The 230686-nt window shown below is 67.6% G+C and carries 211 protein-coding genes and 1 tRNA gene (1 of these 212 cut by a window edge); 113 read left to right on the forward strand and 99 right to left on the reverse strand.

Translation table 11 applies throughout. The features are described from left to right. Together VGK20_02000 and VGK20_02005 are read left to right on the forward strand one after the other, a co-directional pair. A partial coding sequence (locus VGK20_02000) for a tRNA (N6-isopentenyl adenosine(37)-C2)-methylthiotransferase MiaB (GenBank protein ID HEY2772804.1) occupies positions 1-339 on the forward strand: 339 nt, incomplete at its 5' end. A gap of 396 nt (positions 340-735) precedes the next feature. After that, positions 736-2937 carry a M12 family metallo-peptidase gene (locus VGK20_02005; GenBank protein HEY2772805.1) on the forward strand — a complete coding sequence of 734 codons (2202 nt, stop codon included), beginning with the start codon at positions 736-738 and terminating at the stop codon, positions 2935-2937. 136 nt (positions 2938-3073) lie between these two features. On the opposite strand, the gene VGK20_02010 is transcribed toward VGK20_02005, so the two are convergent. From VGK20_02010 to VGK20_02030, 5 genes are all read right to left on the reverse strand, one after another. Further along, complete coding sequence (locus VGK20_02010; protein HEY2772806.1) at positions 3074-3577, reverse strand: gamma-glutamylcyclotransferase; 504 nt, start codon at positions 3575-3577, stop codon at positions 3074-3076. 123 nt (positions 3578-3700) lie between these two features. Continuing rightward, positions 3701-5677, reverse strand: coding sequence for a hypothetical protein (locus VGK20_02015; GenBank protein HEY2772807.1), 1977 nt, complete (start codon positions 5675-5677; stop codon positions 3701-3703). A gap of 2 nt (positions 5678-5679) precedes the next feature. Beyond that, positions 5680-6429, reverse strand: coding sequence for an alpha/beta hydrolase (locus VGK20_02020; protein ID HEY2772808.1), 750 nt, complete (start codon positions 6427-6429; stop codon positions 5680-5682). Positions 6430-6433: 4 nt separating this feature from the next. Next, the gene (locus tag VGK20_02025; protein ID HEY2772809.1) at positions 6434-6898 is read right to left on the reverse strand and encodes a Mov34/MPN/PAD-1 family protein; all 465 of its coding nucleotides are present in this window, start codon (positions 6896-6898) and stop codon (positions 6434-6436) included. After that, complete coding sequence (locus VGK20_02030; protein HEY2772810.1) at positions 6895-7908, reverse strand: ketopantoate reductase family protein; 1014 nt, start codon at positions 7906-7908, stop codon at positions 6895-6897. The genes VGK20_02025 and VGK20_02030 overlap by 4 nt, the downstream gene beginning before the upstream one ends. Before the next feature lie 161 nt (positions 7909-8069). On the opposite strand from VGK20_02030, the gene VGK20_02035 reads away from it, so the two are divergent. Beyond that, positions 8070-10112, forward strand: coding sequence for a hypothetical protein (locus VGK20_02035; protein HEY2772811.1), 2043 nt, complete (start codon positions 8070-8072; stop codon positions 10110-10112). Here VGK20_02035 and VGK20_02040 read toward each other — a convergent pair. Further along, positions 10067-11047, reverse strand: coding sequence for a lysylphosphatidylglycerol synthase transmembrane domain-containing protein (locus VGK20_02040; GenBank protein ID HEY2772812.1), 981 nt, complete (start codon positions 11045-11047; stop codon positions 10067-10069). The genes VGK20_02035 and VGK20_02040 overlap by 46 nt on opposite strands. Before the next feature lie 451 nt (positions 11048-11498). On the opposite strand from VGK20_02040, the gene VGK20_02045 reads away from it, so the two are divergent. The 5 genes from VGK20_02045 (at position 11499) to VGK20_02065 (ending at position 19210) form a co-directional block, all read left to right on the forward strand. Then, a complete protein-coding gene (locus VGK20_02045) occupies positions 11499-12260 on the forward strand; it encodes a thioredoxin domain-containing protein (protein HEY2772813.1) in 762 nt (253 codons plus the stop codon). Positions 12261-12397: 137 nt separating this feature from the next. Beyond that, a complete protein-coding gene (locus VGK20_02050; GenBank protein HEY2772814.1) occupies positions 12398-13792 on the forward strand; it encodes a lysylphosphatidylglycerol synthase transmembrane domain-containing protein in 1395 nt (464 codons plus the stop codon). A gap of 143 nt (positions 13793-13935) precedes the next feature. Further along, positions 13936-15210: a tetratricopeptide repeat protein gene (locus tag VGK20_02055; protein ID HEY2772815.1), complete on the forward strand. Its 1275-nt coding sequence runs from the start codon at positions 13936-13938 to the stop codon at positions 15208-15210. Then, positions 15207-16028, forward strand: coding sequence for a CbbQ/NirQ/NorQ/GpvN family protein (locus tag VGK20_02060; protein HEY2772816.1), 822 nt, complete (start codon positions 15207-15209; stop codon positions 16026-16028). The genes VGK20_02055 and VGK20_02060 overlap by 4 nt, the downstream gene beginning before the upstream one ends. Positions 16029-16051: 23 nt before the next feature. Then, the gene (locus VGK20_02065; protein ID HEY2772817.1) at positions 16052-19210 is read left to right on the forward strand and encodes a VWA domain-containing protein; all 3159 of its coding nucleotides are present in this window, start codon (positions 16052-16054) and stop codon (positions 19208-19210) included. Here VGK20_02065 and VGK20_02070 read toward each other — a convergent pair. The 5 genes from VGK20_02070 to VGK20_02090 form a co-directional block, all read right to left on the reverse strand. After that, a complete protein-coding gene (locus VGK20_02070; GenBank protein HEY2772818.1) occupies positions 19197-19757 on the reverse strand; it encodes a DNA-deoxyinosine glycosylase in 561 nt (186 codons plus the stop codon). The genes VGK20_02065 and VGK20_02070 overlap by 14 nt on opposite strands. Then, positions 19754-20362, reverse strand: coding sequence for a nitroreductase family protein (locus tag VGK20_02075; protein HEY2772819.1), 609 nt, complete (start codon positions 20360-20362; stop codon positions 19754-19756). The genes VGK20_02070 and VGK20_02075 overlap by 4 nt, the downstream gene beginning before the upstream one ends. Positions 20363-20420: 58 nt before the next feature. Beyond that, on the reverse strand, positions 20421-21119 hold the full coding sequence (locus VGK20_02080) for a pirin family protein (protein ID HEY2772820.1): 699 nt from the start codon (positions 21117-21119) through the stop codon (positions 20421-20423). Positions 21120-21128: 9 nt separating this feature from the next. Then, on the reverse strand, positions 21129-21554 hold the full coding sequence (locus tag VGK20_02085) for a low affinity iron permease family protein (GenBank protein ID HEY2772821.1): 426 nt from the start codon (positions 21552-21554) through the stop codon (positions 21129-21131). A 116-nt stretch (positions 21555-21670) separates the two neighbouring features. After that, positions 21671-22687, reverse strand: coding sequence for a hypothetical protein (locus VGK20_02090; GenBank protein ID HEY2772822.1), 1017 nt, complete (start codon positions 22685-22687; stop codon positions 21671-21673). Between the two features lie 200 nt (positions 22688-22887). On the opposite strand from VGK20_02090, the gene VGK20_02095 reads away from it, so the two are divergent. Further along, positions 22888-23547, forward strand: a complete 660-nt coding sequence (locus tag VGK20_02095) for a peroxiredoxin (GenBank protein ID HEY2772823.1) — start codon at positions 22888-22890, stop codon at positions 23545-23547. Between the two features lie 94 nt (positions 23548-23641). Here VGK20_02095 and VGK20_02100 read toward each other — a convergent pair whose 3' ends face one another. Continuing rightward, on the reverse strand, positions 23642-24214 hold the full coding sequence (locus VGK20_02100; GenBank protein ID HEY2772824.1) for a GNAT family N-acetyltransferase: 573 nt from the start codon (positions 24212-24214) through the stop codon (positions 23642-23644). An 86-nt stretch (positions 24215-24300) separates the two neighbouring features. On the opposite strand from VGK20_02100, the gene VGK20_02105 reads away from it, so the two are divergent. Together VGK20_02105 and VGK20_02110 are read left to right on the forward strand one after the other, a co-directional pair. After that, on the forward strand, positions 24301-25119 hold the full coding sequence (locus VGK20_02105; protein HEY2772825.1) for an isocitrate lyase/phosphoenolpyruvate mutase family protein: 819 nt from the start codon (positions 24301-24303) through the stop codon (positions 25117-25119). An 18-nt stretch (positions 25120-25137) separates the two neighbouring features. Then, the gene (locus tag VGK20_02110) at positions 25138-25446 is read left to right on the forward strand and encodes an antibiotic biosynthesis monooxygenase (GenBank protein HEY2772826.1); all 309 of its coding nucleotides are present in this window, start codon (positions 25138-25140) and stop codon (positions 25444-25446) included. A 3-nt stretch (positions 25447-25449) separates the two neighbouring features. On the opposite strand, the gene VGK20_02115 is transcribed toward VGK20_02110, so the two are convergent. Further along, entirely contained in the window at positions 25450-26079 is a 630-nt protein-coding gene (locus VGK20_02115) for a riboflavin synthase (GenBank protein HEY2772827.1), read from the reverse strand. A gap of 3 nt (positions 26080-26082) precedes the next feature. Further along, positions 26083-26394: a zf-TFIIB domain-containing protein gene (locus VGK20_02120; protein HEY2772828.1), complete on the reverse strand. Its 312-nt coding sequence runs from the start codon at positions 26392-26394 to the stop codon at positions 26083-26085. Positions 26395-26758: 364 nt separating this feature from the next. On the opposite strand from VGK20_02120, the gene clpB reads away from it, so the two are divergent. Further along, positions 26759-29362, forward strand: a complete 2604-nt coding sequence (gene clpB / locus VGK20_02125) for an ATP-dependent chaperone ClpB (GenBank protein ID HEY2772829.1) — start codon at positions 26759-26761, stop codon at positions 29360-29362. Positions 29363-29418: 56 nt separating this feature from the next. Here the strand turns inward: clpB and VGK20_02130 are convergent, their stop codons facing one another. Beyond that, positions 29419-31551: a DUF4215 domain-containing protein gene (locus VGK20_02130; GenBank protein ID HEY2772830.1), complete on the reverse strand. Its 2133-nt coding sequence runs from the start codon at positions 31549-31551 to the stop codon at positions 29419-29421. 26 nt (positions 31552-31577) lie between these two features. Here VGK20_02130 and VGK20_02135 point away from each other — a divergent pair, with 26 nt between their 5' ends. Next, positions 31578-31730, forward strand: a complete 153-nt coding sequence (locus VGK20_02135; protein ID HEY2772831.1) for a hypothetical protein — start codon at positions 31578-31580, stop codon at positions 31728-31730. Between the two features lie 9 nt (positions 31731-31739). Further along, a complete protein-coding gene (locus tag VGK20_02140; GenBank protein ID HEY2772832.1) occupies positions 31740-33380 on the forward strand; it encodes an AAA family ATPase in 1641 nt (546 codons plus the stop codon). A 35-nt stretch (positions 33381-33415) separates the two neighbouring features. On the opposite strand, the gene VGK20_02145 is transcribed toward VGK20_02140, so the two are convergent. Together VGK20_02145 and VGK20_02150 are read right to left on the reverse strand one after the other, a co-directional pair. Continuing rightward, entirely contained in the window at positions 33416-35158 is a 1743-nt protein-coding gene (locus VGK20_02145) for an FAD-dependent monooxygenase (protein ID HEY2772833.1), read from the reverse strand. 50 nt (positions 35159-35208) lie between these two features. Beyond that, positions 35209-35988, reverse strand: a complete 780-nt coding sequence (locus VGK20_02150) for an SDR family oxidoreductase (GenBank protein HEY2772834.1) — start codon at positions 35986-35988, stop codon at positions 35209-35211. Between the two features lie 162 nt (positions 35989-36150). Here VGK20_02150 and VGK20_02155 point away from each other — a divergent pair, with 162 nt between their 5' ends. The 6 genes from VGK20_02155 to VGK20_02180 all read left to right on the forward strand — a co-directional run bounded on the left by VGK20_02155 (position 36151) and on the right by VGK20_02180 (position 42073). Continuing rightward, positions 36151-37191 carry an AraC family transcriptional regulator gene (locus VGK20_02155; GenBank protein HEY2772835.1) on the forward strand — a complete coding sequence of 347 codons (1041 nt, stop codon included), beginning with the start codon at positions 36151-36153 and terminating at the stop codon, positions 37189-37191. Positions 37192-37290: 99 nt separating this feature from the next. Continuing rightward, positions 37291-38133: a hypothetical protein gene (locus VGK20_02160; protein ID HEY2772836.1), complete on the forward strand. Its 843-nt coding sequence runs from the start codon at positions 37291-37293 to the stop codon at positions 38131-38133. 79 nt (positions 38134-38212) lie between these two features. Further along, complete coding sequence (locus VGK20_02165) at positions 38213-39013, forward strand: succinate dehydrogenase (GenBank protein HEY2772837.1); 801 nt, start codon at positions 38213-38215, stop codon at positions 39011-39013. Continuing rightward, complete coding sequence (locus tag VGK20_02170; GenBank protein ID HEY2772838.1) at positions 39013-40830, forward strand: fumarate reductase/succinate dehydrogenase flavoprotein subunit; 1818 nt, start codon at positions 39013-39015, stop codon at positions 40828-40830. Before VGK20_02165 ends, VGK20_02170 begins: the two co-directional genes overlap by 1 nt. Beyond that, a complete protein-coding gene (locus VGK20_02175; GenBank protein ID HEY2772839.1) occupies positions 40827-41570 on the forward strand; it encodes a succinate dehydrogenase/fumarate reductase iron-sulfur subunit in 744 nt (247 codons plus the stop codon). The genes VGK20_02170 and VGK20_02175 overlap by 4 nt, the downstream gene beginning before the upstream one ends. Before the next feature lie 2 nt (positions 41571-41572). Next, positions 41573-42073 (forward strand): hypothetical protein, encoded by a 501-nt coding sequence (locus VGK20_02180; protein ID HEY2772840.1) that lies wholly within the window; start codon positions 41573-41575, stop codon positions 42071-42073. A 119-nt stretch (positions 42074-42192) separates the two neighbouring features. On the opposite strand, the gene VGK20_02185 is transcribed toward VGK20_02180, so the two are convergent. Continuing rightward, a complete protein-coding gene (locus VGK20_02185) occupies positions 42193-44826 on the reverse strand; it encodes a hypothetical protein (protein HEY2772841.1) in 2634 nt (877 codons plus the stop codon). A 148-nt stretch (positions 44827-44974) separates the two neighbouring features. Between VGK20_02185 and VGK20_02190 the strand changes: the two genes are divergently transcribed. After that, positions 44975-45838, forward strand: coding sequence for a phytanoyl-CoA dioxygenase family protein (locus VGK20_02190; GenBank protein ID HEY2772842.1), 864 nt, complete (start codon positions 44975-44977; stop codon positions 45836-45838). 19 nt (positions 45839-45857) lie between these two features. Continuing rightward, on the forward strand, positions 45858-46952 hold the full coding sequence (locus VGK20_02195; protein HEY2772843.1) for a TIGR03617 family F420-dependent LLM class oxidoreductase: 1095 nt from the start codon (positions 45858-45860) through the stop codon (positions 46950-46952). On the opposite strand, the gene rlmN is transcribed toward VGK20_02195, so the two are convergent. From rlmN to VGK20_02210, 3 genes are all read right to left on the reverse strand, one after another. Next, entirely contained in the window at positions 46923-47984 is a 1062-nt protein-coding gene (gene rlmN / locus VGK20_02200; protein HEY2772844.1) for a 23S rRNA (adenine(2503)-C(2))-methyltransferase RlmN, read from the reverse strand. The genes VGK20_02195 and rlmN overlap by 30 nt on opposite strands. Positions 47985-48096: 112 nt before the next feature. After that, positions 48097-49527, reverse strand: a complete 1431-nt coding sequence (locus VGK20_02205) for a DUF1329 domain-containing protein (GenBank protein ID HEY2772845.1) — start codon at positions 49525-49527, stop codon at positions 48097-48099. Between the two features lie 212 nt (positions 49528-49739). Continuing rightward, a complete protein-coding gene (locus tag VGK20_02210; GenBank protein ID HEY2772846.1) occupies positions 49740-50108 on the reverse strand; it encodes a nuclear transport factor 2 family protein in 369 nt (122 codons plus the stop codon). Positions 50109-50301: 193 nt separating this feature from the next. On the opposite strand from VGK20_02210, the gene VGK20_02215 reads away from it, so the two are divergent. From VGK20_02215 to VGK20_02230, 4 genes are all read left to right on the forward strand, one after another. Further along, the gene (locus tag VGK20_02215; protein ID HEY2772847.1) at positions 50302-51507 is read left to right on the forward strand and encodes an iron-containing alcohol dehydrogenase; all 1206 of its coding nucleotides are present in this window, start codon (positions 50302-50304) and stop codon (positions 51505-51507) included. A gap of 24 nt (positions 51508-51531) precedes the next feature. Then, a complete protein-coding gene (locus VGK20_02220; protein ID HEY2772848.1) occupies positions 51532-52299 on the forward strand; it encodes a methyltransferase domain-containing protein in 768 nt (255 codons plus the stop codon). 154 nt (positions 52300-52453) lie between these two features. Then, positions 52454-53431 carry a nitronate monooxygenase family protein gene (locus VGK20_02225; GenBank protein HEY2772849.1) on the forward strand — a complete coding sequence of 326 codons (978 nt, stop codon included), beginning with the start codon at positions 52454-52456 and terminating at the stop codon, positions 53429-53431. Positions 53432-53657: 226 nt separating this feature from the next. Beyond that, a complete protein-coding gene (locus VGK20_02230) occupies positions 53658-54260 on the forward strand; it encodes an SgcJ/EcaC family oxidoreductase (GenBank protein HEY2772850.1) in 603 nt (200 codons plus the stop codon). 252 nt (positions 54261-54512) lie between these two features. Here the strand turns inward: VGK20_02230 and VGK20_02235 are convergent, their stop codons facing one another. From VGK20_02235 to VGK20_02260, 6 genes are all read right to left on the reverse strand, one after another. Then, positions 54513-55697 carry a cache and HAMP domain-containing protein gene (locus VGK20_02235; protein ID HEY2772851.1) on the reverse strand — a complete coding sequence of 395 codons (1185 nt, stop codon included), beginning with the start codon at positions 55695-55697 and terminating at the stop codon, positions 54513-54515. Positions 55698-55831: 134 nt separating this feature from the next. Next, positions 55832-56788: a hypothetical protein gene (locus tag VGK20_02240; GenBank protein HEY2772852.1), complete on the reverse strand. Its 957-nt coding sequence runs from the start codon at positions 56786-56788 to the stop codon at positions 55832-55834. A gap of 2 nt (positions 56789-56790) precedes the next feature. Further along, a complete protein-coding gene (locus VGK20_02245) occupies positions 56791-57114 on the reverse strand; it encodes a hypothetical protein (GenBank protein HEY2772853.1) in 324 nt (107 codons plus the stop codon). A 55-nt stretch (positions 57115-57169) separates the two neighbouring features. Then, positions 57170-60334, reverse strand: a complete 3165-nt coding sequence (locus VGK20_02250; protein ID HEY2772854.1) for a hypothetical protein — start codon at positions 60332-60334, stop codon at positions 57170-57172. Between the two features lie 35 nt (positions 60335-60369). After that, on the reverse strand, positions 60370-60582 hold the full coding sequence (locus VGK20_02255) for a hypothetical protein (GenBank protein ID HEY2772855.1): 213 nt from the start codon (positions 60580-60582) through the stop codon (positions 60370-60372). A 21-nt stretch (positions 60583-60603) separates the two neighbouring features. Continuing rightward, entirely contained in the window at positions 60604-62286 is a 1683-nt protein-coding gene (locus tag VGK20_02260; GenBank protein ID HEY2772856.1) for a DUF1329 domain-containing protein, read from the reverse strand. 548 nt (positions 62287-62834) lie between these two features. Between VGK20_02260 and VGK20_02265 the strand changes: the two genes are divergently transcribed. Beyond that, complete coding sequence (locus VGK20_02265; protein HEY2772857.1) at positions 62835-63815, forward strand: nitronate monooxygenase family protein; 981 nt, start codon at positions 62835-62837, stop codon at positions 63813-63815. Positions 63816-63890: 75 nt separating this feature from the next. Here VGK20_02265 and VGK20_02270 read toward each other — a convergent pair whose 3' ends face one another. From VGK20_02270 to VGK20_02280, 3 genes are read right to left on the reverse strand one after another with little or no spacing between them, the layout of a single operon-like run. After that, positions 63891-65090 (reverse strand): hypothetical protein, encoded by a 1200-nt coding sequence (locus tag VGK20_02270; protein ID HEY2772858.1) that lies wholly within the window; start codon positions 65088-65090, stop codon positions 63891-63893. Next, a complete protein-coding gene (locus VGK20_02275) occupies positions 65087-66034 on the reverse strand; it encodes a histone deacetylase (GenBank protein HEY2772859.1) in 948 nt (315 codons plus the stop codon). Before VGK20_02275 ends, VGK20_02270 begins: the two co-directional genes overlap by 4 nt. Then, a complete protein-coding gene (locus tag VGK20_02280; GenBank protein HEY2772860.1) occupies positions 66031-66951 on the reverse strand; it encodes a hypothetical protein in 921 nt (306 codons plus the stop codon). The genes VGK20_02275 and VGK20_02280 overlap by 4 nt, the downstream gene beginning before the upstream one ends. Positions 66952-67035: 84 nt before the next feature. On the opposite strand from VGK20_02280, the gene VGK20_02285 reads away from it, so the two are divergent. From VGK20_02285 to VGK20_02300, 4 genes are read left to right on the forward strand one after another with little or no spacing between them, the layout of a single operon-like run. Next, entirely contained in the window at positions 67036-68388 is a 1353-nt protein-coding gene (locus tag VGK20_02285) for an aminotransferase (GenBank protein ID HEY2772861.1), read from the forward strand. Continuing rightward, positions 68385-69212, forward strand: a complete 828-nt coding sequence (locus tag VGK20_02290; protein ID HEY2772862.1) for an acyl-CoA thioesterase domain-containing protein — start codon at positions 68385-68387, stop codon at positions 69210-69212. Before VGK20_02285 ends, VGK20_02290 begins: the two co-directional genes overlap by 4 nt. 25 nt (positions 69213-69237) lie before the next feature. After that, complete coding sequence (locus VGK20_02295) at positions 69238-69990, forward strand: dockerin type I domain-containing protein (protein ID HEY2772863.1); 753 nt, start codon at positions 69238-69240, stop codon at positions 69988-69990. After that, complete coding sequence (locus VGK20_02300) at positions 69975-70895, forward strand: VOC family protein (protein ID HEY2772864.1); 921 nt, start codon at positions 69975-69977, stop codon at positions 70893-70895. The genes VGK20_02295 and VGK20_02300 overlap by 16 nt, the downstream gene beginning before the upstream one ends. Positions 70896-70919: 24 nt before the next feature. On the opposite strand, the gene VGK20_02305 is transcribed toward VGK20_02300, so the two are convergent. Further along, positions 70920-71693 carry an SDR family oxidoreductase gene (locus VGK20_02305; GenBank protein HEY2772865.1) on the reverse strand — a complete coding sequence of 258 codons (774 nt, stop codon included), beginning with the start codon at positions 71691-71693 and terminating at the stop codon, positions 70920-70922. A gap of 210 nt (positions 71694-71903) precedes the next feature. Between VGK20_02305 and VGK20_02310 the strand changes: the two genes are divergently transcribed. Then, positions 71904-73415, forward strand: a complete 1512-nt coding sequence (locus tag VGK20_02310; protein HEY2772866.1) for a cyclic nucleotide-binding domain-containing protein — start codon at positions 71904-71906, stop codon at positions 73413-73415. A gap of 8 nt (positions 73416-73423) precedes the next feature. Here VGK20_02310 and VGK20_02315 read toward each other — a convergent pair whose 3' ends face one another. Then, entirely contained in the window at positions 73424-74146 is a 723-nt protein-coding gene (locus tag VGK20_02315) for a CDP-alcohol phosphatidyltransferase family protein (GenBank protein HEY2772867.1), read from the reverse strand. A 4-nt stretch (positions 74147-74150) separates the two neighbouring features. Continuing rightward, positions 74151-75050: an alpha/beta hydrolase gene (locus VGK20_02320; protein HEY2772868.1), complete on the reverse strand. Its 900-nt coding sequence runs from the start codon at positions 75048-75050 to the stop codon at positions 74151-74153. A 170-nt stretch (positions 75051-75220) separates the two neighbouring features. Here VGK20_02320 and VGK20_02325 point away from each other — a divergent pair, with 170 nt between their 5' ends. Together VGK20_02325 and VGK20_02330 are read left to right on the forward strand one after the other, a co-directional pair. Next, positions 75221-76015 (forward strand): SDR family oxidoreductase, encoded by a 795-nt coding sequence (locus VGK20_02325; GenBank protein ID HEY2772869.1) that lies wholly within the window; start codon positions 75221-75223, stop codon positions 76013-76015. 43 nt (positions 76016-76058) lie between these two features. Next, positions 76059-77141 carry an MBL fold metallo-hydrolase gene (locus VGK20_02330; protein ID HEY2772870.1) on the forward strand — a complete coding sequence of 361 codons (1083 nt, stop codon included), beginning with the start codon at positions 76059-76061 and terminating at the stop codon, positions 77139-77141. 51 nt (positions 77142-77192) lie between these two features. Here the strand turns inward: VGK20_02330 and VGK20_02335 are convergent, their stop codons facing one another. From VGK20_02335 to VGK20_02355, 5 genes are all read right to left on the reverse strand, one after another. Next, positions 77193-77555 (reverse strand): hypothetical protein, encoded by a 363-nt coding sequence (locus VGK20_02335; protein HEY2772871.1) that lies wholly within the window; start codon positions 77553-77555, stop codon positions 77193-77195. A gap of 238 nt (positions 77556-77793) precedes the next feature. Continuing rightward, positions 77794-78336, reverse strand: a complete 543-nt coding sequence (locus VGK20_02340) for a methylamine dehydrogenase light chain (protein HEY2772872.1) — start codon at positions 78334-78336, stop codon at positions 77794-77796. A 2-nt stretch (positions 78337-78338) separates the two neighbouring features. After that, the gene (locus VGK20_02345) at positions 78339-78980 is read right to left on the reverse strand and encodes a redoxin domain-containing protein (protein HEY2772873.1); all 642 of its coding nucleotides are present in this window, start codon (positions 78978-78980) and stop codon (positions 78339-78341) included. After that, positions 78977-79525, reverse strand: coding sequence for a MauE/DoxX family redox-associated membrane protein (locus tag VGK20_02350; protein HEY2772874.1), 549 nt, complete (start codon positions 79523-79525; stop codon positions 78977-78979). The genes VGK20_02345 and VGK20_02350 overlap by 4 nt, the downstream gene beginning before the upstream one ends. Further along, positions 79522-80829, reverse strand: coding sequence for an amine dehydrogenase large subunit (locus VGK20_02355; GenBank protein ID HEY2772875.1), 1308 nt, complete (start codon positions 80827-80829; stop codon positions 79522-79524). The genes VGK20_02350 and VGK20_02355 overlap by 4 nt, the downstream gene beginning before the upstream one ends. A gap of 253 nt (positions 80830-81082) precedes the next feature. Here VGK20_02355 and VGK20_02360 point away from each other — a divergent pair, with 253 nt between their 5' ends. The 7 genes from VGK20_02360 (at position 81083) to VGK20_02390 (ending at position 86988) form a co-directional block, all read left to right on the forward strand. Beyond that, positions 81083-82684, forward strand: a complete 1602-nt coding sequence (locus tag VGK20_02360) for a peptide chain release factor 3 (GenBank protein ID HEY2772876.1) — start codon at positions 81083-81085, stop codon at positions 82682-82684. A gap of 284 nt (positions 82685-82968) precedes the next feature. Then, positions 82969-83274: a hypothetical protein gene (locus VGK20_02365; GenBank protein ID HEY2772877.1), complete on the forward strand. Its 306-nt coding sequence runs from the start codon at positions 82969-82971 to the stop codon at positions 83272-83274. An 84-nt stretch (positions 83275-83358) separates the two neighbouring features. Further along, a complete protein-coding gene (locus VGK20_02370; protein ID HEY2772878.1) occupies positions 83359-84384 on the forward strand; it encodes an ABC transporter substrate-binding protein in 1026 nt (341 codons plus the stop codon). 13 nt (positions 84385-84397) lie between these two features. Continuing rightward, positions 84398-84985 (forward strand): SCO family protein, encoded by a 588-nt coding sequence (locus VGK20_02375; protein ID HEY2772879.1) that lies wholly within the window; start codon positions 84398-84400, stop codon positions 84983-84985. Then, positions 84973-85488: a hypothetical protein gene (locus tag VGK20_02380; GenBank protein HEY2772880.1), complete on the forward strand. Its 516-nt coding sequence runs from the start codon at positions 84973-84975 to the stop codon at positions 85486-85488. Before VGK20_02375 ends, VGK20_02380 begins: the two co-directional genes overlap by 13 nt. Further along, a complete protein-coding gene (locus VGK20_02385) occupies positions 85485-86249 on the forward strand; it encodes an ABC transporter permease (GenBank protein HEY2772881.1) in 765 nt (254 codons plus the stop codon). The genes VGK20_02380 and VGK20_02385 overlap by 4 nt, the downstream gene beginning before the upstream one ends. After that, a complete protein-coding gene (locus tag VGK20_02390) occupies positions 86233-86988 on the forward strand; it encodes an ABC transporter ATP-binding protein (protein HEY2772882.1) in 756 nt (251 codons plus the stop codon). The genes VGK20_02385 and VGK20_02390 overlap by 17 nt, the downstream gene beginning before the upstream one ends. 84 nt (positions 86989-87072) lie before the next feature. Here VGK20_02390 and VGK20_02395 read toward each other — a convergent pair whose 3' ends face one another. Together VGK20_02395 and VGK20_02400 are read right to left on the reverse strand one after the other, a co-directional pair. After that, positions 87073-88191, reverse strand: a complete 1119-nt coding sequence (locus VGK20_02395; protein ID HEY2772883.1) for an MltA domain-containing protein — start codon at positions 88189-88191, stop codon at positions 87073-87075. 4 nt (positions 88192-88195) lie between these two features. Further along, positions 88196-89371: an alanine--glyoxylate aminotransferase family protein gene (locus VGK20_02400; GenBank protein ID HEY2772884.1), complete on the reverse strand. Its 1176-nt coding sequence runs from the start codon at positions 89369-89371 to the stop codon at positions 88196-88198. 252 nt (positions 89372-89623) lie between these two features. On the opposite strand from VGK20_02400, the gene VGK20_02405 reads away from it, so the two are divergent. The 4 genes from VGK20_02405 to VGK20_02420 all read left to right on the forward strand — a co-directional run bounded on the left by VGK20_02405 (position 89624) and on the right by VGK20_02420 (position 94163). Then, on the forward strand, positions 89624-91156 hold the full coding sequence (locus tag VGK20_02405; protein ID HEY2772885.1) for an FAD-linked oxidase C-terminal domain-containing protein: 1533 nt from the start codon (positions 89624-89626) through the stop codon (positions 91154-91156). After that, entirely contained in the window at positions 91153-92457 is a 1305-nt protein-coding gene (locus tag VGK20_02410) for an FAD-binding oxidoreductase (GenBank protein ID HEY2772886.1), read from the forward strand. The genes VGK20_02405 and VGK20_02410 overlap by 4 nt, the downstream gene beginning before the upstream one ends. Beyond that, positions 92457-93707, forward strand: coding sequence for a (Fe-S)-binding protein (locus tag VGK20_02415; protein ID HEY2772887.1), 1251 nt, complete (start codon positions 92457-92459; stop codon positions 93705-93707). Before VGK20_02410 ends, VGK20_02415 begins: the two co-directional genes overlap by 1 nt. A gap of 72 nt (positions 93708-93779) precedes the next feature. Further along, complete coding sequence (locus VGK20_02420; protein ID HEY2772888.1) at positions 93780-94163, forward strand: MAPEG family protein; 384 nt, start codon at positions 93780-93782, stop codon at positions 94161-94163. A gap of 88 nt (positions 94164-94251) precedes the next feature. Here VGK20_02420 and VGK20_02425 read toward each other — a convergent pair whose 3' ends face one another. From VGK20_02425 to VGK20_02435, 3 genes are read right to left on the reverse strand one after another with little or no spacing between them, the layout of a single operon-like run. Next, positions 94252-94752, reverse strand: a complete 501-nt coding sequence (locus tag VGK20_02425) for a hypothetical protein (GenBank protein ID HEY2772889.1) — start codon at positions 94750-94752, stop codon at positions 94252-94254. Positions 94753-94765: 13 nt separating this feature from the next. Further along, positions 94766-95557, reverse strand: coding sequence for an energy transducer TonB (locus VGK20_02430; protein ID HEY2772890.1), 792 nt, complete (start codon positions 95555-95557; stop codon positions 94766-94768). Between the two features lie 23 nt (positions 95558-95580). Further along, positions 95581-96201 carry a hypothetical protein gene (locus tag VGK20_02435; GenBank protein HEY2772891.1) on the reverse strand — a complete coding sequence of 207 codons (621 nt, stop codon included), beginning with the start codon at positions 96199-96201 and terminating at the stop codon, positions 95581-95583. A 110-nt stretch (positions 96202-96311) separates the two neighbouring features. Between VGK20_02435 and VGK20_02440 the strand changes: the two genes are divergently transcribed. Further along, positions 96312-97364: a TIGR00730 family Rossman fold protein gene (locus VGK20_02440; GenBank protein ID HEY2772892.1), complete on the forward strand. Its 1053-nt coding sequence runs from the start codon at positions 96312-96314 to the stop codon at positions 97362-97364. A 75-nt stretch (positions 97365-97439) separates the two neighbouring features. Here VGK20_02440 and VGK20_02445 read toward each other — a convergent pair whose 3' ends face one another. The 4 genes from VGK20_02445 to VGK20_02460 all read right to left on the reverse strand — a co-directional run bounded on the left by VGK20_02445 (position 97440) and on the right by VGK20_02460 (position 102745). Then, positions 97440-98066 (reverse strand): HAD-IA family hydrolase, encoded by a 627-nt coding sequence (locus tag VGK20_02445; protein HEY2772893.1) that lies wholly within the window; start codon positions 98064-98066, stop codon positions 97440-97442. Between the two features lie 76 nt (positions 98067-98142). After that, positions 98143-99609, reverse strand: coding sequence for an FGGY family carbohydrate kinase (locus tag VGK20_02450; GenBank protein HEY2772894.1), 1467 nt, complete (start codon positions 99607-99609; stop codon positions 98143-98145). Between the two features lie 10 nt (positions 99610-99619). Further along, positions 99620-101029, reverse strand: a complete 1410-nt coding sequence (locus VGK20_02455) for an FAD-binding oxidoreductase (protein HEY2772895.1) — start codon at positions 101027-101029, stop codon at positions 99620-99622. A 69-nt stretch (positions 101030-101098) separates the two neighbouring features. Beyond that, positions 101099-102745 (reverse strand): glycerol-3-phosphate dehydrogenase/oxidase, encoded by a 1647-nt coding sequence (locus VGK20_02460; GenBank protein ID HEY2772896.1) that lies wholly within the window; start codon positions 102743-102745, stop codon positions 101099-101101. Positions 102746-102956: 211 nt separating this feature from the next. On the opposite strand from VGK20_02460, the gene VGK20_02465 reads away from it, so the two are divergent. From VGK20_02465 to VGK20_02475, 3 genes are all read left to right on the forward strand, one after another. Continuing rightward, entirely contained in the window at positions 102957-103736 is a 780-nt protein-coding gene (locus VGK20_02465; GenBank protein HEY2772897.1) for a MerR family transcriptional regulator, read from the forward strand. A gap of 136 nt (positions 103737-103872) precedes the next feature. Next, a complete protein-coding gene (locus tag VGK20_02470; protein ID HEY2772898.1) occupies positions 103873-104379 on the forward strand; it encodes a hypothetical protein in 507 nt (168 codons plus the stop codon). Positions 104380-104705: 326 nt separating this feature from the next. After that, positions 104706-105488 carry a Crp/Fnr family transcriptional regulator gene (locus VGK20_02475; protein HEY2772899.1) on the forward strand — a complete coding sequence of 261 codons (783 nt, stop codon included), beginning with the start codon at positions 104706-104708 and terminating at the stop codon, positions 105486-105488. 246 nt (positions 105489-105734) lie between these two features. On the opposite strand, the gene VGK20_02480 is transcribed toward VGK20_02475, so the two are convergent. The 3 genes from VGK20_02480 to VGK20_02490 all read right to left on the reverse strand — a co-directional run bounded on the left by VGK20_02480 (position 105735) and on the right by VGK20_02490 (position 108982). Next, entirely contained in the window at positions 105735-106553 is an 819-nt protein-coding gene (locus tag VGK20_02480) for a Crp/Fnr family transcriptional regulator (GenBank protein HEY2772900.1), read from the reverse strand. Between the two features lie 261 nt (positions 106554-106814). Beyond that, complete coding sequence (locus VGK20_02485; protein ID HEY2772901.1) at positions 106815-108005, reverse strand: acyl-CoA dehydrogenase family protein; 1191 nt, start codon at positions 108003-108005, stop codon at positions 106815-106817. Continuing rightward, positions 108005-108982: an alcohol dehydrogenase catalytic domain-containing protein gene (locus tag VGK20_02490; GenBank protein HEY2772902.1), complete on the reverse strand. Its 978-nt coding sequence runs from the start codon at positions 108980-108982 to the stop codon at positions 108005-108007. The genes VGK20_02485 and VGK20_02490 overlap by 1 nt, the downstream gene beginning before the upstream one ends. Before the next feature lie 124 nt (positions 108983-109106). Here VGK20_02490 and VGK20_02495 point away from each other — a divergent pair, with 124 nt between their 5' ends. The 3 genes from VGK20_02495 (at position 109107) to VGK20_02505 (ending at position 112716) form a co-directional block, all read left to right on the forward strand. Then, positions 109107-110000: an alpha/beta hydrolase gene (locus tag VGK20_02495; GenBank protein HEY2772903.1), complete on the forward strand. Its 894-nt coding sequence runs from the start codon at positions 109107-109109 to the stop codon at positions 109998-110000. A gap of 19 nt (positions 110001-110019) precedes the next feature. Next, positions 110020-110568: an orotate phosphoribosyltransferase gene (gene pyrE / locus VGK20_02500; GenBank protein HEY2772904.1), complete on the forward strand. Its 549-nt coding sequence runs from the start codon at positions 110020-110022 to the stop codon at positions 110566-110568. A 192-nt stretch (positions 110569-110760) separates the two neighbouring features. After that, positions 110761-112716 carry an ATP-binding protein gene (locus VGK20_02505; GenBank protein HEY2772905.1) on the forward strand — a complete coding sequence of 652 codons (1956 nt, stop codon included), beginning with the start codon at positions 110761-110763 and terminating at the stop codon, positions 112714-112716. Positions 112717-112723: 7 nt separating this feature from the next. On the opposite strand, the gene VGK20_02510 is transcribed toward VGK20_02505, so the two are convergent. From VGK20_02510 to hemL, 6 genes are all read right to left on the reverse strand, one after another. Then, complete coding sequence (locus VGK20_02510; protein HEY2772906.1) at positions 112724-113161, reverse strand: hypothetical protein; 438 nt, start codon at positions 113159-113161, stop codon at positions 112724-112726. 170 nt (positions 113162-113331) lie between these two features. Then, the gene (atpE, locus tag VGK20_02515; protein ID HEY2772907.1) at positions 113332-113661 is read right to left on the reverse strand and encodes an ATP synthase F0 subunit C; all 330 of its coding nucleotides are present in this window, start codon (positions 113659-113661) and stop codon (positions 113332-113334) included. Between the two features lie 102 nt (positions 113662-113763). Beyond that, on the reverse strand, positions 113764-114540 hold the full coding sequence (gene atpB, locus VGK20_02520) for a F0F1 ATP synthase subunit A (protein HEY2772908.1): 777 nt from the start codon (positions 114538-114540) through the stop codon (positions 113764-113766). 56 nt (positions 114541-114596) lie between these two features. Continuing rightward, positions 114597-114995, reverse strand: a complete 399-nt coding sequence (locus tag VGK20_02525) for a hypothetical protein (protein HEY2772909.1) — start codon at positions 114993-114995, stop codon at positions 114597-114599. Then, positions 114995-115237 carry an AtpZ/AtpI family protein gene (locus tag VGK20_02530; protein ID HEY2772910.1) on the reverse strand — a complete coding sequence of 81 codons (243 nt, stop codon included), beginning with the start codon at positions 115235-115237 and terminating at the stop codon, positions 114995-114997. The genes VGK20_02525 and VGK20_02530 overlap by 1 nt, the downstream gene beginning before the upstream one ends. 7 nt (positions 115238-115244) lie before the next feature. After that, positions 115245-116522, reverse strand: coding sequence for a glutamate-1-semialdehyde 2,1-aminomutase (gene hemL, locus VGK20_02535; protein ID HEY2772911.1), 1278 nt, complete (start codon positions 116520-116522; stop codon positions 115245-115247). A gap of 292 nt (positions 116523-116814) precedes the next feature. Here hemL and dnaA point away from each other — a divergent pair, with 292 nt between their 5' ends. The 23 genes from dnaA to VGK20_02650 all read left to right on the forward strand — a co-directional run bounded on the left by dnaA (position 116815) and on the right by VGK20_02650 (position 144813). After that, positions 116815-118182 (forward strand): chromosomal replication initiator protein DnaA, encoded by a 1368-nt coding sequence (dnaA, locus tag VGK20_02540; protein HEY2772912.1) that lies wholly within the window; start codon positions 116815-116817, stop codon positions 118180-118182. 249 nt (positions 118183-118431) lie between these two features. Further along, positions 118432-119547 (forward strand): DNA polymerase III subunit beta, encoded by a 1116-nt coding sequence (gene dnaN / locus VGK20_02545; protein HEY2772913.1) that lies wholly within the window; start codon positions 118432-118434, stop codon positions 119545-119547. Positions 119548-119747: 200 nt separating this feature from the next. Continuing rightward, the gene (gyrB, locus tag VGK20_02550) at positions 119748-122210 is read left to right on the forward strand and encodes a DNA topoisomerase (ATP-hydrolyzing) subunit B (protein ID HEY2772914.1); all 2463 of its coding nucleotides are present in this window, start codon (positions 119748-119750) and stop codon (positions 122208-122210) included. An 18-nt stretch (positions 122211-122228) separates the two neighbouring features. Beyond that, positions 122229-124688, forward strand: coding sequence for a DNA gyrase subunit A (gene gyrA / locus VGK20_02555; GenBank protein HEY2772915.1), 2460 nt, complete (start codon positions 122229-122231; stop codon positions 124686-124688). A gap of 5 nt (positions 124689-124693) precedes the next feature. Beyond that, positions 124694-125695, forward strand: coding sequence for an NAD(P)H-dependent glycerol-3-phosphate dehydrogenase (locus tag VGK20_02560; GenBank protein HEY2772916.1), 1002 nt, complete (start codon positions 124694-124696; stop codon positions 125693-125695). 146 nt (positions 125696-125841) lie between these two features. Continuing rightward, positions 125842-126003 (forward strand): 50S ribosomal protein L34, encoded by a 162-nt coding sequence (gene rpmH, locus VGK20_02565; GenBank protein HEY2772917.1) that lies wholly within the window; start codon positions 125842-125844, stop codon positions 126001-126003. Positions 126004-126374: 371 nt separating this feature from the next. Further along, on the forward strand, positions 126375-126608 hold the full coding sequence (gene yidD / locus VGK20_02570) for a membrane protein insertion efficiency factor YidD (protein HEY2772918.1): 234 nt from the start codon (positions 126375-126377) through the stop codon (positions 126606-126608). Positions 126609-126668: 60 nt separating this feature from the next. Next, positions 126669-128285 (forward strand): membrane protein insertase YidC, encoded by a 1617-nt coding sequence (gene yidC / locus VGK20_02575; GenBank protein HEY2772919.1) that lies wholly within the window; start codon positions 126669-126671, stop codon positions 128283-128285. Between the two features lie 16 nt (positions 128286-128301). Beyond that, positions 128302-129729, forward strand: coding sequence for an RNA-binding cell elongation regulator Jag/EloR (gene jag, locus VGK20_02580; protein ID HEY2772920.1), 1428 nt, complete (start codon positions 128302-128304; stop codon positions 129727-129729). 20 nt (positions 129730-129749) lie between these two features. Beyond that, a complete protein-coding gene (gene mnmE, locus VGK20_02585) occupies positions 129750-131123 on the forward strand; it encodes a tRNA uridine-5-carboxymethylaminomethyl(34) synthesis GTPase MnmE (GenBank protein ID HEY2772921.1) in 1374 nt (457 codons plus the stop codon). A 30-nt stretch (positions 131124-131153) separates the two neighbouring features. Further along, positions 131154-133019, forward strand: coding sequence for a tRNA uridine-5-carboxymethylaminomethyl(34) synthesis enzyme MnmG (gene mnmG / locus VGK20_02590; GenBank protein HEY2772922.1), 1866 nt, complete (start codon positions 131154-131156; stop codon positions 133017-133019). Further along, complete coding sequence (gene rsmG / locus VGK20_02595; GenBank protein HEY2772923.1) at positions 133016-133648, forward strand: 16S rRNA (guanine(527)-N(7))-methyltransferase RsmG; 633 nt, start codon at positions 133016-133018, stop codon at positions 133646-133648. Before mnmG ends, rsmG begins: the two co-directional genes overlap by 4 nt. 213 nt (positions 133649-133861) lie before the next feature. Further along, positions 133862-134698, forward strand: coding sequence for a ParA family protein (locus VGK20_02600; protein HEY2772924.1), 837 nt, complete (start codon positions 133862-133864; stop codon positions 134696-134698). Continuing rightward, positions 134691-135584, forward strand: coding sequence for a ParB/RepB/Spo0J family partition protein (locus VGK20_02605; GenBank protein HEY2772925.1), 894 nt, complete (start codon positions 134691-134693; stop codon positions 135582-135584). The genes VGK20_02600 and VGK20_02605 overlap by 8 nt, the downstream gene beginning before the upstream one ends. Positions 135585-135758: 174 nt before the next feature. Next, on the forward strand, positions 135759-136193 hold the full coding sequence (locus VGK20_02610) for an ATP synthase F0 subunit B (protein ID HEY2772926.1): 435 nt from the start codon (positions 135759-135761) through the stop codon (positions 136191-136193). Beyond that, complete coding sequence (locus VGK20_02615; GenBank protein ID HEY2772927.1) at positions 136190-136786, forward strand: ATP synthase F0 subunit B; 597 nt, start codon at positions 136190-136192, stop codon at positions 136784-136786. Before VGK20_02610 ends, VGK20_02615 begins: the two co-directional genes overlap by 4 nt. Beyond that, positions 136783-137307: an ATP synthase F1 subunit delta gene (gene atpH, locus VGK20_02620; GenBank protein ID HEY2772928.1), complete on the forward strand. Its 525-nt coding sequence runs from the start codon at positions 136783-136785 to the stop codon at positions 137305-137307. Before VGK20_02615 ends, atpH begins: the two co-directional genes overlap by 4 nt. Positions 137308-137355: 48 nt before the next feature. After that, on the forward strand, positions 137356-138867 hold the full coding sequence (gene atpA / locus VGK20_02625; protein ID HEY2772929.1) for a F0F1 ATP synthase subunit alpha: 1512 nt from the start codon (positions 137356-137358) through the stop codon (positions 138865-138867). A 2-nt stretch (positions 138868-138869) separates the two neighbouring features. Then, complete coding sequence (gene atpG / locus VGK20_02630) at positions 138870-139721, forward strand: ATP synthase F1 subunit gamma (GenBank protein HEY2772930.1); 852 nt, start codon at positions 138870-138872, stop codon at positions 139719-139721. 15 nt (positions 139722-139736) lie between these two features. Next, positions 139737-141143, forward strand: a complete 1407-nt coding sequence (gene atpD, locus VGK20_02635) for a F0F1 ATP synthase subunit beta (protein HEY2772931.1) — start codon at positions 139737-139739, stop codon at positions 141141-141143. A gap of 2 nt (positions 141144-141145) precedes the next feature. Then, a complete protein-coding gene (gene atpC, locus VGK20_02640) occupies positions 141146-141538 on the forward strand; it encodes an ATP synthase F1 subunit epsilon (GenBank protein ID HEY2772932.1) in 393 nt (130 codons plus the stop codon). A 114-nt stretch (positions 141539-141652) separates the two neighbouring features. Continuing rightward, positions 141653-143701, forward strand: coding sequence for a thioredoxin domain-containing protein (locus VGK20_02645; GenBank protein HEY2772933.1), 2049 nt, complete (start codon positions 141653-141655; stop codon positions 143699-143701). Beyond that, positions 143698-144813 carry a L,D-transpeptidase family protein gene (locus tag VGK20_02650; protein HEY2772934.1) on the forward strand — a complete coding sequence of 372 codons (1116 nt, stop codon included), beginning with the start codon at positions 143698-143700 and terminating at the stop codon, positions 144811-144813. The genes VGK20_02645 and VGK20_02650 overlap by 4 nt, the downstream gene beginning before the upstream one ends. 128 nt (positions 144814-144941) lie before the next feature. Here the strand turns inward: VGK20_02650 and VGK20_02655 are convergent, their stop codons facing one another. The 10 genes from VGK20_02655 to VGK20_02700 all read right to left on the reverse strand — a co-directional run bounded on the left by VGK20_02655 (position 144942) and on the right by VGK20_02700 (position 152779). Further along, on the reverse strand, positions 144942-145361 hold the full coding sequence (locus VGK20_02655; GenBank protein ID HEY2772935.1) for a hypothetical protein: 420 nt from the start codon (positions 145359-145361) through the stop codon (positions 144942-144944). 238 nt (positions 145362-145599) lie between these two features. Next, positions 145600-146493 (reverse strand): S24 family peptidase, encoded by an 894-nt coding sequence (locus VGK20_02660; protein HEY2772936.1) that lies wholly within the window; start codon positions 146491-146493, stop codon positions 145600-145602. 96 nt (positions 146494-146589) lie between these two features. Continuing rightward, positions 146590-147951 (reverse strand): glutamate--cysteine ligase, encoded by a 1362-nt coding sequence (locus VGK20_02665; GenBank protein HEY2772937.1) that lies wholly within the window; start codon positions 147949-147951, stop codon positions 146590-146592. A 104-nt stretch (positions 147952-148055) separates the two neighbouring features. After that, positions 148056-148448 carry a hypothetical protein gene (locus VGK20_02670; protein HEY2772938.1) on the reverse strand — a complete coding sequence of 131 codons (393 nt, stop codon included), beginning with the start codon at positions 148446-148448 and terminating at the stop codon, positions 148056-148058. Continuing rightward, positions 148445-148927: a cytochrome c-type biogenesis protein CcmH gene (locus VGK20_02675; protein ID HEY2772939.1), complete on the reverse strand. Its 483-nt coding sequence runs from the start codon at positions 148925-148927 to the stop codon at positions 148445-148447. Before VGK20_02675 ends, VGK20_02670 begins: the two co-directional genes overlap by 4 nt. Continuing rightward, positions 148927-150918 carry a heme lyase CcmF/NrfE family subunit gene (locus tag VGK20_02680; GenBank protein HEY2772940.1) on the reverse strand — a complete coding sequence of 664 codons (1992 nt, stop codon included), beginning with the start codon at positions 150916-150918 and terminating at the stop codon, positions 148927-148929. Before VGK20_02680 ends, VGK20_02675 begins: the two co-directional genes overlap by 1 nt. Next, on the reverse strand, positions 150915-151370 hold the full coding sequence (locus VGK20_02685) for a cytochrome c maturation protein CcmE (protein ID HEY2772941.1): 456 nt from the start codon (positions 151368-151370) through the stop codon (positions 150915-150917). The genes VGK20_02680 and VGK20_02685 overlap by 4 nt, the downstream gene beginning before the upstream one ends. A gap of 103 nt (positions 151371-151473) precedes the next feature. After that, the gene (yacG, locus tag VGK20_02690) at positions 151474-151665 is read right to left on the reverse strand and encodes a DNA gyrase inhibitor YacG (protein ID HEY2772942.1); all 192 of its coding nucleotides are present in this window, start codon (positions 151663-151665) and stop codon (positions 151474-151476) included. Between the two features lie 87 nt (positions 151666-151752). Continuing rightward, complete coding sequence (locus VGK20_02695) at positions 151753-152634, reverse strand: crotonase/enoyl-CoA hydratase family protein (GenBank protein HEY2772943.1); 882 nt, start codon at positions 152632-152634, stop codon at positions 151753-151755. Positions 152635-152707: 73 nt separating this feature from the next. Next, positions 152708-152779: transfer RNA gene (locus VGK20_02700), tRNA-Gly, on the reverse strand. Between the two features lie 281 nt (positions 152780-153060). Between VGK20_02700 and VGK20_02705 the strand changes: the two genes are divergently transcribed. Next, complete coding sequence (locus VGK20_02705; GenBank protein HEY2772944.1) at positions 153061-153492, forward strand: dCMP deaminase family protein; 432 nt, start codon at positions 153061-153063, stop codon at positions 153490-153492. Positions 153493-153505: 13 nt separating this feature from the next. Here VGK20_02705 and uvrA read toward each other — a convergent pair whose 3' ends face one another. Beyond that, on the reverse strand, positions 153506-156268 hold the full coding sequence (gene uvrA / locus VGK20_02710) for an excinuclease ABC subunit UvrA (protein HEY2772945.1): 2763 nt from the start codon (positions 156266-156268) through the stop codon (positions 153506-153508). A 323-nt stretch (positions 156269-156591) separates the two neighbouring features. Between uvrA and VGK20_02715 the strand changes: the two genes are divergently transcribed. Next, the gene (locus VGK20_02715) at positions 156592-157260 is read left to right on the forward strand and encodes a polyphenol oxidase family protein (GenBank protein HEY2772946.1); all 669 of its coding nucleotides are present in this window, start codon (positions 156592-156594) and stop codon (positions 157258-157260) included. On the opposite strand, the gene VGK20_02720 is transcribed toward VGK20_02715, so the two are convergent. Further along, on the reverse strand, positions 157238-158092 hold the full coding sequence (locus VGK20_02720; protein HEY2772947.1) for a 2-oxo acid dehydrogenase subunit E2: 855 nt from the start codon (positions 158090-158092) through the stop codon (positions 157238-157240). The two genes, VGK20_02715 and VGK20_02720, sit on opposite strands and share 23 nt — an antisense overlap. A gap of 105 nt (positions 158093-158197) precedes the next feature. Here VGK20_02720 and VGK20_02725 point away from each other — a divergent pair, with 105 nt between their 5' ends. Next, on the forward strand, positions 158198-158521 hold the full coding sequence (locus VGK20_02725; protein ID HEY2772948.1) for a hypothetical protein: 324 nt from the start codon (positions 158198-158200) through the stop codon (positions 158519-158521). An 84-nt stretch (positions 158522-158605) separates the two neighbouring features. Here the strand turns inward: VGK20_02725 and VGK20_02730 are convergent, their stop codons facing one another. Next, entirely contained in the window at positions 158606-160876 is a 2271-nt protein-coding gene (locus VGK20_02730) for a UvrD-helicase domain-containing protein (GenBank protein HEY2772949.1), read from the reverse strand. Positions 160877-160945: 69 nt separating this feature from the next. Here VGK20_02730 and VGK20_02735 point away from each other — a divergent pair, with 69 nt between their 5' ends. From VGK20_02735 to gloB, 5 genes are all read left to right on the forward strand, one after another. Further along, positions 160946-161578 carry an RlmE family RNA methyltransferase gene (locus VGK20_02735; protein HEY2772950.1) on the forward strand — a complete coding sequence of 211 codons (633 nt, stop codon included), beginning with the start codon at positions 160946-160948 and terminating at the stop codon, positions 161576-161578. Further along, positions 161575-162297 carry an SIMPL domain-containing protein gene (locus VGK20_02740; protein HEY2772951.1) on the forward strand — a complete coding sequence of 241 codons (723 nt, stop codon included), beginning with the start codon at positions 161575-161577 and terminating at the stop codon, positions 162295-162297. The genes VGK20_02735 and VGK20_02740 overlap by 4 nt, the downstream gene beginning before the upstream one ends. Positions 162298-162435: 138 nt before the next feature. Further along, complete coding sequence (locus VGK20_02745; protein ID HEY2772952.1) at positions 162436-163098, forward strand: hypothetical protein; 663 nt, start codon at positions 162436-162438, stop codon at positions 163096-163098. A gap of 34 nt (positions 163099-163132) precedes the next feature. Further along, complete coding sequence (locus VGK20_02750; protein HEY2772953.1) at positions 163133-163780, forward strand: hypothetical protein; 648 nt, start codon at positions 163133-163135, stop codon at positions 163778-163780. Between the two features lies 1 nt (position 163781). Further along, complete coding sequence (gene gloB / locus VGK20_02755) at positions 163782-164564, forward strand: hydroxyacylglutathione hydrolase (protein HEY2772954.1); 783 nt, start codon at positions 163782-163784, stop codon at positions 164562-164564. A 1-nt stretch (position 164565) separates the two neighbouring features. Here the strand turns inward: gloB and VGK20_02760 are convergent, their stop codons facing one another. Continuing rightward, on the reverse strand, positions 164566-166017 hold the full coding sequence (locus VGK20_02760) for a hypothetical protein (GenBank protein HEY2772955.1): 1452 nt from the start codon (positions 166015-166017) through the stop codon (positions 164566-164568). Between the two features lie 221 nt (positions 166018-166238). On the opposite strand from VGK20_02760, the gene coaE reads away from it, so the two are divergent. Continuing rightward, positions 166239-166856, forward strand: coding sequence for a dephospho-CoA kinase (coaE, locus tag VGK20_02765; GenBank protein ID HEY2772956.1), 618 nt, complete (start codon positions 166239-166241; stop codon positions 166854-166856). Between the two features lie 21 nt (positions 166857-166877). Further along, a complete protein-coding gene (locus VGK20_02770; protein ID HEY2772957.1) occupies positions 166878-168440 on the forward strand; it encodes an AMP-binding protein in 1563 nt (520 codons plus the stop codon). Between the two features lie 42 nt (positions 168441-168482). On the opposite strand, the gene VGK20_02775 is transcribed toward VGK20_02770, so the two are convergent. From VGK20_02775 to VGK20_02785, 3 genes are all read right to left on the reverse strand, one after another. Continuing rightward, positions 168483-170120, reverse strand: a complete 1638-nt coding sequence (locus VGK20_02775; GenBank protein HEY2772958.1) for a hypothetical protein — start codon at positions 170118-170120, stop codon at positions 168483-168485. Positions 170121-170224: 104 nt separating this feature from the next. Next, entirely contained in the window at positions 170225-170842 is a 618-nt protein-coding gene (locus tag VGK20_02780; protein ID HEY2772959.1) for a tetratricopeptide repeat protein, read from the reverse strand. After that, the gene (locus tag VGK20_02785) at positions 170839-171924 is read right to left on the reverse strand and encodes a D-alanine--D-alanine ligase family protein (protein HEY2772960.1); all 1086 of its coding nucleotides are present in this window, start codon (positions 171922-171924) and stop codon (positions 170839-170841) included. The genes VGK20_02780 and VGK20_02785 overlap by 4 nt, the downstream gene beginning before the upstream one ends. A gap of 279 nt (positions 171925-172203) precedes the next feature. On the opposite strand from VGK20_02785, the gene VGK20_02790 reads away from it, so the two are divergent. After that, complete coding sequence (locus VGK20_02790; protein HEY2772961.1) at positions 172204-173112, forward strand: LysR family transcriptional regulator; 909 nt, start codon at positions 172204-172206, stop codon at positions 173110-173112. Between the two features lie 70 nt (positions 173113-173182). Here the strand turns inward: VGK20_02790 and VGK20_02795 are convergent, their stop codons facing one another. Then, positions 173183-174121, reverse strand: coding sequence for a TIGR03560 family F420-dependent LLM class oxidoreductase (locus VGK20_02795; protein ID HEY2772962.1), 939 nt, complete (start codon positions 174119-174121; stop codon positions 173183-173185). Between the two features lie 88 nt (positions 174122-174209). Between VGK20_02795 and VGK20_02800 the strand changes: the two genes are divergently transcribed. From VGK20_02800 to VGK20_02850, 11 genes are all read left to right on the forward strand, one after another. Continuing rightward, the gene (locus tag VGK20_02800; GenBank protein HEY2772963.1) at positions 174210-175028 is read left to right on the forward strand and encodes a Smr/MutS family protein; all 819 of its coding nucleotides are present in this window, start codon (positions 174210-174212) and stop codon (positions 175026-175028) included. Positions 175029-175212: 184 nt separating this feature from the next. Then, on the forward strand, positions 175213-176418 hold the full coding sequence (locus VGK20_02805; protein ID HEY2772964.1) for a hypothetical protein: 1206 nt from the start codon (positions 175213-175215) through the stop codon (positions 176416-176418). Beyond that, positions 176382-176999, forward strand: a complete 618-nt coding sequence (locus tag VGK20_02810; GenBank protein HEY2772965.1) for a CDP-alcohol phosphatidyltransferase family protein — start codon at positions 176382-176384, stop codon at positions 176997-176999. The genes VGK20_02805 and VGK20_02810 overlap by 37 nt, the downstream gene beginning before the upstream one ends. Positions 177000-177123: 124 nt before the next feature. Then, positions 177124-178005, forward strand: a complete 882-nt coding sequence (locus VGK20_02815) for a hypothetical protein (GenBank protein HEY2772966.1) — start codon at positions 177124-177126, stop codon at positions 178003-178005. A gap of 30 nt (positions 178006-178035) precedes the next feature. Next, entirely contained in the window at positions 178036-179916 is a 1881-nt protein-coding gene (locus VGK20_02820) for an exonuclease domain-containing protein (protein ID HEY2772967.1), read from the forward strand. Between the two features lie 133 nt (positions 179917-180049). Next, positions 180050-180889 carry a ChbG/HpnK family deacetylase gene (locus VGK20_02825; protein ID HEY2772968.1) on the forward strand — a complete coding sequence of 280 codons (840 nt, stop codon included), beginning with the start codon at positions 180050-180052 and terminating at the stop codon, positions 180887-180889. Positions 180890-181141: 252 nt separating this feature from the next. After that, positions 181142-181708: a ferritin-like domain-containing protein gene (locus VGK20_02830; protein ID HEY2772969.1), complete on the forward strand. Its 567-nt coding sequence runs from the start codon at positions 181142-181144 to the stop codon at positions 181706-181708. 8 nt (positions 181709-181716) lie between these two features. Then, entirely contained in the window at positions 181717-183567 is a 1851-nt protein-coding gene (locus VGK20_02835) for an AI-2E family transporter (protein ID HEY2772970.1), read from the forward strand. Between the two features lie 486 nt (positions 183568-184053). Next, positions 184054-184443, forward strand: a complete 390-nt coding sequence (locus tag VGK20_02840; protein ID HEY2772971.1) for a BON domain-containing protein — start codon at positions 184054-184056, stop codon at positions 184441-184443. A 49-nt stretch (positions 184444-184492) separates the two neighbouring features. Next, positions 184493-185029, forward strand: coding sequence for a DUF3341 domain-containing protein (locus tag VGK20_02845; protein HEY2772972.1), 537 nt, complete (start codon positions 184493-184495; stop codon positions 185027-185029). Positions 185030-185145: 116 nt separating this feature from the next. Next, positions 185146-185733, forward strand: a complete 588-nt coding sequence (locus VGK20_02850; protein ID HEY2772973.1) for a histidine phosphatase family protein — start codon at positions 185146-185148, stop codon at positions 185731-185733. A 212-nt stretch (positions 185734-185945) separates the two neighbouring features. Here the strand turns inward: VGK20_02850 and VGK20_02855 are convergent, their stop codons facing one another. The 4 genes from VGK20_02855 to VGK20_02870 form a co-directional block, all read right to left on the reverse strand. Further along, complete coding sequence (locus VGK20_02855) at positions 185946-186845, reverse strand: trypsin-like serine protease (GenBank protein HEY2772974.1); 900 nt, start codon at positions 186843-186845, stop codon at positions 185946-185948. A gap of 116 nt (positions 186846-186961) precedes the next feature. Beyond that, positions 186962-188347, reverse strand: coding sequence for an FAD-dependent oxidoreductase (locus VGK20_02860; protein HEY2772975.1), 1386 nt, complete (start codon positions 188345-188347; stop codon positions 186962-186964). Positions 188348-188453: 106 nt separating this feature from the next. Continuing rightward, the gene (gene mgtE / locus VGK20_02865) at positions 188454-189857 is read right to left on the reverse strand and encodes a magnesium transporter (protein HEY2772976.1); all 1404 of its coding nucleotides are present in this window, start codon (positions 189855-189857) and stop codon (positions 188454-188456) included. Continuing rightward, positions 189826-191691: a glycosyltransferase family 39 protein gene (locus VGK20_02870; GenBank protein HEY2772977.1), complete on the reverse strand. Its 1866-nt coding sequence runs from the start codon at positions 191689-191691 to the stop codon at positions 189826-189828. Before VGK20_02870 ends, mgtE begins: the two co-directional genes overlap by 32 nt. Positions 191692-191830: 139 nt before the next feature. Here VGK20_02870 and VGK20_02875 point away from each other — a divergent pair, with 139 nt between their 5' ends. Continuing rightward, the gene (locus tag VGK20_02875; protein ID HEY2772978.1) at positions 191831-192193 is read left to right on the forward strand and encodes a DUF3024 domain-containing protein; all 363 of its coding nucleotides are present in this window, start codon (positions 191831-191833) and stop codon (positions 192191-192193) included. Then, on the forward strand, positions 192190-193191 hold the full coding sequence (locus tag VGK20_02880) for an MBL fold metallo-hydrolase (GenBank protein HEY2772979.1): 1002 nt from the start codon (positions 192190-192192) through the stop codon (positions 193189-193191). The genes VGK20_02875 and VGK20_02880 overlap by 4 nt, the downstream gene beginning before the upstream one ends. Before the next feature lie 16 nt (positions 193192-193207). On the opposite strand, the gene VGK20_02885 is transcribed toward VGK20_02880, so the two are convergent. Both VGK20_02885 and VGK20_02890 read right to left on the reverse strand, forming a co-directional pair. Continuing rightward, on the reverse strand, positions 193208-194293 hold the full coding sequence (locus tag VGK20_02885) for a pilus assembly protein TadG-related protein (protein ID HEY2772980.1): 1086 nt from the start codon (positions 194291-194293) through the stop codon (positions 193208-193210). A 537-nt stretch (positions 194294-194830) separates the two neighbouring features. After that, entirely contained in the window at positions 194831-197278 is a 2448-nt protein-coding gene (locus tag VGK20_02890; protein HEY2772981.1) for a Smr/MutS family protein, read from the reverse strand. A gap of 157 nt (positions 197279-197435) precedes the next feature. Here VGK20_02890 and VGK20_02895 point away from each other — a divergent pair, with 157 nt between their 5' ends. From VGK20_02895 to VGK20_02915, 5 genes are all read left to right on the forward strand, one after another. After that, positions 197436-198236 carry a dienelactone hydrolase family protein gene (locus VGK20_02895; protein ID HEY2772982.1) on the forward strand — a complete coding sequence of 267 codons (801 nt, stop codon included), beginning with the start codon at positions 197436-197438 and terminating at the stop codon, positions 198234-198236. A gap of 9 nt (positions 198237-198245) precedes the next feature. Further along, positions 198246-201050, forward strand: coding sequence for a dockerin type I domain-containing protein (locus VGK20_02900; GenBank protein ID HEY2772983.1), 2805 nt, complete (start codon positions 198246-198248; stop codon positions 201048-201050). A 118-nt stretch (positions 201051-201168) separates the two neighbouring features. Further along, positions 201169-202182: a MipA/OmpV family protein gene (locus VGK20_02905; GenBank protein HEY2772984.1), complete on the forward strand. Its 1014-nt coding sequence runs from the start codon at positions 201169-201171 to the stop codon at positions 202180-202182. Continuing rightward, the gene (locus VGK20_02910; protein ID HEY2772985.1) at positions 202179-203387 is read left to right on the forward strand and encodes a beta-ketoacyl-ACP synthase; all 1209 of its coding nucleotides are present in this window, start codon (positions 202179-202181) and stop codon (positions 203385-203387) included. The genes VGK20_02905 and VGK20_02910 overlap by 4 nt, the downstream gene beginning before the upstream one ends. Next, complete coding sequence (locus tag VGK20_02915; GenBank protein HEY2772986.1) at positions 203384-204154, forward strand: beta-ketoacyl synthase chain length factor; 771 nt, start codon at positions 203384-203386, stop codon at positions 204152-204154. The genes VGK20_02910 and VGK20_02915 overlap by 4 nt, the downstream gene beginning before the upstream one ends. A gap of 7 nt (positions 204155-204161) precedes the next feature. Here the strand turns inward: VGK20_02915 and VGK20_02920 are convergent, their stop codons facing one another. The 10 genes from VGK20_02920 to VGK20_02965 form a co-directional block, all read right to left on the reverse strand. Beyond that, on the reverse strand, positions 204162-205019 hold the full coding sequence (locus tag VGK20_02920) for a hypothetical protein (GenBank protein HEY2772987.1): 858 nt from the start codon (positions 205017-205019) through the stop codon (positions 204162-204164). A gap of 21 nt (positions 205020-205040) precedes the next feature. Continuing rightward, positions 205041-206609, reverse strand: a complete 1569-nt coding sequence (locus tag VGK20_02925) for an FAD-dependent monooxygenase (GenBank protein ID HEY2772988.1) — start codon at positions 206607-206609, stop codon at positions 205041-205043. After that, a complete protein-coding gene (gene fabG, locus VGK20_02930) occupies positions 206606-207349 on the reverse strand; it encodes a 3-oxoacyl-ACP reductase FabG (protein HEY2772989.1) in 744 nt (247 codons plus the stop codon). The genes VGK20_02925 and fabG overlap by 4 nt, the downstream gene beginning before the upstream one ends. A gap of 22 nt (positions 207350-207371) precedes the next feature. Further along, positions 207372-207788, reverse strand: a complete 417-nt coding sequence (locus tag VGK20_02935) for a 3-hydroxylacyl-ACP dehydratase (GenBank protein HEY2772990.1) — start codon at positions 207786-207788, stop codon at positions 207372-207374. Positions 207789-207849: 61 nt separating this feature from the next. After that, a complete protein-coding gene (locus VGK20_02940) occupies positions 207850-208953 on the reverse strand; it encodes a hypothetical protein (GenBank protein ID HEY2772991.1) in 1104 nt (367 codons plus the stop codon). Then, on the reverse strand, positions 208950-209768 hold the full coding sequence (locus tag VGK20_02945) for a glycosyltransferase family 2 protein (protein ID HEY2772992.1): 819 nt from the start codon (positions 209766-209768) through the stop codon (positions 208950-208952). The genes VGK20_02940 and VGK20_02945 overlap by 4 nt, the downstream gene beginning before the upstream one ends. Next, positions 209765-211567 carry an AMP-binding protein gene (locus VGK20_02950; GenBank protein ID HEY2772993.1) on the reverse strand — a complete coding sequence of 601 codons (1803 nt, stop codon included), beginning with the start codon at positions 211565-211567 and terminating at the stop codon, positions 209765-209767. The genes VGK20_02945 and VGK20_02950 overlap by 4 nt, the downstream gene beginning before the upstream one ends. Before the next feature lie 25 nt (positions 211568-211592). After that, entirely contained in the window at positions 211593-211844 is a 252-nt protein-coding gene (locus tag VGK20_02955; GenBank protein ID HEY2772994.1) for an acyl carrier protein, read from the reverse strand. 2 nt (positions 211845-211846) lie between these two features. Continuing rightward, complete coding sequence (locus VGK20_02960; GenBank protein ID HEY2772995.1) at positions 211847-212116, reverse strand: phosphopantetheine-binding protein; 270 nt, start codon at positions 212114-212116, stop codon at positions 211847-211849. After that, the gene (locus VGK20_02965; protein HEY2772996.1) at positions 212103-212852 is read right to left on the reverse strand and encodes a lysophospholipid acyltransferase family protein; all 750 of its coding nucleotides are present in this window, start codon (positions 212850-212852) and stop codon (positions 212103-212105) included. The genes VGK20_02960 and VGK20_02965 overlap by 14 nt, the downstream gene beginning before the upstream one ends. Before the next feature lie 274 nt (positions 212853-213126). Between VGK20_02965 and VGK20_02970 the strand changes: the two genes are divergently transcribed. The 5 genes from VGK20_02970 to VGK20_02990 all read left to right on the forward strand — a co-directional run bounded on the left by VGK20_02970 (position 213127) and on the right by VGK20_02990 (position 218971). After that, a complete protein-coding gene (locus VGK20_02970) occupies positions 213127-214746 on the forward strand; it encodes an aromatic amino acid ammonia-lyase (protein ID HEY2772997.1) in 1620 nt (539 codons plus the stop codon). Next, positions 214743-215153 (forward strand): thioesterase family protein, encoded by a 411-nt coding sequence (locus VGK20_02975; GenBank protein ID HEY2772998.1) that lies wholly within the window; start codon positions 214743-214745, stop codon positions 215151-215153. The genes VGK20_02970 and VGK20_02975 overlap by 4 nt, the downstream gene beginning before the upstream one ends. Positions 215154-215217: 64 nt before the next feature. Next, a complete protein-coding gene (locus tag VGK20_02980) occupies positions 215218-215916 on the forward strand; it encodes an outer membrane lipoprotein carrier protein LolA (GenBank protein HEY2772999.1) in 699 nt (232 codons plus the stop codon). Then, entirely contained in the window at positions 215913-218315 is a 2403-nt protein-coding gene (locus VGK20_02985; GenBank protein ID HEY2773000.1) for an MMPL family transporter, read from the forward strand. The genes VGK20_02980 and VGK20_02985 overlap by 4 nt, the downstream gene beginning before the upstream one ends. Beyond that, entirely contained in the window at positions 218312-218971 is a 660-nt protein-coding gene (locus VGK20_02990) for a DUF3261 domain-containing protein (protein HEY2773001.1), read from the forward strand. Before VGK20_02985 ends, VGK20_02990 begins: the two co-directional genes overlap by 4 nt. A 40-nt stretch (positions 218972-219011) precedes the next feature. Here the strand turns inward: VGK20_02990 and VGK20_02995 are convergent, their stop codons facing one another. Together VGK20_02995 and VGK20_03000 are read right to left on the reverse strand one after the other, a co-directional pair. Next, entirely contained in the window at positions 219012-219461 is a 450-nt protein-coding gene (locus VGK20_02995; GenBank protein HEY2773002.1) for a hypothetical protein, read from the reverse strand. 229 nt (positions 219462-219690) lie between these two features. Continuing rightward, positions 219691-220386 (reverse strand): glycosyltransferase family 2 protein, encoded by a 696-nt coding sequence (locus tag VGK20_03000; protein HEY2773003.1) that lies wholly within the window; start codon positions 220384-220386, stop codon positions 219691-219693. Positions 220387-220426: 40 nt separating this feature from the next. Here VGK20_03000 and VGK20_03005 point away from each other — a divergent pair, with 40 nt between their 5' ends. Then, complete coding sequence (locus VGK20_03005) at positions 220427-221413, forward strand: lysophospholipid acyltransferase family protein (GenBank protein ID HEY2773004.1); 987 nt, start codon at positions 220427-220429, stop codon at positions 221411-221413. Here VGK20_03005 and VGK20_03010 read toward each other — a convergent pair. Next, positions 221346-222089 (reverse strand): lysophospholipid acyltransferase family protein, encoded by a 744-nt coding sequence (locus VGK20_03010; GenBank protein ID HEY2773005.1) that lies wholly within the window; start codon positions 222087-222089, stop codon positions 221346-221348. The genes VGK20_03005 and VGK20_03010 overlap by 68 nt on opposite strands. A gap of 85 nt (positions 222090-222174) precedes the next feature. Between VGK20_03010 and VGK20_03015 the strand changes: the two genes are divergently transcribed. After that, positions 222175-223536: a radical SAM protein gene (locus tag VGK20_03015; protein HEY2773006.1), complete on the forward strand. Its 1362-nt coding sequence runs from the start codon at positions 222175-222177 to the stop codon at positions 223534-223536. Between the two features lie 16 nt (positions 223537-223552). On the opposite strand, the gene VGK20_03020 is transcribed toward VGK20_03015, so the two are convergent. From VGK20_03020 to VGK20_03045, 6 genes are all read right to left on the reverse strand, one after another. Beyond that, complete coding sequence (locus VGK20_03020; protein ID HEY2773007.1) at positions 223553-223999, reverse strand: hypothetical protein; 447 nt, start codon at positions 223997-223999, stop codon at positions 223553-223555. 5 nt (positions 224000-224004) lie between these two features. Next, complete coding sequence (locus VGK20_03025) at positions 224005-224721, reverse strand: hypothetical protein (protein HEY2773008.1); 717 nt, start codon at positions 224719-224721, stop codon at positions 224005-224007. Continuing rightward, positions 224718-226160, reverse strand: coding sequence for a class I adenylate-forming enzyme family protein (locus tag VGK20_03030; protein HEY2773009.1), 1443 nt, complete (start codon positions 226158-226160; stop codon positions 224718-224720). The genes VGK20_03025 and VGK20_03030 overlap by 4 nt, the downstream gene beginning before the upstream one ends. 64 nt (positions 226161-226224) lie before the next feature. Continuing rightward, complete coding sequence (locus VGK20_03035; protein ID HEY2773010.1) at positions 226225-227523, reverse strand: FAD-dependent oxidoreductase; 1299 nt, start codon at positions 227521-227523, stop codon at positions 226225-226227. Between the two features lie 5 nt (positions 227524-227528). Further along, a complete protein-coding gene (locus VGK20_03040; protein ID HEY2773011.1) occupies positions 227529-228926 on the reverse strand; it encodes a hypothetical protein in 1398 nt (465 codons plus the stop codon). Then, complete coding sequence (locus VGK20_03045) at positions 228904-229164, reverse strand: phosphopantetheine-binding protein (GenBank protein ID HEY2773012.1); 261 nt, start codon at positions 229162-229164, stop codon at positions 228904-228906. The genes VGK20_03040 and VGK20_03045 overlap by 23 nt, the downstream gene beginning before the upstream one ends. A 251-nt stretch (positions 229165-229415) precedes the next feature. Between VGK20_03045 and VGK20_03050 the strand changes: the two genes are divergently transcribed. Both VGK20_03050 and VGK20_03055 read left to right on the forward strand, forming a co-directional pair. Beyond that, a complete protein-coding gene (locus VGK20_03050; protein HEY2773013.1) occupies positions 229416-230666 on the forward strand; it encodes a tryptophan 7-halogenase in 1251 nt (416 codons plus the stop codon). 8 nt (positions 230667-230674) lie between these two features. Further along, positions 230675-230686, forward strand: the 5' end (the start) of a protein-coding gene (locus VGK20_03055; GenBank protein HEY2773014.1) for an NAD(P)/FAD-dependent oxidoreductase. It continues 1551 nt past the right edge of the window; only the first 12 of its 1563 coding nucleotides appear in the window; its start codon is at positions 230675-230677; the stop codon falls past the right edge of the window.

Genomic DNA, 230686 nt, shown 5'->3' on the forward strand with positions numbered 1-230686 from the left:
GACCACGCGTTCCTGTTCCACTACTCGCCGCGCGAAGGGACCCGCGCGTTCCGCCTGGAAGACGACGTCAGCAACGCGCTCAAGCACGAGCGCCTCGGGAGACTCATCGCCGAGCAGCAGCAAAGGGCGCTGGCAATCAACTCGAAGATGATCGGTCGAACGACCGAAGTTCTCGTCGAGTCGACGCCGAAGAAGCAGCCGCACTGGCTGGCCGGCAAGAACGGCCAGTTCAAGACGGTGGCCTTCGAGCCGGCCGGAGCCCAGCTCGGGCAGCTCGCGACGGTGCTCGTCGAAGGGGCCACGTCCCAGACCCTGACCGGACGCGAGATCCCGGCCTGACGCCGGCGGCGACTTCCGGCCGCTGCTGATTTCCTGCGCAGTCGCCCCCGCGCTCGCGGGGCGCATTCGACCTGTCTTCTCCCTCCCCCCGTGCGGGTAGAGGCCATCCGCTACCCGAATGCACATTTTTTATCCCCGGGAAGAATTCGTGCAGTGCCCCTGACTGGTTGCACTTTTTGCCTCAGGTCGGGGATTTCCTATTTGCTTTGACGAGAATCAGCTTGTCCTCCGGAAGGGGGCGTGCCACCTTTCCCGCACCCACGAGGGCGACGTGGCCCCGCACTCTGGCGTCTGCGGGTTCAACAAAAAACCTGTCCTCAGAGAAGGGGGGATTCCGTGTTCCATCGATCGAAGTGTGTCTGCCGTGGTGCGTCAGCACTCGGTATTTTCGTCAGTTTGTCCATCCCGGCAGCCGCGATGGCCGCTCCGGTCCAGGTCCGCGCAGGTGGGCGTGACCTGGCCCAGACGGCGCGTGGTGTCGGCAAGGGTGCGGGGCTGGTTGTCAAGGGGTTGGTGCTGGAAGGACAGACCGCGGCGGACACCCTCGACCTCCAGCGCTACGACGTCTGGAGGCAGGACGCGGTGGTCGAGGTGGACGGCCGCCGCGTCACCCCTCCGGGGACGGCGTACTTCAAGGGGAAGGTGGCCGGCGACGATGCGTCGGTTGCCGTGATCTCGGTGGACGAGAGCGGCGAGGTCCAGGGCCTCGTCCAGAAGAAGGGCCAGTCGTGGCTGGTAGGCAAGGGACGTAACCAGAGAGCGCTGCACTCGAAAAAAGCCGAAGCCGACGACCTGCCGCCGTTCGCGTGCGGCAACGACGGCCTGGCGGGTGACTTGCGCCTCGGCGTCGACGAAGCCGCGGTCGCCTCGGGCGACGCGACGGCGAACAGCGGCACCGTGCTCGACCAGCCTTACGTCGCGAGCATCGCGATCGAGACCGACTACGAGTACTACGCGAAGTTCGGCAACACGACGGCCGCGCTCAATTACATGGCGAGCCTGATCGGTTATGCCGACGTGACGTACTCGCGCGAGATCAGCACCGACATGCAGATCGGGTACGCGCGGCTGTGGACCGGCGGCCCCGACTCCGACCCGTGGACGATTCCCGTGTGCATCGACACCAACGGCGACGGTGTGGCCGACAATGCTCCGTGCGGCATGAGCGATGCGCTGACCCAGTTCCAGAACTACTGGAACGCCAACATGTCGAGCGTCAACCGCACGACGGTCCACATGCTGTCGGGCAAGGGCCTCGGCGGCGGCATCGCCTACGTCGGCGTGCTCTGCCAGAACTACCAGGCCAGAGGCGGCTCGTCCGACTACGGCCTTTCGGCAAGCCTCGGCGCGACGTTCAACTGGGACGGCAACCAGGCCGACAGCCCGGCCTCCGTGGTGTGGGACATCATCGTCGTGCAGCACGAGATCGGCCACAACTTCAACTCCCCGCACACCCACGACTACTGCAACATCGGCGGCAGCGCGATGCCGATCGACAACTGCTGGGCCGGCTGCCAGACCGGCGCGACCGTTCAGCTCCCGAGTTGCGCCGCACCCACTCCGTATTTCACCAGCGGCGGCGGCGCCGGCACGATCATGAGCTACTGCCACCAGCGCACCGGCGGCTACGGCAACATCGCGATGACGTTCGGGCAGTTCCAGACCTGCGGCACGATGCCGTCGCGCGAAGCCGACCGCATGAAACAGCACGTCGTCGCGCGCGCGCAGTCGTACCCGACCTGCTTTGCCGCCCCGAACTGCGGCAACGGCAAGCTCGATGCGGGCGAGCAGTGCGACGGGATCAATCTCGGCGGCGCGACCTGCTCTTCGCTCGGCTTTTCGGGTGGCACCCTGACGTGCTCGCCGACCTGCACGCTGGTGACCAGCACCTGCTCGAACTGCGGCAACAGTGTGCTGAACAGTGGGGAGGTCTGCGACGGCTCGGCCCTCGGCGGCCAGACCTGCTCGACGCAGGGCTGCACCGGCGGCACGCTGTCTTGCAATTCGACGTGCAGCGCCTTCAACAAGGCGAGCTGCACCGGCTGCCCGATCTGCAACAACAACGGCGTCTGCGAGCCGGGCGAGAACTGCACGAGCTGCCCGCACGACTGCGCAAGCGGGACCAGCGGCGGCGCCCGCTGCGGCAATGGTATCTGCGAAGCGGGCAACGGTGAGGACTGCGTGTCCTGCCCCGCCGACTGCAACGGCGTCCAGGGCGGCAAGCCGGGCAGCCGTTATTGCTGCGGCGACGGCGGCGGCTCCAGCCCGGTTTCCTGCAACGACGCCCGCTGCACTGCGAGCGGACGCCAGTGCACGACCGTGACGAAGGCGGCGACGAGCTACTGCTGCGGCGACGGCATCTGCCAGAGCGCGGAGACCTGCTCTACCTGCAAGCTCGACTGCAGCGGTGCTGCCGAGATCTGCGGCAACGGCATCGATGACAACTGCAACGGCAAAGTCGATTGCGCCGACGCGGGATGCAGCACGACGGCCGCGTGCCAGTGCAAGGCCAAAGGGGCGGGCTGCACGATGAACAGCCAGTGCTGCTCAGGCTCCTGCAACACGAGTGGAGGCCACGCCACGTTCACCTGCCTTTGATGGACAGAGCGACGCGGGTGGCACCGCACCGGTGCCACCCGCGTCGAAATGCATTTTCCCGCGACGTTCGCGCTTCAAAAACAACTCCAGGCAAATTTGTCCCGGACCCTGGCTTCCTGCCGGGACTGGAGTTGCTTCAGCGACGAGCGAGGCCCGGTGGGTTGACGGCGCCCTCGCGCTCGTCCCACGCAAGCTCGAGCGCCTCGAGCGACGCGACGTAGTCCGGCGGAAGGGCGTGCTCGCGCGCGCCTTCGACGACGATGCTGTGGTAGCGGTGGGACGGCCGGCGCAGCGGGTCGCGCCTCTCGCTGAGCAGCGTCTCGGCCGCGACGATCGTGCCCTCCGCATCCACGTCCACCTGGATGCGGCGGTAGACGCCGGACGGAACCCCTTCGGTCATGTCGAGATGATCGTGCTGCTGCTGCGTCAGCAGGTACAGCACTCCCCAGACAGCGCGACCCGTCGCGAAGGCCAGGTTCGCGACACCGCGCTCGCCGCCGCCGATCGGGATGTCGAAACACAGCGCATAGCCGTCGAGGCGCCCGACGCGAACCTCCAGGGGCTCGATCATCCGGCGACCGCGCATCGTCGCGCGCTGCATGTTGCTGCCGTACGCGAAATACCAGCGAGAGTCGTCCACGGCGGCCGACGACGCAGCCGGCGACAGGCGGGGGCAAGCCTTCCGGCAAGCGGGAAGCTCGCGCCATGGAAAACGTCGGGCTCGGAGCAACGATCTTCCGATTCCAGCTCCCGCCGGCGCCACTCAGCTTGGCGGCCTGAGCCGCCGCGCACCCCTCTCGGGCACGCGGGGCGGGCTCGAAGCCGGCGCCGCGGAGTCGCGCGCCCGCCTTTGAACCGGCGGCCCTGCATCGCGCGCCTCCCCTTGAACCGGCGGCCCTGCATCGCGCGCCTCCCCTTGCACCGGCGGCCCTGCATCGCGCGCCGTCCCCTGAACCGGCGCCGCTTTGCGCGCCTGATTGCCTTGCCGCTCTTTGCCGTTCGGGACGAGCAGCCAGTGGCGCCAGTGGCTGCGCGCATACGGCGCGCCCAGATCGACCAGCGAATAGCTTTCGGACAACTCATCCAGCGCCGCATCGCGCCGGTCGTCGTCGTCCGTCCGGTCACTGTACCACCACACGTACACGCTACGGTCCCGCAGCGGCAGCAGGCGCCCGGCCTGGCGGGCGGGGTCGGCGTAGCAGCAACGCCTGCCGCACGGAGTGGAGGCGGTGTTCGGAAAAGGACAGCCGTAGCGTACCGAGCAGAAGCGGCACGGGAACAGCACGTCGGCGCGGCCGCGCCAGGTGCCGAACTCGCGCAGGAAGCGCGCGAAGAACATCGACGGGTCCGTGGCGTTCTCCGACCTGCTGCGCGGATAGTAGATGATGAGGCCGGCGTGCTCGTCGTCGGCTTCGTGGCGCATCACGCGGATCATTTCCTGCATCTGGTGGCGCACGATGCCGTCGGCCGGGTCGTAGTCGAACAGCGGCCGGTGGTCGATGTGGTGATCGACCGTGAAGACGCAGCCGAGCACCCACGCATCGCTGGCCGCGCCGAGCAGAAGGCAGGTTGCAACGAGCACGCGCGCCGGGATGCACAGCTGGCGCAGCATCCACAGCGCAAGGCCGGCCAGCGCGAGTACGAGGAAGAAATCGCCGAAGAACAGGCGCTGGCTCTTGACCGGTCGGGCGATGAAGCCGGGCGAATACGCGAACAGCAGCAGTCCGCACCATCCGAGCACGAGAACGGTGCCGAGCAGTGTCGGAGACGGGCGCGGCAGTTTTGCCCGCCAGCGGCCGAGACAAGCGAGAACGCCGAACACGACGAGCGAGGCCACCAGTGCGTACGGCGCGAAACCTCCGAGCACGGCCCCCCGATCGAAACGCGGGAAGAACCCGATGCCGGCAAGTGCGGCAACGCGAGCGACAAGCGGCGGTGGCGGGCGCCGCGAATCCGGGTTCCACGGCCCGGCCGACATGTGCAGCACCTTGTGAACGTAGGCGCCGTCGGATCCGAGGTTGACGACGGCGACGCCTGCGAGCACCGCCGAGACCGCGAGTAGGCTGCGCAGCACCGTCGTGCGCCGCGGCTCGCCCTTCGTTGCCAGCGCAACGGTCCGGACGCCGATCCAGCCCAGCGCGTAGAACGGCAGGAAGAACGTGAGCGGGTACGCCTGCGAGATCCACGCGAACGCGAGCGCGAGCGCGAGCAGGCCGCGGATGGCGCCGCCCTGCAACATCAGCTCGCAACCGAGCACCGCGAACGTGATCGTCGCGAAGGCCTGCATGTTGAACGCCGAGATCGAAAGGTTCGTCAGCACCACCGGCGACATCGCCAGCAGCAGCCATGCCAGGCCCTCCGGGAACGGATCGCGCAGCACCAGCCGGAAAAGCGCCGCCGCCGCGGCGACGAACATCACGTCGTAGACCACCAGCACCGCCGTATTCGACCAGAACAGGCTCACCTGGCTGAAAAGACGGTGCAGCAGCACCGAAAGCACCGACTCGGCGCCGGTGTTGTACAGCGGAAACGAAAACGGATTGTGGAAATGCAGTTCCGGCCGCGCGAGCAGGTTACCCAGCGTGACGAAGGAATTCGCGTTGAGGAAGCTGATCAGGTCCCAGTTCGTGAAGTCGTCGGAATCCCACAGCAGGCGAATCGCGACCAGCAGGGCGAAATGCGCCAGCGCGAGCCTGCGAAACCAGATCCAGCGACGCGAACCGGCTTCGCCGGGCTCCATGCTCAGCCGAGGTGACGGGCAAGGAAGTCGCCGAGCCTTGAGGCAAACCAGTCGGGATCTTCGAGATAGATGCCGTGGCCGCGGCCGGCGACGATTTCGATTTCACTGCCGGCAATGTTGCGGCTGAGGATCACCGAGCCGCCGACGCCGAGGAAATCCTTCTCTCCGACGATGACGATAGTGGCCGCCGCGACGCCGCGCAGCGCCTCGGTCAGCGGATCGACATTGAGCGAGCGCATGGCCTCGATGACGAACGCGGCGCCGGGACCGTCGGGGACCGGACTGCGCTCGGGCTTCATGCCCATCAGCTTCATCATCGCCGCACCGCCTTCTTCGCGCGCGACCTCGATGCAGTGCGAATACCACGCGGCCGTCTTGTCGTTGCACTCGCTGGCGGTGCCGATGAGGCCGAGCGCGCTCGTGCGCGACGGAAAATCCACCGCGGTCTGCTGCACGACGACGCCGCCGGCGCTGTGCCCGACCAGTGCACTGCGCTCGATGCCGAGCACATCGAGAAGCCCGACGAGGTCGGCGGCAAGGTCGTGGCGCGTACAGGGCCCCGGGGCAGCCGTCGTGCCGCCGTGGGCGCGCAGGTCGTAGCGAAGCACGCGGAAACGATCGGACAGCCGCTCGGCGATGCCGCTCCAGATCTCGAGCGAGGCGGCCAGCCCGTGCACGAACGTGACGACGGGCCGCGCGGGATCGCCGGCGATCTCGTAGCGCACGTCGAGGTTTCCGACACAGACCTGCATGCCGCTACTGCTCGGCCCACGCGCGTTCGACGTAGGCACCGTCGCGCGCAGACCATCCGAACGCCTTGATCGCGCGCACTTGCCGGTCGTAGACCGAAACGACGAGCTGCAGTGCATCCGGGTACGACGGCTCTCCGAACGGAGTGGCCTGCGCCGTGTCTTCCGCGGAAAAGTACGACTCGTGGTCCGGGTGCGAATGGTAGAACGCAAGCAGCGTGGCACCGCCGGTGTCGGCAACCTCGAGCGCACGCCGCAGGTCGTCGGGATGGCCGGAGTACGCGATCCTGGCCGTGCGCGGATAATTGGCGGGATCCTTCGCGTGCATCTCGTCCTGGATGTTGCGAATGCGCAGTGCGCGCGTCGCTCCGTCGGCGAACGCGACGACGATGCCGCAGGCCTCGTCCGGATACTCGAGGCAGCAGTGTTCGCGCACTTCGTTCATCGTCGCTGCCTGGATCAACGTCGTCATCGTCCGAGCCGGTCCCGCCGCGTCGCCCCCGCCGCCGCACTTCGTTCCTGCACCAGTGCCAGAAGCACCCGATTGGCGGAAACGTCAATGCCGCGGGCATCGCCGCGGCGGCACACCTCACCGCAGATTGCGTCGATCTCGGTCCTCCGGCCGCGCTCGAGGTCCTGGAGCATCGACGATCGGTGCGCGGCCGTGACCGGCACCAGGCGCTCGTGGAAGACCCGGCGGTATTCGGCGGCATCCTTCCATGCCAGGCGGACGCCTTCGGCCTCGGCCACCGCGAACGCTTCGTCGATCACGCGATCCATCACGCGCCGCCTCGCCGGGTCGGCGGCCAGCTCGCCGTAAGACAGCGAGAGCAGCGCGCCGAGCGGATTGAGCGCGGCGTTGTAGAAGACCTTGCCCCACAGCGCGCCGAGGATGGCCTCGCTCGGCGCAGCGGGAATGCCGGCTCGCGCAAAGCGCGCCGCCCACCGATCGGCTCCGTCGTCGTGCGCGGACGCGGGATGGCCGATCAGCGTCGGCTCGGCTTCGACGGTGACGCGCACAGTGCCGGGGGCGGCGATCTCTGCGCCGAAAATCACGCGGCCGGCAAGCGAGCGTTCCCTTCCAAAGCGCTCCGCGAGCTTTTCGACGTTGCCGAGACCGTTCTGCAGCGAGATCGCGCGTCCCTGCCCGGCAAGGCAGCCGTCAGGAAGGGAGCGCAGCAGCGGCGGGGTCTGGGAGGCCTTGCAGGTGACGAGGATCGCATCGTAGGGGCCGCACGCCGCGGCGCCTTCCGTGAACGCGGCCGCCAGCGGCGCCTCGTGGATGCCCCAGATCCCTTCGACACGAAGGCCGCGCGTGCGAGCCTCGTCAAAATGCGGTCCGCGGCCGATCGCGTCGATCCGGCAGCCGTCCTCGGCCAGCAGGCAGGCGAGCACCGAGCCGATCGCCCCGCAGCCGGCGACGAGCACGCGCTCACGGCCCGGCTCAGAAACTTCGAAGGTCGCGCCTTCTGGTGCGTCCACGTTTCGATCCTTTTCCGGCCCGATTGCCTCGCGTCCGGCGCCTGCCGAGGCCGCTCGTTTGACGCACTGCGACGCATCCGGTATGGGCCGCCTTTTCCTTCGAGGCTGGGAGCCTCCCCGTACGACCCGGCAACGTGCCCGGTATGCCGAGAGAGATTCGAATGGAACAGACCCCGAACGATTCGACGTCGATGGAGCGCTTCCTCAAGCCGAAGGCCGTGTCCTCGCGCAAGCTTGCGCGCGACCCGGGCGGCCGCCTGCTGATGGCCGAGGAGAGCGCACTGGACATCGACCGCATTCGCGACGCCGGCATCACGGTAACCGACCTCGGCCGCCGGGTACGCGTCTACACGTCCGACATGACCAAGCAGCTCGCTTCCTACATCGTTCCGGTCGAGGTCTGCCACCTCACCCCGGACCAGGCTCGCCTCTCGGACGGCGCCAAGGTCCAGATCGGCCGCCTGATCGCCAACGAAGGCCTGTACATCCGTCACAATCCGGGGCTTCGCGAAATCGGCATCAACGACCGCGGCGACGTCATCCTGCGCCAGGACGCCGAGACGGCCGAGGACTCGACGATCGGCCCGCTGCTCAACTCCCACAACACGACGCAGTCGACGCTGACCGATCGCCTGGTGGCGCGCATCGACAAGAAGACCCACGACCGCGACGTCAAGGAAGCCCGGGCCTGGCTCGAGGCGATGGCCGTGCTGTCGGACGAGAAGACGCTGAGGGCCCGTTTCCTGTCGGCCGGCGTGCAGTGCGAGCACCGCGGCAACATCGACCAGCTCTACCGCACCACGCAGGCGAATTTCTTCCAGCTGAACGACCCGGTCGCCCTCGAGCTGCAGACGGCGCTCGAAGAGCGCTTCCGCCTGCTCGAAAAACCGGTGCCGATGGTGCGCGTGATCTCGGTGGTCGGCATTCCGCCGAACGAGCGCGCCTACAAGGAATACGTCGCCCAGCTCAAGGCCAAGAAGCAGAACCCGATGACGCTCGGGTTGCCGAGCCGGCTGCGCGATTCCCAGTTCTTCGACGGCGCGTCCAAGTCGATCCCTCCGTCGTGCTTCCTGTACGCGTGCCCGCTCGAGGAGATCGGCGAGGCCATCTACGTGATCACGATCAACACGGACTACCACGGCGAGATCAAGAACCGCGGCATTCACGCCGGCGTCACCACCGTGATGTCGCGCGCCGAAGTGCTGTCGGCGCATGCCTCGTGCGCGATCCTCGCGAGCAGCGGCGCGGGCACCGTATTCCTCGGCGCAAGCAGCGCCGGCAAGACCGAGGCCGCGACGTTCTGGGGCGAACGCAACGTGCACGCGAGGCGCCGCGAGCTCGAGCGCCGCTACGCGATCGAACACAAGGGCGACCGCAAGAAGGCGACCGAGATCATGGGAACGGTCGGCTACCTCTGCCAGGACGACTGGATCCACATCGTGCCGTCGGGCAAGGCCCAGTGGGACGTGTGGCCGTCGGAGCGCTTCTTCTACATGCGCTCGCGCAACCTGCTGTCACGCGACCTCGTGCTCGCCGAATCCGAGCCGATCCTCGAGAACGCCACCGCCGACTACGGCGCCGGCGGATCACGCGAAAGCCTCGGCCGCGTCACGCACCAGTATCCCGACGAGCGGCTGCTGTACGATCCCGATTCCGACACGTACTTCTGCGACCGCGACGTCCACCAGATCGGCGCCGTCGTGATGCTCGAGCGCGACTCCGAGTACGATTTCGCGATCCGCCGTCTCAGCCCGTCGCAGGCCGTCGAGTTCCTGCTGCGCGGCGGAACGCCTTCGGGCGGCTCGCATCCGTTCTACAACGACTACACCGACCTCTCGAGCCTGCTGATCAGCCAGGGGGTCGTCGGCGACCGGCTGCTGGCGGCTTTCGAGCAGGCCAAGCGCGGCGACGTCGCCGCGCTGATGAACGGCGACGAGGCCCTCGGCCGCATCGTGCTCGACCGGCTGACCGCGCAGATGGAGATCTGGAAGTTCTTCTTCAGCGACCTGCCGGTGTTCGTCGTCAACGCCAGCTCCGGCGGCGATTTCACGCAGGACGTGCTGTGGTACGCCTCCGAGCACACCGGCTTTCTCAAGCCGGGCAAGGAGAAGACCGCCGCCGAGATGCGCGAGCTGATGAAGAAGACGTACCAGGTCGACTACGACGCCGAAGGCAACTGGGTTTCCTCATCACTGGGCGCGTGACGCACGCGCGGCTGGGCGCGCAGCGTCGGTACCTGCGCGCCGCTGGCGAGGAACACGACGCCGCCGACCAGCGACGAGGCGAGCAGCACGATGAACCACAGGATGCTGAACACCAGCGCCGTGTCGCCGTTGACGCCGACGTGCTGCAGGAACCACACGTAGCCGGCCTCGCGGATGCCGAGCCCCGCGACGCTCACCGGCACGGCGCTCAGCACCGACACCAGCGGATGGAAGATGAAGTAGTAGCGCCAGTCGACGTGCATCGAGACGGCGTTGCCGAGCAGGATCAGCGACGAAGCCTGCATGATGTGGAAGCACGCGGAGATTCCCGCGGTGCGCACCAGAAGGCGACGATCTTTCCAGAACGGCTCGAGGTCCCTTTCGATCATCCGGTTGAGGCGGCCGCTTTCGGGCAGGATGCGTCGCGCAAGCATCGGGACCAGGAACCAGCCGACGGCCATCGCGGTGCCGCTGGCGACGACCAGCCAGATCATCGGCCACGGGAGGTCGAAGCGCCCGAACAGCACGATCGCCGCGACCGCGACGAACACCAGCATCACGAGCCCCGACAAGCGGTCGAAGATCACCGTGTGCAGCGCGACGGCGCGGCGCCCGGCCGAGGCGCCGAGGTAGAGCGCGCGCACGACGTCGCCGCCGAGAGTGGCCGGGCCGAACAGATTGAAGAACATGCCGATGAAGTAGTAGCGCTGGAATTCGGCCATCGGCTCGGTGAAGCCGACCCGCGACGCGATCAGCTTCCAGCGCCACGCCGTCAGGGCCTGGCCGACCAGGTACAGCAAAATGACCACGACGACGTCGGTGCGGTCGGCGGCCGACAAGGCGCGGACCATCGCCGCGGTGTCGATGCGGCTGACGACGAGGTAGAGGGCCCCGGCCGACACCCCCACCTTGGCCAAGGGAGAGGCGACGCGCATCAAAAGAGCTCTCCCGGACCGGCGGGGCTTTGTGCTCACGGCAGACTACGCGAATACCACCGTTCCAGCGGCCGCTCCAAGCCGGCGGCCCCGGCCTGCCCAGGTCCCGCCCGCCGTCCTCGTCGCGGCGCAAGGCGGCCGGAGACCGGAAACGGCGCCTTGACACCCCGGCCTTCCGCCGAAAAAATGCCGCCCCATTGCCGGCGCGGCAATCGGGAGGCAGGACGCGACGAACGACTAGCAGGGCCAGACCCCGGCGCTGCGCAATTGGCCCGGGGACAGCCCGAGACGAACGTTCGAACACACGCCGTACGTCACCGAGCAGCACCTGGCGAAGACAGGGCAGGACCGGCGGTCCGAATAACCGCCGCGCTGGCCCGTCTTGTCCACGAGTTCCCCGTCGCCGAGCGGCGATGGGCCGATGTTCACTCGATTCAACCTGGAGGATGAAATGAAAGCACCGTTCCGTTCCATTGCCCTTTTGGCCGCAGCCGCGGCCCTGACGCTGTCGGCTTGCGCCGATCCGCAGGCTGTCGGGGACATCAAAGCGTCGGTCGAGAGGATCGAGGCCCAGCAGAAGGACATCGTCACCAAGCTCGACGCGCTCGACAAGTCGAACAAGGACCTGGCGACCAAGGTCGCTGCCGGCGCCCGTCCCGCGGCCCCCAACGCCCCGGACCCGAACAAGAAGTACGACATCAACATCGGCACCGCGCCCGCCAAGGGGCCGAACGACGCGCCGGTGACGATCGTCGAGTGGTCGGACTTCCAGTGCCCGTTCTGCGGACAGGCCAAGGACCTGGTGCACCAGATCATCGACGCCTACCCGAAGGACGTGCGCTTCGTCTTCAAGAACTACCCGCTTCCGTTCCACCCGAACGCGATGCCGGCCGCCAAGGCCGCCGTCGCCGCGCAGAAACAGGGCAAGTTCTTCGAGATGCACGACCTGCTGTTCTCGAACCAGCGTGACCTCTCCCCGGAGAAGTACGAGGAGTTCGCCAAGCAGATCGGCCTGAACATGGACCAGTTCAAGAAGGACATGGACTCGCCCGAGATCGCGGCACAGATCACGAGCGACATGAAGGAAGCGGGCGATGTCGGCGTGCGCGGCACCCCGACGTTCTTCATCAACGGCAAGCAGCCGGCAGGCCGTTCGTTCGAGCTCTACAAGTCGATCATCGACGACGAGATCAAGAACGCGAAGAAGGGCTGACCGGCTTCTCCCGGTGATTGCGGGGCCGCCCTCCGGGGCGGCCCCGCTTTTTTTTGCGATTTCGGTCTCGTCCGCGCCTGTGGCATCACGGCCCTGCGCCGCGACAGCCGCCGGCGTACCGACCAGCATCCCCGTCGATGAAAAACGCACTGTCCCTGATCCTCAAGTTCGTGGTCGCGCTGGCGATCTTCGCCGGCATTTTCGTCGAGTTCGGCGGTGGCTACGCTGCCGTGAAGACGAGCGAGCTCGCCAGTCCCGGCGCGATCGAAGTCTCCAATCCTGCCTACCCGGGAATCGTCGGTCGCGTGAAGGCCAGGCTTTCCGGTCGGGAGCTGCCGCCGCCGCGCCTGCCGTCGACGATGGCGGACGCGTGCCGCAACGCCGGCGAAGGGGCGGTCTTCGTGCGCACCGCCGACGGCCAGAGCCGCCGCATCAAGACGCTGAGGCACTGTGGCGAGGCGGCGTTGCAGTCGCTGTACGTGCAGCAAAGCGACGGCAGCTACCAGCTCGTGCCGCTTGCGCAGGCGCCCGAGAACGCGTTCGTGCGCCTCCAGGGCTTCCAGCTCGTGCCGGCCGAGCTGTCGGACCTGTGGGCCGAGATCAAGAGCGTCAAGCCTTCGGTGTTCGTGCCGTGGTTCCTCGCGGCGATGGCGATCAAGCTCGTCGGGATCTTCGCGAATATCTGGCGCTGGCAGATCCTGCTGGCCGGCCAGGGCATCGAGATGAAGTTCGGATTCCTTACGAGCACCTACTTCATCGGACGTTACTTCGGCATCGTCACGCCGAGCACGATGGGCCTGGATGCGTGGCGGCTCTACGAGACCGCGCGACTGACGAAAAAACCGATCGAGTGCACGACGGCGCTCGCGGTCGAGCGCATCATCGGGCTGGTCGGCCTGCTCGCGACGATCCTGCTGTTCATGCCGTTCGCCGGCCGCGTCACCCAGGGCCAGTCCTTCGGCGAGATGATCGGCGCGCTGAAGGTGCCGCTCGCGGGCGCGATGCTGCTCGGCGTTCTCGTGCTGCTGCAGCCCGCGTGGTTCACGGGACTGATCCGGCTCGTTCCGAACGAAAAGGCCCGGCGCATCGCGACCAACGTCGTCCAGTCGGCCACCGCCTACTCTCACCAGCGCGGAACCCTGCTGTTTGCGCTCGTGCTCGCCGTCGTCGGGCAGGTGACGACGACGCTGATGTATTTCTGCAACGCGATGTCGATCGCAGCCGAGGGCGTGCACACGCCCGAAGTGCTGTTCGCGTCGGCCGTAATGACACTCGGAACCTTCATCGCGCCCTCGGCCTCCGGCGAAGGCGTGCGCGAGCTGGTGTTCGTCTGGCTGCTCGGCAGCAAAGCGGGCGCCGTCAAGGCGTTCCTGATCGGCAATCTCGGATTCTGGATCGAGAAGGTCCCGCTGTCGGTACCGGGCGGCATCATCCTGTTGATGCGCAACGATCCGACCATCCAGGCGGTCACCCGCGAGGATCTCGAGCGCGTGACCGGGCGACATGCATCGGCGCCGACGGAGGCTTCGTGAGCGCGGACACGTTCTGTACCCGTTGCGGAACGCCCCGTGCTTCCGGCAGTCGCTTCTGCACTTCCTGCGGCGCGCCGCAGGATGGAACGGCTGCGGCCGGCCACGCGGGCGGGGCGGCGGCCAGGGCGACGGTCAGGAATGGAGTGCCGCTGCCGGCGGTGATCGTCGGCACGCTGCTGCTCATCGCCGGCGGCGTTGCGGCGTTTTTCGCGCTGCGCACGCCGACGGAAGTTCCGCGCGCCGTGCCCGGAAGCCCCGGCGGCCCTCCCGGCGCGAGCGCCGCCGCGCAGGCACCGGGCGGCCAAGGGGGACAGGACGGCCTTCCGAGCGGACATCCGAGCATCGATCTTCCCAAGGAAGTGCTCGACTTCCTCGACGGGCTCACTGCCGACGCCGACAAGAATCCGCAGAGCGTCGATGCCTGGCAGAAGCTCGCGCGCGCCCGCTACCGCGCGAGCGTGATCAACGGTTCGTACCGGGCTTCGGCCGAGCAGGCTCTCGACAAGCTGATGGCGCTCGACCCTGCCAACGCCGAAGGCCTGCGCATCTCGGCCAACCTCTCGTACGACAGCGGCGATTTCCCGGAAGCCGAAAAACGCTTCCAGGCATTCCTCGCGAAATATCCTGACGATCCGAGCGCAATCACCGACCTCGGCTCGACGCAGCTCTTCCAGGACCACGTGGACGACGCGATCGCGACGTACCAGAAAGCAATCGCGAAAGACGCCAAGTTCATGCAGGCGCATTTCAACCTCGCCATTGCGCTGCAGAAGCAGGGCAAGAAGGACGACGCGATCGCGTCGTTGCACCGCGCGATGGATCTCGCCGACGATCCCGATGAGCGCCAGCACGTCGAGAACGCACTGGCCGAGATGGAAGGGCGCGAGCCTCAGAAAATCGCCGGAGCGCATGCCGAGGCAATGGAAGAGGCCGGCGGAGCACCTCCAGGGCAGGGCGCGGGGATGCCGGGTGGAGCGCCGGGCGGAATGCCGGGTAGTGCGCCAGGCGGCATGCAAGGTGGAATGCCAGGCGGCATGCCTGGTGGAGCACCGGGCGGAATGCCCGGCGGCGGAATGCCGATGCCTCCCCCGGCTCCGGACCGGGACGTCCCGACCAATGCCACGAGCGACTTCCAGCGCGCCGCCGAAAAGCCGCTGATCATGCATCCGATCGTCGGCCCGCGCGTCGTGCGCTTCGAATGGAAGTCCGCCACCGCCGGGAGCGTGCGCATTGCGGACTTCCCGATGGACCGCATGCCGCCGTTCGCGCGCGACAAGTTCAAGTCGGGCATGGCCGCGAAGATCGGACAGATCGCGGCGACAGGCGGGATTCACGAGCCGGTAACGATCGACCTCGTCGACGACGCGACCGGCAAGGTGATGGACACGCTGCAGGGCTCCGCGGGGGCGACGCCGTGACCAGCGCCGCAAGCGACGGCCTCGCGGCTCCGTACTACCTCGCGCTCGGAGACGAGGTCGAGGTCTTCGAGGCGGCGTTTCGCCAGAAGCTGCCGGTGCTGCTCAAGGGGCCGACGGGGTGCGGCAAGACGCGTTTCGTCGAATTCATGGCGTGGAAGCTGCTGCCGCAGACCGAGGCGCGCCCCCAGTCGCTGATCACCGTGGCGTGCAACGAGGATCTTACCGGCAGCGATCTCGTCGGCCGATATCTGGTGCGCGGCGACGAGACGATGTGGATGGACGGACCGCTCACCCAGGCGGTGCGCGTCGGCGCGATGTGCTACCTCGACGAAATCGTCGAGGCGCGCAAGGACACGATGGTGCTGATCCATCCGCTGACCGACCATCGCCGCATTCTTCCGGTCGACAAGCTCGGCATCACGCTCGCGGCCCACGCCGATTTCACGCTCGTCGTCTCCTACAACCCCGGCTACCAGTCGGTGCTGAAGGACCTGAAGCCGTCCACGCGCCAGAGGTTCGTGACGCTCGAGTTCGACTATCCGCCTCGCGACAAGGAAGCCGAGATCATCGCGCATGAAAGCGGCATTCCGGCCGAGACGGCGATGGACCTGGCGCATCTCGGCGAGCGCGTGCGCGAGCTCAAATCCGGCGGGCTCGAAGAGGGAGTCTCGGCCCGCCTGCTGGTTTACGCAGGACAGCTCGTGCGCCAGGGCATGACACCGCGCCGGGCGTGCGAGGCGACGGTCGTGCGGGCGCTCAGCGACGACCGCCAGACCCAGGCGGCGATCGGCGAGCTCGTCAGCGCGATCTTCGCATAAAGACTGCCGCGGCGAATCGGGCCATGGCCAGGGCGCGCGCATGGATCGAAAGCCGTCACCTGCGCGAGAGCGCCGATGGTGCCGCAGCGCTCGCCGCCCTCGAACGTCTCGCGCCTTCCCTCGCTGACGGCATTCTCACGCGTGCCGATGCGATCGCGCAGACGTCGACGAGTCTCGCGCACGCGTTCCTGCCTCGTGCGGTTGCCGCGGCCTCCCGCGGTGAGGCAACGTACGACGCATGGCAATCCACGCTGACCGGAGTGACCGGCGACGAGGCGATGCCGCGCGAGCTGGCCGTCGCTTTTTTCCGCATCGATTCTGCAGCGCTCGGGAGCTGGCCTTCCGATCTTCGCAGTGCGTGGGTCACTGGGCTGCAGAGGCTGGCCGCCGCGTCGCGGCGTCTCGCGACCGCCGCGATCGATGCGACTGCCGCCATCATCGAAAGCGGGCGTGAACCGGACGTCGCGACTCTCAACGAATGGTCAGGCGCCGCGCTGGCGCTGCTCGACCGCGGCGGCTGGCGCAGCGAGTTTCTTGCCGAGTCCTACCTCGGAGGCGCCGCGAGCCTCGTCGGGCGCACCGATTCGCGTGTATTTCGCCTGTGGGCCGGCATCGTCGCCGTGCTCGGCAGCACCGGTCGCAATCCCAAGCCGCCGGTTCCGCCTGCACTTCTTTGCGAGCTCGGCTGCGAAGCGATCGATGCGCTGCTCGCGCTGGTCGCGACCGCCAGCGCGGTGAATGCGAAAGCCGCAGAACGGATCCTCGGGGCGACACCTGCCGCCGTGCAGCATCTGCAGAGCGAGGATGCCGCTGCGCTGCTTCGCGCCTGCGCGTCCTGCCCCACGTTCGATGCCCTGGCCGATTCCCTCGCTCTCGTCGGCGGAGTGCTGCACGGCGTCTCGCACGATGCACTGCCGTTGCTGCTCGAGCATGCCCGGCGCATCGCCGCGGACGCTCCCGCCGCGCTTCCCGCCTTCCTGCGCACGATGGACCGCGCGATCGAAGACGGCGGCCGCGAAGGCGTGGAGCTGTGGGTCTCGCGCGGTATCGAGCTTGCACGCAGCGCCGGCCCGGAGGCGGCCATTGCGCACTTCCGGCTCGAGACTCGCACCTCGCACAAGCTTCTCGTGCAGCGCAGCACGGCCGTCGCCTTCGAAGAGGTCGACGGGATGCTGCGCCGCTACCTCACGATGATGTCGCGGCGCTCGTTCCAGCTCGTGCCGGGCCCCGGCATCTGGATGCGTCCGCCTCTTGCCGCTCCCGAGGACGTCGCGATCCGGCTTCCCGAGCGCGTCGACCTGTTCGAATCGACCGACGACAACCAGGCACTGTACAAGGTCGTCGCGACGCACATCGCGGGGCGCTTCGAGTACGGCACGTATTCGCTCGATCTCGGCGAGCTCGGGGCGCGCGGATGGATCCCGCCTCTTGCGCCGCCCGCCGATGCAGGCGAAGCGAGCGATGTCATCGCATTCCTCGGCTGCTTCCCCAATCCGCTGCTGGCCTCGTCGCTGTTCGTGCTGCTCGACGGAGTGCGCGTCGATGCCTGCCTCGAGCGCGATTTTCCGGGCCTTCGCACCGAGCTCGCGCGGCTCGGCCGCCTCTACGCGGCCACCACGGTTCCTGCCGCGCAGGACCGTCACGACGAAAGGCTGCTGGAGACCCTGTTCCAGATGGGGCTTGCCAGGCGCCGCGTCGAGGAGCTCGAGCCGCGGCTTCGTGCCCAGGGCGAGTTTCTCGCGGCAAGCATCGAGCTGCTGCGCTCGCCGCAGGCCACCGTTTACGACAGTGCCGCGCTTGCGATCGCGTTCTACGGAGGCCTTGCGTTCGCCGACGCGCGCGCCGGCGACGACGACGGCGAGCTGGCGTTCGCGGAGATGGGCGGAGCGACGGTGATCGATCCTTTCGAGCACCTCGACGGCGGCGAGCGAAGCCAGAATACCGCACCGTGGCGCCCCGATCCGGCTCGCGCCGAGCGCGACGAGACTGCGGCCGAGGTTCGCCTGCAGCTGAGCGACGACGAGCAGGCGCCGGGCGGTGGCAGGCCGGTTTCCCTCGAAGAGCTGAAATCGCTGCTCGAGCGCGGCGGCGACCTGCGCATCAGCGAGGCGCACGGCAGCATCGAGGAAGGCCTCGGCCTCTACATTACCGACCTTCTCGGGAAAGTTGCCGCCGACCAACTGCGCGAGCTTCGCGAAAAGATCGCCAGCGGCGATTCGGCGGCGATCCGCGCGTGGCTGACGCGCCAGGCCACCGGCACCAGCGTCTACTACGACGAGTGGGACTATCGCATCAACGACTACCGCCGGCGCTGGTGCCGCGTCACCGAAGTCGAAGGAAGCCAGGACGCGGGCGAGTTCTTCGTCGACGTGCTGGCGCGCTCCGGCGAGCTGGTCGGGCGCATCAAGCGCGATTTCCAGATGCTGCGGCCGGACCAACTCCGACGAGTGCCGCGCACCGAACAGGGTGAGGAGCTGGACCTGAATGCGCTGGTCGAGGCGCATTCCGACCGGCGCGGCCGCCGCACGCCGAGCGACCGCCTCTACGTCGCGCGTCGCCCGGAAGAGCGCGACGTCGCAACCTTGTTCCTGATCGACATGAGCGCATCGACCGATGAGCCGCTGCCCGAGCGAGACGGCACCGCGTCCGGCAACCGCGTGATCGACCTCGCGAAGGACACGCTGGCGGTGCTCGCGCAGGTGCTCGGCGAGATCGGCGACAGCTATGCCATCTACGGGTTCTCCGGCCACGGCCGCGACAATGTCGAAGTCTACCGCATCAAGTCGTTCCAGGAGAGGCTGAGCGACGTCGTCAAAGGGCGCCTCGGCGGCATCGCGCCGAAGCGATCGACGCGCATGGGCGCGGCGCTTCGCCACGCCGGCGAGAAGCTCGCGCGTACGACAGCGCGCTCGCGCCACGTGATCCTGCTGAGCGACGGGTTTCCGCAGGACTTCGATTACGGAGACGACCGGCGCTCGAACGTGTACGGACTGCGCGACACGATGCAGGCGCTGCGCGAGCTCGAAAGGCGCGGCATCCAGACTTTCTGCATCACCGTCGATCCGGCGGGCCACGACTATCTCGGCGAAATGTGCCCGAGCGCGCGCTATGCGGTGATCGACGACATCCACGAGCTGCCGAGCGAGCTCGTGCGCATCTATCGCAAGCTTACGCGGACCTGAGAAGAAGCGCGGCTCGCCAGGCTTCGAGCTTGCGTGCGAACGTCCACGACGCGTTGGCCGGGCTGGTCGACGGAAGGACAAGGTGCAGCAGGTCCTTGCCGTGCCCTGCGGCAAGAACGTGGCGACGGTAGCACACGGTGGCGCCGCCGCCGTTGGTCAGCACGCGAATGAGGCGCGGGTGTTCGCGAAAAAAACGCGGGAAATCGTTCGCGATCTCGCTCGCGGCGTCAATGTTTGAATCGAGGCTGCCGGGGCGGCGGCATGATCGCAGCACGTCCCAGACCGCGATGCGCGCAGCAAGCAGCGCGCGCAATCTCTCTTCGTAAGCTGCATCCGCAGCAAACCCGACGATATCGCCGAGGATCGGCCAGAACGCGTTGCGCGGGTGCGCGTAGTACTGGATGGCCGCGAGCGACGCGGTGCCCGGCATGCTGCCGAGGATCAGGATTTCGCAGTCCGCTGCGGCAATCGGCGCGAAACTGGAAACGGGCGCCGGCCGCCGGCGGGTCCGCCGCGGCGCCCCGCGCACGCGTTGGCGAGGGCTCACCGCGGAAACGCCGGCGCTCCCCAGCTCGCGGCGAACACGATCTCGGCCGCCGGCATTCTCGTGCGCGCGCCGCGGTCGCGCGCGACGATCTGCTCGTCGAGCCCGGTGCCGTCGCCGGGATAGCCGATCGCGAGGCCGGTCAGCGGCTCGGCTCCTTCGGGCACCTTGTAGATCTCGCGCACACGCTCCGGAACGATCCCGATCATCTGGTGCACGAAGAGGCCGCGCGCCGTCGCCTCAACGCAGATGTTGCCGCTGGCCAGCCCGAGGTCGTGCTGGGCCGCCTTGTTCGGCTTCGCGTTTCGACGAAACGCCGTCATCACGACTCCGATCGCGAGCACCGGCGCATGCTTTGCCCACACCTGGTTGCCTTCGACGAGGCAGCCGACCATCGCGGAATGCGCGGACCCGTCGCTGCGGCGCGCAACGATGTAGCGCCACGGCTGCTCGTTGTACGACGACGGAGCCCAGCGCGCGGCCTCGAAGATCGCCCTCAGGTCTTCCTCGGACACGTCGCGGTCGGAGTAGGCGTACGGGCTCCAGCGCTCGGCGAGCAGGGGCTGGATCGTTACGTCGGGATTCGCAAGTTTGTCGCTGCTGGTCATCGCTTGCCCTTGATCATTCGGGATTGGTTCATGCGAAATCGCTCCATTCGGGATCGGTTCATGCGAGATCGAAAAGGAGGAGCTCCGCGCCGTCGCCCGTTTGTAGCTCCAGGACGGACTCGTCGCTGACGGCAGCGCCGTCGCCGACGGAAAGCGTCGTCTTGCCTGCGTTCACCGAGCCGGCCGTGACCTGGAGCCACGCGTGGCGTCCCGGCTCGAGCCGGTGCGTGATTGCTGCTGCGGGCGCAAGGCTGCCGACGAAGATGCGTGCATCCTGGTGAATGCGGATCGACCCGTCCTGCGCGTCCGGCGACACGACGAGGTGCAGGCGTCCGCGCCGCTCGTCGGCAGGGAAATTCGTCTGCGCGTAGGCAGGCGTGAGCCCGGCGCGGTCGGGAACGATCCAGATCTGCATCAGGTGCACCCGCTCGGCTTTCGAATGGTTGTATTCGCTGTGGGTGACGCCGGTGCCTGCGCGCATCAGCTGGATGTCGCCGGGGCTGATCACCGAGCCGTTGCCCATGCTGTCGCGGTGCTCGAGGGCGCCCTCGAGCACCCACGTGACAATTTCCATGTCGCGGTGAGAGTGGGTCGCGAAACCGCGGCCGGGCTCGACGAAATCCTCGTTGATCACGCGAAGGGCGCGAAACCCCATCTGCGCCGGATCGTAGTAGTCCGCGAACGAGAACGTGTGATGGCTGCGCAGCCAGCCGTGGTCGGCATGGCCGCGGTCGGCCGACTTGCGGATGCGGATCATGGGCGTCGTTTACGGCTCCGTTGTTTCCGTGTCCACCTCGGCATCCACCGCGGCAGTTTCCACTTCGTTGCGCGCCGCGCGCGCCAGCTTTTCGTAGCGCGAGCGCAGCTTGGTGAGCTTGGTCTCCTCACCTTGCTCGAGGTCGAGGAGCTCGTTTCCGGCGCCGCGGGTCGCACGGATCAGCTCGTCCAGCTTGATCTGGATCGCGGCCGTGTCGCGGTTCTGGCTGCTCTGGATCAGGAAGACCATGAGGAAAGTCACGATCGTCGTCGATGTGTTGATCACGAGCTGCCAGGTGTCGCTGAACCCGAACAGCGGGCCGCTGGCCGCCCACGCGGCAACGACCGTCACCGCGAGCACGAAGACGCCGGGGCGGCCGCTGAAATACGACGCCTCCTTGGTTAGGCGCGAATACCAGGACGCCTTGTCTTGCATCGAAGAGTCTCCTCGCACTGTCGTCCGCGGCCGCACCTCAAACGCCGACAGCGACCACGGGCCTCCCTCTGCGAGGGGGCACGAGGAACCTCGCGAGACGACCAGTGTGGCGCCATTCAGACGAGGATCGCGACGCCGTGATCGGTGCGATCGGTAAGAATCTCGAACGCGGCCCGGTTTGCAGTGACCCAGGTGCGGCGCGGCTGGCCCGGCTGCTCCACCGAAAGCGTACAGGCGGCCAGCTTGGTGTTGAGGCAGGTCTTGGTGCCACCGGGAGGATTCGCATACGCCAGCCCGGCAAAAGCCTCCCGCGGGGCACGGATGGCGACGTCGATGCTGCCGGATGGTCCGCTCGAACGAAGCTTCCATTCGAAGAACGACCACTCGCCTCGCGCGCGCAATGCCGTCACAAAACGGCGGCGCGCAATCTCCAGACCGCCGGCGCGCACCACGACGAACGACAGCCTCGGCGTCCACACCGGCCCGACGCGGACCTGCGCGGTAGCGCATTCGAGAAACACGTCGGGCGCGTCGTCGAAGCCCGCCACCTGTCCCCACGCGTACGAATCGGTGTGGCGGCTTCCCCAGTTGTGGTTCTGGCTTCCTCTCCAACCATCGACGTCGATGACTTCGCCGTCGACGACGAGGCTGCCGTCCAGTCGCGCGTTCGGCGAGCCGACCAGCGCCTTCGCGCGCGGCAGGCCTCGCTCGTATGCTTCGCGCGGCAGCAGAAGCAGCGGCGCCATCGCGTCGCCGTGGTCGAGACTCCAGCGTACCTGGTGACCATGCGAGGCCGCGGAGCCGTCGGCCCGGCGCGTGTCGAGCGTCGCGCCCGCGATGCGCACGTCGAGTCCCTCCGTGGAAAAAGAACAGGCGGCCAGCGGCACCACTTCCTTGACTGCCGTCGTGCGAGCGCGCTCTTTGTCGAAGAAGATCGCCCACAATTCGCCGACGGCGTCGTCCGGACGGCCGCGGGGACAGAAGATCGTGTAGCGAATCCAGAATGCGAGCGGCCTGTCCGGATGGTTTGCCCTGAGGAACCAGCTTTCGTAGTGGCCGCCCGTCTCGCCGCTGCGAAACCGGCAGCGGTTCCACCAGCTTCGCTGCTCTTCGGCGTCGCGTACGGAAATCATGGTGCCTGCTTCGGCGGGCGCAAAGCGCCGCGCGTCCCGTGTCGGCTCCCGCTATCGGGGGATGCGCGATTCATGCCGCGCTACCACGGCGGCCCGGACAATTGAAGACGCGGCGGCAAATCGCGGCCGACCGCAATGTTGCGTTCGCCACACCGCAAGACCAAGATTCCCGCCGTTCCAGAATCCACAGGAGGTAGACCATGACTCTTCGCATCGGCGACACTGCGCCGGATTTCGAGGCCGACACGACCGAGGGACGCATCCGTTTCCATGATTGGATCGGCGACTCGTGGGCCGTGCTGTTCTCGCATCCCAAGGATTTCACGCCGGTCTGCACGACCGAGCTCGGCTACATGGCCAAGCTCGAGCCCGAGTTCGCCAGGCGCAAGACCAAGATCATCGGTCTCAGCATCGACCCTGTGGACTCGCACGCGAAATGGTCCGAGGACATCCGCGAAACCCAGGGCTACGCGCCGAATTACCCGATGATCGGCGATCCCGATCTCAAGGTCGCCAAGGCGTGGGGCATGCTTCCCGCCGAAACGGCGGGCGGATCCCAGGGTCGCACCGCTGCCGACAACATGACGGTACGCAACGTATTCGTCATCGGACCCGACAAGAAGATCAAATTGATCCTGGTCTACCCGATGACGACGGGACGCAACTTCGACGAAGTGCTGCGCGTGCTCGACTCGCTGCAGCTCACGTCCAAACACAAGGTCGCCACGCCGGTGAACTGGAAGCACGGCGAAGACGTGATCATCGCGGGTTCCGTCTCCGACGACGACGCGAAGAAGCAGTACCCGCAAGGCTGGAAAGCACCGAAACCGTACCTGCGCATCGTGCCGCAGCCGCGCTGATCCAGCGCCTTTACGATATCGGTGGGCGCCAGGCCGGCCGCTCGAAACGCCGGCTCCGCCGCGCGTTCGAAGAGGGCCGGCAGGGCGCCCGGCATCAGCAGTTTCCTTTCCGTTCGGCGTGGCCGTCCGGCGGACAATTGCAGATATATCGCATCACGACACGTTTGTCGGGGTCGAGACCGTGCTCGATCTCTTCGCGGAAAACCGCCGTGACGCCGGGCGACCATTCCTCTTCCGCAAGAACCGTGAACCCCGTGCTTTCGTAAAAAGGCCGGTTCCACGCTACGTCGCGGTTCGTCGTCAGCGTGACTTCGCGAAGGCCCGAGCGCGTCGCCCACTCGCAAACGGTGGTGACGAGACGGCGCCCGAGGCCGCGGCGGCCGTGGTCCGGATGCACGTCGAGCTCGTCCAGGTGAGCACGGCCGGGCTCGATGACGAACACCAGCGCGAATCCCACCGGCTCGTCAGCGTCCCGCGCGACCCACAACGTGCCGGCGGCCTGGGCTTCGGCAAAATCGTCGAGGCTGGACGTGGTCATCAGCACCGCGTCGGGCTCGTACCCGCGCAGCAACGTGGCCGCAGCGAGCTCGATGGCCGGCAGCCTTGCGACATCTCGAGGCCGTGCCACCGCGATGCGGTAGCCGGGATCTTTCGCGACGGATGTCACGCGCGCCAAACTAGCCGGTTCAAGCCCCGCTGTCCCCACGCGCCGCGCTGGACCGTTTGCGGCGGCCGTGGAAGCCTGCGCGCGCGATGGCAACACCGGCACAGAAGGCGGATTCATTCCGCGCTCTCCACCACCGCGCCTGCGCGTTCGTGATGCCGAACCCGTGGGACGCCGGCTCCGCCCACCTTCTTGCGAAGCTCGGCTTTGAGGCCCTCGCGACGACCAGCGCCGGCTTTGCGTTCTCGGCCGGGCGCCGCGACGGGACGACGACCCGCGACGACATGCTGGCGCATGCCCGCTGCATCGCAGCCGCCACTGCGCTGCCGGTCAGCGCGGATATGGAAAACGGTTTCGGGGACGATCCCGATGCGGTCGCCGAAGCGATCCGGCTCGTCGCGGGCACGGGCGTGGCCGGCGCATCGATCGAGGACGCGACCGGTCGGGAAGGCGATCCGATCCATGCCAAAGCTCTCGCGGTCGAGCGCGTTCGCGCGGCAGCCGAGGCCGCCCGTTCCGCAGGCTTCGCGCTCGTATTGACCGCCCGTGCCGAGAATTTCCTTCACGGCCGGCACGATCTCGCCGACACGATCGCCAGGCTCCAGTCGTATCAGGAAGCCGGCGCGGACGTGCTGTACGCGCCGGGGCTGCGGACGCGAGCCGAGATCGAAACCGTCGTGCGATCCGTCGATCGTCCCGTCAACGTGCTCGCCGGAAGCCTCGAGCCCGGCCTCGATGTCGCCGCACTTTCGGCCATCGGTGTGCGTCGCATCAGCATCGGCAGCGCGCTGGCGCGGGCGGCGCTGACGACACTGCTCTCTGCCGCCGGCGAGATGCGTGAGCGCGGGACCTTCGATTTCGCGCAGGGCGCGACGAGCTATCGCGATCTCAGCCTGCTGTTCGACTGAACGCTGCAAGGAGCATCGATGATTCTCGAAGTTGCACCGCTTTGCGTGAAACCGGGCCTGCAGGACCAGTTCGAAGTCGCGTTTCGCCAGGCGCAGGCGATCATCGCGTCGATGCCGGGCTATGTTTCCCACGAGCTGAGGCGCTGCGTCGAGCGTCCGGACGACTACATCCTGCTGGTGCGCTGGACGAGCCTCGAGGCACATGAGGTCGGTTTTCGGGGTTCACCCGGCTACCGGCAGTGGAGAACTCTGCTCCACCACTTCTACGATCCTTTCCCGACGGTCCTGCACTACGATGCAGTCGCCGGAGCCTGCGCAGAGGGCTGATCGCTATTTGCCGGTGCGCGCGGGCGCGCTTTCGGCCACGCGCGAGGCGAGCGAGGTCTCGACCAGGCGCGCGACGTACTTTCCGAGAAGGTCTACTTCGATATTGACGCGTGCCCCGGGCTTTCGCTCGCCGAGCGTCGTCACGTTTTGCGTGTGCGGGATCACCGCGACGTCGAAGCGCTCATCGCCAAGGTGAAAGCACGTCAGGCTGATGCCGTCGATCGCGACCGAGCCTTTCTCGATCAGCATCGGCATCAGCGATGCATCGATGCGAAACGTGAAAATCGAAGACTCGCCCTCGCCGCGAATCGCATCGACGGTCGCGGTGCCGTCGACGTGGCCGGAGACGAAATGGCCGCCGAGGCGGTCGCCGAGCTGCATCGCACGCTCGAGGTTGACGCGATCGCCGGCCGCCAGGCTGCCTAGCGTCGTGCGGCGCAGCGATTCGGCCGAGACGTCGACTGCGAAGGCGCCGCCCGCGCTGGAAACGACGGTCATGCATGCTCCGGAGATCGAGATGCTCTCGCCGAGCTTCCACGGCCCGAGCGCGGTCTCGACCCAAAGGCGTTGGCCCTCGGCCAGGCTTTCGAGCCTGGCGATGCAGCCGACATCCTCGACGATCCCGGTGAACAACGCTCAGCGACCGAGCAGGGAGCGGATCCAGCGGGTCACACCCGCCTCACCCTCCGCCTTGTGGAAGGCCTCGAGATCGCGGCGGTCGAACCAGACCCCGTGGCAGGTCGGGCAGATTTCCATGCGGACACCCTGGTCCGTCGTGGCGACCAGGCGGCTGCCGTCGCGCGGGCAGGCGCCGGTGCCGGCAGCAGCCTGGGCGGCAGCCTGCTGCTTGATCCTTCGGATCTGCTCCTCGCGCTGGGCGATAAAGAGGTCTTCGGCGGCTTTTTCCTTGTCGTGCAGCTTGTCGCCGAGCCGGTCTTTTTCTTCCATCGGTCCTTTTCCTTTTTGTCGTGGGAGGCCGTCGCCCCGCAAGGGCGCAGTATTCTAGCGTTTCGAGAAGAGAGGGCCAGCCCGCTCGCCCGAGGCGGGCGCGACGGCCTTGCCGGAGCCGCCGTCGTGCTTAATTTCGTTCCGGCGCGAGGCCGGCGCGCCGGGTGCGCGGTCGCGAAGCGGCCCCCGCGACTGTTGCGTGATCGCGAAGCGATCGCGGCAGGTTGCAAAGTCGCGAAGCCGCCTCGGCAGGTTGCGAGGTCGCGAAGCGACCTCGGCAAATTGCAAGGTCGCGAAGCCACCTCGGCAGGTTGCGAGGTCGCGAAGCGACCTCGGCAGACGGAAAAAAGGAGACCCCCAACCCATGGAGAAGAATTTCACGGACAAGACCCAGGCCGCGATTTCCGAGGCCCAGGGCCTGGCACTCGACCGCAACAACACGACGATCGAGCCCGAGCACCTGCTCGCGGCCCTGCTTGCGCAGGCCGACGGGCTTGTCCCCACGATCGTGCGCCGCCTCGGCCGCGAGCCGTCGGCGCTGAAGGCTCGCACCGAGGCGGCACTGTCGCGCCTGGCGACTGCTCCCGGCGGCACCGAGCTGCATGCCGGCACCCGCTTCGCAAAAGTCCTCCGCGAAGCCGGTCGCGCGATGGAGAGCTTCGGCGACACCTACGTCAGCGTCGAGCACCTCCTGCTGGCGCTCGTGGCCGACAAGGGAGAAGCCGGCAAGATCCTGGCCGAGGCCGGCATCAAGGCCCCCGACGTCGAGAAGATCATCCGCGAGCTGAGGCAGGGAGCCACCGTGCAGTCGGGCAACCCCGAGGCCACGATGGATTCGCTCACCAAGTACGGCCGCGACCTCACCGAAGCCGCGTCGTCGGGCAAGCTCGACCCCGTGATCGGGCGCGACGACGAGATCCGTCGCGTCATCGAGGTGCTCTCCCGGCGCACGAAGAACAACCCGGTGCTGATCGGCGAGCCCGGCGTCGGCAAGACGGCGATCGTCGAGGGCTTGGCCCGCCGCATCGTCGCCGGTGACGTTCCCGAAAGCCTGAAGGATCGCAAGGTGATCGCGCTCGACATGGGCGCGCTGATCGCCGGCGCCAAGTTCCGCGGCGAGTTCGAGGAACGACTGAAAGCCGTGCTCAAGGCGGTGCAGGAATCCGAAGGCCGCATCATCCTCTTCATCGACGAATTGCACACCGTCGTCGGCGCAGGCGCGGCCGAAGGCGCGATGGACGCCGGCAACCTGCTCAAACCCATGCTCGCGCGCGGCGAGCTGCACTGCATCGGCGCGACCACACTGACGGAGTATCGCAAGTACGTCGAGAAGGACGCGGCGCTGGAGCGACGCTTCCAGCCGGTGCGCGTTGCGCCGCCGTCGGTGGCCGACACGATTTCGATCCTTCGCGGGCTCAAGGAGCGCTACGAGATCCATCACGGCGTGCGCATCAAGGACGCCGCGCTGGTGACGGCCGCGATTCTTTCGGACCGGTACATCGCCGACCGGTTCCTGCCCGACAAGGCCATCGACCTGGTCGACGAGGCCGCTGCGCGGCTTCGCACCGAGATGGATTCGATGCCGGTGGCCCTGGACGAAGTTTCGCGCCGAGTGATGCAGCTAGAGATCGAGCGCGAAGCTCTCAAGCGCGAAACCGATGCAGCGTCGCGGCAGCGCCTCGAAAAGCTCGAGAAGGAGCTGGCCGAGCTGCGCTCCGAGCACGACGAGCTCAAGGCGCGCTGGGAAGTCGAGCGCGGCGCCAGCCAGAAGCTGCGCGACCTGAAGAGCCAGATCGAAGAAGTGCGAAACCAGATGCAGCAGGCCGAGAGGGCCTACGACCTCAACAAGGCCGCCGAGCTCAAGTACGGCACGCTCGTCGAGCTGGAAAAGAAGCTCGCGGCCGCCGAAGCGGGGCTCTCCGACGATTCGCGCCATCTCGTGCGCGAGGAAGTCAGCGAGGACGACATCGCCGAAGTGGTTTCGCGGTGGACGCGCATCCCGGTTTCCAAGCTGATGGAAGGCGAGGCCGAAAGGTTGGTCCACCTGGCCGACCGCCTCCACGAGCGCGTGATCGGCCAGCACGAAGCCGTGCAGGCGGTTGCGGACGCCGTCGTGCGCGCACGTTCGGGGCTTTCGGATCCGGATCGTCCTCTCGGGTCCTTTCTGTTCCTCGGGCCGACCGGTGTCGGCAAGACGGAGCTGGCCAAGGCCCTAGCGGCCGAGCTGTTCGACGACGAGCACGCGATGGTGCGCATCGACATGTCCGAGTACATGGAGAAGCACTCGGTGTCGCGGCTGATCGGCGCCCCGCCTGGATATGTCGGCTACGAAGAGGGCGGGCAGCTCACCGAGGCGGTGCGACGCAGGCCCTATACCGTCGTGCTGCTCGACGAGATCGAAAAAGCCCATCGCGAAGTGTTCAACACGCTGCTGCAGGTGCTCGACGACGGGCGCCTGACCGACGGGCAGGGTCGCACCGTGGTGTTCACGAACACCGTGATCCTGATGACGTCGAATATCGGCAGCGCCGAGATCCTCGCCTACCGCGGCGGCGACGATCCCGACGTCTACGAGCGGATGAAGACCGAGGTGCTCTCGCTGCTGTCGCGCGAGTTCCGCCCCGAGTTCCTCAACCGCCTCGACGAGATCGTCGTGTTCCACGGGCTGACTCGCGAGGAGCTGCGAAAGATCGTCGACCTGCAGCTCGCGCGGCTGGTCGCCCGCCTGGAGGCGCGCAACATCCGGCTCCAGCTCACCGATTCGGCGCGCAATCATCTGGCGCTGGCCGGGTACGATCCGGCTTACGGGGCCAGGCCGCTCAAGCGCACGATCCAGCGCGAGCTGGAAAACGAGCTGGCCCGGCGCATCGTCGCCGGCGAGGTGCGCGATGGCATGGAGCTCCTCGTCGACCACCCCGACGGTGCGAAGGCACTCCGCTTCGCCCCGGGTGTCGCCAAGGCGGCGTGAAGTGACAGCGGGCCTGTGACGGTTGCTACGCAATCTGCAGCGCCAGCGTAGCGCCGTCACGGCGGCGTCGTGGCAGGAGTTCCGGCGTCTCGCAGCGGCGCGCGGTCGAGCACCGGATCGATCAATGCCGTACCGAAGATCGACTGCCGGGACGGGCTCGTCGTGCACCACCAGTTGCCGCCTGCGGGGATCGCGCTTTCTGAATCGGTTTCGAGCTCGCGATCAAGGCCGGCCGGGCCGCGATTGCCGCAAAGCACGTTTCCACCGCTGCTCGTGACCGTGCGGTCGTCGATCTCGAGCTGTCCTCCGCCGAGATCCGCCTCGGATCCGACGAGCACGGCAACACCACCGTAGCCTTCTTCGCTCGACTTCTGGCCGCCGTTGTCTTCGATCGTCGTATCGCGGATCGACGCCCGCGCTGCGCCCGTCAGGTACACACCGCGAAGGTCGCAGCCGCGAAAGCGATCGCCCGCCAGCAGTGCCTCGACTCCGTGCCCCAGCCGCAGGCCGCGACGGCAGTTGTCGACTTCCGTGCCGCGCATCTCGACGATGACTCGGCCGTCGGGCCCGGACGCGGAAAAACGCGGCCCGTCGCACGGAAAGTCCGCTTCCTCGGTGTGCATGCGGGCGTTCTCGATGCGAAAGCGGCCCTCCGTCGTCACCCGCACCGGCGTGCGGCAAGCCGAGAAGTCGATGTCGGAGAAAATCGCCTGGAAATGGTCGACGACGCGCGGGTCGGGATCGGTAGCCGCCAGCACCCCTCCGTTTTCGGAACACTTGTCGCAGCCGTGGGCGACGTCGAGATGGCGGAACACGTTGCCGACGCCGCTTATGACGCTGCCGAACGCATCGTCGCACATGCGGTCGAAATGGACGTTCTCGACGACGTTGTCCCGTCCGCGCACCGGAATGCCTTCGAAGAAGCCGCGAACCGTCAGGTCGCGCACGACGTTGAAGTCGCCGCGAAGCTGCAGGAACTCCGCGCCCGAATCGACGTCGGGACAGCGGCAGGTAGCGTCCGGCTCGAGACCTTCGGGGCATTGCTCCGCAGAAAGCGGGGTCTGCCAGCAGAGCGGATCCAGCTCGAACGTGATGTTCCTTCCGGCGCCGTCGATCCTCAGGTTGTTGCAGCGCACTTCGCGAAGCGCCGGCGCGGAAGCAGCCGGAATCTGGATCACGGTGTCACTGCAGTCGAACACGATGGCGCCGGTGGGCGCGCCGCAGCTCGCGAGCGCTTCGTGGAATGCGTCGGCCGTGCACGGGATCGCGCAGGCCCAGCTTCCTTCGAGATTGACGCAGGGACGGCCGTCGGGGCAGCTCGCGTCGCCGCTGGCGCACTCATCGATGTCCTGGCAGGAGCCGGGGTCTCCCGAGAATCCATCGGGACAGCGGCAGCCGTCCATGGTGTCGTTGAGGATCGAGTCGGCGGGACACGCTACGCAGCGGACATCGTCGCCGCTTCGCGCGCAGGTTTCCCTCCGGCAGTCGGAGCTGCAGCCGTCGCCGTCGGCGGTATTGCCGTCGTCGCACTGCTCGAAGCCGGCGACGTGACCGTCGCCGCAACGAGCCTGGAGGCGATGGGCCGACTCGTCGATCTCGTGTTCGATGCGCGACGCTGCCGTTTCCGCGTCGGCGAGGGCGCAGTCCACCGACGCCGTCGCGGCCTGCCATGCAGCAACGAAATCTGCACGGGACTTCTGCTCGCAGTCGTGCACGGCTGCGGCAACGGCGTCCGCGTCGCCGAGGCCGGTGTTCTCGACGCAGGCTCCGTACACAGACGCGAACCGACGTGCCGCGCTGACCTGGAGATCGACGCAACGACCGGTCTGGTTCGGGGTCATGTCGCCGACGAAGCGAATCGGCCACGGAACCGGACCGGCAAGGGCAAGGGCATCGGCACTGGCCGGACAGACGAAGCCGGAGGCGGAAGCGCGTGCTTCGGCAGCTGCCATCAGGCGAGCGGCCTTGCGACCGGCATGCGCGACGCAGCGGTCGGCGAGGGCCTGGCCGGCAAAGGTGCGCAGACGGCACGAGAACACTGCCGAGACGACCGCACGGCTGGCGTGCATCTTGTCGCGGAAACAGCGGCCGGCATCGTCCAGCGCAGCGGCTTTGCTGCACGAGACCATCGAGAGCGCGGCGAACACAAGGACAGTGCGGCGCACGAGAAGCAGGGCGGACCGGAACACGAGCGGCCGAGATTAGGCTCGAATGGATGCACGCGAAAGACGAAATCCCGCAAAAAGCACGCCAGGCCGGCGACGTGCGGCGTGCAGCGGCATCCGTCGCCCAATACACGATCATCGAGCCGGCCGTCCGTGCACTGCGCCGCAGTGCCGCGTTCGAACCGGCCCAGCGTCGTCGCTAGACCGAAGGCGTGAGCGACCTTCGGGAGCCGTGGCTTTCGATGCTGGTCCTTCCGGCGGCCTACCCGTCCGAGGGGTCCGGCGCCTCTGTCAGCGGAAATACAGCCGCCGTCGAGAGGGTCGACACGCACATTTCGAACGTTTTCCTCACCCCCGGCCGCGTCTACAAGCTGCGAAGGCCGGTGACTCTTTCGTTCGTCGATTTTTCGTCTCCGCGCGAACGCCTGGCCGACTGCCTGCGCGAGGTCGCTCTCAATCGACGCCTCGCGCCGGACGTGTACCTCGGCATCGCGCCGATTCACTTCCAGGCGGGCGAACTGAAAGTCCGAATTGGCGACGCGCTCGAAACGCCGTGCGAGCAGGCCGATGTCGTCGAGCACTGCGTGGTGATGCGTCGCCTTGCGACCGGTCGTGACCTCAAGAGCCTGGTCGAGGCAGGCGTGGTGCACGCGGCGCACATCGATCGCATCGCCGACACGCTGGCCGCATTCCACCGCGCCTGGCGCATCCGCCCTCCCGCTCCCGAAGGCGACGAGCGCTGGGTCGCGCGCAGCACGGCGCCGGCTCGCGCCAACATCGCGGCGCTGGCCGAAGTTCCGTCGTGGCTGGCTCCCCGCGATGCGGTCGAGGAGGCGCGCGTTCTCGGCGCACGTTTCCTCGAGAGGCACCGCGCCGATTTCGAGCGCCGCTTCGACGAGGGGCGCATCGTCGACGGGCACGGCGACCTGCACAGCGAGCACGTGTGGTTCGAGACCGACGACGGACCCGCGCTGATGATCGACTGCCTGGAGTTTCGCGAGGATTTCCGCTGCATCGACAGTGCTTCCGACATCGCGTTTCTCGCGATGGATCTCCGGTATCGAGGTCGCGGCGATCTTGCGGCGCGCCTGCTGCGACGCTACGCGCGAGACGGCGACGACTGGCATCTTTTCACCGTCGTCGACTACTTCCAGAGCTATCGTTCCCTGGTGCGCGCCAAGGTCGCAGCGCTGGTCGCCGTCGACGAATCGCTTCCCTCGGCGCAGAGGGACCACGCGAAATCGAGCGTCGGAGCGCATCTGCAACTCGGGCTCGAGTTCCTTCGCGACAAGCCTGCGGGCAACGTCATCGTCACGTGCGGGACCATCGGCACCGGCAAGACGACGGTGGCCGAAGCGCTGGCCGATCGCACCGGCGCAGTCGTGATCTCGTCGGACTGGCTGCGCCGGCATGCGGCCGCAGCGTCGGCGAGTCACGTCGCGGCTCGTTACGATGACGCAAGCCGCAACGCGATCTACGAGCGCATGCTCGAAGCGGCGGGATGGGTGATCGACTCCGGACGCACGGTGATTCTCGATGCCACGTTCTCGAGAAGGCAATGGCGCCAGGCTGTCGCGACGTGGGCGCGCGAGCGTGGCGTGGCTCCCGCGCTCGTCGAAGTCGTCGCTCCCGGCGACGAGGTGCGCGAGCGGCTCGCGTCCCGGGAGCGCGCCGGCAACGACGCGTCGGAGGCCGGGCCGGGTCTCATCGACACGATCCGCGCCGAATTCGAAGCGCCGGACGAGTGGCCAGGCGATCGCATTGCCCGCATCGACAGCGGCGGGGATCGATGGGAGCGGCAGGTCGACGAAGCACTGGCCCGACTCGGGCTCGGCCGCCGCGCCGGCGGCTGACCGCGGCTCGCGGGCGCCGCCGAGTCCGGACTCGCTCAGCGCCGCGCGTGTCCGGCGATAAGCGCAACCGCGCGCGCCAGCTCGGCGGCCGCACCGTCGAAGATCGACGGCCAGCGAGCCAACACGTGCTGGTCCGGCCTGACCAGCAGCGCTCCATCGTCACCGGCTGCGAATTTGCGCCACCATTTCTCGTCATCGAATGGAACGACTTCCACGTCGAGCCCCCTTGCGAGGTCGACCCACCGCGAGCCAGTTCGCACCAGCAGCGTCGCGTGTTCGTACGAAGCGAGATCCAGCGTCGAGACACGCCGTCCGTCGCGGACGATCCATCCGTGGGGAAGCCGCGAGCCCGGCTGCGACGATGGGGCAAGTTCGCGCACCGGATTGGCGACACGCAGTGGCTCGCTGCCGTCCGCAACGATTGCACCGTTTTCGTAGCGGTAGCCGAGCTGGAGGCCGAGCATGTCGAAGTGCTCGGCCTGGTTCGCGATTGCAGTGGCAACTTCGGCGCGACGTGACGGCGTCGCGAGCATGTCGCAAAAATTCGCTGCTGCTTCGTCGGGAGCCGCCGCCGTACCCATCGCCAGCGGCACCTCGAAGAGGCGCATCGCATTGGCCAGGCTCTGCTCGGCATTGTACTGCGCGACGCTCTTGCGCTCGCTCTCGTACGTGTCGAGCAGTGCAGGTGGTGCGCCGCGCCGGCAGGCTGCGAGCTTCCAGACCAGATTGTGGACGTCCTGCACGCCGGTGTTCAGGCCGAGGCCGCCGGTCGGCGGAAACCGGTGCGCGGAATCACCGGCAAGGAAGATGCGGCGGTCGCGATAACGTTCGGCGACCTGCGACGTCATCATCCACGGTGCGTGCGCCAGCACTCGAATCGGAAGCTCGATGCCCGGCTCCATCGCGCTGCGTACCAGCGCTTCGCAGCGCGCGTCGTCGTAGTCATCGATGCTCTCGCTGTCGGGATCCCACGCGTGCATGAATACCCACTCGTGGTCGATGTCGTGCGCGACAAAGGTGCCCCGACAGGCGGGATCGCTGATCCAGTAAAGGACGCCCGGATGTTCGCCGACGATGGGGCGCAGGTTGGCCGCGAAATGGATCATGACGAAAGCCTGGATCCGATCGGGGCCGACGCACGCGATGTCGAGCGACTTTCGCACGGGGCTGCCGGCTCCGTCGGCCGCAATCAGGTAGCGGCTGCGCACGCGCAGCCCGCCGTCTTCGTCGACGCTTCGGATGGTGGACACCACGCCGTCGTTTTGCTGCTGCGACGAAACCCACCGCATCGAAAAGCGCGGAGCCGCCCCGCCGGCGCGCACCAGCTCACGCGCGAGCAGCGGCTCGAGCTTGTGCTGCGAGAGGTTGCGCAGCGGCGTCGGAGTGAAGTCGAGCACTTCGTCGCGCTGGCGTTCGAAAGGCAGTGACCCGAGGATTTCGCCGCCGAGCCGGGTCACCCAGTGCACCATTCCGGCGTCGCGGGGATCTTTGGCAAGCGCGAACACTGCATCCATGTCGACGCCGGCCTGGCGCCAGATCTCGAAAGTCCTCGCGTTGATCACGTGGGCGGCCGGTGCGCGTTGCGGCCCGGGGCGTCGCTCGACGATGACCGCGCGAAATCCCGCGCGCGCGAGCAAAATTCCGGCAGTCAGTCCCGTCGGGCCGGCACCGACGACGAGGACGTCCGTATCGACGGTTTCCATCGGGCCGGTCTTTTCCATCTCGCCCACGCTCGTCGCGTCGAACTCGGTCGTACTGGTCTTCTCGGATTCGCTCACGCTGTCTCTTTTCGGCTTCGCTTGCGCTCCCATTTGCGCTTCGCTTGCGCTCATAGGATCCCGGGATAGCTGCCGCCGTCCAGTTGCAGGTTCTGGCCCGAAACGAAACCGGCCTGCGCCGAACAAAGGTAGGCGCACGCGTCGCCGAACTCCGACGGGGTACCCAGGCGGCCGGCGGCGATCGTCGCGCGAATGTCTTCGTAGGCCTCCTCGACGCTCTGCCCTTTCATTGCCGCGGCGAGGCCCGCCATGAATTGCTGGCGCTCGGTGTCGATGCGCTCGGGAAGCAGGTTGTTGATCGTGACGTTGAAGCGCGCGACCTCTCGCGACAGCCCCTTGCACATCGACATCAGTCCCGTTCGCGGGCCGGCCGACAGTCCCATCGGCGCCAGCGGGGATTTGACCATCGCCGACAGGATGTTGACGATGCGCCCGAATTGCCGCTCGACCATGCCGTCGATGACTGCGCGAATCAGCAGCGCCGGCGCGAGCATGCTCGAGTCCAGCGCAGCAATCCACGCGTCGCGATCCCAGTCCTGGAAACGTCCGGGCATCGGGCCGGCATTGTTCGTGACGACGATGTCGGGAGTGGGGCAGGCCTCCAGCAGCGCGATGCGGGTGCTTTCGAGTGCGATGTCGCCGACGACCGCCTGCACGCGCTTTCCCGTCCCATCGAAAATTTCCTGTGCAGCCGATTCGAGATTCGCCGCGCTGCGCGAGTTGATCGTGACGCGGGCGCCTTCACGCGCCAGTGCCAGCGCGCAAGCTTTGCCCAGCCCCTTGCTCGACGCGCAGACGATCGCGCTTCGCCCTTCGATTCCAAGATCCATTCGCTCCCCTCCTCAGGAATCCGGGCCCGGCGGCGACGGTGGTCCCCACGGGTTGGTGGTATCCATGGGTCGTAGTATGCGCAGCGGCGCGGCGGCCGGCTTGGCCGCGCGAGCCTGGCTGTTGGCCGCGCGAGCCAAAGAGGCGCCCGCACGGGAAAAGAAATGGTGACGCGAGGGCAGGGAGCTACGACGATCGCGAGCTGGAGCGCGACGATCGTCCGCGCCCTCGACGCCGAGGGCGTGGACGGCCGCGCCGTTGCCGCCGAGGCTGGCATCCCGTGCGCAATGCTCGACGATCCCGACGCGCGCGTCCCGCGAGATGCCCTGTCGCGGCTGTGGCTGCTGGCCGTCGAAAAGACCGGCGATCCGGCCTTCGCTCTGGCAGCCGCGCGCCACACCATGCAAACGACGTTTCACGCTCTCGGCTACGCGGTGCTCGCGAGCACGACGCTTCGCGAAGCCGTCGAAAGGATCATCCGCTACCGTCGCGTGCTCGGCGACATCATGCAGCTGCGCCTCGAGGACCACGGTGAGCGCTCGCGTTTCATCATCGACGTGTCGGCGCCTCGCGTAGTGCCGTTCGAAGCCGTCGACGCCTTCGTCTGCGTGCTCGTGCGCCAGGCCAGGCAGCCCCACGGCGCCTACGACCTGAGACCCCTTTCGATTTCGCTCGAGAGACCCGAGCCGCAGGATTCATCGGCCTGGGAGCGTGCCCTGCGCGCTCCGGTCATGTTCGCGCAGGCTTCTTCGTTCGTCGAGTACGCGACGGCGGATCTCGATCGCCGCGTGCCTTCGGCCAATGCCGAGCTGGCGCGCCAGAACGACGAGGTGGTCGTGCGCTATCTTGCAAGGCTCGACCACGGCGCTCTTCTCGCCCGCACTCGCGCGGCGGTGCTCGAAAGCCTGCCGAGCGGAGCGCCGACGCGGCAGCAGGTTGCCAAGCGCCTGGCGATGAGCCCGCGCACGCTGCAGCGCCTTCTGGCCGGCGAAAGCACGTCGTTCAGCGATGTCGTCGCGGAGATACGCCTTGCGCTGGCAAAAAGTTATCTCGAGGAAGGACGATTGCCAGTCACCGAGATCGCGTTCGTGCTCGGCTTTGCCGACACCAGTGCGTTCTCGCGCGCGTTCCGGCGCTGGACCGGAAAGCCGCCGAGCGAATTTGCCGGAACGCGGCGACCGGCTCGTTCGGAGGGCCGGGACTGAAAGCCAGCCGTGCCCGAGAGGAACTGCGTTGCCGGGCGTCGTACCGCGATGCTAGCTTGGCGTGACGACCGACGCTGGACGGCCACCTCGGGGGATCGAATGAAAAAGCTTCTGTTCATCGCGGTATTGTTCGCATTCCCGTCCGTACCCGGCCGCGCCCTTGCCGTCGATGCAGCCGCCGTCGACAAGTGTCGCCACGAGCTGTTTGCCGGCCTCGAGGCCTCTTCTTCCGGTCATGTCGGCGAGCTCGCCCAGTGCCTGCTCGCCGGAAAATACGACGGATCCTGCCCCTTCGACGATCTCCACACCGGCTTCGACGACAATGAGCTGATCCACCAGATCGCCGGCCCGGCGTCGGCATGCCAGGCGGCGCTGGCAAGCGGCGCGACCATCGCCGACTTCGGTCCCGCATCGTGCGCAAACGAATGGGGAGACTGCGACACGGCAGTTCCGTCGATCGCGACGCTGGACGACCTCGCGCAGTGCTTCGTCTGCCAGGTGCGCGGCCACGATGCCGCGCTTCGAAGCGTGCTCGGCATTCCAAGGCCGGCGCCGACCGACAAGGACGAGCGCCACTGCACTCACCGCATCGCGCTGCTCGTCGCCGGCACCGCGCGCCGCGCATTCTACGACGCCGACACCTGTTCGGCAGGGCTCACCAAGCCGTACTCGTGTCCGTTCTCGACGGCGGCGACATCGCACTTCGGTCGCGCGCTGGCATCGTTCACGCCACGCATCGCGGCCTGCGGCATCGACGATGGAAAGTCGCCCGGCGTGCTCGCCAACATCTGCGGCGGCACCGCGACCAATGCGGCCGAGCTCACGACGTGCCTGGAAAGCCTGACCAGGTGTCTGGCGTGTCGCTCGCTCGATTCGGCCCTCGGCCAGAGCGACGACTGTGCGGTGACGTCCGGCTACGCCGACTGCGACGGCATGTTCTGAACGTCGCGCAACCGGCCGCCTTGCACAAGGCTCGGCGTCCCGACTAAAAGGGGGTTCACTTCCGAGGAGGCATTTGGACATGGCGCACCCGTCGATTCCCCTGGCTCCGCGTCGTTTCGGCGAGACGATGCGGACGGACACCTGGTGGGTGCAGCCGGGGGCGGTTTTCCTTTTTCTGGGCGCTTTCGCCGCCTACTCGACGTGGGCCGCGATGCAGGGAAACCATTATTTTTATGGCCCGTACCTGTCGCCGTTCTATTCGCCCGAATTGTTCGGCGACTCTCCCCACGCATGGTTCGGGCCCAAGCCTTCGTGGTGGCCGGGCGCGGTCCCGTTCTCGCCTGCGATCCTCATCCTGTGGATGCCCGGCGGTTTCCGTTTCACGTGCTACTACTACCGCGGCGCCTACTACAAGGCGTTCTGGGCCGATCCGATCAGCTGCGCCGTCGGCGAGCCGCGCTCGAGCTATCGCGGAGAAAACTCGTTCCCGCTGATCCTGCAGAACCTGCACCGCTTCTTCCTCTACCTCGCGGTGCCGTTCCTGTTCGTACTTGCCTCCGACGCGTGGTCGGCGCTGTGGTTCCCGGACGCGTCCGGCCATACCCACTTCGGCATCGGCGTCGGAACGCTGCTGCTGACCGCGAACACGATCCTGCTGAGCGGCTACACGCTCGGCTGCCATGCGATGCGCCACGCCGCCGGCGGCTTGTTCGACCAGCTTTCGCGCCGCCCCGTCCGCAAGCTCGCGTACGATTGCTCGAGCTGCCTCAATCGCGCGCATAACCGCTGGGCGTGGGCATCGCTGGTGATGGTCGCGTTCTGCGACCTTTATGTCCGCCTCTGCTCGATGGGCATCTGGTCGGATTGGCGGATCCTCTGATGGCCGACATCGAAGAGTTCGAACACGACGTGCTCGTGATCGGCGCCGGCGGCGCCGGACTGCGTGCGGCCATCGGCGCGAGCGAGGCCGGGGCCCGCGTCGGCCTGGTCTGCAAGAGCCTGCTCGGCAAGGCCCACACGGTGATGGCCGAAGGGGGCGTTGCCGCAGCGCTGGCGCACGTCGACGACCGCGACAGCTGGCGGGTGCATTTCGCGGACACGATGCGCGGAGGCCAGTACCTCAACAACTGGCGCATGGCGGAGCTTCACGCCAGGGAAGCGCCCGACCGCGTGCGCGAGCTCGAAGCCTACGGCGCGGTCTTCGACCGAACTTCCGACGGTCGCATCCTTCAGCGCAACTTCGGCGGGCACCGCTATCCGCGCCTCGCGCACGTCGGCGACCGCACCGGGCTCGAGATGATCCGCACGCTGCAGGACAAGGCGATCCATCTCGCGATCGATGTGCACATGGAGGTGACGATCGTGGCGCTGCTGAAGGACGGGGAGCGGCTCTCCGGTGCCTTCGCCTACGATCGCGAGCGCGGGCGCTTCCGCCTGTTCCGCACCAAAGCGCTGGTGCTGGCTACCGGCGGCGTCGGTCGCGCCTACAGCATCACCAGCAACAGCTGGGAATACACGGCCGACGGCCAGGCGCTGGCCTACGATGCCGGCGCCGACCTGCAGGACATGGAGTTCGTGCAGTTCCATCCGACCGGCATGATCTGGCCTCCGAGCGTGCGCGGCATCCTCGTCACCGAGGGCGTGCGCGGCGAAGGCGGCGTGCTTCGCAACAGCGAGGGCCGCCGCTTCATGTTCGACGACATTCCCGAGAATTACCGCAACCAGACGGCCGACACTCCCGAGGAAGGCTGGAGCTACACCCAGGGCGACAAGAACGCGCGGCGCCCTCCCGAGCTGCTGACGCGCGACCACGTCGCCCGCTGCATCATGCGCGAAGTGCGTGCAGGCCGCGGCTCCCCGCATGGCGGAGTCTTCCTCGACATCGCGTGGATCAAGGAGAAGCTTCCGAACGCGAGCGAAGTGATCAAGAAGAAACTGCCGAGCATGTACCACCAGTTCAAGGAGCTGGCCGACATCGACATCACCAAGGAAGCGATGGAGGTGGGCCCGACGACGCACTACATGATGGGCGGCATCCGCGTCGACGGCGATACGCAGATGACGAACGTTCCCGGCCTCTTCGCTGCCGGCGAATGTGCGGCAGGCCTGCACGGCGCGAACCGCCTCGGCGGTAATTCGCTGTCCGACCTTCTCGTGTTCGGAAAACGGGCCGGAGAGCACGCCGCGGCGTTCGCGGCGTCCAAAGGCGAAGCGCGCGTCGATCGAGGCGAGCTGGACGCCATTGCGCGAAAGGCGCTGGCACCGTTCGAGCTCGGGCCGGGCGGCGAAGGCCCGTACCACGTGCAGCACGACCTGCAGTCGATGATGCAGGACCTCGTCGGGATCGTCCGCCGTGAAGACGAGATGCGAAAGGCTCTCGACGGGTTCGAAGGACTGCGCGAGCGCGCCGCAAAAGCGGGCGTCGGCGGCAACCGCGAGTACAATCCCGGCTGGCACACCGCGATGGACCTCGGCAACCTGCTGGCGATCTCCGAGGCGATCACGCTCTCGGCCCTGGAACGCAAGGAAAGCCGCGGTGGACATTTCCGCGACGACTATCCGGACAAGGACGCGGAAGCGGCCAAGTACAACCTCGTCGTGCGAAAAGGCGCGGGCGGCGAAATGAAACTGTCCCGCGTCACGATCCCGCCGCTGCCGGCCGAGCTTGCCGCCATCATCGAGGAGCAGAAGTCATGAGCACGGCGACGTTCCGCATCTGGCGCGGCCAAGGCGGCCAGGGACAGCTCGAGGACTACACGACCGAGATCTCCGAAGGCATGGTCGTGCTCGATGCGGTCCACGCGGTGCAGGCCGACCAGGCCAACGATCTGGCGTGCCGGTGGAACTGCAAGGCCGGGAAATGCGGCTCCTGTTCGGCCGAGATCAACGGGCGGCCGCGGTTGATGTGCATGACGAGGCTGAGCGACCTCGACACGAACAAGCCCGTGACGGTCGAGCCGCTGCGCACTTTCCCGCACGTGCGCGATCTCGTCACCGACGTGTCGTGGAACTACCGCGTCAAGAAGAGAATCCGCCCGTTCACGCCGCGGCTTCCCGACGCCGCCGATGGCACCTGGCGCATGCAGCAGGCCGACATCGACCGCGTGCAGGAATTCCGCAAGTGCATCGAGTGCTTCCTGTGCCAGGACGTCTGCCACGTGCTGCGCGACCACGCCAAGCACGAGGAGTTCATCGGGCCGCGCTTCCTCGTGCACGTCGCGGCCCTGGAAATGCACCCCCTCGACACGCTCGACCGCGTTCCCGAGCTGCGGGAGGCCTACGGCGTCGGCTACTGCAACATCACCAAGTGTTGCACGACGGTGTGCCCGGAGAACATCAAGATCACCGACAATGCGATCATCCCGCTCAAGGAAAGGGTCGTCGATCGCTACTACGATCCGATCCGGATGCTGGTGCGCCGCTTGAAAGGAGGCTGAGCATGATCGAGCTCAAGAGGCTGACCGAGGCCGGCATTCCCGCCGCGCTGGAGAAGGCCGAGCAGTACCGCCTTCTCAACCAACCCTGGGCCGCCGAGAGCATCTGCCTCGACATCGTCGCCATCCAGCCCGATCACCAGCACGCGCTGCGCACGCTTCTCCTGGCTCGCACCGACCGCTTCGGCACAGACGGCGGTTCTCTCAAGCGCGCACGCGAAACCCTCCAGCACCTGAAGTCGCCGTACGAGCGCGCGTACTACGCGGGCCTGATCTTCGAGCGCCTGGCCAAGTCCCAGCTCGACGCACGAGTCCCCGCCGCGCCGCAAATGGCATGGCAGGAGTTGAAACAGGCGATGGCATGCTACGAGGAAGCCGAGGCGCTGCGCCCGAACGGCGACGACGACGCGATCCTGCGCTGGAACACCTGTGCGCGCCTGCTCAACGAATCGCCGCACATCCGGCCCCGCCACGACGACCCGGAAGGGCCGGTTCTCGGCGAATAGTCGGGTACGCCGGGTGTAATGGGGTCAGGCACCAGAGGAATAGTGCCTGACCCCATTCTTCTGGTGCCTGACCCCATTACACCCCAGTCATATGGCCGGCCCGCCGCCGGGGGCGGTGTTCAAAGAGGCGCTGCGCTGCAGACGGGGCAGTCGAAGGTCTGGCCGCCCTGGCCGACGCTCGCCCTCAGGATCTGCAGCGCATCGCCGGAGGTAATGCCTCCGATCGCGTTGACGTCGCAGACGCAGCGCGGGCATGCCTCGGTGCCGACGGCAGTGCGAAGAGCCAGCAGCGCGTCGCCGGCAGCCAGCTTGCCGTCGCCGCTCGCATCACCGCAAAGGGGCACGGCCAGCGCCAGGCACGCGGAGAATTCGGAAGTCTGCGCCGTAGCAACATCGGTTGCCGTCGCGGTGATCTCGCTGCCGACGAGCGCGGTGGCAGGGAGCGTCACGGAGAACGACGGGTGCTCGGGCGTCAAACGGACGCTGGCGCTGCCGAGCCAGGCGGCTCCTTCGCCGAATCCCGAAGGGTCGCACGCATCACTCTGGTAGAGATCGACCGTAAAATCGCGTGAGTCGTGGGCAGGCTCGAGCGTGAAATCGAGGCTGCCATCCACGCGAGTACCGCCGGCAGCAAGCTCGACGGACGCGAGCACGGGAAAATTCTGCAGGCCGTTGGCGCCGGAGTCGGCGTCGCCTGCGTCGTTCGGCGTGACACCGTCATCGCCGAGGTCGATGCCGAGCCCCGCGTTGTCACCAATGCTGTTGCCCGCAATCGTCGCACCGGCGCCGCTCACGGCAATGCCGGCGCCACCGTTGAAGCGGATCGTGTTGCGGGCTTCGGCCGTCCTTAGGCCGATCGTCGCGCCGTTTCCATTCTCGTCGATGCCGGCACCATCGTTCGCGATCGCCGCTGTGCCGGAAGCATCCGTTCCAATGAGATTGCCGCTGATGAACGTGCCGGTCCCGGCATCGATGACGCCCGCCGCTGCATTGCCGGAAAGAATGTTGCGCTGACTACGCAGCGGACCTCCGACCTGCGTATCGGTCGCGAGGGCGCCGATGCTCACGCCGTTGCCGGCGTTGCCGAGATCGATCAATCCGGTGACGTCGGTGCCGAGGAAGCAGCTTTCGACATGGTCGCGCGCACCGGCCGTCACGGCGATCGCGTCGCCATCGAAATTCTGGATTCCGAGACCGCGGATCAGGACGTCATCGGACGCCACTGTAATCGCGTCGTCGGTGCCGGCGTTGTAGCCATCGAGCGCAACGTGGATCACGGCATTGGTTCCCGACTCCAGACTGTTGGCTGCCGAGTCGGACTGGCTGTAGCCGTCGATGACCACCGGGGCGGTGATCGTCATGCCGCTCAGCAGCGGGATGGTGTGCCCGCCGGAGCCGGGGATCGCGAACAGGATCGTATTCGGGCCAGGATCGAGGTTGGCCGTCAGGATCGCCGCGCGAAGAGATCCCGCTCCGATGTCGCTCGTGTTCGTGACGGTGATCGAAGTGCCGCCATCGACGGCCTCGACCGTATTGCAGAACTCGCTCGTCGCTCCGGTAGTCGAGTTCGTTGCGGTGGCGGTGACCTCCAGCGCGCCCGAGGGAGGCGACGGAAGATCGATGGTTTGCTGCAGCGTCGCGATGGTTTTTCCGTCGGGAATGTCCAGCTCGGCCGTCGCCAGCAGAGTGTGCCCTTCGGCCGTGTCGTTCTGGTTGATCGAATCGCCGCCGAAGATCTCGACGTGGTAGCTGCCCGGCGCAGAATCGAGAAGACCTTCGATCCTCAGTTTGCTGCCGAACACCACGGCGAAAGTGACTTCGAACGAGTTCTGCAGCGCGTTGGGGCCTTTGTCGGCGTCGCCGGGGTCGTTCGCGGTTGGACCGTCGTCGCCGAGGTCGATGCCGTAGCCCGCATTGTCGTGAATCGAGTTGTGCAGGATCGACGTCGCGCTGCCGGCATTCGGCGCGAGCACGATCGCGGTGCCGTCGTTGCCTGCGATCTCGTTTCCAGCGCCGTCAGCGAGCCCGCCGATACGGCAGTCGGCACCCACTCCGCTGACGACGATGCCGCGGCCATTGGGAACGGCCACATTGTCCGCGGCGCTTGTTCCGATCAGGTTTCCTTCGATCGATGCGTCCGCGCCCGTCTGGAGAACTGCTGCAACAGCGTTGCCGGAGAGGAGATCGCGATCGGCGGGATCGGCTCCTCCGATTTCACCAACGCCGTGGTTGACGATTCCGTAGCCGGACGATCCCAGTCCGCTGCCCGAGGCACCGATGCCGATGAAGCAGCCGTGGATGCTCACGTCGTGGACGCCGAGCTCGATCTCCACCTCGCTACCGTTGCTGCCGGTGCCGTGAATGGCAACGCCCCGGATCACCGTCAGGCTGGAGGCGATCTTCGCCATCGGCGCACCGTCGGCAAGGGAGCCGTGACCGTCGAGATCGATGCGGATCGTCGCATCGATGGCTCCGCTGGCATTGGTGCCGGCGATGGCTCCGGCCTGCGTGAAGCCGTCGATCGTCAGCGGATGCGTGATCGTCGGAAGAGCGCCGGGAATCGATTTCAGGCCGCCGCCCGGGATCGCGAACGTGATCGTGTCGGCCTCCGGCGTCGCGTTCGCGTCCAGGACGGCCTGGTGCAGGGAGCCGGCGCCAGAGCCGTTGGTGTTCGTGACCTGGAAAACGGCAGCGCCCGCGCCGTTGGCACCGGCGAGGAGTGCTGCTGCCGCAAGCGCGAGAAATCTGGCCATGAGAACCAAAGTGCAGCACCGTCGGCTCTTTGTCCATGCACTGTGCGCGGCGCGGCTCGCTTCCACCCGCAGCACGCACCGGTTGTTCCGCCGCCGCCGGCTGCTAGTGTCCCCGGCCGGCCGAGGACGCCAGCTTACTGTTGCCGCCATGAGCTTCGATGCCGCCTCCCACATCGCCGCGATCGAGCGCGACGGGTTCACGACGATCCCGGATTTCCTTTCGCCGGCGGTACTCGCCGAAGTGCGGCGCGTTCTTTCGCTCTACCTCGACCAAAACCTCGGCCGCAACGATTTCGAGGGCACCAGGACCGAACGGGTCTACACGCTGGTGGCCCGCGCGCGTGTGTTCTGGGACATCGTCCTCGACGAGCGCGTGCTGCGCCTGTGCGAGCGCTTTCTGCTGCCGAACTTCCTTCTCACGGCATCGCAGGCGATCCGCATCCTGCCCGGCGAAACGCCGCAGCCGATCCACAGCGACGATGCCTTCCACCTGCTGCCGCGTCCCCGCCCGATGATCTCGTTGTCGACGATCGTCGCAGTGGACGCGTTCACCGCGGACAACGGCGCGACGACGATCGTCCCCGGCAGTCACCTCTGGGACGACGACAGGGTTCGCGGGCAGTTTTCGCAGGCGCTGCCGGATTCGGACGAAGAACAGCGAGAGTTGGCGACGCACGCGGTGCCGGTCTTGATGCCCGCCGGCGCCGCCGTCGTTTTCGCAGGCACCCTGCTTCACGGCGGTGGTCGCAACACCAGCGGCCGCCCGCGCTGCGCATTCTCGAACCAGTATTGCCAGCCGTGGGCCCGGCCCCAGGAAAATTTCTTTCTCGGTGTTCCCGCGGGCGTCGCGCGCCAGATGCCGTCGCGGCTGCAATCGCTGCTCGGCTATTCGATCCATCCTCCGTTCATCGGTCAGATGACGGCGAGCCATCCGATCAAGTCGCTGGAACCGGACCATGAAAATCGTGTCGTTGCCCAGGCGAGGGCGGCGGGCGCAAAGCTGCCGGAATAGTTCCGGCCGAGGCAATTTCGTGCGAGTCGAAACCAGTCTTCCCCTCGGCAACTGGAGAGCAGTTGCTGCATCGGCCAGGGCCGCCGAAGCCGCCGGCTTCGACGGAGTGCTCAGCTACGAGATCGGCCACGACCCGTTCGCGCCGCTGGTGCTCGCGGCGACTGCAACCGAAAGAGTCCGGCTCGGCAGCGCGATCGCCGTCTGTTTCCCGCGCAGCCCCATGGTGATGGCCAACATCGCGCGCGATCTTCACGCGGAAACAGCAGGCCGCCTCACGCTCGGCCTCGGAACGCAGGTCAAGGGCCACAACGAGCGCCGCTTCAGCGTGCCGTGGACGGCGCCGCTGCCGCGCCTGCGCGAGTACATCGAAGCGCTGCGCGCAATCTGGCACGCGTGGGAGACTGGCGAAAAGCTCGACTACCAGGGAAGCCACTACACGTTCACGTTGATGACGCCGGAGTTCTCCCCTCCGCCGACGGGACTCGGCCCGGTGCCGGTGACGATCGCTGCCGTCAAGCCCGCGATGATCGGTCTTGCCGGCCGCCTCGGCGACGGCATTCGCCTGCACGGCTTCGCGACGCGCCACTACCTGGAAACCGTCGCGATGCCGGCGCTCGAAGCCGGTCTCGCAGCCGCAGGCCGCGATCGCTCGACGTTCGAGGTATGGGGCGGCGGCTTTCTCGCGACCGGACCCGACGATGAGGCCGTCGCCGAATCCCTCGAGCGAATTCGCTACCGCGTCGCGTTCTACGGCTCGACGCGCAGCTACCACGGCGTGCTCGAAGCGCACGGCGCCGAGGACCTCGGTCACAGGCTTCACGACATGTCGAAGGCCGGCAAATGGAAGGAGATGGCGCGCGAGGTGCCCGACGACCTCCTGCACGAGTTCACCGCCGCCGCGACGTGGAAGAACCTGCCGGCCGCGGTCGCCAAGCGCTTCGGCGGAATCAGCGACTCGATCACGCTCGATCTGCCGGGCGACATGCCCGTCGATCTGCGCAGCGAGCTGCTCGCCGAGCTGAAAGCGATCCCGTCTGCCTTTCGTGGTTTTCCGGCCGCCCCGGCGACGACGCGGCCGAGGACGTCAGCCGCCGCCAGCCTGCCGCTCTCGTAGCTGCCCGCACGCGGCGTCGATGTCGTCGCCGCGCGAGCGCCGAAAATGCGTGACGACGCCGCGCGTGCGCAGTGTCTTCGCGAAGGCGAGCTCGTCCAGCGGTGACGACGCCTGGTAGTCCACGCCGCGAAGGCTCGTGCCGGTCGCGTTGTAGTGCAACAGGTTCACGTGCATTCGCCGCGAGCCGAGCAGGCCGGCCAGCGCGTGCGCGTGCGCGACGGAATCGTTGACACCCCGGAGCAGGCAGTACTGGATCGTCACCGGACGTCCGCGCACGGACTGGAAACGGTCGGCGGCCGCGAGGATGTCGGAGATCGCAAAACGCCTGCCGGTCGGAAGCAGAGTCGCGCGCGTCTCGTCATCCGGCGCGTGCAGCGAAACCGCGAGGTGGAACGCGAGACCGGTCGCCGCCAGCCGGTCGATGCCGGGAACGATTCCTACTGTCGAGATCGTGACCTGGCGCCAGCCGAGCGCGCCGTAGCGGTTGTCGGCAATGCGCTCGACCGCCTCCAGCACCTCGTCGACGTTCAGAAGCGGCTCGCCCATGCCCATGAACACGATTGTCTGAAGGCGACGCCCGATTGCGGCGGCCTCGCGCCGCAGCGCGAGGAACTGCGCAACCATCTCTGCCGCCGCAAGATTGCGTTCGAAGCCGCTTTTCGTCGTTGCGCAGAAGTCGCAGGCCATCGCGCAGCCGACCTGGGACGAGATGCAGCCGGCGACGCGCTGCCCGCGAAGATCCGGCATCATCACCGATTCGACGGTGCGCGAATCTTCCAGTTTCAGGAGAAGTTTCGTCGTGCCGTCGGCCGACGTCTGCCTTGCTTCGAGGCGCGCGACCAGCGGCGTATCCAGCTCGGCGCGGATGCGTTCGAGAAGACCCGCAGGGAGCGCGCGATCGTCTGCGGAAAGCTCTCCGCCGCTGGCGTAGAACTCACGGACGAGGCGCCCGGCGTGGCTGGTCTTGCAGCCCCAGGCCGCGAGGATTCCTTCGAGCTCCGCAATCGAGAATCTCGCGAGAGCGCCGATCACGGCGCTTAGTTCGCAGAGCCGATGCGGGAATCCAAGCCGTACGCGACTTCGCTCCGCGCACCGGAGTCATGGAAGCCGGACGGTGCGTCGAACGATGGCCTCGAGCCTCGCCCTAGCCGCGACCGGCAGCGATGATGGCACTGAGATCGAAGAAATTCTCGGTCGTGCCTTCCTGGTCGCCGAGATCGATGTACCAGCCCTGCTCGCCCGGGAACCGCGCGCTCGGAAGCGAGCAGTACGTCCCGTGTTCGAGCTGGATGTCCACCATCGAGATCGACGGTCGGTAACCGAACACCCACGGCATCGAGTATTTCGCGCCGGGCATCGGCTCCTTGTCGAATTTGTAGTTGTTGACCCACACCTTCCACAGCTCGCCGCCGGCGTCGTACATGTCGGTGAACGGAACCCGGAAAACCTCCTTGTCCAGGTAGATCACGCGCTTCGAGTACGCGTACTGGGGCAGCTTGGAGACGCCCTCGATGATCCACGCGTCGCGCGGCTCCCAGACGTCTTCGTGGAGGAAGTCGCCCGACGGCTTGCCCCAGCGCACCGGAAGCTGGCGACTGTGGAGGGAGCCGAGGATTTTCTGCTCGCCGACGAGCTTCCAGGTCATCCACGCGATGTTTCCCTGGTAGCCCTCGAAGCTGTCGGCATCGGTGTCCTGGCCGAACAGCGCATCCGAACGCTGCGCCGAAGAAAGGCGACGCACGCGTCGGAGCTGCGGCAGATAGAGCCAGGAGTCGTCCTGGTGCGTCGGATCCCTGTAACGCGTGAACGTGAAGCCGGTGCCCTTGAGATCGAACGGCTCGATCAGCGGATAGAGCGCTTCCTTGAAGCGCGCGTTGTCGCGGTTGGGCATTTCCGGCTTGGGGTCGACGACGAGGCGTTCGCGGAAAAACAGCCGCCGGATGTGGTCGATGAGGAAGTGTTTCTCGACGCGGGTGGGAGAGCCGTGGTTGCCGACGACGCCGGTGTCGCAGTCGAAGTTGCGCGTGTCGGAGTCGTCGACCTGGATGGCCGAAGCGAAGTTGAACATCAGCTTGGTCGCGATCCACGGATCGCCGGGATCGACGGTGGGGAAAGGCTTGCCGGCGACGTGGTTGAGAAGCTGGGTGCCGTCGGGAGAAAGGGTGACCTGGCCCGAGAATTTCTCGGTGGCTTCGATGTAAGGCGGCGGGTCCGAAATCTTCTCATAGCTGCGGATCGGCAGAACGCCTCCGCGTTCGACGAGCCACTGCATCCCCGGGCTGAGCAGATGCTGGTACTTCGCGAGATTGGCGGCGGTGACGACGCTGCCCGCCGGCGGAATCACGATGCTGCTGGGGCCGTTCGGCACAGGCGCCGCGTGCCCGGCAAGCGGTACGTCGCCGGCACCTCCGGCGCTGCCTCCCGCACTTCCACCGGCCGACCCGCCGCCGGCCTTGTTCGCAGCCAACGCACCACAGGGAAGCGCCAGCAGCGCAGCGACGACCACTCGAAGCGCCGCGGAGGGGCGACGAAAAGTGACTTTTCTCACATCGGAGGTGCTCTCGAGACGACTCATCCGCTTCCTCCTGCCGCACCTGGCGGCTTGCGTGCCGATCGGTCGCCCCCCGGCGAACTCTTCGCGACCGGGATCGAGGCGGCGCGAAGCCGCCGCGGCCCGGCGAAGAAGCTTCAGACTACCCTTGCGGCCGGAGTCGGCGCAAGCGAGGCGACCGGCACGGCGCTTCCTGCCGCGGAGCGTCGAAACGTCGGTGGGACCGACAGAAAGGATCAGTGTTTCGCGGAAGAAAACTGCTCGAGCATCTGTGCCATCATCCGGTGCAGGAGGTTCACCGCCTTCAGCGGCCGGATCATGACCTTGAAGTCGTCGATGCGCCCCTCGGCGTTCCAGTGCAGCATGTCGACGCCGTTGACGTGGATGCCGTCGATCGTGGCGACGAACTCGAGCACGGCGTCATTCTCGCCGATCACCTCACGAACGTAGTGAAATCCCGTGTCGCGGAACACGTTCACCGCCGACTCGAGATACATCGTGACCAGGGCTCGCCCGCGCTGGGGCGTGTGCACGACCGGGGAATGAAAAACAGCGTCCTCGGCGAGCAGGTCTTCGAGACCTGCCGGATCGCCGGACTTGGCCACTTCGTGCCACCTTGGAACGACTGCGGTCTGCATGGGGCCCGTTTTGGCGCAGGACCAGCGCGCGGGCAACGCTTCGCGTCGGCGGCGACCAGGTCGACGCCGGCACCCGCCGGGCCGGGAGCACGGCGCAGGCGCCGGCCTCGACCCCGGAGTTGCCGGATGACCTGTCGCCGGCACCCGGCTACAAACGCCCATGGCCAACCCAAGGAAAGTCCTGCACGACGTCGCGATCGCGATCACCGGCGCCGTCTCGAAACTCATCCCGGACCGCGTGCCGATGACCCTTCTCGGTCCCGGCTCTTCGAAGGACCTCTGCTCGGCGATTGCCCAGGCCGGCACCAAAAAGCTGCTGATCGTCACCGACCGCATGCTCGTCCGGCTCGGCCTCGTCGCCGGCATCACGGCGAGCCTCGAGGAATCCGGCGTCGCGTGGTGCATCTACGACGGCGTCGAGCCCGACCCGACTTCCGAGCACGTCGCGGCGGGCCTCGAGGTGCTGCGTCGCGAACGTTGCGACGCCGTCCTCGCCGTCGGCGGCGGCTCGCCGATGGACGCCGCCAAGGTCATCGCCGCCGCCGCGACGAACGACAAGCCGCTGCACAAGCTCGAAGGACTGCTCAAGGTGCGTCGTCCTCCGCTGCCGCTGTACGCGATCCCGACCACCGCGGGTACCGGTTCGGAGGTCACGATCGCCGCCGTCGTCTCCGATCCCGTGACGCACAAGAAAAAGTTCTTCGTCGATCCGAAGCTGCTGCCGCTGATGACGGCACTGGATCCCGCGCTGATGACGGGCCTGCCGCCGGCGATCACCGCCGCCACCGGCATGGACGCGTTGACACACGCAGTGGAGTCCTACCTTTCGAAGACGTCCAACGTCCAGACCGAGCGGTGGGCCTCGGCGGCGATCCGCCTGATCTTCGCGAATCTTCCGCGTGCGTATCGCAACGGCAACGACATCCAGGCAAGGAGCGCGATGGCGCTGGCATCCTACTACGCGGGCCTGGCGTTCACGCGCACCAGCGTCGGCTACGTTCACGCGATCGCGCACCAGCTCGGCGCGCACTACCGCACGCCCCACGGGCTGGCCAACGCGACCGTGCTTCCCCACGTGCTCGACTATTCGATCGAGCCGGCACGTCGCCGCATGGCCGACATGGCGAGGATGATCGGGATCGAAGGCACGAATGACGCGACGCTGGCCAGCGCCTTCGTGGACTCGGTCCGCGAGCTTGCACGCACCGTCGAAATTCCGCCGGTTCTCGAAGACCTCCAGGTGCAGGACATTCCCGACATCGCGCGTGCCGCGATCGCCGAGGCGTTCATGAACTACCCGGTGCCGCGCTACATGGAAACGATCGATTGCGAGCAGGTGATCCGCGGTTTCCTCGCGCGCACCTGACCACGTGTCCTTCGGGTCGAGACGATGGAGCACCGAAGCAGCGTGCTGAGCTACCATCCGCTCGAAAGGCTCCGCATCCCGAGGCCGGTCGAGAGGATCTCGTACGTTGCCGGTCGCTGCGCCGGCATGCGCGTGCTCGATCTCGGCGCCCTCGATGAAACCGTCGTCACCAGATCCCAGCACTCGTCGTGGAAATGGCTCCATCGCGAAGTGGCGCGTACTGCGCGCGAAGTGCTCGGCGTCGACTCGAGCGAGGAGCTGCGGGCAGCCGGCGGCATGACGACGGACGCCGGAACGCGGATCGTCCACGGGCGCGTCGACGAAATCGACGGTCTGGTCCGCGAATTCCGGCCCGATCTCGTGCTGGCCGGAGAGTTGATCGAGCACACGCCGGACACCCTGGGCTGGCTTTCGCGGGTAGCTGCCGCGGCGCCCGGAGCCCGGCTTGTCGTCACGACGCCCAACGCCACGTCGATCCTGAACATCGCGCTGGCGTTCGTACGACGCGAGAACCAGCACGAGGACCATCTTCACACCTATTCGTACAAAACCCTGACGACGCTGGCGCGCCGCCTCGGCCTGCAGGGCGCGACCCTTACGCCGTACTATTACCACTCGGAGCAGTTTCGCGGCCGCGTCGGGAGCGCCGTCATTCCGCTGATCGTCGCGATCGACTATCTCGTGCTGATGCCAATCCAGTGGCTGTTCCCGCTGACGGCCTTCGGGTTCGTGCTCGAAGGTCGTTTTGCCGGCGACGCGACCGGCACGGGCGACGCGCCGCGACGTTCGTGAGCCCTCGGCGCCGTTCGTAACATCGCGACCTTCGCGCTAGCTTCCGCCGCCCGCGGGGACCGCCCTGCGGTCTCCACTTCCTTCAAGAACTCGCAAGAGCGCGCAAGAATACGCAGGAACACGCGAACGGATTTCGCGAAGAGGACGACGAGCGATGAAGACCCGCATCACCGAGATGTTCGGCATCGAGCACCCCATCATCCAGGGCGGCATGCACTACGTGGGCTATGCGGAGATGGCCGCGGCCGTATCGAACGCCGGCGGCCTCGGCATCATCACGGGCCTGACCCAGCCGACACCCGAAGAGCTCGCCCGGGAAATCCAGCGCTGCCACGACATGACGAGCAAGCCGTTCGGCGTGAACCTCACGATCCTGCCGATGTTCGTGACACCGCCGTACGACGAGTACATGCGCGTGATCATCGAAGGCGGAGTCAAGATCGTCGAGACCGCGGGCCGCAGCCCCGAGCCGTTCATGCCGACGCTGAAGAAGGCCGGCGTCAAGGTGATCCACAAGTGCACGTCGGTGCGCCATTCGCTCAAGGCCGAGCGCATCGGCTGCGACGCAGTCAGCGTCGACGGCTTCGAGTGCGCCGGACATCCGGGCGAAGACGACGTGCCGGGCCTCGTGCTGCTCGCCCGCGCCGCAGAGGAGCTGTCGATCCCGTACGTTGCCTCCGGCGGCATGGCCAACGGGCGCAGCCTGGTGGCCGCCCTGGCCCTCGGTGCCGATGGAATGAACATGGGTACGCGCTTCATCGCGACGGTCGAGGCGCCGGTGCATCCGAACGTCAAGCGCGCGCTCGTCGAGGCCGACGAGTTGTCGACGCGCCTGATCATGCGCCCGCTGCGCAACACCGAGCGCGTGCTGACCAACGCCGCCGTCGAGAAGATCCGCGAGATCGAAAAGGAGAAGGGCGGAGCGGTGACGATCGAAGACATCCGCCCGCTGGTCGCCGGCACCCAGAACCGCAAGGTGCTGCAGGACGGCGAGATGGACGCTGCCGCCTGGAGCTGCGGCATGGTCGCAGGCCTGATCCACGACATCCCGACCTGCAAGGAGCTGATCGAGCGCATCGTGCGCGAGGCCGAGGAGATCCTGCGCGGCAAGCTGATGCCCGCGTTCGCGTGACCGCGTAGATCCGGCCGGAAAAACCGTCCGTGCCGCGTTGCGTCACGCACGCGGGCGCTGCGCTCGCTGCAGGCGCGAGGCGGGACGCTGCCGAAGACCGCCGCTGCCGCCGAAGGATCCGTCGGCCATTTCCTCGCGCGGCAGCGAAGCATCCCCGCGGGGGTTCTTCACAAACCCAGCCGCGGCAATTGACGTGGTTCATGACTGGGGCGTAGAAGTCGCTCCCATGAGCCACTTCACGACCCGCAAATCCATTCTGCTGGCTTCCGGTTTCGTCGTTGCCCTCGGCCTTTCGCCGCTGGCCGCGACTCCCGCCCATGCTTTCGGTCTCGGCGGCGGCACCACGGCCGACGTCAAGAACACGAAACACATCCGCGAGCTCTACGACAACTTCGTCAAGGAGTGGAACAAGCACGACGTCAAGGCGATGGCCTCGCACTGGGCCATCGACGGCGACCACGTCGAGCCCGACGGAACCATCGCCAAGGGCCGCGACGAAGTGACCGCACTGCTGCAGAAGCAGCACTCCAGCGTCTTCAAGAATTCGACGCTCAAGCTCACCGTGCGCTCGGTATGGATCATGGCCGACACCGTCGCGCTCGTCGACGGCACGTACGAGCTGTCCGGCGCCGTGCTTCCCGACGGCACCGCAATCCCGCCGCGCGAAGGCATGCTGACCTCGGTGCTGATCCTCGAACGCGGAAACTGGTCGATCGCCGCCAGCCGCCTGATGATCCCGACCGTGCTGCCCTACAAGCCCAAAACCGCCGCCGCCGCGGCCGCGCCCGCAGCTGCAGCCCCGGCCGAACCCGCCCCGGCGAAGAAGTAACCCCTTCGCCTCGCGAGCAAATAGAAAACGCCGCGGAGAAATCTCCGCGGCGTTTCTTTTTGCGCAATTGCCGAGCGGTCCTCGACGCGAGTGGGCGGCTCTCGAAGCGCGCATCTGCGAGCCGGGCGCGGAGAAGGGGCCAGATGCAAGGCAGCGCCCGCGTGAGCGAGCGAAAGCGTACTTCCCGTACGCTGTAGCGAGCGAAGCGGCGCAACGCCGCAGATGGCCCCTTATCCGCGTCCGGCCCCGCGCTCAGGAGTATTTGTCGAGCATGAGCTTCATCGACTTGCGCAGCCGCTCGACGGCGTTCGCGAGCTTCTGGGTCTCGTCATCGGACACGGAGGCGATCGGCGAGTCGAGATCGCCCTTGCTCATGCGATCCACCGCCTCAGTCAGCGTCACGATCGGGCCCGTCACCCACTGCGCGACGATCAGACCGAATGCCAGCGCCAGCGCGAGCGCCATCACCGTCAGCCAGTTGAAGACCGTCCTCAGCTCCGAAGCCTTCGCGTAGAGGATCGACGTCGGCATCTGGTCGACGAGGAAGCCGAGCCCGCCGTGCGGCACTCCGGGAATCGGAATCGGCTTGGCCAGCGTCAGCAGCTCGGCACCTTCGTCCTTGAACACGTCGGTGGCGGCCAGGATCTTCGGTCCGAGCTCCGGGGAGTCCTTGGTGAGGTTCTCGCCGGTTGCGAGGTCGCGCTCGCTGCCGAACAGTTTCTTCTGCTCGGGATGGCTCAGGTAAGCGCCGCCGGGATCGGTGACGAGTAGAGTCTCACCGGCTTCGGGCGCGGCCGCGACCATCTGGAGCACCGGGTCCATCGCAACGCCGATCACGAGGACGCCGCGGCGCCGCGACGTATTGTCGAACACCGACGTGCTGTAACGCAGGACCGGCCGCGGCTTGTCTTCGAGCGTTCCCTTCTCGCGATTGAGCTCGACCGGCGAGATCATCACCTCGCCCTTGGGCAGCTTGAGCGCCGCGGCGAAATCGGGAGTGGCCCGGCGCGTCTCGAGCTTGTCGGGCGCGACCACCACGGTGACGTCCTTGTCGCGATCGACGCGCAGCCGTTCGGCGCCCGAACTGTCGAAGTAGCGGATCTGGTAATAGTTGCCGCGGATTTCCGAGAGGCGGACGAACGCGAGCGAGAGGTTCTTGCGCGTGGCATCGATCAGCGTCGTATCGCCGCTGTCGGACGCGAGCAGGTACTGCGCGAGGGCCGGCGTGTCGGCCAGCAGCAGCAGGTCTCCGTCTACGCCGGCCAGGTAGCGTTCGATCTGAGCGGAGATGCCCGCGATGCGGACTTCGAGCGAATGCAGGCCGTCCTGCCGAAGGACACGCTCGATTCGGCTGCCACCGTACCACCCCAGGGCGATGAGGGGAGGCAGCGTGACGGCGGCCGATGCCAACACGAGCTTGTTGCGCATACTGCTCATGAACTAAACATCGCTCCTTGGCTTCGCTGAGGTCGGCCTGACCTCCCCGATAGGGGGAGGGCCCTCTTCTCAGGCCCTTATCTCATACACTTGACGCGATGCGGTTTCACGGGCTCCCTCGCCCGGCGGGAGCGTCAGCTCCCCCTCAGCCGCTCCACTGCATCGAGGAACGCCTTTTTCTCGCTGTCGCTCGAAAGATCTGCTGCCAGGATCTTGGCGAGCTCGCCGAGAGTGCCGACAGTCGGCGTACTGGTCTCGCGCCAGCGCGTCACGCCGCGCTTGAAGCTGACGCGCGCGACCGGACCGATGTACTCGGTCAGCAGCGCGAGAACCTGGGGAAGAATGGGCTCGGCATCCTTGTCGGAAACCTTGGCGGCCGCGGGTGCAGGCTCGGGCTTCGCGCCCGGTTTCGGCGGCGGCGGCGCGGCCGATGCCGCAGGAGCGGGAGCACCGGGGCGGCCCGGCGGCTGCTGTCCCTTGAGCGGCGGCGGAGGAGGCGGCGCCGGCTTGGCAGCCTGGGGCGGGGCACCCGGAGGCGGAGCCTGCGGCGGTCTTCCGGTCGGCTGAGGCTTGGCCGCGGCCTGGGGAGGCGGCGGCGGAGCGGCGGGCTGAGGCTTCCCGGGCGGCGGAGGAGGTACGGGGACGCCCGGCCTGGCTGCCGCCGGAGCGGCTGCGGCTTGGCCGGCCGGAGCAGGGCCGGCGGCGGGCTTGGCCGCGGCAGGCTGCTGGGCCGGTGCCGGCTCGGGCTTCTCGGCAATGTCGTGCATGCGCCGCAACTGGCGCACCGAGGAGCCCATGACGACGCGCAGCAACTGCGTGTTCGCATCCGGAGCTGCGAGCATCGCGAGCACGAAGTCCTTGTCCACCGGCGCGACCATCAACGAGCGGCCGGCAAAATCGACGACCATTTCTTCGAAGCGGCGGTCGACCAGCTCCAGGCCGTCGCTGATGCCGCGAACGAAGCCGAGGCTGGCAGCCTGCGCCACCTTGTCGCCGTCGGCGAACGAAGACGCGAGCACTTCGCCGCCGCGAACGATGCAGGCACACTGCACCCCGCTGACGGTCCCGAGATCTCTCAGTAGCGTACGCACGACTAACCCTTCTTGAGCAGCTCGCCGACTTCGGCGAACAGCTCACTCTGAGGCCGCGAGCGCTCGGAAACGATCGCAAGGGCCTGCTTGTCCTTCATTACCAGCGAGAGGTCCTCGTCCTTGTTCGTGCGCACGAGCATGCGCCGGACCTCGCCGAGGGCGGTCGCGTTTTTTCCCTCCACCGCCACCTTGAACATCAACCCGAAGAACTCGTTGAGCTCCTTGGCGCCGATCGTGGAGCCCGCCACCTCGCCCTTTTCCCCGACCAGCGCCGCGCCTCGCACGCCGCGGATCTTCATCACCTCTTCGACGATGGACTTGTTCATTTCCTCGCGTTCCCCCACGCCCTTGCGACGAGATCTGCCGCGACGGGCGCCTGCTTCACAGGTCTTCTCCGAAATCGGTGGCGCTCGCCACGGCCTGCTTGCGCAGCTTCATGCGATCCTGGCGGATGTCTTCGCGCTCCTCGGCGACCTCGCGCAGCGCGGCCTCCAGGCGGATGCGTGAATCTGCGAGCCAGGTCTCCAGGCCCGAAAGCTCCTTGCGCCTGGCGGCAATGCGCGACTCGAGCTGCTGCTGGTCGTCGAGCAGGCTCTCGCGCTCGCGCGTGACGGCGGTACGGGCCTCGCGCAGCAGCCTTTCCTGCTCGGCGAAGCGCTGCGACTGCTCGTCGGCCTTCTTCTCCAGCGCGCCGACTTCGTCTTCGAGCGCCTTGCGGTCGCGCTCCAGGCGCGTGCGGTTTTCGACGAGCTCTTTCTCACCGACGACGAGTTTTTCCCTGGCGGCCACGGACTGGTTTTCGATCGCCTTGCGCTCTTCCTCGAGCTTGGCGCGCGTGGCAGCCCACTCTTCCTCGGCCTTCTTCATGCGCGCGGCGAGCTCCTCGTCGCGCTTGCCAAGATCGGCCAGACCGGCCGAAAGACGAGTGTTCTCGGTCTCGGCGCGACGCCGCGAGTCGGCGAGCCAGGCTTCGAGAGTCGCGATCTCCGCGAGGCGGTCGGCGACGGCTTCCTCGACTTTCTGGCGCTCGGCGCGGATGCCGTCACGCTCGCGCGAAAGCTCCATGCGGCGCTCGTCGAGGGTGCGTTCCTGCGCCGCCAGCTCCCGGGTGGTCGACTCGGACTTCTCTTCGAGCGCCTTGATCTCGCTTTCGAGCGCCCCGCGATCGGCCTTGAGCGTGGCCAGTGCCTGGCCGAGCTCGGCTTCGCGCTGCTCGAGCGCGGTGGTCCGCTCGTCGAGGTCCATCGCCATCTCGTCGCGACGCGCTTCGAGATCGCGAATACGCCGATCGATCTCGCTTTCGGCCTCGGCGACGGCTTTCTCGCGCTCGGCGGCCTCTTCATCGTGCGCCCTGGAAGTCTGCTCGTACGTGACACGCGCAGCGTCCAGCGCCGTGCGGTCCGCGGACAGGCGCGTGCGGGCGTCGCCAAGCCAGCCCTCGAGGCCCTTGAGATCCTGCATCCTGGCCGCAGCCTCGGCGCCGAGGCGCCCACGCTCGGCCTCGATGCCCTGGCGGTCGCGCGCGAGCTCTGCCTGGCGATCCGCGAGATCCTTTTCGCGCGCGGCCAGCGCACGAGCGTCGGCCTCGGTCTTCTGCTCGAGGGCCTGCAACTCGGATTCGAGCGCCGCGCGGTCGTCGGCAAGCTTCCTGCCGGCCTCGGCGACGGCTTTCTCGCGGGCGGCCACCTCGGCGGCCTTCTTCTCGATGTCGACCGACAGCTCGCTGCGGCGCTTCTCGAGGTCCTTGCTGCCCTGCTCGAGTTCCGCCTGTTTCGCGGAATGCTCGCGGTCTTTCTGCACGTGCGCCGAACGCGTTTTGTCGACGTCGCTCGCAAGCTCGCCTCGTGCCACGTCGAGAGCGTTGAGCTCTTTTTCCTGGCGGGCGCGGGACCCGGCAAGCCATTTCTCGAGCCCGGCGATCTCGGTGCGACGGTCTGCGAACTCGGCCTCGATGTCCTGGCGCTGGTGCGCGAGGTCCTCGCGGCTGCGCGCGAGCTCTTCCTTGCGCTCGGCCAGCGCCCTTTCGCCCGCTGCGATGACGGCGGCCGCGGCGTTGGAGCGCTCTTCGAGGGCCTTGATCTCGCTCTCGAGCGCCTCGCGATCGGCGCGATGCTTCTGGTCGTTCTTCGTGAGCTCGGCTTCACGGCGATCGAGCTTCTCGGACCTGTCGTCGAGGCTCATGGCCAGCTCGTCGCGCCTGGCTTCGAGCTCCTTCGACTTCTTGGCGAGGTCGGCCTGCTCGGCCGCGATCGCCTGCATGCGCGCAGCGGCTTCCTCGTCGGCCTTGGCGACCGCGGCAGCGTGCTTGCTGCGATCGCCCTGCAACGTGACGAGCTCCGAGTTGAGGCGATTGCGCGACTCGGCGAGCCATTTTTCGAGCTCGGCGGCAGCGCGCACCTTGCTCTCGGCATCGGCGCGCAGCTCGCGGGCGTCCTTCTCCATGCCCTGGCGGTCGCGCGCCAGCAGCTCACGGTCGCGCTCGATGCCCTGCTCGCGGCTCTTCAGCTCCATGGCCTGGGCGTCGAGCTCGGCGCGGATGCGCGCGCGCTCGGCCTCGACGGCCTCGCTGTCCTTCGCGAAGTCGTCCTGGGCCTTGAGAACGGCCTTCTCCAGCTCGCGGACGCGTTCCTCGTCGGTGGCGAGCGTGTCGCGCAGCGACTGGTGCTCCTTCTCGAGCACGATCCGACGGCCGTCGAGCTCCTGCAGGCGCGACTGCACCGTGGCCATCGCCTCGTCATGTTGCTTGCGCAGGTTGGCGCGCTCGAGCGCGATGGAGTTCTTCTCCATGTCGAGCGCGGCGCCGCGCTCGTCGAGCTCGCGGCTGCGCAGGGCGAACGCGCGGGCGCTGGCCGCTTCGCGGCTCTCGGCTTCCTTCAGGCGCGCCTCGAGCTCGGTACGCTGCTCGCCGAGGATCAGCTTGCCGGCTTCGAGCTCGCGCTCGCGCAGCTCCATGCGCGCGGCGCGCTCGGTGTCCTGCGATTCGAGCTTCGCGCGCTCGACACGGAAGGTTTCGACCTCGCGCGTGATCTGTGCGCGCTCGGCGGCGAGCATCGCTTCGCGCGCCGCGATCTCACGCGTCGTTGCCTGGGCCTGGGCCTGCGCGGCGGCCTTCTCGCGCGCCAGCCCCTGCAGCTCTTCGTCGAGATTGTCGTGCGCTTCCTGGTAGGCCTTCTCGCGCGCGGCGAGCTCGTCGGAGCGCTTGGTGGCACGCTCGCGAAGCGTCTTCTTCTCCGCTTCGAACAGGGCGCGCTCTTCGTCGAGATGATCGCGCTCCTCGATCAGGCGCTTCTCGAACGTTCCCGCATCGAGAGGCTGGCTGGCGCGACGCTCGAGCTCTTCGCGCTGCAGGTCGAACAGGCGCCGCTCTTCCTCGAACTTCTCGAGCGCACGCGTGAGATCGTTGCGGGCCTGGTTGACGAGGTCGACGCGGGACTGGAGCGCGTCGCGCAGCGCGACGACCGACGCAACCGCGTCGCGCTTGACCGACTCGATGCGGTTGAGGACCGCATCGGTGGCCAGCGCCGGCTCCGGTGTCTCCAGTTTCATCTCTCTCTTCGTCCGGCCAGCGCCGACGCTCCCGCCTAGTACTCTCCGCCCGTCGCGCGCTGCAGCGCCAGGCGGGCCGCCTCCTGGCGAAGTTCCTCGAGCCGCACGGAATGCGCCGACTCAATGGTATCGACCAGTAGCAGGATCTTTTCTTCCAGCCGTGCAAACGCGGTGTCAATCTCCGCGGCCCCGGCCTTTTCGCTCTCGGCCAGCCGGCGTTTCAGGACCTCGATGTTCGGATCGCTCATGACCGGTCCCTCGGCGGCGCGTCAGCGCCCCTCCCCGATGAAACTTGCGACATCAAAAGCCTGTTCGGTGGTGCCCTCCTGGTCGCCGACGTTCATGTACCAGCCGTCTTCGTTCTTGAACGATGCATCGGGGAATTGGCAACGCGTCGCGTGATTGAGCTGCATATCGAACAACTCGACTCCGGAGAGCAAGATGCGCTTGTACGGGACGCTGTATTTTGATTCCGGACGCACCTTGTCCCGGTAGACCCAGTCCTGGACCAAGCCCTTCCACAGCCTGCCCTGAAGGTCGAAGATCTCGGTGTACGGGATGATGAACGACTCGCGGTCGACGTAGATGACGCGGCTCCCGAACGCGTACCCCGGCAGTCGCGAGCGCCCTTCGAGGACCCACACGTCGCGAGGCTCCCACGTGTCGTCGTGCAGGAAGTCGTTCGGCGGCGGCAGCCATTCGGCCGGCATTTTGCGGCCATGCATGGTCGCGATGATGGTCTTGGTGCCGAGCAGGCGCCACTGCGTCCACGCCGGGTTTCCGCCGTAGCCGCCGTAGCTGTCGAGGTCGATGTCCTGGCCGAACACGCCTTCGGAGCGCTGTGCCGTGCTCAGGCGACGCACGCGCTTCTGCTGAGGGAAATACAGCCACGAGTCGTCCTGGCGACGGGGGTCGAGGAAGCGGTTGTACGTGAAGCCCGAGCCCTTCAGGTCGAACGGTTCGAGCAGCGGATGCAGCATCTCGCGGTAGCGGATGCCTTCGGGATTGGTCCACGTCGGCTTCGGGTCGCTGTAGAATCGCGAGACGTAGTACAGGCGACGGAAATGGCCGGTGATGTAGGCGCGCTCGACGTCCATGCCGGTGTTGCCGCCGGTCGAGCCCGTGCTGCTGCCGGTCGGTCCCGTGCTGCTGCCGATCGACCCCGTCTGGCAACCGAAGTTGCGGATGTCGAAGTCGTCGTTCACGACGCGCGCATCCCAGTTGAGGATCATCTTGATGCCGGCGTCGGGGTCGTCGGTCTGCACGAACGGGAACGGAACGCCGGCGACGTAGTCGAGCATGTACGACTTGTCGTCGGACAGTCGCACTTGGGGGCTGTAGCGCTGCGTCGCCTCGGCGCGCGCGGGCTCCATCGGGATCGGCTCGTTCGCGACCACCGGGAGCTTGGCGCCGCGCCGCACGGCCCATGCGATCGACGGGCTGATGAAATCCTTCCAGCGATCGAGGTTACTGCTCTGGACGACCGTTCCAGGCGGCGGCACGTCGGGCGAGATGAACGCGGGAGCGGGCGCCGTTGCTGCAACAGCGGGCGCCGGCGCGGCACTCGGCCTGCCAGCCTCTTCGGGAGCCCTTCGCGACGGCGTAGGCGCCACCGGAAGCGGCCGCGGCTTGGGCCTTGCCTTCGGGTACGGAGTTTTTCTCGACGGCCCCGGCTCCTGCTCGACGCCCGGCTCAGGAACGACGACCGAAGGCTGCGGCTCCACTTGCGGCGCTGGTGCGGCCGCCGGCGGCGGTGCGGCTTCACGTGTCGGCGGCGCCTGCACGCCGAGGAGCTTCCTCAGCATGTCGTAGTCCTGCTCGGTCGGCGCGGTGCCGGCCTTCGGCGCGCCGCCGGTCTCCTGGGCGAGGACCACGGGAGCGGCGGCGAGAAGCACGGCGCAAAGGCCGGATCTCACGAGCGAAGGACCGTCGCTGCAAGGCAGGAGTTTCAAGGCTGTCGTCTTCCTCGCTCGCGTTTCGCTCGGCGGAAGCGTCGTCTCCGCCGTCCTGCGGAGCGATCCCGTTTTGCGGGAACGCTGTCCACACCCCCGACAAGGGCGAAATCGAGGCGCGATGGTGCGACCGATGACGATCGATCAGCAACCACAAAGAGAGGACCAGCCATGTCGGCCAGCGATTCCCGCCCCAGGCTCGTCCCCCGAGCCCCCTGAACCGCCCGCTACCTACGACTCCGACACCCGCGATGCAATGAAAAAAGGCGGCTTTTCCCGCATTTCATCGAAAAGTTCCGCTGCTTTTTGGATCCCTTCAGTACGAGCCTTTTGCGGGCGGGTCCGCGCGGCGGTCTGCCCCCCGGAACGCCCTTCGCGCCCTTGGCGACGCCCCTGCCGGGAAGGGCTCGCCCGAGGCCTGTCGACCCGACCGGCCTTTGCTGCTAGCGAGCGCCCGCCGCCGCAGCGGCCGACTCGCGACAACTCCGCAGCGACCGCCGCGCGAGCATCGCGGCGGGACCGCCGCGCAAGAAGGAAGGGACCGACCCATGCTGAAGACCCGTTTCACCGAGATGTTCGGCGTGGAGCATCCGATCGCACAGGGAGGAATGCAGTGGGTAGGCCGCGCCGAGCTGGTCGCGGCAGTCGCCAATGCCGGAGCCCTCGGCTTCCTCACGGCCTTGACCCAGCCGAGCCCGGAAGCGCTCGTCGCCGAGATCCGGCGCACGCGCGAACTGACCGACAAGCCTTTCGGCGTGAACCTGACGATCCTTCCGGCGATCAAGCCGCCGCCGTATGCCGAGTATCGCCACGCGATCATCGACAGCGGCATCAAGATCGTCGAGACCGCAGGCTACAAGCCGCAGGAGCACGTCGACGAGCTGAAGAAGCACGGCATCAAGATCATTCACAAGTGCACGGCGGTGCGCCATGCGCTGTCGGCCGAGAGAATGGGAGTCGACGCAATCTCGATCGACGGATTCGAGTGCGCGGGTCATCCGGGCGAGGATGACATTCCCGGGCTCATCCTGATTCCTGCGGCCGCCGACAAGGTGAAGGTGCCGATGCTCGCTTCGGGAGGCTTCGGCGACGGACGCGGGCTCGTCGCCGCGCTCGCGCTCGGCGCCGACGGAATCAACATGGGCACGAGGTTCTGCGCGACGCGCGAGGCGCCGATCCACGACACCGTCAAGCAGCAGATGGTCGCCAACGACGAGAGGGCGACCGACCTGATCTTCCGCACGATGCACAACACCGCACGCGTGGCCAGGAACAGCGTGAGCCAGCAGGTCGTCGCGCTGGAGCGACAGGGAGCGAAGTTCGACGACGTCCGCGAGCTGGTGGCCGGTTCGCGCGGGCGCAAGGTCTACGAAGTCGGCGATCCGGAGATGGGCATCTGGTCGGCCGGGCTGATCCAGGGCCTGATCCACGACGTGCCTACGGTCGAGGAGCTCGTCCACCGCATCGTGCGCGAGGCCGAGGAGATCATCCGCGCGCGGCTCGGGTCGATGATGGCGGCGCTCGCGTAGGCGGCGCCTTCTCCGGACATCGGCGGCCGCGCTGCACGTTTTGCGGCAAAGGTTCCGCGGCCTCGCGCGTACGTTTCAGGACGGAGAGCGCGGCTCGCTCGCGGCTTCTTCTTCGACTTCTGCCAGCAGCGCAGGGATGGCGTCGATCTCGTAGCGCTTGTCGCGCGAGCCGTAGACGAAATGCGCCGACTGCTCGAGAGTAGCGGCGATCTCCGCCAGGTTGTCGTCGAGCCAGCGCGGATTGGCGGCCACGAGCGCGTGCACCCTGGCAACGTAGTCACGCGTCGAGGAAAGGTCGGAGTAATAGCGCCGCAGGATGTCGTAGCGGAACAGGCGGCGGATACGCGAGAGATTTTTCGCCCCCGTCGGCAGCGGCAGCAGTGCGACGTCGGTGCGTCCCTTTCTCCGGCGCTCGTCGAGCCTGAGCTGCACGAGATCGAGGCTGCTGCGCAGCTGCGCGGGCGAGCAGAAGCACGCGAACTCGTCGTAGAGCAGCCGCATCGTCAACATGGCTTCGTCGAGCGGAAGCCTCGCCTGCCGTTCGCGACCCATTCTTCTCAGCAGCAGCATGAACGGCAGCGGCCGGGGCCCGGTCGCCTCGATGACGTCATGGGGACGGAAATCCGGCTGGCGATACGGGAAATGCCGCGGATCGATCGCGTCGAAACCGCCGCGTCCGTAGAACAGGATTCGCTGCAGCGACAGCTGGTCGTCCGGGGAGAAGTATTCCATTTCGGCCGCCAGGTTCAGCTTGACGCCGAAGTACTTTCCCGGCTGGTCCGGCCGCGGAAGCGCCGCGAGTCCCCGTTGCTGGAGCTGGAACAGGTATTCGATGGCCAGCTCGACCGGCGCAATGCGGAGCCAGTACGTGAGCACCGTCCCGCGTGCCTCCGGAAGCACGTAGATGTGCGAGAGATAGATGGTGCAGAGGTCGGGCGCCCACTTCGGGTTGTAGATCACCGAGCCGTCGCGCACTCCGCGCAGGTTTCCCGCCGTGTCCTTCGCGACGACCAGGAAATAGCGGATGAAGGTGCCCGAGGGCAGCGGCTCGTACGCGTCGTCGAGCAGGAAACGGCGGATCGCACTCTCGGGCTCCATCTCGCCGGGAGGGCCGAAGACATCGTCGAGGATCACGAACGCGCGCCGGAAATCAGGGTGGTCGGGATGCTGGATGTCGATGAGCTCGTAGCGCCGCGTTTCGCGCTCGATCATCTCGACGATGTCCTGGGGATACAGGTCCTTCAGGCAAAGCCGCACCCGCTTGCCGAGGATCACGGGAACACCTCGCCGGCGGCGACAAAGGTGTTCGTGTGCACGCGCACGACCTTGGAAACGTCGGCCGTGTAACCGCCGGCCAGCACCCACGCGACGGGAATCGCGTTGCTTTTCGCATACTCGAACGCACGGCGATCACGCGCGAGAAGGTCGTCGTGATCGAGATCCAGTGGAGAATACGGGTCTTCGCGGTAAGGATCGGCGCCGGCCTGATACAGGAGCAGGTCCGGCCGGCCCCACTTCGCGAGCAGCGCAAAACCTGCCTCCATCGCTTCGAGCAGCTCGCGGCGCCCCGCGCCGGCGGCAAGCGCGATCGAGCGATGGTTGGCTCCGTCTTCGTGGCGCTTCGTGGAAACGTCGCGCCACGCAGTGTTCGCATCGTAGTCGTTGCCGTAGATCGACAGGTTGAAGAGCCATGGACGCGATCGCGCCAGGGACGCGGTGCCGTTGCCGTAGTGCAGGTCGAGATCGAGCACCGCGATCCTGTCGATGCGCCGCATCCGGCGGCCTCCGACTTCGTCGCCGGCCCTCAGGGCCTCGGCCGCGACGACCAGCGAATTGAACGTGCAGAAGCCTTCGCCGTGATCGGCGTGGGCGTGGTGAAAGCCGCTGGCCAGGGCGCCGGCAACGCCGCGATCGAGCGCGAGCGCCGCCGCGGCCAGGAGTCCGCCGCCGGTCAGCAGCACGGAGTCGTACAGCGCGGACGACCACGGGAACTTCTGCGACTCGGCCAGTGGCCTCGGCTCTCCGCTGCGGATCGCATCGACGTACTCGTGGCTGTGGACGCGCAGGAGCTGGTGCGGCGACAGCGGCGCCGGCTCGAGGATCTCGCAGCGCGCCTGTCCGCGCAGCGCTTCGGCGACGCGCGCGAACTTGTCGATCGGCATCACGTGCTGTCCGATCGGCGCCGCGAAGCCGGGATGGTGAAAAACGCCGATCTTCATCGCACCTGCTTCGACGCGGCGGCGGCAGCGTCGACGGCCACGGCGCTGCGGGGAATTTCGGCCGCTGCGTCCAGGCCGAGAAGCGCGACTTTTTCGCCGCGACCGGGCATTCGCGCCGCCGCTTCCCGCACCGGCCGCATCGCCTGTTCGCAGACATCGACCGCGAACATCGCGTGCACCGCATCGACCAGGCCGTGCAGCTCGGCGCCGTCGATCGACTCTTCCTGTTCGCGTCCGATTCGCCGGATGACGAGCGCAAGCGGCACCGGGCGCGGTCCTGCCTGGCGGATGGCGTCCTCGGCGCGAAAATCCGGCTGAAGGTACCCGACGCGCGGATCGACCATGCGAAAGCCCGCCCGAAGGTACGACAGGCGGCGACGCGCGGCTTCGCGGTCGTCGCCCGTTTCCATTTCGGCGACGAGCGTGACTGGAACGGCATCCGTATCCGGCACTCCCGCCGCCGCGAGCGCCTTTCTGGCTGCATCGACCGGCAGCGCGCGCAGCGGCGCGGCAAGCCCACGCCCTCGCCATTCTTCCTCGATGACGATGTGAGACAGGTGCACGACGGCGAGTGGCCCAGCGGCAGCGCTCCGACGCGGCACGACGATCGCGGTATGGTCGCGCACTGCCACCAGGCGTCCCTCGGCGCGCACCGCGAAGAGCTCGTACAGCAGCCCGAGCCCCGCGGCGGTCGGACGACGAGGATCGCGCGCGAGGCGTCGCGCGAGGACTTGGCGGCTTTCCATTTCGCCGCGCTCGCCGAACTCGCGCCACAGGCGCCCCCACGCCTCTTCGAACGACTCGCCCGAGCCTTCGCGTATGGTTTCCAGCGAAAGCGACGACCACGCCCCGACGGTCATGGCACGCTCGCCCGGTGCGAGATCGCGCGCGAACGGCTCGAAAGGTCCGGGCACCATGCCTCTACGGTGTCGCGTTTTGACGCGCTCGTAAAGACGCCCGGGTAGCTGGCCGCTCCGCTTTTCTTGTGCTCTAACGCGACGGTGGACGCTGCGACCCTTTCGGAGCTGCGACGCAAGGACGCGGCCTTCCTGATCCATCCGTTCACGGATCATGAAGAGCTTCACCGCGACGGCACCCATGTGATCCAGTCCGCGCAGGGCTGCCACGTCATCGACGAGAGCGGGCGGCGCCTTCTCGACGGACTGGCCGGCCTTTGGTGCGTGAACGTCGGCTACGGGCGCCGCGAGATCGCGGATGCCGTTCACCGCCAGATCCTCGAGCTTTCGTACTACCCGTCGTTCTTCAACTCGACGACGGAGCCGGCGATCCTTCTCGCCGAGAAACTGGCGTCGCTGGCACCGCGCGGGATCGGGCGCGTGTTCTTTTCGAACTCCGGATCGGAAGCCAACGAGACGGCGCTCAAGCTCATCCGGGCCTGGCATCACGCGTGCGGCACGCCGGAGAAGTCGAAGATCCTGTCGCGCAGCTTTTCCTATCACGGGGTCTGCCTCGCGACGACGAGCATGACCGGCCTGGCGAGCTGCCGCGATCCTTTCGATCTGCCGCTGACGGGATTCCTCGAAGTGCCGGCACCGTACGCGTACGGCGCCGGATCGTCGCTTTCGCACGAAGAGTACGCGGCGTGGTGCCTCGAGGAGACAGCACGCATCATCGAGCGCGAAGGCGCCGGGAGCATCGCGGCGCTGTTCGCCGAGCCGGTGCAGGGAGCCGGAGGCGTCATCGTCTCGCCGCCCGGTCACTTGCGCGCGCTTCGCGAGCTGTGCCGCCGGCACGACATTCTTTTCGTCGCCGACGAAGTGATTACCGCGTTCGGTCGCCTCGGTGCATGGTTCGCGTCCACGCTGTGGGACCTCGAGCCGGACCTCGTGACGATGGCCAAGGGGATTACCAGCGGCTACGTGCCGCTGGCCGCGACTGCCGTCTGCGACCGCATCGCCGATACGCTTTCGCAGGCGGGCTATCTCGCGCACGGATTCACCTACAGCGGCCACCCCGTCGCCGCAGCCGCCGCGCTCGCGAACATCGAGATCCTCGAGCGCGAAAAACTGGTCGAGCGAGTTCGCGACGACGTCGGGCCTTACTTCCAGGACAAGCTCGCATCGCTCGCGGCACATCCGGCAGTCGCGGAGGTGCGCGGGTTCGGCCTGATCGGCGCGATCGAGCTCGTGCGGCCGCCCGCGCAGAATACACCGGCGGCGCTCGGTATCCGGGCGGCGGCGATCGCGCGCTCGCAAGGCATCATCGTCCGCGGCATCCGCGATCTCGTCGCGCTGGCACCACCGCTGGTGATCGCGCGCGACGAAATCGATTTCCTGTTCGCCGCTCTGCAATGCACCCTCGATCGCCTCGCGACCGGCGAGAGCGCGGGATGAATGAGCCCGGCGACAATCTCGCGACCTTGTTCGAGCTGGCACCCGGCAGCGCCAACGATTACGTCGGGCAGGGTCTCCAGTACCCGTGGGGCGGCCTTTATGGAGGCCACATCGTCGCGCAGGCCCTGCGCGCCGCTGCCCACAGCACGGCCGACGGGCTGCTTCCGCATTCGCTCCGCGCCTATTTCATCCGTCGCGGCAACAATGCCGAGCCGGTGCGCTACGAGGTCGACCGCATCCGCGACGGACGCAGCTTTGCGACTCGCCGCGTCGTCGCGAGCCAGCACGGCGAAGCGATCCTCAACCTCGAAGCATCGTTTCATCGCACCGAAGACAGCCCCGACATCCAGACGCTGTCGTTTCCGGCCGCCCACGCGATGCCCGCTTCGATTGCGAGCGATACGTGGAGCTCGCTCTTCGACAGGCGCTATGTTCCCGAAACGCTGCTTCCGGCGACCGCGACGGGAGGAATCGGCCGCGTTGCCGCATGGATGCGCGCCACCGGCGATTTTGGTGGCGACGAGCTGCTGCACCGCTGCGCGCTGGCCTACCTCTCCGACGACCTTCCGTGCGAGGCCGTGATCCGCGCGTGGCCCGATGCCAGGCGCTACCTCGAGAGCACCGGCACCCACCCGTTCAACGCGAGCCTGGACCACGCAGTCTGGTTCCACCGCACGGTTCGCGCCGACCGCTGGCACCTCCATGACGTGTCCTGCCACAATTTCGCGGGAGGCCGCGGGCTGGCCATCGGGCACGTGTTCGACGAGGACGGACTCCACGTCGCAACCGTCGCCCAGGAAGCGCTGGTCCGTTTGCCTCCCTGACTGCGGCAGGCGAAGCTTCCTGGCGATGCCGCCAAGCCGCTCGATACGCCTCGCGCTCCCGTTCGCCCTGGCCTTGGCCACCGCCTGTCCTGCGGCGGCCGCGACGCAGGTGATCGACTTCGACGATGCGGATGCGCCGTTCGCGTTTTCGGATACGAATGCGCTGCGCGACAAGTACGCCGCCCTCGGAGTCACGTTCACGGCGCCCGGAGACAACGGCGTCGCGATTCTCGACGACGCTTCGGCGCCGGGCGTGTCGGGTTTCAGCGCGCCGAATTTCCTCGCGTTCAACAAGCAGGGAACCCTCGCCGACGGCGGAGCGCCCGTGCTTCCGGAAACTCTTCTTTTCGACCCGCCGGTTGCTCACGTCGCCATCGAGGTCGGCGACTACCAGCTCTCGACGATTTCGATCGAGGCGTTCGACGCGGGAGACCAGTCCCTCGGCACGGATTCCGTCCAGGCGAGCGACCAGATGCAGCCGCTCGCGATCGACGCGTCCGGCATCGTGCGCGTCGTCGTCACGAGCGACGGAGTGCAGGGCATACTCGACGACCTCGAATTCGGTTCTGCGGCTGCACTCTGCGGCGATGCCAACGGCGACGGCCACGTCACTGCGAGCGATGCACTGGCCGCTCTCAAAACTGCCGTCGGATCGGCCGACTGTCCCGTCGATCGCTGCGATTTCAACGGGGACGGCCACGTGCTCGCGGCCGATGCGCTGGCGATCCTGAAGACGGCCGTGGGGCAGGATACGACGCCGTCGTGTCCTGCCGCCTGACGCGCATGCTCGATTGCCTCGACCACGTCATCTTCACGGCCAAAGACCTCGATGCGGCGTCGCGAGACCTCGCCCGCCTGCTCGGCCGCGATCCGTCGTGGCGCGGTTTCCATCCCGATCTCGGCACCGCAAATGCGCTTTTTCGCCTCGAAAACTGCTACGTCGAGATTCTCGCGGCCTCCGGCGACGGCATTCGCTCCCGGCTTCTTCGTGCGTGGATCGCGGAAAAGGGCGAAGGCCTGCTCGGTCTTGCATTCGGCGCTGCAGACATCGACGCGTGCCGGCAGCGGCTCGCGGACAGCGGGCTGGAGCCCGGGCCGGTCGATGGCGGCCATGGACGCGACTCGCGCTCCGGCGCGCAGCGGCAATGGCGCCGCATCGCGATCCCGCCTCACCGCACTCGCGGAGTGCTGCTGTTCCCGATCGCGCACGATCCCTCGTCGGACGAGCTGCCGACGATGCCGCCGCGCGGCGACGAGCGCGCGTGCATTCACGGCGTCGATCACATCGTGGTCCAGACGGTGCAGCCCGAAGAGGCCAGGCGGCTGTACGGCGATGCCCTCGGCATTCGCCTCGCCGTCGATCGCGAGTTTCCGCAGTGGGGCGTGCGGCTGATGTTCTTCCGCATCGGCGGCGTGACGGTCGAGGTGGCCGCTGCGCTCGGCGGCGGCGCGGCGGCTTCGGTGTTTCCCGGCGCAAGCGCAGGGCCGGGCGAAGACCGGCTCTACGGATTGACGTGGAGAGTGCGGGACATCGAGGCAACCCACGCGCGTCTCGAACGCGAGGGGTTTGAGGTCTCCGAGGTGCGGACGGGCCGCCGCCCCGACACGCGCGTGTTCACCGTGCGCAGCGGGACTCTCGGCGTTCCGACCCTGATGATCGAGCTGCCCGAATCCAAGCAGTGACAGCGTCCCTGGGCCGCCGCGACGTCAGGCGCCGAGGGAGACTCCCGGGCCCGCGGTCATTCCGCCGTCGATCGGGATGGCGGCGCCGGTAATGAACGACGCATCGTCACTGGCCAGGAACGTCACGAGCTTGGCCACTTCGTGGGGCTCGCCGAGGCGCCCGAGGGGATGTACGCGCTGGGCGAACTGTTCGATGGTGTAGGGGCCCATGCTTCCGTCGCCGAACCCTTCGGCCATCGGCGTGCGGATGACGCCAGGGCACACGGCGTTGACGCGAATGCCGAGAGGCGCGGCTTCGAGCGCACCGACTTTCGTCAGCAGCACGACACCGCCCTTGGCCGCGTTGTAGCTGGACAGTCCCGGTGCACCGATCAATCCCGCCACCGATGCCGTGTTGATGATCGAGCCGCGCGCCGGGCCGTCGTTGTTCGCCATCGCGCGGATCGCCGCCTGGAGGCAGTAATAGACGCCGTTCAGGTCGACGTCGATGACGCGACGATGCTCGGCCAGGTCCATCGCCGCCAGCGGCCCGTGCTTCTCGATCCCGGCATTGTTGAACAGGACGTCGATGCGGCCGTAGTGGTCGACGGTACGCGCGACCATCGCTTCAACCTCGTCGGGACGCGTGACGTCGACGCGGATCGCGATGGCGCCGAGCTCCCGGGCGACGCTGTCGGCGTCGCGGACATCGGCGATTGCCAGGCGGGCGCCGGCCGCGTGGAACTCCCGGGCCGTGGCCAGGCCGATGCCGGAGGCTCCGCCCGTGATCAACGCGATTTTCCCTTCGAGACGACACATGGTGCTGCTCCTTTTGCGCGCGCGGCCGGCTTCGGCACTTCGCCACGGGCGCCCGCTGCGCGAATGACCGCCGGCCGGCCGCAGGCATGGAGCGGGCGGTCCGGGGCGGCTGCGAACGGCCAGCGGTAGACCGATGGCGGCGCGCAAGCAAGAATGCGCGCCGGCCTGCAGCGCGGGTCGCAGGAACGACCGCCTGCCCGAGAACGACCCGTGGAGCTTCAATTCTTCGAACGTCTGTTGCTGGCGCCGCTGTTCGCCGTCATCGCCGCGGCGCTGGTGGCGGTGCTGCGCGGTTTCGGCTCGCTGCGCCGCCTTCGCATCTGGGCCGTGCTGACCGGCCTTTCGCTCGGCGCCTGGATCGCCGTGCAGGGCTCGGGGATGCAGTTCGAGGCGGGCGCGCGGCAGGCTCTTGCCGCGATCGCGCTGATGTCGGGCGCAGCCACGGTGCTGCGCCTCGTCGACCTCATTTTCTGGGACTGGTTCCTCAGTCGCCGTCGCCACGTGCTCGTGCCGCGGCTGGCCGTCGACCTGTTCAAGCTCATCGCGCTCATCGGCGTCGCGATCTCGGTGCTCAAGTACATCTTCGGGATGGAACTGAGCGGCCTGCTGGTCACGTCCACGGTCGTGTCGGCGGTCATCGGCCTGGCGATCCAGGACATGCTGGCCAACATCGCCGCCGGCCTCGGCGTCCAGCTCGAGAGGCCGTTCAACGTCGGCGACTGGCTGACGATCGGAAACCACGAGGGCGTCGTTACCCAGCTCAACTGGAGGACGCTGACGCTGCTGACGCGCGACCGCCACGAGGTGCTGGTGCCGAACTCCACGGTCGCCAAGACGGAGGTCATCAACTTCTCGCGGCCGAGCACGCTGCAGCGGGCGCACTCCTACGTCGGCGTCGCGTACCGGCATCCGCCGGGCGTCGTCAAGGCGACGCTCGCGCGCGCGGCGTCTTCGTGTCCGGAGGTCACCAGCAACCCGCCGGTGGAGGTCCTCGTGAAATCGTTCGACGAGTCGCAGATCCTCTACGACGTGCGCTTCTGGATCACCGACTACAGCCGCCTGCTGCAGATCACCGACGACGTCTATTCTCGCTGCTGGTACGAGCTGAGGCGCAACAACCTGTCGATCCCGTTCCCCACCCGCGACGTCACGATCCGCACGGCCTCCGACGAGCAGGAGAAGAAAGCTGCCGAGGACCGGCGCCGCGAGATCTTCTCGGTGCTGAGGCCGCTGCCGGTGTTCACGCCGCTCAACAACGAGCAGATCGAGATGCTGGTCGCGGGCGCCGAGCTGCAGGTGTTCATGAAGGGAGAAACGCTCGTGCGCCAGGGGGACCGCGGTGAGTCGCTGTTCGTGATCCGCGCCGGCAAGGTCCGCATCGACAAGATCCACGAAGGCGCGGCGCCCACGACCATCGCCACGATGGAAGGCGGGGAGTTTTTCGGCGAGATGAGCCTGCTGACCGGAGAGCCGCGCACCGCGTCCATCGTCGCCGACGACGAAACCGAGGTGGTCGTCGTCAGCAAGGAATCCTTTGCGCCGGTATTGACGGCCGATGCCGGAATCCTTCCGGGCCTGTCGGCGGCGCTCGAAACGAGGGCGCGCAACACCCAGCAGTTCCTTCGCGATCTTCCGGCCACGCGCGACGAGGTGCGCACCACGCACCAGAGCTCGGCGCTGCTGCGCCGCATCGGACATTTCTTCGGGCTGGACGAGAGCTGAGGGCCGGCTCAGCCGCGGCTGCGCATGTCGTAGACGAACGACGCGGCCGTGTAGTAGGCCGGGTAGAACAGCGACGCCCATGCCAGCAGAGGCGAAGGTTTCGGGAGCTGGAAAATCAGCCAGATTCCCATCACGCCCCACAGCACCCCGAGCCATACCGCCGCAGCGCGGCCCTTTTCCATGCGGCTCGGGTACAGCCAGCGCATCGGCACGAACACCATCGCGAGGAAGAACACGAGGAACGCGAGGTTGACCCACGCGTTGGTGCCGAGCACCACGTAATAGAACACGAGCACGTTCCAGTACGAGGGAAATCCCTGGAAATAGTGCTCGACGAAACCCTTCGCGTCGGTGCGCGAGAAGCCGTAGGCGCTGGCGACGAGCACCGGCAGCGCCATCCACTGCGTGCCCGGCGGAAGAATGCCGGGCTGGATCAGGACGGCGACGGGGACGATGACGTAGTTCTGGTAATCGATGATGTTGTCGAGAAGGGTGCCGTCGATCCACGGTACGACGTGCTTGACGTGCGCCCGCCGCGCGAGCGTACCGTCGGTCGCATCGACGACGAATGCGATCGCGAGCATCCAGAACGTCGTCGCGTAATCGCCGCGGAACGCCGCAGCCAGTGCGACGAACCCGAGCACGGCGCCGAACGCCGTGTACGCGTGCACCGCGAACGCGAAAAGCAGCTGGGAAAACCCGATGGTCGCCTCGCCCTTGTCCACGGCCATCGTCCTACGCTCCCTCGCCGATCTCGGCAACGATGAGGCGCGCAACCTCGTCGGGCTTTTCCATCGGAATGAAATGCGTCGTGCCGGGTACCGTCACCAGCCGCGCGCGAGGGGCGACCTCGGCGGCGCGCCGCGCCCGCGGCTCGTCGAGCGTAGTGCTCGACTCGCCGCGCACGAGCAGCATCGGCGCCTGGACGCGGCCGAGGATCGAATAGGCATCGAAATCCGAGGCCGCCGAATACACCTGGGCCTCGACGCGCGCCGGGCACAGCAACTCGACCTCGCCGTCGGGCCTGTCGAACGTTCCCTCGTCGACGTACGCATGCAACGCTTCGTCGGTCCACGTCGAGTACGGCTCGCGGCGGCGGAACGAATGAAAGAGCTGCTCGCGCGAGCGCCAGACCACGCGGCGGGTGCGCGTACGCGCCGCCATCGGATTCTGCACTCCCGCCTCTTTCATCATCCGCGCCATCTCCGGGTGGAACAGTACGGGGTCGATGAGAACCAGGCGCGACAGAAACTTCGGCTCGGCTGCGGCGACGCCGGCCAGCGTCGTCGCTCCGGCCGAATGCCCGACGCCGAGTGCACGCTCGATCCCGAGAATCCTCAAAAGCTCGGTCGCATCGACGACGAACTGCTCCCACGCATAGTCGTCGTCCGGCTTGGACGACAGGCCGTGGCCGCGCTGGTCCCACGAAAGGAAGCGCGACGTGACACCGAGGGCGCGCAGCCGCACGAGCAGCGGCTTCCAGACGGCGCCGAGAAAACCGGTGGGATGCGCGAAGACGATGCAGTCGTCGCTCGTATGACCGCCCCAGTCGGTGACGTGGAGATGGATTTTCCCGACGCGGATGCGCTTGTCGCGGCGGTCGGAAAACCAGGGGCGCTCCATCGCAGCAGTCATTGCAGGCCGGCGGGTTGTCGCACCTCCCTCGGGCGGTGCAAGCGGCCGCGGCGGCGGCTGAGCTTGCGATCGCGACGGGTGATCGGCCGCGCCCGCGCGGGACGGCGACGCGGGCCGGTGGAGCATCAGGCGACCGTGACAGCATGGTGGTCGTCCGCTAAGGTCGGACCATGGCCCTTTCCGCGACGTCCATCGAACAGCTCTTCGGCCTTCACGGTCGTGTCGCGATCGTCACCGGCGCCTCCTCGGGACTCGGCATCGAGTTCGCCGATGCGCTGGCCTGCGCCGGCGCCGATGTCGCCCTGCTCGCAAGGCGCGGCGACCGGCTCGATGAAGTCGCGGCGGGACTCAAAGCCCGTTACGGCGTGAAGACGATCGCAGTCGAAGTGGACATCACCGATCGCGAAGCGCTGACGGCAGCGTTCACGCGCACGCGTGCTGCGCTGGGCCCGGCCTGGGTGCTGGTGAACAACGCCGGCCTGGCTCCGACCGGCCGTGCCGAGAAACAATGGCCGGAGGACTGGGACCGCACGGTCGCCCTCAACATGACCGCGGTATTCCAGTGCTGCCTTCTCGCCGCGATGCAGATGCGCGCGGCGGCCGGCGGCGGGCGCATCATCAACGTCACGTCGATCTTCGGCCGCCTCGGCAGCTCGCTGTTTCGCGTCGCCAGTTATGCCGCGAGCAAGGGCGGCAGCGAAAACCTGACGCGGCAGCTCGCCGTCGAGTGGGCGCGCGAGTCGATCACCGTCAATGCGATCGCCCCGGCGTGGTTCCCGAGCGAGATGACGCAGGAAAGCCTCGTTCGCGAGAGCATCGAGGAGCGCATGGCTTCGGGCAATCCGATGGGTCGCATCGGCGACGAGGGAGAATTGCGCACGGCCTGCCTGTTCCTGGCCTCTCCCGCGAGCAGCTACGTCACCGGATCGGTGATTCCGGTGGACGGCGGCTACACCGCTTGGTAACAAGCGCTGCCCCACATCTGCGGGGGCGGAGGGACCCCCAGTGATGCGACGCCTCGTCCAGCTCCTCGTAGCCATCGTTTTCCTTGGCTTCGGTTTCGCGATCGCGATCACGCGCGTCATCCCGCTGCAGGACGCGATCGTGCACCGCATGGCGCGAAAGGTGCTGACCACGTCGCGGGATTACCTGTTCCAGGACGACGCATTGCGGGTGCTCGCGTGCGGCACGCGTTCACCGATGCCCGACCACGACCGCGCCGGCGCCTGCGTCGCAGTGTTTGCCGGCGGCCGTTTCTACGTCGTCGATACCGGCCCGAACGCCTGGGACAACTTCGCGCTGTGGCGCATCCCGGGAGACAAGGTCGGCGCAGTCTTCTTCACGCACTACCACTCCGACCACATCGGCGACCTCGGCGAGTTCAACTTGCAGACGTGGGGGGCAGGCCGGCCGGGGCCGCTGCGCGTTTTCGGTCCGCCAGGCGTCGACAAGGTGGTCGACGGCTTCACCCTCGCCTACGAGCTCGACCGCGGCTATCGCACGGCGCACCACGGCCCCGAGGTCATGAATCCGGCCAAGGGGCTGATGGAAGCGCATCCTTTCGATATCGATGACAAGAATCCCGCGGGCACCGTCGTGCTCGAGGAGAACGGCCTGGTCGTACACGCGTTCCATGTCGACCATGCACCGGTCAAGCCGGCCGTCGGCTATCGTTTCGATTACAAGGGACGCTCCGTCGGGATCAGCGGCGACACCAAGCCGACTCCGTCACTGGTGGCGGCGAGCAAGAACGTCGACGTGCTGTTCCACGAGGCGCAAGCCAACTTCATCGTGAATATTCTGCAGGAAGAGGCGACGGCAGCGGGAAAAACCCAGTACGCGCACATCCTGCACGACATCCCGAACTACCACACCTCTCCGGTCGAGGCCGCCCAGGAAGCGAACGAAGCAGGCGCAGGCCTTCTCGTCCTGTACCACCTGACTCCGCCTCCGACCAATCCCATTCTCGAGCGCATCTTCCTGCGCGGCGTCTCCGACGTGCGGCCAAGCGGAGTCGTCGTTTCGCGCGACGGGCTGCTCGTCACGTTGCCGGCGGGCGGCAAACAGATCGAGACCGGTCACGTGGAGTAGCAAGCGGCTTCGCGCTGCGCTGCTGCGATGTCGCGGTTGCCCGCACCGGCATCAGTGTGCTTGCGAGATGCTCGCCAGAAGCCCTGCGCGTACCTTGGACGCTTCGACGAGCGGATTTCTTCGCCACGGTCCCACTTCGGCGGCCGTGAACGGCTGGAAATCGGCGGGAAGGTGCTCCTTGTCGAACCACGCCAGCAGCCAATTGAGAAGGGCGGCAACGGCAGCATCGTCCAGGCGGGACTGCGCTACGCCGGGCACTCGGCAGAGATATTCGCGTCCGCCGGCAACGGTCACGAGGCGTGCGACGTTGTCCTTCAGCTGGGGCACCGCGCCGGCAAGGCCGGTACCTTGCGCCTGGTGGCAGCCCTGGCAATTGAGCAGGTAGTCGAGAGCAGGATCTCCGCTGCTTTTCATTCCGATCGCGCTGTCCTGGGCGCGGGGAACGCGGCCAGGTGCGGAAAAGCTGACGCCCTGAGCCAGCGCAGGCGATACGGATGATGCAACCCAGGCGGTCGCTGCTGCGAGTGATACCGCGGCAAGCGACGTGGTGCGCAGAGACAAGGTGTGTCGCGAAACAAAAGCGGCAGCGCGGGCGACCCGCGCTGTAGCGATTCGCGTGCGCCGCGCATCGTGTGTTCGCACCCCGCCGGGATCAGGTCTTCGTCGCAAGGCCGACCACCACCGAGACGCTGCAGTGCACGGCGCGGCTCTGGGTGCCGAAGCACCAGAGCAGGTCGTTGTTGCGGAAAGTATCGTAGATCGGCTGCTCGCCTTCGGTACGGCTGCACAGGCAGCGCCCGCACAGCGAAGCGCCGCAGCAGTCGTTGTACGCGATCACGTATTCCTTCGAGTCGACCGGATTGCGGCAGGTGCCGAGCCACGTGATCGGCGACATCTCGGTACCGGGCGGACACGCGTTGGCCGAGCCGCCGCAGCAGGAGCACAGGTAGCCGTGGATCGCGCAATAGCGCCAGTACTGGCAATCGCGCGGATCGCCGGACTCGCCCGGAGCCGGGGCACGGGACTCCGCCGCGTCGGCGATTCGTGCGACCGGCAGCAGCGGCAACGCCGCACCACCGACGAGAAGCCCCCCGACTCGCGCGAGAAACCCGCGCCTGGACGACGCGCGCGCCAGATGCCGGCTTGCCTGCTCCATCCACGCATCCAGTCGTTTTGCTGCTGCTTTGTCGTTCATGATCAGGCTACCTTGGCGCGCCCGGGCGCCGCCGCCGCGTCGCGGGCCGTGCCTTGCCGGCGCACGAGCTCCTGGATGGAGGCAACCCCGCGGTCACGGGCCTCGAGCAGGCTTTCCAGGTGCTCGCGGGAATTGACGAGGCCGTGCGCACGAACGATTCCGCTGTCGTCGACGAGCACCGCGTACGGAAGTTTCGCGATCTGCCACGTGACGCCGAGCTGGGTCGACAGCAGGTACGACGATGCGTCGAGCTTCTGCTCGCGGGCGAACGCCTCGTGTTCGGACGGAGAACCGTCGCCGGCGACGAGCACGCGAAGGTTCGCGGCTTCGGCGGCCGCCATCGACCTCAGTGCCGGCAGCAGGCTCTTGCAGACCGGACAGGTGGGCGACAGAAAGAACACCAGCGTCGAGCGCCCGTCCTCCGAAGCCGCGCCGACCATCTCGTCGTTGCCGGCCAGTGTCGGCGCGCGCACGACCGGGGCTTCGTCACCCGCGACCACGCCGCGTCCGATCATCAACGCGCCCGCCGGCGCGACGCGCTCGTAGAGCACGCCGATCTGTCGCGTCAGCGCGAACACGACGCCGCAGAGCACGACGACGACGACCCACAGCAGCACGACGGAAACCGACAGCGCCGCAATCATCGTCGCAGCCTCGCGAGCGCCGCTGCGCGCGGCGCGGTCGCCAGCAACCGCTGGCTCGCGAGCCAGCAGGCGCAGAGCCCCGGCGTCGCTGCCATGACGGCAACGCAGTCGAACCAGGCCAGGGGTCGCGGCGAAAGTGGCAGCGCCAGTGCAGCCGCCGCGACGGCCACGACGCCGTTGCGCACCACGAGGCTCGCGCCAAGCGGCACGTGGAAAGCAGGACCGGTGCAGCCGCAATCGATCCCGGTACGGCCTCTGGCCACGTTGACGGCGATCGCCGCGGCGTAACCCGCCATCAGCAGCGAGGTGGCGACGCCGGCAGCACCGAGCCCCATCGCCAGTGCGACCGCGAGCGAGGCCTCGACGGCGGGAACCGCGACGGTGGCGGGCGCAAGCAGCATCTTCGGCAGCACGCGATATCCGGCAACAGCGGCGCGAAAGCGCGAAAAATCCGCGATCTTGTGAAACGCCGCCGCCGCGAGCAGCAGCGTCAGGCAGGCGCGAAGCACGAGCGCCGCCGCGGGATCGATTGCGACGCCACTCATGGCGTGAACAGCAGGCTGAAACCGAGGCCCGGCTCGCTGACCTCGTGACGCACTTCGCCCGTCTGCGCGTCGTGGATCGTGATCGTCGGCGGGAATCCGGAGGACGTCACGAGAAGAGGCTTGTCACCCTGGGTCACGATCATGCGCTCGACCCCGGGGTTCGGCAGCACCATGCCGAGCAGCGCTCGCGTCGCGCGGGCGCCGAAGCCTTCGCTCTCGACCGAACCCATCTTGGCCTGGTCGGCAAGGAAGCTGACGTTGGGGTTGGGCACGGCGATGCGCTGGACCCGCTTCTTTTGCGCGAGATCGTAGACCCAGATCTCGGTGCCGGGATCTTTGTGGGTTCCCGGCGGACCCTGGTGCATCAGTGCGTAGAGGCGTCCGCTCGCCGAGTGCACGGCCAGGCTCTGCAGGCCGCCGACACGCCATCGGTCCTTGCGATCGGAGTCGTCGAGAAGAGGCCAGGCCTGGCCGAATGCAAGTTGCGGCTCGCCGACGTCGATCGTGTGGATGACGCCCTCGTACGAGACGAAAATCCACTGGTTGCCGCGCCGCACGGCTTTTTCCGTAACGGGGTCCTTGGCGGCATCGAAGAAAACGTCCGACCTTGCGGCCTTCGCGACGTGGCCTGCATCATCGAGGTCGATGACCAGCGCGCTGCCGTTCGCACACAGCATGAAGAAGCGGCGCGGGCCGGCCGCGTACGCGAGGCTGCATCCCGGCGATTCCACTTCCTCGACGAAACGCCGCTCCTTGACGTCGACGATGCTGAGCGAGGTCGCCGGCGTGATGTTGAAGACGGCCATGAAGCGACCGTCGTCGCTGAGCGCGTTGGCGGCGTTGCCGGGAAAGTATTCGCCGCGCTTGGCCGGGATCGGAATCTCGGCCTTCGGCCTGAGCGTCTTCGCATCGTAGACCGTGACGACATCGGTGCGGTCGCCGCGAATTCCCCGCGACCAGTACGTCTCGGCGATGTAGATCTCGTCGTGGGCCGGCGAGAACAGAGGGAAAATCACGAAACCGGTACCGGCCGATCCCGAATTGATCGTGCCGAGCAGGCGGCCGTCGTCGCCGTCGTACAGCGACGTGCGGTGCAGCAGCACGTCGCTGATCCAGAACCAGTGCGGACCGGGTCTGGCGGGAAGCTCGACCACGGTGCCGGTTTTTTCGGGAGCCAGATCGGCCGCTGCGGGTGGCGCGAACGCGACGATTACCGCCAGCGATGCAGCTGCTGCGGCCGCCGGCAGAGTAACCGTGGCGCGCAGGCGCATCACGATCCGGCGAAGTCTCGAAAAGTTCCGCATTTGCGAGTGGCGCGCGCTTCGACGTCCGCTGCGGCACGGGGCCGGCTGCGGCGCGCGGCGCGAGCGGCGCGTTTATAACACGGCCGGCGGGGTCTATGCGAAGAGGTCGGTCGCGGCATCCGGCGCCGCGACGCTGCGGTGGATGCCGGGCTTTGACTCCGGCCCCCGCAGCAGGCTTGCTTCGTCGTTGCGCGCCGCACGGGAGCCTTCCGTGCCCGCAATTTCGGGAGCCGCAGTGAGCACCACCCAAGCCATGGTCCAGGGCGTCGCCGGCGCCCAGGTGCGCAGTCGCCGCACGTTCGCGATCATCGCGCACCCGGACGCGGGCAAGACGACACTGACCGAGAACTTGCTGCTGATGGGCGGAGCGATTCGCCTGGCCGGGCAGGTGCGATCGCGCGGCGAGAACCGTCGCGCGCGCTCGGACTGGATGAAGATCGAGCAGGAGCGCGGCATCTCGGTGTCGTCGGCCGTCATGACGTTCGAGTCCGACGGCATCACGTGCAACCTGCTCGACACCCCCGGCCACGAGGATTTCAGCGAAGACACCTACCGCACGCTGACGGCCGCCGACAGCGCGATCATGGTGCTCGACGCCGCCAAGGGCATCGAGCCGCAGACGCTCAAACTCTTCGAGGTCTGCCGGCTGAGGAACATCCCGATCCTCACGTTCGTCAACAAGATCGATCGCGAGGGACTCAGCCCCTTCGAGCTTCTCGACCAGATTGCCGCGCAGCTTGCGCTCGACGTCTCCCCGATGATGTGGCCGGCCGGCATGGGCGGCCTGCTGAAGGGAGTCGTCGATGCGGAGAAGGAAACGTTCCTGCCGTTCGACCGCAGCGGCCAGGTGCAGACTGCCGTCCCGTTCGGCAACGAGGAGGAGCTCCAGCGTTACCTCGAGCACGACGACGCGGTGATCCTGCGCGACGAGCTCGATCTTGCGCGCGCCGGTTACCCCGCCTTCGACCGCGAACAGTACCTCGAAGGGCACCTCACGCCGGTCTATTTCGGCAGCGCGCTTCGCGCGCTCGGCGTGCGCGAGCTTCTCGACGCAGTCATCCGCTACGCACCGTCACCTCGTCCCCAGGCGGCGGCCACGCGCGTCGTCGAGCCCGGCGAGCCCAAGGTTGCCGGCTTCGTCTTCAAGGTGCAGGCGAACATGGACGCCAATCACCGCGACCGCGTCTCGTTCATGCGCATCTGCTCGGGACGTTTCACGCGCGGCATGCGCCTGCGGATCGCGGCCAGCGGGAAGACCGTCGGCGTGCACAACCCGATCCTGTTCTTCGCGCAGAGCCGCGAGACGGTCGACGAGGCGTGGGCCGGCGACATCATCGGCATCCCGAATCACGGCACGATCCGCGTCGGCGACACGCTGACCGAAGGCGAGGAGCTGCGCTTTACCGGCATTCCGAACTTCGCGCCGGAAATCCTGCAGCGCGTGCGCCTGGACGATCCGATGAAGTCGAAGCAGCTGCGCCGCGCGCTCGAGAACTTCGCCGAGGAAGGCGTCACGCAGGTGTTCCGGCCGCGCCTCGGCGCGAGCTGGATCGTCGGCGTCGTCGGTCGCCTGCAGCTCGACGTGCTGGCGTCGAGGATCGGCGGAGAATACGGCATCAAGGTCGGTTTCGAGGCGGCGCCGTTCGAAGCAGCCCGCTGGGTGAGCGCCGCCGATCCCGCCGAGCTCAAGCGATTCGAGGACGCCAACCACGCCTCGATGGCCGACGATCGCGACGGCGCCCCGATTTTCCTCGCGCGCACCTCGTGGGAGCTGCGCTACGCGCAGAAGAACTTTCCGCTGGTGCGATTCGCAGCTACGCGCGAGCGGGTGGCGGCGACGCAGGCGGACGAGTAGAAGAACGACTCAGGACCCTGGCCGATGCAGGACCTCGCGCTGATGGCGTGGCTGTTCACGCCGCTGTTCGTCGGACTTGCCGTGAACGGCCTGTGCATGAAGTACGACATCCTGCGCGGCCTTGCGCGGCCCGTCGACGGCGGGCGGACGTGGAGGGGTGCGCCGCTTTTCGGAGCATCCAAGACGTGGCGCGGCATCGCGGCTGTCTGTGGCGGCACCGCGCTCGCATACGCGATACGAGCTCCACTTTGGCGGCCACCGCTAGCGGCCGCATCGCTTTCGCAGTGGCCTTCAGCCTGCGTGTTCGGCGCGGCGCTCGGCGGCGCGGCGATGCTCGCCGAGCTGCCGAACAGCTTCGTCAAGAGAAGGCTCCGCGTCGCGCCCGGGAAGACCGCTGCGCGGGCTTCATCCGGATTCCGCTGTACGCGTTCGACCAGGTCGATTTCCTCGTCGGGGGCTGGCTCGTCGTCGCGGTAGTCGTCGCGCCGACGGCGACGCGGCTGCTGTGGTCCGCAGCGTTCGTTCTGGTCGTCCACCCGGCCATCTCCATTGCCGGCGCCGCGCTCGGCATGAGAGCGTCGGCGCGCTGACGATTTCGCGACGGCGGTCGGCCTGTGCTCGCCGTAAAGTCGTCTTTGCGCCGCGATCGAGGTAAGCGCCGCCGCATCGACACGATGGTCGCTTACGCGCTCACTCGCCGCCAGTTCCTGCTCGGAAGCATTGCCGCCGCCGCGCCGGTCGTGTTCCCGGGCTGCTCCGGCGGCACGAGCAAGGAGCCGTTGCTCGTCGGGGGCCTTCCGGTCACGTGCAACCTTACGCTTCCCGTCGCGTGCAGCGCGCGCGCCGCCGCCAACAAGTCTGCGACCGGCACTCTGCTCGAATACCAGTACAGCAAGTACAGCGGCTGGCCGGAGATCAAGGAGTCGCTGATGGCGGGGCGCATCCAGGCGGCGTTCATGCTGGCGCCGCTCGTGATGGATCTTGCCAACCGGGGCATTCCGGTGCGAATCGTTTCGCTAGGCCATCGCTCGGGCGCCGTGATCATGGTTCGCACCGATTCGCCGGTGCAGAGCTTCCGCGAGCTTGCCGGCAAGCGCGTCGCGATCCCGAGCCGGTTCGCCGTGGACTACCTGTTCCTGCGCAAGATGCTGGCGCGCGAGAACATGACACCCGACCAGCTCGAGATCGTCGAGATGCCGCCGCCGGACATGCCGGCAGCGCTGTACGCCAAAGCGGTGGACGCCTACTGCACGGGCGAGCCTTTCGGAGCCGCCGCACAGAGCGCCGGCTATGCGCGGCCTCTTCGCATGACCCGCGACGAGTGGCGCAATTACATCTGCTGCGTGCTGACCGTGCGCCAGGAGCTGATCGCCTCCAACCGCCCTCTCGTCCAGGACCTCGTCGATCACGTGCTCGGCGCGGGGGTCTGGCTCGATGCTGCCCCGGAACATCGCGAGAAGGCGATCACGATCGCCGCCGGACGCGACTACTTCAACCAGGATCCGAACATCCTGCGTTTCGTGATGCAGAACCCGACCGACCGCGTCACCTACGGCGACCTGCGGATGATCCGCGACGAGTTCGACGAGCTGATGCATCTCTCGATCGAAGCCGGAACGATCCAGCATCCGATCGCGTATGAAACCTACGTCGATGACAGCTTCGCCACGAACGCCAGGCCTGCGGCCATTGCGTTGTGAGCGTCGGCCGCCGGTGCGGGGTCGGGCACTCGCGGCAATCGGCGGCGCGATCTTCGCGCTGACGCTCCTGGTTGCGGTCGTCTCGCGTGCGGCCGACGTCGCCGCGACGCTGAAGGCCGGCACCTTCGATCCACCTCGCGACGCGCCGGAGCTTTCGCTCGTGGGTTCCGACGGCCAACCCCTCAGCCTCGCGCGCTTTCGCGGACGAGTCGTCGTCGTCGAGTTCGGCTTCACGTCCTGCCCCAACGTCTGTCCGACCACGTTGGCGACGATCGCCAGGGCGCACACGCTGTCGACCGCAGCCGGCAAGGATTTCCAGCTCGTCTACGTCACCGTCGACCCGGAGCACGACGATGCGGCACGCCTGCACGACTACCTCGCGCATTTCGATCCCGCGTTCGTCGGAGGCACCGGCAGCGCAGAGCAACTCGCCGCACTTCGCAAGGCCTACGGCATCGAAGCGACCAGGACAGACACGGGCTACAGCCACTCCTCGTTCACCTATCTGGTGGATCCGGCCGGAAAGCTGCGCGCGCTGATGCCGTTCGGCAGCTCGGCCGAGGACTACGTGCACGACGTCGCGCTGCTGTGGAAACCGTGACGGCGCCGGTTCTCAAGGTTTCGACGCGGCGCGAGGGCGAGCGCCGGCCGTCGCGCCGGCTGGCGTGGATCGCGGTCGCCGCGCCGGCCCTCGGCTTGACCGCGTGGGCTGCAATGGCACCTATCCACGTCGCATCGCGCGAGGCGCTGTTCGAGATTCCCAGGGGTACCTGGGCGCGACGGATGTCGGGCGACAGGGTGGAAATCCTGCCGGACCATATCCGTCTCACGATCGGCGTCCGCGACGTATTGCTCCTGAGGAACCTCGACGACGTGCCCCAGACCTTCGGTCCCACGCTGCTGATGCCGGGCCAGAGCCTGCGCCTCCCTTTCGCGCAGGCTTCCAGTTACCAGTTCGCGTGCACGGCCCACGCGAGCGGGCAGATGACGATCGACGTCGAGCCGTTTCCGCAGTGGCCGTGGACGAGGCTTGCATGGCGGGCTCGTGAGCTGTTTGCGCCCGCGCCGCCGCCAGCGCACCCGGACGAGGCAGCATCCAGATGAAGCGGATCGGCGACATTCTGCCGCCGCTGGCGCTGCTGGCATCGCTGATCGCGATCTGGTGGCTCGCCGTCGATCTGTCCGGCAGCGCGATCTTTCCGACGCCGTGGCAGGTCGTTGCCGGCATTGTCGAGCTCATCCGCGACGGCACGCTGTGGCAGCACATCGGCGCCTCGCTGATGCGGGTGGGCGCCGGCTTCTCGCTCGCAGCCGTCGTCGCGATTCCGCTCGGGCTGTGGATGGGCTGGGTGCCGCCGGTGTTCCGCACGCTGAACCCGGTGTTCCAGATCCTGCGCCCGATCTCGCCGATCGCATGGATCCCGATTGCGATCCTGTGGTTCGGCGTCGGCAACGCCTCGCCGATCTACCTGATCTTCATTTCGTCGGTGTTCCCGATGATCGTGCAGACGACGGCCGGAGTGCATACGATCGAAAGGCGCTACCTGTGGGCAGCCGAAAACTTCGGCGTCTCGCGTTACACGCTGTTCACGCGCGTCGTGATCCCGGCGGTGCTGCCGCAAATTATCGTGGGAATGCGCATCGGGCTCGGCGTGGCGTGGCTCGTCGTCGTCGCCGCGGAGATGATCGCGCTGAGATCGGGGCTCGGTTACCTGATCATCGACTCGCGCAATGCGGGCAACCGCTACGACCTGGTCGTCGCGGGAATGATCGTCATCGGGCTGATCGGGCTTTCGCTCGATGCGCTGATGCGCCTGCTCGAAGGACTGAAGATCGTGCGGTGGCGTTATGTCCATCAAGATTGACGTTCGCGAGATCACCAAGAAGTTCGGCGCCGACGGCTCCGCGCTGCCGGTGGTAGAAGAAACGTCGTTCTGCGTAGCGGACGGGGAGTTCGTCGCGATCGTCGGGCCTTCGGGCTGTGGAAAATCGACGCTGATGAACATCATCGCCGGTTTTCTTCGTCCCGACAGTGGACAGGTGGTGGTGGGCGGCGAGCTGCGGGAAAAACCGGACTCCCGCGGAATCCTGATTTCGCAGCACGGCTCGGTGTTCCCGTGGCTGACGGTGCGCGAGAACCTGATGTTCGGGCTGAACGGCCACCACGCCCATTCGGAGAAGGCCGCCCTTGCCGACCATTACGCCGCGATCGTCGGACTGACCGGCTTCGAGACGCGCTATCCGCACGAACTGTCCGGCGGCATGCTGAAGCGCGTCGAGCTGGCGCGCGCGCTGGTCGTCAAGCCCGAGATCCTCTACATGGACGAACCGTTCTCGGCTCTGGACGCGCTGATGAGCCTGCGCATGCGCAGCGAGCTGCTGCGCATCCTGGCCGAAGAGCGCCACACGGTGCTGCTGATCACGCACGACGTCGAGGAGGCGGTGCACATGGCCGACCGCATCCTCGTGCTGTCGCCGCGACCGGCACGCATCCAGGCCACGTTCGACGTCACGATTCCGCACCCGCGCCGGCTCACCAGTCCCGAGGTGCAGGACCTGCGCGTCGCGATCCTGCGCGAGCTTGGCGTCGATCGCTCCGGCTGATCCCGGCGCTGCCCTCGCGCCGCACGGTGTGCGCTGTGTGGACTTGTCGTGGGTCCCTTGCCGGATCTTGCGGCGCCGCGAGCTTCACTTGCCGCTCGGGCACAGCACGTAGAACAGCTCTCCCTTTTCGTCGGCAAGCCCCGCGACGGCGCCGGCTTCCTCGCCGGATCCGGCAAACACGTCGAGCCTTGCCTCTCCGCGGATTGCGGCGCCGGTATCCGCAACGAACACGAAGCGCGCGAGGGAAGTGGATCCCGTGCGAGTGCCGGTCGCACCCGCGACGGGCCACGTCGAGCTCAGCCACGCGAGCGTTCCTGGCGGCACCGCCGGATCGGCTGCGACCGAACGCCCGGCAACCAGCCCCGCACCCGACGAGCCTACCGGGCCTTCGCCGTCGCGGACTGCAAAAAATACGTAGCGGGGGTCGGCTTCGAGCACGCGGTCGCGCCCGGATGGATGCTCGCGAAGCCAACGCCGGATCGATCCCGCATCGAGGTTGCCGGGCGCAAGCAGCCCGCGCTCGCGCATCACTGCGCCGATGCTGCGCCACGCAAGACCGTTGGTGCCTGCGAATCCGACGCGTCGGCGCCGCGAGCCGTCATCGAGCACTCCCGATCCCTGCACCTGCAGGAAAAAGCGCGCCACCGGATCGTCGGTCCATGCCAGCTCGAGGTGAAGGCCGGCAAGAGCGCCGCGGCGATCGATGTCGGCGCGATCGGGCAGGTGCCCGAGCTTTTTCGTGATTCGCGCGAGCTGCTCCGGCGTCGGTGCGCGGTAGATCGGATAGCGGAAGCGGCGGTCGGGCCGCATGCGGGCCGCAAGGACGGGCTCGTAGTACGCGGTGATTCTTGCCGGTGCGGCGGCGGCGACGAGCTCGCAGTGCGATGCGATCTCGCTCGCGGCGCGCTCGATGTCGCCTCCCGAAGCGGCGGCCGCGACGAAGCGCGCCGTCGCGGCCAGCTCCGCGGAAGTGACGCGACGGTGCGCAAGCGAAAGGCCGCCGCCCGTGGCGCCACCGGCGACGATGGCGTCAGCTGCTCGCCCGGCAGCCAGCGCCAGCGACGCAGCGTCCAGATCGTCGTGGACGAGAACCGCCGTGCGATGTGCGAGTTCGGCCTGGTGAGTCGAGCAGCCGGCCGCGAGCAGCAGCGTGGCCGCCAGCGACCTCGCCGCGCGGGCCGCGCGCCGCCTCTCGGCCGTCACGACCTCAACCCGCCGACGCGTAGACGTGGTCGGCCGCCTCGATCGCTTCGCCGCCCGGCACGGCGAGTCCTTCGCGGCGAAGCTCGGACTCGAGAGCCAGCAGCAAGCGGCGCACGTTGGCAGGCCTGCTCGATTCTCCCATCAGGCCGATACGCCAGACTTTGCCCGCCAGTGGCCCGAGCCCCGCGCCGATCTCGATCCCGTGATCGAGCAGCAGGCGACGGCGAAGCGCTGCCTCGTCGATGCCACCAGGCACTTCGACGCTGTTCAGCATCCACAGGCGGTGTCCTTCCTGGGCGGCCGCCTTGACGCCGAGCGCGGCCAGGCCGGCCAGCAGCGCGTGGTGGTTGCGCTCGTGGCGCACGAAACGGTCCTCGAGCCCCTCTTCGAGCACGATCGAAAGCGATTCTGCGAGCGCGTAGATCATCGAGACGGGCGCGGTGTGATGGTAGAGGCGCTGGTTTTCGAAATAGGCACCGATCAGGCCGAGGTCGAGATACCAGCTTCGCGGCTTCGATTTTCGCGCGCGCACGACTTCCATCGCACGCTCGCTCATCGTCAGCGGCGACAGGCCGGGAGGGCAGCTCAGGCACTTTTGCGTGCCGCTGTACGCGGCATCGATGCCGATCTCGTCCACTGCGACCGGACAGCCGCCGAGGGACGTCACGCAATCGACGAGCAGCAGCGCGCCGGCGTCGTGCGCGATCCGGCCGATCTGCTGCAGCGGCTGCCAGGCTCCGGTCGATGTCTCGGCGTGGACCACGGCGACGAGCTTCGGCCGTGCGCAGCGGGCAACCGCTGAAGCGACGTCGTCAGGATCGGCCACGCGCCCCCACGGCACCTCGACCGTCTCGACGCGAGCGCCCAGGCGGGTGGCGACCTCGGCCATGCGTGTGCCGAACACGCCGGCGACGACGACGACGATCTCGTCGCCGTCCTCGACCAGATTCGCAAAGCACGCCTCCATGCCTGCCGATCCGGTGCCCGAAATCGGCAGCGTCACCGAATTGGCAGTGCCGAACACCGTCCTCAGGTCGGCCTGAACCTGCTCGAGGATCTCGAGGAACCAGGGATCGAGATGACCGACCAGCGGACGCGCCATCGCGGCGTAAACCCGCGCGTTGACCATCGAGGGACCGGGACCGAGGAGAAGCCGCGACGGCGGCGCGATGCTCGACATGTCGCCCGATAGCGCGGGAGCGCCATGCTTCGCAAGCCGGCGGCGGCTCGGAAGCGGGCGCAACCTGGCGACCGGCGGCTGTCTGGCGACCCGATCGCGAGCGGACGGGAACTTTTCGCCGGATACCGATCGGCGTGCTGCCGATGCTGCGCTGCGTCCCGATCGTCCCGGCGGGTGCACACGCAGGCATGCCCGCGCTCCCACCGCAGCCGGGGCGCGGGTATAGTGAAAGATCGGAGCAGTTCCGCACCGATGCAGGATAACAGCCCACGTTCTTTCGCCGAGCGCCCGGTCGTCGCCCCCGCGACGACCCAGGATGCGCTGCAGGCCGCGCCGCACCTGGCCACCGCGCCGCCAGCCGGCAGCGACCGGCGCGTCGTCGACGCGATTCGCGAGATCGTGGGCCCGCGCGGCATCGTCGACGGCGCGAGCGCTCGCAAAGTCTACGAGTGCGACGGCTATACGCTCGAGAAATCGGTGCCCCGCCTCGTCGTGCTGCCCGCGACCACTGAAGAGACCTCGCGCGTCGTGTCCGTCCTGGCCGGCGCGGGCATTCCGTTTGTTCCGCGCGGCGCCGGCACCGGCGTCTCGGGCGGCTGCCTTCCGCTCCAGTCCGCCGTGATGATCGGCACCTCACGCCTGCGCCGCATCCGCAGCATCGACGTCGAGGCACGCACCGCCGAAGTGGAAGCGGGAGTCGTGAACCTCGAGGTTTCGCGCGCGGTCGATGCGCACGGGCTCTACTATGCGCCCGATCCTTCGAGCCAGTCGGCATGCAGCATCGGCGGCAACGTCGCCGAGAATTCGGGCGGGCCGCACACGCTGAAGTACGGTGTCACCGTCAATCACGTCCTCGCGCTGGAAGTCGTGCTGCCCGACGGCCGCGTCATCTGGCTCGACCGCGAGTACGACGCGCCCGGTTACGATCTCGTCGGCATTTTCACCGGCAGCGAAGGCACGCTCGGCCTGGTCACGGCGGCGCGCGTCCGCCTGATGCGCAAGCCCGAGTCGGTGACGACGCTTCTCGCAGTATTTCCCGGCGTCGCGCAGGCGAGCCGCGCCGTTTCGGCAATCATCGCGGCGGGCATCATCCCGGCCGCTCTCGAGATGATGGACGCGCTCGTCATCGAGGCCGTCGAAGCTGCCTACCACTTCGGCTTTCCCGCGGGCGCCGGTGCGGTGCTCCTGATCGAGCTCGACGGCATCGCAGCCGGCCTCGATGCGCTCGCCGCCCGCGTCCACGACTGCTGTACCCGCGAAGGGGCAAGCGAAGTGAAGCGTGCGGCGGGCGAAGAAGAGCGCGCACTGCTGTGGAAATCGCGCAAGCGCGCGTTCGGCGCGATGGGACGGCTCGCGCCGGCCTATTGCACCCAGGACGGTGTCGTCCCGCGCAGCCGCCTGCCCGAGATCGTGGCGAAGATCGCCGAAGTCGCGTCACGCTACCACCTTCGCATCGCGAACCTGATGCATGCCGGAGACGGCAACATCCATCCCCTCGTGCTCTACGACGAAGACGTTCCCGGCGAAGTCGAGCGCGTGCTCGCTGCCGGAAACGAAATCCTCACCGCGTGCATCGAGCTCGGCGGCTCGATCACCGGCGAGCACGGCATCGGCATCGAAAAAATGGCGCTGATGCCGAAGTCGTTCACCGCACCGACCCTCGCGGCGATGGAGGACATCCGGACGGCCTTCAACCCGCGAGGCCTGTGCAATCCGGGCAAGATCCTGCCGTCCTCGCGCACCTGCGTCGAAGTTCGTCGCCCACGTCCCCGGGGCGGCGGATGAGCGCGGCGTCCGCAGTTGCAAGACCTCGCCTGGATCCGGCGTCGTTCCCGTCGATGGGGCCGGGCCAGCTCCGGCCGGGCCGCGACAATGACGCCATCGACGGGCTGGTTCCGCAGGCGGTGATCACGGCGCGCGAGACGGCGCACGTCGTCGCGACGATCGAGGAGGCCCGTGCGAAAAAGCTTGCCGTGGTGCCGAGCGGCGGCGGCACGCTGCTGCACGTCGGCGCCGTCCCGCGCGCCTACGACATTCGCCTCTCGATGACCGCGATCGGCAACATCGTCGAGGAGAACCCCGAGGACATGACGGTGACCTGCCAGGCGGGAGTCTCGCTGTCGAGGTTGCAACGCAGCCTGGCCAAGCAGGGCCAGCGTCTTGCGATCGACGCGGCCCGCGAAGACCGCGCCTCGATCGGCGGCATCGTCGCCGCCAACGCGACCGGCGGGCTGCGCCACGGTTTCGGCCTGCCGCGCGACCTCGTGCTCGGCGCGACGGCGATCGACGGTTGCGGGCGCGAGATCGTCGCCGGCGGCCGTGTCGTCAAGAACGTCGCCGGATACGACCTCGTGCGGCTTTTCGCCGGGTCCTGGGGCGGCCTTGCGATCCTGACCGAGCTGACGCTGCGCACGCATCCTCTTCCCGCCGCGGCAGCGACGCTGGTGTTCGAATTCGTCTCGGCGAGCGAGCTGGACGCGGCGCGCTCCCGCCTGGCAGGTGCCCAGCTCTCGCTGTCGGCGATCGATTTTACAGTGGACACCACGGAAGCGATGCCGCTGTGGATCCTCGTCGTCCGGATCGAGGGAACAGAAGAAGAAGTGGGCTGGCAGGGCGACGCCGTCTGCGCGCTGGTCGGACGCCAGCCGGCCGATGCCGCCGAAGAATGGGAAAGCCCCGCGCATGTGGATGACGGCCACGGGACGAGCGTGCGCGTGGCCGCGGCGCCGCAGGACATCGTCGGCGTCGTGCGCGACGTCTGCGCGAAGTGGAAACAGAGCGCAGCGTCCCAGGGAGGGCAGGCTGCGATCCGCATCGCGGGGCATCTCGGCGCGGGCATCGCGAGATTCCATCTCGCCGGAGCAGAAGCAGGCGAAGCAGACACGGCCAGCGCAGCGCTCATCACGGCCACCGCCGTCGGCGGCCTGGTCCGCGGGCGTGTCATCGAGAGAGCGCCCGCGCAGCTCAAGGCTCTCTACGATGTGTGGGGACCGCCGCCCGCGTCGATCGGCCTGATGCGCGCCATCAAGCGCCGTTTCGATCCCGACGACGTGTTGTCGCCTGGCCGCTACGTCGGAGGACTTTGATGGGCGGCCCGGGTCTTCCGTGCGTGCACTGCGGCCTGTGCCTCGACACTTGCCCGACGTATCGCGTCCTCGGCACCGAAGCCGATTCCCCGCGCGGACGAATCTACATCATGGAGGGCATCCGCGACGGAGAGCTCGAATTCGACGACGAGGCGGCGCTGCACCTGTCGCGCTGCCTCGGCTGCCTCGCGTGCGAGAGCGCGTGTCCGTCGGGCGTCTCCTTCGGCCGCCGCATCGAGGAGTTCCGTCCTCGCCTGGCCGAGCGCACGGGCAGCACGCGCCGCTGGCAGGACCTCGCGCGCAAGGCCTACACCAGCGACGCCCTCGTCGACGCCGGTGTCAAGGTAGCTTCCCTTCTCGACCGCGCAGGGCTCGGCGGCGTAAGAAGGAAGGTGCCGGGACTCGGGCTCCTGCCTGGCTCGCTGCCGGGCTCCCAGCCGTCCTCGAGCGCCGGCGTTTCTCCGCTTCGCCGCAGCACCAGCCACCAGCCGCTGCGCGCCCGCGCGCGGGTGGCCGTGCTGACCGGCTGCGTCGCCGACCGCGTGCTTCCCGACATCAACCGCGACACCGTCGAGGTGCTGCAGCGCAACGGAATCGAGGTGGTGGAGGTCGCCGGGCAGCAGTGCTGCGGCGCGCTCGCGCTGCACGCCGGGCTCACGAGCGATGCGGTCGAGTTGGCTGCCGCGAACGCCAACGCGCTGGCGGGGTCCGACATCGACTTCGTCGTCACGACGGCAGCGGGCTGCAGCGCGATGCTTCGCGACTACGCTCATGTGCTGGCCGGAACCAGCGCCGCCGGCCGCGGCGAGGAGCTGGCATCGATGAGCCGCGACATCTGCGAGCTTCTCGTCGAGATCGGATTCGACGCGCCCGCCCGGCCGCTGGAAGCGCGCGGCAACGTCGCTTTCCACGACGCCTGCCACCTGCTGCACGCGCAGGGAATCTCGTCGGCGCCCAGACGCGTGTGCGAGGTCGCGCTCGGGCGTGCGCCGGTCGATCTCGGGGAGAACGCGATCTGCTGCGGAAGCGCCGGCAGCTACAACATCGACCATCCGGTGCTGTCGGCCGAGATCGGCGCACGCAAGGCGGAGCTTGCCCGCGAGCGCAAGGCGACTGTGGTCGCTGTCGCCAACGTCGGGTGCATGCTTCAGATCGGACAGGCCGTTGCGCTGGCCGGGCTGCCGACCCTCGTCAAGCATCCGGTTCAGCTGCTGGCCGAGGCATACCGGCGAAGCGACACGGGTGCCTGAGTCCGGGATGGCACCCAGCGAAGCGATGGGGAATGATGAGACCCGCATCCAGACACGACAGGGAGGTCCACCATGGGTTTCGCGTTCACCTGCATCGGATTGCTCGGCCTTCTCGTCTTCGGCCTCGGCCTGGGCGTTTCGCTGAGGCGCGGCAGCACCAATCGCGCGATCGGGCACGAGCTCGATCCGACCGACACCCTGCACAAGTGGGTAAGGGCGCATGCCAACGCCTGCGAGTACGCGCCGATGCTCGCCGTGCTGATCTACGCCCTGGCCAGCACCGGCCCGAGCAAGTGGCACAATTTTTTGTTCCTTGCGGCGGTCGTCGTTCGCTACTGCCATGCCGCCGGGATGATCGCCTCGCCGACGCTCGCCGAAGGCCATCCGCTGCGCTTCGTCGGCGCGCTCGGCACGTACGTGGTCGGTCTCCTGCTGTGCATGTCGGCGCTCTTTTAAGCGGTCCGCAGGCTGCAAAAAGCCGTCCATCGGCGGCCAACCGGAAACGGGTGAGCCGCGCGCGTCCGCGACAGACGCGAAACCCGGCTCAGCGAGGCTTGTAGTCGCGGTCCATCACGGTCTTTCGACCTTCGGTCCGGGCCTGGTCGATCGCGCGGTCGGTGTGCTCGCGAACGATGTCGGACAATTCGTCGAGCACCGATTCCGACATGTTCATGCCCGCGCGAGCGCGGATGTAAGTCTTCAGTTTGGAGGCGACGACGAGCACGTCGTCGGGAATCGCCGGCGCGGACGGCGGCGGCTGGGTCCTGGCGTCGACCACGATGCGGCGCGGCGCTCCTTCCGCGGAAGCCCTTTGCTCCGACTCCCACTCCCCGCGAGCCGGCGCGCGTTTCTGTTCGGCCCACGCGTCGCGGTGGCGCATCACCGGTACGTGCTCCTCCCAGCAGGTTACCGAGCAGAACACCGGATGATTTCGTCCGGTCGTGCACGTCGAGACGCTGCACTGGTAGTACTCGGACTCGAAGCCGAGGTCCCGCTTGCAGACTCCGCATCGTTTCCAGGAGACAGAAGACTTCACGTCGGTCATGGCACAAATTCTCTCAGTGCAGCCCATAGTCGACGGGCGCGTCGAATTCGAAACTCGCATCGGGGTATTCGGGGGGGATCGCAGGAAAAGGGCTCGCTCGCCGCACCAAGTCGAGAGCCGCCTGGTCGAGCAGATCCTGGCCGGTGCTGCGCACAATGGAGGCTTCGAGCACGCGCCCGCTGCGGTCGATGCGGATTCTGACGGACGCATGGCCCTGGAGGCCGCGACGCTTCGCGAGCACCGGGTATTCTTCCTTGTGGCGGTGCAGCCATGCGGACAGCAGCTCCAGGTAGCGCACGCCCGCCGATTCTCCCCAAGACGGCGCGCTCGCAACGGCACCGCTCCCCGAATCGCCGCCGGTCGCGCGACCGTCTGCGGTTGCCGCGGCGCTTGCGGGAGCAACCGATGCGATTGCCGGCGCAGGCTGCGGAGCGGGGGGTTTTGCGGTTTTGTTTTTTTTCGGCGCCGCGACCAGCGGAGGAGCCGGCGCAGGGGTCTCGTTGCCGGTCTCCACTTTTGCTGCCGGCTCGATGACGGCCGGCGCCGGCGAGTCCTTTGGCGGCGCAGGCGGCTGCGCAGCCGCCGGAGCCGACGCTGCCGCAGACTGAAGGCGATCGGACGGGATGCCGGGACCGGCGGTCCTGGTTCCCGCAGGCACAAGGCTGAGCAGCAGCGGCGCCCTCGGCATCGCAAGCTCGACGACGACCTGGTGCCGAAGCAGCAAAGCCAGGACCATCGCGTGCAGGACGATCGACAGGGCGACCGATACCGACTGCCGCGACGCAAGCACCGTCACGACCACCACGCCGCCCGCTGCTGTTGCATCGCTCAGTCCGCCGGCTCGTCCGCCGCGGCTTCGGCCGCTCCGAACAGCATCAGCAGGTAGCCGAGCAGCTCGGAGGATTCTTCGACCAGCTCCTTGATCGGGCGGTAGATGCTCTCGTCGAGTACGGCGAGCCACAGCACCTTCTGGCCCATGATCTGCGCAAACACGACGACCGTCAGGAACCCCGCCAGAAGCAGCGCGAACGACGAGCTTCGCGAGAACGTCGCCAGCTGCACGAACAGCCGCTCGCGACCACGCACCACCACCGACAACGCCCATGCCAGCGGGATCATCGCGACCCACACGTACCCGTCGCGCCAGCCGAGCTCGAGCGAGACGTTGTCCAACTCGCGGGCACACGCGATCAGCGAAAGCGCCGAGAAGAACTGGAACAACAACGAATAGCGCGGGCGCCGTCGCGACAGCACGAAGAACCACGCGGCCGTCGAGAACGCAGCAATGAGCTGCGCGGTCTCCACCGGGCCGTCGTCGCGCATCAGCCAGTGCAGGTCGTGGGTGCGGGCGCCGGTGACGATCGATTCGAACGCGAGCGCGACGATCGCCGCATAGATGAAGAAGCGGATGATCAGGAATGCAGCGGGCCTGACGGCGGAGACGTCCATGATGGGGCAGGCCCGGCCCGACGCCGGTCCGGTGCCATGCTAGCCACGCCGCCCTCGCGTTGCATCCCGCAGGCTGGAGTCGTCGGCTTTGACGGCGGACAATGAGAGCCGTGAAGCCTTCCTCCGGACACGACTCCGTGCACGAAGTGCTGGCCGAGAGGCTGGCCGCCGCCCACGCGGGTCACACCGATCCCCGCGCCCGCCGCCTGCTGGAAAGCCTCGTCGAAGAAGCGATCGGCCTGGTCGCCGACGGCACCGACGTCGTCGATCTGAAGCTCGTCACGGCGGCGTTCTCGGAGATGCGCCGCGCGCTGGCGGTGTTCCGGCCCTGGAGCGCCGGCCCGCGCAAGGTGACCGCGTTCGGGTCGGCCCGGACCACGCCGGACCAGCCGGTTTATCGCCTGGCCCACTCCTTCGGGCAGCGGATCGCGGAGGCCGGTTTCATGGTGATCACCGGCGGAGGTCCCGGGATCATGGGCGCGGTCGTCGAGGGCGCCGGCGCGGAGCACAGCTTCGGCGTCGGCATCCGCCTTCCGTTCGAGCAGCAGCCGCACGAGCTGCTGCGCGAGGACCCCAAGCTGTTCGAGTTCAAATACTTCTTCACGCGCAAGCTGTTCTTCCTGAAGGAAGCGTGCGCCGTGGCGCTTTTTCCCGGCGGCTTCGGCACCCACGACGAAGGCTTCGAGACGCTGACGCTGGTTCAGACCGGCAAATCGCGGCTGCTGCCGATCGTCTGCCTCGACGTCGAAGGCTCGGATTACTGGCAGGTCTGGAACCGTTTCGTGCGCGAGGAGCTGCTCGCTCGCGGCCTCGTCAGCGAAGACGACCTCGCGCTCTACCGGATCACCCACGACGTCGACGACGCGGTCCGCGAAATCGTTTCGTTCTACCGCGTTTTCCACTCGATGCGCACGATCCGGCGAACGACGGTGATCCGTACGAACCACGACGTCGACGATGCCGTCCTCGGTACTCTCTCCGACGAATTCGCCGATATTCTCGGCGGCCGCCCGGTACGCCGCATCGCCGCGATGAAGGAAGAGAGCGACGAGCCGGAGACGCTGGCGCTGCCGCGCCTGGCGATCGAGTTCAACCTGCTCGGCTTCGGTCGCCTGCGACTGCTCATCAACCGCCTGAACGAGCTCGGCGCGGCTGCGGGCTGACGCGCCGAGCTGGATTCGCGTCGCGGCGACGGGACGCGTTCGCGCTGCCCACGCTTTGCCCGATGGGCTCCAGCGTCAGCGGTCGAGGCTCGCGACGATCGTCTCGACGTCCTCGAGCCGCTGGGCGGAGTGGGGCGTGCGACCGCACATCGGTCCCATGCCGATGAAGCGGATGTTGGCGGCCGCGGCGGCCGCGAGGTCGGTCGCCTGGTCGCCGACGTACACTGCCTCCGCAGCAGAAACACCGAGACGCGCCAGGCAAAGCTCGAGCATGTCCGGCGCGGGCTTGGGATTGGCGACGTCGAGCACGCCGACGGCGAGATCGAACAACGGTTCCAGCGCGAAGTGGCGAAGGACGCCCTGCGTGGTCTTGCCTCGGTTGGTCGCCATTGCCGTTCGGTAGCGCTTCCTGAGCGACTCGAGCGTTTCACGCAGCCTCGGCTTCGGCTGCATCAGCGGGAAGAACGGAGCGTAGTCGGTCTGGCGCGAAACGGCCTGCACTCGGGCGAGCAGCTGCGGCTGGTCGCCGAACATTTTCTCGAACAGCTGCGCGGACGCGAGCGAATGATAGGCCGCCTCGGCCGATTCGGGCACCGGCGGCGCGCCCGACGCGCGCAGCACCTCGCGGTAGAACGCGAGGTTGGCGGGCTCGGAGTCGAACAGCACTCCGTCGCAGTCGAAAATGAGCAGTTGGATTGCCATTCGGCCTTTTCCGCCGGGTTTGGCTGCAGCGCGGGCCGCGTTCGCGTTGCGCACCGCCTCTCGCCTGAAAAGCGCTTCAGCCCGCCTCGGTCACTACCAGATCGAGGCGCTTCTTCCAGAGCGCGCGCCGCGCGGCCCGTTCGTCGGAAGAAATCGACGGCTCGAAGACACGATCGGCAACGAAGGCCGACGCTGCTTCCCTCGGCCACACGCCGGTGCCGACGCCCGCCAGGCGCGCCGCTCCTAGCGCAGCCCCGTCGGTGACCGCCGATCTCTCGACCGGGATCCCGAGAAGATCGGCCTGGGCCTGCATCAGGAAGTCATTGCGGCTCGCGCCACCGTCGGCCCTCAGCGAAGAGGGCGCCGCGACGCCTTCGGCGATACTCTCGGCAACGTCCGCGACACGGTGGGCGATGCCCTCGAGAACGGCGCGCACGATGTGCGCGCGCGTCGAGCCTCGCGACAGGCCGCCGATCATCGCTTTTGCCTGTTCCAGCATCACCGGAGTTCCCAGTCCCTGGAAAGCCGGGACGGCCCAGACGCCGCCGCTGTCTTCGACGCTTGCCGCTAGCCGCGCCGTCTCGGCGGCGTCTGCGACCACCCCGAGACCGTCCCGCAGCCACTGGACCGCCGCGCCGGCCGTCACGACCTGACCTTCGAGGCTGAGCACGGTGCGACCGTCGTAGCGCCACGCGACGATCGGGTAGGTGCCCGCGCCGCCGAACGCCACGGATTCGCCGGAATTCATCGTGATCATCGCCGAGGTGCCGTACGAGCACTTGGCCTGGGAAAGTTCGACGCAGCCGAGGCCGAACAACGACGCCTGCTGGTCTCCGGCCATCCCCGCAAGCGAAACTTCGGCGCCGAAGCCGGCAACCGTGGTCCTTGCCAGCTCCCCGCTGGAGTCGACGAGCTTCGGCAGAATCGCCGGGTCGAGGCCCAGGGCTGCGAGGGGACCCGGATCCCAGTCGTTCTGGAAATAGGAGTACAGGCCGGTCGTGCTCGCGTTACCATGGTCGCTGATGTGAACGTCTCCACACAGGCAGGCGGCGAGGAAAGCGTTCGGGGTACCGAGTCGAAGACGGCCCGAGGCCGCAGCTTCGCGCGCCGCGGGCACGTTTTGCAGGATCCACTCGGCCTTGGACGCCGCCATCATCGGCGTGATGTAAAGGCCCTGGTCCTGCAGCTCGCGGCAGCGGTCGGCGCCGCGCGTATCCTGCCAGATGAGCATCGGCGACAGCGGCCTCCCGGCCGGTCCGTCCCATGCGACGATCGACGATCGCTGGTTGGTGATGCCGACCGCCGCAACGTCGCGCGCCGTCGCTTTGGCCGCGGCGATGGCGGCGTCGATCACTTCGCGCATCGACGTTCGGATCGCGTCGGGATCCTGCTCCATCCATTGCGGTCGCGGATAGTGGCTCGCGATCTCGCGGTACGCCGAAGCCGCGACGTTTCCTTCTTCGTCGAGCAGCAGCGCGCGCACGCCCGTCGTGCCGGCATCGATTCCCATGACCAGTCGCGCCATCATCAGCTCCGTCGCCACCGCGTCGCGTTCAGACGTCGATGAGGACGCCGGGATTGAGGATTCCCGCGGGGTCGAATGCACGCTTGAGCGCGGCCAGCAGTGCTACTCCCTCTCCGAGCTCCTTGCGCAGCCACTGCTTGCGCACGCGGCCGATGCCGTGGTGGTGCGAGATGGTCCCGCCGAGCTCGATCGTCGTCTCGATGGTCGTGCGCCACGCCTCGTCGTAGATCGTGACGGCAGCTGCAGGGTCGCTCTCGGCGGCGACGAACGTGAAGTAGATGTTCGCGCCCTGCGTGTAGCAGTGCGACACGTGCCCCGACATGGCAAAGACACCGTTGATCTTCGCGCCGCGCGAATTGACGGTCTCGAACAGCTCCCCGATGCGATCCCAGCCGATGGCGACCTCGATGGTGTCGGCCACCAGCCCCTGGGCCAGCAGCTTTTCGAACGACGGCACGTGGTTTCGATGATCGAGCCAGCTGCGCAGCGGTGCCTCGCCGAGATCGGCGCCGCCGCAGGACGCGACGATTGCCGCGGCCGCCTCCGCTTCGGGCCGCACGCGCGCGGCCGTCCCTTCGCTCATCACCAGCAGCACCGGCTTCCCCGCGGCATCGACGGCGAAATTGCGTCCCGCTTCGGTCGCGTCGTAGAGGCGCGTCACGGCCGGGGTCCAGCCCGCTCGAAGGATGAGGCGCAAGGCATCGAGCCCGTCGGCGATCGAGTCCATGCGGAAGGCGCGGCCTACCTGCAGCTCCGGCGCCGGGTGGATGCGGAAGGTCAGCTCCGTGAACACGCCGAGCGTGCCTTCGCTGCCGAGGAACAGGTGCCTCAGGTCGGGGCCCGCGGCGGCGCGGGGCACCGGCGCGAGCTTCATGCGGCTTCCGCCCGCGAGCACGATTTCGCAGCCGAGCAGCATCTGCTCGATGTTGCCGTACAGCGTCGACAGCTGTCCCGAAGCGCGCGTCGCGCACCAGCCTCCGACGGTCGAAATTCCGATCGACTGGGGCCAGTGGCCCATCGTATAGCCGCGCGCGGCAAGGGCCGCCTCGAAATCGCTGCCGCGCATTCCCGGCTCGACGCGTACCGTCAGCGACTCGTCGTTGATCTCGAGAAGGCGATCCATGCGGCCGAGGTCGAGGATGATCTCGCGGCCCGACGCGAGCACCGCGCCGCAAACGCCCGAGCCGAGCCCGAACGGGACGACCGGCGTTTTCGTCTCATCGGCAAACGCGAGCACGGCGGCGACCTGGCCTGCGTCGGCCGGGCGGGCGACCAACGCCGCGCGAGGGGCCCCGTCGATGCGTGACGCAAGCAGCGATCGCATCCAGCTGTCGCGGCTCTTCGCTTCGACGGCCGAGGCGTCGGTAAGGATTTCGAGCCCGGGAACGCTGCGGGCAAGGGCTTGGGCAAGGTCGGATGCGGAAATGGGCGAGCTCATCGCGTGTGTCTCCTCTTCGGTCGAAGCAGCGTCGCCGCGCGTGGCCGGTCCGTCCGCGCTGCCGTGGTCTCAGGCCGAACGCACCAGCTCGAGCTCGGCGCGCCACTGCCGGGTCGTCGCGTCGATCTCTGACGCGGCACGCGCCTGGTCCCAGCCCAGCAAGCCGCCGAGAACTCCGGCCGCATCCGGAGCCGCGACAATCGCTGCCGCGGTATCGAACATGGCGACGCGGCAACGGCGCCTCAGCAGGTCGTCGAGCGACGCTACCATTTCGTGGGAAACGGCATGTTCGACCTCGGCGTGCGTCAGCTCCTCGAGGCCGCCTACCGGCTGCGCCAGAGCCGGTTCGTCGCGGATTCGTCCGATGATCGCTGCGGCGGCTACGCCGTACGTGGACCACAGCCGGGTTTCCAGTGCCTTGCCAGCCGCGTCGGCGGCGATCGAAGGAGCGGTGCCGCGTGCCTGCTGCTGCTCGTGCTCATCGCCACCGGCCAGGGCGACTGTTGCGGAGTCGACGCCTGCGGGCGCGCTCTGGCCGAGAATGCGGAACACCTCCGCGCAGACGCGCTCGGCCATGCGCCGGTACGTCGTCAGCTTGCCGCCGGCGATCGCGACGACGGGGCCGGGGCCGGTGAGGATTTCGTCGCGCCGCGAGATCTCGGACGGCGCCTTTCCTTCCTGCGCGAGAAGCGGACGCACGCCGGACCAGGTTCCGACGATGTCCGCGGCGCGCGGTGCGTCGGCGAACGTCGCCGCCACCGAATCGAGGAGGTAGCGGGCATCGGCGACCGATACTCCCGGCTCCTCGGGCGCGCCTTCGTAGTGCGTATCGGTGGTGCCGATGTAGACCGCGCGTCCGCGCGGCACGACGAACGTCGAACGACCGTCGGGCGAGCGCAGTACGACGCTGTGGCGCACGGGCAGCTTCGCGCGCGGGACCACGAGGTGGATGCCGCGCGTGAGCTGCAGTCGCGCTCCGCCGGCGCCGGCACCCGGCGTCATCGACTGTACGCGCTCGAACCAGGGACCCGCGGCGTTGACCAGGCAGCGCGCACGCACGACGAGGGATTCGCCGGTCACGCGGTCGCGCACGCAGACGCGCAGGCCTGCCGGATCGGCGGCAACCTCGACGACTTCGGCGTAGGACGCGACGACGGCGCCGAGGGCGAAGGCGCCCTGGACGGTCTCGAGCACGAGGCGGGCATCGTCGGTCAGGTATTCCTGGAAAACGACGGCCCCCGCCAGCGGAGACGGCCTCAGGCCGGGTTCCTTTTCGAGGGCCCCGCGCCGGTCCAGCACCTGGTAAGGGTCGCCTGCCTGTTCCCCCGCAAGTTTCTCGAAGGTCCACACGCCGGCCTGCATCTTCATGCGCCCGGCCAGCGACGCGGTCGGCATCATCATCCACAAAGGCTCGGCCAGGTGCGGAGCCAGGCGTCTCAGCACGGCTCTTTCGCGTGCCGCCTCGCGCACCAGGGCCACGTCCCCCTGGGCAAGGTAGCGAAGGCCGCCATGGATCAGCTTCGAGGAGCGGCTGCTGGTTCCGGACGCGAAGTCGCCTTTGTCCAGCAGCACGGTCGCAAGGCCGCGAAGGGAAGTCTCCCGGGCCACCCCGGAGCCGGTGATGCCGCCGCCGATCACGACCACGTCGGCGACGGACGAGGCGGCGCGCTCGAGGCCCCGCCGCCTGGCGCCGAGATCGAAAGGAGTGCCGGGCACCCGCGCCGCCTACGTCCGCGGCGACCTGGAGTCAACAAAGGTGTCCCGTGGCACTCGCCGCCGGCCGCTCGCGACCCGCCACGATGCCTTGGCGACGCATCCGGGGGCTATGACGCCACGCATCATCTTGAAAATACGACGATTTTCGTTGACAGGCTCGAACACGTTTCAGTAAGAAGCGCTGCCACCTCGCACGGGCACTGCAACCTTGATGGCCTCACCCCTTCGCCGAAAGGCCCCCTCGAACGGGCTACTGCGGATCTCGGATCTCTCCCGTGAAACGGGAGTGTCCACTGCGACGATCAAGTTCTACATCCGCGAGAAGCTTCTTCCTGCTCCCACCCTGAAGACGGGCCGCAACATGGCCTACTACGATCGCGCGTTCGTGACGCGCATCCGTTTCATCAAGGAGCTGCAGCAGAAACGGTTCCTGCCGCTGGACGTGATCAAGGCGATCCTCGACCAGAACGATTCGATCATCAGTCCTCGCGAAGTCGATACCCTCCTGGGTCTGGAGGGAACGTTCTACGAGGCGATTCATTTCACGCCGGGACAGCTTCCGATGACCGTCGAGCAGGCGGTCGACAGGTTCCACATCGAACGTGAGGAAATCGAATTCGCCGTGCGCCAGGGGGCGCTCGAGCCGGTGGACAGGGCCGGCACCCGCTACTTCGAAGGAGACGACCTGCTGATGCTCGAGACGATGGCCGAGCTCGAGCAGGCCGGACTGCGCCAGGATCTGATTCCTCAACAGGTCTCGCTGCCGATCTACGTCGATGCCGTCGAGAAGCTCGCGCGCGAGGAGCTGAAAATGTTCTCGCGCGCAGTGACCGGGAAAGTCGAGGAGGGCCAGGTCGCCACCATGGCGCTGGCCGGCGTCAAGCTCGTCGAACGATTCATCGTGCTGCTGCGGCGCAAGCTCCTGCTCAGGCTGATCCAGGAAATGCGCCAGGAGAAGGAAGAGGGGAAGAAGGCCAAGGTCGCCGGCTGAGCCGGCGACGGCAATCGCCGGCTCAGCCGGCGGCGGAGGGCAAACCGCCGGCTTCGCCGGCGGCAGAAGGCAAGCAAGGTCCGCAGCGTGCGATCCGGAGAAGGGTCGGGTCGCACCGGTAGAAAAGCGAGGGATCATGAGCCAAGAAGCAGCAGCTCCTGCGGCGACGACGCCGGCGGAGCCCCGCAAATCCAAAACCGTATGTGTCGAAGATCCGGCCACGACGATGGTCGAGCCGGATACGATGACGCCCCTGCAGTTCTACGATCGCATCTTCGCCGAGGCTTCCCTGGTGCCCGAGAAGCGCCTGATGCTGGCAGTGCTCGAAGACGCGATCGCGTCGTTCCAGCGTGCGTTCATCCAGCCGAAGGTGATGCTGGAAGACGCCGAGGATTTCGACGTCGAGGCGTGGCTCCAGTCCGACGACATGAGCTGGCCGTTCTCGTTTGCGAGCATCTGCCAAGCCCTCGACATGGAGCCGGAGTACCTGCGCGTCGGCCTGGCCGACTGGCGCTCCAGGGCCCAGCGCGACGGCATGAAGGGGCAGGTCTACCGCTTCCCCTTCCGCCGCGTAAATGGGCGCCGCCACAGCATCAATGCCAAGCGCGAGCGGCGCCGCGTACGCCACGCGAAAGCCAGCTGACTGTCGTCGCGGCGGGAAAGGACGCAGCCACCTGCGCGTCCTTTCCCGACCGCATCACATGGGGCTTTGTTCGAAGCCCCCGCATGCACGGTTCAGAAAGCAGGCTCCCCCGTCCCACGCTTTTGTGACCCCCGTCACGAAAGAGTTCGCGCATTAGTGATCGTCGTCACGCAACTGTCGAGACATTTCACCAGAAATTCGCAGGGAACTATTTCTCTGGCTTTTCAGGGGTGTAAGGTTCCAGCGGGCGCGTCTGTGTCGGGACCAGGTTGTAGCCGCGCTCGTGCGCGCTGCTTGCGACCCGCCGCGCGCGCTCGGCAGTGCCAATGGCGGAGTCCGCGAGCGATATCAGTCTAGCCATCCTCAAGCGCGCCCACGTTCTGGAGGTCGCCCCTGCGGCGGACCTCGAGAGACTGGCCCAGAGGTGCACGGTGCAGCGTTTCCGACGCGGCTCGGAGATCATCCGGCGCAGCGCCCCGGGGGAAGCGCTCATCGTCGTCGGACGCGGCCGCATCAAGGCGACCGTCCCGTCGCCCAATGGCGACGGCGAGTTCCTGATCGGCGTGTACTGGCCGGGCCAGGCGTTCGGCGAGATCCCGATGTTCGATCCGAGTGCCCAGCCGGCGGCGGCCACGGCAGTCACCGAGGCCGAGGTCGTCTTCGTCCCGCGCGCGGACCTGCTCAGCCTGATGGAGAGGCGGCCCGCCGTCGCGATCCGCATGGTCGAAGCACTGTGCGACCAGCTGCGCTCTGCCGTCGAGCTCAATCTCAGCCTTCGCTTCCTCGACCTGCCATCGCGCTTCTACCAGAGACTCGCGTATCTCAGCCGCCACGACTCGCGTCGCGACGGCGCGAGCCTGTTGATCCACCACGGGCTGTCGCAGCAGGAGCTGGCCGATTCGATCGGAGCGTCACGCGAAGGCCTGAACAAGCTGATCGCCGACTGGAAACGAGCAGGGCTGATCGAGTCGGGACGGGGCTTCGTTCACATCACGGACTGGGCTGCGCTCGCCGAGCGCATGCCGAGCGCGGTGCGCCAGAATTTCTCATTCGAGGACGACGGCGGACTGACGGAACCGCCGCGGCGCCGGCCGGGAAGTCGCGACTGACAAAAAAAGGCCGGGTACCTGTGGAGGAGATCACAGGAACCCGGCCGCTCGGGGCGGCAGGATCGCGGGGCCGCTTCCGAGACTGGACCGTCGTGGACGGCTTGCAGTGCCGTGTAACACGGACGAGTGCCTCGCGTCTGTGAGCCCAGTCATAACATCCTAAAAAAATCGCGGGGTTGTGCGCGAACTGCGCTCCGCGGCGGCCGGCGGCCCTGCTGGTGCGGGAAAGAGTCCCGCGGAGGGGGCTCAGGCCGCCCCTTTGTGCTCGATCTCGACGAACCCCGGGTCGCGGACGGCCGGGGAGGCGGCCATTGCCAGTCCAGGCGGGTCCTTGACCAGCACGTAGCAGCGACCGGCCTCGACGAGGCCGCGATCGCGCCACGCCGCGAGCTGCCGATTGACGGCTTCGCGCGAAGCTCCGATGCCGGCCGCGAGCTCGGCCTGGTAGAGCCCGTGCTCGATCAGCAGCCCGGCCGGTGTCGCACGCGAGCGCGTTGCGGAAAGCTCGACCAGCTTACGGTAGAGGCGGTCTCCGACATCGAGGCAGGCATTCTGCGTTGCCAGCTCGATCACGCGGCGCAGCTTGGTCGCGATCGCGGAAACGAAACGGATGGCGACCTTGGAGTTGCGCGAAAGCAGCAGATCCAGCGGGCGCTTGGGGATGAAGAGCACCGTGCTCGGCTCCAGCGCCAAGGTCTCTCCAGGCTCCGCCGATTTCTGCCTCGCCCAGCACCCTTCGGAGATGATCTCGCCCGCCTCGACGATCCCGAGCGCGAACTCGCCGCAGGAAATTCCTCGCGGCATCGTCGTCTTGACGCGGCCCTCGATCAGCACGACGCACTCGTCGACGCTGCCGCCCCGCAGCACCGTGCGTCCGCGCTCGAAGCGGCGCAGCAGCGCCGACTCGGCAAGCTTCTGCAATTCCTCGTCCGATGCGCCGGCGAACACGTCGAGGCCGCGCAGGGCTTCGACCTTGCGAACCAGTGCCGGTGACACCGGCAACATCGTCGCGCCGACAGCAACGCGAGGCTCGGAATGATTTACGAAGGAAGGCGTGATGCTCATGCTCAACTCACCGCAATCGACAACCCCGGCCAGACCATTCGTCGGCAGAGCCGTATACGCCAATCGGGGGGGTAGACTAGCGGACCGTACCGACCAACGGCAATGGTAGAGGCGCCCGTTCGGATTTTTCCAGCGATTCGCGCTCCAGAAGGGTCGCAATGCGCTCGCGACCTGCTGCAGCTCGCGATTCGGCAACGAACGCAGGATTCGGAGTTTTCGCGATTATAGGAAAATCGAGAGCGGTATTGCGCGCGCCGGGGCTCAGCGGTCCTTCGGCATTCCGAGCACGCGCTGCGCGATGATGCCGCGCTGGATTTCCGAGGTGCCGGCCGCGATCGTCCTCCCTCGCGAGTACAGCATGAGGTGAGGCCAGCGACCGTCGAGCGGAGCGTGCGGATCTCCGGGCGCAAGGTTGCCGTAAGGCCCCGTCATCGCGACGGCATCGACGAGCATGCGCTGGAACATCTCGCTCCAGAACAGCTTCTCCATCGACCCCTCGGGACCGGGAGCGCCGCCCCGTAGCTGGCGCGTCAGATGACGAAGCGCCGTAAGCCGCATTGCTTCGCTGTCGATCCACGCCTGGGCGATGCGCTGACGCTGCACCGGATCGCGCATCGGCGGATCGCCCAGCGCATTCCAGCGCTTCGCAAAGCGCACCAGGTCGGCCAGCGCGACCCTCGACTGGAGCTGGCGCTGGAAAGTCAGCGTCGCGCGCTCGTGCATCAGCAGCGCGACCGCCATGTCCCAGCCCTGGCCCTCCCGGCCGACGATGTTCTCGCGGGGGACGCGCACGTCCTCGAGGTATACTTCGTTGAATTCGCTGTCGCCGTTCATCTGCCGCAGCGGTCGCACCGTCACGCCGGGGACGCGCATGTCCATGATGAACATCGTGATCCCCTTGTGGCGGGGCACGCCGGGGTCGGTGCGCGCGAGCAGGATGCAGAAATCGGCATACTGGGCGTAGCTGGTCCAGACTTTCTGGCCGTTGATCACCCAAGCGTCGCCGTCGAGCACGGCGCGAGTCGCAAGCGAGGCCAGGTCGGAGCCGGCACCAGGCTCGCTGTAGCCCTGGCACCAGATCTCCTCGGCAGTGAGAATTTTGTGCAGGTAGCGCTTCTTCTGTTCTTCGGTGCCGTGGTCGATGAGCACCGGCCCGACCATGCTGAGCGCCAGCAGGTTGATCAGCTGCGGCGAGCCCGCGCGCGCCAGCTCTTCCTGGAAAATGATCTGCTCGATCAGGCCGGCGCTTCGTCCTCCGTACTGCTTCGGCCAGTGGATGCCGCACCAGCCCGCAGCGTGCAGCGTCGCCTGCCAGCGGCGCCCGTCGCGAACGACTTCGTCGAGACTGCGCGGACCTGTGCCGCCGAACGCGCCTTCGGCTTTCTTGCGATCGAGCCACGCGCGCAGCTCGGTGCGGAATTTCTCCTGATCGGGCGTGTACGAAAAGTCCATCAGCGCGCGCTCACGAGAACCTTGCGCACGCCGCGCCGCGCGGCCTCGGTGAATGCACTCTCGACGTCGCCCAGGTCGTAGCGCGCGTCGATGAGCGGCGCGACGTCGACACGGCCGTCGCAAAGCATCGCCAATGCCGGCTCGAACTGGCCGCAGCGCGACCCGATGATCGAGATCTCGTTGATGACCACGGGCGCCAGGTCGACCTCGTGGCGTCCCGATACTGTCGTCTTCAGCACCAGGCGCCCGCGTGGGCGCGTGCAGGCGATCGCCGCCTGCAGCGCGTCGGTGCTACCCGTCGCCTCGACGACCAGCGGGTAGTCCCCGCGGTCAGGTTTCGCATCGACGATGCGGATCCCGCGATCGCGCAACCATTTCGTGCTCGCGCCCTCGCGAGGGCGGCCGACCAGGTCGACGCGGAAGCCGTCGGCCGCAAGCACCTGCGCAACGATGCAGCCAAGTTTTCCCGCGCCGAGCACCAGCGCATCTTCCCTCGGTGTGTCGCCGACCTGTTCGAGAATCTCGCAGGCCGCACCGACGGGCTCGGCGAACACTGCCGTTTCGTCGGCGACCGAATCCGGCACCGCGAGAAGGTTCGCTTCGGGGATCCAGAACTCTTCGGCGAGCACGCCGTCGGCACCGAGGATGCCGAGCACGCGCCGCTGCGGGCAGTGACGCGCGATGCCGCGCGCGCACCAGGTGCAGGAGCCGCAGCCGAAATTGATGCCGCCGACGACGCGGCGTCCTTTCCATTTTCCCGACGTCGCCTCGCCGACGAACTCGTGGCCGAGCACGCCGCGAAAGCCCATGTAGCCGCGCGCGATCTCCAGGTCGGTGTTGCAGATGCCGGCAAGCACCGTGCGCACGCGCACGAGCGACGCAGCCTCGTGCGCCGCCGGCGCGGCAGTCCAGTCGCGTACCAGGCGCGGTCCGCCCTGCTGCATCACGAAGGCGAGCATCGCGGCGCCTTCTACCACCGGCCCGGCCGCCGGGCCAGTCGCGGCAAACCAGGTGCCGCCGCCGCTTGGACTGCAGCCGCTTTTCCGGTTTGATGCCGCGCCAGCCGCGGCCATCGCGGCGGCGTTCCTCGAGGATTGCACCTTGTCGACACTCGCCGCCGGCCCGGGCCCCACTTCGCACTGGTTCTACTCCCAGCGCCTGCGCCTGCACTACGTCGACTTCGGCGGCGACGGAAAACCGCTGTGCGTGCTCGTGCACGGCGGCCAGGACCACTGCCGCAACTGGGACTTCGTCGCTGCCACGCTGCTCGGCCGCTACCACGTGATCGCACCCGATCTGCGCGGCCACGGCGATTCGGCGTGGGCCGTCGGCTCCAACTACGGCATCTCCGAATACATCCTCGACCTCGCCCAGCTCCTGCGCCACGTCGGACAGACGCCGGTGACGCTGGTCGGGCACTCGCTCGGCGGAGCGATCGTGCTCCAGTACGCCGGCGTCTATCCGGAGCACGTGGTCGAGGTCTGCGCGATCGAAGGCATGGGTCCGCCGCCCGAGATGCTGCGCGGCCTGCAGGAGAAGCAGGTCGAGGACCGCATTCGCGATTACATCGCGGGAACGCAGGCACTTCCTGCTCGCAAGCAGCGCGAGTACGCGACGCTGCCGGCCGCCGAAGCGCGCATGCGCGAAGCCAATCCGCATCTGACTGAGCAAATGGCGCGCCACCTGACGCTTCACGGCGTCATGCGACTGGAAAACGGCAACTACGTCTGGAAGTTCGACAACTACGTGCGCGTGTGGGGACCGCACCGCTACGACTTCGAGGGAGTGCGGCGGCTGTGGAGCCTGGTGCGCTGCCCGGTGCTTCTCGTGCGCGGAGCGCAGAGCTGGGCGAGCAACCCCGTCTCCGACGGCCGGGCCGCCGAGTTCCGCGAATACACGTACGTCGAAGTCGAGAACGCCGGTCACTGGGTGCACCACGACCGTTTCGACGAATTCACCGGCCATCTGCACCGATTCCTCGGACTCGGCGCGTGATGCAAGGCGGAGCACGACGATGACCGAGCGCAAGGATCTGGTTTCCCTGCTGGCCCGCTTGTCGTACCGCAAAGGCACGTTCCGGCTGGCCTCCGGTCGCGAAAGCGATTTCTACGTCGACGTGAAGCAGGCCGTGATGCGCGCCGAAGGCGCGCTCGCGATCGGCGAGCACCTGTGCTCCCGGCTCCAGAAGCACCAGATCACGCTCGTCGGTGGAATGGCCGTCGGCGCAGTACCGCTGGTCAGCGTCGCACTGGCCGCCGCCGCGTCTCGCGGCTACGCCCTGGACGGCTTCTTCGTGCGCAAGGAGGCCAAGGACCACGGCACCGCGCAGAAGCTCGACGGTCGCTTCGACGCCCGAGCACGCATCGCACTGGTCGAGGACGTCGTGACCACCGGGGCGTCGACGCTCGCAGCCATCGACGCGGTCGAGGCGGCCGGGGGCAAAGTTGCGCTGATCATCACGGTCGTCGATCGCGAAGAGAACGACGGCGCCGTTGCGCTCGCCGCACGCGGGTGCATCGTCGAGAGCCTGGCAACGCGAAGCGAGATCGTCGCCGCCGCCTGAACATCGCGCGCGAGCCGTCGCCCGCACGTCGCCGTCGTGCACGATGTCGACGCATCACCGCCGGCGCGGACCCCCCTTGCGCCCATCTTTGCCGGAAAGTCTTTGCGGCCCGATTTCCGGGTGCTAGCGTGCGCAGCCGCAGCATCCGCGAGCCGCACTTTGCCTGCCCCCGCGCCTGGCCGCGCCCGTCCGATGAGGAATTCGACTGCCCCGGGACGTCCTCGCTTCGCCTATGCGCCACTTCGCCCGGCGGCTTGCCTCACCGCCGCCGAGCGGCACCCGCACCTCGCGCAGTTCTTCCGGAGCGACGAAGCGCTCCGGTTGCGGCTGGTCCTGCACGTGGCCGCCGGGCTGCGCGACGGCGAAAGCTGCGTCGTCATCGCAACCAGGCCTCACCTCGATGAGTTGGAGTCGGCCCTTCAGGTGCGCGGCATCGACACCGCCGTCGTGGCGCGGCGTCTTCAGCGCATCGACGTCGACGAGAAGCTGTGGAGCTCACGCACCGAGGCCCACCCCGATACCTCCCGGCTTCTTCGTACGGCCGAAGTCGCGATATTGCGGGCGCGACGGCAGGCGCCGGACGTGCAGGTCTTCGTCGAGGTGGTCCCCCGGCTATGGTCCGGCGCGAACCACGTCCATGCCATCGAGCTCGAAGACCGGTGGAGGAAGCTGCAGGAGCGCCTCGGCTTCTCCCTCTTGTGCGCCTATCCGTGGTCGCTTCCAGCCGACTCCATCGAGCGCGGTGACCTGCTCTTTCGCGTGAGCAAGGTACGCGCCATGCACCCGGCGCAGATCCCCAACGAGACCCTTGCCGCGCTCGACTCGCCCGTCCCCCGGCGGCTCGACCGGCCTCACAAGAAGCGCGGACATTCGCTGAGGCTGGCGGACGAGTTTCTCTCGACGATCAGCCACGAGCTTCGCACGCCGCTCACGACGATCATCGGCTGGTCGCACATGCTGCACCACGAGCGCCTCGACGAGGAGACCACCGCGAGCGCACTCGAGGCCATCGAAAGGGCAGCGACGACCGAGGCCCAGCTCATCGAGAACATCCTCGATGTTTCGCGCCTCGTAGCCGGCCGCCTCCGCCTCGTAAGCGCGCCGGTGGACGTCGTCACTGTCATCCGCTCTGCCTGCGAAGCCGCACGGCAGTCCGCGCATGAAAAAGGTATCCGGCTGACGATCGAGCGCCGGCTGCCGGAGGCAGCCGGCTCGGCGATCGACGGCGACGCCGACCGCCTGCGGCAGGTGTTCTGGAACCTCGTGATGAACGCGGTCAAGTTCACGCCGCACGGCGGCCGTGTCGACGTCGGAATCGACCGGGAACCGGAGCGGATTCGGGTCGAAGTGCGCGACAGCGGCGAGGGCATCGAACCGGCGTTTCTTCCGCACGTGTTCTCCGGCTTCCGCCAGGCCGACGGCAGCAGCAGGCGCCGCCACGGCGGGCTCGGCCTCGGGCTGACGCTCGTTCGCCACCTGGTCGAGCTTCACGGCGGGACGGTCGAAGCCGCAAGCGACGGGCGCGGGCGCGGCGCGACGTTCGCCGTCGAGCTGCCGCTTCGTGCGACCGACGCAAGGCCGACCGGCGACGCGGGCGCACTTGCGAACGGCCTCGTCGAGGCGCCCGAGCCGGAAGATCTCCACGGCGTGCGCGTGCTCGTCGTCGACGACGACCGCGACAGGCTCGAAGGCCTGCGGACGATGCTCGACGAGAGCAAGGCCTCCGTCGAGATCGCCGCGTCGGCTGGGGATGCGTTCGAGGCGCTCGCGAATTTCGCGCCGGACGTTCTCGTTTGCGATGTCGAGATGCCTGCGAACGATGGAACGTCCTTCATCGCGACGCTTCGTGAGAGCGAACGCGACGCGGCGCCGCGAGTCCCGGTGATCGCCGTTACCGGCGTGGCACGTGTCGAAGAGCGGCGCCGCACACTCGATGCCGGATTCCAGATGTTCGTTCCGAAGCCTGTCGAGCCTACCGAGCTGGTCGCGACCATCGCGAGCCTGTCGCCGCGACATCCGCCGCGACGCGAACCGGCACGGCAACCGGGCTTTTCGCGCAAGGGCGACGATTCGCTTCGCGCAAAAACGCGCGGTGGCCCCACGACGCGAGCCGACAACGCCAGGCCCATGAAGCGCCTCGAGCGATGAGAGATGTTTACAGAGTCGCCGCCGCGACTGCGACGAGCGCGAGAAGCACGTAGATTCCGCTGACGGCGGGGCTTGCGACCGTTCCGGTCAGCGCCCCGATCTTCTCGCTGCGCGACAGCCCGTCGAAAGGATTGGCCGGGGTTTTCCACGTCGCGAGCTCGGCCTCGCCGGCGCCGGGAAGAGCATCGAGCCACGCGCGTACCTGGAGGCGGCGCCGCTTATATATGTCGCCGTAGTAGGCGTAGAGCACGTCCACCGACCACAGCGCGATCACCGTCAGCACGACGACAGGAAGGGGGCGTCCCCAAGCCAGCACCCACGCCAGCACCGCCACGAGTTTGGTGACGGTCGTCATGACGATCTCTTTCTCGACGAAAGACGAAAGGGAGCGGTGCTCGTCGAGCAGGCACTCCTTCTTGTACTCGCGCAGCCAGTCTCCGCTCACGACGTCTCTCCTCGTTCGTGATCGCTAACGGCTCCATCGCCGGCGTTCAGACAAAGACGGGAGGCCCGTTCTTGCGGGACCTTCCATTCAAAAAAGGGAGGCCCGTCTCCGGGCCTCCCGGGTCGTTTCCAACCTCCGCCGTCCCGCGTGCTGGCGGCGAAGTTTCTCGTTCAGTGAATCTTGCCCTGCAGGAAGAACGCGATCACCAGGCAGTAGATCGCGATCGACTCGATCAGCGCCAGGCCGATGATCATCGGCGTCTGGAGGCGATCGACGGAATTGGGGTTGCGGCCGATCGACTCCATCGCCGAGGCGACGGCGCGGCCCTGACCCATGCCGCAGCCAAGGGCGCCGAGGCCCATTGCCAGGCCGGCGCCGACACCGATCAGGCCGAGCTCGCCAGTGGCGCCGCCGTCGGCAGCCATCGCTGCCGGGGCGCCGGCCAGCGCGGCCAGCATGACGCCGGCAAACATCGTCACGAACATCGTAACTTTCTTCATTGCGTTTCCCTCTCGAAATCGCGCCGCCTTGTTTTCCGCCATCGCAACCCCTCTATCCTCTTCCGCCTCGTGGCGAACGGCGCGGTCCTGTTTCGCTGCGTCTCAGTGGGCGGCGACCGCCTCCGCAGGGCCGTGGGCGTGGCCGTGCGCGTCGTCGTGCTCGCCTTCTTCATGATGGGCGTGGCCCATCGACAGCGACACGTAGACGATGCTGAGCAGCGTGAAGACGAAAGCCTGGATCAGCGACACGAAAGCGCCGAGGAAGTAGAAAATCACGGGGATGATGAGTTTGGTCAGGTCCGTGAAGATCTCGAGCACCATGTGGTCGCCGGTCATGTTGCCGAAAAGACGCATGCCGAGGGACAGCGGACGCACGAGGTTGTCGATGATCTCCAGCGGGATCATCAGCCACGCAAGCCACCACACCGGCCCGATGAAGTGCTTCGCGTAGTTCGCAAAGCCCTGGGTGCGGATTCCGATCCCGATGAAGCAGAGGAACGACGCGATGCCGAGCGCGAACGTGATGTTGAAGTTGCTGGTGGCCGGAACGAAGCCGGGGACCAGTCCCATCAGGTTGTTGACGAGGATGAACAGGAAGAAGGTCCCGAACAGCGCGATGTAAGGGCGACCGCGCTCGGCGAGCACGCCGGCGACCATCGATTCGATCGCCGTCACCAGGAGCTCGGCGACGTTGCGGCACGTCAGGCCTTCGTCGGGCACCAGGTGCGTGCCGTTGGCACGAGCCTGCTCGAGCTGGGATGTCGCGCGCCACGCGAACCACAGGATCAGCAGGGTCGCCAGCAGCGCGTGGAAGGTGTGGGATGGAAGCTGATTGATGCCCGGGATCAGGGCGTGCCAGGTAATGGGCTCGTGTTCCATTGCGTTTCCTGCGTCCGTCCCTGCGTCCGTCCCGAAGTCGGTGCGCCGCGGCGCGCTCAACCGCGGATGTTCGCCTCGCCGGCTTCGTCGCCGCCTTCGCGGCTGGGCTCACCGAGAAGCAGCGCTTCGAGCACGACCGCCACGACGAGAGTGGCAGTGCCGGCAAGAAAAGACGCTGCGTCGATCGGCAATCGTCCGAATGCGACGGCCAGCAGGGCAAGCAGGATCAGGAACTTGATCGTGACGACCTGCGACAGCCGCGGGCCGGTCGCGTCGGCCGTCATAAGGCGGGAAACCACGATACGAATCAAATGAAGATTGGCGATGCTTACCGCGCCGCCGAACAGGACGCTCGCTGCATCGCCAATGCCGATAAGAGCGCAAAGCGCCGCTAATGCGACGGAGGTGGCGGCGGTGGTTCGGGCGATGCTCGGGACGCGGACCTGGCGCGTCATCACTGCTCGTCCGCGGAGCCGTCACGATGCTCCGCCGCCTCGCGGCTGCTGACCAGTATCAGGCGCCAGACCGCGGCCGCGAAGGCGCCGAGACCGAGACCGAGCGTTGCCCACGGCGAGCTGCCGAGCTTGCCGTCGATCCAGTAGCCGGCGATGACGCCGGCTGCGACTGGCCAGCCGAAATTCCACGAGATCGCCAGCAGTTGGAGCTGCAGGGGCTGGTCGTTGTCGCGGCCTGCCACAGCTGCCTCAATCGCTCGCGCGAAGCGCGCGGTCGATGGCCGAGATCGTGACGTCCAGGTCGGCGCGAGAGTGCGCGAGCGAAACGAACCACGCTTCGAACTGCGACGGCGGAATCCAGACGCCCTCGTCGACGAGGGCGCGAAAAAAACGACCGAAGCGTTCGGTGTCGCACGAGGCGGCTTCGTCGAAATTTCGCACCGCCGCGGGGCCGAAGAACAGCGTCAGCATCGAGCCGGCGCGCTGCACGCAGCCAGGCCTCGTGCCCATCACGCCGCGCAGCCCGGCCGCAAGGTACGCGGAGGCCTCGTCGAGCCGCCGGTACGGCCTTTCGCCTTCGAGCAGGTCGAGCGTCGCCATGCCGGCGGCAACGGCCAGGGGATTGCCGGACAGAGTACCGGCCTGGTAGACGGGACCAGCGGGGCTCACCTGCTGCATCAGGTCACGGCGTCCGCCGTACGCCGCCAGCGGAAGTCCCCCGCCGATGATCTTGCCGAGCGTCGTAAGGTCGGGCCTCACCGACGTCACGCTCTGGTAACCGGCAGGGCCGAGGCGCAGCCCGGTCATCACTTCGTCGAAGATCAGCAGCGCGCCGCAACTGCTCGTGATCTCGCGAAGACCTTCGAGGAACCCCGTCTGGGGAGGTACCACGCCCATGTTGCCGGCAACGGGCTCGACGATGACGGCAGCGACGTCACGGTCGCAGACGGCGCGGACCGATTCGAGGTCGTTGAAGCGCGCTACGCGAGTGAGATCCACCACACTTTTCGGAACGCCCGGACTGTCGGGAACTCCGTGCGTCATCGCACCGGATCCGGCGCGCACCAGCAGGCTGTCAGTGTGGCCGTGGTAGCAGCCTGCGAACTTGACGATCGCGTCGCGGCCCGTGGCTGCACGGGCCAGCCGCAGCGCACTCATCGTCGCCTCGGTGCCGCTGGTGACGGCACGCACGCTGTCGATAGATTCGAATCGCGCACAGATGCGCTCGGCGAATTCGACTTCGAGCGCAGTGGCTGCGCCGAAACTCGTTCCGCGGCGCGCGGTTTCGGTGATCGCCGCAATGACCGGCGGCGGTGCGTGGCCCGCGACCATCGGTCCCCACGAGCCGATGTAGTCGATGTATTCTCGACCCTCGACGTCACGAATGCGACTGCCGCTCGCCGATGCAACGAAGCGCGGAGCACCACCGACGGACGACCACGCGCGCACCGGAGAGTTGACTCCACCGGGGATTGCGAGTCGCGCGCGACAGAACAACGCTTCCGAAGTTTGCTTGTGCTGCGTCATCTCGCGTCGTGCACCTTCGTCGGCGGGAGGACTGCGATGCAGCGGGCGCTGCGTGAACTCGCGTTATCTCGCGACGTTAGAAAATAGTGAAACGAAATCCTTGCAACGCGCTACTCGAAACACTACACAGCGCGCGTCGCCACACGGCGCAGATGGATTCGAGCGAACCACGTCGAGGCCATTTCGGCTTCGATGCTGGGTGGCCGGCGGAACTGAAACGACGAGTCGACAACTGGCCCTGTGTATTGTCCACAGGGGTGGACAAAGCTGTTGGCAACTAGCGGGGTCGCGTTTGGTCGTTGCTACTCGAACTCAGCTCGAAGACCTTTGGAATCGGGCAGTTAGCGCGCTCCGGCAACGCCTGGAGCGCGACGAGTTCGACAACTGGATCCTCCCGCTGGTTCCGCTGGCCCTGACGAGCGAAACTCTCGAGATTTCGGTTCCGAACAAGCTGTTCGCGTCGTGGCTCGAGGAGAACTACCTCGATTTGCTGACATCGGCGTGGATGGAAGCCCACGGCGAAGAAACCTGCTTCACGTTCACGTGGAGCGGTACCGGGCTTCAGGGCGAGCTGTTCCACGAATACGAGGCCGATCGCGCCAAGCGGTTGCCCCCGCGTCGCGCCGCCAATCCGAGCGGTCTCATCGAGCGCTACGATTTCGAGAACTTCATCGTCGGTCCGAGCAACCAGTTCGCGCGGGCCGCAGCGATGGCCGTCGCCCAGCAGCCCGGCACCCTGTACAATCCGTTCTTCCTGTACGGAGGCGTGGGTCTGGGAAAAACCCACCTCGCCAACGCCATCGGCCACGCCCTGTTGCGCAGCGAGCCCGAAGCGCGAGTCCTGTTTCTCTCGGCCGATACGCTGACCAACCAGCTGATCGAGGCGATCGCGCGCAACAAGGCGGCGGCGCTGAAGAATCGCCTTCGCCGCGTCGACGTGCTGATCGTCGACGACGTCCAGTTCCTGGCCGGGCGCGAACGAACGCAGGAAGAATTCTTCCACATCTTCAACGCGCTGTACGAGAACGGGCGCCAGATCGTGCTGACCAGCGACAAGTTTCCGAGTGAAATCCCCGGCGTCGAAGAGCGGCTGTGCAACCGTTTCGGCTGGGGTCTGGTCGCCGACATCCAGATCCCGGACATGGAGACGCGCGTGGCGATCCTCGATCGCAAGGCGCTGGCCGAAGGCGTCGAGATCAGCCTCGATGTCGCTTCACTGATCGCCCGCTCCGTCGACTCGAACATCCGCGACCTCGAAGGCGCGCTGACGCGCATCAGCGCTCACGCTTCCCTGTCCGGCCGCACCATCGACCGCGCGCTGGCCGAGGAGGTGCTCGGCAAGGGGCGCAGCGGCGACGGCCCGACGGCGGTGATCAGCCTCGACGAGGTCGAGAAGGAGGTCGCGAGTCATTTCGGCCTTCGTATCGCGGACTTGCGCGCCCGCCGCCGCACCAAGAAGATCGCCGAAGCACGCCAGGTCGCGATGTACCTGATGCGACAGAAAGCCGGCGCTTCCTACCCGGTGATCGGAGCGCACCTCGGCGGCCGCGACCATTCGACGGTCATCCACGCGTGCCAGCAGGTCGAGCGCCGCCGCAAGGAAGACTCGCGAATGCGCCTGGTGCTGGAAGCCGTTTCCCGCCGCTTCGGCGCACACTGAGCGCGGCGTTTTCGCCATGTGGACAAGCCCTGCGTCCGGTCGTGCGCAACGCTCTGCAGGAAAGACTTCACAAGCGTCACAGCAAGGGCTATGCACCTGCCCGCGCACCGAGAGCACAGGCCTTCCTGCAGAAATTTCCCCCGCAACGTCGGGGGCTTCTGCCACCTGTCCACGGATTTCGCCGGCCCTAATAACAACAAGAATACTAAATCCATTATTGGAAGGCTGCCAGAAGCGAGCGATCCAGCCATGAACATCACCGTCGGAAGCGAAGATTTCCTTCGAATCCTTGGGCGAACCCAAGGCGTGGTGGACCGCCGTCATTCCATGGCCATCCTGACGAATCTCGTCATCGAGGCCGGTACCGGCGAGATCTCCATCGTCGCTACCGATCTCGAAGTCAGCCTGCGCCAGGCGCTCGCTGCCAAAGTCGGCGAAGCCGGTCACGTCGCGCTGTCGGCGCGCAAGCTGTTCGAGATCGTTCGCGAGTCGAAGTCCGAGGAAGTCACCGTGCGCAGCCTCGACAGCCACTGGGTCGGGGTATCCTACGGCCGCTCGAATTTCCGATTGATGGGAATCGATGCGTCCGAGCACCCGGGAATGCCGACTCCCGGAGCGGCTGCCGAGGTCAACGCGGCGTTCGAGCTGGAAGCCGAGGAGCTCGCCGAGATCATCGAGAAAACGCTGTTCGCGGTTTCCCATGACGACACGCGCTCGAACCTTGCCGGCGTGCACCTGGACAGCGGATCGAAGAAAGGCGCGATCCGGCTGGTCGCGACCGACGGTCACCGCCTGGCCGTCGTCGACCGCAAGGTGAAGGGAACTTCGCCGAAGCAGGGAGTGATCCTTCCGCGCAAGGGCCTGTCCGAAGTCGTCAAGGTGCTGCCGGAGGTCACCGGCACGGTGGCCGTGCGCATCGTCGGCAACGAGGCAGTCATCGATCTTCCGGGACTCACGCTGAGCATGAGGCTCGTCGAAGGCACGTTCCCGGACTACAAGCAGGTGGTGCCCAAGGAGAGCGGGAACGCACTGCAGGTCGACCGTGACGCGCTGCTGGCCACTGTCCGGCGCGTCTCGCTGCTGTCGAACGAGAAGGCCCGCGGCATTCGCCTCGGCCTCAGCCCTGGCCGTCTCGAGATCAGCGCGAACAATCCGGACATCGGCGAGGCCAGCGAAGACCTCGAAGTCGAATACGCCGGAGCGGACCTCGAGATCGGCTTCAACGCCCGCTATATCCTCGAGGTTCTGCAGGTGCTGCCCGAGAACTCCAAAGTAGAAATCGGGCTCGGGGACCACCTCAGCCCGGGTGTCATCAAGGGCTCCGATCCGGGCTATTCCTACGTTGTCATGCCGATGCGGATATGACTTCCGGCGTGCGCAGCCAGGCGCGCGCCGTGGAGTTGTAACCCCTCGATAATACGGCAAAAATCGCCGACTATCCCGCGTCTTCTCAACTTTACTTTCCGGCACGTGCCTGATAGTCGTCGCAGGTTGTTCCCGCCGCCTCTGCGCCCCCATGGAAACATTGGCGCCGGGCGCGCTCCGGCAACCCCAGGCGGTCCAAGATGACGAAGCAGCAGCCACCGCAACCGCCCAAGAATCCGGGCTCCGGCGACTACGGCGCGGACTCGATCAAGGTCCTCGAAGGGCTCGAGGCGGTGCGCAAGCGTCCCGGCATGTACATCGGCGACACCGGCACGCGCGGGCTGCATCACCTGGTGTTCGAGGTCGTCGACAACTCGATCGACGAGGCGCTGGCGGGGCACTGCGACGCGATCGAAGTCGAGATCCACGTCGATAACAGCGTCACCGTCGTCGACAACGGGCGCGGCATTCCGGTCGAGATTCATTCCACCGAGGGAGTCTCGGCCGCCGAGGTCGTGCTGACCAAGCTGCACGCCGGCGGCAAGTTCGACAAGAAGTCGTACACGGTCTCGGGCGGCCTGCATGGCGTCGGCGTCTCGGTCGTCAACGCGCTGTCGATGTGGCTCGACGTCGAGATTCGCCGCGACGGCAAAGTCTACCGCCAGCATTACGACATCGGCGTGCCCAGCAAGCCCCTGGCCGAAACCGGCACCACGTCCCACCGCGGCACGACGGTGCACTTCCTGCCGAACGCCGACATCTTCGAGACCGCCGATTTCAGCTTCGACGTGCTCGCGAGCCGCCTTCGCGAGCTTGCATTTCTCAACCGCGGTGTTCGCATCTCGCTCGAGGACGAGCGCGACGGCGGCGGAAAAAAGCAGGAATTCTATTACGAGGGCGGCATCGTCTCGTTCGTCGATCACCTGAGCCAGAAGAAGCAGCCGATCCACAACAAGGTCGTCTATCTTTCGGGCAAGAAGTCCGGCATCGAGATCGAGATCGCGATGCAGTGGAACTCCGGCTACGCCGAAAACGTCTACACCTTCGCGAACAACATCAACACGGTCGAGGGTGGCACCCACCTGTCGGGATTCCGCTCGGCGTTGACGCGCACGATCAACAACTACGGCACCGCGAACAATCTCATCAAGAAGGCCGAGGAAGCCGTCGAAGGCGACGACTGCCGCGAAGGCCTCACGGCCGTGCTCTCGGTCAAGGTTCCCGAGCCGCAGTTCGAAGGGCAGACCAAGACCAAGCTCGGCAACAGCGAGGTCAAGGGCCTCGTCGAGGCGCTCGTCAACGAAAGCCTCGGCACCTACTTCGAGGAACACCCGGCCGATGCGCGCCGCATCGTCACCAAGGCGCTCGACGCGGCCCGGGCGCGCATTGCCGCGCGCAAGGCCCGCGACCTGACGCGCCGCAAGGGCGCGCTCGACAACCTGTCGCTGCCCGGCAAGCTCGCCGACTGCCAGGAGCGCGACGCCAGCCGTAGCGAGCTGTACATCGTCGAAGGCGACTCTGCCGGCGGCTCGGCCAAGCAGGGCCGCGACCGCCGCTTCCAGGCGATCCTGCCGCTGCGCGGAAAGATCCTGAACGTGTGGCGTGCGCGCTTCGACCGAACCGTCTCGTCCGAAGAGATCCGCGTGCTGATCACCGCGCTCGGCATGGGCATCACCGATGGCGACGGCGAGAAGAGTCTCGAGAAGCTGCGCTACCACACGATCATCATCATGACGGATGCCGACGTCGACGGGTCCCACATCCGCACACTGTTGCTTACGTTCTTCTACCGCCATTTCCGCGAGCTCGTCGAGAACGGCCACATCTACATCGCGCAGCCACCGCTGTTCCGCTTCAAGCGCGGCAAGCAGGAGCGCTACCTCAAGGACGAGGCGGCGCTGGCCGCATACCTCGTGGACCTCGGCGTCGAGGACGTGAAGGTGAAGTCGAAGGGCGCGCAGCGAAGCGTCGCCGGCGACCAGCTGAAGAAGGTGCTGAAGGAACTGGCCGAGATCGACCGGCTGGTCGAGCTCCTGGAGAAGAAGCGCAAGAACCGCAACGTTGTGAGCGCCGCCGCGGCCTGTACCGACCTGACGGCCGAGATCCTCGGGGAACCCGACAAGCTCCGCGAGATCCTGGACAAGCTCTGCGAGGACATCGCCGCGCAGCACCCAGACCTTGCACCGTTGCGCGCCGACGTCCTGCAGGATGCGGAGCACAGCTGCCAGAAGCTCTCGATCTCCTGCCGCCTGAACGGCGGGAACTTCCGTACGGAGATCGACCGCGGCTTCCTCGATTCTCCGGAGTTCGGACGGCTGCGCCGCCTGCTGACGAGCATCTCCGGCATCGGCCATGCGCCGTATGTCGTAAACTTCGGCAAGACCGAGCAGGAAGTCGCCACGCTCGGTGAGCTCCATGCGACGATCATGGCTAACGCGCGCAAGGGCACCGACATCCAGCGCTACAAGGGCCTCGGCGAGATGAATCCCGAACAGCTCTGGGCGACGACGATGGACCCCGAGGCGCGGACGCTGCTGCAGGTGCGGGTGGACGACGCGATCGCTGCCGAGGACGTGTTCGACCGCCTGATGGGTGACGAAGTCGAAGGACGGCGCAGCTTCATCGAGTCCAACGCCCTCAATGTCCGCAACCTCGATATCTGACCCATAGCGAACGCCGAGATGCCACCAGTCGGAAAGAACCCGCCGGTTCCCGTCGATATCGAGAACGAGATGCGTACGTCCTACCTGGACTACGCAATGAGCGTCATCGTCGGGCGCGCGCTGCCCGATGCGCGCGACGGGCTGAAGCCCGTCCACCGCCGCGTGCTCTTCGCCATGCAGGAGCTCGGCAATCAGTGGAACAAGGCGCCGAAGAAATCGGCGCGCGTCGTCGGCGACGTCATCGGCAAATACCACCCGCACGGCGACTCGGCCGTCTACGACACGATCGTTCGCATGGCCCAGGAATGGTCGATGCGCTATCCGCTGGTCGACGGCCAGGGCAACTTCGGCTCCATCGACGGCGACTCGGCGGCAGCGATGCGTTACACCGAGGTCCGGCTCGCACGCATCGCGAGCGAGCTGCTCGCGGACATCGACAAGGAAACCGTCCCGTTCATTCCGAACTACGACGAGTCCACCATCGAGCCGGCGGTGATGCCCGGCCGCACCCCCAACCTGCTGATCAACGGCTCGACCGGCATCGCCGTCGGAATGGCGACGAACATCCCGCCGCACAACCTGAACGAGATCTGCGACGCGCTGCTCGCGCTGCTGGCCGATCCCGAGCTCAAGATTGAAAAGCTGATGCGCATCGTCACCGGCCCGGACTTCCCGACCGGAGGAATCATCTACGGTCGCCAGCCCGTCATCGATGCATACAAGACCGGCCGCGGCGTGCTGACCGTACGTGCGCAGGCGATCACCGAAACGGAAGAGCGCACCGGCAAGACGAAAATCGTCGTCACCGAAATCCCGTACCAGCTCAGCAAGAAGCGCCTGATCGAGAAGATCGCCGAGCTCGTCAACGACAAGAAGCTCGACGGGATCTCCGACCTGCGCGACGAATCGGACCGCGACGGAATGCGCATCGTCATCGAGCTGAAGCGCGACGCGATCCCGCTGGTCGTGCTCAACAACCTGTACAAGTACACCCCGATGCAGGATTCCTTCGGGATCATCCTGCTCGCGCTGATTGGCGGCCGGCCGCGCCTGGCGACCCTCAAGGAGCTGCTCGAGGAGTTCGTCGCGCACCGCATGGACATGGTCACGCGCGCGACCGCGTTCGACCTGCGCAAGGCTGAGGCCCGGCTGCACCTGCTCGATGGCCTCAAGATCGCGCTCGATAATCTGGACGCCGTGATCAAGCTGATCCGCGCCGCCAAGGACGCGCCCGCCGCCAAGGAACAGCTGATGGCGAGGTTCGGCCTGAGCGAGATCCAGTCCCAGGCAATCCTCGACATGCGCCTGCAGCGCCTGACCGGCCTCGAACGTGACAAGATCCTGGAGGAGCACGCGGAGACCGTCAAGACGATCGAGCGCCTGCGCGCGATCCTCTCGGACGAGGGCGAGATCCGCAAGATCATCGCTGAGGAGCTGCGCGAGCTGAAGAAACAGTACGGCGACGAGCGCCGCACGCAGATCGTGGACGCCTCCGGTGAAATCACGATCGAGGACATGATCGTCGAGGAAGAGATGGTCGTGACCGTCTCGCACGAGGGCTACATCAAGCGCAATGCCGTGACGCTGTACCGGCAGCAGCGCCGCGGCGGCCGCGGCAAGATCGGCGCGACGACGAAGGACGAGGACTTCATCGCGCAGATGTTCACCGCCTCCACGCACGATTACATCCTGTTCTTTACCAATCGCGGGCGCGTGTACTGGAAGAAGGTGCACGAGGTGCCGCAGGCGGGCCGGGCCGCGCGCGGCAAGGCGATCGTCAACCTGCTGCAGCTGTCCCAGGGTGAGAAGCTGTCGGCGTTCCTCTCGGTGCGCGAGTTTCGCGAGGACGCGTTCGTGCTGTTCGCGACCGCGCGCGGCATCGTCAAGAAGACGCCGCTGCTCGAATACTCCAGGCCACGCTCGAGCGGCATCATTGCGATCAATCTGGCCGACGACGACGAGTTGATCGCGGTGCGCCTGACGGCCGGTCACGACCAGGTCGCGCTCGCCACCCGCAGCGGCCAGCTCGTGCGCTTCAACGAAGGCGAGGTGCGCGCGATGGGCCGCAGCGCCGGCGGCGTGCGCGGCTGCAACGTCGATAGCGACGACCGCGTCGTTGCGATGGAAATCGTACGGCCCGGTGCGACGCTCCTGACGGTATCGGCCAACGGGCTCGGCAAGCGCAGCCCGATCGACGACTACCGCCTCACGCGCCGCGGCAGCGCGGGAGTGCGGACGATGAACGTCACCGCAAAGACCGGCCTCGTCGTCGGCGTGCTGCAGATCGTCAGCAACGAAGACGAAGTGATGCTGGTCACGAACGAAGGCAAGATGATCCGCATCGCGATGGAGAACGTGCGGGTGATGAGCCGCAACACCCAGGGCGTCACGCTGGTTCGCCTGGCGCAGGAGACGGGCGAGCACGTCGTCTCCGTGGCTCCGGTCGTCGAGAAGGAAGTCGCGGGAGACGAGGAATAGCGCCGATGACGACGAACGTCGCCGTCATCGGTGCCGGAAGCTGGGGCACTGCGCTCGCGAGCCTGCTCGCAGGCAAGGGCTACAGCGCGCGGCTGTGGTCGCGCGGCGCCGAAGTCTGCCACGGCATCAACGAGCACCACGAAAACCGCGTGTACCTGCCGGGCGTCGCGCTTCCGCCATCGTTGCGGGCAACGACCGATCTTTCCGAGGCACTGGACGGGGCCGAGCTCGTCGTGGCCGTCGTGCCGTCTCACGCGATGCGCGGCACCATGGAGAAGGCCGCGCGGGTGATACGCCCCGATGCGCTCGTCGTCTCGGCGAGCAAGGGCATCGAGGACGACTCGCTGCTGACGATGCACGGCGTGATCGCCGACGCGATCGGCTCCGAAAAACGCGTAGGTGCCCTTTCGGGCCCGAGCTTCGCGGTCGAAGTTGCCGGCGGCCAGCCCGCCGTCGTCGTCGCCGCCGCGACAACCGAAGAGACGGCCGAACGAGTCCAGCACTTCTTCCACGCGCCGATGCTTCGCGTCTACCGCAGCACCGACATGGTCGGCGTCGAGCTCGGCGGCGTCGTCAAGAACGTCATGGCCATCGCGACCGGCGTCTCCGACGGCCTCGGCTACGGTCTCAACGCGCGCGCCGCGACGATCACGCGCGGCCTCGCCGAGATCATGCGACTTGCGATCTCGATGGGCGGCCGGCCGGAAACCCTGTCGGGCCTGGCCGGCATCGGCGACCTCGTGCTCACGTGCACCGGTGACCTCTCGCGCAATCGACAGGTGGGGCTGCGCCTCGGCCGCGGAGAGACGATCGAGTCGATTCTCGGCGGCATGCGCATGGTTGCCGAGGGGGTGCGCAACACGAAGTCGGTGCGCGACCTGGCAAGACGCCAGAACGTCGAGATGCCGATCGTCGAGTGCGCTTACAAGGTCCTCTACGAAGGGATGTCGCCGGGGCAGGCCCTCGAGGAGCTCTTCGGCCGCAGCCTCAAGCCCGAATTCCCCTGAAGTTGCGGGCCGCTGCAGCGCGGGCGCCCGTTCGGAAGCAACCCCGCCTGTGCGTTGACAATTTTCCCGTGCGCTGACAAAAGCTCCCGCTTGCGGTTCAAAGGACCGCGCGCCCGCAAAGGGTGTAGCGCCGAGGATCGGTTACCGTGAAAAGAACGTACCAGCCCAGCAATCTGCGGCGTCGTCGCCGTCATGGCTTTCGAGCGCGCATGGCCACACCGGGTGGGCGGCTGGTGCTCAAGAGGCGTCGCGCCAAGGGGCGCAAGCGACTGACCGTCGTAACGCCGCCGAAACCGGGACGCCGGTAGCACGGACCTTCGGCTGACACGGGCGCGTCGCGTCCGGTCGCGCAGGGATTTCCTTCGAATCCAGCGGGGCCGGCGTGGCAAAGCGAGCCGGCATTTCCTGGTGCTCCAGGGCCCCGGACCGACCATAGAGACGCGCCTCGGAATCACGGCGAGTCGCAAGGTCGGAGGCTCTGTCGAGCGGAATCGGGCGAAGCGGCTCGTGAGAGAATTTTTTCGACTGCATCGTGCAAAGTTGCAGCCAGGCTCCGACATCGTTGTGATCGTGAGAGCCGGTGCGGGCAAATTGAGCTTCGGGCATGCGGAATCGGAGTTGGGCAGCATTCTCTTCGGGAACGCCCCGGGCCGGGTCGAACAGTGAACCCCCCGGCGCGATCATCGCAGAGTTGACCAGGCTGCTCGCGGCTTTCCTGCTGGGCGTGATCGCCCTCTATCAACGGTGGATCTCCCCGTTGCTGGGTCCTCGCTGCCGCTTCCATCCGACCTGCTCGAGCTACGCCGCCGAATCGATCGTCCGTCATGGACCGATTCGCGGCAGCGCGCGCGCTCTTGGCCGTTTGGCCCGTTGCCATCCCCTCTGTGATGGCGGCTTCGATCCGGTTCCCTAGGCATTGCCCGGGGAGCACTGACGAGACCAGGAACCTGCTGCAGCCGCTGGAGGCGGCAGCGTGGAAAGTAGACTGGCTCTGGCCCTTGCCCTGTCACTCGGCATCCTTGTCGGGTTCCAGGTGCTGTTCCCTCCCAAGCCCCAGCCGGCGAGCGCGCCTGCTGCTGCGCCGGCTACGGCCGCTGCACCGGCATCTGGTGCCGCGGCGCCTGCCGCGCCCGGCGGCGTACCCGCCGCGTCGGCAGACGTGGCGGCAGCCGCCGCGGCGGCTCCCGGCGATCCCGGCCCCGTCGTCGACGTCACGAGCGACCTGTTCCACGCGCGCTTCCAGTCTCGCGGGGGACGCCTGGTCGGCTTCGACCTGGCGAAGTACAAGAACGATCCGGCGCCCGGTGACGGGCCGTACGACCTGATCCGCCAGATCGGCATCGCTCCGCTCGGCGTGCTGTGGCGCGCCGAAAACGGAAACGTCGTCGACGATCGCGCGATCCTTTACGACATCACCGCGACTGCGCCGCAGGTCCGCCCAGGTCTTCCCGTCACCGTGACGATGCGCGGCCAGACGCCAACGGGAGCGACGATCACCAAGACGGTGCTGATCTCGCCGACGTCCTACGTGATGGACTTCAAGGTGACGGCCGAGGGACTACCCGCGACTGCGCTCGGTGTGGGCTGGTCCCGCCAGCTCCACCCGCACAAGGCGCGCGCCGACGTCGAGGGTGCAGTCGGCTACTTCGACGGCAAGCTGCACAGCTTCGATGCCTCGGTGCTCAAGGACACGCAGGCCGTCGAAGGCAAGGCGTCGTGGGCCGGCTATGCCGAGCACTACTTCCTGGCGGCGTACATCCCCGATGGTCCCCAGCCGCTGAAGCTGGTCGCGTCGGCCTCCGACGGCTCGGGTCACGCAGCGCTGTGGACCGACGCTCCGACCACCAGCGTGCACTACGGGATCTATCTCGGTCCCAAGAGCCCGGGCGACCTCGAGCAGGCGGGCAACGACCTGGTGCAGGCGATCGACCTCGGCTGGTTCTGGTTCATCGCCAAGCCGCTGCTGGTCGCGCTTCGCGCGATCCATGCGATCGTCGGCAACTACGGCTGGGCCATCATCCTTCTGACTGTCGCGGTGCGGATGATGTTCTACCCGATCAACAAGAAGCAGATCGAGGCGATGAAGGGGATGCAGCGCATCCAGCCCGAGGTCAAGAAGATCCAGGAGCGCTACCAGGACGACCGCGGGAAGATGAACGAAGAGATGATGGAGCTGTACCGGCGGCACAAGGTGAACCCGCTGGCCGGCTGCCTGCCGATGCTCGTGCAGCTTCCCGTCTTCATCGGTCTCTACAATGTGCTCCTTCAGTCGATCGACCTGCGCCACGCGCCGTTCATCGGCTGGATGCACGATCTTTCGCAGCCGGACCGGCTCGGCACGATCTCGGTGCCCTTCGTCGAGCCGGCCGGGATTCCCGTGATGACGCTCCTCATGGGCGCCAGCATGATTCTCCAGCAAAAAATGACACCCAGCACGGCTGACCCCGCGCAACAGCGAATGATGATGGTCATGCCCGTCGTGTTCACGGTGATGTTCGTGAACTTTCCGGCAGGCCTGGTGCTGTACTGGCTGTCGAACAACCTCCTGTCGATCGCGCAGCAATGGCTGTCGAATCGCCAGAGCAGGTAGCGGTAGGAAACGGACCATGGCCACCAGCATTGAAGCCCAGGGACACACCGTCGACGAAGCGATCCAGATCGCGCTGAACCAGCTCGGCGTCAGCCGCGACAAGGTCGAGATCGACATCCTGCATCATCCGCGGCGAGGCCTTCTCGGCATCGGCGCACGCCGCGCCAAGGTTCGCGCGACGATCCGCGCCAGCGTCATGCTGGACGGCGAAGAGTTCGACATGTCGGGCGGAGAGTCGCTCGACGAAAAGCCGCGGCGACGAAGGCGCCGCGGCGGTCGCAATCGCGGGCGCGGAGACGACAGGCCCGAAGGTGGCCCGGAAGCTCCGCGGCCGGCGCGCGAGCAGAGCAGGGGGCAAGCGCCTCGCGCGGATGCGGGGGGCCCTCACGCAGATACGGCAGGTCAGCGCGCGGATGCGGCCGGCCCTCGTACGGATGCCGAAGGCCGTCGCAGCGAAGGCGACCAGTCGCGCGGACGCGGCGAGTCGGGCCGGGGTCGCGACGACCGGCGTGGATCGCGCGGAGGGCGCCAGGAAAGACGCGGCGAGCGCGGCCCGGAGAACAGGGAAAACAGGGACAACCGCGGGCAGCAGCCGGCTCGCAGCCCGGGCGGCACGGAGCAGCGCGACGCGCGTCAGGACCAGCCGCGCGATCAGCGCGGCCAGAAGCAGCCGGGGCGCGAAGGCGAGCGTCGCGAAAACGACAGGCGTGATCGAGGCCGCGATCGTCAGGGCCGCGGCCGCGGCGAAGGCGATGCGACAAGCGCGCCAAGACGGAACGAAGAGCGACCGACCGAAGCGAGCGAAGAGACCACCGCGCATCCGGAGCAGGCGTATGCCGAAAACCGCCGCGCCCACGCCGTCGAAGAAGCGCCGCCGGACGCCGAGGCCCTCGAGGCAATCCGCGCTCGCGCCGAGCAGGCTGTGCGCGAGCTGCTCTCGAAGATGGGATTCGCCGCCGAAGTCACCTCCAGCGTCGACGTGGAGGCGGCGGAGGCCATCGTTTCCGTGCGCTCCGAGAGCGAAGGGCTGCTCATCGGGCGCCGCGGCCAGACCCTCGACTCCCTCGAGCACATCGTCAACCGCATGGTGCTGCGCGGCGACGCGTACGTCGAAGGCCGCATCCTTCTCGATATAGGCGACTATCGCGGCCGCCGCCGTGCGAGCCTCGAAGAGCTTGCCGGGCGCCTGCGGGCGCGAGCCGTCGGCGAGCATCGCACGGTGCAGGTCAGCCCGATGAGCCCCCGGGACCGCAAGTTTTTCGCCGAAGTTTTCGCAAATGACGAGGCCGTGGAGATTCGCGCCCTCGGGGCGGGTTTCTACCGCCGCGTCATCGTCGCGCCGGCTGGCAGCGGTGCCGCGGCAGTGGCTGCGGTCCACCCAGGCGACGACGTGGACGCCGACGGCGGTAGCGACGACTTGAGCGGCGCCGAAGCCGACAGCTGAGCGGCGGCGCCGCGGGACCGATGTACCGCGCCGATACCATCGTGGCCTGCGCGACGCCGGCCGGGCGCGGTGCGATTTCCATCGTCCGCTGGAGCGGGCCCGATGCCCTCGCGATCGCGTCGCGCGTGTTCGTAGCCGACAGCGGCGACGGATCATTCGAGCCGTGGCATTTCCGTCTCGGGCGGGTCCTCGACTCCGAAGGCGCAGCGATCGACGAAGGGCTCGCCGTCTATTTTCCGGCTGGCCGCTCTTTCACTGGCGAGGATGTGGTCGAGCTGCACACGCACGGCTCGCCGATCATCGTCGAGCGCCTCGTCGCGAGCGTCATCGCGAGCGGAGGCCGCGCAGCCGAGCGCGGCGAGTTCAGCCGCCGCGCCGTGCTCAACGGTCGCCTCGACCTGCTCCAGGCCGAAGCGATCGCCGACCTGATCGACGCGAAGATGGCCGCCGGCGCACGCGCCGCGTGGCAGCAGCTCCAGGGAGCGCTGTCACGCGAGACGGGCGCAATGCGTGCCGAGCTGGCCGGTTTGCTCGCGGAAATCGAAGCGGACGTCGATTTCACCGACGACGAGCTGCCGCACTGGGATCTCGATCGCCGACGGGAGAGCATCGCGGCGGTGCTCGCGTCGATCGATGAGTTGCTTGACGGTTTCGCTGCAGGTCGCCGCCAGCGCGAGGGCCTGCGCATCGTCGTCGCCGGCCGCCCGAACGCAGGCAAATCCAGCCTCGTCAATCGCCTGCTCGGCAGCGAGCGCATGATCGTCTCCGAGGAGGCGGGAACCACTCGCGACAGCGTCGAGGAAAGCGTCGATCTCGCCGGCATCGGATTCGTGCTGACCGACACTGCCGGGCTTCGTGAGGAAGGCGGTAAAGCCGAACAGGAGGCCGTCGCCAGGGCACGCCGCTGTATCGAAGAAGCCGATCTTCGCGTGCTCGTCGTCGACGCGGCGGTGCCCGCGACCGGTGCGGACGAAGCCCTGTGGTCCGCGGTGATCGCCAGCGGAGAGACGATCGTCGTCTTGAACAAGATCGATGCCGGCGAGCACTTTGCGCCGGCGCTGCGAGGTCGCCTGGCAGCTTCTTCGCCGGTGGTCATGACGAGCGCGATCACCGGGGAGGGCTGCGCCGCCCTGGCCGCAACGCTCGCCGCGTGCGCACGCACGAAGCTGGAGTCGGAGCCGGTGGCGATCAGCCGGGTTCGGCACCGCGCGGCGCTCGAGCGCTGCGCTGCGCCGCTTCGGCGGGCTGCCGTGCTCGCGACGGACGAGCGGGCAGTGGAGTTGGTGGCCGTCGAGCTTCGGTCGGCGCTGACCGAGCTGGCGCAGATCAGCTCCCCGGTCGGCAACGAAGAGGTTCTCGACCTGATTTTTTCCGAGTTCTGTATAGGAAAATGAGCGGAGCCGGTCCGCCGCCCGGATGCATCGATGACTGCCGCATACGAAATCATCATCGTCGGAGCCGGCCACGCCGGAATCGAAGCTTCGCTCGCCAGTGCGCGCCTCGGCCTGAGGACCCTGCTCCTTACGATGAATCTCGACGGCATCGGCCAGATGTCGTGCAACCCGGCCATCGGAGGCATCGGCAAAGGCCATCTCGTCCGCGAGGTCGATGCCCTCGGTGGAGAGATGGGTCGCGCCATCGACGAGTGCGGCATCCAGTTCCGCAGGCTCAACACCCGCAAGGGACCGGCGGTCCAGGCCTCCAGGGCCCAGGCCGACAAGGCGCTCTACCGCCAGCGCATGAAGCGCGTCGTCGAGTCGGCCGAGAACCTGACGGCGGCGCAGGCGCAGGCCGTGGATCTGCTTCTGCAGTCCGGGCGGGTGGTTGGCGTCGTCACCGAGCAGGGCGACGATATCCGCGCCCATGCGGTCGTGCTGACGACGGGAACGTTCCTGAACGGCCTGATCCACGTCGGCGCCCGCCAGCAGAGCGGAGGCCGCGCGGGCGACCGAGCCGCGGTAGGCCTGACTGCCGCGCTCGAGCGCGCCGGCCTTACGACCGGGCGCCTCAAGACCGGAACCTGTCCGCGCCTGGACGGACGCACGATCGACTACTCGGCTCTCGAGGTGCAGCCCGGGGATCCGGAGCCCGAAGGATTTTCCTTCGACGGACCTCGCCCGCCGCTGCGGCAGGTGGCCTGCCATCTTACATACACAAATGTAAATACACATGCCATCATCGCGGAATCCATAGAACTATCGCCAATTTACAATCGTACGATCAATTCCCGCGGGCCGCGCTACTGCCCGTCGATCGAAGACAAGGTCATGAAGTTCCCGGAGCGGGACCGGCACCGGATCTTCCTGGAGCCGGAGGGGCTCGACACGGTCGAGGTCTATCCGAACGGCTTGTCGACGTCCCTTCCGCTGGCGGTTCAGCGCCGCTTCGTTGCATCGATCGCCGGCTTGGAGAACGCGGTGATCCTGCGGCCCGGCTATGCGATCGAGTACGACTATGTGATTCCCACCCAGCTTCGCCCGTCGCTGGAGGTGAAGACGCTTCCCGGTCTTTTCCTCGCAGGCCAGATCAACGGGACCACAGGCTACGAGGAGGCGGCAGCCCAGGGACTGGTGGCCGGGATCAATGCGGCGCGCTCGGCTCGCGGTGAAGAGCCGGTGGTGTTCTCCCGCTCGGAGGCCTACCTCGGCGTGCTCGTCGATGATCTGGTCACTCGCGGCGTTGACGGCGAGCCCTACCGCATGTTCACTTCGAGGGCCGAGTTCCGCCTGCTCCTTCGCGAAGACAACGCCGACCGCCGCCTGGCCGCGGCGGCGTCGCGGATCGGTCTGCTCGACCCTGCCCGTCGCGAAGCGGTGGCGCGCAAGTCGCGCGAAATCCTCGGCGGGATCGAGGAGCTGAAGAGTTGCAGGCTCAATCCCGAGTCCTCGGTGCAGCGCCGCCTTGCGGACTCGGGCATCAATCCTCTCGCCGGTCCGACGAGCGCCTGGGACCTGCTGCGCCGCCCCGAGCTGTCGTTCGCGGTGATCGCGGCCGTGACCGGTATTGCGCGCCGCGAGCCGGAGGTCGAGAGGCAGATCGAAATCGAGGCGGCCTATGACGGCTACCTCCAGCGCCAGAGCGACGAGGTTGAGAGACTTGCGGGTCTCGAGACCGCGGCCATTCCTGCCAGCGTCGATTACACTCGCGTCGAGGGTTTGTCGGCGGAGGCCACCGAAAAGCTGAGGCGGATCGAACCGAGCACGCTCGGGCAGGCGTCGCGCATCAGCGGAATCACGCCGGCGGCCATGACCGCGCTCGCGCTGCACCTGAGAAAGCGAAGCGGCGCGTGACGACGCAGGCCTCCGAGCGGCATCGCCTGGACGAAGGCTGCAAGGCGCTCGGTCTGGACGTCCCCGAGTCCTGTTTCGAATCGCTGCTGCGCTACCTCGACCTCCTGTACGTCTGGAATGCGAGCGCCGGCCTGACGACGATTCTGCGGCAGCATGCCGTGCGCCTGCACCTGCTGGACAGTCTGGTCGCGCTTCCCGACCTCGAAGGCTCCCGCTGCATCGACCTCGGCAGCGGGGCCGGCCTTCCGGGCCTGGTGCTGGCGGTGGTCCGTCCCGACATCGACTTCGTCCTTTGCGAGTCCAACCGCCGCCGGAGCAGCTTCCTGGCCGAGGCCGCACGCACATTGACCGTGGCCAACGTGCGGGTGCTGCAGGCGGATGCGGGAACCGTTCGCGAGCGGTATTCCACGGTCATCTCGCGAGCGTTCCGCCATCCGCCCGAGTATCTCGAAGCAGCCCGGCACCTGGTGGATCCCGACGGACTTGTCGTGCTGATGACGACTGAGATCAGCGACGACGTCGTCGCCTCCCTTGGTAGCTCTGCAGGGCTGCGGCCTCATTCCATGCGCAGCTTCGTGCTGCCGGGCGGAGGTGAGGGTCGCAGCATCGTGACATTCAGGCCCGGCTGAGGCCGAGTGTTTCACGTGAAACACTCGGCCTCAGGAACGCACCCTCCCCGGTCTCGAGCTCCATCGATCGGTCGACGGAACCCAAGCCTCGTCCCGGCGCTCCTGTTTCACGTGAAACACCGGCGATCATGATCCGGCAAAAGCCACGTGTGCACGGGAACTTCGCACCGCGCGACCCAACGTGGTAGCCTTCGGGGGGAGGCGCTCGGCACCTTGGGACTCACGCTGGCCATCGCGAACCAGAAGGGAGGCGTTGGGAAAACGGCCACTGCCGTCAACCTTGGCGCCGCCTTGGCCCTCGACGGCTTTCGGGTGCTGCTGATCGATCTCGATTCCCAAGGCAGCGCGACCAGCGGCCTCGGGGAGGAGGTGGTGCGCGGCTCGTCCAGCTATGAGGTTCTGATCGGCGAGCTCGAGGCCAAGGTCGCGGCTCGGGCCACATCGATCGAGAAGCTCGATCTCATTGGCGGAACCCGTGATCTGGCGGGCGCGGAAGTCGAACTCGTTTCCTACCCGGATCGCCAGTCGCGGCTTTCCGAGCGCCTGGCGCCGGTGCGCGACTGCTACGACTACATTCTCATCGACTGTCCTCCGTCGCTCGGCATGCTGACTCTCAACGCCCTCTGCGCTGCCGACGCCGTCGTCGTGCCGCTGCAGTGCGAGTTCTACGCCCTCGAGGGCCTTGGCGCCCTGATCGATACCCTCGAACGGGTTCGCGCCGCGTTCCACCCGAACCTGCGGATCCTCGGGATCCTGCTGACGATGTACGACGCCCGCACGTCGCTGAGCCGCCAGGTGGTTCGCGAGGTGCGCCAGCACTTCGGCGAGAAGGTCCTGCGCTCGATGGTCCCTCGCAACGTGCGAATCGGCGAAAGCCCTTCGTACGGCCTGCCCGTGGTCACCTACGACCCAAGTTCCAGCGGAGCCGTTGCCTATCGCAACGCGGCCCGCGAAATCGAGGAAATGACAGCCGCGTCGGCCGCGTCGGCCTCAGAGTCCGAAAACAATACGGTCAATACGGAGAAGCTGGATGAGACAGCCGTTGGGTAGGGGCCTGGACGCCATTCTCGGAGAGCCGGTCGCGGCCACACAACCGCGACCGCGCGTGATGAACGAGCTGCAACCGGCGGTCATCGAGGGCGAACAAAGGGGGAAACCGCTTCTCGTCCCTATCGAAAGGGTTGTCGCCGGTCGCGGCCAGCCGCGCCGCCGGTTCGACGAGGAGCAACTCGACGAGCTCGCCGCGTCCATCCGGGAGAACGGTATCCTGCAGCCCCTTGTCGTCGTGCCATTGAACGGCAGCTACGAGCTCGTCGCCGGCGAGCGACGACTGCGCGCGGCAGGACGCGCGGGCCTCGACAAGGTTCCCGTCGTTTTTCGCGAGGTCACGCGGGACGGTGAAATGCTCGAGCTCGCGCTCGTCGAGAATCTGCAACGCGAGGACCTCGGACCGCTCGAACGGGCGCGCGCCTACGAAAAGCTGCAGTCCGCCCACGGCCTGGCACAGGAGGAGATCGCGCGGCGGGTCGGCAAGTCGCGCGTCGCGATCGCCAACACGCTGAGGCTGCTCGCTCTGCCCCAGCCGGTCCTCGAAGGGATCGAGCAGGGTCTGCTGACCGAAGGGCACGCCCGCGCCCTGCTGGCTCTGCCGACCGCCGCCAGCCAGATCGACACCATGAAAGTGGTAGTCCGCCGGCAACTCTCGGTGCGGGAGACCGAGGAGCTGGTTCGCGAACGGACGGCCGGTGCCACGTCGCGAAATCCGGAGCGCCCGTCGCGCGCGCCGGGCCCTCTCGAAGCCGACCTCAGCCGCAAGCTCGGAACCAAAGTCCGGGTGCGCGGCGGCAACAAGAAAGGGCGCATCGAGATCGAGTATTACTCGCAGGAAGAATTAACACGTCTTATCGATCTTCTTTCATCGCGGGCCGCCGTCTAACTTTTTGACAACCCGCTGATGCGATGGTAGCGAGAGCCGCTCGCCGCCACGCTGCGCGCTCTTTCCTGCAGATTTCTGCACGATCGAAGATGTCGCGCGCAGGCGCGACGACGGCTCGCACTGCGTAGCCGGCGAACCCGACTCGCAGGACCAGGCACACGAGCGCATCCCGAGATGCTGACGCTACCGCCGGACTATACCTTCCTCATTCAGCTCGCGACGTTTTTCGTGCTGCTCGCGCTGCTGCGCAAGCTGCTGTTCGAGCCGTTCATGGCGCTGCTCGACGAACGCGCGCAGAAAACGACCGGCGACATCGCCAAGGCGGAGAGGTCGCGTGCCGAAGTGCAGGCGCTGTCGACGCGCGTCGATGCCGAGCTGGCCAAAGCACGCGCCGCTGCCGGCGCCGAGATCGATACCGTGCGGGGCCAGGCGCGCCAGGAAGCCGCGCGCCTTCTGACGGACGCACAGAACGAAGCGGGTGCCCGCCTCGCCGAGCTCAGGGGCGAGGTTGCGACGGCCACGCGCGAAGCGCGTACCCAGCTCGCCGGCGACGCGAAGAGCCTTGCCGATGCCATGGTTGCCGCGGTGCTCGGAGGATCGCTGCAATGAGCGTACGCCGCTCGCACGCATTCGCGTCTGTGCTCGCTGTCGCGCTCGTCGCGCTCGTCGCGGTTGCGACGGCTGCGCTGGCGGCAGAAGGCGGCGACGGCAGCGAAGGCGCCGAGGGCGCGTGGCTCTCGCTGCTGTTCTCCGTCGTCAACTTCTCGATCTTCGTGTTCCTGCTTCGCAAGTACGCGTGGCCAGCCGTCAAGGATTTCCTGGCGCGTCGCCATGTCGAGGTCGCCGAGGCCATGGCCGCCGCCGAAAAGGCCCGTCTCGAGGCGGAGGCGATCCGCGCCGAGTTCACGCAGAAGGAAGCGGCCCTCGAAGAGACCCGCCGCCGCATGCTCGACGAGCTTCGCCGCGGCGCCGAGGCCGATCGCCAGAAAGCGCTGGCCGATGCGGCAGCTGCCGGCGAGAGGCTCAAGTCCGAGGCGTCACGCCAGGCCGAACATGACCTTGCCCGCGCCCGCCGCGAGCTGCGCGCCGAGGCAGCCCGGCTGGCCACCGACATCGCCGAGCGCGAAGCGCGCGCGAAACTGACGGATGCGGACCGCGCGCGGCTGCTTCGCGAGTTCGTCGAGGGGATTGCCAAGCCGTGACACCGGGAGCAATCGGCAGACGCTACGGGCGTGCCCTGTTCGACCTGGCCGTCGAGGCAGGTCTCGTCGACGAGATCGGCGCCGGCCTGGCCGAGATTGCCAGTGCCCTCGAGGACAACGCCCAGGCCTCCGGCAGCCTCTCGGCGATCCAGCGCCAGCAACTCGCGCAGTCTTTCCTGTCGCGTCTTGGCTCCGACTCGCTGATGGGCCGGTTCCTTGGCGTCCTGGCCGAGAACGACCGCCTCGCCCAGCTCCCGTCGATCCGCGACAACTACGAAAAAATCGGTGACGCCGCCGCCGGCCGCGTGCGGGCGCACATTCGCAGCGCACAGCCGCTGTCCGATGCGGAACGCAGCGCGCTGCGAGGCAAGCTCGAGGCCGTGACCGGCCACAAGGTCGTCGATACGGCCGAAGTGGATCCGGGCCTGATCGGCGGCGCCACGGTCGAGGCCGACGGCCGCATTTACGATGGAAGCGTTCGCACGCAGCTCGCGAGGCTCGAACGCCGGATGGCCGGCTGAGCGCCTTCGCGCCAGCCCGCCGAGACAAGAGAGTTCTGGAGGATAGCGGTGCAGCAGATCAAGGCATCCGAGATCAGCGACCTCATCAAGCAGCAGATCCGCGACTTCGGTCGCGAGGTCGAGGTCCGGGAGACCGGTCGCGTCCTGGCCACCGGTGACGGTATCGCGCGCATCTACGGGCTGGAGCGTGCCGCCGCCGGCGAGCTGCTCGAGTTCGAGGGCGGCATCGAGGGCATGGTGCTGAACCTCGAGGAAGACAACGTCGGCGCGGTGATCTTCGCGGACCCGGACCTCGTGCGCGAGGGCATGGAAGTGCGCCGCACCGGCCGCATCGCGGACGTCCCGGTCGGCGAGGCCCTGCTCGGCCGCGTCGTCAACGCGCTCGGGCAGCCGATCGACGGGCTGGGCGACATCAAGACGCCGACGCGGCGCCGCATCGAACTCAAGGCGCCCGGCATCGTCTCCCGCGCGCCCGTCAAGCAGCCGATGCAGACAGGCATCAAGGCGATCGACTCGATGATCCCGATCGGCCGCGGCCAGCGCGAGCTGATCATCGGCGACCGCCAGACCGGAAAGACGGCGATCGCCATCGACACGATCATCAACCAGAAGGGCGGCGACGTCGTCTGCATCTACGTCGCGATCGGCCAGAAGCGCTCGTCGGTGGCCCAGGTCGTCGACCGGCTGAAGAAGCACGGCGCGATGGACTACACGATCATCGTCGCGGCCACTTCGTCGGAATCGGCGCCGCTGCAGTTCATCGCGCCCTACACCGGCGTGTCGATGGGCGAGTATTTCCGCGACAGCGGAAAGCACGCGTTGATCATCTACGACGATCTCTCGAAGCAGGCGGTCGCGTATCGCCAGCTCTCGCTGCTGCTGCGCCGCCCGCCGGGCCGCGAAGCGTATCCCGGCGACGTGTTCTACGTGCATTCGCGGCTTCTCGAGCGCGCTGCGAAAATGAGCGACGCCGAAGGCGGCGGCTCGCTCACCGCGTTGCCGATCATCGAGACCCAGGCCGGAGACGTTTCGGCGTACATTCCGACCAATGTGATTTCTATCACAGACGGCCAGATCTACCTCGAGACGGACCTGTTCTACTCGGGCGTGCGTCCGGCGGTGAACGTCGGGCTTTCGGTCTCGCGCGTCGGCGGATCGGCGCAGGTCAAGGCGATGAAGCAGGTCGCCGGCACGCTGCGCCTCGACCTCGCGCAGTACCGCGAAATGGCGGCGTTCGCGCAATTCGGGTCCGACCTGGACGCTGCGACCCAGCGCATGCTGTCGCGCGGCCAGCGCCTCGTCGAAGTGCTCAAGCAGGGCCAGTACGTTCCGCAGCCGGTCGAAAAGCAGATCGTGATCCTGTTCGCCGCGACGACCGGATTGCTCGACGACGTCGACGTCAAGGACCTCGGCCGCTTCGAGGCCGACCTCGCGAGCTTCGTCGAGCGCGCGCACCCCGATCTCTACGGGACCATCCGCGAGAAGAAGGAGCTGACCGAGGACGTGAAGTCGAAGCTCTCGGCGGTGCTTGCCGAGTTCAAGGCGACCACCGGGGCCTAGGCGTGCCGAGTCTCAAACAGACACGCAAGCGCATCGCCTCGGTCCGCAGCACCCAGCAGATCACGAAGGCGATGAAGATGGTCTCGGCGGCCAAGCTGCGCCGTGCGCAGGAGGCCGCCGAGAAGGCGCGCCCCTACGGCACGCGCCTGGCCGAGTTGCTGGCGAGCGTCGCCGCGAGCGTCGAGGAGGGGTCCCATCCTTTCCTCGAGCCGGGCGCGGACCAGCCCGCCGAGGTCATCGTGATCACGTCGGACCGCGGGCTTTGCGGCGGCTACAACACGAACCTGATCAAGGCGGCCGAATCCTTCCTTCGCTCGCCGGAAGGCCAGGCCGCGACGATCGTCGCGTGCGGGCGCCGCGGCCACGACTACTTCCGCCGCCACTACACCGAGCGCATCTCGTCGCGCCATTTCAACGTGCCCTTCGACCTGGCGCTGGCCAGGACGGTGGCGGCCGAAGCCTCGCGCCGCTTCCGTGGCGGCGAGGTCGGCGCGGTGTACCTCGTGTCGTCGGCATTCCGCTCGGCGATCTCCCAGGCGCCGAGGCTTCAGCGTCTTCTTCCCGTCGAGAAGAGCACCCACGCCGAGGGCTCGCCCGATTACGTCTATGAGCCGGAGGCGAAGGAGCTGCTGGCCACGCTCCTGGTCCGCTACGTCGACACGAAGATTTTTCAGGCATTCCTCGAAGCCAACGCCAGCGAGCACGGCGCGAGGATGACTGCGATGGACAGCGCGACGCGCAACGCTTCCGAGATGATCGGACGGCTCACGCTGCAGATGAACCGCGCGCGCCAGGCGACGATCACCACCGAGTTGATGGAGATCGTCGGAGGCGCGGAAGCCCTCAAAGGCTAAGGAGTTCAGGGGATCATGGGAATTGGGCACATCACGCAGGTCATCGGTGCGGTCGTCGACGTCGAATTTCCGCCGGGCCAGGTACCGGCGATCCTGAACGCACTGACCGTCACGAACACCGGGATCGACGACAAGCCGGACAACCTCGTCCTCGAAGTCGCGTCGCATCTCGGCGAGAACACCGTTCGCACGATTTCGATGGACTCGACCGAGGGCCTCGTGCGGGGCTCCGAGGTCAAGGACACCGGCAACAAGATCATGACTCCCGTCGGCACCGCCGTCCTCGGCCGGATCATCAACGTGATCGGGCAGCCGGTGGACGGCGGACCGGAAGTCAAGACGGACAAGTACCTGCCGATCCACCGTTCGGCCCCGGAATTCACCGAGCAGGCCACGGGCGTCGAGGCTTTCGAGACCGGGATCAAGGTCATCGACCTGCTGTGCCCGTACGCAAAGGGCGGAAAGATCGGCCTGTTCGGCGGTGCCGGCGTCGGCAAGACCGTCATCATCATGGAGCTGATCAACAACGTCGCGCAGCAGCACGGCGGCTACTCCGTGTTCGGCGGCGTCGGCGAGCGCACCCGCGAAGGCAACGACCTCTGGCAGGAAATGAAGGAGTCCGGCGTCATCGACAAGGCCGCCCTCGTCTTCGGCCAGATGAACGAGCCGCCCGGCGCCCGCGCCCGCGTCGCGCTGACGGCGCTGACCTGCGCCGAGTACTTCCGCGACAGCGAGGGCAAGGACGTCCTGCTGTTCATCGACAACATCTTCCGTTTCACCCAGGCCAACTCGGAAGTGTCCGCCCTGCTCGGCCGCATGCCGTCCGCCGTGGGCTACCAGCCGACGCTGGCTACCGACCTCGGCACCCTGCAGGAGCGCATCACGACGACGACCAAGGGCTCGATCACCTCGGTGCAGGCCATTTACGTTCCCGCCGACGACCTGACCGATCCGGCGCCGGCGACGACGTTCTCGCACCTGGACGCGACGACGGTGCTTTCGCGCCAGATCGCCGAGCTCGGCATCTATCCGGCCGTCGATCCCCTGGATTCCACCTCGCGCATCCTCGATCCGAACGTCGTCGGCGACGACCACTACAAGGTCGCCCGCGACGTCCAGATGATCCTGCAGCGCTACAAGGACCTGCAGGACATCATCGCGATTCTCGGCATGGACGAGCTGTCGGAAGACGACAAGCTGCTGGTCGCGCGCGCCCGCAAGGTGCAGCGCTTCCTGTCCCAGCCGTTCCACGTCGCCGAGGCGTTCACCGGAACGCCTGGCGCCTACGTGAAGCGCGAGGACACGATCCGTGCGTTCAAGGAGTTGCTCGCCGGCCAGCACGACGACCTGCCCGAGCAGGCGTTCTACATGGTCGGCACCATCGAACAGGCCGTCGAGAAAGCGCGCAAGATGGCGTCCTGATCATGAGGCTCAGGATTGTCACCCCCCTTCGCTCGATCGTCGATGCGGAGGTCTCCGAGGTCGTTGCGCCGGGCAGCGAAGGCGACTTCGGCGTGCTGCCCCAGCACGTGACCTTCCTCGGCGGCCTCAAGCCGGGCATCCTCACGTACACCGAGGGTGGCGCGAGGAAGCGGGTCGTCGTCAGCGGCGGCTATGCCGAGGTACGCCAGGACGTCGTGACGGTGCTGGCCGACGACGCCCAGCTCCCCGAGGAAGTGGATGCTGCCGGGGCGCGCCGCGACATCCAGACGATCCAGGAAGAGCTGTCGCGCGGCTCCGAGAGCGTCGAAGTCACCGAAGGCCTGCTGCGCGACCTCGCGCTGGCGCAAGCGCGAGTGGCCGTCAGCGCGCACTAGCGGAGCGCGAAAAACCCCGGTCCGCGGTTTTTCCGCAACCCGCAAGCACACCCACCCGCTTCCGACGACCCGCAGCCGCAAGACCACGCCACTGCCTTGCGCTAAGGTTCGTGCATGCACGGCGCCGCGAACGCTCCCCGTAACCGCCTCGCAAACCAGACCAGCGCCTATCTTCTCCAGCACGCCGGCAATCCGGTCGACTGGTATCCGTGGGGCGACGAGGCGCTGTTGCGCGCCCGCGAGCTCGATCAACCGATCCTGCTCAGCGTCGGCTACTCGGCGTGCCACTGGTGCCACGTCATGGAGCGCGAGAGCTTCGAGGACGAACAGATCGCGACGCTGATGAACGGGCACTTCGTCTGCATCAAGGTCGACCGCGAAGAAAGGCCGGACATCGATCACCTGTACATGACGGCGCTGCAGGCGATGACCGGGCGCGGCGGCTGGCCGATGACGATGTTCCTGACGACGGATGCGAAGCCGTTTTTTGCTGGCACCTATTTCCCGCCCCGGGACCGCGGCGGCATGGCCGGATTTGCGCGGGTGCTCGAGAAGGTCGCCGAGACCTGGAAAACGCGCCGCGACGAAGTCGAAGCGAGCGCCGGCCGCATGGTCGAGTTCCTTGCCAAGCTCGGTTCGCGCGGCGGCGACGAAGCCCGGTGGTCTGTGCCGGCTGCCAGCGAAGCCGCAGCCTCGCTCGTCTCGGCGATGGACACCGTGCACGGCGGCTTCGGCCGCGCGACCAAGTTCCCGGCGACGATGGCGCTGACGCTTCTGATGGAGACCGCTCCCGGTACAGACAGTGACCAGGCGCGCCTCGTGCGGCTGACGCTCGACCGCATGGCCGACGGAGGCATCCGCGACCACCTCGGCGGCGGGTTCCACCGCTATTCGGTCGATGCGATCTGGCTGGTGCCGCATTTCGAGAAGATGCTCTACGACCAGGCGCTCGTTGCGCGTCTCTACGCCGACGCGTCGCGCTTTTTCGACGAGCCCCGCTACGCGAGCGTCGCGGCGGAGATTCTCGATTACGTGCTCGGCGAGATGCGCAGTTCCGATGGAGGCTTCTGGTCGGCGCAGGACGCCGACAGCGAGGGCGAAGAAGGCAAGTATTTCGTCTGGACCCGCGACGAAGTGCTACAGCTGCTGGGTGTGCAGCGCGGGGAGCGCTTCTGCGCGGCCTACGATGTCTGCGCCGAAGGCAACTTCGAAGGGAAATCCATCCTGCATCGAGTCGAGAATGCGGCACGCGGGCTCGACGAGGAACTGGCGCAAGACCGCGCCGAGCTTCTGCGCCGGCGCCGAGCGCGAATCGCTCCGGCAACCGATCGTAAGATCGTCGCCGACTGGAACTCCCTCGTCATCAGCGCGCTGGCAGCGGCCGGCCGCTGCCTCGGGCGCCGCGATTTTCTCGATGCCGCAGAAGCCGCCGTCAATTATATCGAAACGTCGCTCGTCGCCGGCGGCAGTCTCGAGCACGTCCATCCGGCCGGCGGAACCGCCGTCCCGGCTTTTCTCGACGACTACGCCTTTTTTGGACGTGCCTGCCTCGACCTGTTCGCGGCACGGCCAGATCCGCGCCATTTCCAGCGCGCACTGTGGTGCGCCGGACACCTGCTCGATGAGTTCCTCGATACCAGAGGCGGCGGATTCTTCTTCACCGGCTCGCGCGGCGAGAGCCTGATCGCGAGAACCTGCGATCTGAATGACGGCGCCATTCCCGCCGGCAACTCGGTAGCCGCAGAGCTGCTGATGCGCCTGTTCGAGCTCACCGGCGAGAGGCACTACCGCGAGGCTGCCGACGCAGTATTCACCCGCTTTCTCGCCGACGCGTTGCGGCAGCCCTATGGGGCTTCCCATCTGCTGGCGGTGGCCGAACGCGACCGCAAGGGATGGAGAACCGTCGTCGTATGCGGCCGCAGCGAGGTGCGCGAAAAGCTTTCGCGCGTGGCCGAGGCCGTCTACGATCCTGCGACGACGGTGATTGGCATCGAGGACGGCTCTGCCCCCGGTCTTCCGGCGGCACTGGTGGGCAAGGATGCGCCGGCAGGGACGGCGGTCGCGTACGTCTGCGAAGGTCTCGCCTGCCGGATGCCGGCGACAAGCGAGCGCGAGCTCGCGCGCGCCCTGCGCCGCGACGGTGGATTCGGAGGCGAAGCGTGATTCGACCGCCGGCGCGCCGCGCCGCCCTGGTCGCGGCGGTCGTGCTGCCTCTGGCTTGGCCGGGCTCCGGCCCCGCGGCAGCAGCAACACCGCCCCATGTCGCAGCACCCTCCCGGTCAGGGTCCGCCGCAGCGCCGGAAGGAGGCCACTCCGCCACCCATCCGGCCGGCGCGGCCCCTCGACCCGGGGGCGAAGAGCCCCGTCCGGCGAAGTCTCACGAGCTTCCCCCATATGAGGATGAAAAACCGCGGGAGCTTGCGTCCTACACGCTCGGTGGCAGCGACGACTGGCTGATCGGCCGCGTCGCGGCGACGCTCCCTGCCAAAGGCGAGACGTTTCTCGAAATCGGCAAACGCAGCGACCTTGGTTACAACGAAGTGATCGCAGCCAACCGCAATACCGATCCCTGGATTCCCAAGGCAGACGAACCGGTGGTCGTGGCTTCGCAGTGGCTGGTGCCGGACGCGCCGCGCGACGGCATCGTGCTGAACATTCCGGAGATGCGGCTGTACTACTTTCGTGATGGAGGCCGGCGCGTGATCACCGCGCCGGTCGGCCTCGGGCGCGAAGACTGGAAGACTCCGCAGGGAACGTTCCGCGTTCGCGGCAAGACTGTCAATCCCACGTGGAACATTCCCGAGACGATCCGCAAGGAGCGGATCGAGGAGAACGGCTTCAGCGAGCACTCGATCCCGGGCGGGAGCCCGGACAATCCCCTCGGCAAATATCGCCTCGAGCTTACGCTGCCGACGTACGGCATCCACGGCAGCAACAAGGAGTGGGGAGTCGGCATGCTCGTGAGCCACGGCTGCCTGCGGCTCTACAACGAGGACATTGCGACACTATTCCCGATGGTCGACGTCGGGACGCCGGGCATGTTCGTCTACCAGCCCGTCAAGATCGGAAGGCACGCGGGCCGCGTGCTCGTCGAGGTGCACGACGACATCTACGGATTCGAGCCGGCGATGTACAAGTCCACGCTCGAGACGCTGGAAAAAAAGGGCTGGGCCGCCGATGTGGACCCCGACGAGCTCGAGGCGGCGATCGAGGCGAGAACGGGCGTTCCGACCGACGTGAGCTGGGTAGCGGGAAATCCGAAGCCGGCGAAATGAGCTTTGCTTTTTGCGCGAGCCGCGACCCGTGGACGTGAACACGGACGCGAGCGCCGGCGCCAGACGAAAAAAGCCCGGTCCCTGGGGAGCCGGGCTTTTTTCTCAGCCGTGGATTGCGCTCGTGCGGCTCAGGAAGCCTGCTGCAACTCCTGCTCGCCCAGCTCGATCAGCTCCCCGAGAGCGCGGCGCTCGGCCAGAGGAACGATCTTGGCAGCCGACCGGCGAACCGGTCCGCGCTGCTGGCGCCACTTGGACAGTCCGCGGCGGATGTACTCGGCGTTGAGGCTGAGGACCTCGCAGATGTTCTCGTACGCAAACGCCCACTCGCGCTCGCCGGACTCGATCCACTCCTGCGCGTCTTCGAACAGCAGGCGACCGCGCGGGTCACGCGCGAGCGCGTATTTCTGGTAACACTCGACCGCGTCCTGCAGGACGGCGAGCATCAGCCTGCGCTCGCGGACGAGTCCGCCCTCGCGGGCGAAGGCGGCGAAGTATTGTGCCGGCAGCAAAGTGTCCGGCTCGAAGAGATTGACGAAGCGGTCTGCCATGATTGTCCCTCGCGTTGTCGACAAGCATTCAAGCCCTGAGGTGCCTGATGCGGAGCGTCATATAACACACCGTCGAGACGCTATGGAAGATTCACGAGCATGAAATAAAGTCAGTAAGTGTTACAGCCTCACTAATAAGTTGGGTCCCAGGGGGCGAAAACAGGCACAAGGGGCGGTCTCGAAAAAGCGTCCGCGATCGTCGGCGGTCGAATTCCTACTGCAAAAATGGAGAGTTGGACTATCCGCCCATCTCCTGCTCGATGGCCGAGACCACGGCGTCAGCCTCTTCGGCCAGGGCTGCGCGGAGGCCCGGGCTGTGCGTCCGGGCCAGACAATCACACAGAGTAGCCAGCGATGCGTCGAGGCGCTCGAGCCTGTCGTAGGCGGCGCCGGCTACGGCGTCTTGACCATCGCCGTGCCTGCGATCGAGCCAGCTCCTCCAGCGCAGACGGACCTTCTCCAGGTCCCCCGGCTCAACGGCCGGCGCTTCGCACGGCGGCGAGGGTGCGCACCCCGCAAGACTGGCCGCATCCCGGATGTGCCCCGGCGCGCCGCTACGCAGCGGGCGCCGCCGCCGCGATCCGGCGATTACGATGGGGCGAAGCGCACCGGTACCCGTCGAGCGGAGCTGGCCGATGACGCTGCCGACTACGCGTTCGCTTCTGCTCGAGATTTTCTCGCGCAGCGGAAGCTCGAGCACGGTGGGCAGGTGCCGGTCGCCGCCGTGATGGGGCTGGGCAATCCGCCTGAGCGCCAGGCCCTGGGGCCCGCGGGTGACGACGATACGGCCGGGTTGTTCGCTGCTGCCGGGCTCGACGATGACGTAGTCGCCGGGACGCAGCCCGAGATAGGCGAAAGAATCACCCCGAAGCTTGAGCGCGTAGAGGCGCCGCTTCTGCCAGGCCCCCAAAGGCAGGTCGAGCCAGCGCTCTACGCGCCGGGCCGACAAGCCTTCGGGAGCATTTGCGAGAGTCGGGGTGGCATCGAAGGCTTCGTGCTCGCGCCGGGGTGCCGATCCGGCTTCCTGGAGAGCGGAGCGGACGTCGACAGCGGCCTCGTCGAGGCCATGCTGTCCACCGGGCCGTCCACCGTGTTCACCGGCCGCGCGGGCCGCTGCACCGCTTACGAACATGGAGTGATTATAGGCGAAAGAAAGACGAATATCAAGGCACTTTCGACGCAGGGCGCTACGAACATCGACCGAAAGTGTCAGCGGCAGGCGGCGCCGTCAGCGGTAGGCAACCGCGTCGATCAGGGCATCGACGCTTCGGCCGAAGACGCCTTCCCACTTCTCGATTAGGCCCGAAGCAGGATTGCGGCCCGCCTCGACGTTCTCGGCGAGGCGCTCGAGGTAAACCGTCTCGTCGCGTCCGTCGGGATCGGTACGGGCCTGGCGCACGAGGCCAGCTCGGGCGATTGCGACGATCTCGCGCGCGAAGTCGGCTATCGCAATTCGGCCTACCTTTGCCGCCATTCCGACGCGTGCGGCGTCTTCCTGAATCGATGGCAGCGACGAAGGGTTCCACGCCTTGACGACGTCCCACGCGGCATCGAGCGAATCGTCGTCATAGAAGATTCCTTTCATCAGCGCCGGAGTGCCGAGCATCAGGTCCACGCTCTGGCTGTCGGCTGAGCGCACCTCGATGTAGGTCTTCAGGCGGACTTCGGGAAACAGCGTCGTCAGGTGCAGCGTCCAGTCGCCGATGGTCGCGCGCTCGCCGTCGCAGCCGCGCTCGAGGAAACGGCGGAACGTGATGCCGCCGACCTCCTTGTAGCCGCCGCGCCTCCAGATGAAGTACATCGGCACGTCGAGCGCGTACTCGGTGTAAGCGCGGAACAGCGACTGGGTTCGGAACGCGAACGGCAGGGTGCCGCAGCGGTCGGGATCGGTATCGGTCCAGATGTGGGCACGATAGCTCTGGAAACCGGTGGGGCGGCCGTCGACGACGGGCGAATTTGCCGATACTGCGACCAGCAAAGGCCCGAGCGCCAGCGACACCTTCACTTTGCGGGCCGCGTCGCTCTCGTCGCTGTAGTCGAAGTTGCACTGGACGGTCGCGGTCTGCGCCATCATGCGGCGGCCGAGGTTGCCGGTGCGCCCCATGATCTCGCGCATGATCCGGTAGCGTTGCTTGGGCATCCAGCCGATCTTTTCGAGCGGCGTCTTCGGGACGATGCCGAGGCCGAGGAAGCGGATGCCGAGCGCATCGCCGACGGTGAGGATCTCGCGCACGTGGCGCTGCAGCTCTTCGTTCGCGCAGTGCAGCGAGTCGCACTGCTGGCCCGACATTTCGAGCTGGCCCCCGGGCTCCAGCGTGATCGAGGCGCGCCCGTCCTCGAGCGCGATGACGCTCGGGCCTTCGCGGACCGGCTGCCACTGCGGGAAGTGCTCGCGAAGCCCATCGAGCAGCGCGCCGATGCCGCGTGCGCCTTCGTAAGGGACGGCCTCGCGCGTTTCGGCGTAGACGACCGGCTTTTCGTACTCGACGCCGATGCGCCACGCGTCGCGGGGCTTGGCACCGTGATGAAACGTGGCCTCGAGCTCGTCGACGCCGGTGATCGGCGTCGTGTGATCGCTTGCGGAACCCACGGCAATTGTGCGCGGGAAGCTACAGCAGCTTGTGGCGCAATGCCACGGACTTGAACGGAAAAAAGGCCACGCCGCGGCGCGGCGGGGTGAGTTCGCTCACGAGTTCAGGGGCAACGCCGCGGCCGGCCGCAGCCGCCGCAGAACACGTGGCCGTCAGAAAAGCGCTGGCCGCAGTCGCCGCAGAAGCGTACCTCCGATGTCTCGCCAACGGTTTCGGCAACAGGCACGACCTTGTCCATCTCGTCCATTGCCGCAATCGCGCGACCTTCGTAGTCCGTGCGCAGCACCCGGTAGTCGTCGTTGCTAAGTTTTCCCGTGGCCAGGTCGAAGTCGGCTTCGCTGATGGCCAGTACGGCAACGGCTTTTTCCCTTGCCCAAAGCTCGGTGGCGGGCATTGCGCCGGAGGCGGCGGCGACGGCCTCGTCGTGACCGAGCAGGGGCACGGCCACGAAGACCGCGACCGCGAGCACGAGAAGAATGGCCAGCACCGGCGTCATCGCTTGAGGTCCTCGACTTCTTCCTGGAGACGCGCGAGGCGCTCATCGGTGGGCGCGGACGGCGGCGGCGTGGCGGAGGCCGGCGGCCCTTCGGCGGCCCTGCGCCGCAGGAACAGCATCATCAGCGAGCCTGCGACGAAGATCGCCAGGTAAGGCATGATCCACGCGAGGCGGTTGAAACCTTCGGCCACCGGTGATGACAGCACCTTCTCGCCGTACTCGGCCTTGTAGCGCGCAAGGATGGCCTCGCCGGTCTCGCCGCGGGCGAGCGAGTCTGCGATGTCCTTGCGGGCCGGAACCGCGAAGCTGCACTCGAGGTGGTTGCAGGCGGCGACAGTAAGGCCGCAGCCGCACTGGCACGTCAGGCCTTCCTCGATCTCGTGCTGGCCGAGCGGGGGATCGGCGTGCAGCAGCGGACGCGCGGTGAAAAGGACGACAGTGCCGAGCACGAGCGCGCCCAGCAGCGGTTTGAGGCGCATCAGAGTGCCTGGCTGCGGGCCACCGCGGCCGCTTCGCGCGCCCTTTCGCGGGCTACCGAACGCCGCACGGGGAACACGGCGATGCCGGTGCCGAGCACGAGCACCGCGCCCCCGAACCACAGCCACCAGACCAGCGGATTGACGTAGGCCTGGAACGTGAACGAGCCGTTCTTGTCGAAGCTGCCGAGCACGACGTAGAGGTCGTCCTTCATCGTCGAGCGGAAAGCGACCTCGGTGGCCGGCTGCTCGGGACGCTTGTAGAAGCGCTTCTCGGGCTCCAGCGTCGTGATCTTCTGGCCGTTCTCGAAGACGTCGACGGTCGCGATCATGCGCGCGACGTGCGCGTCCTCTTCGCTGCGGGAGTCGACGTAACGCAGCGTGTAATCGCCGACGCTGAACTCCTCGCCCTTCTTGACGGTGTGCAGCTCCTCGACGCGGTAGACCGAGGACATCGTGACGCCGAGGAACATGCAGACGACGCCGACGTGGACGACGTACCCGCCGTAGCGGCGCTGGTTCTTGCGCAGCAGGCCGGCCAGCGCCTGCCGGTAGGTCTCTCCGACCATCGCCATGCGTGCGCGGGCGCCGCTGTGGAATTCGCTCGCCACCGTATGCAGCACGAACGTCGAGAACGACACGACGAGCACGGCGGACAGGGATCGCATGCCGAACGCGAACGCCGCGGCGCCGGCGACGATGCCGAACAGTACCGGGGCCAGGAACGTTTCCGTCAGGTGGCGCAGCGTCGCACGCCGCCAGGCGATCAGCGGCCCGATTCCCATGAGCAGCAGCAGCGCGACGCCGAGCGGCGCGTTGACGCGGTTGAAGAACGGAGGGCCGACGGTGATCTTCACGCCGCGCACCCACTCCGAAAGGACCGGGAAGATCGTGCCCCACAGGGTTGAGAACGCGATGCCGACCAGTAGCAGGTTGTTGAACAGGAAGGCCGATTCGCGAGACAGCAGGCTGTCGAGCTTGTGGCGGGGCTTGAGCATGTCCAGGCGCCAGATCAGCAGCGAGACCGAACCCGCGACGATGAAGGCGAGGAACCACATGAAGTAGGGCCCCAGGCCGGACTGCGTGAACGAATGGACCGACGAGATGACGCCGGACCGCGTCAGGAACGTGCCGAAGATCGTCAGCGAGAACGTGACGATGATCAGCGTCAGGTTCCAGACCTTCAGCATGTCCTTGCGCTCCTGGATCATCACGGAGTGCAGGTAGGCGGTGCCGGTCAGCCACGGCATGAATGCCGCGTTTTCGACCGGATCCCAGGCCCAGTAGCCGCCCCAGCCGAGCACTTCGTACGCCCAGCGCGCGCCGAACAGGTTGCCGAGGGAAAGAAAGAACCACGCCGTCAGGCACCAGCGCCGGGAGGTGCGGATCCACAGGTCGTCCAGGCGCCCGGTGGCCAGCGCGGCGATCGCGAAGCTGAACGGGATCGTCCAGCTCACGTAGCCGAGGTACAGCGACGGCGGATGGATCTGCATCCAGTAGTTCTGCAGCAGCGGGTTGAGGTCGGTGCCTTCGGCCGGAACGTAGGGCAGCAGCGCGAACGGCGGCGTGATGAACGCGAGGAGCGAGAGGAAAAATGCCGCCACCGTGCAGCTCGTCGCCGTGACGTACGGCATCAGCGCGCGGTTGCGCTCGCGGTTCTGGAACTGGGTCAACGAGATGAACGTCGTCAGCAGCATCACCCAGAACAGCAGGGACCCTTCCATGCCGCCCCAAAGGGACGTGATCTTGTACTTGAGCGGAAGCGTCGTGCTGCTGTACTCGGTGACGTAGCGCAGGCGGAAATCGCTCGTCAGCAACGCGTGGACCATCACCGCGACTGCGACCAGGACAAGCCCCCACGTCGCGTACGCCGCGTGCGAGCCGCTTGCGATGAAGGTGCGACGGTTGGTCCTGGCGCCGTAGATCGACGCGATGATTGCGTAAAGGCAGGTGGCAAGAGCGAGGTCGATCGCGAGGTTGCCGAGCTGGATCAAGAAGTTTTCCCCCCGCCGGCGCCGTTGCCCTGGTCGTAGCCCGGGGCAGTGCCGCCGTCCTTGGCCTGGTACTTGGACGGACAGCTCGTCAGCACCGCGCGTGCCTCGAAGGGAGTGGCGTCGCTGAAAGGGCCTTCGACGACGACGTTGCGATCCTCGGCGAACATGTCCGGCAGCAGGCCCGCGAAGTGGACCTTCACCTCGCCGGGGATTCCGGCCATGTCGACCATCGTGAACAGCAGCTCGCGCTTTTCGGCGTTCCAGACCATCGAGCCCGGGGCAACCTTGCCGGCGATCCGGACCGTCGAGTTCGCGTACGCGTTCCCCGAACCGAGGAACTCGGAGACGGTGATCATGTACATCTTGGTCTGGTCGACCGCGGTCCAGACGAGGAAACCGACGGTGCCGACGATGATCGCGATGCCGACGAGGAATTTAAGCTGGCGTCCCATGGATATAGCTACCGCAAAGCCAAGTGAGCCTACTGCGGCGTCTTCCCGCGGACAACTGTCGAATTTGCCGCCGCAAGCCCGCGGCAACGCTGCCGCCGCTGCGTCAGCGCCGTCTCTTGTGGTCGTCGTCGTCGTGCAGGTCGGCTTCCAGCTCTTCGTCGGAGGCCGCCTCTCCGGGAATCGCGTAACTCCCGTCGAGCCAGCGGGAGAGATCGACGAGCTTGCAGCGCTCGGAGCAGAACGGGCACCAGCGGCTGCCCTGGGGGACTGCCGTCTTGCAGGTAGGGCACCTCATTCGCTGAATCGTAGGTATGGTAGTGGCGCCGGTCCAGTCCCGGGCCGCGCGAAGATTCGCGACAAAAGGCGACCGGCGTCCGCCCCGTCAACGCTTGCGACCCGGGCGGCTGCCGTAATCGCCGAAGGGGTCGTCTCTTTCGCGGACGGCCTGGCGAAAGCCGACATCGCCGGCGCGGGTGACGAAATCGAGGCCTTCCTGGGTGTGGCGTGCGATGCCGTCGAACAGCACGCCGAGGGTGCGCGTGGACGCCATTCCCATGTTCTCGGCTGTCTGGTTGCAGAGCAGCTTGAGCATCACGAGCTGGCTGGTCGGCACCTGCGCCATGCGCTCGGCGAACGCCGTCGCGTGCTCGAGCAGGCGGTCGTCGGCGATGGTCTCGAGGATGAGGCCGATGGAAGCGGCGGTCGTTGCGGGAATCTCGTCGCCGGTGAGCAGATAGCGCTTGGCCTTCTCGAGACCCATTCGGTAGACCCACATCGCGGTCGTCGGCGTGCCCCAGACTCTTGCCGGAGGATAACCGAAGGATGCGCCTTCGGCGGCGATGATGATGTCGGCGCACAGCACCATGTCGGTGCCGCCGCCGACGCACCAGCCCTGCACTGCTGCGATCGTCGGCTTTCGCGAGTACCAGAGCTTCATGTAGGTCTCGACGAAGCGGCCCATCATCCGCAGGTCGCCGACCGAATCCCACGCTTTTCGCTTCCCCTCGCCGGCCTCGCGGTCTTCGCGCGCCTGGCCGACGGTCGACCAGTCCAGGCCGTAGCCGGCGCAGAAAGCCGGGCCTTCGGCGCGAAGCAGGACCACGTGGACGTCGTCGTCGCGCTCCATGGCATCGATGGCGGCGGCAAGCTCGTCGCGCAGCGCAGGCGTGATCGTGTTGTACTCGGCGTCCCGTGTCAGGACGATGTGGCCGACGCCGCTTCGTACTTCGGTCCGGAGCGTGGTCGCCGTGGCGGTAGACTGCATGAAGAAGCCTCCGTGCGCTCGCGCCCTGCCGGCATGGCTGCGGGATCCGGCGCGGCAAAATGGGAAAGAAGGGAGCGGGTGACCGGGCTCGAACCGGCGACGTCCAGCTTGGGAAGCTGGCATTCTACCACTGAATTACACCCGCTCGCGGTGCGGGATCATGGGCGAGGTGCCGGCGCGGGTCAATCGGCCGCGCCTGCCTGCAGGCGCGCAAGTCGGCCGCGCCGGCTCGCAGGCGCGCAAGTCGGCCGCGCCTGCCTGCGGGCGCGCAAGTCGGCCGCGCCTGCTCGCAGGCGCACAAGCCGGCCGCGCCGGTGCGCAGGCGCGCAAGTCCGCGATGCCGTAGCTCGGCGGCGTGTTCCACCTTTTCCGGCCTTCTGGTAGACGGCGGGGATGGACGGGCGGCCGACCTGGGACGAATATTTCATGACGATCACTCGCGAGGTCGCCGAGAGGTCGACCTGCCTGCGTGCGAAGGTCGGCGCCGTCATCGTTCGCGAGCGCAATATCCTGGCCACGGGTTACAACGGCGCGCCGGCCGGCATGCCGCACTGCCTCGACGTCGGCTGCGAGATCTACGAGTCGCGCAATCCCGGAGGCGAGGTCGTGCAGAACTGTTTCCGCACGATCCATGCCGAGATCAACGCGATCGCCCAGGCCGCCCGCCAGGGTACGGCGATCCGCGAAGCCGACATCTACGTGACGCACACTCCGTGCGTCCACTGCTTCAAGACCATCGTCAACACCGGCATCCGCCGCGTATTCTACGAGAAGCCGTACAAGCTCGAGACGATCGCCGAACTGCGCGAGCGCGCCGGCGTCGAACTGCTGCAGGTCGCGATCCCCGTGCGGGCCTGATTTGCGCGGCCCGCTAGAGGCCGAGCAGGCGCTTGAGTTCGGCTCCGGTGTGAGATTCGGGGCACCCGGCGACGTCGAGCGGCGTTCCCGCGACGACGACGCGACCACCCTTGTCGCCGCCTTCGGGGCCGAGGTCGATGACCCAGTCGGCGTGGGCGATGAAGTCGGTGTGGTGCTCGACGACGAGCACCGAATGTCCGCGTGCAACCAGTCCGTCGAGCACCCCGATCAGCGTGTGGATGTCCTGAAGGTGCAGCCCGGTCGTCGGTTCGTCGAAGATGAACAGGGAGCCGCGACCGCGCTTTTCTTCGACGAGGAAGCCGGCGAGCTTGAGGCGCTGCGCCTCGCCGCCCGAAAGCGTGGACGTGGACTGGCCGAGCGTGAGGTAACCGAGGCCTACGGAACGCAGGCACTGCAGCCTGGTGGCGATCGCACTCCGGTCGGCAAAAAACTCGGCGGCCTCATCGACCGTCATCGCGAGCACTTCGTTGATGTTGCGTTCGCGGTAGCGCACCTCGAGCACGGTGGGCTTGAAGCGGCGGCCACCGCATTCGTCGCAGGGCACGTCGATATCGGCCATGAAGTGCATTTCCAGCGTCGTGATGCCGGTGCCCTGGCAATGTTCGCAGCGCCCGCCCGCAGTATTGAACGAAAATGCCCCGGCCGTGATCTTCGCGCGACGCGCCTGAGGCGTGGCGGCGAACAACTTGCGGATTTCGTCGTACGCCTTGAGGTAAGTGGCGGGGTTCGAGCGCGCCGAACGGCCGATGGCCGCCTGGCTCATCATCATCACGTCGTCGAGCTTCTCGAAGCCGTCGATGCCGGCGACCTTCCCGGCGTCGTGCCCGCCTAGCCCCTTTCGCAGCAGCCAGTTTTCGTGAAGCACCTGCTCGACGAGCGTGGACTTGCCCGATCCCGACACGCCCGTGACGCAGACGAAGCGGCCGAGGGGGATCTCGACGCGATCGATGTCGAGGTTGTTCTCGGCTGCTCCGCGGATCACCACTGCTCCGCGTTCGAAACCCTTGGCCGCGCGTTTTTCCTGGCGGTGGACGGTGCGGATCAGCAGCAGGCGGCCGGTGGCGGTCTGTCGGCCCGGAAGACCGGAGGCTTTCCCCTCGTAAAGGACGTTGCCGCCGCCCGCGCCGCCGCCAGGCCCGAGGTCGACGACGTGGTCGGCGCCTTCGATGATCGTCGGGTCGTGCTCGACGAGCACGACCGTGTTGCCGATTTTCGTCAGGTGTCGAAGCACCTTGAGCAGGCGGCGACCGTCGCGCGGATGCAGGCCGACGGTGGGCTCGTCCAGTGCGTACAACGTGTCGGTCAGTGCGCTTCCGAGCGCGGAAGCCAGGTGGATACGCTGGGCTTCGCCTCCCGACAGCGTGCGCGCCTGGCGGTCGAGCGTCAGGTAGCCGAGTCCCACTTCCTCGAGGTAGCCGAGGCGCGAGCGCAGCTCCCTCAGCACCGACTCGGTGCGGGCCAGCGCGGTGGCGTCCAGCTGGAGGCGCGACAGGAAGCGCACCAGGCGAGCGATCGGCAGCGCCGATAGCTCGGCAATGTTCTTGCCGCCGACGTGAACACTGAGCGCTTCGCGTTTGAGTCGCGCGCCGCTGCACAGCGAGCAGGTGCGGTAGCTGCGGTAGCGGGCGAGCAGGATGCGGACGTGGGTCTTGTAGCGCCTCTCCTCGAGCCAGCGGAAAAATCCGGCGACGCCGGGGCTTCGCTTGTCGCCCTCGAAGATCCACTGCCTGTCCTCGTCGGCCAGCTGGGAGAACGAGATTTGCGTCGAGATGCCGCGCCTTTCGGCGGCCTGCAGGAATTTCTGCTGAAAATCGACGTAAGCCGGCGTGCTCCACGGCGCGATCGCGCCGTCGCGCAGCGACAGGCGCTTGTTCGGCACCACCTTGTCGCGGTCGATGTCGACGACGCGGCCGAACCCTTCGCAGCGCGGGCAGGCGCCGAGCGGATTGTTGAAACCGAAAAGGTGCGGAGTGGGCGGCGCGTGCTCGCGGCCGCAGCTGCGGCACGCGAGCCTGGTCGTGAACGTGACTTCCTCGGCGCCGCCGTCCAGGAAAATGGCGCGTGCGGTGCCGGCGCCGATCTGGAACGCGCGCGACATCGCCTCGGAGGTTCGCGTTGCGCGCTCCGGCGTGATCGCGAGGCGGTCGACGACGACATCGACGCGTCCGGCTTCGAGAACGGACTTGTCCGCTTCCTCCAGGAGCGTCGCCTGGCCGGCGACCATCACTCGGCCGTAGCCCTGGCGCTGCAGCGTCTGGCGCGCTTCGTCCGGGTCCATGCCGTGGAAATCCACCGACGCGGTGATCGCGACGCGGCGTCCCGCGTGGCCTGCAGCAAGATCGTCGGCGGCCGAGGTCGCGGTGTCCGCATGGACTTCTCCGCCGCAGTCGCTGCAGCGCACGACTCCGGCGTGGGTCAGCAGCAGGCGCAGGTAATCGTGGATTTCGGTGACGGTTCCGACGGTGGAACGCGCGTTCTTGATCGCGTTCTTCTGCTCCAGGGCCAGCGCCGGTGGAATGTCGCTGATCGAGTCGACATCCGGCCTCTGCATCTGCTCGAGGAAAAGCCTGGCGTACGTGGACAGGGACTGGACGTAGCGGCGCTGGCCCTCGGCGTAGAGAGTGTCGAATACCAGCGACGATTTTCCCGAGCCGGATACGCCGGTGACGACGGAGATCTTGCGCGCGGGGAACTGGCAGTCGATTCCCTTCAGGTTGTGGGTCCTGGCCCCGCTGATTTTGATGGCGCGTTTCAAGTCCGGCGTCTTTCCAGGCCTGGATTCCCGCGGGCCGTCCTGTCGAGTTCAGGCGCAGTCCGTCTGCCGCGGACGCCTGCCCCCTTGCAGGCCTCCGGCCCGAGGCCAACTTGCGAGGCTATCACAGAGCCGGGAACCGGCAACGGGAGTGCCGGCCGCCGATACGGGATCAAAGCGCGCTCTGCTACCGGCACACGGGAGCAGCATCTGCGCTTTGCGGCGTGCCGCGGTGCGGGCATGCTCGTCTCGTGAAGCGGACTGCCCGGGAGCATGCGAACCAGACGCCGTCCCACCAAGCTCAGGCCGCGCTGGACGCGCAAGCCGTGCTGGTCCCCCTGCCATGGCGCAGCGTGCCAGCCCTGGTCTGCGGCTTCGGCAGCCGCAGTGCCGCGCCGCCGCCGGGCACCATCCTTCTGGAGGAGCAGCTTCACGGAACTGCCGTCATCGATCCCGAAGGACTGGCTGCGCGCATCGATTCCCGCGACGGCCTGCCGCTAGTCGATGCCCGCGGCGACGCGTTGATAGCGCGGCGCGGCGGCATGGTCGTCGGCGTGCGCACTGCCGACTGCGTGCCGCTGTTGCTGGTCGCGACGTCGCAGCGCTGGGCTGCCGCGGTGCACGCGGGATGGAGAGGGACGCTGGCCGGGATCGCAGCGAAGGCGGTCGAGGCGGCGAAGGCCGGCGGCATCGAGCCGCGCGACCTCGCGGCTGCGCTCGGACCGAGCATCGGGCCTTGCTGCTACGAAGTTTCGACCGAGCTGGCCGCGAGTTTTCGCGATGCCGGATTGCCGGTCGTCGCTGCGACGCAGTCCGGCAAACCTCACCTCGACCTGAGAGCGGCCAACCGATTGCTGCTCGAGCGCAGCGGCGTTGGCGCCGCGAACATCTTCGATGCGGCCCCGTGCACGCGCTGCGCGAGCGACGTCTACCACTCGTTCCGGGCCGATCCCTCTGCCGGTGGCCGCCAGATCAGCTGGATCGGCTGGGCCTGAGCGCCGGCCCGAACGCGCGTTCGGGATCCTTGACCGCGTCGATCACCGTGCGGGCCATCATGGCGCCCTGGTAACCGTCGATGATTCGATGATCGAACGTCGCACCGATGTTGAGCACCGGTGCGGCGATGACCTTGCCGTGCTCGACGATCGGCCTGTCGGTGATCTGGCCGACCAGCAGCACGATCGGCGAGCGGCTGATCGGTACCAGCGGCGCCAGCCCGTTGTGCAGCCCGAATCCGCCGACGTTGGAAACCATCGCGCTTCCGAACTGGTCGTACGCGATGCCGAAGCGTTCGAGATCGAGTCTCAGGTCGAAAGTGAGAAAGCTCATCAGGCGCAGCAGCGGTCGCAGAAGAAAATCCGGAATGCGTCCGAGTGCTTGTTTCGTCGCTTCGGATCCGCGGTCGCGTCCTGCGCGGACGGCCGCCGCTGCGGCGGTGAGCTCGTCGGCGACTTCGGCGGGAGACTTGCGATTGGCGTGACGGATTTTGACTCCGGACAGATCGCGGCCTTCGTCGGTGGCCACCTGGCAGTAGATGTCGATAGAATCGCGGACCCAGACCTGCCCGCGCGCGATCATCGCGTTGGAATCGGGAGTCTCGGCGATCGCTTTCGCGATGGCCTTGACGACGAGGTGGGTGGCGGTGACGCGAGCGCCACCATCGGGGGAAGAATTGAGCGCCGCGAGGTACTCGAGGCTGCGACGCATGTCGACTTCGAGCACACCGTAAACGGTGGGATCGGCCGGCGTTTTCCAGACGTGGACGGCCAGGCGCCGCCACGACGAGAGCCGGTCGGCCCGGCGGAACTGGGGACGGTCGTCGGCCATCGGCAAATCGCGGGTGGGATCGCGAGCGGCGTGGTGTATAAGAGCCGGGCCGACTTCGGAAGCGGCGGCCGCCGGTCTTCCCCGTGTCGGCGCAGAGGTGCGAACATGCCAAGCGAAAAAAGCCCTGTCAGGCGCAACCGTATCAAAGGCCACGCTGCGGCGGCGGTCGCTTGCGCCGCATTGTTTTTTGCCCCGTGTGCCATCGCCGCGGGCGATGCCAACGGCATGTACGCGGCCGACGAGGATCACCCGCTCAAGATCGCCTATTACTTTCTGGATCCGGTCGGCCGCGCCCTCCAGTACGCCGTGACGGACCCTATGGCGCGGCTGGCCGCCTCGGTGGCGCCGTACTGGCACATCGACACGAAGGGATTCAACGGCTGTTCCCGCGAGAGACCGGCGCGCTCCTGCGCTGCGGTCATCAAGTAGGCATCCGGCCAGCGCGGCCGGCGGCGCGCCGCCCGCCGCGGATTTCGTAAACGTGTGAATGAGCGGCGCTCGGCGCCGCGCCGCTCACGAAAGAATTTCGAGCCTCGCCAGGTGCGCGACGAGCTTCTTCAGCCCGAAGCGCTGGAACTGCACGATCAACTTCTCGCTTTCGCCGGTGCCGTCGGATTCGCGCACGGTGCCGGTGCCGAACATCGGGTGCACGACGCGCATTCCCGGCTTGTAGAGGCCGCGGGAAACCCGCGGCGCAGCCGGCGCCGTGGATGCGGCGGACCGCGTGGGCCCGGGCGCCGCTCGCCGCACGGGCGCCGGGGAGCCGGCGCCGTCGTCGCGCTGCCAGCCGCCGCCCCATCCGTCGTCGAAGCCTTGCGACGGCCGGTCGCGCACCGCGAGCGGCTCGGCGTGCTCGAGAGTGCTGCGCTCGTGCACGACGAGGTTCTGCGGGATCTCGTCGAGGAAACGCGACGCGAAGTTGTACTGCATCGTGCCGAACACGTGGCGGCGCCGGGCCCGCGTGAGCACGAGGCGCGATCTCGCGCGCGTGATGCCGACGTAACAGAGGCGCCTCTCCTCCTCGATGCCGCGCTCGTCGTCGCCGACCGAACGCGAATGCGGGAACACGCCTTCCTCCATCCCGATGAGGAAGACCTGCGCGTATTCGAGGCCCTTGGAATTGTGCACCGTCATCAGCGTGACGGCCTGCTCGCGGCTCTCGTAGCTGTCGACGTCGGACGCGAGCGCGAGCCTCTCGAGGAACGCGACCAGAGGCGACGGAACGTCGGGCGACGCCGCTGGATCGAACTCCTCGTCGAAGATCTGCGCGACGCTGACGAGCTCCTGCACGTTCTCGATCCTGCCGGCCGGATCGTCGTCGGGCCGGCCTTCGAGAAACGCCGCGTAGCCGGTGTCGTCGAGGATCCTCAGCAGTAGCGGCGCAACTCCCTCGAAGACGCCGTCGATCCACCCGCGCACCACTGCGCGGAACTCGATGAGCCGCGATCTGGCCGCCGTCGGAAGCGTCGCCAGGAACGCATCGTCGCAGACGACGCTCCACGCGGGACGGCCCATGTCCGCGGCCCTCGTGAGCAGCCGCTGCCACGTCGTCGCGCCGATCCCGCGCGTCGGCACGTTGATGATGCGCTCGAGGCTGAGGTCGTCGGCCGGATTGTTGACGAAGCGCAGGTACGCGATGAGGTCGCGCACCTCGCGGCGTTCGTAGAAGCGCGTCGCGCCGACGATCACGTACGGGATGCGGGCGCGCACCAACTCTTCCTCGATCGCGCGCGACTGGGCGTTGGTGCGGTAGAACACCGCCGCGCCGCCGCGCGCGTTGCCGAGTGCGGCAAGGCCGGAGACGACGTACCGCGCCTCGTCCCTCTCGTCGGTGGCGTGGAACACCGTGATGCGGGCGCCGGGCTCGGCGTCGGTCCACATCGTCTTCGGGTGGCGGCTGCCGTTGTTCGAGATCACCGCGGCGGCGGCATCGATGATGTTGCGCGTCGAGCGGTAGTTCTGCTCGAGGCGCACGACGTGGGCGCCCGGGAAGTCGCGCTCGAACTCGAGGATGTTGCGCGGGTCGGCGCCGCGCCACGCGTAGATCGACTGGTCGTCGTCGCCGACCACGCAAAGGTTGCGATGATGGGCCGCGAGCATGCCGACCATCAGGTACTGGGCGTGGTTGGTGTCCTGGTACTCGTCGACGTGCAGGAAGCGGATCGAGCGCTGGTAACGCTCGAGCAGCTCCGGGTGGCTGCGGAAAAGCCGCAGCACGCCGACGATGAGATCGCCGAAATCGACGGCCCCCATTGCGCCAAGCCTGTTCTGGTAGGTCGCGTAAAGCGTCGCGGCGTCGACTTCGAGCGGTGAGGAAGCGCGCGACGCCTGGTCGGACGGCGAGCGCGCCTCGTTCTTGGCCGCGTCGATGAAGGAGCGGACGAACTCGGGCCTGACGCGGCCTTCGGCGAAGCCGGAGGATGCCACGATGTCCTTGATCAGCCGCACCTGGTCGTCGGTGTCGAGGATCGAGAAAGACGAGGGATAACCCAGCAGGCTCCCGTGACGGCGGAGCAGCCGCGCGCCGATGCCGTGGAAAGTGCCGACCCACAGCTCGTCGGCTGCACGCCCGACCATTGCACGGCAGCGCTCGACGAGCTCGCGGGCGGCCTTGTTCGTGAACGTGACGGCGAGAATTTCGTTCGGGAACGCGCGCTCCTGTTCGAGCAGGCGCGCGATGCGGTGCACGAGCACGCGCGTCTTGCCGCTGCCTGCCCCGGCGAGCACGAGGAGAGGACCGTCGTCGTGGCTCACCGCTTCGAGTTGACTTGCGTTGAGAGTCATCGGGGAAACTGGGATGGTGCCCGAGCACAGGCGGACGGGCAACCGCGCTGCCTGCACGGCGACACGCTGGTGGGACACTACGACCGCAAGGATTTCACGTATCGCGAAGCCCGCAAGGCCGGCCTTCGGTCGCGTGCGGGCATCAAGCTCGAAGACCTCGATTCACGCTTCCGCTTGCTGTTCGCGGGCGGGCGCGTCGTCGACCTCGGCTGCTGGCCGGGGGCATGGCTGCAGGTTGCTTCGAAGAAAGTGGGCGCGCACGGTGTCGTCGTCGGGGTCGATCTCGTCGCGGTCGAGCCACTCGGCCTGGACAACGTCACGACCGTCATCGGTGACATCTGCGATGCAGACGTGCAGCGCCGCGTGCTCGAGGCGGCAGGCAGCGAAGTTGACGTCGTGCTGTCCGACCTGGCGCCGAAGCTCACCGGCATCCGTGCCACGGACGCGGCACGCGAAGAGGCGCTCGTCGAGGTGGCCGTCGAATTTGCGCAGTCGGCGCTGCGCGACGGAGGGCGGCTTCTCGTCAAGTTGTTTTCCGGAATCGAGCAGAGGATGACGCAGGAGCTGCGCGAGCGCTTCGGCAGCGTCACAGCGTGGCGCCCTCCGTCGACGCGCAAAGGCTCTTCGGAGATTTACGTGGTGGCCGGCGCTGCGCGAGCCCGCGGGGCCGCCAGTGCCGTCGTCAGGGAGGAATCGCGATGAGACACGCCAGGGAAGCGGCCATGCTGGTTTTGCTGTCGTGGCTGGCGGCCGCCGTCGTGCCGGCTTCGGCGGCCGATGCCCCGGCACCGCGGGTGATTCGCGCATCGGGAGAAGGCGCGGTGCAAGTGACGCCCGACCGCGCGAGGATTGCGATCTCGGTGGTGAGCCGTGCCGCGACGGCGCGCGAGGCCACCGAGGCCAACGCGCGTACGAGCAAGGTGGTGCTCGACAAGCTGAAGGCCGCCGTCCACGCACCGGGCGAAGTGCGCACCGGCGGTTACGACCTTTCGACCGTGATGGACTTCAACAACCAGAACAACGGCCGCGGCCCTACCCTCATCGGCTACATCGCGACCAACCGCCTGTCGATTGTCAGCGCGGACCTTGCCGGCGTCGGCGACCTGATCGATTCGGCGGTCGGCGCCGGCGCCAACCAGGTCGACTCGATCGGCTTTTTCCTCGCGGACCAGTCGCAGGCCGGGCGCGAGGCCCTTCTCGAGGCCGGGCACCAGGCCCGGGCCGAAGCCGAAGCGATCGCCGCGAGCCTCGGAGTTTCGGTCGGCAACCTGCTCGAGGCCTCGAGCACCATGGCGCCGGCGATGCCCACGCCGGTCTCGCGCATGATGGCCGCCGACGTTGCTGGTGCGCCGTCGACCGAAGTAGTGCCCGGAACCCTCGAAGTGCACGCAGGCGTCGCGGCGACCTTCGAAATCCGCTGATCCGGCGCCGCGCATTCCCGATGCCGGGGAGCGCGTGCGACCGCCGGGGGAAACGCTTGCGTGCTCCGGTGGCAAGGCCGATAGTGCTGCGCTTGCGCCCCTTGGCGCCGCCCGCGGCGCCTCGCGCGAGGCCCGACCATGAGCGAGAGCGCCAACGAAAAATCTCCGTTCGACAAGAACCTGAAAAGCCTGCTCGACGCGGCGCGCATGTTCGAGAGGGAAGCCTCGCTGCTGCTCGACCGCTTCGGATTCGATACCGATACCGTCGGGCGCCTGCTCGATTCCGTGGGGACGCTCTCGGCCGAGGCGGTGCGACCCATCGCTGCCGCGCTCGGCATCGCCGACGCGGCGGCAGTCGAGGCACTGGCGCGTGACGTCCGGGCCCTTTTGCAGAGCGATGCCCGCGTGCGCCGCGAACAGGCCGCCGCCGCCGAGCGCCTGGCCGAGCTGCTGGCTGCCGTCGAGGCCCTCGGCTCGACGACGGCCACCCTGGCCGACCTGCAGTCGCGCGCGGAAGAACGTCTGGTCGTGATCGCCGAAAGGACCGGGTCGATGGATGCCGTGCGCGAACAGCGCGAGAGGCTTGCCGAGCAGGTGGAAGCGCTGACGCGGAGAATCGACGAGCTGGAGCGTCGTTTTGCCGACGAGACTGGCCTCGGCAGCCCCGATCCGGACGAAAACGCTCCTGCAGGCGTGCGTCCCATGCGTCGCCAGGTCACGCGGGCCGTCAAGCCGACCACGACCTCATCGAAGATCCTCGAAGGGCTGCCCACCCTCGAACCGAAGATTCGCCCGGCCTGAGCCGGGACTCCAACACTGCGAGAGACCGTCCAGAATGAAACAATCCGTTGCGCTCCTCGTCGTCCCGCTCGCTCTGCTCGCCGCGTGCTCCAAGCAGGACACTGCGGCGCCTGCCGGCAACGCTGCGGCGCCGGCCGCTGCGGAGAAGCCGCAAGCCGAGCTCGCGAAAATCCCGATGCTGCCCGGCTACAAGTATTACGTCGGCGGTCCGCTGATGAAGCAGGACCCGTACGGCCACTTCCGCATCGGGGACTTTCTCGGCGAAGTGGAGCAACCGCCGAGCCGGGGAATGATCTTCGGTGCCAGGCGCGACGGCGACAAGATGGAATACCGCGTCTGGGGCAACGGGATCCTTCTCGGCGTGCACCGCGGCGTTTTCCGCGACGGAGTGTTCTGGCAGGACTACGCCGAGGGCTACCGCGACGGCAAACTGGTCGCACGTGAGAACGACGTCAACATCGACGAAGAGAAGCGTACCAAGGAAACGACCGAAGACATCGATCCTCAAACGGGAGAGGTGATCCGGACGAAGGTCCTGATGCTGAGCTACCTTCCGCCGAACCTGAAGCCCGACGGCGACATCGACGACGAGGATACCAACACGCCGCCGGACAAGGCGGCTGCACCGGCGCCGCCGCCGGCGGCAGCGCCGGCACCTGCGGCGGGAGACGCCGCGAAGTAGCATGCGCGTCGTCCCCGTCGACCAGCTCGCCGACAACTACGCGTATCTCGTCATCGACGAAGCGGCGCGCATCGCCGGTGTCGTCGACGTCGCCGAAGCCGTTCCCGTGCTGGAGGCCGCAAGGCGCGAAGGCGTCACCATCGTCGCGATCCTCTCGACGCACCATCATTTCGATCACGTCGGCGGCAACCAGGACTTGCTGGCGGCACTGCGGCCGAGCAGCGTCGAGGTCTACGGCTACGGGGGCGACCGCGAGCGCATCCCCGGCATCACGCGCGGGCTCGGCGACGGCGAGGAGCTTTCGATCGGTTCCCTTCGGGCAAGGGCGATCTTCATTCCCGCGCATACGCGTGGCCACATTGCGTACTATTTCGCGTCGGACGGCGTTGTCTTTACCGGTGACACGCTGTTTGCCGGCGGCTGCGGGCGTCTATTCGAAGGCGACGCGCCGCAGATGATGGCGTCGCTGTCACGCCTGGCCGGCCTGCCCGACGACACGCGCGTTTACTGCGGCCACGAATACACGGCGCGCAATCTCGAATTCGCCGCCGAGCTGGAGCCCGCCAACGACGCGCTCGTGCGGCGCCGTCGCGAGGTCGCCGACTTGAGGTCGGCCGGGCGCCCGACAGTGCCGTCGACGATCGCTCTCGAAAAACAGACGAATCCTTTCCTGCGCTGGACGAGCCCCGAGCTCGTCGCGTCCGTAAGGGCGCGGGAAGCAGGCATCGGCGGCGACGCCGCATCGATCTTCGCGGCCACGCGACGCCTCAAGGACAACTTCTGAGTCAGCGCCTGAGGCGGTAGACGCGCAGCGGCTTTCTCGTATGCGGATACAGCCGCACGACGCGAAGATCGTAACGCGCGGCTGCCCACTTCTCGAAAAGAACGCGCTGCGGCCCGGCCCAAAGCCTCGCGACCAGGATCAACGCGGGTTTGTCCCGGTCGAGGTCGTCGAGGATTCCCTGGAATCCGTTCTCGTGGTGGTCCGAGGCGAAGTCGTCGACGCCGAACCAGAGGTAAGGCCATTTCCATCCATTGCGGCGCCCAGTGTGGATGAAGAACTCCGGCACGCTGACGGCGACGACGGAGTCGGCTGGTGTCAGGCCGTCGGCAAGGGAGCGGAACTGGACCCTCTGGGTCGCGAAATCCACCGGCGGATGGAAGGTCGGGCGGTCATTCGGGATCGTCGCCAGCACCAGCACGATCACGGCAATCGAGGTCGCGGCAGCCGGCACGAGCAGAGTCGACAGCAAGGCGAAGAGCCCCGCTCCGAGCAGCGCCGCCACCATCGGCGCGAACAGCATTGCATCGGGCCAGGACTGGTAGCTGACGAACGTCATCGCGAGATAGATCGCCGCGCTGACGCTCATCGACAGTGGAAAACGCCACTGCGTCGCTTCGTCGCGCCGCAACGAGCGCAGCGCAAAGCCGGCGAGCGCTGCCGGTGCGAGCAGCAGCTCGACGTCGTTCCAGATTCCCGCCGTACGCACGAGGGCACGCACGGTGCCGAACACGGGCCGCGCCTTCTCGTGGATGTACGTGAAGTTGAACATCACCGCCTGCTCGAAGAAGTCGCGCAGCGCGCCGTGCGCCGCCAGCCACGACAGCAGCAGGACCGAAGGCAGCAGCGAGGTGGCGCCGATCGCGATCCAGCGAAGCAGTCCGCGCTCGCCGCCGCGAAGCAGCGACACCCACGCGCCGACGAGGAACGCGAGGCCGGGCTGCCAGCAGAGCACCGAGCAGCCGCCCCATAGCGACGCTGCCAGCGCCGACCCGTTTTCGGCAGCGAGCATCGATGCCAGCCCGAACACGATCGTGACGATCTTCGGCAGGCAGCCCTGCAGCGCTGCGATGACCCACTCGTTGAACGTCAGCAGTGCCACCGCGCTGGCAAGAGCGGCGCCGCGCGGCATCGACTTGCGGCACAATCGATACAGAAGCACAGGGCCGAGCGCGCCGAGTGCAAGGAATAGTGCATGCGCCGCCAGGACCGGCTCGATCCCGAGAAGCGAGCCAGCCATCGCGCCGGCCGCGCCGACAAAAGCGCCCCCGGGGGTCTTGTGAAGGAAGATGTCGCGATACGGGACCAGGCCCTGCGCGACCTGCAGGGCCATGTAGTCCCAGGTAGCCGCATCGAGCAGCACCGGCCGCGTCCACGGCGAGAACGCGGCAAAATAGGCGCAACCGGCGACGAAAATCGCGGCAGACAGGAAAAAATCAGTGCGGCGCGACGGCAAGAGCGATTCCGCGTGGCGAGCCGGGTCGGACGCTCCGGAGGCCGGCGCCGAGCATGCCGCCGCCGCGCCGCCGGCGAAAGCGCGCCGGCACCGAAAACGCGCCGCCGGCGGCGCGGAAAGCGCGCCGGCGGCGTCACCGAAAGCGCGCCGGCGGCGCGACGGAAAGCCCGCCGTGGCCCTGACGTTGCCCGCGTCGGACTAACGTCTAGAATCCGCCGGCCATGGCAATCATCCTCGGCCTGACCGGCGGCATCGGCTCGGGAAAATCCACGGTGGCGGAGATGCTGGCCGAGCGCGGCGCGCACGTGGTCGATGCGGACCGGGTAGCGCACGAAGTGTACGCGCCCGCCACGCTCGGGTTCGAGCGCATCGTCGAGCGTTTCGGCGAAGAGGTGGTCGGTGACGACGGCAACATCGACCGCCCGAGGCTCGGTGCCATCGTGTTCCGCGACTCCGAGGCGCTGGCCGACCTCAACCGCATCGTCCATCCGCTGGTGCGAGCCGAAGTTGCTTCCCGGGTCGGTGCGATCGTCGCCGACGATCCGGACGCCGTGATCGTCATCGAGGCGGCGCTGATGACCGAAACCGGATGGAGCGGAGGAGCCGGCCGCCTGTGGACGGTGATTTCCGATCCGGATGTCGTCATCGATCGGCTGGTTGCCATGCGGGACATGGAACCGGAAGAAATCGAACGTCGTGTCGGAGCCCAGGCCGACAACGACGCGAGGCGGCGCAGCGCGACCAGGGTGATCGAGAACAACGGCAGCCTGCTCGACCTCGAGGCCGAAGTGCAGGCGGCGTGGGCCGAGCTTCACGAAGAGCTCGGCAATGCGCGCTGACGCGCGTCCCTGGAAAACAGCGTGTCGTCCGTCGTCGGCGTCATCCACGAGCTTTGCGCGCGCCATGCACCGCGCACGGCGCTGGTCGATCTGGCATGGGACGACACCGGCGGGCAGTGGCAGCGCGGCGCATCGATCACCTATGGTGCGCTTCACGAGAATACACTGAGGCTGGCGGATGCGCTGGCGCAGCGATCGGTCGGCGCCGGCCGGCGCGTTGCGGTACTGCTCGACAACAGCGTCGAGCTCGTCGTCAGCGAGTGGGCTTGCCTGGTATCGGGCCTGGTCTGGGTAGCGCTGAACGTCCGCTCGTCGGCCGCCGAGCATGCGGCCATTTTGCGCGACTGCTCTCCGTCGGTCGTCATCGTCGCGCCGCGCTACCGCGATCGCATCGATCCCGGCGCGCTGCCCGCGGCATGCGTGGTCGTTGAAACCGGCGGCGCCGGCGACTGGCAGACGCTGCTCGCTTCGGGCCGGCCTCAGCTTCCGCCTCACGAGCCCGCCGAAGACGACCCGGTTCGCCTCCGCTACACGTCCGGCACCGCAGGGCTTCCGAAAGGCGCGGTGCTGCCGCGGCGCTGCTACGACGCGTCGGTCGAAGTGGTCGGCGACGTGATCGGCCCGCTTCGCCCCGACGACGTGTTGGCGCAGGTTGCGCCGATGACGCACGCGGCCGGCGCGATGTGGCTGCCGCACGCAGTGGCAGGCGCCACGGCGCTGCTGGCCGATCGCTTCGACGCGAACGCGCTCGCGGGCCTGGTGCGCCGCGAGCGGGTGACGTCGATGTTCCTCGTTCCGACGATGCTGGTTCGCTTCCTCGAGGCGATCGGTGCGTCACCGCCGCCGCAGACTCTTCGCAGCATCGTCTACGGAGGCGCCGCGATGCCGGTGGATCGCCTGGAGCGCGGGCTCGAGCTGCTCGGCCCCGTATTCGTGCAGATCTACGGGCTCACCGAATCGAACTGGCCGGTGACGGCGCTGCGGCGCGAAGAGCATCTGGCCGGTCCAGATCCCGCGGCGCGGCGGCGGCGCCTCGCCAGCTGCGGCCGCGCCACCGCAGTCGGCGAGGTGCGCATCGTCGGCGACGACGGCACAGGCGCGCTGCCGGGCTGCCCCGGCGAAATGCTCGTGCGCGGCCGCAACACGATGCTCGGCTACTGGGGCAGGCAGCGAGGCGACGCCAAGGGCCTGGACGCCGACGGCTGGATGCACACCGGCGACGTCGCGGTGCGCGACGACGAAGGGTTCGTGACCATCGTCGACCGCCTGCACGACATGATCGTCAGCGGAGGATTCAACGTCTATCCGCGCGAGGTCGAAGACGCGTTGTCGAGCCATCCGTCGGTGCTCGAGGCGGCGGTGGTGGGGCGGCCCGATCCGGAATGGGGAGAGACAGTGCACGCGGTCGTCGTGCTCCGCGACGGCGCGAAACCCGACGAAGCTGCGCTCGCAAGGCACGTGGCCTCCAGGACGGCGCCGTTCAAGAAGCCGCGCAGCTTCGAGTTCGTCTCCGAGCTGCCGAAGAACGCCGCGGGAAAAGTGCTGAGGCGGGCCCTCAAAACGACGGCGCCCCCGGCCGTCTGACCGGGGGCGCCGCTGCGCTGCCCCAAAGGGCAGCCAATCGCGTTACTCGGTCGCTGCGGCCGGCCAGTCCAGACGCCCAGGGATGCGGTCCTTCAGCTTGCCCGGCGCGTAGCCGTCGTTGAAGTTGCAGGCTCCGCTGTCGGCGGCGCAGGTGTCGCCAGCGCAATCGGTGTCGGCGGTGCAGAAGCGGCCGAGGTTGGCGCCCGCCTGGCAGGTCTTGAGGGACTCGCACTCGGTACGCACGTCGATGTTGCTGGGCTGGGTGCCGGCAGGGCCAGCGACCGGTCCAAGCCACTGGAAGAACTTGTCGAACACTGCCTTGGTCTCCTCGGCGGTGAAGACGCAGTGTCCGAACGTGTCGATCCAGGTCTGCGTGAAGGCCTTGCCTCCGTCCGTCAGCGCGGTGTCGAATACGTGCGGGAACTCGGGGATCACGAGCCAGTCGTTGTCGCCGGCGATCGACAGGATCGGGTAGGAGACTTTCGCGCCCTTGCCCTTGGTGAAGACGGGATTGCTGTACTTGGCCAGCTGCTTTCGTCCCTTCCCCTGGGTCAGGCGCTGCACGCCGCCGCTGCAGGTGTTGCCCGCGCCGCAGTCGGAATCGAGACGGCAGTTGATCGTCGCGTCGTTGCTGCAGACCCGCGGCATGTTGTACTGCTGCGCGAGCATGTCGTCGTTGCCGATCGTCGAGTAATCGAGGCCCGCGTTGAAACCGATGCGGTTTCCCTTGAGGCGGTCCGGATCGAGGACGAAGTCGCCGAGCCCGATCGTCGCAAAGCCCAGCGCCGACTCGAGCTTCGTGTCGCCGGTGACTCCGCCGGTGTTGAAGTTCGTCATCGCGATGAACTGATTCATGTTCTGCGCCTGCTGCGCAGCGATCGTCGGATTACTGGAGGCCGCGAGGTTGCCGAAGCAGTTGTTGACTCTCAGCCCCACGGTGTTCGCGTCGGAGTCCGAGTTGCTCGAAGTGGCCTCGCCGACGTCGGGGGCGGACGCGAAGCGCGGCGACTTCGGCGCCGGGTCGGTTGCCGGCTGGTCGTCGCAGATGAAGTCGTAGATGAGGCGCACGTCCTGGGCGAGGTCCCAGGTCGGAAGTCCGCCGCCTTCGGCCGGGCACATCGGCACGGCGCCGTCGATCTTCAGCTTGAGGATCGCATCGGCGGTAACCGCACCACCGAGGGAGTGACCGGTGATGATCACGCGCTTCAGCTGGCTGCCGAAGGTCGGGTCTTTCTTGACGAAGGAGATGAGGTCCTTGATGTCCTTCGCCGATCCGAACACCGCCCAGCCGGTCTGGTGGTAGGTGCTGGCCGCGATGGCCTTGTGCATCGGCAGCAGGATCTGGTCGAGGCCGCCGTAGGTGATCTGGTTGCAGTAGTTCCCGGGGCAGTCGGAGTCCGCCTGGCAGGCCGCCCCACCGATGGCGCACGTCTGGTGACCACGGATGTGCTGCGGGTTGAGATCGAAGCCGTGGTTGTAGATCACGAGATCGCCGTCCCAGTTGGACGGGAACGTGACCCGGACGTATCCGCCGCTCCTGAGCGGCGTCGTCGGCGCGATCTGCGTGCAGTCGTAGCCGTCGGCCGTGTGGTTGGCGGGACAGGTCGGGAATGCGAGAGCGCCCACGGGCGCGGACGCCAGTGCGATCACGCCCGCCATGGCGAGCAGTCGAAGCTTCATGATGTTCCTCCTCCGAAGCGGTGGTCTGACCGGTTCGCGTAACACGCGCCGAAGGCGTGCGTCAATGCGGTTTTTCGAGCGTCCGGGCCGCTGGAACCTGTCTTCTACTGCGGCGCCGCCGCAGAGTCACCCTTGCGGATCCTCAGGCCGTTTGCCGCGCGACCAAGGACCAGCCCCGGCTCGGCTTCACGGGCCTTTCCCTCTGCCTTCCAGGCCTCCCCGGGATCGACCTTGAGGTAGTAGGCATTGGCCAGCGCGATCCAGCGGTCGGCATTGCCCGGCTCGAGGTCGGCGGCCGCACGCAACTCTCTGATGGCCCCGTCGAAGTCGGTAAGTTTCTCGAGGAGGTCGCCGTAGTCCCCATGGTTGCGGGCACTCGGGTCGGCCGCCGTGGCCGCTTTCATCTTCTCGAGTCCCTGCGCGAGGTCGCCGTTGGCGATGGCCGCGTCCGCCTGCTGGCGAAGAAGCACGCTGTCGACGGGCTCCCGCCCGGCGCCGTCGTGCGGCCTGGGAGCGGCGGGCGACGAAGGCGCGGCAGCGTGTGCGGTCGCGTCCTGGCGGGAGCTCTGCTGGATGGGCGGCGCGTCACCGGCTGGCGCGTCGCACGAACCGCCGCCGCAGGATGTCCGCGGCTGTTCTGCCGCGGTGCGCGGGCCCAGCAGCCAGGCCCCCGCCGCCACCGAAGCGACGAACACGATGGCGAGCGCCGTGCCGGTCTTCATCTGCGCGCCAGCGCGAGCTCGAGAAGCCGGTCGACCAGCTGCGGAGCGGGAAGTCCCGCTGCGGCCCACAGTCGGGGATACATGCTGATCGACGTGAACCCGGGAATCGTGTTGATCTCGTTCAGCAGCACCTGGCCCGTCTTCTTCTCGAGGAAGAAATCGATGCGAGCCATGCCGCGGCCGCCGATCAGCTCCCACGCAGCGAACGCGACCTCGTGCAGCCGCGAGAGCGCGTCGGACGGGATTTCGGTCGGAGCGCGCAGGCCGGCGCTGGTATCGACGTATTTGCTGTCGAAGTCGTAGATGCCGTCCGCCGGCAGGATTTCGCCGACCGGCGACAGTTCTCCAGGCTTGCTTCCGAGGATGCCGATCTCGATCTCGCGCGCTTCGCAGCCGCGCTCGACGAGCACGCGATCGTCGTGGCGACGGGCTTCGGCAAGCGCGGGCCCGAGCTCGGAAAGGTCGCGCACGCGCGAGACCCCGACCGAAGAGCCGAGATTGGCGGGCTTGACGTAACAGGGATAGCCGAACGCGCCCCGCACCTTGCGGTCGATGGCATCGCCGTCGCCGTCGCCGGCGGAGAAGAACTCGACCTGCGGGATGCCGGCGCCGGCGCAGAGCATTTTCATCGCCAGCTTGTCCATCGCGATCGCGCTCGCCGCCGGCCCGGCTCCGACGTACGGAACGCGGACGAGCTCGAGCAGGCCCTGCACGGTTCCGTCTTCTCCGTTGGGGCCGTGCAGGATCGGGAACACGACGTCGACGGGATCGGCGGCGGCGCCGAGGGCCGCTTCGTCGACCGACACGAGGCGCGTTGCAGCCCCCGTCCATACGAGCGCAACCGTCGCGGCGCCGGCGGCATCGAGCTCGAGGATCGCGCTGCGCGCTCTTTCGAGCTGCGCCTCGAAGCCGGCGCCTACGGTCCACAACCCCTGGCGAGTGATGCCGACGAGAGTGACGCGATGGCCAGCCTCGCGAAGCGCCGACAGCACCGTTGCGCCAGATCGCAGGGAGATCGGATGCTCGGCCGAGCGTCCTCCGACCAGCAGCAGAACGTGCAGAGCCTTCCGTGTCCCTCTCATCCCCTCACCGCCCTCAATGACCGGAAAAACCGAAGAAGTTCGGAATCACCCTGTTTAGCATGGGAACCGCGCCGGGTAACCCGAGCGGGTTGCGGCGGCGTTGGGCGAGGACGGCCGCTGCACGGTTGTAAGGTTTCATGGAGCCTCGGGGCGCAATTCCGAGTGGCTCGCAGCGTACCCGCCCGGGCGCTTGGCTGGCCCGAGGACCGCCGGTATAAGCAGAAACGAAGCAAATCCCTTCTTACGTTAAGGTCCGTAATGGACCGGAGCCGCCCCCCGATGCACATCGAAACCCTCAAGATCTTCTGCGACGTCGTCGAGAACCAGAGCTTCTCGCTGGCGGCGTCCCAGAACTTCATCACGCAGTCGGCGGTCAGCCAGCAGATCCGCGGGCTCGAGGAGCGCTACGGCAAGCGGCTGCTCGAGCGCAAGCGCGGCAGCGTGCGCCCGACGGCGGCCGGCGAGATCCTGCACCGTTCCTGCCGTGAGATCCTCCACAGCTTCAACGAGATGGAAGCCCAGCTCCAGGGCCTGAGCAACGTCGTCACCGGCAGCATCCGCGTCGGTACCGTGCACAGCATCGGGCTGTACGAGCTGTCCGAGCCGCTCAAGCACTACTTCGCCGATTTCCCGCACGTCAACGTCTACCTCGAGTACGACCGCGCCAGCCACGTCTACGAGCAGGTGCTGCGCGGCAACGTCGACCTCGGCATCGTCGCGTATCCGACGGCACGCGCGCAGATCACCGTGCTCGATTTCCGCACCGACCGCCTCGTGATCGTCTGCTCTCCCGATCATCCGCTCGCCGACAAGCAGAAGATCTCCGTCACCGACCTCGACGGCGAAAAAGTCGTCGGCTTCGAAAAGGGCATCCCGACGCGCCTGGCGCTGGACCGGCTGTTCAGTGAGAAGCAGGTGGTGGTCCAGTATGTCGCCGAGCTCGACAACATCGAGATGGTCAAGCGCCTCGTCGAAGTCGGCGCCGGCCTTGCGATCATTCCGGACAAGGCGTGTGCCCACGAGATCCAGGCCGGCACGCTGGTGAGGGTCGAGCTGAACGACCGCGGCATCACCAGGCCGATCGGCATCATCTACCGCACCGGCAAGCACTTCAGTCCGGCGGTGGAGCGGTTCGTCGAATACCTGCAGTCCGACTCGAAGCGAGGCGGCGCGCGCGCCGCGGGCTAGTAGGGTCAGGCACCAGCGCGCATCGACCGGGCGCAGTCGCCGAGATGATGCGCGCTGGTGCCTGACCCTATCAGCGCAGCGCCGGGATCACTTCGCGGGCAAACAGCGAGAGCGTCTCGTCCATGCCGAGGTCGCCGAACATCACCGCGAAATCGGTGACGCCGCGTGCGATCTTCGCGCGAAGCCCCGCAATGACGCGATCGGGAGTTCCGGCGACGGCGACTTTGTCGATGTCGGCGAAGCCGCCCAGCATCGCCTTGGCCATCTGCCGCTTGGCCTGGAACGCTTCCTCGTCGGCGCCGATGACGACCATCATCTGTTCGCTGACGACGATCTCGGAAACGTTGCGACCGACCTCGCGGCAGTGCGACGCCAGCACGCCGTGCAGCCTCTCGACTTCGTGGGCCGAGCTCATCGGGCAGTTCCAGCGCTGCGCGAAGCGCGCCACCAGGCGCAGCAGCTTTTTTTCGCCGGCGCCGCCGATCGTGATCGGAAGCGGATCCTGCAGGGGTTTCGGATTGTTCGGCGCATCGTCGACGCGGTAGTGGCGTCCGGCAAAGCTCGCGCGCTTTTCGCCGAGCATGCGCGTGACGATCTCGAGCCCCTCCTCGAGCTGGGCAAGACGGGTTCCCATCGGCGGGAAGTCGTAACCGTAGGCCTTGTATTCCTCGTCCATCCAGCCGGCGCCGATACCGAGCTCGATGCGGCCGCCGCTCAACTGGTCGGCGGTCGCGACGATCTTCGCGAGCAACGCCGGGTTCCGGTACGAGTTGCAGGTCACCATGAGCCCGAGCCTCAGCGTCGTCGTCGCCTGCGACAGCGCGGCCAGTGTGGTCCACCCTTCGAGGAAATCGAGGTCCTGCATCCCGCGCGCCCAGAAATGGTCGACGAGCCAGAGGCCGTCGAAGCCGAGCTTTTCGGCCAGGCAGGCGCGCTCGCGCAGCATCGCCCACGGAAAGCCGGCCTGGGGAAGAAACAGGGAGAACGTCGCTCGTCGGGGGTTCGTCATGCGCCGATCCTAACGGGCGTGGGCCACGCAGCAAAGACGGGGTTGGCCGGGCTTGGGACCGCCGCTTTGCGGCCGTAGAATCGCGAGCATGACGCGGCCAAAACCGCAGAAGCCGCAGCGCACGCGCGAAGAGCCGCCCGTCAGGAGCGCCTCGTCGCTGCTGCCGACGCCGGCCTTCCACACTCCGTTTCGCGACCTCGCCCAGGCCTTTTCCACTCGTGCGCCGGCGCCTCCCGCGCGGCCGGCGGTCCGATCCGGTGGCGCGGCAGCTTCGCCGACGCGCCCTGACCCCCTCGCCGAAGCACCACGGGAGGGCGGGGCCGAGCCGCCGCTGACGGATGCCGAAGCCCTCGCGCTGTCGGTGGCCGGTGCAGCGCGGTTGTCGTCCCTTTCGCCGCGGGTACGCATCCGGCGCCGTCCCGACTTGTCCCACATCCAAGAGAAGCGCCGTGAGGACGTCGAGGCGATGGCCCGCGCAGAGGGTTTCGACATCACGCACGAGGATCTTTACGTGCGCGGTCGCGCAAGCGGTGTCAGCCGTGAGCTTCTCGCGCGCCTGGAGCGGGGCGAATTCCCGATCTCTGCACACCTCGATCTTCACGGCATGCCTCTGGAAGACGCGCGGCGCGCCGTCGACGAATTCCTCGTGAACCAGCAGAAACGGGGCCATCGCTGCGTGCTGCTGGTCACGGGGAAGGGAAAAAACTCGCCTCGCGGGCACGGCGTGCTGCGCGAAAGCGTTCCCGAATGGCTCGCGCGAGGTCCGAGCGCGAGGCGCGTGCTCGCATTCGCGAGTGCGAGGCCGTGTGACGGCGGTCTCGGTGCACTGGTTGTGTTGATGCGAGGCGGCAGTTCCAGTAAAAATCGGATCGACGTCGAGCGTGGTGGGCCAGGTCCCCTGACCTGAGTGCGCGCGGCCCGCGCACGGCGACATCGCCGCAAGCGCAGGACGCGCGACCGGGATTCTCGCCCGGGACTGGCGCAAGGCTCACGCAAGGCTGAAGCAAGCCTGAAGCAAGGCTGATGGTGGAAGGGTTCCCTCCCGCGCGTTGCTCCGGCGAAGGAGGCGTGGAGCGGATGCGGAGGTGGTGGTGTTGGAAGCCGAGGAGTCGTGCCGCCTGCTCTACGTGGGAGACGACGGCGACGTCTACCAGTCCAGTCTCAAGGGGAGAACGCGCAAGCTGACGTGGGGATGGAACGAGCTTTCGAGCTCGGACCGCCTCCATTACGTCTGGCCTTCGTACTCTCCGGACGGCTCCCAGATCGCGTGCTTCGGCGTTCGCTCCGGCGCCGTGCCTGAAGCCAGCCTTTACACCGTCGCCAACGACGGCATCCGCATGAGCGAGCTGTGGCGCATGACCGAGGCCGCGGCGCCGGTCTGCGAGAGCTGGTCGCCCGACTCGCGGTCGATCGCCATCCTGCTCCAGGGTCATGACGAGCTGCAACTCGAGGTCGCGAGCGTCGACCGGCCGGGCCGCACCACGCTCGTCGACCGCGGCGCGCCACTGTTCTGGTCGTGGTCGCCGCGCGCCGGCCACCTGGCGGTGCACACCGGCGGCAGCTCGAGCATCTACGAGGATGCGCGGCTTTCGGTGTTCGAGGTCGGCGCCAAGTGCACGAAGCTCGTCGAGCTCGTGCCCGGAGAATTCCGCACGCCGACGTGGTCTCCCGACGGCTCACGCCTTGCCTATGTCGACGCGAGCGATCCGAGCGGCGAGTTTCTGTCGCTGTATCACCTGGACGACGGCCGCATCGACGTGAAGCTGCAGGTCCACGGCCAGACCGCGATGCTGTGGTCTCCCGACGGGACGACCCTGGCGCTCTCGGAAGCGCTCGGCGACTCCCCGCACGTCTACTCGGGAATCACTCTGGTCGACGTGGCCAGCGGCGGGGTGCGGCGAATCGAGGACGACGAGGTCGTCAGCTTCTTCTGGACGCCGTGCTCGCGGCGCATCGTCGCGATGGCATTCGACGGCGACAGCGGAATGGCGTGGTCGGTGCTCGACACCGACGGCAAGCGCAAGAGCCGGCTCGGCTCGAGCTTCTATCCGAGTCGCGAGCTCGTCTACTTTTCGTGGTTCTTCGACCAGTTCGCGGTCTCGCACCCGCCGATCTCCGCTGACGGCGCGAGCCTGGTGTTCGCAGGGCACATCGGCGTGCCGGGCGGCGCCCCGATCGCGTCGCGCGCGCAAAGCAACGTCTACGTGGCCTCGCTCGCAGGCGACGGCGCCGTCGAGCGTGTCGCGTCCGGGCACTTCGCATGCTGGGACGCGCAGCTTCGCGCAACGGCGGTGTGAGAGGATCGCGTCCCCTCCTCGTTCTTCCGCACCTGATCAGCCTGCTGCGGCCTGCGATCGGTATCGCCGTTCTGACCATTTTCGGTGATGTGACAAAATCCACAGCCGTCCCCGTCCTCGTCGCGGCGGCGTGCGCAAGCGACTGGCTCGACGGGCGGATCGCGCGAAGGCTCGGTCTCGAGACTGCGACGGGCCGCATTCTCGACAACCTCTGCGACTTTGCGTTCCTGCTGTGCATGTTCGCGTTCTTTGCGCGCGTGGGGCTGTGGAGCCCGCCGGTGTGGGGGCGCCTGGTGCGCCAGTGGGCGGGTGCGAACCGGCTGCCGGCGTACGCGCTCCTCACGTCGTTCGGGATTTATTTCGTTCGCCTCATGGCGGACCTCGCGCGGGGCCGGGAGCCGCGCCGCACCTCCCGGGGACACGCGGCGGGCATCGCGAACTACGGGCTGGTGCTGGCCGGCGCGGCCCAGATGCTGCCCGGCGTCGATCTCGGGCCCTGGCTTCTCGAGGCCGCGATGGTGGTCGTGGCGATCATGAATTTCGCGGCGGTGGGCGAAAACATCCTTTTGCTGGCCGATTGAGGCCCGGCCTCGCCGCCGCGAAAGGCGCGATGTTCCACCGCCACGCGCGCAGGCTTAGAATGGCTCCGTGAAAGTGCATCGGAATCCACGGCGCGTGCGCGCCTTGCGCTGGAATCCACGGCGCGTGCGCGCCTTCCATTGGAACCCGCGGCGCGTGCGCGCCTTCGTGGCGGGGCTCGTTTTCGCGAGCTGCACGCCGGTGTCCCAGTCCTACCAGGTCCACAGCGCCGACATCGGCTGCGACGAAGCGAACCGCTACGTCTACAAGGCCGTCGAAGACATGCACATGAAGGTCACGTCGTTCAACCAGGCGCATCCCGGGCAGCCGGGGCACCTGACGGCCGTGGGACGCGACCGCAGCGGCAGCGTCGACATCCGGTGCAACGACAGCGGTGTCGAGATCAAGCCGAACCAGACGTCGTTCGGCGACAAGACGTTCGAGCGCGGGATCTTTCTTTCGGTCACGGGCAGAAGCGGCCTCAAGATCGACCAGGGCGAAGTCACGGGCCGCGAAAAGCCGGCCGGCGATCTCGCGCAGGCGGTCGCCGAAGGCACGCCGGCGCCGAGCGGCAGCGTCCTGGTCGACGTGCAGCCCCAGCGCGGCTTCGAGTCGGTGCTGGACTTCGACGCGGATCTTTCGGCGGCGGGGATCCTTCCGATCCGGTTCACGATCCGCAACGGATCCAAGCGCTCGTATTCGCTGACGCTCGAAGGCATCAGCGTGCGATTGAAGGACTCCGAGGCGGTCGCGACGCGAATGTCGTCGGCCGATGCCGCGGCAAAGCTCTCCGCCAAGGCGGGCTCGGGCGGCAAGCAGACCGACGTCGGAAACGTCGAGTCGGCAAAGAAGATCCTCGCCGAAAAGGAGCTGAAACCCGCGAAGCTGACGCCGGGCGCGTCGGCAACGGGATATCTGTACTATCCGGTGGCCGACTACGATCGCGCGAAGATCCAGATGATGGACATCGCAGCCGAAGAAGCGGAAACCTTTCTCGTCGAGTTCTGACGGTCCATCCGTCAAGCCGCTCCTGCTGCATTGAGAACCACGCTTCACAGGCTCCTGGCTGGCCGCGGCGGCACGGCGACGGCCGCCGAGATGCTCGACGTCGTCTTCGACGGACGCGGGCGCGACTCCGCGTTCGGTCGCCATTTCCTCGCCGCGCTTCTCGCCGACGACCCGCGCTTCCAGGAAGACGACGGCCTGTGGCGCCTGGTCGAGGAGCACGTGCTCGATGCGGCGCTGGCATCGGCGCCGTTCGTCGTCGTCGACCTCGAAACCACCGGTCATCGCCCTGACGACGGCGGCGTCACCGAGATCGGTGCGATCCGCCTCGAGGGTCTTCGCGAAGTCGGGCGCTTCGAGACGCTGGTGCATCCGGGCCGTCCCATCCCGAGCTTCGTCACCAAGCTGACGGGAATCTCCGACGCGATGGTCGCCGGCGCACCGCCGCTTTCCGACGTGATCGGTCGCTTCGCGGATTTCGCCGACGGCGCCGTGCTGGTCGCGCACAATGCCGCATTCGACGCGCGTCTTCTCGATCGCGCGTGCCGCAAGTGGCTTTCGCGTCCGCTCGGGCTTCCGGCAGTGTGCACCGTCAAGCTCGCGCAGAGGCTGATGCCCGAGCAGAAGCGCACGTCGCTCGAAGCGCTGTCCGAGCATTTCGGATTCGCGTCGGGGACACGGCACCGCGCGATGGCCGATGCCGAGCGCACGGTCGACCTTCTCGCGCGTTTCGTCCCGATGCTGCAGGAGCGCGGCGCTTCGCGCGTGCAGCACCTGATCGAGGCGCAGGAAGATCCGGTGACGCCGCGCCGCCTCGAGATCCGCGTGCGCCAGGCCGATCTCGAGGATCTTCCCGAAGCGCCCGGCGTCTACCGGCTCGTCGGCCGCGAGGAAGAGCCGCTGCTGGTGGGGCGCGCGGCCAACCTTCGCGAACGGGTGCTGCAGTACTTCCTCGACATCGATCACATGAGCGATCGCCAGCTCGGCATGGTCGCCAAGACCTGGGAAGTTTCGTTCACGCGCTGCGGCTCCGCGCTCGAGGCCGCACTGCTCGAAGCTGCCGAAGTGCACCGCCTCGAGCCCGCGTACAATCGCGGTGATCGCCATCTTCCGCGCAGCTCGTTCGTCAAGGTCACGGTGCGCTCGCCGTTCGCGCGCGTGTTCGTCGCCGGCCGCGTCGCGAACGACGGAGCGTTGTACGTGGGCCCCCTTCGCGGGCGCGCGTTCGCCGACGATGCGGCCGAGCTGGTCGCTGCCGCGTTCCGCCTTCGCACCTGCCCGGGCCCGCTTCGTCCCGATCCTGCTTTCCAGCCGTGCCCGCTCGGACCCTCGGGCCGGTGCTCGAGCCCGTGCAACGCGAGCGTCGCGGTCGCGCAGTACAACGAGCAGATCCGCGCGCTCGACCGCTGCCTGCGAAGCCGCTTCGGGCCGCGCGAGCTGATGGCCGCTGCCGGCGTCGTTTCCGGCACTCCCGATTACGGCCGCTTCCAGGCAGCTGCGCGGCGCCTCGAAAGGCTCGCGCAGCGCTCGCACTGGCTCGTCAACGCCTTGCACTACCTCGCAGTCGCGCCCGGCGCCGACGGTGGGCTCTTCGTCGCGGCAGTGATCGCCGGGCGTTGTGTCGGAATGTGGAACGTCTCGAGCGAGGCTGCAGTCGATGTTCTCGTTGGCGACGTGCGGCGGTTCTGGGCGGGCCAGATGCCGGCGCGAGACGAATTGCCGGCGGCCGATGCGAGCACCATCCTCGCGGTCTGGCTGCAGGAGGCCGACCCGGGCGGATCCGAAACGCTCATTCCTCTCGAGGAAGGCGACGAAGCGAGCCTTGGCGCCGGCCGCGACCGCCTGCTCGCAAGACTTGATGACCCCGGCGCGGTCGCATCGACTTCCAGGCCCGCCCCCGTACCCTCGCGATAACGTTCGACGCTTCGATTCTTCGGCGCCGGCCTGCTCAAGAGGTCGAAATTACAGCGCTTCTCCGAGGACAGGCTGCTTGCCCGCGAAATGCTCGGCTGATATCCGCACGCGCCGGCCCTCGGTTACCCGCCCGATGAAGAAACCCCGCCTGATCCTTACTGCCGACGATTTCGGGCTGTGGCCCGAAGTGAACGACGCCGTCATCGCCGGCTACGACAGCGGCATCGTCAGCAGTGCGAGCATGCGCGTCTCGGCGACGGCATCGAACTCGGCCGCAGTGGCTGCGCGGCTGAGGCCGGGACTCTCGGTCGGGCTCCAGCTCGTGCTTTGCGACGGGCAGTCGACGCTGCCGAGGCGACACATCCGCGATCTCGTCGACGCCTCGGGACGCTTCGTCGAGCGTCCGCTGGAGGCCGTGTGGCACTATCGCCGCCGTGGTGGCCTTCGCGAGCAGCTCAAGGCGGAGATCCGCGCCCAGGTCGAGAAATTCCTGTCGACCGGCCTCTATCTCAGCTTCGTGTCGTCGCACCACAACCTGCACCTGCAGCCTTCGGTGCTGTCGGTGATCCGGGAGCTGGCCGAGGACTACCCGATCCACGCAATGAGGCGCTCGGTCTCTCGCCTGGTCGAATACGAGACGCGCTCCGGGTACGCCGGCTTCGAATCCAGGATCGAGATCATGCTGCTCGGCATGATGACGCGCTACGGGAGCCTGCGTGCTCGCCGCTTCGTCGGCGCCGACCGCGTCGACGTGCTGAGCGCCGGCCGCCCGGCAACCGAAGGAGACGTCGCATCGCGCATCGCGTCTCTTCGCAGCGGCGTCACCGAGCTGGTCTGCCGTCCGGGCTCGCTGCTGCCCCAGTTCGACGGCATCGCCGAAGCAGCGGTCGTGACGAGCCGTCGCGTGCGCGATACCATCACGTCGAGCGGGATCGAGCTGATCTCCTACCGCACCCTCTTCGAAGAAATCTGAGCTTCGTGTACGCGCCTGCGGCGCGACGGTGCGCGCGCCCGGGTGTGGCCACGACGCCTCGGAGCACCGGGGCGCGCCCATTCGAGTCCCAGCGACACGAGATCGCACGAATGCGTCCCCGCAATGGGGGACGCTGCTGTCAAACCGTGTGGCTGGGCGGCGGAGTCGGACGTAGCGTGACGTCGTATCCGCGGTGGCCCCGCCTTCGCGTCGCGCGCGGGCGCGGCCTCGCGTGCCACACGGAGAACCACGATGTCTTCGCCGTCCACCACGACGCCCGACTCCCACAAGCCTTTCCTCACCGACGTCCAGACGATCCGCGAGCGCGCGCGCCAGCACATGGAGCGCGGTGCGGTCACGGAAGGCTACCGGGCCGACCGGGAGACGGTGCTTCGCCTGCTCAACGAGGCGCTGGCGACCGAGGTCGTCTGCGTGCTGCGCTACAAGCGCCACTATTTCTGCGCGACCGGAATCAACGCCGAAAGCGTCGCCGCCGAGTTCCTCGAGCACGCGGGCCAGGAACAGGAACACGCCGACGAGATCTCGCGCCGCATCGTGCAGCTCGGCGGCGAGCCCAACCTCTCGCCCGAGGGGATGCTCTCGCGCAGCCATTCGGAATATGTCGAAGGCCAGTCGCTGATCGACATGATTCGCGAGGACCTGGTTGCCGAGCGCGTCGCGATCGAAAGCTATACTGAAATGGTGCGTTACATCGGGCAGGACGACCCGACGACGCGACGGATGCTCGAAGGGATCCTGGCCGTCGAGGAGGAGCACGCCGACGACCTGCAGAACCTTCTCGAGCGAATCAGGACCTGACGAACGCCGTGCAGGTGCGCGCGCCGAAGAACCGCAAGGGCGGCGGCGAGCCGCTCCGGGTGCTGTCGATCGTCGCGCTCGCGGCGTTCGTGCTGGCGCTGCTGCACATTGCGCGCGACATCCTGATCCCGATCGCACTGGCCACGCTGCTGACGTTCCTGCTCGCTCCGCTGGTTGCCCGCCTGGAGCGCATGACCGGTCGCGTCCTTGCGGTGCTGCTGGTCGTCGCGATGATCTTCACGACAGCCGGTGCCGCCGGCTGGGTACTGACGCACCAGCTCCTCGACCTGGCGGAGAGGCTGCCAGACTACCGCGAGAACATCGTCGGCAGGGTGCGCGCGGTACAGGTCCCCGTCAGGCTTCGCGCCGTGGCCAGCGCCTTCGACGAGGTGCGCAGCGAGTTGCCGGCGGCCGCGCCGCCGGTCGCAGGCGACAACGGCCCGCCTGACGCGGCAAGCCGCTCCGGAAAGAGTGCCGTCCCCGCGTCGTCGCCCATCACGCGCGTCGAGGTGGTCGCCACGCGAGGTGCAGGCTCGATCGAGTTGATCCGCACCATCGTCGCGCCGGTCATGGGGCCGCTCGGAACGACCGGCCTCGTGCTGCTGCTGGTGATCTGCATGCTGCTGCAGCGCGAAGACCTGCGCCGACGCGTGATCCGCCTGGTCGGGCAGGGGCATATCAGCGCGACGACGCGCGCTCTCGACGACGCCGGTCGCCGCGTCTCGCGCTACCTGATGATGCAGGCGGCGATCAACGTCGTATTCGGAATCTCGATCGCGGCCGGACTCTACTTCATCGGCATTCCGAACGCGTTCCTGCTCGGCGGCCTCGCGGCGATGCTGCGCTTTCTGCCATACGTCGGCGCGTGGATCGCAGGGCTGCTTGCGATGATGCTGTCGCTCGCGGTCTCCAGTGGCTGGACGACCCCGTTGCTGACGGTCGGCCTGTTCGCGATGGTCGAATTGCTGACGAACAACCTCTTCGAGCCATGGCTGTACGGCGCAAGCACCGGCGTGACACCGATCGCGCTGATCATTGCCGCTGTCCTCTGGACCTGGCTCTGGGGACCCGTCGGACTGGTGCTGGCCACTCCGCTGACCGTTTGCCTGGTCGTGCTCGGGCGCCACGTGCCCGAGCTCGAATTCCTCGGCGTGCTGCTGAGCGACGAGGAAGCACTGACTCCCGCGGAGGATTTTTACCAAAGAATGCTGACCCCCGGTGAGCACGACGAAATGGACCTCGTCGAGTCTTTCCTGGAATCGAACGCAGTTGCTGCGCTCTACGACGACGTGCTCGTGCCCGTCGTCGTCGCGGCCGAACGGGATGCGCGCCAGGGAGCGCTCGACGCCGAGCAGCTTGCAGCGGTGCACCAGTGCGTTCGCGACGTCGGAAAGGAAGTCGCAGGACGCCCGGAGCCGAAGTCGGCGGGCCCTTCCGTCCGGCTCTCGGTGCTGTGTCTGCCGGTGCGCGCCGAGCGCGACGAGCTTGCCGCTTCGATGCTCGGCCGCCTGCTGCGCCAGCACGGGCTCGACGTCCGGGTGGCCTCCGCGGCAGGCGTCGCCGCCTACTGCGAGGAGCTGGGGCGCATCGAGCCCGACGTGACGGTCCTGTCGGTCGTCGCGCCGACGTCGATGCTGCAGGCGCGCCAGCTCTGCGAGAGGATCCGCAGCCAGGCCGTCGCTACCCGCATCGTCGTCGGGCTCTGGGGCGCGGAACGCGCAAGCTCCCAGGTGCGGCGCCTGTCGGATTCGGGAGCCGCGGCCGTCTTCTACTCGATTGCCGAAGCGGCCGGCGAGATCGCGAAGTCGCCTGGGCGCGACCTGCCGGCAGCCAGTGAGCCCGCCGCGATTTCGGCGTGAGCGCGAAGTGGCCATCGACACCCGCATTCGGATCGAGGCGCGCGATCGAGGGCGCCCGCGATCGCGCGCGAAGCCGTCGTCGAACATCCCTCACTCGCGTGATCTCGCGGTCGCCGGGCCGGCATCGCGAGTTCGCGTGCGTCTTGCGCGGGCCTTGCGCGACTCTTTCCGAGCCTGGCAAAAAGCGACACGCGCACCGCACTGTTGCAGCGATGCACGCCGGAGCATCCGCGTCGCCGCCGCAACCATGCGCCGATGCAGGCGGGCGATACGCGGGGAATGGCACGGTTGCTGCTGGTACGCCGGTGCCATGCTTCGTTCGCGTCGATCGGTCGAAGGTACCAGGCCGGCACGCGCCTTTGCGCGCGTCGACTCTGCTGCGTGCCACTCGACAGCGGGATCGCGCGGCCGCGAAGCAGGGGTGCAGTTCGATCACAGCGCCGCGGCGCCCGGACCGGGCGGCACGGCGAAACGCGAGGTATGCAGATGCAGATGAAGAAAATGGCAGCGACAATGGCCATCGCGGCGATCGTCGGAGCGGGCGCCTTGGCGCTCGCCCAGAATTCCCCCAACAGCTATCCAGCCGACAACTCGGGCAGGAACCAGCGTGACGCCGGCGGCACCACGCAGACAGCCGACAAGCAATCCAACGAAAAAGGCGACGTCGCGATCACCCAGGCGGTGCGCCGCGCCGTCACCTCGGATTCGAGCCTCTCGATCGAGGCCCAAAATGTGAAAATTATCACGAACGCGGGCATCGTTACCCTGCGCGGTCCGGTCAAGGACGAGCAGGAAAAGACGTCCATCGCCGCCAAGGCGAAGTCCGTCAGCGGCGTCGTGCGCGTAGACAACCAGCTCGAGGTTGCGGCGCGCTGAATCGCGTCGCCTCGAAGACGTCGCCGCTCAAGGCGAAGGAGAGCAGGAAATGGCCAAGAAAGCAGTATTCTGTATCGCGTCCAACGCGGCCCAGGCCGAGCGCATTGCCAACGACTTGAGGCAGGCAGGATTTTCCGGAGACGACATCTCGGTGCTGTGCGCCGATCGCAGCGGAAAGCGCGACCTCGGGCACGAAGGGCACTCCAAGGCGCCCGAAGGCGCGACGACCGGCGCGGGAACCGGCGGCGTGCTCGGAGCCGGTCTCGGCTGGCTCGTCGGCATCGGCTCGCTGGCGATTCCGGGCGTCGGTCCTTTCATCGCTGCCGGGCCCATCATGGCGGCGCTCGGCGGAGCAGCTGTCGGCGCGGCCGTCGGCGGCATCGCCGGCTCGCTCGTCGGCCTCGGCATGCCCGAGTACGAGGCGAAGCAGTACGAAGGCAAGATTCGCGACGGCAACATCCTGCTGTCGGTGCACGCCGATGACGGAGACCAGGTGAGTCGTGCGAAGGAGATCTTCAAGCAGGCCGGAGCCCGCGATATCTCGTACACCGGAGAGTCGTCGGTCTCTTCCCGCAAGTCGGCCTGAAGAGAGGCCGGGCGCGGAGAAGGAGTGGATCCACTCCTTCTCCGCGCGTCGCTCAAAGAACAGCGTCGAGAGTATCTCGCTTCTCCGATGGTGGGGCGGGGTGATATGGGTCACCCATGGAGAGTGCGAACGAGCTTTGGCTGGTGCGGCACGGGGAGACCGAGTGGAGCGCCAGCGGGCGGCACACGAGTTTTACCGACCTTGCCCTCACCGACAAAGGACGGCAGGCCGCCATCGAAGCCGGGCGGCGTCTGGCCGGCATCGAGTTCGCGCGCGTGCTGGCGAGTCCCCTCCTGCGTGCGCGGGAAACCTGCTCGCTCGCAGGCTTCGGATCGCGCGCCGAGATCACCGGGGACCTGCATGAATGGCGCTACGGAGAGGACGAGGGCCGTACGACGGCGGAAATCCGCGAGCAGAGGCCGCTCTGGTCGATTTGGACCGACGGGGCGGCGGGCGGGGAGACTCCCGCCGATATCGGCGCGCGCGCCGATCGCTTCATCGCCACCGTTCGCGAAAGCGAAGGCCGGGTGCTCGCGTTCGCGCACGCGCACATCAGTCGCGTGATCGCCGCCCGCTGGATTTCGCATCCGGTCGCCGACGGTGCCGTTCTCAAGCTCGACACCGCTGCCATTTCGGTGCTCGCCTGGGACCGCGACGGCGCCGTCCTCCGTCTCTGGAACGACATCGGCCGCCTTCCTGCCTGACCGTCCAGGCTCTTAGGCACGTATCTGCGAGCCGGGCGCCGAGAAGGGCCCAGATGCGAGGCGGAGGCGCGTGAGTGAGCGCGGGCGCTCGCCGCTCGACATCTCGCGACTCGCTCCTGTACGCCGGAGCGAACGAAGCGCCGCCAGTCCAAGGAGCGCGCGAAGGCGCGCGCCGAGGACGCAGATGGGCCCTTCTCGGCGCCCGGCCCACTTCAGTCGCCGAGAAACGACGCGAGGAAGTCGTGCGTGTCGCTGATGTCCGTGCGCGCCTGGTAATCGGCGCCCTTGCAATTGTTGTTCTGCCCGAAGGAGACGACTGCGACGATGCTCGACGTGTCGTTCAGGTAGACGCCGCCGCCGGAATCGCCGAAGCAGGTTCCGCCCTGGCCTCCCGACGCGCTCGGATTGTTGGACGTGTGCACGTTGAAGCCGCCGTCCAGCGCGCCGCGCAGGTTGACGATGCGCGACGTCGACTTGAACCTCTGGTCCAGCTCGAGCGACTTGGGCTTGACCTCCTGGATTCCATAACCGGCCGTCTCGACGATCACCTTGTTGTGGCCCCTGCCGTGGCGGCCGGCCAGGGCATCGAGAGTCCCGACGGGCGCCAGTGACGCGAACGTCGCGATGTCGCTCGGCGCGTCGAGGACGACGACGCCGACGTCGTGGTCGGCCGGAAATTCCCCGAAATTGTCGTAGAGCGGATGGGGGTACGACGTGCCGCGCGCGAAATTCGGATTGGCCTCGAGCCACGCGCTTCGTGCTGCGTAGAGGCCGGCCGTATCGTTCGGGAAGTCGGCGCTTTTTGGAAAGTCCGCGAGGTCCACGCTCTCGTCAAAGCTGATCCATACGTCGTTGCCGCCGCTTCCACCGGTCGTGACCTGGCCGTCAGTGCCGATCGCGAACGTGCAGTGGCCTGCGCTGAGGAACACCGTCGGCGCGAGCAGGTCTCCCGAGCAGCTGAACCAGCCGGGCTCGGTCGGATCGAAGAAGAGCATGAAGCCGACGTAAGGATGCTCTCCCGCGTCGGGGCTTCCGAACGTGATGGCGTGTGCGGCGGTGGAAAGGCCGAGCAGCACGAGGGTCGCGGCGGCGACGAAAGTTCGACGGTTCACGGAGGTCTCCTTCGCGGCCGCGAGCGGGAGCGCAGTGCCCTCTCGTGCAGCCGTCGGACCGATCGTACCGTGGTCCCCCGGCCGAGCCGAACGCGCGATGGCGCCGGCTCGCGCGATCAGGCCCCGGCCGCAGCAAGCAGTTCGTCGATCGTCGTCAACTTGCGGCGGATGCGCCCCGACGTCGCTCCGAGGTCGCGTTCGCGGCGGTCGATGAGCTTCCACTGGGGCCAGCCGACGACGCGAACGCCGCGCGCGGCCAGCAGCGCGTCGACGGCGGTGCGCGCGACGTCGCCGGACGGCGATGCCGGCAGCAGCGGCAGGTCTTCGATCATCCTGGCGACGGTGGCGGCGGCGTCGGCCTTGTTGGTTCCCACGACCCCGGTGGCACCGCGCTTGATCCAGCCGGCGACGTACAGCTTCGCCGGCGCATCGTAGCCGCGATGCACGCGCCCATCCAGGTTCGGCACGATTCCGGCCCTTTCGTCGAACGGCAGCTCGGCGATCGGTACGCCGCGATAGCCGACTGCGCGCAGCACGAGCCCGGTCTCCATCTCCTCGAAGACACCTGTTCCCGTGGCCGCGGAGCGTCCGGCCTCGTCGCGCACGAGCATGTTCTTCTCGATGCGCAACGATCGCACGCGCTCGTCACCGCACAGCTGGACCGGCGAGTGAAGAAAGCGCAGTTCGAGATGCCTGGTTGCCGCCAGCGGCGGGTTCGCGCCGAGCGACGAGAGCACTTCGAGCTTGTGGCGGTCGTGGGTACTGTGGGGATCGGTGGCGTCGAGATCGCGGCCGACGAGCTCGCGGTCGAGACGGACGGCGACACCGGGCAGCTCGCCGATGTCCTCCAGCTCCTTGGCTGCGAATGCCGACTCGGCCGGACCGCGTCGGGCGAGAATCACGACCTCGCGGATGCGGCTGTGCCGCAGCGCTTCGAGTGCGTAGTCGGCGATGTCGGTCGTCGCAAGGTCGCCGGGGTCACGCAGCAGGATGCGCGCAAGGTCCATCGCGACGTCGCCGATGCCGATGACGACGGCTCTTTCGACGTCCAGATCGACGTCGAGCGACGTGAACTCCGGGTGGCCGTTGTACCACGCGACGAATTCGGTGGCGGAAAGACTTCCCGGCAGATCCTCGCCGGCAATCCCGAGGCGGCGATCGCTCTCACAGCCCGTCGCGAACACGACCTGGTCGTAACAGAGCTCGAGGTCGGTGACGCTGAGATCGTCGGTGCCGACTCGCACGTTGCCGAGGTAACGCACGCGCGGGTCCTCGCACAGGCGGTCCCACGCGGCAGACACGGCTTTGATCTTCGGGTGGTCCGGCGCCACTCCGTAGCGGAGCAGGCCGTAGGGCGCGGGCAGCTTTTCGATGAGATCGACCTCGACGACGAGGCCTGGGCGCTTGAGCAGCGCTTCGACGGTGTAGAAACCTGCAGGCCCGGCGCCGATGACGGCGACGCGAAGAGGTCTGGTACTGGTGCCGGGAGTTGCCGCCGCCATCGGATCCTGCCGTCGCGTTCTGGCGGCGCCGGCCCCTCGCCGCGCCTCCTTGTGCTCCGGTGCCGGCGGGGCTGCAACCCGGGCGCGCACACGGCAAGGCTGGCTGCTAGAGGATGGTACCGTGCATCACGAGCATCGCGACGCTGAAGTAGATCACGAGGCCGGTGACATCGACGAGAGTCGCAACGAACGGGGCGGACGAGGCCGCCGGGTCGGCGCCGAGCCGGCGCAGCAGCAGCGGCAGCATCGAGCCGGAGATCGTGCCCCACAGCACGACTCCCACCAGCGACAGCGACACCGTGATGCCGACCAGGATCCAGTGCGGTCCGTAAAGGTTGGTGAACGCGCTCCAGAGGGCGATGCGCAGGAAGCCGATACAGCCGAGAATCGTGCCTAGCGCCAGGCCGGACATCACTTCGCGGCGCGCGATCCTCCACCAGTCGGACAGCCCGAACTCGCCGAGCGCCATCGCGCGGATGATGATGGTCGAAGCCTGGGAGCCGGAGTTGCCGCCGCTCGAGATGATCAGCGGCACGAACAGCGCGAGCACGACGGCTTTGGAGATCTCGTCCTCGAAATACCCCATCGCGGTGGCTGTCAGCATTTCGCCGAGGAACAGCGCGACGAGCCAGGTCGCCCGCTTGCGCACCATCGTCGAGAACGGGGTGGTCAAGTACGGATGATCGAGGGCGCCCGGCTCGACGGCGCCCATGCGCAGCACGTTCTCGGTCTCTTCCTCGACCATGACGTCGACGATGTCGTCGACGGTGATGCGGCCTACTACGCGCCCGAGCGCGTCCAGCACCGGTACGGCCACGAGATCGTATTTCTCGAAGACGCGCGCCACTTCCTCCTGGTCCTCGTCCACGCGCACCGAGATCGGCTCGTCGGTCATGAAGCGCTCGAGCGGCGTCTCGTCGTCGTTCAGCAGCAGCGCGCGAAGGGGGACCAGGCCCTTCAGGCGCCGCTGCGTGTCCGTCACGAAGATTTCCTGGATGTCGTGGAAGTCGTCGGCGTGTCGCCGGATCGAGTCGACGACCTCGCGCACCGTGTCGGTCGTGGTCGCGACCGCGACCTCGGTCTTCATGATGCCGCCGGCGGTGTCTTCGGGGTACGTCAGCAGCCCGGCGACGTTGCGCCGCACTTCGGGGCTGGCGCGGCGCAGCAGGCGGTCCTTGCGGTCTTCCTCGAGATGGCCGAGCAGATCGGCCGCGTCGTCGGTGTCGAGACGCTCGAGGACCGAGCTCAGTCGAGCGTCCGAAAGCAACTCGACGAGCGCGGCTTTCGAGTGGTCGTTGGCTTCGCGGACGACTTCGGAGGCGGTCTCCGGATCGAGGAGGCGAAAGAGCTGTAGCTGGCGTTCGGGCTCTTCGAGGCTGTCGAGAAGATCGGCGAGATCGGCGGGATGCAGGTCCGAGATCGAGCTGCGCACCGCGGCCTCGTCCCCTGCCTCGAGCAGGGAACGCAGGTCGCCGTGATCAGCGATCTCGGTTTCCGTCGGAGCGCTCATCTCCGATCCGCCTCTTGATGCGCACCAGGACGAGCGAAGTCCGGTCCGAAGGGTCGTGGTCCTCGGGGGCGATTGCCTCCTCGACCTCGTACGCTCCGGCTGCTTCGTCGCCGGTCGCGAGTTTCCGCGCCTCGCCGTTGAGGTCCGGCAGGTACGCGGGCCACGTCAGGAGCCAGGCTCCGTCAATTCCGGGGACGTCGGCGAGCGACTCGCGCACGGGAATCGGCGCGCCCCGGTAGAAGACGGCCCCATAATCGAACGCCCGGTAAAAGAACAGCGGAGACTCCAGTGGAACCAGGCCCTGCACACGGGAGACGAAGTCGCGAGCGCTTCTCTTCGACGCCACTGCCGGCAGCAGCGTCGTCGAGACGGTGGCGGCCAGTGCCAGCACGGCGACGACCGTGGCTGCGACGACCCTGGCCCAGCGTCCGGCCCTCGCGAAAGTGATCGTCGCCCACGCGGCGGCAAGGATCGCGGCCGCGCAGGCCAGCACGAGGGCACGATTGTCATGGATGGCCTCGAGCATCGGCACGACGTTTCCAACGTCCGCGTTGCTGACGAAGTGGCGGAGCCAGGCAGCGGCCGGCACCCCGGCCGCCGCCACGACGAGCAGCAGCGCGATGGTGACGAGAAGGGCTGCGATTGCTGCAGCGCCGGTCACGAGCAGTGCGCGCGCAACTCCGCCGGCGCCGGCGCGCACGATGCGCGACCACGACGTGCCGACGAGCATCGCGTAAGCCGGGTAAGCCGGCAGAAGGTAGACCGCTCGCTTGGAGCCGGCCGCGGAGAACAGCACGAACGTGACTGCTCCCCAGACCACGCAGAAAACGATACGCGCGCGCGCGGCGACAAGAGCCGGCGAAGGGCCGGCCGAAGCCGCGGAAACGGGCGGCGGTGCCTGCGAGGATCCGTCGTCGGCTGGGGGGCCTTCCGGCAGTGCCTGCGTGTCGCTGCCGCGTACCGGAAGCAGCGCGAACGCCACCAGGCCGGGAGCGAACAGCGTCCATGGCGCCATCCCCGCCGCCAGAAGCGGAACGTAGTACCAGAACGGTGCGACGTGCCCGGCCTCGACCGAATCCGGATCGATGACGCGGTAGAAGTTCTCCTTGAGAATCTGCTTCGCGAAGAACGCGCTGCCGCCGCTGGCCAGCGCTGCGGCGTACCACACCAGCGCCGCGCCCGCGGCGAGCGCGAGCAGGCGGACTTCACGCCAGCCGACGAAGCGCAGCTCGCCGCGCACGGCCAGGGTCACCAGCGCGACCGTGCAAGGCAGCACCAGGCCGATCGGCCCCTTGGTCAGAGTTGCCGCAGTGAGCAGCGCGAAGACGATCGCGGGCACGCGCCGGCCGGTCGCGACGGCGTGCTCGAACAGGAGCAGTGCCATCGTGATCAGCGCAGCCAGCACGACGTCCACGCGCGCGCTGACCGAGGACGCCAGCCACTGGAAGCTCGTCCCGAGCACCACGACGACCACGACCGCCGTTGCGGGACCCCACCACGTCCATGCCGCCATCGCGGTGGCAGCCGCGGCCGTAAGCGCCAGCACGAGCCCGGGAAGGCGGATCGCGCTCTCGCTCGTCGCTCCGCGGGCCAGGCACGACAGCGCCGCCATCCAGTGGAACAGCGGCGGTTTGGACGGAAGCTCGTCGCCGTTACGGCGCGGCAGAACGAGCCCTTCGCCGCGGACGATGGTCTGGACGACCAGCGCCTCGCGCGGCTCGCCTTTGGTGAAGAACGGTGTGCGGTCGCTGATCGCGGGCGCCGCGACGAGCGCAGCCAGCGCGAGGAAGCCGGCGATGGCGGCTCCCGCAACGAGGCGCCCGTAGCCCTTCATCCTGGAAGACCGGCGACCATGGTGTCCCGGCGCGATGGACGGCCGTGGGAATCGTGACGTTATAACCGGCGCACCGGCGCTTGCCACCCGTGCGTAGAGGATTTGCCGCCGGCTCCGGCCTTGGCTAGCCTCCGCCGCCATGCCGCTGACCTCGGCCTCTTCGCTTCCTTCCCGGCTAGCATCGGTCTTCGATTTCCTTGCCGCGCTTGCCCGGCGCCATCTCGCGTCGCGCGTCGGACCACGCGGATCGATCCACGTGTTCTCGAGCGCCGGCGGCATTTTCACGCTCGTGCACCAGCACCGCGTCCTTTGCGCAGGAGAGATCATCGAAGACCGGATCGCCCAGCTCCGCTGCGTCGACGGCGGCTACCAGCTCTTCTGGAAGAAGGGCAACGGGCGCTGGACCGCGTATTGCGGACAGGGCTGCGATCCCTTTGTCGGATCGATCGACGATTGCCTGTCGGAGATCGCGCGCGACCCGTTCGGCTGTTACTGGTCTTGATCCTGGCTCGTCCCATCCGCAGTGGGCCGGTGGTCCTCGTCGCCGCATTGCTCGGCTCCGTCGCACTCGCCTGTCATTCACCGCTTCCGATTCCGAAGATCGACTCGACGCTCGAAGGCTGGGCGCAGCCATACGAGGGAGTCGCGGGAGTTCGCATCCACGCGTTCCGCACCGGCGCCGTGCGCAGCGCCGAGGGTGCTGCGTTTGCCGGCGGGAGCTGGACTTCGGTGATCCAGATGGGCGCGTGGGCTTTCGTCATCGAGCATCCGGGCGGCGGGCTGATCGTTTTCGACACGGGGATCTCGCAAAGGGCGCGCACCGATCCCGAGCATTTCGTCGGATGGCTCGGTGCCAGGCTCAATATGCTCGACGTGCCCGAGGGCGCGGGCCTGGCCGACCAGATGCGCGCAGCCGGCCTGGACCCCGCCAACGTGCAGAAGGTCGTGATCTCGCACCTGCACTTCGACCACACGGGCGGCATCCGCGATTTTCCGAATGCAACCGTCATCGTCGCGAAGGCCGAGAAGGACTGGGTCCTTCACGGCCTGACGCGAATGGACTTCGTCGACACCGACGCGCTCGCAGGCATCGAGCGGTGGCAGGAGATCGATTTCCAGGCGGAAAAGCCGATGGCCACGTTCGTGGCGGTCCACGACCTTCTCGGGGACGGCAGCCTGCTTGCGGTCGACCTTGCCGGTCACACGCCGGGCAGCACGGGGCTGATCGTGCGCACGGCCGATGCGCCGGTGCTGCTGACCGGCGATGCGGCATGGACCGAGAACAGCTGGCGCTGGCCGGCGCGGCCGATTTCGGCGTGGGACATGGCGCTGTGGTGGGAGCAGGCCTGGCGCATCCACAAGTTCGCGATGCTCGAGCCTCGTCTCGTCGTCGTGCCGGGCCACGACGACAAAGCCGTGGCGGCGATCGGGATCGCGAGCTTCATCGTGCACGACCTGGCGCCGGCTGCGGCGCCGAAGAAGACGCCCGCCGCGGCCTAGCAGGACTGCTGGCTGCCTACTCGACCATTCCCGGCAGACCGTACAGCGTGCCGTAGTCGTTGTTGCCGTTGCCGGCCCCGATGTCGGTGATTCCGCAGTCGACCTGCGCCGTCATCGCTTTCGACGGCGCCGAAGTCACCGAATTGATCGTGGCCTTGGCGAACCCGACGATCGGCTTGGAACCGGTCGGGTTGCTGCAACTCGTGTCCTGGTAGACCGGAATCAGCACCGTCCAGTTGCCGCTGGCGTCCTTCTTCGAGTCGTAGAGCGCCACCATGTCGGGGAAGGCGCTCGCAACCGTGCCGCCGGTGAAGTTGAACGACGTCGCGCCTGCCGTGGTTGCCGGGCTCGTGTAGCTGCCGTCCTGCAGCCCGTTGAGGATGTTCTTGAGCTTGGCGGCGTTCGACGGAGAGTCGGTGAACGTGTCCCAGCCGGCGCATCCGGTCGCGGTCCCGGTCGGGTAGAACTGGATCGTGTTGTTGCTCTGGCACGAGTGGGAATCGAACCAGAACGACGAAATGCCGACCGGAAGCTGCTCGGTGCCCGGCGGCACGGCGCCGAGCGGGCTCAGCGTTGCCGCTGACGTCGCGGTGATCGAAAGGCTGTCGATCGCGAGCACCCGCGCCGCGGTGGTGGGCACGACGCCGTTTGCCGTCGAGTCGCGCCTCGACTCGATCTGGATCGCCCGCACTCCCTTCGTCTCGGGCGTGACGGTGTGGCTGGTGGTGTCGTAGACGCCGTAGACCACGTCTGCGCTAAGGACGGTCATCGAGACCCGGGCCGCTTTGTTCAGCGCCGCCACGGAATCGATCTTCGCCTGGATGCGCGCCTTGTCGGTGGTCGACAGCGTGTAGTCCTTGTAGCTCGTCGTCGCGCCGAGCGTCTCGTAGACCTTCGCGAGCTCGCGGGTGCCAGCAAGGCTGCCGGCGTCGGAGACATTCTCGAGCTCTGCCTTCGTCACCAGGCCCGAGCCGATGTCGACGACGAGGGCGACCGTCGCGAGCAGCGAGAAGAGCGCCATCGCCATCAGGATCCCGGTCGCACCGCGCTGCGGGTTGCGCTGCTGCTGCACGTGCAATGGGAAAGCTTCGTGACCACTCATCGCAACCTCCTCGTCCGTGCCGGCGCAGGCATCGCTGCACTCCATGCAGCGCAGCAGTGGTGCGCAGGACAGACGCGTGCGTCGCGATCCGAAGATCGCACTGCGGCTCCAACCGGCTCGTCCACCTGCGAGGACTGCCGGCTGTGCTCTGCACGCAATTTCTCCGGGACTGGTCGCGTCCCGGGATCTGGACGGTACCCCCGTACCGCAGCGGCGATCGCCGAATAGCCGGCGACCGAAGACTGCTAATGGCGGCGAACGATCAGTCTGTAAATAGCGCTGACCGGAACATGCCGCGATTAACTGAATGAGCGAAAAATAATTCCACCTTCGGGTGAAAACCCGCGTGTTTACGTGCGAAATTGCACGAATTCAGCGAAGCCCGCATCCGGGGGTTTCGGCGCGCGAGAAGGTGCGTCACCGGACGATGTGCACGCCCACTCGATCGAGTGAACGTGTGCGCAATCGTCCGTTGCTGGTCATGCCCGAGCCAGCGTCCGTCGCGCGGGCGCCAGGCCCCCTCGCGACGGTGCCGGATCAGTCGCGCAGGCGCGAGACCGTCAGCGCGTCGCCTCCCTGGTCGTCGCTCGCCGGAGCCGACTCCCGCACGTACGGGGACGACGAGAGCGCGCGACGCACGGCGCTCTTCATCGCACCGGTGCCGTGCCCGTGGAGCACGAACACGAAGTCGCGACTGTCGAGCATCGCCCGGTCGAGGAAATCCTGGAGCTTCTCGAGCGCTTCTTCGACGCGCGCGCCGCGCAGGTCCAGCGTGTTCGAAGCGCTTCGGATCGCGCGCTCGCGCCAGTCGCTGCCTCCGTTCTCGTCGTGGTGTGACGACGCTGCGCCGCGGGCAACGTCTCTGCCTCGCGTTTGCGCGCGGCCGCCGCGCGAGGCTGCGCGCGCAGGGGCCCTCTCCGGTACGATGATCTCCACTTCGCCCCGCCGGGCACGGACGGTCATCGATCCCACACGGATCTCGAGCGTCTCGAGCCCCGCTTCGACGACGTCGCCGCTGACACCGACGCCGATCACCCGCACGTGATCTCCCACTTGTGCCGGTCGGGACACCGCTTCGCGCGCTTGCCCGGCGCCCACGGCCGCTTCGCGGGCGGCGCGGATAGCCTGGCGCGCCTCGGCCGCCCGGCGCTCGTCCGCCTCGCCGCGAAGCGCGTCGAGGCGCCGGCGCACTTCGGCTTCCGCCTCGTCCAGGCGCCTGAGCGTCGCCGCCGCAGCTTTCTTCTCGAGCTCGCGTGCTCGTCCCTGGATCTCGCTCTCGCGTTCCCCGAGCGCAGCTTCGCGTTGCGCGATGGCCCGTGCGCGCTCTTGGGCTTCGCGAAACTGCGTGCCGAGGCGAGAGCGCTCTTCAGCCAGCGCCTCGAGAGCCTCCAGCGTCGCTCTTTCGCCTTGGTCCATCAGCTCGCGGGCCCGTTCGAGCAGGCTCGGGTCCAGCCCCAGCCGTGCAGCAGCGGCAAGGGCGTGGCTTTCGCCCACTTCACCGGGCACGACGCGGTAGGTGGGTTTCGCGTCACGGTACTCGAGCGCGGAGACCTGGATGCGCGCGTCGCCGGAATGCATCGTCTTGACCTGCGTGTAATGCGTCGTCGCAACGATGCGGGCACCGACGTCGGCAAGGCGCTCGATCACGGCGCGAGCGAGCGCGCCGCCCTGCGCAGGATCGGTTCCCGACGCGATTTCGTCGAGCAGCAGCAGGCTGCCGGGACCGGCCGCCTCCAGCATCGCCGCCAGCGTCGAAAGATGCGCCGAGAAGCTCGACAACCCTTCGTGCACCGTCTGCATGTCGCCGATGTCGGCAAGGACGGGATCGAAGACGTCGACGCGCGACCCGTCGCGCGCGGGAACAAAACAGCCGGCGCGCACCAGCAGCGCGCAAAGGCCGATCGTCTTCATCGCAATGGTCTTGCCGCCGGCGTTCGGTCCGGTGAGCACCAGCACCGGACGCCGCGGCTCGAGCACGAGATCGCTGGCGACGACCGTCGTCATCGACAACGCGAGCACCGGGTGACGTGCAGCGAAAAGCCGCAGCACGCCGTCGCGGCCGACTTCGGGTCGAGTAGCTTGGAGGCGCCGTGCGAGCTGGTCGCGCGCGCACGCAAGGTCGATGCGGGCACCGGCGTCGAGGGCGATACCGAGAGGTTCCGCGCACGCTCCCGCGGCGGCTGACAGCTCGGCGCGAATGCGTCGTTCCTCGTCGCGCAGCGCCGCTTCGGCCATTCGCTTCTGGTTGCCCGAGGGCACGATTGCCGCGGGCTCGACGAATACCGTCCGCTCGGTCCGCGACGCATCGTGGACGATTCCGAGCCCGAGCCCTTTCGCGTGCGCCTTGACCGGCACGACGAAGCGGTCGCCACGCGTCGTGACGTAGCGGTCCTGGAGAATGTCGGCGTACTCGGCGGACTCGAGGATTCCTTCCAGGGTGTCGCGGATGCTGCGCTCGAGGCCGGCGATGCGGCGGCGCAGCTCCCCGAGTACGGGATACGTCGTCGCCGAGAGCGCCCCGTGCTCGTCGAGGGCCGACTCAAAGGACCGGGACAGCGCCCGGTCGACGATTGCTGCCGTGCCGACACGTGCGAGCACGGGCGCCGCATTGCGGTTGGCCGCAAGGAAATCCTGGAGAGCCACGAGCGACGCCAGCGTGGAGCGCACGATGGCGATGTCCTCGAGGTCGAGAACCTCGCCGCGCGCCGCGCGCACCAGCATGTCGGTAATTTCTTCGGCTCCGGAAACCGGCGGACTTCCGAGCCCCCGTTCCTCCAGGGTGCGCAGCTCGTCGATCTCGTCGAAGCTCTCGGTGATCGCATCGATGTCGCTTCGAAGAGCGACCGACCGCGCGGCGCGGCGGCCTGCCGGCGTGCGGGCGCAGGAGGCCAGCATTTCGACGACGAACGGCCAGTCGAGGCCGGCCAGCGTGCGGTCGCCGAGCTGAGCGAGCCGGGCAATTCGAACTGGATCAGGAAGCGCCACCGACGGCCTCTTACCCCGGAAGATTCCGCAACGCCCGCACCTGTTGCCCCTCGCAGGATTCATCGCCGGGCCGCCCGCCTGGCAGGCGCCCAGGCGCCACCTCTTGCGTCACCGCGCCGTCCGACGCGAAATGGCCCCCGCCGCGACGGAGGGTCGGATGCTTTCGGATTACCGCGCAACGAGGTTCTCGTGGGAAGGAAGGGAGAAGTCGGTCTACGTGCGCGGCCAGGGGCCGGCCGTGATCGTGATCCACGAGATCCCAGGCATTACGCCGAAGGTCGTGCGCTTTGCCGACTGGGTGGTCGAAGCGGGCTTCCGCGTCTACATGCCGCTTCTGGTCGGTGAGGTCGGGCGCGCTCCTACCCATCTTTACGTGCTCGCGTCGATGGCGAAGGTCTGCATCAGTCGCGAATTCGCCGTGCTGGCCTCGCACCGCTCCAGTCCGGTCACCAACTGGCTGCGCGCGCTCGCCCGGCACGCGTCGGCGGAGACCGGCGGCGGACCGGTCGGCGCCGTCGGCATGTGCTTCTCCGGCAACTTCGCACTGTCGATGATGATGGAGCCGAGTCTGATGGCGCCGGTGCTTTCCCAGCCGTCGATGCCGTTCTGCATCGACGCGGCCCGCGGTGCGGCGCTGCACGTTTCTCCCGAAGAGCTTCGCTGCGTCAAGGAGCGCTGCGCGAAGGGCGACAAGGTGCTCGGCCTTCGCTTCAAGGGGGACTTCTCGTCGCCTGGCTCCAAGTTCGAGACGCTGCGACGCGAGATCGGCGATGCTTTCGAAGGCATCGAGCTCGAGGATTCCTGCGCGAACCCCGACGCGCTGATGAAACGGCCCCACAGCGTGCTGACCGAGCATCTGATCGACGAACAGGGACAACCGACGAAGCGGGCCGCCCAGCGCGTCATCGAATTCTTCGGCGAACGGCTGCGCGGGGGCGCGGCCGTGGCCGCGGGCTGAAGGCTGCCAATGGGCTCCGTGACAAACATGGGGATCGTTCGAGGGTTCACGCTGGCGGCGGCTCTGCTTGCGCTTCCGGCCGCAGCCCACGCGCAGTTTTCGTCGACGACCACGACGACGACGTTGTTCACCGGTACCACGACCACGACGATGTTCACTCCGGTGGACGTCAGCTCCGGCGGGGACTTCGAGGGAAGCTTCCCGGCCGGCTCCTTCGACGAGTACACGTTCACGCTGGATGCTCCGCGCGTGCTGGTCGCCGAGACCACCAACGGCTTTGGAGGCTGCCCCGGCGACACGATCGTCGAGCTGCTGCATCCCGGTGCGCCGTCCAACTGCGCCGGCCAGTACGGCGACGACCTTCCGTGCATGGCCTTCGACGACGACTCGGGAATCGCGCTGTGCTCGCGCCTCGTGCACCGCATCCTGCAGCCGGGAACCTACCTGATCCGCGTTTCCGTCTACGGAGGCGGAAAGCTCAACCGCTACTTCCTGCACGTCGAGTTCGACGAGGAGCAGTGCGGCAACGGCAAGGTCGAAATCACCGAGCAGTGCGACGACGGCAACCTCGCCGACGGTGATTGCTGCTCGTCATCGTGCATGTTCGATGCCAACGGAGCGTTCTGCGACGACGGCCTGTTCTGCGACGGCACCGACTCGTGCGATGGCGCCGGCCACTGCAGCAAGCACAGCGGCCAGATCTGTCCGGGTCCGGACGGCGACGCCAACTGCGCCGAGTCGTGCAGCGATGCCGCCGGCGGCTGCACGGGCCCCGACCCGAACGGCAGCCCGTGCGACGACGGCATCTTCTGCAACGGCACCGACACCTGTCTCAATGGAACCTGCAGCGTGCACAGCGGCAACCCGTGCGCCGGCCCGGACGGCGACAGCAACTGCTCGGAATCGTGCAGCGAGCTGAACAAGACGTGCACGGCGCCCGACCCGGACGGCTCGGTGTGCAACGACGGCGTGTTCTGCAACGGCAGCGACCATTGCCTGGGCGGAGCCTGCAACGTTCACAGCGGCAACCCGTGCCCGGGGCCGGACGGAGACGGCAACTGCTCGGAGTCCTGCAACGAGGGCAACAACACGTGCACGGCGCCCGATCCGGACGGCGCGGCATGCAACGACGGCCTGTTCTGCAACGGCACCGACAGCTGCCACAGCGGAAGCTGCAGCGCGCACTCGGGCAGCCCGTGCCCGGGCCCCGACGGAGACGCCAACTGCGCGGAGTCGTGCAACGAGCAGGGCAAGACCTGCAATGCACCCGATCCGAACGGCTCGCCGTGCGAGGACGGGCTGTTCTGCGACGGCACCGACACGTGCCAGAGCGGGCACTGCAGCGCGCATTCGGGCAACCCGTGCCCGGGTCCCGACGGGGACGCCAACTGCTCGGAGACCTGCAGCGAGCCGCTGAAAAGCTGCGAAGGCGCCGATGCGAACGGCTCGCCGTGCAACGACGGCATCTTCTGCAACGGCACCGACAGCTGCCTCAATGGAAGCTGCAGCGTACATTCGGGCAATCCGTGCCCAGGCCCAGACGGCGACGCGAACTGCTCGGAAACGTGCAACGAGCAGACGGCTGCCTGCACGGCTCCCGATCCGGACGGCTCACCGTGCAGCGACGGCTCGTTCTGTGACGGCGCCGACTCGTGCAGCGGCGGTGCCTGCAGCATCCACGCGGGCAACCCGTGCCCCGGCCCCGACGGCGACGCGAACTGCTCGGAATCGTGCGACGAGAACAAACACGCGTGCACGGCGCCGGACCCCGATGGATCCGCGTGCGACGACGGCCTTTTCTGCGACGGCACCGATACCTGCGCCGGCGGCAATTGCAGCCAGCATTCGGCGCCGGCCTGCCCAGGCCCGGACGGTGACAGCGACTGTTCCGAATCGTGCAGCGACAGCGCGGCCGGCTGCACGGGTCCCGATCCGAACGGCAGTCCCTGCGACGACGGCATTTTCTGCAACGGCGCCGACTTCTGCCAGAACGGCGCTTGCAGCGGACATGCCGGCAGTCCCTGTCCGGGCGCCGACGGCGACGGCAACTGCTCGGAGTCGTGCAACGAGAATACCAAGGCCTGTGACGCTCCGGATCCGGACGGCTCGGCGTGCGACGACGGCGTGTTCTGCAACGGCGCCGACAGCTGCGACGGCGGCCTGTGCGGTTTTCATCCGGGCGATCCGTGTCCCGGCCCGAACGGTGACGGCAATTGCTCGCAGTCGTGCAACGAGCAGGCAAAAGCGTGCGAGGGGCCGGATCCGGACGGCTCTGCGTGCGACGATGCGGTTTTCTGCAACGGTGCCGACACCTGCAGCGGCGGTGCATGCAGCGTGCACGCCGGCGATCCGTGTCCCGGCCCCGACGGCGATGGCAATTGCGCCGAATCCTGTGACGAACAGGCAAAAGCCTGTGATGCCCCCGACGCATTCGGCTCGTGGTGCGACGACGGCAACCCTTGCACCGTGACGTCTTCCTGTGATGGTGACGGCAATTGCGCCGGCGGCGCCCCGACCAACTGCAACGACAACGACGACTGCACGACGGACGCGTGCACCAATGGCGGCCTCGGCTGCTCGCACACGCCGATCCCGAATTGTCCCGCCGTGACCTGCGGCGACGTCAACGGCGATTCGAGCATCAAGGCTTCCGATGCGCTGAGCATCCTCAAGGCCGCGGTGGGAGGCACCCAGTGCCAGGGCAAGGTCTGCGTCTGCGACGTCAACTCGAGTGGAACGCTGACGGCTTCCGACGCGCTGCTGGTGCTCAAGTTCTCGGTCGGCATCCAGGTCACCCTCGCCTGCAATTGCTGACGGTCCACCGCTGCCCGGCGCGACGAGCGCACCAGGCCCGCGCTTGATCGGTCCGTCGCGGGCACCTAGGTTCGGCCGGATGCAGCTTTGCCGATGCACTGCGGCAGCGCGTCGTGCGATGACGGCTGCGTTCGTTGCTCTCTCGCTGATGGCAACGACGATGCCGGTCGCGGCCGAGGAGCGTCCCAAGTGGGAGCTCGGAGTCGGCGGCGTGTTTTACGGGCAGCCCGATTACACCGGTTCCGACCAGTACCGTTTCCACGCGTTGCCGTTCCCGTGGATCGTCTATCGCGGGCCGCGTCTTCGCCTCGACCGCGAATCGATCCAGACGAAGATCTTCGCCGCCGATTTCGTGCACCTGGACCTGTCGGCGGGCGGCCAGGTTCCCGTCAACAGCAGCAGGAACGACCGGCGCCGCGGCATGCCGGATCTCGACTGGATCGCCGAGCTCGGACCGACGCTGATCTTCCCGGTCCGCCAGTCCGGCGACGGCCGGCACACGCTGCAGGTGGACGTTCCGGTTCGCATCGCGCTGGCGATCGATACCGACAACTTTTCGTACGAAGGCTTCGTTGCCAGTCCCAAGCTCGTCTACCGCTACGAGCCGGAAGCCTGGCGCCTGGAGGCCAATGCCGGGCTCGAGTTCGCGAGCGACGATTACGACCAGTACGTCTACGGCGTTGCGCCACGCTTCGCGACGACGACCCGCCGCGCTTACGGCGCAGATGGCGGCTATGCAGGAGTGCGCCTGGCCGCCGGCGTCAGTCGCTACTTCGGTCCTTTTTACGCCGGTCTGTTCGTTCGCTACGTCAACCTGGACGGCGCGAGCTTCGAGAACAGTCCGCTGGTGGCGACGCGCAGCGCAGTCGTCGGAGGCATTGCGATCGGCTGGGTGTGGCTGAAATCGAGCGAGATGGTTCCGGTAGGCGCGGAGGCCAACGTTGCGGCGCGAAAGGCGCGAGCGCCAGCCGCGCCGCCAGAAGGCTCGCGAGCGCCAGCCGCGCCGCCGGAAGGCTCCCGGGCGTCAGCCACGCCGTCCGAAGACTCCGCCGCGCCGCCCGAACATTCGCACGCGCCCGCCGCTTCTCCCGCGCCCGCGAAAATCGATTCCGCAGCGAGGCCGGCCGGATGAAGCGAGCCTCCGCTTCGTGCCGCCTTGCCGCAGTCGGCATGGCCAACGCGCTCGGCAACGATCCCGACCAGTGCTGGCAGCGCCTCGTCTGCGGCGACACTTCGCGCTTCGTGCGGCGCGCCGGGCTCGCGCCCGAACGAGAAATTCTCGTCGCAATGGTCGATGCCGGGCTGCCGCAGCTCGGCGAGGAATTTGCCGAATACGACTGCCGCAACAATCGCCTCGCCGCGTACGTGCTCGGCCAGATCGAAGCGCCGATCCGCAGCGCGATCGATCGTTTCGGCCGCGGCCGCGTCGCGGTCGTCGCGGGCACCAGTACCTCCGGCGTCGGCGACGCCGAAGAAGCGATCCGCATTCGCGAGCGCAGCGGAGCCTTGCCGCGACGATTCCGCTCGGCGCAGCTGGAGTTCGGCGGGATCTCCGAGTTCGTATCGAGCTGGCTCGGGGTGACCGGACCGTCGTTCACGCTCTCGACGGCGTGCTCTTCCGGGGCGAGGGCCCTGGCCTCTGCACGCGCGCTGCTGGCCATGGGGGTTGCCGACGCGGTGGTCTGCGGTGCGACCGACACGATCTGCGGGCTCACCTGCAACGGCTTCAGCTCCCTCGGCCTCGTCTGCGAAGAGCTGACCAATCCCTGCAGCCTGCACCGCTGCGGTCTCACGCTCGGGGAGGCCGGTGCGTTCTTCGTCGTCGAGCGCGAGGAGGGCGGCGTGCAACTCGTCGGCGTCGGCGAATCGAGCGAGGCGCACCACATGTCGGCGCCGGATCCGGACGGCGCCGGCGCGCTTTCGGCAATGCGATCGGCGCTCGAGGACGCAGGCCTGGCGCCCGAAGATATCGCCTACCTCAACATCCACGGTACCGGTACCCCGGCCAACGATGCCATGGAGTGCCGTGCGATCTCCGCGCTGTTCGGCGAGCGCACCCCGGTAAGCTCGACCAAGCCGCTGACGGGCCATACGCTCGGCGCGGCGGGAGCTACCGAGGCCGCCTTCTGCGCGCAGATTCTCGAGCGTCGCGACGGCGACGAGCTGCTGCTGCCGCCTCACCGCTGGGATGCGGCGGCCGATCCGGCCCTGCCTCGCCTCGATTTCGTCGGCGATGCGCGTCGCGCCCGCGTCGGTCCGACCGCGTGGCTCATGAGCAACTCGTTCGGATTCGGCGGCAACAACTGCACGCTGGTGCTGGCGGCGTCACGGCCATGATCGACGTCGTCGTTTCGCGCTGGTCGGCCTGGGCTCCGGGCATCGAAGACGAGAGCGCGTGGCAGCGCTGGGCGAAATCGCCCGAGCGGCTGCGAGCCGACGGAGTACCCGAGGCGCGCGAGATCCCGGCAATGCTGCGCCGCCGCTGCACGCCGCTGTCGCGCGCGATGCTGACCGCGGCCTGGGGTGCGACGACGGTGGATGATCGCGAACGCGCACGCACGGTATTCGCGTCCCGCTACGGCAGCATCAACGAGTCGGTGCCGCTGCTGAAGAACATTGCCCGCGACGAGCGCATGTCGCCGTCGCGCTTCACGCACACGGTGCACAATGCGCAGTCGGCGCTGTTCTCGATCGCGGCGGGGAACCGCCGCGCGGCCAGCGCGCTGTCGGCTCGCGCCGAGTCTTTTGCGTGCGGCTTTCTCGAAGCGGCCACCCACCTGCACCGCGAGCCGGGACGGCCGGTGCTGCTGGTGACGGGAGATGTCCCGCTGTGCGAGGACTTCCACTCGCTGATCGACGATCCTCAGGCGGTCTACGCGGTTGCTCTCCTGCTCGAGTCGCACGGCGCCGGCACCGCGCTCGGGTTCGACGTACGCGGCAGCGACGAAACAGCGGTCCCGGGTGTGGCGGTCGCGGCCGCTGAAGCCGATCGCCGCGGCTGGTCGGACGCAGCGGAATTCCTGCGCTGGATGCTCGCCGGCGAAAGCCGCCTCGTGCTGCCGGGCAACGGCCGCCAGTGGATCTGGACCAGGCGCGGGCAGTAAATCCGGATCAGCAACGCCCGGCCGAGCGCTCGATTTCGGCCAGGCGCGCGAGCTCCGTCCTCATCTGCATCGCCCATGCCTGCGAGCGGCGCCCGCGCTCGGTGTTCGCCGAAGGAAACATCCTCGCAAGCACGCGGTCGAGCGGGCCCTGGCCGTAATAACGGAACCACGCTTTGCGCCACAGGAACTCGGCGGCGCTGGACACGCCGATCAGCAGCCAGAGCTGCCAGTCGGTCCATGCTTGGGCAGCATCGACGTTGCCGCCGAGCGCCAGCACGGTCGTCACCACGGCGCTGGCCGCGAACAGGAGGCCCCAGGCCGCCGTCAGCTTGCGGCAGTACGGACCGATGAAATCGGGCGCGAGCGGCTGGGAAATGCGCGCGGCTTTCTCGATCAGCGACGCTTCGTCGTCGAGGCTCGCCAGCATCACGCCGGCGACGATCGCGTGCACCGCGGCGGGCACCAGCGCCAGCGCCACGGCGGAGTCGGTCGCAACGGCCACGGCCGGCATCGCCAGCAGCGCGATACGCTCGAATGCCGACAGGGAATCGTGATGGCCGGGCGAAAGCCCGCGCAGCCCGAGCGAAGCCGCGAGCGCGATTGCCAGCAGCAGCGCCGCTGCCGTGCGCACGCCGACGGCTTCGACGAGAGCGCCTCCCGCAAGACCGCTGAGCATCACGAGCAGCGCAGCCGCCAGCAGGCCAAGTGCCTGCGAAGGCGTAAGGTCGGCCGGAGGACGAAACGCGTGCGCCGCGGTCACCGGCGCGTCGCCGGTTGCCGAGCCGGCGATCACCTGCGCGTGGCGACGCAGCACTTCGCGCCGCGCGTCGTCGATTTCGAACGCAGCGTGACCCGGATCGCGCATCGTATCGCTCGAGCCCGCCATTCAGACGATGGGCTGGTTGCCGACGAATGCGGAAAGCGGCAGCGGCGGGATTTCCGGGGAAGCCGCCCGGCCGAGCAGCTCCGCGGAGCTGCGCCGGACGGTATTGAAGATCTCGGTCTGCTTCTCGAGAACGCGCCTGCGCGAGCGCGGCAGCCCGACTTCCGAAATGAAATCGATGTTCTCCAGGCCGAACGAGAATTCGCCGAGGTTGCGCGCGTAAAAGCGGCCTTCTTCCCGCAGCGTCTTCGCGACGTCACGGAACAGGTCGCCGAAGGTGCACAGGGCCTGCAGCACCAGCGGCCGCAGGCGCATCTGGCTCTTCAGCCAGGCGCGGTCCAGGTGCTGGTCCTGCATGTACGACGTAACCCAAAGGTTGAAATAGGAAGCGATGTCGAGCTCCCATTTGACGCGCGTCAGCTCGAAGCTGCCGAACGTCGGGTACTGCCCGCGGTAGAGGTTCAGCGTCGCTTCCTGGCGGAACTGGAGGAAGTCGTTGTAGAGCTGCACTCGCTCGGCGATCTCGCACGCACCGCTGCCGCCGAGGTCGCGCTCGACCAGGTCGCACAGCATGTCGTTCTCGAGGGCGATGAAATCGGTGCCCGGGCTGTACAGCGGATCGGCCGCCGTCGCAGCCTCGCCGACCAGGCCCCAGCGCGCCTGGCTGAAGAACGCCTTCGTGTTGTAGGCGATCTGCGAAAAGCTGCCGACGTCGATCGGCGAAGAGCCGGCCATCAGCGAGCGCACGGCCGCGTGGCTGTCGAGAAAAGCGCGGAAGCCCTCGGCGCTGCGGATGCCCGGCGCCTCGGTGGCCGGGAGGCCGACGACGCCGACGCTCGTGACGCCGTCCCTCAGCGGAATGAACCAGATCCAGTAGCCGGGGTACCAGAAGTGCACCGTCGACAGGCCGCGCGTCGAATGGCGCACCCGCTCGTGAAACTCCGACGGACCGACGCTGTCGATGTCGACGACATCGCCGAAGCGGCCCCAGACGGCGCCGATGCGGTGCTCGTCCTCGCGGACGCGAAGGTTCTTCGCGCGTGCGAGCAGGTCGGCGCGGCCGGCGGCATCGACGACCCAGCGTGCCGTATGCGTCTCGGTGCCGAGCGGTCCTTCGACGCGGATCGTGTGCATGCCGCCGTCGTCGCGAACGTCGACCGGAACAGCGCGCACACCGGTGCGCATCTCGATGCCGCTCTCGGCGTTCATCTCGCGAAGGTCGGACTCGATGCGGGCGCGATCGATCTGGAAAGCGGCGTGAAACGGGAAGTTGACCGGCCCGATCTCGCTCATGCTCTGCAGGGAAGCGCTCTTCTGCTCGTTGTCGAAGAAATAGCGCAAGCCGTTCTTCGGATAATGACGGTCGTAGAGGTAGCGCAGCAGGCCCTGGCGACGCACGAGGTAGCTCGCACCGATCTCGACGGTCGCCTCGCCGACCTTGAACGAAGTCTCGGTGTTCTTCTCGAATACGGCGATGGCGAGGCCGGGCATCTGGCGACGAAGCTGGCGCGCCAGCAGCTGGCCAGCGAAGCCGCCGCCGAGGATCGCGACGTCCCACGCCTGGCGGCTCACAACATTCCCCCGTTCACCGAGATCACCTGGCCGGTGATGTAAGCCGCGCCAGCCGAGAACAGAAATGACACCGTCGCGGCCACTTCCTCGGGCCTGCCGAGGCGCTGCATCGGAATGCGCTTGGTGATTTCGTCGACCGGAGCGCCGGCGATCATCTCGGTGTCGATGAGGCCGGGGGCGACGCAATTGACGGTGATGTGGCGCTTGGCGAGCTCCTGCGCCAGCGACTTGCTCGCCGCGATGACGCCGGCCTTGGACGCCGCGTAGTTGGCCTGCCCGCGGTTTCCCGACAGCGCCGCGACGGAGGAGATCGCGACGACGCGGCCGCCGCCGTGACTTCGTACCATCGGCATCAGCAGAGGATGGGTGACGTTGTAGAACCCGTCAAGGTTGGTGCGGAGCACCCGGTCCCAGGCCTGCGGTTTCATCGCGGGAAGCGGTGCGTCGTCGTGGATGCCCGCGTTGAGCACGAGGCCCCAGAACGCGCCGCTTTGCTTCACGTCCGCTGCAAGAACCGCCGCCGTCTGCTCGCGGTCGGCGACGTCGAACGCGAGCAGCGGAGGGCGCCGGCCGCGCACCGCTTCGACCTGCGCGGCCGTCGCTTCGGCGGCGTCGCGGCCTGCGCGGTAGTGCACGACGACATCGAACCCGTCGGTCGCCAGCGCGATCGCGATCGCACGGCCGATGCCGCCACTGGCGCCGGTGACGAGCACGCGGCGGGATGCAACTGGGTTCGACATCGTGCGGCGATCCGCGCCGGGCTCAGCCGGAGGCGGAAAAATCCTCCACCAGAGCCTCGAAGCTGTCCAACAGATAGACCGTGAGGACGCCTGAAACCACAGGCTCCGCCTCGCCCTCCCGTCGCACTGCGCAGTCGAACGCCATCATGCGCCGGCTCGCCCGCACCGGCTTCGCCGTGACTTCGAGCCTGAGGTCGGGATCGAAGCGGTCTGCTGCGAAGGCAAGACGGCGCGATCCGAGGAAAAAGCCGGGCCGCGGCGGCCGGCCGGCGCGCCGGTCGAGAAGGCCTCCGTGGGCCGCTACGGCCTGGGCCATGTATTCGAGGCCGACCCAGGTCGGGACGGCGCCGTCGTCGCCGCGGTAGAGCGTCGAAGCTCGCGGATCCACCGTGCATACCGTTGCCTCGTCGTCGTGTGCGACGACGCGTTCCAGCAGCACCGCGGAGCCTCGGTGCGGGAGCAATTCGGTGATCGGCGGGAACGGAGGCATGGACGATGCGTCATGCATCGCCGCGCTCCCGGTCTCCCCAGTAGTCGAAGAAGTTGAACCACTGGTACGGGGTGCGCAGGCACGTCTTCTCGATCTCGCGGACGTATTCGCGAAGCAGCGCGTCGGCGCGGCGGCGCCGCGGCAGCGAAGGCTCCAGATCGAGGCCGAGCACTTTTGCAGACGATTCATACGTCCGGTCGTCCAGCCGGATGCACTGGGTGTGGACGACCGGGCAGCCGATCACCGTTGCCAGCGTGAACGGTGCCAGCGAGAACGGCGTCTGCCGCCCGAGAAACTCGACGGAGACCGGCTTCTCGCGGGTGCCGGGCACGATGCGGTCGGCGAGAATGCCGACGAACTCGCCGCGCGCGATGCAGTCGCGCACGAGGAACGTCGTCTTCAGCGAATTCGGCTCGATCTCGAGCACGTGGATGCGGCTGTCCGGATCGAGCTGCTCGAAAAACGCGTTGATGCGCGGCGCATGCTGCGTGAACATCAGGACGTTGACCGTCATCCGGTACTTCTGCGCGAGAAGTCGCATCAGGTCGTAGCTGCCCTGGTGGGCACCGACGAGGAAGGCGCCGCGCCCGCTGGCTGCCAACTCGAACATCACTTCGCTGCCGCTGTGGCGGAACTCGATCTGGCCGAGGTTGCCCGACCACACGACGATGCGATCGAAGATGTTGATCGAGAATTCGTGGACGTGGCGCAGCACCGAGCGGAGAGTTGGTGGAGGCCCCAGCGCCCTGCGGCCTTCGGGAGTCGCCCAGAGCGTTGCCAGGTAGGTGCGCGAAGCCCGGCGTGCGCCGCCGGCGGCAATCACGAAGTACAACGCGGCGACCTGCAGCACGACGAGGCAGAAGCGCCGCCCGAGGCGGCGGTGCATCGTCTCGAGCAGACGGAGGGCCGCCAGCGAGCCCCGCTCGGGAATGCTGCCCCACCACGGCGCGGACGATGCGCCCCCGGCCGAGGATGCGCTCGCGGAGGATGCTGTTGCGGAGGATGCGCCCGGCGGCTCCGCCTCGGTGGCGGCGCCGCCGGGCGCGTCACTGTGGCCCTGCGCCGCCTGGACGTGCCGCGCGTGGCGCTGTTGCGGATTTTTTTGGGCCGTCACCGGCCTGCGCAGCCCGGCGTCGCGGCCAGTTGCTCGCGTGCCGCGGCATCGGCGGCCTCCAGCTCCCGCGCCCGGCGCCGCGCCAGGAGGATCCACGGCGCCGCCAGCGGCAGCTCGGCCAGCAGGCGTGCGTACGTGGCGGCCAGCTCGAGGTTGTCGCGGACCATGTCGAAGTGGGACACGCCGTCCTCGGGATAGGAGACGTGTGTCGGAATGTTGAGAATCGGCAGTCCCGCGCGATACAGGCGCACGGCGAACTCCGGATCGTGGGTCATGCGGTCGCCGGTATGCGAAGTCCTCTCGACTTCGAGCGCGGCGACAAGAGGCATGCCGCGATAGCCGCACAGTGGATCTGCGACCGCCATCGATCCGCAGGCGAGCCAGACGAGGCCGCGCGAGAGCTGGCGACCCCAGACGCGGACCGACGGAGCATCGTCGCCGAACTCCGGCTCCCCGAAGACGACGGCAGACGGGTTGTCGCGCATCGCCTGCACGAACAGCGGAATGTCGTCGGTGTCGTGCTGCCCGTCGGCATCGATCTCGACGGCATGCGTGAATCCGCGCGACACGGCGTGATGATAGCCGCTGCGCTTGGCGGCGCCCTGCCCGCCGTTGGTTTCGCGCCAGACGATGTCCACCCACGCATGCTGCTGCGCCAACGCGCGAAGAATACGCCGGGCGTGCTCGCTGCTGCCGTCGTCGACGAGCACGCACGGCAGGCCGTGGGGCTCGAGCCTTCGCAGAAGGCTGCCGATGGCGTCCGAGTGCTCGTAGTGCGGGATCAGCAGGCAGATGCGTACGGCGGGCGTTGTCACGACGGTTCCCCTGCGTCGTCGGCGATCACGACCCGGCCGCTGGCGAACACGCGTTCGGCGTGGCGCAGCACGAACTGCGCACGGGAGCCTTCGACGGAAAGCTCGAGCGTGAAGACCTGTGCCGGTCTCAGCACGTTCCTGAACTTGATGGCTTCCATGGCGCGGACGGCCACCGGGCGTCCCATCGCACGCGCGAGCGCGGCCATGACCCAGTGCACCTGAACGGCTCCCGGCACGAGCGGGAACGCTTCGTAGTGCCCTTCAAGGTAGGCGAGATCGCAGGGTACGACAAACTCGCCGCGGTAACGGCCGGGGCCGCTTTCTTCGTGGAGCAGCACCGGCTCGACCACGTCGCCGGCGGGGCGCGCAAGACGTGCCTCGACCTCGGCCGCGACCAGCTTGCCGCGCGCATCGAACGGAAGAGCGTCGGCGAAGCGCCATCGCTTCGGCACCGCGACGGGGTCCCAGCGCTCGGCAACGTGGGCCGCAAGCATTCTGGTCGTTGCGCGGCGACCTTGCGCGGCGAGCAGGTGTTTCCCGCCCGGCGCGAGCACGACGACAGCGCCGAGACGCGAGCCGCCGCGGCTCTCATAAACTGCTGCCGCGACGTCGGCGACGTGCTCGTGGGCGCGCAGCCAGTCTTCGATCTCGGGCAGCGCGAGCGTTTTCTCGCCGATCTTCGCGACGCGGTCGCTGCGGCCGAGCAGCCGGAACCCCGCGCCGCCCTGCGCTGCGCGATCGGCCATGCGAAACGAAGCAGGAACCGCCGTCGAACCGTCTTCGGAGCTGACGAATGGAGACGTAACGACGAGCCGGGACTCTGCATCGATCACGACGGAGACGGGCAGCATCGGCGTCCACGACGGGTTCGGCGCGGCTGCGCACGCGCGGCGATACGCGACACCGCCCGTTTCGGTCGATCCGAAGATCTCCACCGGAGCGCGGCCGATGCTTTGCTGCAGCGCCAGCGCGGTCGCAGTCTCCAAAGGGCCGCCCGACGAGAAAATTTCGACGATGCGAGACGCCTGCGCAGCAAGTCGCGAAGAGCCGGCAAGACGACGCAGATGGGCAGGGCTGGAAACCACGATGGATCGCGGCATTCGCGAGACCTGCACGATCAGCTCTTCGGGAAGCAGGAAGCTCGTGCGCGCAAACGGCCTGCCGGAGGCGAGCGGCCACAGGACCCGGAACAACAGGCCGTAAAGATGGTGGGCCGGCACCGTCGCGAGCACGACGGCATCGGCATCGAGCGCGGCGCCGAACTGCCGTTCGAGCTCGACGACCTCGTCCTCGAGATGACGCAGCGCCTTGAGGACGACCTTGCCGGATCCGCTGGTGCCGGACGTGTAGATCTCCACCAGCGCCGCGTCGCGATCGATCGCGACGCCCGAGCCGGCGCTCGAACGCTGCTGCAGGGAGGCGGGCTCTGCCTGCAGGCCGTCGCCGTCGCGGCCCGCGCCGATCACGCGGTCGCAGCGCCGTTTGAGCTCGGCCAGCGTGCCCGGCTGCAGGTTCGGAGGCAGCACGACGCGGGCGCCGACCAGCGCCGCGCCGAGAAGCACGACGGCGACGTGCCGGGCGTCTTCGCTGGCCAGCAGCCAGCGCGCGCCGCGATCACCGGACATCGGCGCAGCAAACTGCCGCAGCTCGCCAAGGAATGCGGCGTGTCGCGACGCTGCTTCGGCAGACGACGATTCGCCGATGACCGCAGGATCGGTGGCGCCGCCGCGGACGTCCGCGGCTGCGCTGCCGGCGGCGACGAGGAGGTCGTGAAGGGGAAGGGACGGCTTTACAGCCATCGCAACGCAGGCGGCCGCTCGCGCGTCACCGCGTGCCGTCGGTCCGCGCGGCCAGCGCAGTGACGATGTCGCCGACCGTCGTCATGGCCTGGATCTCCTCGTCGGTGATCGAGACGTGCAACAGCGCTTCGAGCCGCACGACGATCGTTACGCCGTCGATGCTGTCGAGGTCGAGGTCGTCGACCAGGCGGGCGGACGAAGTCACCTGCCCGGGATCGAGCTCGAATTCGCGCACCAGGATGGAGCGGACCCGCTCCAGCAGCTCGGTTTCGGTCACGGTCAGCGGATACGCTCGGTAGCGACGAGGTCGGCCAGCGCCGCCACCGATGCGAAGATCTTTTCGTTGCGCTCGGGATCGTCGGTAATGACGACGCCGTATTTTTCCTCGAGCCCCATCGCCAGCTCCAGCGCGTCGATGGAATCGAGACCGAGTCCTTCGATGAAAAGGGGCGCATCGGTCTCGATCTCGTCGGGACGGATGTCCTCGAGGGCGAGTACCTCGACGATCAGGGCCTTGATATCGGCGATCAGGGATTCATGCGTCTGCAACGTCGGGCTCCTGGAGATAAATGCGGACAAGGTCTTCGGTCATGCGGCGCGCGGCGATCGGAAGGCCGACGCCCGCGCCGTCGTAGGCGGCCGGATCGAGACGTCCGGCGATGCGCAGCTCGAACCGCGACGTTCCGCCGGCGACTTCGTGCCACCTGCGGCCGCTGCCAAGCATGCGCGGACGGCAGCGGATCGTGACCGCGACGATCGGGGCGCCGCTGGCCAGCGCGATGTGCGCCGCGCCGCGGCGGAATTTCCCGTAGCTCCCCCACGGGGAGCGGGTCCCTTCAGGGAACACGAGCAGCTTGCGGCCCCGCACCAGCCTGGCCGCGCAGTCGTCGACGGCCGATTGTCCCGCGTCGTTGCGCACGTAGCCGGCGGCGTCGATCGCACGCGACAGGAAGGGGCTGTTGGCAGTCCAGCCGGCGTTGACGATGCAATCCATCTGCGGGAAGTGGCTGCCAATCAGCACGACGTCGAGCATCGTCGGGTGGTTGGCGACGACGATGCAGGCTCCTTCGCCCGCCAGCTGTTCCAGCTCTTTCGAATCGACCGTCAGGATGCGCACCAGGCGAAGCCACGCGAGGCTCAGCGCGTAGGCGCGCCGGATTGCCCCCTGGACCGCGAGCTCGGCCCGCTCGGGGCTTTTCGCGAGACGTCGAACCAGCGGCGCGACGACGAACGCGACGAAGAGAGCCGAAATCCCGAACTCGACGAACGCCGAACCCAGGCGCACCTGCCGCCACAAGCGCGCAGCGCCCGCACGCGGACGGGCCGCCCGGCGCGGCATAGCAGGGGGCAGGGCTTCCCACGGGAGCACCGGAGCAGGTTCTGTCTGGCGTGCCGAGTGCACTTCGTGCGACCTCGCCATCCGCTTGGTTACCTCATCCCGGCTCGAAAACGAAGGGGGCACCAGCGCGGGCGCCGCGAGGAAAACCGACTGAAGTTCACCTTTTCCCCGTCCCGTCCCGACTCGATTCCGATGCGGGGCCACCCTATACCTCGCAGCGATGACGGCCCGGATTACCGAGACGGCAGCGGCCGGCACGGCGGGTCGTGCGCGAGTGGTCTTCGGCGAGGCGACCGTCGGGGTCGACGAGGTCGCCTCGGTGGCCGAAGGCCGCGCCGAAGCGGAAGTCAGCACCGATCCCGCATGGCTCGCGCGTCTCGAAGCGGGACGCCAGGCGCTGGAGCGCCGGCTGCGCCTCGGGCGGCCAGTATACGGCGTCTCGACCGGAGTCGGTGCGTCGGTGGAGAACGAGGTTCCTGCCGACCTCCAGGCCGACCTCGCCCAGAACCTTTTTCGATTCCACGGCTGCGGCACCGGCGCGATGCTCGACGAAGTCGAGGCGGCGGCCGTCGTCGCGGCGCGCCTGGCCTCGCTCTCGCGCGGCTATTCTGCGGTGCGTCCCGTCGTGCTCGTCTCGCTTGCGACACTGCTGCGCACGCGGGTGCTGCCGCGCATTCCCGAAGAGGGCTCGGTGGGCGCCAGCGGCGACCTGACGCCGCTTTCGTACGTTGCCGCGCTTCTGGCCGGCGAAGGAGAAGCGATTGTGCGCGGTCGCGTCGTCGCTGCCCGCGACGCGCTGGTCGAGGCCGGCCTCGAGCCTCTCGAGCTCGCGCCCAAGGAAAGCCTGGCGCTGATGAACGGCACCAGCGTAATGGCCGGCATCGCCGCGCTCGTCGTCGTGCGCGCGCAGAGGCTGGCCCGGCTTGCCGCTGCAATCACCGCGATGACGAGTGCAGCCACCGGTGGCAACCGCGAGCATTTCGATGATGGCGTGCTCGGGCTCAAGCCCCATCCGGGAACGATCGAGACGGGTGCGTGGATCCGCTCGTTTCTTGGCAGCGAAGCCGCGCCGGCGCCCGAGCGCCTGCAGGACCGCTATTCGGTGCGTTGCGCACCGCACGTCATCGGCGTTCTCGTCGATGCCATCGCGCTCGCCCGCCGCGTGCTCGACGTCGAGATCTCCGGCGTCAACGACAACCCCGTGGTCGATCCCGAGACCGGCAGCGTGCTGCACGGCGGGAACTTTTACGGAGGACACGTCGTGTTCGCGGTCGATGCGCTCAAGGGCGCAATGGCAGGCGTCGCCGACCTCCTCGACCGCCAGCTCGTGCTGCTGTGCCTCCCCGAGACCAGTGGCGGCCTGCCGGCCAACCTCGTCTCGGTGCCCGATCCCGAGGGTGTCTCGCACCACGGTTTCAAGGCGATGCAGATCTCTGCTTCGGCGCTCGCCGCCGAGGCCGCCAAGACGAGCCTTCCTGCGGCAGTGTTCAGCCGCAGCACCGAGTCGCACAACCAGGACAAGGTCAGCATGGGGACGATGGCCGCGCGCGAATCCAGGCGCGTCGCCGAGCTTTCGGAGACAGTGGGCGCGATCGTACTGCTCGCGTCCTGCCAGGCCGTCGACCTGAGGCTCGCGCGCGGCGGCCGGATCCCTGCTCTGCTCGTGCGGCTGCACCAGGCCGTGCGCGGCCGCGTGGAAATGCTGCGCGAAGACCGGCGCCAGGATGTCGACATCGCGTCGGTGCTCGCGCTGCTTCGCTCCGGAGCGCTGCCGCTGGACGCGGACGAGGGTGCCGGCGCGCGCGCCTCGCGAGCGACGCGGCGAATCGGGCCGGCATGAGCCAGCGGCTGAGGCAGACGAGCGTCGATCTGGAAGTGCCTTTCCACGACATCGACGGGCTCGGGATCGTCTGGCACGGGCACTACTACAAGTACCTCGAGCTGGCGCGCACTCGCCTGCTGCGCTCGGTCGGGCTCGATGCAGGCGACCTCGTCGGCCCGCTGTTTCGCTTCGTCATCGTCGAGAGCCACTGCCGCTACACATCCGCTTTGCGTTACGGAGACCAGGCGCGCGTCAGCGCGTGGTTCGGCGACATCCAGCACCGAATCCGTGTCGCGTACGAGATCACGAACCTGGCAACGTCGCGCCGCGCGGCACGGGGCCACACGATCCTGGCGACGACGGATCCGGCCGGCCGCCTGCTGCTCGAGACTCCGCCGCGCATCGTCGAGCGCATCCTTGGATAGAAGGTTGCGGAAAAACCCGTCCAGGCTCGCGCTGCCGGCCGCGATCGCGGTCGCGACGATTGCCGTGACCCCGTGGCGCAGCTGGGCAGCGCCCCGGGGCGCATCTTCTGCTCCCGCCGGAGCTTCCTCCGCGCCGGCATCGCCGTCAGCCGCGACAAAACCACCGGTATCTCCACCAGCAGCGTCGCAGCTGCCGCAGACCCGCGATCTTTCATCGCTGCTTGCCGGCATGCGCTCGAGCCGGGGAGTGGTCGCCGAGTTCCAGGAGACGCGGGAGCTCGCACTGCTGTCGTCGCCGCTCGAGGCGACCGGCGCCATCTATTTCATCCCACCGTCGCGCCTGGTGCGCGTCGTGACGAGCCCCGGCCACTCGCGCCTGGTCGTCGACGGCGACAAGGTGCGATTCGAAGACGAAACCGGACACAAGGACCTCGACCTTTCGTCGAGCCCGATCGCGCGCCAGATGATCGACAGCTTCGTCGTCCTGTTCGACGGCGACGAGACGAGGCTGCACCAGCTCTACGACGCGCAGTTCCACACCGACGGCCAGGCGTGGAGCCTGCACCTGACGCCCCGCTCGATGCCGCTCGATCGCATGATCAAGTTCTTCGAGATGAGTGGAACCGGACCGACGATCGATCGGATGGAAGCGGTGGAGCCCGACGGCGACCGCACGGTGACGCGCTTCGGCCGCACCGAGACCCAGCACGAGTTCTCGAAGACGGAGCTCGCCGAACTGTTCGGCGACGCGCACGCGCCGTGAAGATCTTCGCGATCCGTGCCGGGTTCCTGCTGTTTCTGGCCGCCCTCGTCGCGTTCAGTCTGACGCGGCTCGACTTCAGCACCGACATCACAAACTTCATGCCCGACGGCAGCGACGCCGACCTCGGCCTGCTCGCACGCCACCTCGCGCGCAGCGACCTCGCGCGCACGATGATGCTGACGGTCGGCTCCCCGTCGGGGGCGGTCGGCGAAGAGCGCATCGCCCAGGCGGTCGTCGATCTTCAGAAAAGCCTGGCCTCCGATCCGGAAGTCGCGTGGGTGCGAAGCGGTCCGCAGGACAGCGACTACGAGCAGATCTGGAAAGTCTACTTTCCCCACCGTTTCGGCCTGTTTTCGCTCGATCCGGAAAAAGAAATCCCGGCGATGACGACGCCGGAGGCGATCGCAAAGGATGCCGAGAAGGCGCGCCAGGCACTGGCTTCTCCGGCCGCCGCGCTGGTCAAGCGCACGCTGCCTGACGATCCGCTCGGCATTTCCCAGCAGATCCTCGACCGCCTCCAGGACGACAGCCCGATGCTGTCGGTGCGCCACGGCGTGTTCTTTTCCCACGACGGCTGGGGAGTCCTGCTGCTGTCGAGCAAGGCTTCGGCGTTCGACGCCAAGCGACAGGAACCGCTGCTCGCCGGCATCGACGCGCGCTTCGCCGAGATCCGCGCGAAGGACGGCGGCGACCTCGCGCTCGAAAAGAGCGGCGCGAACCGTTTCGCGGTCGACGCCCAGCGCTCGATGCTCGGCGACATGTGGTGGATCATGGCGACGTCGATGCTCGGGATCTCGGCCATCGTGCTCGTCTACTTCCGCTCGGCCGGCCGCTTCCTGATCACCCTGCTGCCCTCGCTCGGCGGCATCATCGTCGCCACTGCGCTCGGCATCGTCGTCTTCGGCAACCTCGACGGCCTGACTCTCGCGTTCGGTGCCAGCCTGATCGGCGTCGCGATCGACTACCCGATCTACCTGCTGAACCACGTGATGGTGATCGGCGGCCGGCGCCGCGACATCGTGCGTCGTGTCGCGCCGTCGCTGTCGATGGGGGCGCTCACGACGGTGGCCGGCTTCGCCGGAATGTCGCTGACGTCGTTCCCGGGTTTTCGCGAGATCGGTTTTTTCGCGGCCGTCGGCATCGCTTCGGCGTTGGCGATCACGCTCGGGGTCGTGCCGTGGTTCCTCGACGAGGAGTCGCGGCCGGTGCGGCCTTCCGGCCTGACCTCGCGGGCGCTGGATTCGGCAATGCGCTGGTCGCTGCGGCGGCGGCGTGGCCTCATCGTGATTCCGATCGCGGTGGCCGCCCTCGGCGCCGTCGTGATGCCGCGCCTTCAGTGGCAGGACGATCTTTCGCGGCTCGGCAACATCGATCCGCGCCTGGAGGCCGAAGAAAGGCGCGTCCATGAGCGCGTGGCCGGATGGGAGATGGGCCGCGTCGTGCTCGTCTCGGCGGACAGCGAGCAGCTGGCTCTCGAGCGTACCGAGGCTCTCGCGCGGCGCATGCAGGCGCTCAAATCGAGCGGTGCCATCGGAGGCTTCCGCGCCGCGACGAGCCTGGTGCGGTCGAGCTCCCTGCAGCAGCGCAACATCGACGCGCTGCGCGCAGTGCCCGATCTCGCGCAGCGCGTCCGGCAGGGATTCGAGGCAGCCGGGTTTCGCGGTGACGCGCTCGCGCCGTTTGCCGCGGACCTCGCGTCGGCGCCGCCGCCGCTGGCGCCCGACGAGTTTCGCGGCACCGCTCTGGAGACGATGCTCGAGCCCCTGCTGCTTCGCATGGACGACCGATGGGCGACGATCACGCAGATCAGCGACCCCCGCGACGAAAATGCCATTCGCGACGCAGTCGGCCCGATTGCCGGAGCGCACTATTTCATTCAGAAGGATTTCGTGAACGACCTGTACGCGCAGTACCGCGACTCGACGTTCCGCCAGCTTCTCGTGGGCGGTCTGCTGATCGTGGGGACGCTGATCTTGCGTTACCGTCGCCTGCGCCCGACGCTGGCGGCCTGCCTGCCGTCGGTGCTGGTTCCGATCCTCGTGCTTTCGGGACTTTCGCTGGCCGGCCAGCAGATCAACCTGCTGCACATCGTGAGCCTCAGCATGGTCACCGGAATGGGGACCGACTACGGGATATTCCTCGTCGACAGCGCGGGCAACAAGACCTGGTTCGACTCGACGCTGGTCAGCCTGCTCCTGTGCTGGCTGACCACGGTGTTCGGATTCGCGGTGATCGCGATCTCGTCGCACCCCGCGCTGCGGGCGATGGGGGTCACGATCGGCGCCGGTGTCACGCTGTCCTTGCTGCTGTCGCCGGTGTGCTTGCTGGTGATGGGCCGCGAGGTCGCGCCCGAGCTGGCGCAGCAGGCTGCGGCCGGCGCCGAAGAGGTGCTTCCGTGAAAACGCCGCACCTGCGCCGGCCATTGCGCGCGTTGCTGGTCGCTTGCGCGATGGCCTGCGCCGGCTGCAGCGAACTCGCCCACGGTCTTTTCGCCGCCCGAGTCCCCGAATGCGACGGCTTCGACGTGCCGCTCGCGACGTTGTCGGTCAGTTCGCGAAAGGAGATGCGCGTGCGCATCGTCGGCCGTCACGTCGACCAGGACCTCCCTTTCGTCGTCGAGGCGGCCAAGGATTCGTTCGTGCTCGTCGGGTTCACCCCGCTCGGCACCAAATCGTTCACGCTGGTGCGCCGCGGGGACGACGCCAAGGACGTCAAGATCGAGAACGTCACCGGCGCAGTGCTGCAGATCCCGCCGCGCAACATGATGGCCGATCTGCTGGCGATGTCGCTGCCGAGCGGCTGCGCGGCGTCGGCCGAAGCAGTCGCGACGACGACGCTCGAGCATTGGCAGGTCAGCGACGCCTGCCTGGACAGCCGTCCCCAGCAGCGGCGCATCGAAAGGCTGCCGAAGCCCGGCGACAAGCCGGAAAAGGGTCCGCGCGAAGAGGTCGAGGTCAACTACGACAGCGACGCGATCACCGTCAGCCAGAAACAGTGCAGGTACACGGCGCGCTACGTGCTGCAGGCCACGCTCCCACCGAAAAAGAAGAAGTGACTGCGCCGGCCGCCCGGCCGGCGCAGCTCACGGGCAGCAATCAGGAACGGCGGCCGTCCCCGGCGAGCAACCTCTCGGCCTGCGGAGCAGTCAGCGCGACTTCGCGGCGCTTGCCGGTGCGGTCGACTCCGACGGCAACCATTCGCGAGGACTGTCCGGACGCCGGTTGCAGCAAGTCGCCGCGTTCGCTCGCGACGCGCGTTGCATGATCGGTTTCGAGCGCAGCAGTGCTGCGCGGCATGTTGCGGCGCGAGTAGAGCCCGTAGTCGCCGACCACCGCCAGCATGATGAGCTGGGCCGGTGCAGTGAGGATATCCCCGGCCACCGCCAGCGGCATCAGCACGAGTCCCGCCCATTCGCGGTTCGGATGCGATGGCGGATCGGCCGGGCTGCCGAAGTACCCGTGGTCGGTCCACTCGGTGAACGCGCAGCCGGCGACGAGCGAAAGCACGACGGGCAGGACGAGGCCACGAACCAAAAATGAGCGCATGTTCCCTCCGCGGGGACCGAGCGGCGCACGGGCAGCGCCGGTCGATGCCGCAGAGAGAAAGATATTTGGTCGGCCGCGCTCCTGTCAACGCCATCGGCCGGGGAAAGACGTCGAGGACTGGGGGCCGTGGAAATTTGCTGCGTCAAAAGAAATCGCGACGGGACGCGCCGCGGCACCTCGGCGCCGTATCCGCATCGGGCGCCTCAGCGCCGTATCCGCATCAGGCGCCTCAGCGCCGTATCCGAAGAATCAGCCCGACGACGATGAAGATGATGCGCACCGTGTCGACCCACGGCCGGTAGTAGCTGACACGCTCGTCGGCCGGCGGGTAGTAGACGCGGACGGTGCGGCAGACGACCGGCATGCCGCTGTGCATCGCGCGGATGAGCACTTCGGTCTCGAAGCCGTAGTGGCTCGCGTGGCCTCCGAGCGCGAGCGTGCTCGCGACCGGATAGATACGGAACCCCGATTGCGTGTCGTCGAAACGGCGTCCGCTCGCAATTTCGACCCAGCGGTTCGCGAACCGGTTGCCGAACAACTTCATCGGCGAGATGTCGTGGCCCTCGCGGCTGCGCTCCCCCAGCACGATGGCCGATGGATTCTCCCGCGACGCGTCCAGCAGCGCCGGCATCTCGCCCGCAAGATGCTGGCCGTCGCCATCCACGGTGAATACGTGCGTGAAGCCGCGCGAGCGTGCCCACTCCAGGCCCGTCTGCAGCGCGCGTCCCTTTCCCTGCCTCTGCGGATGGCGCACCACGACGGCTCCGGCGGCTTCGGCGACCGCGGAGGTGTCGTCGCCGGACCCGTCATCGACGACGAGCACGTCAGTGACGTGCTCGCGGATGCCGGCCAGGACATCGGTGACGGTCGTCGCGCAATCGAGGCACGGAACCACGGCCGCGACGCGAAAAGCAGCGCGCGGCAAGCTTGGACCGCCTCGGTCAGCGTGGTACTCAGGCTTCGCCATGGCGCCTAGCAACGCTCCGGAAATGCTGCCCGAGCAGCTCAAGGTGGACGGCCTGTGGTGGCGCAAGTTCGCGATGCTCGGGAGCGTCTACGGCCCGGAGTGGTGGAAGCGCTGGTCGCCTCCCGTGATCGCGGCGATCATCTTCTGCCTCATCGGTCCGAACCGGCGAGGGGCGATCGCGAACATGAAGCGCATCCTCGGCACCCGCGAGGCCAGCGTCGCGACGCCGGCGGCGCTGCGCATGTTCGTCGAATTCGCGCATTGCATGACCGAGACGATGGAGTACTTCGGCCCGCGTCCCCACCCGGTGCGGGTCGATGTTCCGGAGCCCGACCTGCTGCGCCAGACGCTGGAAAATGGCCGCGGGGCGGTCATCGTCACCGGGCACCTCGGCAACTGGGACGCCGCCGCAGTGGCCCTGCAGCGCTACGGCCGCAGCGTCACCGTCGTCATGGCCCACGAAGCCAATGCGAGCACGCACGAATACGTGCGACGCATGCGCGAGACCCACGACATCCGAGTCGTCTACTCCGACGAGTCGGTCTTTTCGTCGCTGAACCTGGTGCGCTCGCTCAGGGCCAACAACATCATCGCGATGCAGCTCGACCGCGGGAGCGCGTTCGGCCGCGTGATCGCGATTCCGTTCTTCGGCGCACCCGCGCACTTTTCCGAAGGCCCGTTTCACCTGGCCCGCGTCGCCGGCGCGCCGATCGTGCCGTGCTTCGCTCCTCGACTCGGCGTGCGTCACTACGAGATCCGCTTCGGCAGCGCGCACGAAATGCCGGACCGCTCGCGCACCAGCGGGATCCGCGACATCGCGACGCGCGTCGTCGCCGACTTCGAGGCGATCGTGCGCGAGAATCCTTGCCAGTGGTTCCAGTTCGCGGATTTCTGGGCGGGTCCGGATGCCGAGCGGCTCACGCGAGGGCCCTCGCAATTCTCGCGCGAGTCTGAGCAGCCAGCGCGTCCCGCTGCTCGTAGCTGAGCCCGACGGTCGGCGCCGGCTCGAGGATCACCAGGTCCATCTCTCCCGGCAGGATCGACAGGTAGCCGCCGGCCGGCATGATCGCCTCGCTGCCGCGGCAGGCGATCGGGACGATCGGAAGTCCCAGCTCGATGGCGGTGACGAAGGCGCCTTTCTTGAAAGGGGCGAGCACGCCGGCGCGGCTGCGCGTGCCTTCGGGGAAAAACACCAGCGAGTGTCCGTCCGCCTGGATACGCCGCAGCCTCTCGACGGCCTTGCCTGGGTTGTCGCGGTCGACCGGGATCATTCCCATCGTGCGCATCACCAGCCCGAGCACCGGTTCGCGGAACAGCTCCTTTTTGGCGGTGAAGCGCGCGATGCCGGGCACGAAGCCGAGGATCGCGGCGATGTCGAAATGGCTGCGGTGGTTGGCGACGAACACGCAGGGACCGGCCGGGACGTTCTCGAGGCCTTGCACCCGCACCTTGACGCCGAGCAGGCGCGCAAGCGTTCTCGCCTGAGCCTTGGCGAAGCGCCAGGTCTGCTCTTCGCGGCGCAGCACGAAGTGCAGGACCACGGCGATCGAGCCCATGGTGAACAGCATCGCGCGGAAGATCAGGCGATTGGCAATCACCCTTGCGCGCGGGACGCTGCGCGCGGCCGCCTCGTTCGCGGCTTCTTCGCCAGCCAGGGGCACGGCGACCTCATGGGAGCGGCAAACGACGGAGTCAACCGCCACGCGAAATTGACTCGCTGCCGCTGCGCTTCGATACTGCGCTGCCGTGCGCGTCCTGCTCGTATCTCCGACCCACTACGACCTTGCGGGCGGTCTGCACAAGACGACCCGCTACTGGACCAGTGGGACTACCCTTCCGTACCTGAAGGCGCTGACTCCGCCGGAATGGAAAGTGGACATGGTCGACGAGCTCTTCGCCGACATTCCGGATCCTGCGACCTCGGCTCCCTACGACGTTGTCGGGATCACGGCGATGGGACCGCAGATCCGGCGTGCCTACGATCTTGCCGACCGTTTCCGCGACGCCGGCAGCAAAGTCGTCCTCGGCGGAACCTGGGTGACACTGACGCCGGACGAGTCTCTCAAGCATGCCGACGCGATCGTCGCCGGCGAAGCCGAAATGGTATGGCCGGGTCTCCTTGCCGATCTTGCCGGCGGGCGCAGCCGCGGCCTCTATCGCAGCGAGGCCTGGTTCGACCTTGCGAAAATGCCATCGATCGACCATCGCGAGCTGCCGCTGCTCAAGTGGGAGGCGTTCCGGAAGAGCTGGCTCTACCGGATGTACTTCCACTGGCCGATCACGTTCTCGCGCGGATGCCCGCATCCGTGCGAGTACTGCGCGGTGCAGACTTACTATCGGCGCAGTTTCCGCACTCGGCCCGTCGAGCAGGTGATCGATGAGATGCGCCGCATCAAGTCGCTCGGCGCCGACCGGCTGCTGTTCCTCGACGACAATCCGGTCGCGCATCCGGAAAAGGCCAAGGAGCTCTTCCGCGCGATGATCCCGCTCAAGATGAAATGGGCGAGCCAGTCGACGATCAACATCGCGCGCGACGACGAATTGCTCGACCTGGCGGCGCGAAGCGGCTGTGTCAGCCTTTCGATCGGCCTCGAGAGCATCGACGAGGCCAGCCTCGACAGCGTCTCGAAGGGGTTCAACAAGCCGGCGCGCTTTGTCGAGGACCTCGCGAAGATCCGCCGCGCCGGCATCCAGGTGATCGCGCTGCTGATCATCGGTCTGGACGGTGACACGACGGCGACGTTCGGGCGCTCTCTCGAGTTCCTCGTCGCCAACCGGATCTCGTTCCTCAAGCTGTTCACGCCGTGCCCGTATCCGGGCACGAAATATCACGACGACATGGTTGCCGAGGGGCGCATCCTCGAGACGGACTGGGGCCGCTACGATTACGGAAGCGCGATCGTCCGGCCCCTGAACATGACGTCCGACCAGATGCTCGAAGGCTTCCAGGAAGTGTATCGCGGCTTCTACTCGATGCCGTCGATCCTGAAGAGGCTGGTGCCGCCGAAAGGACGCCGGCCGCTGGAGACCGCCGCGTACCTCGTCGCCAACCTCAAGGTAAACCGCTACCTCGCTTCGCACCCCGACGCCTGGGGCACGATTTCCTGAGCAGGCCGTGCCCGGGTCAGACGGCCCGTTGCCGCTCCGGATCGACGTTCTGCTGCGAGAGGGCGGGATCGGTGCGCGCGCGGCGCAATCCCAGAACAAGGGCAACGAAGGCGACGATCAGCGAAAAGGCTGCGGCGTTCAGCGCGAGCGACGGCGGAAACACGAGCACGTAGCCGGCGTCCTTGACCAGCGCGGCGAAGCTCGAGACGCAAAACGGCATCAGGTACAGGCGAAGGACCTGCCAGCGGTCGAGATCGGTGCTGCCGGTAGCAGACGAGCGCGTGCTGATGACGAGCGCGGTACCGATGATCGCCGACAAGCCGAGCGACGTCAGCCACAGCCGCGGCCTCGGGTCGAAGTGCGTCGCGACTGTCACCAGATACCAGATCAGGTAGCTCCACAGGATGACGCGGCCGTTGGTCAGGCGGCCGAAGTACGCCGTGAGCCTTTGGGGAGTGCCCATGGAACTCATTGCGTGGAAGCCGCGGCAGCGTTGCGTGGCTGGTGCTCGAGCTGCCACTCCAGTGTGCGACGACCGAGCTGGCTCCGCTGCGGAGGAAGCAGGCGCCGCCAGATGCGATCGAGCCAGCCGTCCTCGTAGAATCGGAAGCGCATCTTGTGGAACGCATACTCGCCGGCCGCGAGCGCGCCGACTGCGACGTACGAGACGACACCGGTGTAGAACGCCCAGACGGCCGCCGGCGCATCCAGTGCCAGCACGGCGCCGAGCGCTGCGTTCAGCGCGAAGAACACGCACCACATCCACGTGACCTTGCGGCAGTACGGCAGCAGGAAATCGGGAAATCCGTCGTGCATCGCGACCGCGAAGCGCCCGACCATGCTCGGTCCGCGCACCAGCGTCGCTCCGAAGCTCGCGAGCAGCCAAAGGCTCGTCAGTGTCGGCAGCATCGTCAAGGCCAGCGGGTGATTGGTCGCCGCCGCGGCCGCCGAGACCACGACGAGCAATCCGAAGCGGCGCACCAGCAGCGGAAGCAGGCGCGACGCGCCGTCGTGCGCAGCCGCGGTCGCGACAACGACAACGGCGAGGATGACGCCGCCGATCGTCCGCGCGCTCGCATGGTCGAGCCCGTGCAGCACGAGGTACGGGTAGCCTGCGACGAGCACGACGATGGTGATGATGCGAAGGACGCGAAGCCCGCGCGCGATGGATGGTGTGCCGCTCACCGCCGCGCGAGTTTCCCGGTCGGCGTCATCGGCAGCTCGGTGACGACGTCGAAGCTGCGCGGTACCATGTAGCCGGCCATTTTCTCGCGACAGAACAGCGCGAGCTCCTTCGGCGAAGGCGCCGCGGCTCCGTCGGCCAGGACGATCTCGGCCACCGGCAGCTCGCCGAGGTGGGCGTGCTGCCTGGCGCTGACGCGGCTGCGTTCGACGGCCGGATGCGAGTCGAGCACCGCTTCGACCTCGTCGCAGAAGAATTTCATGCCCGCCATGTTGATACGCGCCGCGCGCCGGCCGGCCAGGTGGAGGTCCCCGTCTTCGTCGAACCAGCCCTGGTCACCGGTGCGGAATCCGTCGGGCAGCAGAATGGCGGACGCCGGCGTCCACGGGTCGAGGTAAGCGTCGAGCATTCCGAGGCCGCGGATGCAGATCTCGCCGCTCGTCTGCGCACTGGTGCCGGGCGCCGGCTGCCCGTTCTCGCCGCGCAGCCACACCTCGTAGGCAGGCAGCGGCCGCCCGAGCGCTTCCGGTTTGGTGCGTGCACTTGCCAGGTTCATCACCGGAAGGCCGGCTTCCATGATGCCGAGTGCCTGGACGATCGCAATTGCGTAGCGCGCCGCAAATGCCTCGGCAATCTCCCTGCGAAGACCTTCGGCAGTCGAGACGGCAAGGCGCAGCGTATCGAGCATCGCACCCGATGTGTCCTTCGCGAGCAGCTTCATGTGGTACGGCGATGCGTACAGCAACGTGGCCGCCTCGCGCCGCGCCAGCTCGAGGATCGCCGGCGCGAGCGAGGTCGACGGCAGCAGGATGGTCGCGCCGTAGCGAAGATAGAGCAGGATCGAGACGACGAAGTGGTGCGCCATCGGCAGCAGCCAGAGCACGCGGTCGGTCGGTCCGACGCCGAGGCCGGCGTTGGCGGCTTCGGTTCTTTCGAGGATGCGGGCGTGGCCGATCACCACGCCCTTGCGCTCACTCGTCGTGCCGGACGTGAAGCGCAGATAGGCGGGTCCGGTTGCGTCGAAAGCGGCTTCGACCTCGGCCGGCAGCGCCGCAGCCGATGCCTTGTCCGATGCCTGCGCGAACAAGGTGACTTTCGGTGCTGCGCTCGCCGCATCCGCCTCGAGCAGCGCGTGAAGATGGGCGCGGCCCACGATGTCGGCGACCGTTGCCGGCGGATGATCATCGGCAATCGGCACCATGCAGGCACCGCACGCGAGGATCGAAAGCGCAGTCTCGACGAACGTCGCACCCTGAGCGACGATCATGCCGATGCGCTGGCGCGGGCCGATTCCCGAGGCCGCCAGCGCACGCGAGCGCTCCTCGACGGCGGCAATCAGCGAGCGGTACGAGATCGTGCGCGCGTGCGGCCCGTCCTCGATGATGGCCGGATGATCCGGTCTTTCGCGGGCCGCTGCGGCAATGACCTCGAAGACGTTCACGGAATCCCTGCACCAAGGGTAGCGCCCGGCGACCGTTGTTGCACGGCAACGGCAGCGCGGTCGCTCACACGCGCTCCGCCGTCGCGCCGGATGCGACGAGCGCACGCACCTCGGCTGCATCGATCGCAGCGAGGCTGCTTCGACGTGCGGCCGCGAGCGCGGCCAGGACGCCTGCCGCCTCGCCGGTTGCCATCGAAGTGCCGATCACGCGGATCGCGCCGAGAGCTTCGTGGCTGGCCGATGCGCAGCGCCCGGCCATTGCCAGGCGACCCGATGGATGATCCGCGACGAGACAGCCAAGGGGAATCGACGAGGCCGCGGCCACGTGGCGGAACGTCATCCTTTCGTGACTGTGCCACAGCTCCACCGGCCACGTCGACATGCACGCTTCGTCGTCGCGGCGCGTCCCGGCGAGCACATCGGCCTGCTCGAGGCGTACGAGGCCTCGCACGCGCCGCGTCTCGCGGATGCCGAAGCGCGCGGCCTTCGCACCGATCGTCGCGTGGCGCAGCGGCGGCCTCGTTGCGACCAGAAAGGCAAACACCGCGTCGGCATCGCGTCCGGCAAGTTCCTCCACCGAACGAAAACACGCCGCGTCGAGCGGATCGAAACCGGCGGACACGGGCTTTGGCAGGTTCAGCGTGACGTAGAACGATCCCGCAGGAAGCCCCGCGCGCACGACGATCGAGCAGGCCGACGCGGGCAGCTCTCCGCTGCGCGCCGCGCGTGCCACCGCCGTCGACGTGCGCGCGCGCTCCATGTTGTCGAGCGCGTCGGCGTCGGCTCCGTCGATGCGAAAGATGTACGACGCGTGCTGCAGATCGGCGGCTGCAGCCTGTTCCGTTGCGGCCCCGGCGAGCGTCGCGGCGACGGCGTCGCCGCTGGTGTCGATGACGTTCCACGCGGCAGCGCGCCCCGCGCGGCCATTCTCGCCGAGGAAGCAGACCTCGCTGGGGCCGCTGTCGGCAAGCGCGACGACCGTGACCGAAGCGCCGCGTTCGACGTCGATCCTCGAATTCTCGGCGAGCAGGCATTCGGCGAGCGAGGCGAAGGCGAAAGGATCGATCGCGACAAACCCAGCCCCGCCAGCCCACTCGACGCCGCCAGCCGAACCGTCCTTCTGGAGGCGAGTTGCCAGCGCGCGCGGCAAGCCGGCATGCGCGTGCACCGCCTGGCGTTCCGGCGACGGCAGGAACAGCCCGCAGATCGTGTGCACCAGCGCCCGTGCGACGTTGCCTCCGAGCACGGCCTCGCGCTCGATGACCAGCACTCGCGCTCCACAGGCCGCTGCGGCCAGCGCCGCTGCGATCCCGGAAGGGCCCCCGCCGGCGACGATGACGTCGTATTCGCGCGCGGTCTCCACCGGAGTCAGCTTCCGCGAAGATCGGCGAGCAGCTGCTCGTGCATGCAGGCCAGCTCGGCGTCGTTCAGGATTCCCTGCTGGTGGACGTGCACCACGTCGAGCCCGTCGCGCAGGCAGAATACCAGCGCGCTTCCGGGAGACGGCGGCACCGACGGTGCATGGAAGGCGTCGAGAATCGGCGCTCCGCACAGCGATCTGGCGCGCGCGGCGAATTCGCCCGTGTACGCGAAGAAGAACGAGGCCAGCTCGCCGCCGAACGTGCGCCGCGCCATGTGCGAATAGACGCGCGCCGGCGCGTAGCGCGCGAAATCCATCGCGGCGACGCCGGCCTCGACCAGCCCGGCGCGGATCGCTTCGAGCCTTTGCGCTTTCAGGGCTTCCACGAGCACGCCGAGATCGGCGGCCTGCCCGGGAGTCACCTGAAACCACAGCAGCGAGACATGCGTGCGAAACACTTCACCCTGGCCGCCCTTCGGTCTCATGTTGACGGGCAGCGGCACGATCCAGCTGGCAGGAACGCGCCGTCTACGCTCGGCAACCGCCTGGTGGGCACGCACCGACACCGCCAGGAAGAACAGCATCGGAGTGAGAAACCCCGCGATCGACTTGGCCCGCTGCATCGCCGCCGAGGCAGAGTCGCCGCCAAGGCGAAGCTGCTCGTAGCGCAGCTTCTGGGACGTCCTGCGAAGCGGTCCCGCCAGCGATCCCGGCGGCCGCGCGGCCATGCCCTGCATGTAGAGGTTCCACTGCTGGGCCAGGTGTCCCCTCGCACCTGCGGTCGGCGGCAGCGACGTGACCGCCGGCGAGGATGCTCCTCCTTGCGCGCGCGTGATCGCGATGTCGCGGGCAAACGCGGGGTCCGCCGAACACTGCGCGAGATGCTCGACGAACAACTCGCTGCCCGATCCGTCCATCAGCATGTGCTGCCACGTCATCGCGACGTCGTGACCGGCACTGGTGCCGCCGCGCGGCACGACGTCGAAGGCGAGCAGGACGCCGCGACGCATGTCGAAACGGTCGTTGAGGCGATCGAAGAACACCGCGGGCACCGGACCGAGCGGCGAGGCCGCGTCGCTTGCCGGCCTCCCGCTGCCCGTCGCTTCGCTGCCGCCCGCATGCACGTGCACGCGCACCCGCGAAGAATCGACGGCGCTGTCGAGAAGGTAGACCGGCGCGCCGATGCCGCCGCGACGCCGGATCGGTGCGCGCACGATCGGGTTGGCTTCGGCGACCTCCGTGACGAGCCGCACGAACGCGTCGACGTCGAAGCCTGGACCGAGCCGCAGCACGAGCTGGGAGAGATGGCTCGCGCCGGCCGTGCGTCGCACTTCCGCTTCGAACGCGCGAAGGAAGCAGTCGGCGCCGGTGAGCGGAAGCGCTTCAGGCTTGCTGGAGCGTGGCATGCACCAGTCCGGCCAGCGCAGCGACGCTGGCCAGGGTTTCCTCGTTCAGGAGGCTCTCATCGACCCAGACACCGGTGTTCTCCTCGATGGCCAGCATGAGCTGGGTGAGCGCAAGCGAATCCAGTCCGGCCTCGATCAGGCTCGACTGCTGCGTGAAGCCGTCGTCGACCGTGAGGATGTCTTCGCGCACGATGTCGAAGATGCGCTGCTCGAGCTCTTGCCTGGACAGGATCGACACGATGGCTCCCTCGGATGGGCGGATGCGAAACGGAGGCCTTGTTTCGCCCGAGGCGGCCCTGCCTGTCAAATGGCGTGCGGCAGTCGCAGCCACACAGCGACGCGAGCTTGCACCACGCTTCAAAAGCGTCCGACGTGCGATGCACGCGGGCGCGGGTACCGGCACCATTGATCCGGGGAACGTCGGTCGTTCGACTCGCGGCGCCGGCAGACCGCGTTGCGTCCCGATCCTGCAGCCCGTAATGTCCGCGCGTGCCTCGTCGCAAGATCCGCAGCGTCGCCGTGCTCGGCGGCGGGCCGGTCGGCTCCAGCCTTTCCGCCTACCTGGCCAGATCCGGCATGCGCGTGGCCCTGTTCCACAAGGCCAAGCGCCCGCCGATCATCGTCGGCGAATCGCTGGTGCCTGCCATCGTCCCGTTCCTGAGAAGACTCGGGATCGAGAAAGAAGTCGAGGCTTTCAGCACGTACAAGCCCGGCGCGACCTTCGTGCTGTCGACGGAGAACGACATCAGTTTTCGCTTCGACCAGGCCATCGGCGCCGAGGTCAACTATTCGTACAACACGCCGCGCGACCGTTTCGACGCCGCGATCCTCGGGGCTGCGCGCGCGGCCGGCGCGACGATCATCGAAGGAACGGCCGCGCTGGAGCGGGAAAACGGCAGCGACCGCGTGCGGCTTTCCGACAAGGCGATGGAGCTTGCCGGTGACGCGCTCAGCGGGCAGCCCGATTTCATCGTCGACGCCACCGGCCGCTCGCGCACGATCGGCAACCTCTTCGAGATCCCGTTCGTCGAAGGCCCGCGCAAGGACACGGCCCTGCACGCGCACATGAAGGGCGTGCCGCTCGTCGTCGAAGGCAACGTGCACACCGACCGCCTTTCGCGCGGCTGGTGCTGGAGGATCCCGTTGCCCGGCCGCGTCTCGATCGGGCTCGTCGTCAACGCCGAGCACCTGGCGCGCTTCGGTCCTTCGATCGAGGACCAGTTTGCGGGCACGCTTGCCGAAGAACCGGTGCTCAGCCGCTGGAGCGCGGGCGCCGAGCGCGTCACTCCCGTCGTCAAGTACACGAACTACCAGATGCGCTCGGTTCGCGGCGTCGGCGAGAACTGGGCGACGGTCGGCGATTCGTTCGGTTTCATCGATCCGGTGTTCTCGAGCGGCCTGCTGATCGGAATGGAAGGGGCGCTCGAGCTGTCGCAGGCGCTCGTCGCGGGCACCGACCGCGCGCTCAAGCGCTTCGAGCAGCACGTGCTCTACAACCTGAAGGTGTGGCAGCGCCTGGTGGACTACTACTACAACGGCAGCCTGTTCACGCTGTTCCTGATCGGCCAGTACAAGGCCAAGCAGAAAGGCTGGAGCGTTCTCAACCGTCACTTCGGCCGCCACATGCCGCGGGTGTTCACCGGCGAGGCGACGCGCAGCCGCTACAGCGTCGGCCTCGTCGATTTCATGGTGAAGTACGGGACCTACGGCCACGACTGCGCCGAACTGTCGGTGCGCTGAGCCGAGCCGTGGCCGGCCGC

The sequence above is a fragment of the Candidatus Binatia bacterium genome, from assembly GCA_036493895.1.
In the GTDB taxonomy this organism is placed as follows: Bacteria; Desulfobacterota; Binatia; order UBA1149; family CAITLU01; genus DATNBU01.

Coding starts and splice junctions, on each gene's coding strand:
- VGK20_02015 (HEY2772807.1), bottom strand. CDS start 5,677: ATGGAGCCCGGCGAAGCCGGTTCGCGTCGCTGGATCTGGTTTCGCAGG.
- VGK20_02020 (HEY2772808.1), bottom strand. CDS start 6,429: ATGCAGGTCTGTGTCGGAAACCTCGACGTGCGCTACGAGATCGCCGGC.
- VGK20_02025 (HEY2772809.1), bottom strand. CDS start 6,898: ATGACGACGTTGATCCAGGCAGCGACGATGAACGAAGTGCGCGAACAC.
- VGK20_02035 (HEY2772811.1), top strand. CDS start 8,070: ATGGAACAGACCCCGAACGATTCGACGTCGATGGAGCGCTTCCTCAAG.
- VGK20_02040 (HEY2772812.1), bottom strand. CDS start 11,047: ATGCGCGTCGCCTCTCCCTTGGCCAAGGTGGGGGTGTCGGCCGGGGCC.
- VGK20_02045 (HEY2772813.1), top strand. CDS start 11,499: ATGAAAGCACCGTTCCGTTCCATTGCCCTTTTGGCCGCAGCCGCGGCC.
- VGK20_02050 (HEY2772814.1), top strand. CDS start 12,398: ATGAAAAACGCACTGTCCCTGATCCTCAAGTTCGTGGTCGCGCTGGCG.
- VGK20_02065 (HEY2772817.1), top strand. CDS start 16,052: ATGGCCAGGGCGCGCGCATGGATCGAAAGCCGTCACCTGCGCGAGAGC.
- VGK20_02075 (HEY2772819.1), bottom strand. CDS start 20,362: ATGACCAGCAGCGACAAACTTGCGAATCCCGACGTAACGATCCAGCCC.
- VGK20_02080 (HEY2772820.1), bottom strand. CDS start 21,119: ATGATCCGCATCCGCAAGTCGGCCGACCGCGGCCATGCCGACCACGGC.
- VGK20_02085 (HEY2772821.1), bottom strand. CDS start 21,554: ATGCAAGACAAGGCGTCCTGGTATTCGCGCCTAACCAAGGAGGCGTCG.
- VGK20_02090 (HEY2772822.1), bottom strand. CDS start 22,687: ATGATTTCCGTACGCGACGCCGAAGAGCAGCGAAGCTGGTGGAACCGC.
- VGK20_02095 (HEY2772823.1), top strand. CDS start 22,888: ATGACTCTTCGCATCGGCGACACTGCGCCGGATTTCGAGGCCGACACG.
- VGK20_02105 (HEY2772825.1), top strand. CDS start 24,301: ATGGCAACACCGGCACAGAAGGCGGATTCATTCCGCGCTCTCCACCAC.
- VGK20_02110 (HEY2772826.1), top strand. CDS start 25,138: ATGATTCTCGAAGTTGCACCGCTTTGCGTGAAACCGGGCCTGCAGGAC.
- VGK20_02120 (HEY2772828.1), bottom strand. CDS start 26,394: ATGGAAGAAAAAGACCGGCTCGGCGACAAGCTGCACGACAAGGAAAAA.
- clpB (HEY2772829.1), top strand. CDS start 26,759: ATGGAGAAGAATTTCACGGACAAGACCCAGGCCGCGATTTCCGAGGCC.
- VGK20_02135 (HEY2772831.1), top strand. CDS start 31,578: ATGCACGCGAAAGACGAAATCCCGCAAAAAGCACGCCAGGCCGGCGAC.
- VGK20_02150 (HEY2772834.1), bottom strand. CDS start 35,988: ATGGATCTTGGAATCGAAGGGCGAAGCGCGATCGTCTGCGCGTCGAGC.
- VGK20_02155 (HEY2772835.1), top strand. CDS start 36,151: ATGGTGACGCGAGGGCAGGGAGCTACGACGATCGCGAGCTGGAGCGCG.
- VGK20_02160 (HEY2772836.1), top strand. CDS start 37,291: ATGAAAAAGCTTCTGTTCATCGCGGTATTGTTCGCATTCCCGTCCGTA.
- VGK20_02165 (HEY2772837.1), top strand. CDS start 38,213: ATGGCGCACCCGTCGATTCCCCTGGCTCCGCGTCGTTTCGGCGAGACG.
- VGK20_02170 (HEY2772838.1), top strand. CDS start 39,013: ATGGCCGACATCGAAGAGTTCGAACACGACGTGCTCGTGATCGGCGCC.
- VGK20_02175 (HEY2772839.1), top strand. CDS start 40,827: ATGAGCACGGCGACGTTCCGCATCTGGCGCGGCCAAGGCGGCCAGGGA.
- VGK20_02180 (HEY2772840.1), top strand. CDS start 41,573: ATGATCGAGCTCAAGAGGCTGACCGAGGCCGGCATTCCCGCCGCGCTG.
- VGK20_02185 (HEY2772841.1), bottom strand. CDS start 44,826: ATGGCCAGATTTCTCGCGCTTGCGGCAGCAGCACTCCTCGCCGGTGCC.
- VGK20_02190 (HEY2772842.1), top strand. CDS start 44,975: ATGAGCTTCGATGCCGCCTCCCACATCGCCGCGATCGAGCGCGACGGG.
- VGK20_02205 (HEY2772845.1), bottom strand. CDS start 49,527: ATGAGTCGTCTCGAGAGCACCTCCGATGTGAGAAAAGTCACTTTTCGT.
- VGK20_02215 (HEY2772847.1), top strand. CDS start 50,302: ATGGCCAACCCAAGGAAAGTCCTGCACGACGTCGCGATCGCGATCACC.
- VGK20_02220 (HEY2772848.1), top strand. CDS start 51,532: ATGGAGCACCGAAGCAGCGTGCTGAGCTACCATCCGCTCGAAAGGCTC.
- VGK20_02225 (HEY2772849.1), top strand. CDS start 52,454: ATGAAGACCCGCATCACCGAGATGTTCGGCATCGAGCACCCCATCATC.
- VGK20_02230 (HEY2772850.1), top strand. CDS start 53,658: ATGAGCCACTTCACGACCCGCAAATCCATTCTGCTGGCTTCCGGTTTC.
- VGK20_02235 (HEY2772851.1), bottom strand. CDS start 55,697: ATGAGCAGTATGCGCAACAAGCTCGTGTTGGCATCGGCCGCCGTCACG.
- VGK20_02245 (HEY2772853.1), bottom strand. CDS start 57,114: ATGAACAAGTCCATCGTCGAAGAGGTGATGAAGATCCGCGGCGTGCGA.
- VGK20_02250 (HEY2772854.1), bottom strand. CDS start 60,334: ATGAAACTGGAGACACCGGAGCCGGCGCTGGCCACCGATGCGGTCCTC.
- VGK20_02255 (HEY2772855.1), bottom strand. CDS start 60,582: ATGAGCGATCCGAACATCGAGGTCCTGAAACGCCGGCTGGCCGAGAGC.
- VGK20_02265 (HEY2772857.1), top strand. CDS start 62,835: ATGCTGAAGACCCGTTTCACCGAGATGTTCGGCGTGGAGCATCCGATC.
- VGK20_02275 (HEY2772859.1), bottom strand. CDS start 66,034: ATGAAGATCGGCGTTTTTCACCATCCCGGCTTCGCGGCGCCGATCGGA.
- VGK20_02280 (HEY2772860.1), bottom strand. CDS start 66,951: ATGGTGCCCGGACCTTTCGAGCCGTTCGCGCGCGATCTCGCACCGGGC.
- VGK20_02290 (HEY2772862.1), top strand. CDS start 68,385: ATGAATGAGCCCGGCGACAATCTCGCGACCTTGTTCGAGCTGGCACCC.
- VGK20_02295 (HEY2772863.1), top strand. CDS start 69,238: ATGCCGCCAAGCCGCTCGATACGCCTCGCGCTCCCGTTCGCCCTGGCC.
- VGK20_02305 (HEY2772865.1), bottom strand. CDS start 71,693: ATGTGTCGTCTCGAAGGGAAAATCGCGTTGATCACGGGCGGAGCCTCC.
- VGK20_02315 (HEY2772867.1), bottom strand. CDS start 74,146: ATGGCCGTGGACAAGGGCGAGGCGACCATCGGGTTTTCCCAGCTGCTT.
- VGK20_02320 (HEY2772868.1), bottom strand. CDS start 75,050: ATGACTGCTGCGATGGAGCGCCCCTGGTTTTCCGACCGCCGCGACAAG.
- VGK20_02325 (HEY2772869.1), top strand. CDS start 75,221: ATGGCCCTTTCCGCGACGTCCATCGAACAGCTCTTCGGCCTTCACGGT.
- VGK20_02330 (HEY2772870.1), top strand. CDS start 76,059: ATGCGACGCCTCGTCCAGCTCCTCGTAGCCATCGTTTTCCTTGGCTTC.
- VGK20_02335 (HEY2772871.1), bottom strand. CDS start 77,555: ATGAAAAGCAGCGGAGATCCTGCTCTCGACTACCTGCTCAATTGCCAG.
- VGK20_02340 (HEY2772872.1), bottom strand. CDS start 78,336: ATGAACGACAAAGCAGCAGCAAAACGACTGGATGCGTGGATGGAGCAG.
- VGK20_02345 (HEY2772873.1), bottom strand. CDS start 78,980: ATGATTGCGGCGCTGTCGGTTTCCGTCGTGCTGCTGTGGGTCGTCGTC.
- VGK20_02350 (HEY2772874.1), bottom strand. CDS start 79,525: ATGAGTGGCGTCGCAATCGATCCCGCGGCGGCGCTCGTGCTTCGCGCC.
- VGK20_02355 (HEY2772875.1), bottom strand. CDS start 80,829: ATGCGGAACTTTTCGAGACTTCGCCGGATCGTGATGCGCCTGCGCGCC.
- VGK20_02360 (HEY2772876.1), top strand. CDS start 81,083: ATGGTCCAGGGCGTCGCCGGCGCCCAGGTGCGCAGTCGCCGCACGTTC.
- VGK20_02370 (HEY2772878.1), top strand. CDS start 83,359: ATGGTCGCTTACGCGCTCACTCGCCGCCAGTTCCTGCTCGGAAGCATT.
- VGK20_02385 (HEY2772881.1), top strand. CDS start 85,485: ATGAAGCGGATCGGCGACATTCTGCCGCCGCTGGCGCTGCTGGCATCG.
- VGK20_02390 (HEY2772882.1), top strand. CDS start 86,233: ATGTCCATCAAGATTGACGTTCGCGAGATCACCAAGAAGTTCGGCGCC.
- VGK20_02400 (HEY2772884.1), bottom strand. CDS start 89,371: ATGTCGAGCATCGCGCCGCCGTCGCGGCTTCTCCTCGGTCCCGGTCCC.
- VGK20_02405 (HEY2772885.1), top strand. CDS start 89,624: ATGCAGGATAACAGCCCACGTTCTTTCGCCGAGCGCCCGGTCGTCGCC.
- VGK20_02410 (HEY2772886.1), top strand. CDS start 91,153: ATGAGCGCGGCGTCCGCAGTTGCAAGACCTCGCCTGGATCCGGCGTCG.
- VGK20_02415 (HEY2772887.1), top strand. CDS start 92,457: ATGGGCGGCCCGGGTCTTCCGTGCGTGCACTGCGGCCTGTGCCTCGAC.
- VGK20_02420 (HEY2772888.1), top strand. CDS start 93,780: ATGGGTTTCGCGTTCACCTGCATCGGATTGCTCGGCCTTCTCGTCTTC.
- VGK20_02425 (HEY2772889.1), bottom strand. CDS start 94,752: ATGACCGACGTGAAGTCTTCTGTCTCCTGGAAACGATGCGGAGTCTGC.
- VGK20_02435 (HEY2772891.1), bottom strand. CDS start 96,201: ATGGACGTCTCCGCCGTCAGGCCCGCTGCATTCCTGATCATCCGCTTC.
- VGK20_02445 (HEY2772893.1), bottom strand. CDS start 98,066: ATGGCAATCCAACTGCTCATTTTCGACTGCGACGGAGTGCTGTTCGAC.
- VGK20_02455 (HEY2772895.1), bottom strand. CDS start 101,029: ATGAGCTCGCCCATTTCCGCATCCGACCTTGCCCAAGCCCTTGCCCGC.
- VGK20_02465 (HEY2772897.1), top strand. CDS start 102,957: ATGGCCTCACCCCTTCGCCGAAAGGCCCCCTCGAACGGGCTACTGCGG.
- VGK20_02470 (HEY2772898.1), top strand. CDS start 103,873: ATGAGCCAAGAAGCAGCAGCTCCTGCGGCGACGACGCCGGCGGAGCCC.
- VGK20_02475 (HEY2772899.1), top strand. CDS start 104,706: ATGGCGGAGTCCGCGAGCGATATCAGTCTAGCCATCCTCAAGCGCGCC.
- VGK20_02480 (HEY2772900.1), bottom strand. CDS start 106,553: ATGAGCATCACGCCTTCCTTCGTAAATCATTCCGAGCCTCGCGTTGCT.
- VGK20_02485 (HEY2772901.1), bottom strand. CDS start 108,005: ATGGACTTTTCGTACACGCCCGATCAGGAGAAATTCCGCACCGAGCTG.
- pyrE (HEY2772904.1), top strand. CDS start 110,020: ATGACCGAGCGCAAGGATCTGGTTTCCCTGCTGGCCCGCTTGTCGTAC.
- VGK20_02505 (HEY2772905.1), top strand. CDS start 110,761: ATGAGGAATTCGACTGCCCCGGGACGTCCTCGCTTCGCCTATGCGCCA.
- atpE (HEY2772907.1), bottom strand. CDS start 113,661: ATGAAGAAAGTTACGATGTTCGTGACGATGTTTGCCGGCGTCATGCTG.
- atpB (HEY2772908.1), bottom strand. CDS start 114,540: ATGGAACACGAGCCCATTACCTGGCACGCCCTGATCCCGGGCATCAAT.
- VGK20_02525 (HEY2772909.1), bottom strand. CDS start 114,995: ATGACGCGCCAGGTCCGCGTCCCGAGCATCGCCCGAACCACCGCCGCC.
- hemL (HEY2772911.1), bottom strand. CDS start 116,522: ATGACGCAGCACAAGCAAACTTCGGAAGCGTTGTTCTGTCGCGCGCGA.
- dnaN (HEY2772913.1), top strand. CDS start 118,432: ATGAACATCACCGTCGGAAGCGAAGATTTCCTTCGAATCCTTGGGCGA.
- gyrB (HEY2772914.1), top strand. CDS start 119,748: ATGACGAAGCAGCAGCCACCGCAACCGCCCAAGAATCCGGGCTCCGGC.
- gyrA (HEY2772915.1), top strand. CDS start 122,229: ATGCCACCAGTCGGAAAGAACCCGCCGGTTCCCGTCGATATCGAGAAC.
- VGK20_02560 (HEY2772916.1), top strand. CDS start 124,694: ATGACGACGAACGTCGCCGTCATCGGTGCCGGAAGCTGGGGCACTGCG.
- jag (HEY2772920.1), top strand. CDS start 128,302: ATGGCCACCAGCATTGAAGCCCAGGGACACACCGTCGACGAAGCGATC.
- mnmE (HEY2772921.1), top strand. CDS start 129,750: ATGTACCGCGCCGATACCATCGTGGCCTGCGCGACGCCGGCCGGGCGC.
- mnmG (HEY2772922.1), top strand. CDS start 131,154: ATGACTGCCGCATACGAAATCATCATCGTCGGAGCCGGCCACGCCGGA.
- VGK20_02610 (HEY2772926.1), top strand. CDS start 135,759: ATGCTGACGCTACCGCCGGACTATACCTTCCTCATTCAGCTCGCGACG.
- VGK20_02615 (HEY2772927.1), top strand. CDS start 136,190: ATGAGCGTACGCCGCTCGCACGCATTCGCGTCTGTGCTCGCTGTCGCG.
- atpD (HEY2772931.1), top strand. CDS start 139,737: ATGGGAATTGGGCACATCACGCAGGTCATCGGTGCGGTCGTCGACGTC.
- atpC (HEY2772932.1), top strand. CDS start 141,146: ATGAGGCTCAGGATTGTCACCCCCCTTCGCTCGATCGTCGATGCGGAG.
- VGK20_02645 (HEY2772933.1), top strand. CDS start 141,653: ATGCACGGCGCCGCGAACGCTCCCCGTAACCGCCTCGCAAACCAGACC.
- VGK20_02655 (HEY2772935.1), bottom strand. CDS start 145,361: ATGGCAGACCGCTTCGTCAATCTCTTCGAGCCGGACACTTTGCTGCCG.
- VGK20_02660 (HEY2772936.1), bottom strand. CDS start 146,493: ATGTTCGTAAGCGGTGCAGCGGCCCGCGCGGCCGGTGAACACGGTGGA.
- VGK20_02670 (HEY2772938.1), bottom strand. CDS start 148,448: ATGACGCCGGTGCTGGCCATTCTTCTCGTGCTCGCGGTCGCGGTCTTC.
- VGK20_02675 (HEY2772939.1), bottom strand. CDS start 148,927: ATGCGCCTCAAACCGCTGCTGGGCGCGCTCGTGCTCGGCACTGTCGTC.
- VGK20_02685 (HEY2772941.1), bottom strand. CDS start 151,370: ATGGGACGCCAGCTTAAATTCCTCGTCGGCATCGCGATCATCGTCGGC.
- yacG (HEY2772942.1), bottom strand. CDS start 151,665: ATGAGGTGCCCTACCTGCAAGACGGCAGTCCCCCAGGGCAGCCGCTGG.
- VGK20_02695 (HEY2772943.1), bottom strand. CDS start 152,634: ATGCAGTCTACCGCCACGGCGACCACGCTCCGGACCGAAGTACGAAGC.
- VGK20_02705 (HEY2772944.1), top strand. CDS start 153,061: ATGACGATCACTCGCGAGGTCGCCGAGAGGTCGACCTGCCTGCGTGCG.
- VGK20_02720 (HEY2772947.1), bottom strand. CDS start 158,092: ATGGCCGACGACCGTCCCCAGTTCCGCCGGGCCGACCGGCTCTCGTCG.
- VGK20_02725 (HEY2772948.1), top strand. CDS start 158,198: ATGCCAAGCGAAAAAAGCCCTGTCAGGCGCAACCGTATCAAAGGCCAC.
- VGK20_02730 (HEY2772949.1), bottom strand. CDS start 160,876: ATGACTCTCAACGCAAGTCAACTCGAAGCGGTGAGCCACGACGACGGT.
- VGK20_02740 (HEY2772951.1), top strand. CDS start 161,575: ATGAGACACGCCAGGGAAGCGGCCATGCTGGTTTTGCTGTCGTGGCTG.
- VGK20_02745 (HEY2772952.1), top strand. CDS start 162,436: ATGAGCGAGAGCGCCAACGAAAAATCTCCGTTCGACAAGAACCTGAAA.
- VGK20_02750 (HEY2772953.1), top strand. CDS start 163,133: ATGAAACAATCCGTTGCGCTCCTCGTCGTCCCGCTCGCTCTGCTCGCC.
- gloB (HEY2772954.1), top strand. CDS start 163,782: ATGCGCGTCGTCCCCGTCGACCAGCTCGCCGACAACTACGCGTATCTC.
- coaE (HEY2772956.1), top strand. CDS start 166,239: ATGGCAATCATCCTCGGCCTGACCGGCGGCATCGGCTCGGGAAAATCC.
- VGK20_02775 (HEY2772958.1), bottom strand. CDS start 170,120: ATGAAGCTTCGACTGCTCGCCATGGCGGGCGTGATCGCACTGGCGTCC.
- VGK20_02780 (HEY2772959.1), bottom strand. CDS start 170,842: ATGAAGACCGGCACGGCGCTCGCCATCGTGTTCGTCGCTTCGGTGGCG.
- VGK20_02785 (HEY2772960.1), bottom strand. CDS start 171,924: ATGAGAGGGACACGGAAGGCTCTGCACGTTCTGCTGCTGGTCGGAGGA.
- VGK20_02790 (HEY2772961.1), top strand. CDS start 172,204: ATGCACATCGAAACCCTCAAGATCTTCTGCGACGTCGTCGAGAACCAG.
- VGK20_02795 (HEY2772962.1), bottom strand. CDS start 174,121: ATGACGAACCCCCGACGAGCGACGTTCTCCCTGTTTCTTCCCCAGGCC.
- VGK20_02800 (HEY2772963.1), top strand. CDS start 174,210: ATGACGCGGCCAAAACCGCAGAAGCCGCAGCGCACGCGCGAAGAGCCG.
- VGK20_02810 (HEY2772965.1), top strand. CDS start 176,382: ATGCTGGGACGCGCAGCTTCGCGCAACGGCGGTGTGAGAGGATCGCGT.
- VGK20_02825 (HEY2772968.1), top strand. CDS start 180,050: ATGAAGAAACCCCGCCTGATCCTTACTGCCGACGATTTCGGGCTGTGG.
- VGK20_02830 (HEY2772969.1), top strand. CDS start 181,142: ATGTCTTCGCCGTCCACCACGACGCCCGACTCCCACAAGCCTTTCCTC.
- VGK20_02840 (HEY2772971.1), top strand. CDS start 184,054: ATGCAGATGAAGAAAATGGCAGCGACAATGGCCATCGCGGCGATCGTC.
- VGK20_02845 (HEY2772972.1), top strand. CDS start 184,493: ATGGCCAAGAAAGCAGTATTCTGTATCGCGTCCAACGCGGCCCAGGCC.
- VGK20_02850 (HEY2772973.1), top strand. CDS start 185,146: ATGGAGAGTGCGAACGAGCTTTGGCTGGTGCGGCACGGGGAGACCGAG.
- VGK20_02860 (HEY2772975.1), bottom strand. CDS start 188,347: ATGGCGGCGGCAACTCCCGGCACCAGTACCAGACCTCTTCGCGTCGCC.
- mgtE (HEY2772976.1), bottom strand. CDS start 189,857: ATGAGCGCTCCGACGGAAACCGAGATCGCTGATCACGGCGACCTGCGT.
- VGK20_02870 (HEY2772977.1), bottom strand. CDS start 191,691: ATGAAGGGCTACGGGCGCCTCGTTGCGGGAGCCGCCATCGCCGGCTTC.
- VGK20_02875 (HEY2772978.1), top strand. CDS start 191,831: ATGCCGCTGACCTCGGCCTCTTCGCTTCCTTCCCGGCTAGCATCGGTC.
- VGK20_02885 (HEY2772980.1), bottom strand. CDS start 194,293: ATGAGTGGTCACGAAGCTTTCCCATTGCACGTGCAGCAGCAGCGCAAC.
- VGK20_02895 (HEY2772982.1), top strand. CDS start 197,436: ATGCTTTCGGATTACCGCGCAACGAGGTTCTCGTGGGAAGGAAGGGAG.
- VGK20_02900 (HEY2772983.1), top strand. CDS start 198,246: ATGGGCTCCGTGACAAACATGGGGATCGTTCGAGGGTTCACGCTGGCG.
- VGK20_02905 (HEY2772984.1), top strand. CDS start 201,169: ATGACGGCTGCGTTCGTTGCTCTCTCGCTGATGGCAACGACGATGCCG.
- VGK20_02910 (HEY2772985.1), top strand. CDS start 202,179: ATGAAGCGAGCCTCCGCTTCGTGCCGCCTTGCCGCAGTCGGCATGGCC.
- VGK20_02915 (HEY2772986.1), top strand. CDS start 203,384: ATGATCGACGTCGTCGTTTCGCGCTGGTCGGCCTGGGCTCCGGGCATC.
- VGK20_02920 (HEY2772987.1), bottom strand. CDS start 205,019: ATGCGCGATCCGGGTCACGCTGCGTTCGAAATCGACGACGCGCGGCGC.
- fabG (HEY2772989.1), bottom strand. CDS start 207,349: ATGTCGAACCCAGTTGCATCCCGCCGCGTGCTCGTCACCGGCGCCAGT.
- VGK20_02950 (HEY2772993.1), bottom strand. CDS start 211,567: ATGGCTGTAAAGCCGTCCCTTCCCCTTCACGACCTCCTCGTCGCCGCC.
- VGK20_02970 (HEY2772997.1), top strand. CDS start 213,127: ATGACGGCCCGGATTACCGAGACGGCAGCGGCCGGCACGGCGGGTCGT.
- VGK20_02975 (HEY2772998.1), top strand. CDS start 214,743: ATGAGCCAGCGGCTGAGGCAGACGAGCGTCGATCTGGAAGTGCCTTTC.
- VGK20_02995 (HEY2773002.1), bottom strand. CDS start 219,461: ATGCGCTCATTTTTGGTTCGTGGCCTCGTCCTGCCCGTCGTGCTTTCG.
- VGK20_03005 (HEY2773004.1), top strand. CDS start 220,427: ATGGCGCCTAGCAACGCTCCGGAAATGCTGCCCGAGCAGCTCAAGGTG.
- VGK20_03020 (HEY2773007.1), bottom strand. CDS start 223,999: ATGGGCACTCCCCAAAGGCTCACGGCGTACTTCGGCCGCCTGACCAAC.
- VGK20_03040 (HEY2773011.1), bottom strand. CDS start 228,926: ATGCCACGCTCCAGCAAGCCTGAAGCGCTTCCGCTCACCGGCGCCGAC.